At 63.3% G+C, this 165,951-nt stretch carries 135 protein-coding genes, 3 tRNA genes and 5 pseudogenes; 75 read left to right on the forward strand and 68 right to left on the reverse strand.

Features of this window, described 5'->3' with window-relative positions; all coding sequences use genetic code 11:
• Window positions 1-1,051: 1,051 nt before the first annotated feature.
• Window positions 1,052-1,252, reverse strand: coding sequence for a hypothetical protein (locus tag AC5RT4_RS11430; RefSeq protein ID WP_494105785.1), 201 nt, complete (start codon window positions 1,250-1,252; stop codon window positions 1,052-1,054).
• 283 nt (window positions 1,253-1,535) lie between these two features.
• On the opposite strand from AC5RT4_RS11430, the gene AC5RT4_RS11435 reads away from it, so the two are divergent.
• The 6 genes from AC5RT4_RS11435 to AC5RT4_RS11460 all read left to right on the forward strand — a co-directional run bounded on the left by AC5RT4_RS11435 (window position 1,536) and on the right by AC5RT4_RS11460 (window position 7,231).
• Window positions 1,536-2,390, forward strand: a complete 855-nt coding sequence (locus AC5RT4_RS11435) for a hypothetical protein (RefSeq protein ID WP_494105786.1) — start codon at window positions 1,536-1,538, stop codon at window positions 2,388-2,390.
• 102 nt (window positions 2,391-2,492) lie between these two features.
• Window positions 2,493-3,251 (forward strand): class F sortase, encoded by a 759-nt coding sequence (locus AC5RT4_RS11440; protein ID WP_494105787.1) that lies wholly within the window; start codon window positions 2,493-2,495, stop codon window positions 3,249-3,251.
• A 56-nt stretch (window positions 3,252-3,307) separates the two neighbouring features.
• Window positions 3,308-3,826 (forward strand): universal stress protein, encoded by a 519-nt coding sequence (locus AC5RT4_RS11445; RefSeq protein WP_494105788.1) that lies wholly within the window; start codon window positions 3,308-3,310, stop codon window positions 3,824-3,826.
• 275 nt (window positions 3,827-4,101) lie between these two features.
• Complete coding sequence (locus AC5RT4_RS11450) at window positions 4,102-4,449, forward strand: metal-sensitive transcriptional regulator (protein WP_494042285.1); 348 nt, start codon at window positions 4,102-4,104, stop codon at window positions 4,447-4,449.
• A 63-nt stretch (window positions 4,450-4,512) separates the two neighbouring features.
• Window positions 4,513-4,752: a heavy-metal-associated domain-containing protein gene (locus tag AC5RT4_RS11455; RefSeq protein WP_494042284.1), complete on the forward strand. Its 240-nt coding sequence runs from the start codon at window positions 4,513-4,515 to the stop codon at window positions 4,750-4,752.
• Window positions 4,753-4,777: 25 nt separating this feature from the next.
• Window positions 4,778-7,231, forward strand: a complete 2,454-nt coding sequence (locus tag AC5RT4_RS11460; protein ID WP_494105789.1) for a heavy metal translocating P-type ATPase — start codon at window positions 4,778-4,780, stop codon at window positions 7,229-7,231.
• Window positions 7,232-7,267: 36 nt separating this feature from the next.
• Here AC5RT4_RS11460 and AC5RT4_RS11465 read toward each other — a convergent pair whose 3' ends face one another.
• Together AC5RT4_RS11465 and AC5RT4_RS11470 are read right to left on the reverse strand one after the other, a co-directional pair.
• Window positions 7,268-7,540 (reverse strand): DUF2277 domain-containing protein, encoded by a 273-nt coding sequence (locus tag AC5RT4_RS11465; protein WP_494105790.1) that lies wholly within the window; start codon window positions 7,538-7,540, stop codon window positions 7,268-7,270.
• Window positions 7,541-7,637: 97 nt separating this feature from the next.
• Complete coding sequence (locus AC5RT4_RS11470; RefSeq protein ID WP_494105791.1) at window positions 7,638-8,681, reverse strand: EamA family transporter; 1,044 nt, start codon at window positions 8,679-8,681, stop codon at window positions 7,638-7,640.
• Window positions 8,682-8,752: 71 nt separating this feature from the next.
• Here AC5RT4_RS11470 and AC5RT4_RS11475 point away from each other — a divergent pair, with 71 nt between their 5' ends.
• Complete coding sequence (locus AC5RT4_RS11475) at window positions 8,753-9,298, forward strand: CGNR zinc finger domain-containing protein (protein ID WP_494042280.1); 546 nt, start codon at window positions 8,753-8,755, stop codon at window positions 9,296-9,298.
• Window positions 9,299-9,357: 59 nt separating this feature from the next.
• On the opposite strand, the gene AC5RT4_RS11480 is transcribed toward AC5RT4_RS11475, so the two are convergent.
• From AC5RT4_RS11480 to AC5RT4_RS11490, 3 genes are all read right to left on the reverse strand, one after another.
• The gene (locus tag AC5RT4_RS11480; protein ID WP_494042293.1) at window positions 9,358-9,717 is read right to left on the reverse strand and encodes a hypothetical protein; all 360 of its coding nucleotides are present in this window, start codon (window positions 9,715-9,717) and stop codon (window positions 9,358-9,360) included.
• A 113-nt stretch (window positions 9,718-9,830) separates the two neighbouring features.
• Window positions 9,831-10,421 carry a hypothetical protein gene (locus AC5RT4_RS11485; RefSeq protein WP_494105792.1) on the reverse strand — a complete coding sequence of 197 codons (591 nt, stop codon included), beginning with the start codon at window positions 10,419-10,421 and terminating at the stop codon, window positions 9,831-9,833.
• A gap of 25 nt (window positions 10,422-10,446) precedes the next feature.
• Window positions 10,447-11,799, reverse strand: a complete 1,353-nt coding sequence (locus AC5RT4_RS11490; protein WP_494105793.1) for an MATE family efflux transporter — start codon at window positions 11,797-11,799, stop codon at window positions 10,447-10,449.
• Between the two features lie 108 nt (window positions 11,800-11,907).
• Here AC5RT4_RS11490 and AC5RT4_RS11495 point away from each other — a divergent pair, with 108 nt between their 5' ends.
• The 3 genes from AC5RT4_RS11495 to AC5RT4_RS11505 all read left to right on the forward strand — a co-directional run bounded on the left by AC5RT4_RS11495 (window position 11,908) and on the right by AC5RT4_RS11505 (window position 18,170).
• Window positions 11,908-12,342, forward strand: a complete 435-nt coding sequence (locus tag AC5RT4_RS11495; RefSeq protein ID WP_494105794.1) for a DoxX family protein — start codon at window positions 11,908-11,910, stop codon at window positions 12,340-12,342.
• Window positions 12,343-12,677: 335 nt separating this feature from the next.
• On the forward strand, window positions 12,678-17,072 hold the full coding sequence (locus tag AC5RT4_RS11500) for a rhamnogalacturonan lyase family protein (protein WP_494105795.1): 4,395 nt from the start codon (window positions 12,678-12,680) through the stop codon (window positions 17,070-17,072).
• Between the two features lie 126 nt (window positions 17,073-17,198).
• Complete coding sequence (locus tag AC5RT4_RS11505; RefSeq protein ID WP_494105796.1) at window positions 17,199-18,170, forward strand: acyl-CoA thioesterase; 972 nt, start codon at window positions 17,199-17,201, stop codon at window positions 18,168-18,170.
• Between the two features lie 49 nt (window positions 18,171-18,219).
• On the opposite strand, the gene dnaB is transcribed toward AC5RT4_RS11505, so the two are convergent.
• On the reverse strand, window positions 18,220-19,602 hold the full coding sequence (dnaB, locus tag AC5RT4_RS11510) for a replicative DNA helicase (protein WP_256247236.1): 1,383 nt from the start codon (window positions 19,600-19,602) through the stop codon (window positions 18,220-18,222).
• A gap of 667 nt (window positions 19,603-20,269) precedes the next feature.
• Between dnaB and AC5RT4_RS11515 the strand changes: the two genes are divergently transcribed.
• Together AC5RT4_RS11515 and AC5RT4_RS11520 are read left to right on the forward strand one after the other, a co-directional pair.
• Window positions 20,270-20,548: a hypothetical protein gene (locus tag AC5RT4_RS11515; RefSeq protein ID WP_494105797.1), complete on the forward strand. Its 279-nt coding sequence runs from the start codon at window positions 20,270-20,272 to the stop codon at window positions 20,546-20,548.
• 3 nt (window positions 20,549-20,551) lie between these two features.
• On the forward strand, window positions 20,552-21,124 hold the full coding sequence (locus AC5RT4_RS11520; RefSeq protein WP_494042273.1) for a hypothetical protein: 573 nt from the start codon (window positions 20,552-20,554) through the stop codon (window positions 21,122-21,124).
• A 59-nt stretch (window positions 21,125-21,183) separates the two neighbouring features.
• On the opposite strand, the gene AC5RT4_RS11525 is transcribed toward AC5RT4_RS11520, so the two are convergent.
• The 19 genes from AC5RT4_RS11525 to AC5RT4_RS11615 form a co-directional block, all read right to left on the reverse strand.
• Window positions 21,184-21,519 carry a TFIIB-type zinc ribbon-containing protein gene (locus AC5RT4_RS11525; protein ID WP_494105798.1) on the reverse strand — a complete coding sequence of 112 codons (336 nt, stop codon included), beginning with the start codon at window positions 21,517-21,519 and terminating at the stop codon, window positions 21,184-21,186.
• Window positions 21,520-21,561: 42 nt separating this feature from the next.
• The gene (locus AC5RT4_RS11530) at window positions 21,562-22,188 is read right to left on the reverse strand and encodes an FMN reductase (protein ID WP_494105881.1); all 627 of its coding nucleotides are present in this window, start codon (window positions 22,186-22,188) and stop codon (window positions 21,562-21,564) included.
• A gap of 92 nt (window positions 22,189-22,280) precedes the next feature.
• Complete coding sequence (locus tag AC5RT4_RS11535; RefSeq protein WP_494105799.1) at window positions 22,281-23,132, reverse strand: PhzF family phenazine biosynthesis protein; 852 nt, start codon at window positions 23,130-23,132, stop codon at window positions 22,281-22,283.
• 202 nt (window positions 23,133-23,334) lie between these two features.
• Window positions 23,335-23,787 (reverse strand): 50S ribosomal protein L9, encoded by a 453-nt coding sequence (gene rplI, locus AC5RT4_RS11540; RefSeq protein WP_494042270.1) that lies wholly within the window; start codon window positions 23,785-23,787, stop codon window positions 23,335-23,337.
• Between the two features lie 17 nt (window positions 23,788-23,804).
• Entirely contained in the window at window positions 23,805-24,044 is a 240-nt protein-coding gene (rpsR, locus tag AC5RT4_RS11545) for a 30S ribosomal protein S18 (protein ID WP_003800144.1), read from the reverse strand.
• Between the two features lie 126 nt (window positions 24,045-24,170).
• A complete protein-coding gene (locus tag AC5RT4_RS11550; RefSeq protein WP_494042269.1) occupies window positions 24,171-24,746 on the reverse strand; it encodes a single-stranded DNA-binding protein in 576 nt (191 codons plus the stop codon).
• A 73-nt stretch (window positions 24,747-24,819) separates the two neighbouring features.
• Window positions 24,820-25,125 carry a 30S ribosomal protein S6 gene (rpsF, locus tag AC5RT4_RS11555; protein WP_078107099.1) on the reverse strand — a complete coding sequence of 102 codons (306 nt, stop codon included), beginning with the start codon at window positions 25,123-25,125 and terminating at the stop codon, window positions 24,820-24,822.
• Window positions 25,126-25,377: 252 nt separating this feature from the next.
• The gene (locus AC5RT4_RS11560) at window positions 25,378-26,685 is read right to left on the reverse strand and encodes a M18 family aminopeptidase (RefSeq protein ID WP_494105800.1); all 1,308 of its coding nucleotides are present in this window, start codon (window positions 26,683-26,685) and stop codon (window positions 25,378-25,380) included.
• Between the two features lie 10 nt (window positions 26,686-26,695).
• On the reverse strand, window positions 26,696-27,589 hold the full coding sequence (locus AC5RT4_RS11565) for an intradiol ring-cleavage dioxygenase (RefSeq protein ID WP_494105801.1): 894 nt from the start codon (window positions 27,587-27,589) through the stop codon (window positions 26,696-26,698).
• 76 nt (window positions 27,590-27,665) lie between these two features.
• Window positions 27,666-28,553 carry an ABC transporter permease gene (locus AC5RT4_RS11570; protein WP_494042266.1) on the reverse strand — a complete coding sequence of 296 codons (888 nt, stop codon included), beginning with the start codon at window positions 28,551-28,553 and terminating at the stop codon, window positions 27,666-27,668.
• Window positions 28,554-28,564: 11 nt separating this feature from the next.
• Entirely contained in the window at window positions 28,565-29,512 is a 948-nt protein-coding gene (locus tag AC5RT4_RS11575; RefSeq protein WP_494042265.1) for an ABC transporter ATP-binding protein, read from the reverse strand.
• 174 nt (window positions 29,513-29,686) lie between these two features.
• On the reverse strand, window positions 29,687-31,183 hold the full coding sequence (locus AC5RT4_RS11580) for a bifunctional phosphatase PAP2/diacylglycerol kinase family protein (RefSeq protein WP_494042264.1): 1,497 nt from the start codon (window positions 31,181-31,183) through the stop codon (window positions 29,687-29,689).
• Between the two features lie 79 nt (window positions 31,184-31,262).
• Complete coding sequence (locus AC5RT4_RS11585) at window positions 31,263-32,459, reverse strand: MFS transporter (RefSeq protein WP_494105802.1); 1,197 nt, start codon at window positions 32,457-32,459, stop codon at window positions 31,263-31,265.
• A 62-nt stretch (window positions 32,460-32,521) separates the two neighbouring features.
• Window positions 32,522-34,204, reverse strand: a complete 1,683-nt coding sequence (locus AC5RT4_RS11590; protein ID WP_494105882.1) for an ABC-F family ATP-binding cassette domain-containing protein — start codon at window positions 34,202-34,204, stop codon at window positions 32,522-32,524.
• 88 nt (window positions 34,205-34,292) lie between these two features.
• Window positions 34,293-36,281 (reverse strand): penicillin-binding transpeptidase domain-containing protein, encoded by a 1,989-nt coding sequence (locus tag AC5RT4_RS11595; protein WP_494105803.1) that lies wholly within the window; start codon window positions 36,279-36,281, stop codon window positions 34,293-34,295.
• A gap of 69 nt (window positions 36,282-36,350) precedes the next feature.
• Complete coding sequence (locus tag AC5RT4_RS11600; protein ID WP_494105804.1) at window positions 36,351-37,799, reverse strand: phytoene desaturase family protein; 1,449 nt, start codon at window positions 37,797-37,799, stop codon at window positions 36,351-36,353.
• Window positions 37,792-39,258: a glycosyltransferase family 87 protein gene (locus AC5RT4_RS11605; protein WP_494042260.1), complete on the reverse strand. Its 1,467-nt coding sequence runs from the start codon at window positions 39,256-39,258 to the stop codon at window positions 37,792-37,794. Before AC5RT4_RS11605 ends, AC5RT4_RS11600 begins: the two co-directional genes overlap by 8 nt.
• Before the next feature lie 46 nt (window positions 39,259-39,304).
• The gene (locus tag AC5RT4_RS11610; protein WP_494042259.1) at window positions 39,305-39,889 is read right to left on the reverse strand and encodes a histidine phosphatase family protein; all 585 of its coding nucleotides are present in this window, start codon (window positions 39,887-39,889) and stop codon (window positions 39,305-39,307) included.
• Window positions 39,886-41,391 carry a CCA tRNA nucleotidyltransferase gene (locus AC5RT4_RS11615; protein WP_494105805.1) on the reverse strand — a complete coding sequence of 502 codons (1,506 nt, stop codon included), beginning with the start codon at window positions 41,389-41,391 and terminating at the stop codon, window positions 39,886-39,888. Before AC5RT4_RS11615 ends, AC5RT4_RS11610 begins: the two co-directional genes overlap by 4 nt.
• Before the next feature lie 206 nt (window positions 41,392-41,597).
• Between AC5RT4_RS11615 and AC5RT4_RS11620 the strand changes: the two genes are divergently transcribed.
• From AC5RT4_RS11620 to trxA, 5 genes are all read left to right on the forward strand, one after another.
• Window positions 41,598-42,098, forward strand: a complete 501-nt coding sequence (locus AC5RT4_RS11620) for an NUDIX hydrolase (RefSeq protein WP_050057127.1) — start codon at window positions 41,598-41,600, stop codon at window positions 42,096-42,098.
• A 59-nt stretch (window positions 42,099-42,157) separates the two neighbouring features.
• Window positions 42,158-44,404: a murein biosynthesis integral membrane protein MurJ gene (gene murJ, locus AC5RT4_RS11625; RefSeq protein WP_494042257.1), complete on the forward strand. Its 2,247-nt coding sequence runs from the start codon at window positions 42,158-42,160 to the stop codon at window positions 44,402-44,404.
• Window positions 44,405-44,570: 166 nt separating this feature from the next.
• Window positions 44,571-46,154, forward strand: a complete 1,584-nt coding sequence (locus AC5RT4_RS11630) for an ABC transporter substrate-binding protein (RefSeq protein WP_494105806.1) — start codon at window positions 44,571-44,573, stop codon at window positions 46,152-46,154.
• Between the two features lie 231 nt (window positions 46,155-46,385).
• The gene (gene trxB, locus AC5RT4_RS11635) at window positions 46,386-47,342 is read left to right on the forward strand and encodes a thioredoxin-disulfide reductase (protein WP_494042255.1); all 957 of its coding nucleotides are present in this window, start codon (window positions 46,386-46,388) and stop codon (window positions 47,340-47,342) included.
• Between the two features lie 35 nt (window positions 47,343-47,377).
• On the forward strand, window positions 47,378-47,704 hold the full coding sequence (trxA, locus tag AC5RT4_RS11640; protein WP_104043843.1) for a thioredoxin: 327 nt from the start codon (window positions 47,378-47,380) through the stop codon (window positions 47,702-47,704).
• Between the two features lie 4,146 nt (window positions 47,705-51,850).
• Here the strand turns inward: trxA and AC5RT4_RS11645 are convergent.
• The 8 genes from AC5RT4_RS11645 to rpmH form a co-directional block, all read right to left on the reverse strand.
• Complete coding sequence (locus tag AC5RT4_RS11645) at window positions 51,851-53,185, reverse strand: ParB/RepB/Spo0J family partition protein (protein ID WP_494105807.1); 1,335 nt, start codon at window positions 53,183-53,185, stop codon at window positions 51,851-51,853.
• Between the two features lie 65 nt (window positions 53,186-53,250).
• Window positions 53,251-54,318 (reverse strand): ParA family protein, encoded by a 1,068-nt coding sequence (locus tag AC5RT4_RS11650; protein WP_494105808.1) that lies wholly within the window; start codon window positions 54,316-54,318, stop codon window positions 53,251-53,253.
• A gap of 89 nt (window positions 54,319-54,407) precedes the next feature.
• Window positions 54,408-55,058, reverse strand: a complete 651-nt coding sequence (gene rsmG / locus AC5RT4_RS11655) for a 16S rRNA (guanine(527)-N(7))-methyltransferase RsmG (protein ID WP_494105809.1) — start codon at window positions 55,056-55,058, stop codon at window positions 54,408-54,410.
• A gap of 21 nt (window positions 55,059-55,079) precedes the next feature.
• Window positions 55,080-55,646 (reverse strand): Jag family protein, encoded by a 567-nt coding sequence (locus tag AC5RT4_RS11660; protein WP_494105810.1) that lies wholly within the window; start codon window positions 55,644-55,646, stop codon window positions 55,080-55,082.
• Window positions 55,646-56,626: a membrane protein insertase YidC gene (gene yidC, locus AC5RT4_RS11665; protein ID WP_494042249.1), complete on the reverse strand. Its 981-nt coding sequence runs from the start codon at window positions 56,624-56,626 to the stop codon at window positions 55,646-55,648. The genes AC5RT4_RS11660 and yidC overlap by 1 nt, the downstream gene beginning before the upstream one ends.
• A 15-nt stretch (window positions 56,627-56,641) precedes the next feature.
• Window positions 56,642-57,037 carry a membrane protein insertion efficiency factor YidD gene (gene yidD / locus AC5RT4_RS11670; RefSeq protein WP_494105811.1) on the reverse strand — a complete coding sequence of 132 codons (396 nt, stop codon included), beginning with the start codon at window positions 57,035-57,037 and terminating at the stop codon, window positions 56,642-56,644.
• Window positions 57,030-57,440 (reverse strand): ribonuclease P protein component, encoded by a 411-nt coding sequence (gene rnpA / locus AC5RT4_RS11675; protein WP_494042247.1) that lies wholly within the window; start codon window positions 57,438-57,440, stop codon window positions 57,030-57,032. The genes yidD and rnpA overlap by 8 nt, the downstream gene beginning before the upstream one ends.
• 40 nt (window positions 57,441-57,480) lie before the next feature.
• Entirely contained in the window at window positions 57,481-57,618 is a 138-nt protein-coding gene (gene rpmH / locus AC5RT4_RS11680; protein ID WP_003800212.1) for a 50S ribosomal protein L34, read from the reverse strand.
• Between the two features lie 467 nt (window positions 57,619-58,085).
• On the opposite strand from rpmH, the gene dnaA reads away from it, so the two are divergent.
• From dnaA to AC5RT4_RS11740, 12 genes are all read left to right on the forward strand, one after another.
• Window positions 58,086-59,507, forward strand: a complete 1,422-nt coding sequence (dnaA, locus tag AC5RT4_RS11685; protein ID WP_494042246.1) for a chromosomal replication initiator protein DnaA — start codon at window positions 58,086-58,088, stop codon at window positions 59,505-59,507.
• A 524-nt stretch (window positions 59,508-60,031) separates the two neighbouring features.
• Window positions 60,032-61,156 carry a DNA polymerase III subunit beta gene (gene dnaN / locus AC5RT4_RS11690; protein WP_494042245.1) on the forward strand — a complete coding sequence of 375 codons (1,125 nt, stop codon included), beginning with the start codon at window positions 60,032-60,034 and terminating at the stop codon, window positions 61,154-61,156.
• A 118-nt stretch (window positions 61,157-61,274) separates the two neighbouring features.
• Window positions 61,275-62,159, forward strand: a complete 885-nt coding sequence (gnd, locus tag AC5RT4_RS11695) for a phosphogluconate dehydrogenase (NAD(+)-dependent, decarboxylating) (RefSeq protein ID WP_494105812.1) — start codon at window positions 61,275-61,277, stop codon at window positions 62,157-62,159.
• A 45-nt stretch (window positions 62,160-62,204) separates the two neighbouring features.
• Window positions 62,205-63,407 (forward strand): DNA replication/repair protein RecF, encoded by a 1,203-nt coding sequence (gene recF, locus AC5RT4_RS11700; RefSeq protein ID WP_494105813.1) that lies wholly within the window; start codon window positions 62,205-62,207, stop codon window positions 63,405-63,407.
• Entirely contained in the window at window positions 63,400-63,984 is a 585-nt protein-coding gene (locus AC5RT4_RS11705) for a DciA family protein (protein WP_494105814.1), read from the forward strand. Before recF ends, AC5RT4_RS11705 begins: the two co-directional genes overlap by 8 nt.
• Window positions 63,985-64,365: 381 nt before the next feature.
• Entirely contained in the window at window positions 64,366-66,456 is a 2,091-nt protein-coding gene (gene gyrB, locus AC5RT4_RS11710) for a DNA topoisomerase (ATP-hydrolyzing) subunit B (protein ID WP_494042241.1), read from the forward strand.
• Window positions 66,457-66,509: 53 nt separating this feature from the next.
• On the forward strand, window positions 66,510-69,188 hold the full coding sequence (gene gyrA / locus AC5RT4_RS11715) for a DNA gyrase subunit A (protein WP_494042240.1): 2,679 nt from the start codon (window positions 66,510-66,512) through the stop codon (window positions 69,186-69,188).
• A complete protein-coding gene (locus AC5RT4_RS11720) occupies window positions 69,181-69,876 on the forward strand; it encodes a DUF3566 domain-containing protein (RefSeq protein ID WP_494042239.1) in 696 nt (231 codons plus the stop codon). Before gyrA ends, AC5RT4_RS11720 begins: the two co-directional genes overlap by 8 nt.
• A 96-nt stretch (window positions 69,877-69,972) precedes the next feature.
• Window positions 69,973-70,046 (forward strand) — tRNA-Ile (locus tag AC5RT4_RS11725).
• 68 nt (window positions 70,047-70,114) lie between these two features.
• Window positions 70,115-70,231, forward strand: coding sequence for a DLW-39 family protein (locus tag AC5RT4_RS11730; RefSeq protein ID WP_494042238.1), 117 nt, complete (start codon window positions 70,115-70,117; stop codon window positions 70,229-70,231).
• 72 nt (window positions 70,232-70,303) lie between these two features.
• A tRNA-Ala gene (locus tag AC5RT4_RS11735) sits at window positions 70,304-70,379 on the forward strand.
• Between the two features lie 78 nt (window positions 70,380-70,457).
• Window positions 70,458-71,402 carry a DMT family transporter gene (locus tag AC5RT4_RS11740; RefSeq protein ID WP_494042237.1) on the forward strand — a complete coding sequence of 315 codons (945 nt, stop codon included), beginning with the start codon at window positions 70,458-70,460 and terminating at the stop codon, window positions 71,400-71,402.
• A 20-nt stretch (window positions 71,403-71,422) separates the two neighbouring features.
• Here the strand turns inward: AC5RT4_RS11740 and AC5RT4_RS11745 are convergent, their stop codons facing one another.
• Entirely contained in the window at window positions 71,423-72,319 is an 897-nt protein-coding gene (locus AC5RT4_RS11745) for a glycosyltransferase family 2 protein (protein ID WP_494105883.1), read from the reverse strand.
• 91 nt (window positions 72,320-72,410) lie between these two features.
• Window positions 72,411-73,316: a hypothetical protein gene (locus AC5RT4_RS11750; RefSeq protein WP_494105815.1), complete on the reverse strand. Its 906-nt coding sequence runs from the start codon at window positions 73,314-73,316 to the stop codon at window positions 72,411-72,413.
• 154 nt (window positions 73,317-73,470) lie between these two features.
• Here AC5RT4_RS11750 and AC5RT4_RS11755 point away from each other — a divergent pair, with 154 nt between their 5' ends.
• From AC5RT4_RS11755 to AC5RT4_RS11765, 3 genes are all read left to right on the forward strand, one after another.
• Entirely contained in the window at window positions 73,471-74,016 is a 546-nt protein-coding gene (locus tag AC5RT4_RS11755) for a peptidylprolyl isomerase (RefSeq protein ID WP_494042235.1), read from the forward strand.
• Window positions 74,017-74,024: 8 nt separating this feature from the next.
• Window positions 74,025-74,903 (forward strand): rhomboid family intramembrane serine protease, encoded by an 879-nt coding sequence (locus AC5RT4_RS11760; RefSeq protein ID WP_494105816.1) that lies wholly within the window; start codon window positions 74,025-74,027, stop codon window positions 74,901-74,903.
• Window positions 74,904-75,484: 581 nt separating this feature from the next.
• Window positions 75,485-75,952, forward strand: a complete 468-nt coding sequence (locus tag AC5RT4_RS11765) for a carboxymuconolactone decarboxylase family protein (protein WP_494042233.1) — start codon at window positions 75,485-75,487, stop codon at window positions 75,950-75,952.
• Window positions 75,953-76,136: 184 nt separating this feature from the next.
• Here AC5RT4_RS11765 and AC5RT4_RS11770 read toward each other — a convergent pair whose 3' ends face one another.
• Together AC5RT4_RS11770 and AC5RT4_RS11775 are read right to left on the reverse strand one after the other, a co-directional pair.
• The gene (locus AC5RT4_RS11770; RefSeq protein ID WP_494105817.1) at window positions 76,137-76,787 is read right to left on the reverse strand and encodes a DNA-3-methyladenine glycosylase I; all 651 of its coding nucleotides are present in this window, start codon (window positions 76,785-76,787) and stop codon (window positions 76,137-76,139) included.
• Window positions 76,775-77,026, reverse strand: a complete 252-nt coding sequence (locus AC5RT4_RS11775) for a cell division protein CrgA (RefSeq protein ID WP_494042231.1) — start codon at window positions 77,024-77,026, stop codon at window positions 76,775-76,777. The genes AC5RT4_RS11770 and AC5RT4_RS11775 overlap by 13 nt, the downstream gene beginning before the upstream one ends.
• Window positions 77,027-77,199: 173 nt before the next feature.
• Between AC5RT4_RS11775 and AC5RT4_RS11780 the strand changes: the two genes are divergently transcribed.
• The 3 genes from AC5RT4_RS11780 to AC5RT4_RS11790 are packed head-to-tail and all read left to right on the forward strand — an operon-like array spanning window position 77,200 to window position 78,796.
• The gene (locus AC5RT4_RS11780; protein ID WP_494105818.1) at window positions 77,200-77,985 is read left to right on the forward strand and encodes a class E sortase; all 786 of its coding nucleotides are present in this window, start codon (window positions 77,200-77,202) and stop codon (window positions 77,983-77,985) included.
• Between the two features lie 2 nt (window positions 77,986-77,987).
• Window positions 77,988-78,158 carry a hypothetical protein gene (locus tag AC5RT4_RS11785; RefSeq protein WP_494042229.1) on the forward strand — a complete coding sequence of 57 codons (171 nt, stop codon included), beginning with the start codon at window positions 77,988-77,990 and terminating at the stop codon, window positions 78,156-78,158.
• Window positions 78,155-78,796, forward strand: coding sequence for an anthranilate synthase component II (locus AC5RT4_RS11790; protein ID WP_494042228.1), 642 nt, complete (start codon window positions 78,155-78,157; stop codon window positions 78,794-78,796). The genes AC5RT4_RS11785 and AC5RT4_RS11790 overlap by 4 nt, the downstream gene beginning before the upstream one ends.
• 19 nt (window positions 78,797-78,815) lie before the next feature.
• On the opposite strand, the gene pknB is transcribed toward AC5RT4_RS11790, so the two are convergent.
• From pknB to AC5RT4_RS11825, 7 genes are read right to left on the reverse strand one after another with little or no spacing between them, the layout of a single operon-like run.
• Window positions 78,816-80,783 (reverse strand): Stk1 family PASTA domain-containing Ser/Thr kinase, encoded by a 1,968-nt coding sequence (pknB, locus tag AC5RT4_RS11795; RefSeq protein ID WP_494105819.1) that lies wholly within the window; start codon window positions 80,781-80,783, stop codon window positions 78,816-78,818.
• A 15-nt stretch (window positions 80,784-80,798) separates the two neighbouring features.
• Window positions 80,799-82,538, reverse strand: coding sequence for a serine/threonine-protein kinase (locus tag AC5RT4_RS11800; protein ID WP_494105820.1), 1,740 nt, complete (start codon window positions 82,536-82,538; stop codon window positions 80,799-80,801).
• Entirely contained in the window at window positions 82,535-83,995 is a 1,461-nt protein-coding gene (locus tag AC5RT4_RS11805; protein ID WP_494105821.1) for a peptidoglycan D,D-transpeptidase FtsI family protein, read from the reverse strand. The genes AC5RT4_RS11800 and AC5RT4_RS11805 overlap by 4 nt, the downstream gene beginning before the upstream one ends.
• Entirely contained in the window at window positions 83,992-85,389 is a 1,398-nt protein-coding gene (locus AC5RT4_RS11810; protein WP_494105822.1) for an FtsW/RodA/SpoVE family cell cycle protein, read from the reverse strand. The genes AC5RT4_RS11805 and AC5RT4_RS11810 overlap by 4 nt, the downstream gene beginning before the upstream one ends.
• On the reverse strand, window positions 85,386-87,095 hold the full coding sequence (locus tag AC5RT4_RS11815) for a PP2C family protein-serine/threonine phosphatase (RefSeq protein ID WP_494105823.1): 1,710 nt from the start codon (window positions 87,093-87,095) through the stop codon (window positions 85,386-85,388). Before AC5RT4_RS11815 ends, AC5RT4_RS11810 begins: the two co-directional genes overlap by 4 nt.
• Window positions 87,096-87,097: 2 nt before the next feature.
• Window positions 87,098-87,580, reverse strand: coding sequence for an FHA domain-containing protein FhaB/FipA (locus AC5RT4_RS11820; protein ID WP_494105824.1), 483 nt, complete (start codon window positions 87,578-87,580; stop codon window positions 87,098-87,100).
• A complete protein-coding gene (locus AC5RT4_RS11825; protein ID WP_494105825.1) occupies window positions 87,577-88,323 on the reverse strand; it encodes an FHA domain-containing protein in 747 nt (248 codons plus the stop codon). The genes AC5RT4_RS11820 and AC5RT4_RS11825 overlap by 4 nt, the downstream gene beginning before the upstream one ends.
• Before the next feature lie 375 nt (window positions 88,324-88,698).
• Between AC5RT4_RS11825 and AC5RT4_RS11830 the strand changes: the two genes are divergently transcribed.
• A tRNA-Leu gene (locus AC5RT4_RS11830) sits at window positions 88,699-88,781 on the forward strand.
• A 58-nt stretch (window positions 88,782-88,839) separates the two neighbouring features.
• Here the strand turns inward: AC5RT4_RS11830 and AC5RT4_RS11835 are convergent.
• Window positions 88,840-89,538: a FadR/GntR family transcriptional regulator gene (locus tag AC5RT4_RS11835; protein WP_494105826.1), complete on the reverse strand. Its 699-nt coding sequence runs from the start codon at window positions 89,536-89,538 to the stop codon at window positions 88,840-88,842.
• 10 nt (window positions 89,539-89,548) lie between these two features.
• On the reverse strand, window positions 89,549-90,676 hold the full coding sequence (locus AC5RT4_RS11840) for an L-talarate/galactarate dehydratase (RefSeq protein WP_494105827.1): 1,128 nt from the start codon (window positions 90,674-90,676) through the stop codon (window positions 89,549-89,551).
• Between the two features lie 681 nt (window positions 90,677-91,357).
• On the opposite strand from AC5RT4_RS11840, the gene AC5RT4_RS11845 reads away from it, so the two are divergent.
• Window positions 91,358-94,252, forward strand: coding sequence for a discoidin domain-containing protein (locus AC5RT4_RS11845; RefSeq protein WP_494105828.1), 2,895 nt, complete (start codon window positions 91,358-91,360; stop codon window positions 94,250-94,252).
• Window positions 94,253-94,447: 195 nt separating this feature from the next.
• Here the strand turns inward: AC5RT4_RS11845 and AC5RT4_RS11850 are convergent, their stop codons facing one another.
• A complete protein-coding gene (locus AC5RT4_RS11850; RefSeq protein ID WP_494105829.1) occupies window positions 94,448-95,407 on the reverse strand; it encodes a LacI family DNA-binding transcriptional regulator in 960 nt (319 codons plus the stop codon).
• A gap of 1,054 nt (window positions 95,408-96,461) precedes the next feature.
• On the opposite strand from AC5RT4_RS11850, the gene AC5RT4_RS11855 reads away from it, so the two are divergent.
• The gene (locus AC5RT4_RS11855) at window positions 96,462-97,712 is read left to right on the forward strand and encodes an IS256 family transposase (RefSeq protein ID WP_494105884.1); all 1,251 of its coding nucleotides are present in this window, start codon (window positions 96,462-96,464) and stop codon (window positions 97,710-97,712) included.
• 55 nt (window positions 97,713-97,767) lie between these two features.
• On the opposite strand, the gene AC5RT4_RS11860 is transcribed toward AC5RT4_RS11855, so the two are convergent.
• Window positions 97,768-98,817, reverse strand: a complete 1,050-nt coding sequence (locus AC5RT4_RS11860; protein ID WP_494105830.1) for a family 43 glycosylhydrolase — start codon at window positions 98,815-98,817, stop codon at window positions 97,768-97,770.
• Window positions 98,818-99,103: 286 nt separating this feature from the next.
• Here AC5RT4_RS11860 and AC5RT4_RS11865 point away from each other — a divergent pair, with 286 nt between their 5' ends.
• The 4 genes from AC5RT4_RS11865 to AC5RT4_RS11880 all read left to right on the forward strand — a co-directional run bounded on the left by AC5RT4_RS11865 (window position 99,104) and on the right by AC5RT4_RS11880 (window position 104,983).
• A complete protein-coding gene (locus tag AC5RT4_RS11865) occupies window positions 99,104-100,495 on the forward strand; it encodes an ABC transporter substrate-binding protein (protein WP_494105831.1) in 1,392 nt (463 codons plus the stop codon).
• A 68-nt stretch (window positions 100,496-100,563) separates the two neighbouring features.
• Complete coding sequence (locus tag AC5RT4_RS11870; protein WP_494105832.1) at window positions 100,564-101,448, forward strand: carbohydrate ABC transporter permease; 885 nt, start codon at window positions 100,564-100,566, stop codon at window positions 101,446-101,448.
• Window positions 101,449-101,450: 2 nt separating this feature from the next.
• The gene (locus AC5RT4_RS11875; RefSeq protein ID WP_494105833.1) at window positions 101,451-102,380 is read left to right on the forward strand and encodes a carbohydrate ABC transporter permease; all 930 of its coding nucleotides are present in this window, start codon (window positions 101,451-101,453) and stop codon (window positions 102,378-102,380) included.
• 2 nt (window positions 102,381-102,382) lie between these two features.
• The gene (locus AC5RT4_RS11880; protein WP_494105834.1) at window positions 102,383-104,983 is read left to right on the forward strand and encodes a family 78 glycoside hydrolase catalytic domain; all 2,601 of its coding nucleotides are present in this window, start codon (window positions 102,383-102,385) and stop codon (window positions 104,981-104,983) included.
• A 39-nt stretch (window positions 104,984-105,022) separates the two neighbouring features.
• Here AC5RT4_RS11880 and AC5RT4_RS11885 read toward each other — a convergent pair whose 3' ends face one another.
• Entirely contained in the window at window positions 105,023-106,033 is a 1,011-nt protein-coding gene (locus AC5RT4_RS11885) for a LacI family DNA-binding transcriptional regulator (protein ID WP_494105835.1), read from the reverse strand.
• A gap of 816 nt (window positions 106,034-106,849) precedes the next feature.
• Complete coding sequence (locus tag AC5RT4_RS11890; RefSeq protein WP_494105836.1) at window positions 106,850-107,839, reverse strand: sugar-binding transcriptional regulator; 990 nt, start codon at window positions 107,837-107,839, stop codon at window positions 106,850-106,852.
• 316 nt (window positions 107,840-108,155) lie between these two features.
• Between AC5RT4_RS11890 and AC5RT4_RS11895 the strand changes: the two genes are divergently transcribed.
• The 8 genes from AC5RT4_RS11895 (at window position 108,156) to AC5RT4_RS11930 (ending at window position 117,307) form a co-directional block, all read left to right on the forward strand.
• The gene (locus AC5RT4_RS11895; protein WP_494105837.1) at window positions 108,156-109,118 is read left to right on the forward strand and encodes a sugar phosphate isomerase/epimerase family protein; all 963 of its coding nucleotides are present in this window, start codon (window positions 108,156-108,158) and stop codon (window positions 109,116-109,118) included.
• Window positions 109,119-110,063 (forward strand): PfkB family carbohydrate kinase, encoded by a 945-nt coding sequence (locus AC5RT4_RS11900; RefSeq protein WP_494105838.1) that lies wholly within the window; start codon window positions 109,119-109,121, stop codon window positions 110,061-110,063.
• 130 nt (window positions 110,064-110,193) lie between these two features.
• A complete protein-coding gene (locus tag AC5RT4_RS11905; protein WP_494105839.1) occupies window positions 110,194-111,258 on the forward strand; it encodes a sugar ABC transporter substrate-binding protein in 1,065 nt (354 codons plus the stop codon).
• Window positions 111,259-111,277: 19 nt separating this feature from the next.
• The gene (locus AC5RT4_RS11910) at window positions 111,278-112,783 is read left to right on the forward strand and encodes a sugar ABC transporter ATP-binding protein (RefSeq protein ID WP_494105840.1); all 1,506 of its coding nucleotides are present in this window, start codon (window positions 111,278-111,280) and stop codon (window positions 112,781-112,783) included.
• Window positions 112,780-113,868 carry an ABC transporter permease gene (locus AC5RT4_RS11915; protein WP_494105841.1) on the forward strand — a complete coding sequence of 363 codons (1,089 nt, stop codon included), beginning with the start codon at window positions 112,780-112,782 and terminating at the stop codon, window positions 113,866-113,868. The genes AC5RT4_RS11910 and AC5RT4_RS11915 overlap by 4 nt, the downstream gene beginning before the upstream one ends.
• A gap of 175 nt (window positions 113,869-114,043) precedes the next feature.
• A complete protein-coding gene (locus AC5RT4_RS11920; protein WP_494105842.1) occupies window positions 114,044-115,021 on the forward strand; it encodes an amidohydrolase family protein in 978 nt (325 codons plus the stop codon).
• A complete protein-coding gene (locus AC5RT4_RS11925; RefSeq protein ID WP_494105843.1) occupies window positions 115,018-116,370 on the forward strand; it encodes an NAD(P)H-dependent oxidoreductase in 1,353 nt (450 codons plus the stop codon). The genes AC5RT4_RS11920 and AC5RT4_RS11925 overlap by 4 nt, the downstream gene beginning before the upstream one ends.
• Before the next feature lie 43 nt (window positions 116,371-116,413).
• Window positions 116,414-117,307 carry an NAD(P)-dependent oxidoreductase gene (locus AC5RT4_RS11930; RefSeq protein WP_494105844.1) on the forward strand — a complete coding sequence of 298 codons (894 nt, stop codon included), beginning with the start codon at window positions 116,414-116,416 and terminating at the stop codon, window positions 117,305-117,307.
• Between the two features lie 106 nt (window positions 117,308-117,413).
• On the opposite strand, the gene AC5RT4_RS11935 is transcribed toward AC5RT4_RS11930, so the two are convergent.
• On the reverse strand, window positions 117,414-117,947 hold the full coding sequence (locus tag AC5RT4_RS11935) for a recombinase family protein (RefSeq protein WP_494105885.1): 534 nt from the start codon (window positions 117,945-117,947) through the stop codon (window positions 117,414-117,416).
• Between the two features lie 213 nt (window positions 117,948-118,160).
• Between AC5RT4_RS11935 and AC5RT4_RS11940 the strand changes: the two genes are divergently transcribed.
• Entirely contained in the window at window positions 118,161-118,406 is a 246-nt protein-coding gene (locus tag AC5RT4_RS11940; protein WP_494105845.1) for a PfkB family carbohydrate kinase, read from the forward strand.
• Window positions 118,407-118,473: 67 nt separating this feature from the next.
• Window positions 118,474-119,150: pseudogene (locus tag AC5RT4_RS11945) on the forward strand (ATP-binding cassette domain-containing protein).
• A 243-nt stretch (window positions 119,151-119,393) separates the two neighbouring features.
• Here the strand turns inward: AC5RT4_RS11945 and AC5RT4_RS11950 are convergent.
• The 5 genes from AC5RT4_RS11950 to AC5RT4_RS11970 form a co-directional block, all read right to left on the reverse strand.
• The gene (locus tag AC5RT4_RS11950) at window positions 119,394-119,672 is read right to left on the reverse strand and encodes a hypothetical protein (protein WP_494105846.1); all 279 of its coding nucleotides are present in this window, start codon (window positions 119,670-119,672) and stop codon (window positions 119,394-119,396) included.
• 15 nt (window positions 119,673-119,687) lie between these two features.
• Window positions 119,688-119,843: a hypothetical protein gene (locus tag AC5RT4_RS11955; RefSeq protein ID WP_494105847.1), complete on the reverse strand. Its 156-nt coding sequence runs from the start codon at window positions 119,841-119,843 to the stop codon at window positions 119,688-119,690.
• Between the two features lie 556 nt (window positions 119,844-120,399).
• Window positions 120,400-121,947 (reverse strand): glycoside hydrolase family 43 protein, encoded by a 1,548-nt coding sequence (locus tag AC5RT4_RS11960; RefSeq protein ID WP_494105848.1) that lies wholly within the window; start codon window positions 121,945-121,947, stop codon window positions 120,400-120,402.
• 600 nt (window positions 121,948-122,547) lie between these two features.
• Window positions 122,548-123,534, reverse strand: coding sequence for an alpha/beta hydrolase (locus AC5RT4_RS11965; RefSeq protein ID WP_494105849.1), 987 nt, complete (start codon window positions 123,532-123,534; stop codon window positions 122,548-122,550).
• 177 nt (window positions 123,535-123,711) lie between these two features.
• Window positions 123,712-124,743, reverse strand: a complete 1,032-nt coding sequence (locus AC5RT4_RS11970; protein ID WP_494105850.1) for a LacI family DNA-binding transcriptional regulator — start codon at window positions 124,741-124,743, stop codon at window positions 123,712-123,714.
• A 138-nt stretch (window positions 124,744-124,881) separates the two neighbouring features.
• Between AC5RT4_RS11970 and AC5RT4_RS11975 the strand changes: the two genes are divergently transcribed.
• The 8 genes from AC5RT4_RS11975 to AC5RT4_RS12010 all read left to right on the forward strand — a co-directional run bounded on the left by AC5RT4_RS11975 (window position 124,882) and on the right by AC5RT4_RS12010 (window position 134,486).
• The gene (locus AC5RT4_RS11975; RefSeq protein WP_494105851.1) at window positions 124,882-126,027 is read left to right on the forward strand and encodes a Gfo/Idh/MocA family protein; all 1,146 of its coding nucleotides are present in this window, start codon (window positions 124,882-124,884) and stop codon (window positions 126,025-126,027) included.
• Window positions 126,020-126,925: a DUF6807 domain-containing protein gene (locus AC5RT4_RS11980; RefSeq protein WP_494105852.1), complete on the forward strand. Its 906-nt coding sequence runs from the start codon at window positions 126,020-126,022 to the stop codon at window positions 126,923-126,925. Before AC5RT4_RS11975 ends, AC5RT4_RS11980 begins: the two co-directional genes overlap by 8 nt.
• Window positions 126,922-127,776: a cupin domain-containing protein gene (locus AC5RT4_RS11985; RefSeq protein ID WP_494105853.1), complete on the forward strand. Its 855-nt coding sequence runs from the start codon at window positions 126,922-126,924 to the stop codon at window positions 127,774-127,776. Before AC5RT4_RS11980 ends, AC5RT4_RS11985 begins: the two co-directional genes overlap by 4 nt.
• Window positions 127,773-128,717 carry a carbohydrate ABC transporter permease gene (locus AC5RT4_RS11990; protein ID WP_494105854.1) on the forward strand — a complete coding sequence of 315 codons (945 nt, stop codon included), beginning with the start codon at window positions 127,773-127,775 and terminating at the stop codon, window positions 128,715-128,717. The genes AC5RT4_RS11985 and AC5RT4_RS11990 overlap by 4 nt, the downstream gene beginning before the upstream one ends.
• Window positions 128,707-129,654 (forward strand): carbohydrate ABC transporter permease, encoded by a 948-nt coding sequence (locus AC5RT4_RS11995; protein ID WP_494105855.1) that lies wholly within the window; start codon window positions 128,707-128,709, stop codon window positions 129,652-129,654. The genes AC5RT4_RS11990 and AC5RT4_RS11995 overlap by 11 nt, the downstream gene beginning before the upstream one ends.
• 38 nt (window positions 129,655-129,692) lie before the next feature.
• Window positions 129,693-130,991, forward strand: coding sequence for an ABC transporter substrate-binding protein (locus tag AC5RT4_RS12000; RefSeq protein WP_494105856.1), 1,299 nt, complete (start codon window positions 129,693-129,695; stop codon window positions 130,989-130,991).
• Window positions 130,992-131,483: 492 nt separating this feature from the next.
• Window positions 131,484-133,547, forward strand: coding sequence for a beta-galactosidase (locus tag AC5RT4_RS12005; RefSeq protein ID WP_494105857.1), 2,064 nt, complete (start codon window positions 131,484-131,486; stop codon window positions 133,545-133,547).
• Window positions 133,548-134,147: 600 nt separating this feature from the next.
• A complete protein-coding gene (locus tag AC5RT4_RS12010) occupies window positions 134,148-134,486 on the forward strand; it encodes an integrase core domain-containing protein (RefSeq protein WP_494105858.1) in 339 nt (112 codons plus the stop codon).
• On the opposite strand, the gene AC5RT4_RS12015 is transcribed toward AC5RT4_RS12010, so the two are convergent.
• From AC5RT4_RS12015 to AC5RT4_RS12030, 4 genes and pseudogenes are all read right to left on the reverse strand, one after another.
• The gene (locus AC5RT4_RS12015; protein WP_494105859.1) at window positions 134,470-135,060 is read right to left on the reverse strand and encodes a carboxyl transferase domain-containing protein; all 591 of its coding nucleotides are present in this window, start codon (window positions 135,058-135,060) and stop codon (window positions 134,470-134,472) included. The two genes, AC5RT4_RS12010 and AC5RT4_RS12015, sit on opposite strands and share 17 nt — an antisense overlap.
• Before the next feature lie 71 nt (window positions 135,061-135,131).
• A complete protein-coding gene (locus AC5RT4_RS12020; protein WP_494105860.1) occupies window positions 135,132-136,049 on the reverse strand; it encodes a carboxyl transferase domain-containing protein in 918 nt (305 codons plus the stop codon).
• Window positions 136,046-137,223: pseudogene (locus AC5RT4_RS12025) on the reverse strand (CaiB/BaiF CoA transferase family protein). Before AC5RT4_RS12025 ends, AC5RT4_RS12020 begins: the two are co-directional and overlap by 4 nt.
• 56 nt (window positions 137,224-137,279) lie before the next feature.
• Window positions 137,280-138,566, reverse strand: coding sequence for a glycoside hydrolase family 1 protein (locus tag AC5RT4_RS12030; protein WP_494105861.1), 1,287 nt, complete (start codon window positions 138,564-138,566; stop codon window positions 137,280-137,282).
• 217 nt (window positions 138,567-138,783) lie between these two features.
• Between AC5RT4_RS12030 and AC5RT4_RS12035 the strand changes: the two genes are divergently transcribed.
• From AC5RT4_RS12035 to AC5RT4_RS12060, 6 genes are all read left to right on the forward strand, one after another.
• Complete coding sequence (locus AC5RT4_RS12035; protein ID WP_494105862.1) at window positions 138,784-140,340, forward strand: ABC transporter substrate-binding protein; 1,557 nt, start codon at window positions 138,784-138,786, stop codon at window positions 140,338-140,340.
• A 67-nt stretch (window positions 140,341-140,407) separates the two neighbouring features.
• The gene (locus AC5RT4_RS12040; protein ID WP_494105863.1) at window positions 140,408-141,361 is read left to right on the forward strand and encodes an ABC transporter permease; all 954 of its coding nucleotides are present in this window, start codon (window positions 140,408-140,410) and stop codon (window positions 141,359-141,361) included.
• Window positions 141,358-143,418 carry a dipeptide/oligopeptide/nickel ABC transporter permease/ATP-binding protein gene (locus AC5RT4_RS12045; protein WP_494105864.1) on the forward strand — a complete coding sequence of 687 codons (2,061 nt, stop codon included), beginning with the start codon at window positions 141,358-141,360 and terminating at the stop codon, window positions 143,416-143,418. The genes AC5RT4_RS12040 and AC5RT4_RS12045 overlap by 4 nt, the downstream gene beginning before the upstream one ends.
• Window positions 143,415-144,425, forward strand: a complete 1,011-nt coding sequence (locus tag AC5RT4_RS12050; RefSeq protein WP_494105865.1) for an oligopeptide/dipeptide ABC transporter ATP-binding protein — start codon at window positions 143,415-143,417, stop codon at window positions 144,423-144,425. The genes AC5RT4_RS12045 and AC5RT4_RS12050 overlap by 4 nt, the downstream gene beginning before the upstream one ends.
• 61 nt (window positions 144,426-144,486) lie before the next feature.
• Window positions 144,487-146,775, forward strand: coding sequence for an alpha-L-rhamnosidase (locus AC5RT4_RS12055; protein ID WP_494105866.1), 2,289 nt, complete (start codon window positions 144,487-144,489; stop codon window positions 146,773-146,775).
• Between the two features lie 10 nt (window positions 146,776-146,785).
• Window positions 146,786-146,959 (forward strand): hypothetical protein, encoded by a 174-nt coding sequence (locus AC5RT4_RS12060; protein WP_494105867.1) that lies wholly within the window; start codon window positions 146,786-146,788, stop codon window positions 146,957-146,959.
• Between the two features lie 153 nt (window positions 146,960-147,112).
• Here AC5RT4_RS12060 and AC5RT4_RS12065 read toward each other — a convergent pair whose 3' ends face one another.
• Window positions 147,113-147,967 (reverse strand): IclR family transcriptional regulator, encoded by an 855-nt coding sequence (locus AC5RT4_RS12065; RefSeq protein WP_494105868.1) that lies wholly within the window; start codon window positions 147,965-147,967, stop codon window positions 147,113-147,115.
• 149 nt (window positions 147,968-148,116) lie between these two features.
• On the opposite strand from AC5RT4_RS12065, the gene AC5RT4_RS12070 reads away from it, so the two are divergent.
• The 7 genes from AC5RT4_RS12070 (at window position 148,117) to AC5RT4_RS12100 (ending at window position 157,684) form a co-directional block, all read left to right on the forward strand.
• Window positions 148,117-150,849, forward strand: a complete 2,733-nt coding sequence (locus tag AC5RT4_RS12070) for an alpha-L-rhamnosidase (RefSeq protein ID WP_494105869.1) — start codon at window positions 148,117-148,119, stop codon at window positions 150,847-150,849.
• Window positions 150,849-151,844 (forward strand): alpha/beta hydrolase fold domain-containing protein, encoded by a 996-nt coding sequence (locus AC5RT4_RS12075; RefSeq protein ID WP_494105870.1) that lies wholly within the window; start codon window positions 150,849-150,851, stop codon window positions 151,842-151,844. Before AC5RT4_RS12070 ends, AC5RT4_RS12075 begins: the two co-directional genes overlap by 1 nt.
• The gene (locus AC5RT4_RS12080) at window positions 151,841-152,821 is read left to right on the forward strand and encodes an alpha/beta hydrolase (protein ID WP_494105871.1); all 981 of its coding nucleotides are present in this window, start codon (window positions 151,841-151,843) and stop codon (window positions 152,819-152,821) included. The genes AC5RT4_RS12075 and AC5RT4_RS12080 overlap by 4 nt, the downstream gene beginning before the upstream one ends.
• Before the next feature lie 115 nt (window positions 152,822-152,936).
• Window positions 152,937-153,803 (forward strand): alpha/beta hydrolase fold domain-containing protein, encoded by an 867-nt coding sequence (locus AC5RT4_RS12085; protein ID WP_494105872.1) that lies wholly within the window; start codon window positions 152,937-152,939, stop codon window positions 153,801-153,803.
• Window positions 153,804-153,856: 53 nt separating this feature from the next.
• The gene (locus AC5RT4_RS12090; protein WP_494105873.1) at window positions 153,857-154,714 is read left to right on the forward strand and encodes a fumarylacetoacetate hydrolase family protein; all 858 of its coding nucleotides are present in this window, start codon (window positions 153,857-153,859) and stop codon (window positions 154,712-154,714) included.
• On the forward strand, window positions 154,714-156,468 hold the full coding sequence (locus AC5RT4_RS12095; RefSeq protein ID WP_494105874.1) for an FAD-dependent monooxygenase: 1,755 nt from the start codon (window positions 154,714-154,716) through the stop codon (window positions 156,466-156,468). The genes AC5RT4_RS12090 and AC5RT4_RS12095 overlap by 1 nt, the downstream gene beginning before the upstream one ends.
• Window positions 156,446-157,684: a DUF3500 domain-containing protein gene (locus AC5RT4_RS12100; protein WP_494105875.1), complete on the forward strand. Its 1,239-nt coding sequence runs from the start codon at window positions 156,446-156,448 to the stop codon at window positions 157,682-157,684. Before AC5RT4_RS12095 ends, AC5RT4_RS12100 begins: the two co-directional genes overlap by 23 nt.
• Window positions 157,685-157,752: 68 nt before the next feature.
• Here the strand turns inward: AC5RT4_RS12100 and AC5RT4_RS12105 are convergent, their stop codons facing one another.
• The 5 genes and pseudogenes from AC5RT4_RS12105 to AC5RT4_RS12125 all read right to left on the reverse strand — a co-directional run bounded on the left by AC5RT4_RS12105 (window position 157,753) and on the right by AC5RT4_RS12125 (window position 163,177).
• A complete protein-coding gene (locus tag AC5RT4_RS12105; protein WP_494105876.1) occupies window positions 157,753-158,823 on the reverse strand; it encodes a quercetin 2,3-dioxygenase in 1,071 nt (356 codons plus the stop codon).
• A 411-nt stretch (window positions 158,824-159,234) separates the two neighbouring features.
• Window positions 159,235-159,621: pseudogene (locus AC5RT4_RS12110) on the reverse strand (recombinase family protein); the annotation flags it as partial.
• Between the two features lie 247 nt (window positions 159,622-159,868).
• Window positions 159,869-160,020, reverse strand: a pseudogene (locus tag AC5RT4_RS12115) (acetyl-CoA carboxyl transferase); the annotation flags it as partial.
• A 46-nt stretch (window positions 160,021-160,066) separates the two neighbouring features.
• Window positions 160,067-161,821: an FAD-dependent monooxygenase gene (locus AC5RT4_RS12120; protein WP_494105877.1), complete on the reverse strand. Its 1,755-nt coding sequence runs from the start codon at window positions 161,819-161,821 to the stop codon at window positions 160,067-160,069.
• A gap of 39 nt (window positions 161,822-161,860) precedes the next feature.
• Window positions 161,861-163,177, reverse strand: a complete 1,317-nt coding sequence (locus AC5RT4_RS12125) for an MFS transporter (RefSeq protein ID WP_494105878.1) — start codon at window positions 163,175-163,177, stop codon at window positions 161,861-161,863.
• A 244-nt stretch (window positions 163,178-163,421) separates the two neighbouring features.
• Here AC5RT4_RS12125 and AC5RT4_RS12130 point away from each other — a divergent pair, with 244 nt between their 5' ends.
• Entirely contained in the window at window positions 163,422-164,261 is an 840-nt protein-coding gene (locus tag AC5RT4_RS12130; RefSeq protein ID WP_494105879.1) for an IclR family transcriptional regulator, read from the forward strand.
• Between the two features lie 85 nt (window positions 164,262-164,346).
• Here AC5RT4_RS12130 and AC5RT4_RS12135 read toward each other — a convergent pair whose 3' ends face one another.
• Complete coding sequence (locus tag AC5RT4_RS12135) at window positions 164,347-164,544, reverse strand: hypothetical protein (protein ID WP_494105880.1); 198 nt, start codon at window positions 164,542-164,544, stop codon at window positions 164,347-164,349.
• A 320-nt stretch (window positions 164,545-164,864) separates the two neighbouring features.
• On the opposite strand from AC5RT4_RS12135, the pseudogene AC5RT4_RS12140 reads away from it, so the two are divergent.
• Window positions 164,865-165,857: pseudogene (locus tag AC5RT4_RS12140) on the forward strand (IS30 family transposase); the annotation flags it as partial.
• Between the last annotated feature and the right edge of the window lie 94 nt (window positions 165,858-165,951).

Here is a 165,951-nt window from a genome sequence, read left to right on the forward strand (position 1 = left end):
ACCCACAGGGGCGGACAGCCCGGCAAATTCAACCAATCAAAAAACAATCGGTATCAACAAACTTGGCACACTATTGAGTTCTCAAACAACAGACACACCCGGCACCACCACAACAACACGCCATGTGGATCGCTCCGGAGCAACTTTTCAAAGTTACCCGAACCCCCAAAGCTTTGCAAATCAACGTCTCCGCGATACAAACCCTCAAGAACCCGGCCCCACCCAAACAGGCACGCCCAAAAGCGAACCATATTCCAGGCCATTCAAAGGGGGGTTGGCCGCAAACTCTCCGCAACAGCGGCGGCGACTCAAAAAACAATACACCCCCAACACACCAACCCGCAAATCCACCCCCACCCAAACCCCACACCACCCAAAACCCCCGCCAACCCGCCAAAACCAGAGCAACCAACACCACCAAACCCCCCCACCCACACACCCAACCCCTATGAACCGGGTCACACTTACAAGGCGAGTTGGCCACAGCCCATGGGCGGAACAAGTACGCACCAGTACCTTTATGGGGACATCGAGGACTGGCCAGATTTAGGACCACGACCCCCTCTAATACGAAAAGCACGACGGGGCGGGCGGCGCAGGCGCGATTTCCCCAACAGTGCCCGCGCGGAGGCTGTGCTGACCGGGCTCCGGCCGGTGCAGCTCAGCGTGCCCACGGACGCCAGGCAACGTGCGCCAGCTGCGCAGGGGATCGCACTTCCACTGCCCTGGCGCTTCCCTCCGGAGCAATAGCGCTCATTTCGCCGAAGTGTTGGGCACCAGCTCTCAAAGGTCATCGGCGGGGGGAGTGAGCGAGTGACGAACCGGGCGCTGGACCGGGCCCATCCAGAGGGTTCGTCTATGCAAGTTTCGTCAACGCGCGTGACGGGCAGACCAACAACCGGCCCGTCACCGGCGCCATCGGAGTCACCGTCAGCGGAGTATGCCGAGATCCTGCCAGACGGAAAAGGCCCGACCTGCGCAGTGTTCCGGCCCCGCGGCAGCCTTAGGCAAACTTCCCTCAGAAGGTGCAACAACTAATGACTAAGTACAACTAGTCCACGAATTCCGACTGGGTCTCGATGAAGTCCCAGTCCGCCGCCGTCAACACTGCCGCCGGGTTATCGGGGCGGGGTCCGCCAGCCTCCGCAATGCCTTGCAGTACCGGAAGTGGAAGTTCCTCGACACGAAGGTTCTCCCGCAGCCATTCCTTGCTGGCGAGGTCCAGGTCCAGCCACCACATAAAAATCTCCATGCCCTCACGCCCTTTCGTCAGCTGATTTAACGGTAGGCGCGGGCCGGTCGGGCTACAAGGTATTGGGAGCGGCTCCAAGTAGTGCGCCCGTTTCTTCGGGTACCGGCAAGTAACCGGCTTTCCGGGAGCACGCCAAAGACGAGTAGTCCCTACTCACGACTGGCAACGAGGGCCCACCTAGCCTGAAAACTCAAGCAAGCTGACCGTGCTGCTGGGGCAATCGGTGCATTCGCTGGTCCTCCTCGTCATGGTCGGTTTCACATCAGAACTGGGGAGAATCATCATGAAACGTGCCATAACAACGTTGGGGGTGCTGGGCCTGACTGCATTCGCCGTCGCGGCTCCCGCCGTAGCGGACCGTGGCAGCGATGACGACGACAGGATTGTCATTTGCCACGCCGGCTCCGGCTCCAACTCCAGCCAGTACAGTCCCATCACTGTTGCCGTCCCGTCACTGAACGGCCATGACGGGCACGGCGCGGACATCATCCCGCCAAATGACGGCATGGATTACGGACAAAACTGGGATGCCCTGGGGAGGGCCATCCATGCCGGCGGGTGCGTGACGCCGGGTACATTGGTTCCTCCCGTGCATCCACCCGTCGTAGTGAACCCGCCCGTCGTACCGCCCGTCGTAGTGAACCCGCCCGTCGTACCGCCGGTAGTTGTTCCGCCCATAGCTGTTCCGCCGCTCGTCGTACCGCCGGCAGTAGTGAACCCGCCCGTTGTTCCGCCGGTGGTGGACCAGCCCGTGATACCTCCCGCCGTCGTGGTTCCACCCGTGGAAGTGCCGCCGGCGGAACAACCCGTGGTTACCCCCATTACAAACCCGCAAATTGTTGAACAACCCGCAGCCGTTCCGCCAGCGACAGTACCGCCGGCAACAACCGTCGTCGTGCCCGAACAGCCGGCGGCAGTCCAATCGGAGGCCACGGTGTCCCAGGCAGCAGCAGCAGCTCCCACCACCGGTGCCGCCACCAGCACTGGCCGGGGAACGAACCAGGGGTACAACGCCCAGACTGCCGTCGGCGGACCTGACGCCGAGCCGTCCTGGCTGGCCGGCCTGGGCGCACTGCTTACAGCTGGAACGGCAGTGGCATTCCGCCGCAAGCCCCGCACACTGCCCCTCACACGCTGACGCGGGTAAGCCCCGGCCGAAGGCCGCCTGGGAAGGAAGGCGTCCCGCCCCGGCGGGGCGCCTTCCTGCCCTATCCCACATTTTCAGTGGAAAAGGAGCAGCATGTCGAAAAAAACTAGCCGGCAAGCAGCCTCCGGAGCGCGCAGGTGGAGGCGCTGGAACCGGGGCGACCTGATGATTCTCCTGTGCGGCGTCATGGCCTTTTTATCCCTCACTTTCGGCGCCCCCGTGTTCCAAGCGGCGCAAGTACCTCCCGGTGTCAGCGGGGCCATGACAGCACCGCCCTCCGGCGGCACCTTCGACAAACCGGCACCAAAGGCCCCGACGGCGATGCCGGGGGTGGCACCCCCCGCCTCGGCCGCTGCTCCTGCCGCTGCGCCTGCTCCTGCCCAGCAAGCGCAGGCCCCTGCCCTGCCGGCAGCAGCCGCCCCGGTGCGCATCCGCTACCCATCGGCGGCCTTCGATGTGCCGGTGCATGCACTGGAGCTGGACGACGCCGCACGCGCCAGCGAAACGATTGTGCCGCCGGCAACCAAGGACGGCTACTGGCTGGCCCCGTTCGGTACCCCGGGAAACGGCTCCACCAACACCACTTACATCATCGGCCACAGCTGGGAAGGCACAGAGGCACCCTTCAACCAGCTGAGTTCATCGGCCGCAGTGGGCGATCTGCTGGAGGTGGACACTGCAGGCGGCTCTATGCCCTACCGGGTGGACAGCGTGACAACCCACCTGAAGTCCGGCCTGAAAGACAGTCCAATTTGGGACATTGTGCCCAACCGGCTGGTGCTGATCAGCTGTTACACCCAGGACCCCTGGGGCAAAAACGTGGTGGTCATGGCTTCGCCGGCTGCGTCCTGACCCTTCCGGGCGGGTTGGCGCTGTTCAAGAGAGTGGAAGCAGGCTGAAAATAGATTATGTCGTCAGAAAACACGCGCGGTACTTCACCGCTGCTGGTAGGTGTTGCTCCCCGCCAGCATCCCGAGGTCCTGCAAACAGCCGCCAACCTCGCCGCCAGGCTGGGGACCCGCCTGCTCTGTGCCTACGTGGATGAGGCGAGCTACCTGGTGGAGTGGGACCCGGCCCGGTCCGCCCACAGGCTCTCGCTGCACCCGGACGCAGATGCGGAAAACATCGGCGGCGTGACGGCCGAACTGAAGACTGCCATTGAAGCCGCTGTGGCCCAGGTGCCGCCGGGGACCGCCGCCGCTGAGTGGACCCTGCAAACGCTGGCAGGGGATCCCGCCCGTGCCCTCGCCCAACTTGCGGCGGAAACAGATGCACCGATGATCATTGTGGGAACCTCCGAGCGGGGCTTCTCGCACCGTCTTGCGGAGGCTCTCAGCGGCTCCGTAGGTGCCTGGCTCACCCATCATCAGAGCAGGCCCGTCCTCATCGTGCCGTACCGGATGGCAGCCCACCAGGACCGGTCCTGACCCATAGATGAGCGTCCTGAACGGCTGGAGATGAGGCCCAGTAAGTAAAGTGAAAGTAGTTATTCAGGGTGCTGGCGGACCGGGCTACCAGCCCGTAAGCTAATTCAAGCAGGCCGATTCCAGCAGCATGGAAGCTGGCCTTGCCCAAGAGCCGCTCCGGAGTGCGTATCCCCCAATAACGCACTCCGGAGCTTTTTTGTGTCCGATAGCCCTCTCTATGTATACCCCGGCGGGGTACTTGTGCCGATACCCCACCGGGGTATACCGTAAATGGCATGACCACAATTGACGGAGCAGCAACTGAAACGGCCATGGACCAGGCGCCAGCAGGGCACGGGTACGCCGCGAACAAGGATGCGTACCTTCGCCGGCTTAAGCGCATTGAAGGCCAGGTGCGGGGGATCGCACGCATGGTGGATGAGGACAAGTACTGCATCGACATCCTCACCCAGGTTTCCGCCGTCACCAAGGCTCTGCATGCCGTCAGCCTCGGGCTCGTTGAGGAGCACATCGGCCACTGTGTAGTGGGCGCCGCCTCCGAACCTGACCCCGCTCTTCGGGCAGAAGTCATCGATGCCAAAGTCAAGGAAGCTGCTGACGCCATCGGCAGGCTTCTGCGTTAGCCGCCTTCCCGCGGCAGATTCCCACACCCTTTCCCAAAGCCGTCCCAACAAGAGGAGCACACCATGAGCACCATTTCCCCTACCACCACAACTGTCAGCGTTTCCGGAATGACCTGTGGCCACTGCGTCTCGGCCGTCAGCGAGGAACTTGAGTCCCTGGCAGGCGTAGAGGCAGTGGACGTCGAACTCAACGCCGGCGGCATTTCCACTGTCACCATCACGTCCAGCAAGGAACTGTCGCCGTCCGAGATCGGCGAAGCCGTGGCAGAGGCCGGCTACCTGGTGGTAGCCAACGAAGCGTAGACACCACATCTATCCAGGGAACGGTATGAGCAATCAGGAACTAATCTCCCAGCCCGAAAGCCGGGTGGTGGAACTCGACATCCAGGGCATGACCTGCGCCTCCTGCGTCAACCGGGTGGAAAAGAAACTGGGAAAGCTCGAGGGCGTCCAGGCCCTGGTAAACCTGCCCCTGGAATCAGCCCACGTCACAGTCCCGGCCGGGATCACCGACGAGCAGATAACCAACACTGTCAATGCCGCCGGCTACAAAGCAACAATCCGCCAACCGCTTCACCCCACCCTGCACCAGGCGGGCGGCACCGCGGGCCACGAAACTGCAGTTGAAGGGGTTATGCCCTCGAGCGGTGACATCGGGGACGTGCGGCAGCATGCGTCCAAGCGAGGAGCGAGCGGGCGTGCCGAGCACGTCTCCGGTGGCGCCGCGGCGGTCGGTCACGGCACGGGCAGCGAAGACACCGTCTCTCACGGGGGCGCTGCCTCCCGGCTGCGCCCGCGGCTGATCCTGGCCGCAGTCCTGACAGTGCCCGTGTTCCTGATTTCGATGGTCCCGGCGTTCCAGTTCGCGCACTGGGGTTGGGCCGCAGCCACGCTGGCCCTGCCCGTGGTGACGTGGGCTGCGTGGCCGTTCCACCATGCTGCCGCCATCAACGCCCGGCACTTTGCTTCCACGATGGACACCCTGGTGTCCATCGGCGTTGTTGCAGCGTACCTGTTCTCGGCGTGGCAGCTGTTGGCGGATCCGCTGATGACGGAGCACCCCGGCATGGAAGGCATGGAGCAGGGCGGCCTTTACTTCGAGGTTGCGGCCGTCGTCGCCACTTTCCTGCTTCTGGGACGCTATCTTGAGGCGAACGCGAAGCAAAAGGCCGGCGATGCCCTGCACGCCCTCCTCAGCCTCGGGGCCAAGGATGCCACCGTTTTGCATGACGGCCGGGAGCATTGGATCCCCGCCGGGCAGTTGCAGATAGGTGATGTCCTGGTGGTCCGGCCCGGCGAGAAGATCGCCACGGACGGTGTGGTGGTTGAAGGGTCCTCGGCCGTGGACGCTTCGCTCGTCACGGGCGAATCAGTACCCGTGGACGTGCGTCAGGGCAGCCGGGTCACCGGCGCAACCATCAATACCTCCGGCCGCCTGTTGGTCAGGGCCACCCGCGTCGGCTCCGAAACCACACTTGCCCAGATGGCACGGCTTGTGTCACAGGCACAGACGGGCAAGGCTCCCATTGCCCGCCTCGCGGACCGCATCAGCGGTGTGTTCGTTCCCGTAGTCCTGGTGATCGCCGTTCTTACCTTTGTGCTGTGGATCCTTATCGCCGGCGCGGAAGGCGGAGGCCTGCGCTCGGCCTTCGTTGCCGCCGTCGCCGTTCTCGTGATCGCATGCCCGTGCGCGCTCGGCCTCGCCACTCCAGTCGGCTTGCTCACGGGCACCGGCCGGGGCGCGCAGTTGGGCATCCTCATCAAGGGCCCGCAGGTTCTTGAGGACACCCGCACCGTGGACACCATCCTGCTGGATAAAACAGGCACCGTCACCACGGGAGTTCTGGCCGTGGACTCCACCCTTGCCTTTGAGGGATTCGACGAACGTGAGGTGTTGAGGCTGGGCGGCGCTGTTGAAGCGGCCTCCGAACACCCTATCGGGCGTGCGATAACCGCTGCCGCGGCAGCGGCCCAGGATGCGGGCACAGCCACCATTTCAGTGCCCGACGGCGCCCGCCTGCCATCAGTGCAGGCCTTCCGTTCCGCTCCAGGCGGCGGAGTCGCCGGAACCGTCGAGGGCAGGCTTGTCACCGCCGGCCGCACCGGCTGGCTTGAGGATAACGGCATCGCTTTGACTCCGGCGCAGCTGCAGCTGCTGGCTAAGGCGGAAGCTGCAGGCGCAACCGCGATCTGGGTTGCCGTGGACGGTGCTCCTGCCGGCATCATCAACCTGCGGGACACCATCAAGGAAGGTTCCGCGGCTGCCATCGACCGGATGAAGTTCCTTGGCCTGCGGCCCATCCTCCTGACCGGGGACAACGCCGCTGTTGCCGCCCAGGTGGCCGCCGCCGTCGGCATTAATCCTGCAGACGTCTACGCAGGGGTCCTGCCGGAGGGCAAGGTGGAGGTGGTGCGCACGCTGCAGTCCGGCGGGGCTACCGTGGCCATGGCCGGAGACGGGGTCAATGATGCTGCAGCGCTGGCCCAGGCTGACCTCGGCATTGCCATGGGGTCCGGAACCGACGTGGCCATCGAGGCGGCCGACCTCACCGTGATGGGAAGCGACCTCTCGCAGGTGGTCCAGGCCATCGAACTGTCCCGCCGAACCCTGTCCACCATCAAGACCAACTTGTTCTGGGCGTTCTTCTACAACGCCGTGGGCATACCGGTGGCGGCGCTGGGACTGCTCAACCCGATGATCGCCGGTGCCGCGATGGCAGCCAGTTCCGTCCTGGTGGTGGCCAACTCCCTGCGCCTGCGGAGCTTCGGGAAGCAGGCCTAGGGCGCCCGTCCGGATGCCCAGGCACTGAACGCGACGTCAGGCGGCGCCATACCGGACCGCCGCCCGGGCCCGCGCCTTTGCCGCCTCGGCTTCCCGGTCCTTGGGCGGTGCCTGCGTCACCAGCGAGTCAAGAAGATGCTGGGTGATGTGGGCAATCTCGTGGACTGCTTCTTCGAAGGCTTCCTCGTTGGCCTTGGACGGTTTTGTGCTTCCGCTGACCTTGCGCACGTACTGCAACGCTGCGGCATGCACTTCCTCCGACGTGGCGTTCGGTTCGAAGTTGTGAAGGGTTCGGATATTCCGGCACATACCGCCATGCTAGGCGCTGGATCGCCAAGGATCGACCCCCTCCAGGAAGGTTTATTCTTCTGGTGTGCCCTTGCGGCACTCCGCCGCGGCGTGGCACTTAGGGGACGGGCTCGACATCGTTCGCGTGCTTCAGCGGTGAGGGCACCCTGGGTGCGTCCACGGCCCTACCGGCGGGGACAGCCGAGGGGGCGCGCAGCTCATCGAACCGGACCAGGATAACGCCGCCGACGATAAGCGCACCGCCCAAAAGCTGGATGGCGCCCGGCAGCTCCCCCAGCAGCAGCCACGCCCAGATCACGGCGAAGAGGACCTCGGTCAGCGATACGAATGAGGCCACCTTTGATCCCAGGGCGCGGGCGCCCATAATGCCGGAGACATAGGCCAGGACCGTTGCCAGGATGACCAGTCCGGCCAATGAAACCCACCAGGGGGTGACCCACGGGCCAAGCTTGGTGTCGGCCGTGTTGAATGCCATGGGCAGCAGGCCGGTTGCAGCGGCAAGCCACATCACGGCTGCGCCCACCATAAGTCCGCCCGAGGCCAGCACTATGGGCGGCAGAGAGTCATTTTCCTTGGCCGTGATGAAGAAGTAGATGGCAAGGCAGACCGCGGCGGCGACGCCCCACATGACACCCACCGGGTCCACCTTGACCGTGCCAGTGAGGTCCAGGACCAGCACCAGGCCGCCAAGTGAAAGCAGGGTCCCGCCGAACGTCAGCGCACGCGGGCGCCTCCGGCTGGCCGCCCACAGCCACAGCACAATCAGTACGGGCGCCAGGTACTCCAGGAGCAGGGCCACCCCAACGGATAGCCGGGCCACGGCGTTGAAGTAGAACAGCTGGCATGCCGCGACGCCGATCAGGCCGAACAGGACAATGGTCAGCCAGTTGTCCCGCAGCTGGTGCCAGCGGCCCCGCAGCGCAGGAATGGCAGGGACGGCGAGGATCAGTGCGGCCCCCGTCAGCCGGGCGGTCACCGCAGCTCCAGGTGACCAGCCTGTTTCCAGCAGCGCTTTGGCGAAGGAGCCGGAGGTTCCGAAGACCGCGGATGAAAACAGCGCGATACCGAGCCCGGAGGCCAGGAAGCCGCGCCGCGGCGCAGCCGTCCGGCTGCTCGGGGGGTGATTGTGGGCGGCAGGCACCGTCGCCTCCTGTCAGGAGTAAAGTGGGGTAATGGTCATGACACTACGCCCCGCGTCCGTAAGGAGTCAAGATGGTCTTTGCCCCTGACACCGAGGTGGCACTCCGCACCGTCGTTAATCTCATCAACTCCGCCGCCAACGGACGGGAACAGCTGACTTCCCAGCAGGATCTGGACAGCTTCCTTGCCGCAGAAGGGTTCACTGGCTCCCGGACCCGGGACGCAGCGGAGCTGGCCAGCGTCCGCGGACTGCGGCGGCAGCTCGCGGACCTGTGGATTGCCGACGAGGAAGCGGCGGTGGCCACCGTGAACGGGCTGCTGCGGGCTGCCAACGCCCTGCCCCAGCTGGTCAAGCATGACAAGTGGGACTGGCATCTGCACGCCACTACCCCCGAGGCCCCACTCGCCCACCGGATGAGCACGGAAGCGGCCATGGCCCTGGCAGACGTGATCCGCAGTAAGGAGATGGACCGGCTGCGCACCTGCGAGGCAGAGGACTGCGACGCCGCCGTGCTGGACCTCAGCCGGAACCGGTCCCGGAGGTATTGCGATACGGGCAACTGCGCCAACCGTGCGCATGTGGCTGCCTATCGGGCGCGGCAGGCGGCGGCAAATTAACGGCCCAGCAAGCGCATATCACGCCGCCCCGGCGGAGCAGGGCGCCCCCAGCGTATAGGTCAGCGGTCTGCAGTACCCTCGGGGCCGCCGTCGGAAGCGGGCGGTTTCTGGACGCCGGGCGCGCCGAACCCGTGGGAACTCTTTGGAGCCGAGCTGAGGTTCACGCCGGAGCCCTTGCCCAGGTAATCCGCGTTGTCCTTGTGGCTCATGGCGAGCATCGCGGCAATCACCAGGGTGACGATGAAGGCAATGCCCGCGGCAGTGAAGGCAAGATCGAAACGGGGGGCCCGTGCAGTGCCGCCGGAGGCGAAAATCACCACGGCCACGAAGGCGATTACGGCCCAGAAAGCGGAGAACATCAGCGGGCCCTTCACCGAGGTCCGCATCTTGCGCGGATGTCCTGGTTGCTGGTCTGCCACGGTGATTCCTCCCTGCAGGCGGCGCGCCGGCCGGCCCGGGTCGATGTCTTTCGGTATGTGTCCGGTCATTTCCACGACATTTCTACGAGAAGTAGAACCGGACACCTCCTAGTTTACGGGGTTCCAGCAGCGGTGCGGGCATCGTGCCGGATGGTCAGCCCGGCAAGGGCCCACAGCACTCCGGAAATAATGGCTCCGCCACCGGCAACGCCCAGCAGCGCATGCGCTCCAAGGCCGATAAAAAAGGGCAGGATGGCGGCGGTGCCGAGCCCGATGATCCCCGAGGCCACCCAGTCCCTGGCGAGGACGTGCCGGCCGCGGAATCCAAGCCCGCAGAACAACTCGAAAGCCCCCGCTACGCCCAGTCCCAGGGCTGCAATCACACCAAAAAGGAGGTCACCGTGCAGGAGCACCAGCGAAAAACCGGCGCCGGCCAGCACGGACCCGGCCGCGGAGAGCTTCTTGCCCACCGCACTGTCACGCGGGAACCCCGTAGCGGGGATACCCCACATCAGGAGCAGCCCGGTTGCCAGCAGGTAGAGCCCGCCGGCCCAGCCCATGACTTCCACGGACGGTGCTGCCCAGAAGATGGTCACAGCCCCAAAGACCAGCGCCGCCGCGGAACGAAGGAGCACCGGTTTCCACAGCTCAGCCGCGGGGCCCGTTCCGGAAGCAGTACCTGCGGGAGTATTCGGTTGGGTCACCGGTCCAGTTTAGTGGGGGCAGCGCCTACGTCGAACCGAGCACCAGCCAGCGGTCAGACCGGGCGCGGGCGCCCAGGGTAACGGCGCGTGCGGCCATGTAACCGAGGGCAAAGGCCGCCCACAACCAACCCAGCGCGGCCCCTCCGCGTGCGCCTGACAGGGCCACGGCGATCAGGAGTGGCCCGTACACCGCGAGGTTCACCATGCCGGCGAGCGCCAGGTATTTAGCGTCCCCCGCGCCGATCAGTACCCCATCGAGGACAAAGACGTAGCCGGCGACGGGCTGGCCGGCAGCTAGGATCCACAAGGCGACGGCCAGGGCCGAGTGCACCTCGGGATCGGACGTGAACAGGGAGCCAGCCCAGGGAGCGGCGAGCGCCAGCAGTGCACCGGTGACCGCGCCGAAGCCAAGGCCCCAGCGGGTCATGGTCCCGGTCAGGACCCGTGCCCTTGCAGGGTTTGAGGCACCGAGTTCCTTGCCGATCAGCGCCTGCGCAGCGATGGCCAGGGCGTCCAAGGCGAAGGCCAGGAACGAAAAGACGGTCATGGCGAGTTGATGGGCAGCAAGGTTGACCGGTCCCTGTGCCGTGACCACAACCACGGTTGCCAGGATCGCCACCCGCAGGCTGAGGGTCCGCAGCATCAGCCACGACCCCACCCGCGTCATGCTCCTGATCCCCCGCCAGCTGGGCAGGAGGCTGACGCCGTTGCGCCGGGCGTTGCGCCTCACCATCACCAGGTAGACGGCGGCCATGGCCCACTGGGCCAGGCTGGTACCCACGGCGGAACCGGTCACAGACCAGTCCAGACCGTAGACGAGCCACAGGTTCAGGACGATGTTCAGGCCGAACCCAGCGGTGGCCACCACAAGCGGCGTCCGGGTGTCCTGCAGGCCGCGAAGGAGGCCGGTGCCGGCAAAGATGAGCAGCATGGCAACCAGTCCTGGCATGGACCAGCGAAGATAGTCGACGGCGAAGGTGCGGACATCACCTTCGGCTCCCAGGAGGCCGATCAGCGGGTCGGCGGCCAGGAAGCCCGCCACGGCTAACCCCGTGCCCAGCAGCAGTGCCAGCCAAACGCCGTCGCGCCCTGCCGCCAGGGCTTTGCCCAGCTGGCCGTCCCCAATGGCCCGGGCGACGGCGGGGGTGGTGGAATACGCGAGGAAAACCATCAGGCCGACGGCAGTATGCAGCACTGCCGACGCCAGCCCCACTCCTGCCAGCTGCGCCACGCCAAGGTGGCCAACAATCGCCGAATCAGCCAGCAGGAACAGCGGTTCGGCAACGAGCGCGCCAAAGGCCGGAACAGCCAGCCGAAGGATTTCGCGGGCATGTCCCTTCGGTGGTGCGGCTGGCGCCGGGGCAGGTAATTGGGGCACCCCGCCAGCCTAATGGGCTACCTGCGGAGCATGGCACGGCATGACAAAGACCACAATATGAAGCAATTAGTTGACGCTTCAACTATTAGCACGGAAGACTAAGGTCTTATGAAACAGTCACGACTTACCACCACCGCTGTCACCGTCCTCCGGATTGTCCTGGGCTTCCTCTTCGCCGCCCACGGCTGGCAGAAGTTCTCTGAATGGACCATCGCTGGCACGCAGGCCTCATTCGCCAAAATGGGAGTTCCGGCAGCGGAAATTGCCGCACCGGCCGTTGCCGTCCTGGAACTGGGAGGCGGAATCGCACTGATCCTCGGTGTCCTCACCCGTGTGGTGGCCGCACTCCTGGCGCTGGACATGCTGGGCGCCCTGTTCCTGGTGCATGCCTCAGCTGGAGTGTTCGCCGCAAACGGCGGCTATGAACTGGTCCTGCTCTTCGCAGCGGCAGCCTTCGCCCTGGCGCTGACCGGTGCAGGGCGCTTCTCTGTTGACCGTGCAGTGTTTGGCCGCGGCAACTCGAAGCTGGCCGTCCTGGCCTGACCCGGGCCTCAGGTTTCCGATCGCGAACGACGGCGGATGGGCACGAAGATGCCCCTCCGTCGTTCTGGGTTAATCAGAGCGGCCAAAAGCACAACTTCGAATGAGCGCGTCCAATATCTTTCGGGAAAGTTGGGAAAACGCTTGCCAGCAGGTTCGCGGCGCTGATAAACCTTGGGTGCTGCAGTGAGAGCTGCATCACCCCTCCCAGGTCTCAGTCATCCCGAATCGCTCCGAGAATCAAGCAGTAGCTGCAGAGCAGTCTCCGCCGCTACTGATTTGAATCGTTACAACCTTCCTGGGTACCGCTTTGCCACTGCTCATCGAAGGAGATGTCCGTGAAAACACCCCCGCCAGTGACCCCGCTGCCCCAGGAAGCACCGCCACCCCGACAGCGCAGGCTGCCCGCCGGAGCGAAGGCCGTTACGGCTGCCGTGGCTTCCGCCGCCATCGCCTTCACCGGGCTTCCGACAGTTCAGGCCGATACCGCCTTGCCGCCCGTGGGAAGCGGCTTCAAATTCGACTTCGGCCCCGGTGCCCTGGCGGAAGGCTACTCACCCGTTGCCGCCAATACGCAGTATTCGGCGGGCACCAATTATGGCTTCACGGACACCGCCGTTACCTCCGGCACGGACCGCGGCACCGGGGACCCATTGCGGTCCGACTTTGTCCAGGCGCAGGGCAGTTCCTTTTTGGTGGACCTGCCCAACGGTGACTACACCGTTAGGCTCATCGCCGGGGACGCCGCCGAAGCCACCAACATCGCCATCACCGCGGAGAAGATGGCCAAAGTCCAGGCAACGGACAAGCCGGCCGGCCAGTACCTGGAAATGGAATTCCCGATCTCCCTGGTGGACGGCCAGCTCAACCTCGATTTCACCGGAACAGCGGCCAGGATCAACTCCCTGGTCATCGCTGCCCGCGCTCCGCGGACCGCCACCACTGACCCCGGCGTCTACCTGGCCGGTGACTCCACCGTGCAGACCTATGACCCCGGCTTCGCTCCGCAGGCAGGGTGGGGCCAGATGATCGACCGGTACTTCAATGACAGCGTCTCTATCAAAAACCACGCCATTGGCGGCCGGAGCTCCAAAAACTTCATTAGCCAGGGCCGGCTGGACGAGATCCTGCGCGTCATCAACCCCGGCGACTACCTGCTGGTCCAGTTCGGCCACAACGACGCCACCATAGGCGTCGATGACCGCTACGCCTCCCCCGCGGACTACAAGGAATACCTCCGGACGTACGTCAGCGGGGCCCGCCAGCGTGGAGCGACACCAGTCCTGGTCACCCCGGTGGGACGCCGGGACTACGACGAAGCCACCGGCAAGTTCCGGGTCAGCTTCCCCGAGTACGTGGCCAAGATGCAGGAGCTGGCCGCGGAGGAAAACGTGGCTTTGGTTGATCTCTCAGCTTCGAGCCGCGCCTACTACGACGCCATCGGTCCGGAAGACACCAAGTCCGTTTTCCTCCATGTCGACGCAGGCGTCTATCCCAACCGACCCACCGGCACGGTGGACAACACCCACTTCCAGGAATACGGCGCCATCCAGATCGCCCGCCTGGTGGCCGGCGGAGTGAAGCAGCTCGGCCTTCCGCTGGCTGCACGCGTGAAGGAAGTGGCACCGCCGTCGTCCGTTCCGGCCAAGCCGCAGGGCCTGGTGGCCGGCAGTGTTTCCAGTGCGGGAGCACTCCTGAAGTGGCAGCATGTTGATGGCGCGGACATCTACAAGGTGTACCGCAAGCTGGCCTCCGAGCCGGACAGCGCCTACAAGCTCACCACCACCGCGACCGTCCCCACCGCCAACCTGGCCGGGCTGGCTGAAGGTACGGCATACAACGTGCGCGTCGCAGCGATGAACGGCAAGGGCCTCTCCGAGCCCAGCGACACCCTCCCGGTGACCACCAAGCAGGCGAAGTACAAGTTCGACTTCGGGCCGGCGGGAGCACCGCTTGAGGCCGGGTACACCGAGGTCAACCGGACCATGGCCTACACCCCCGAGCGGGGCTTCGGCTTCAAGGACATCTCGGTACTCAGCGACCGCGACCGCGGCGCAGTCACCAGCAACCTGCTGCGTGACTTCGTCCTCAGCGGATCCAGCTTCGAATTCCAGCTCGACGTTCCCAACGGCACCTACGCGCTGAAGACCTACCACAGCGACTGGATCGGCTCCACCCGGACCGACGTGGCCGCCGAGGGCACGCCCTTCGGCCAGGTCTCCTCCAGCAGGGCATCCTCGGCCACCAAAATCATCAACCAGGTCCTGGTATCCGACGGCCAGCTGAACCTGGCCATCAGCGGCTCCGGCCAGCGGCTCAACGGCCTGGAGGTTACCCCGCTGCTGGTGGGACCGACCAACCTGCACGCGGCGGCGGTCAACGCCGCCGCCGAACCCCCCACCGTGGACCTCGCTTGGGACACCGTGGCAGACGCCGCCAGTTACAAGGTGTTCCGCCAGGCCTCCTTTGAAGCTCAACCACAGCTGATCGCGGAAAACGTCAGCGCCGCTTCCTTCCAGGACACCACTGCTTTTGCCGGACTGAAGTACAAGTACTTCGTTACGGCGCTGGACAGCACAGGACTGGAATCGGTTCCGTCCAACACCGTGGAGACCGCCCTGGTGGATCCCACCACCCCGGTCCCTGCTGCCACCAGCAAGGTGGACGTGAAAGCGGTGGAAAAGACCAGTGTCACCCTCAAGTGGCAGAAAGTCTCCGGGGCTGCCGCCTACCAGGTCTACCGGTCCACCTCCCCCGACGGCCCCTTTGACTATGTAGGCCGTGCCTCCGAGGTCAACTACACGGACTACACGGTGCTGACCACCATCAAGTACTACTACCGCGTCACCACCGTGAACAAGGGCGGCGAATCCACGCCATCGGCGGTGGTGGGGACTGAAAAGGTTACCGTCGTCAACCGCCAGATGGAGAAGCTGGACCGCGCCCCCGTGGCCCTGCTGACCGGTGACGGTGTACGGGTGGGCTGGCGCATGCTGGGCCTTGACCCGGAGCAGGTTGGCTTCCATGTCATCCGCGACGGCGTCCAGCTCACTGATGAGCCGATCCGCAACAGCACCACTTTCCTGGATCCCGCCGGTACCGCCGCCTCGAGGTATGCCATCAAGACCGTGGGCAACGGCGGGGACCAGCTTACGGCTGAGTTCACACCGCTGGCCCGGGACTACCTTGCCATCAAGCTGGACAAGCCCGCGGACGACTACACCAAGGACGGCCAGCCCTACAGCTACTCCACCGGCGACTCGAGCGTGGCGGACCTGGACGGCGACGGAACCTACGAGGTTCTCCAGATGTGGTCACCGTCCAATTCCAAAGATAACTCGCAGGCAGGCTACACCGGCACTGTCTACGTGGATGCCTACAAGATGGACGGCACCAAACTCTGGCGCATCAATATGGGCCCGAACATCAGGGCCGGCGCCCACTACACGCAGCTGCTCGCTTACGACTTCGACGGCGACGGCAAGGCCGAAGTGGCCATGAAGACGGCGGACGGAACACGGGACGCGGCCGGCACGGTGGTGGGCAACCCGAGCGCCGACCACCGCAACAGCACCGGCTACGTGCTCACCGGCGACGAATTCCTGACCGTCTTCCACGGCGCCACCGGAACCGTGATGGACACCGTGAAGTACGACCCGCCACGGGGCGACGTGGGAGCCTGGGGAGACACCTACGGCAACCGCGTGGACCGGTTCCTTGGAGCCGTGGCCTACCTGGACGGCGAGCACCCCTCCATCATGTTCAGCCGGGGTTACTACACCCGCGCCGTGGTGGCCACCTACGACCTGGTGGGCGGCAAGATCACCAAGCGCTGGGTCTTCGATTCGGATGCTGCGGGCGCACAGTACCGGGGCCAGGGCAACCACAACCTGTCCGTGGCCGATGTTGACGCCGACGGGAAGGACGAGTTCGTCTTCGGATCCATGACCATCGACGACAACGGCAAGCCGCTGTACAACACCGGCCTCGGCCACGGCGACGCCATCCACACCAGCGACCTCGATCCCTCGCGCCCGGGGCTGGAAACCTTCGCCGCCCACGAGGACATGTCTTCAAGCGGAAACAGGGGTGCCACGTTCCGGGATTCGCGGACAGGTGAAGTGCTCTGGAGCATTCCGGCTGCCAAGGACACCGGCCGGGCGGCCGCCGGAGACATCGATCCCCGCCACGCAGGCACCGAGGGCTGGGCCATCGGCGGCGACGCGTCCTGGAATTCCCCTGTCGGCGAGCTCCGCTCGGCTAAGGGCCAGCTGATCGCCAACCGCATTCCAGCCGCCAACTTCCTGGCGTGGTGGGACGGTGACCTGCTGCGCGAAATTGTGGACCACGACTGGAACGCCGCCGGCAACACCGGCACGCCCAGCATTGCCAAGTGGAACTGGGAAACCGAGTCCAGTGACCGGCTGCTGACGGCTGCCGGCGCCAAGACGAACAACAGCACCAAGGGGAACCCGGCCATCCAGGCGGACCTCCTGGGCGACTGGCGTGAGGAACTGGCATGGCCCTCGGCGGACAGCACCGAGCTGCGGATCTACACCACCTCCGCAGCCACGGACGTCCGGCTCCGTACGCTGATGCATGATCCGGTATACCGCCTCTCGGTTGCCCGCGAGAACATCGCCTACAACCAGCCGCCGCACCCCGGCTTCTTCATCGGTGAGGGCATGGAGCTCCCCGCCCAGCCGGACATCGTCTATACCCGCGCCGGCTGAATCTCCGGAACCGTCTTTAGCAGGTCAGCAATGCCCGTCCGCCCTTGGCGGGCGGGCATTTGTTGTTGGACCGCAATGTTGCAGGCCCAACTGATGGGTAACCGGAGGCGTCAGTAAGATCGCACCATGACTGAGACTGGCGTCCCCAACTCCGTGACCCTTCGCTTCCTGGCCGCCCCCATGGACGTGGGGCACAGCGGTTCCGTAGACGCCGGGACGGTTTTGGAATGGGTGGACAAGGCTGCCTACGCAGCTGCCGTGGGTTGGGCAAAGTCCTACTGCGTCACTGCCTACGTGGGCAACATCCACTTCGCCGATCCCGTTAACAGCGGCGACATGGTGGAAGTGGAAGCCACTATCGTCTACACCGGCCGTTCGTCCATGCACATCAGGACCGTGGTGTCCTCAGGGGACCCCAAGGGTGGCCCGGCAACCATGCGCAGCCAGTGCGTGGTGATCTTTGTAGCCGTAGGGGAGGACGGGAAGCCCATCCCGGTCAAGCAGTTCGAACCTGTCACCCCAGGTCAGATCGAGCAACGGGACCATGCGTTGGCGCGGGTGAAGATCCGCGAGCAGATCGTGGAAGCTATGAACCGGCAGGAATATACCGCCGCGGGTACGGCCGAGCGGGTCACCCTGCGGTTCATGGCCGCTCCCACCGACGTGAACTGGGGCGGAAAAGTCCATGGCGGCATCGTGATGAAGTGGATTGACGAGGCTGCCTACGTCTGCGCGTCCCGCTATTGCGGGATGGACACTGTGGCCGTATTTTCGGGCGGCGTCAGGTTCTACCGCCCGCTGCTGATCGGCCACATTGTGGAGGTTGAAGCGCGCCTGGTGTACACGGGGACGAAGGGCATGCACATCGCCGTCCACGTCCGCTCGGGCGATCCAAAAGGCCGCGAACTGAACCTCACCACCTATTGCCTCACCGTGATGGTGGCGCGCGACGACGAAGGCAACTCCGTCCCGGTTCCCGCCTGGGTACCTGTCAGCGATGAGGACAAGAGGCTCCACGCCCATGCCCGCGAACTGCTGGAAATTCGGGCAACGGCGCCGGGCAACCGGCTGCCGAACCACCTGCTCGCACCCGGCTGAGGGGTGAGGGCGAAAACTGTCCTCAGCAGACCGGCAGGACAGCCGTGGCTCAGAAGCCTCCGCCGCCGGCGTCGGCTGCCATGTTGGCGAAACGGGAGTAGTGGCCCTGAAACGCAACCACGATGTCCTTGGTGGGCCCGTTACGATGCTTGGCCACCAGGATGTCGGCCTCACCTGCGCGGGGTGATTCTTTGTCGTAGACGTCCTCACGGTGGAGCAGGATGACCATGTCCGCGTCCTGTTCAATGGAGCCGGATTCACGGAGGTCCGAGACCATGGGGCGTTTGTCTGACCGCTGTTCCGAGCCACGGTTCAGCTGGGACAGGGCAATGACAGGAACCTGGAGTTCCTTGGCCAGCAGCTTCAGGGCACGGGAGAACTCGGAAACTTCCTGCTGGCGGGACTCCACCTTTTTGCCGGAGCTCATCAGCTGCAGGTAGTCGAGGATGACAAGCTTGAGATCGTGCTGCTGCTTCAGCCGCCGGCACTTGGCGCGGATTTCCATCAGGGACATGTTGGGGCTGTCATCAATGAACAGGGGGGCGTCATTCATCCTGCCCATGGTGGTGGCAATCTTGGACCACTGCTCGTCCTTAATGGTTCCCTTGCGGAGGTCCTGCAGGCCGATGGTTGCCTCCGCCGAGAGCAGGCGCATGGCAATCTCGTTCCGGCCCATTTCGAGCGAGAACATCACGGTGGCCAGGTTGTTTTTAATGGCCGCTGAGCGGGCAAAGTCCAGGGCGAACGTGGACTTACCAACAGCGGGCCGGGCGGCAATGACGATCATCTGTCCGGGGTGGAGGCCGTGGGTAAGCTCGTCCAGCTCGAAGAAACCGGTGGGGACTCCGGTCATGCCCTCACCCCGGTGGCCGGACGCCTCAATTTCGTCCACCGTGGACTCCATGACGTCCTTCAACACCACGTAATCCTCTGCGGTGCGCCTTTCCGCGACGGCATAGACCTCGGCCTGGGCCTGGTTGACCAGGTCCTCCACCTCGCCGTCCGAGCCATAGCCCAGCTGCACGATCTTGGTGCCGGCGTTGACCAGGCGCCGGAGGACCGCGCGTTCAGCAACGATCTCTGCGTAGTAGCCGGCATTGGCTGCAGTGGGAACAGTCTGGATCAGCTCATGGAGGTAGGCAGGGCCGCCAATCCGGTTGATCTCGGCGCGCTTGGTGAGTTCATCGGAGACCGTGACGGCGTCAGCCGGTTCACCGCGGCCGTAAAGGTCGATGATGGCTTCATAGATGGTTTCATGCGCAGGCCGGTAGAAGTCCTGGCCGCGGAGAATCTCCACGACGTCGGCAATGGCGTCCTTGGACAGCATCATTCCGCCGAGGACGGATTGCTCGGCGGGAATATCCTGTGGAGGCTTCCGGCTCACGTCCGATCCGCGGGTGGCTTCGATCGGGTCCAGATGCGCTACTGACAAAGCTGCCGTCCTCCATGTGTACCGGGGACCGAAGTGCCCGGTGCTAACCATCCTGCTAAGGCGTCTGCGCTGCAATAGCTGCGCTCGGCCACCTGCCAAGGATTACCAGCAGGGTCCGACAATCCCCGCGCTGCCCGCGCGGTGTGTGGGCTTCCGCCGAAGTTATCCCCACTATCCACAGGTTTTCCACAATGGGGTATCCCTGCAGGCTGCAGCGGTCCTCTGTGTATCCTCCTGCGCCCTCCCGGCGGCGTTCCAAGCCACCGAAAAACAGGTACCCCGCTACGCTAGCCGCACTCGCTTGGCCCTCAAAGCCAGCATGCGGGGAAGGGTGTGGATAACCTGTGCAGTACCGGGCATAGCTTGTGCACAGCCTGTGGGGAAAGCTGTGGAAACGAAAAAACTTTGCCGCCTTTTATGCGTCTGAGCTGCGGAAACGTGCCAGCAGGCATGTGGAGAGAATATTTCTTTTCGGGAATTTCATCCACAGCCTGTGCTGCGGGTGCGGGGAAGGATAGCGTCTCCGGGCTGCGTCCACAGGGCCGGCCGCCGCCACTGTGGCGGCTCTCATATCTTCCGCAGCTGATCCGGCCCTCCCCTGCGCCCGCCTCCATGCAGAGCCCTGAATATTGCTGTGGATAACCTCGATGTGGCATAAGCTCTATGCATGGGCGAACTGCTGCTGGTGTTGTTGCCGGCAATTGTTTTGGTGGCGCTCATTTGGGGTCTTATCACAGCCCTGAGCCCGCGTGATGCGGGCATGTCTGAGGCCGAAAAGTACCAGCGCGACCTGGCGGAACGTTCAGCCCTGCACTACGCAGCCCAAGTCCAGGCTGCCACGGCCGCCCGCGCCCGCCTGGAACGGAATACGGAGCCGAGCCAGAACTCCGCCCAGGCAAGGCAAACAGATCTGGCTGCTGCCAGGAAGCACATAGAACGGCTTTAGACAATGGAATCGCTAGTGGCCCCCGTCCTTATCCTCCTTGCAGTCATTGCAGGGGTAACACTTGCGGCCCGCGCCGTGAACAGGCGGAAGGCTGCCCGCAGCGCGGAACCGGCAGCGCCCGCGGTTACGCCCGCTGAGCTCGCGCGGACTTCCGCTGCCAGACTTTCCGAGGAGGAGCACCGGAGGCTGTATGCCCTGATCGCCCAGGGCCAGGCGATGGCGGCCATCAAGTTGTACTACGAGAGCACCGGAGAGGGCCTGCGGGCGGCCCGGGACGCCGTTGGAGCCCTGGCAGCCCATCCCCAGCCCTACCGGGGCGCCGAAGCTCCTCCTGCCGCTGTCGAGGATGACGAGGACGAAGAACCGCAGCGTTTCCCCTACCGCTACCGCGCCATTGCCAGTAAGGGTGATGTGACCCGTGAAGTCAGCAGCAACATGCTTAATGACGAGATCTACGGCAGAATCCGCACGCTTGCCCGGAGCGGGGACACCGAAGCTGCGGTAACCGCCCTGACGCGGCACTCGGACATCACCCCGAAGCAGGCCCGGGAGTTCATCGAACTACTGGACGACTGAGGGATGCCGGCACCTACCCCGCGCCTTCCTATGATGGGCCGCGTCCCTGCCGGCCCGACCTAGAAGTCGAACATTTCCCCCAGCCAGCCGTCCTTCTTCTTGTGGCGCCGCCGGTCATGGTCCCTGTCGTGGTCCTTGCCGTACCGGCGGTCATCGTAGCCCCGCTGCTCCCCGCGCGGTTCGTAGCCGGGATACAGGGGCGGAGGTGCCAGTCCGGGTACCGGGGTTGCCGGCGGGACCGGGGCGGGACCCGGCAAGGTGTCCGCAGCGCGGTCCAGGATCTTGTCCAACTCCCCCCGGTCCAGCCATACGCCCCTGCATTGGGGGCAGTAGTCAATTTCCACCCCGCTGCGTTCGGTCATGAGCAGTTCCACGGAATCCACAGGACACTTCATGCCCGCATAACGTCCGGCAGTGCCCGAAAGTTCGGCGGCAGGTCAGCGGGTTCCGGAAATACCCGCCAGAAGCTGTTCGAACGGCAGCGACTCCATCGGGGCCGGCTTCCGTTCGGGCTGAGGTCCTTCCAGCAGGCGCGCAAACTCACCCGCCGCCCGGTTGATGCGTTCGGCAAGGCCGGAGCCGCCGTCGGCCGCAGCGCCCCAGTCCTGCGGCCCTGCGAAGACGCCTGTGGCGGCCGCCCGGGTGCGCAGATAGCTGAACAGCGGCCGCAGAGCGTAATCGAGGACCATCTGGTGACGGTCGGTGCCGCCGGTAGCACCCAGCAGTACCGCTTTGCCGTCCAGGGACTTGGGATCCAGCACGTCGATGAACGATTTGAAGAGGCCGCTGTAGGACGCACTGAAGACGGGCGTCACTGCGATGATTCCGTCCGAGGCCTCTACGCCGGCAATGACCTCCGCCAGGCGGGGAGCCGCGTACCCGGTAACAAAGTTGTTGGCGATGTCCACGGCCAGGTCGCGGAGTTCCACAACGTCCACCTGCACGCTGAAGCCGGCGCCGCCCAGCTCCCGTTCTGCCGACGCAGCCAGCTGGTCTGCCAGCAGGCGGCTCGATGACGGTACGCCGAGTCCGGCGGAAAGGACTGTGATGCGGCGGGTTTCCATGGCATTCTCCTGTTGCTGGTTCATTTCATCGTACATGCATATGCATCTACCTACTGAACCGGTCAGGTTCCCGGACTATTCCCGGGCGTCCGCTAGAGCAGCACCGATCCCCGGATGCAGGCTGTGGAATGTCCACCTATCCAGATACCGCCGTCGTAGGCCCTGACGTGAACACGTCCTGCCCTGCCCAGTACGGTTCCCTGTGCCGCTACATACTCTTTCGGCGCCCTGTTGCTGTTGATCAGCCACTGCGCTGCGCCGGCATTGAAGCTGCCGGTAACGGGGTCCTCCATCATGGAGTCGCCGGGGAGGAACGTGCGGATTTCAAAGTCGGCTTCAGCTCCAGGTGGGTGCGCTCCCACGACTCCCACTTTCAGCTCGCCCATTGCGGCATAGTCGGGTCTGACCGACAGTACCTGCTCCGCGGATTTAAGCAGCACGCCGATCCACTCGGGGCCGTTCACCAGCCAGGAGGCATCAAGGATGTCAGATTCGGCAATGCCCAGGCCCGCGGCCAGCTGGCTGCGAAGCTCCCCCGCCACGGGGCCGAAGCGGGTGAGGGGCGGGGCCGCGAAGGCCAGCCGGCCGCCGTCGTGCTTCACCCGCACCAAACCGGCACCGCACTCCTGCACCACGAAGGCCTCGGATTGGGGCACGCCGCCGGTCTCGAGCCAGGTGTGAGCGGAACCAAGCGTTGGATGTCCGGCAAACGGAAACTCCTCACTCCCAGTGAAAATCCGTACGCGGTAGTCCGCACGGGGGTCAGTGGGGGGAAGCAGGAATGTTGTTTCGGACAGGTTGGTCCAATTGGCGAACTGCTGCATCTGATCCGCTGTCAGTCCCTCGGCGTCTGCCACCACCGCGAGCGGGTTGCCGCGGTACGGCTGAGTGGAGAAGACGTCAACCTGATGGAAGGGGCGGCTGCGCGGTAAAGGTGAACTCACCGCTGCAGGGTATCACCGGCGGTGGCCGGCACACCGCCGCTCTTGTGGCACCTCTTCCGGGCAGGAAACGGCACCGGGCCCGCCGCACGGCATCCTCGAGGCCCGTGGGGCCGCAAGGTCAGGCAGATGCATCGGCGAAGGGAGCAGACAAAAGACCCCCGCTGCCGGAAACCGGCAACGGGGGTCTTGGTGCAGCTTGAAACTACTTGCCTGCGACTACGTCGAGTTCGATCACAGCAGCAACGTCGTCGTGCAGACGGACGTTAGCCTGGTAGGAACCGACGGACTTGATGTGTGCCGGCAGTTCAACCTTGCGCTTGTCGATGCGGCCAAGGCCAGCGGCCTCAACAGCGTCAGCGACGTCGCCCTGCTTGACGGTGCCGAACAGGCGTCCGGTCTCGCCAGCCTTGACAACGAGCTTGACCGGCTTGGAGGAAAGTGCAGCAGCCTGCTTCTGAGCGTCTTCCAGGGAAGCGTGCTCGCGGGCGGCGCGGGCAGCCTTGATGGACTCAACCTGCTTCTCGCCACCCTTGGACCAGGTCAGGGCGAAGTTGCGGGGGAGCAGGTAGTTACGTGCGTAACCGTCCTTGACCTCTACAACATCGCCGGCAGCACCGAGACCGGTTACTTCGTGGGTCAGAATGAGCTTTGCCATGTTAGTTAATCCCTTCCTTAGCCGCGGCCAGCGCCGGAGTAAGGCAGCAGGGCAACTTCGCGGGCGTTCTTGATTGCCTGTGCGATCTTGCGCTGTTCCTGCACCGTGACGCCAGTGACGCGACGGGCGCGGATCTTTCCGCGGTCGGAGATGAACTTGCGCAGCAATGCTACGTCCTTGTAGTCGATGACAGTGATGTCAGCGGCCTTCAAGGGGTTGGACTTTGGTTTGGGCTTACGGAGTTCAGCCTTAGCCATCGTGGAGCTCCTATTCTAGGGAGCCCGTGGATATTGATCCACGGGATGGTGGTGGTCCGGCGACGGCAGCCACCCTGGTGCCTTGCAGCACGTTCGGTGGTCCCGGCGCCGGGCCCTTATTGGTTGTTAGAAGGGAGGTTCGGAATCGGGGCCGTTGCCCCAGCCGCCTGCGCTGGAAACCCCGGGCGTTGCCCAAGGGTCATCCTGTGCAGCCTGCTGGTTGCCGCCGCCCCAGCCTCCGCCGGAGTTGCCGCCCTGGTTTCCACCAGAGTTGCCTCCTCCGAAGCCACCGCCGCTGTTGCCGCCGCCGAAGCCGCCCTGGCCACCCCCGCCGGAGCGTTGGGTGCGGGTGACTTTGGCATTGGCGTAGCGCAGGCTTGGGCCGATTTCGTCGACCTCAAGCTCGATGACGGTGCGCTTTTCGCCTTCTTTGGTTTCGTAGGAACGGCTCTTCAGGCGTCCGGTCACAATCACGCGCATGCCCTTGGTAAGGGACTCGGCAACGTTCTCGGCCGCTTCACGCCACACCGCGGCGCGGAGGAACAGGGTTTCCCCGTCCTTCCACTCGTTGGACTGGCGATCAAAGGTGCGGGGGGTGGAAGCGATGGTGAAGTTCGCTACTGCCGAACCGGACGGTGTGAACCGCAATTCCGGGTCATTGGTGAGGTTACCGATGACCGTAATGGTGGTCTCGCCTGCCATCTACTGCCTCCTTGTTCGATCCTGGGTGAAGAGTGCGTTTCCTGCGGGGTAAAGAATGAAAGTTGGGCCGAAGTTACTCAGCAACAACTTTCTGCTCTTCGGGGCGGGTGATCTTGGTGCGCATGATGGTCTCGTTAAGAGACAGCTGGCGGTCAAGTTCCTTGGCGGTTTCCGGCTTGGCGGTGAAGTTCACCACGGCGTAGATACCTTCGGACTTCTTCTTGATTTCGTAAGCCAGTCGGCGACGGCCCCAGATGTCAACCTTTTCGATGGTTCCACCATCGGTGGTGATGACATTCAGGAACTTCTGAAGCGACGGCTCAACGGTACGCTCTTCGACCTCGGGGTCGATGATTACCATCAATTCGTAAGGACGCATATGTGAACCCACCTCCTTTGGGCTAAGCGGTTACGGCATTTCCGTAACAGGAGGTTCATTTGCGATGCCATGCGGTGCCCCGCCGCCAGAACGGAGGCGGGACGCAGCACAGACTTCAATATCTTAGTGCATTTGGACCGAATAGGCGATTCGCGCTTGACTCAAGACTATCGGCCATGGTTCCTCACGCAGCAGAACGAAGGCGGCTATGTGGAAAACCCACGCAAGCGCCATGGCGCCCCGGAGTGCCGGCTAAAAAGCCGTCCGGTAAAACAGCCCGGTCACGGCCGCCAGCCGCCACGGGTCCTCCACTCCGCACAGTTCGCGTGCCGAGTGCATGGAAAGCAGCGGAACACCCACGTCCACCGTCCGGATTCCCAGGCGCACAGCCGTCAGCGGGCCGATGGTGGAGCCGCAAGGAACGGAGTTGTTGGACACAAACTCCTGGTACGGCACGCCCGCTTCCCCGCAAAGCCGGGCCCAAAAAGCGGCCCCTTTGGCATCCGTGGCGTACCGCTGGTTGGCGTTGATCTTCAGCAGGGGGCCGCCATTGAGCACCGGATGGTTGGCGGGATCGTGCCGTTCGGCGTAATTCGGATGGACAGCATGCCCCGCGTCCGCTGATACACAGAACGACGCCGCCAACGCCTGCCGGCGCTGGCTCGCCGTGGCGCCGAGCCCATCGGATATGCGCACCAGCACATCCTCCAGGATGGGCCCGCATGCCCCGGAGCGTGAGTTGGAGCCAATCTCCTCGTGGTCGAAGGCGGCAAGCACAGCGATCGGCGCACCGGCGGCTGCAGGGGCAGCATCAGAGGAAGCATGCTCGATAAGAGCCACCAGCCCGGCATGCGTGGCGGAAAGGTTATCCAACCGCCCTGACGCGAAGAACTCCCCATTCCCGCCGAAAACCGCAGGGGCCTGCGTGTCTGCGATGACGACGTCGTACCCGCCGATCCGGGCAGGATCCAGTGAGACGCCGGGAACGTGGGACGCCAGCACAGCGAGCAGGTCAAAGTCACCAGGGTTTCCGAGTCCCCACACCGGATTCATGTGGCGCTGCTTATCCAGTGTCAGTCCGTCATTGACGGTCCGGTCGAGGTGGATGGCCAGCTGCGGGAAGCGAAGCATGGGCCCGGTGGCCGTCAAGTGCTCGGAACCGTCGAGCATCACCAGCCGCCCGGCGAGCTGCAGTTCCCGGTCCAGCCAGGAGTTCAACAGCGGCCCGCCGTACACCTCCACTCCTGCCTGCAGCCAGCCATGCGCACCGGTAGTGGGCTTGGGCTTGAGCTTAAAGGACGGCGAATCGGTGTGCGCCCCCAGGATGTTGAACGCATTGGCGGGTCCGGCACCTTCGGGTACAACCCAGGCGATCAGCGCACCGTCGCGGGTGATGAAGAACGAGCCTGCGCCGCCGTCCCAGGTGTGCAGCTCATCCAGGCGGGCAAACCCCGCCTCCACCAGCCGGCGGCCCGCCTCATGCGCGGCGTGGAAGCTCGACGGCGATGCGCTGACGTAAGCGCCAAGGTCCTGGATGTGGTCTGCAGCGGAGGAAGGCATGGTCCCGAGTCTAGATGGTGACGTTCAGCCCTGCCGTGTAGCCTGCTGCGGCTGATCCTGCCATGGTGGCGAGCTGGTAGATGCCGCCGTCGGTTCGAAACACGCTGTCCTGCTGGAGGCTGGAGCGGCCCATGGCGCGCCGGCTGGCCTCGTAGCCGGGGGTGGAGTAAACGTCGTCGCACGCCGCTTTGGTCAGCGCGATCTGCGAAACGGCCAGCACTTGCCCTGCAGCCGTCGCATTGCGCATGGACTCGAACACCTCAAAATGAATGTGCGGCCAGCGCCCGGGGTAGGCGCCCGGGAAGATGGAGGTGAAGGTGGCCTGTCCGTTTGCGTCTGCTTCCTGGACGCCCCGGAGATAGTTTTCGCTGGACAGTTCGGGATCGTACATCGAGTACCTGCCGTCCCGGTCGCAGTGCCAGGCGTACACGGCGGCGCCGGCCAGTGGAACGCAGCCGTTGGCGTTGTCCAGCAGCGTCAGGGTGAAGGCCAGCGGTACGCCTTCAGCCCTGGCGGTTCCCGTCCCGAAGCTGGACGCGATGTCCCGCCGGACGACTCCCGAGGCTTCGAGCAGGTTTGGTCCGTTTGAGCCGTCGGCCGGAAAGGGTCCGGCTGTTTCCTTCGGTATCTCCACGCCGCACTCGGCGATGGCGCGGGTCAGGCTGGGCGACGGCGAGGCCCCGGCCGCAGTTCCGCCGGCCGCCGGGGCACCGGACGCGGCAGCGGTTCCAGGGGCGGCGGAGGACGTCGCAGTGCCGGGGGATCCGCCGGGAGTGCAGGCGGCCAAAGCAGCGGCAGCCCCGCCCGCACCGAAGAACATGCCCAGCGACCGTCGGCTCATGATGGTGGACAGATCAAACTCGAGGCCGCGGTCGTGGTCCGGGTGGGGAACATGCTTGCTCATGGAACTATCCAACCCGCCCGCACGCCACCTGCATAGCCTTTCCTGTACGGGAAGCCTGAGGGAGAATCCTGGCCCGTCAAACGTCGCGTTTCTTCAACACGATCAATGCCGGGACCAGGAACAGCAGCACGTAGCCGAGGAAGATCAGCCCGCCGTGCCAGGGATCAATCACGCCGTCGGTGTGGCCAATCGAAAGGAAGCGCCCGCCGGCCTCGCTGGGAATGTACTGCGGAACGTACTTCCAGAAGTCACCGGGGATAAGGGTCATGAAGCCGGCTGCGATGGACAGGACGAAGAACATTGCCACCAGGACGGTGATGCCACCGGCGGAGTTGCGCAGCAAGGTTCCCAGGGAAAGGCCTATCAAGGCAACCCCGGCTACGTACAGACCACCGGTGAAGATGCTGTAGAGCACGCCCTCCGTGGTCCAGTCGAGGTCAAAGCCCATGCCCTGAAACACCGGCATGGCGATCAGGAAGGTGGCCGCTCCGGCAATGGTGGTGATCACGTAGGAGATAGCAGCAAGGATGATCGCCTTAGCCACAAAGGCCGGCGTGCGCCGGGGGACGGCGCTCATCGTGGAGCGGATCATGCCGGTGGCGTATTCGGAGGACATGAAGAGCACTGCCAGTGACCCGAGGATCAGGATGCCGATCTGGAGCCCGGCGTTGGGCAGGTTGTAAAGGTCGAAGCCCGAACCCGGGGGGAAGGATGCCTCAAGCATTTCGGGGGTCATCGTCTGGCCCTGCTCCCTGGCGCTGCGCGCTGTCTCCTCCAGGTAGGTGTAACGGATCAGGACGGCCAGCGCGCCGATGCCGATGATGGCTGCCAACGTCATCAGCAGCAGGATGCGGGTGGACATCAGCGACCAAAGCTTGATCCATTCGGACCGCAGGACGCCGCCGAAGGACACGCCTTTGGTGCCGGCGGAGGAACGGGTGGGCCCGGTTCGGGTCTCAGTCATGGTGCTCATCCTTACTTTCCTGCCACAGCCGGGGCAGACACTGCGGGGCCGCTGGCCAGGTGTGAGTGGTATTCCACTTCGTCCTTGGTGAGGTCGAAGTATGCGTCTTCAAGGGAGGACACCTGCGGAGTGAGTTCGTAGAGGAGGACGCCGTTGTCCAGGGCGATCCGGGCGATGCCCCGTGAGTCCATTCCCGTGACTTCGAGGGTTTCCGGCTCGCTCTGGTCCACCGTGACGCCGTCGCCGGCCAGCAGGGCGGACAGTTGCAGGGCTGCACTGGTGCGCACCAGCGTCCTGGTCTGCCGGGTTCCGGCGATGATGTCCTTGACCGGGGCATCGGCAATAATCCGCCCGCGCCCGATGACTATCAAGTGGTCCGCGGTCTGTGCCATCTCGCTCATGAGGTGGGAAGAAAGGAAGATCGTCTTGCCTTGGTTGGCGAGGTACCGGACGAGGTTGCGGACCCACAGGACCCCCTCCGGGTCCAGGCCGTTGACCGGTTCGTCCAGGATAAGCGTTTGGGGATCACCCAAAAGTGCCGCAGCGATGCCCAGCCTCTGGCCCATGCCGAGCGAGAAGCCGCCGGCCTTCTTGCGGGCCACCGCTTCCAGTCCGGTCATTTCGATGACTTCCCTGACCCGTGTCTTGGAAATGCCGTGCGTGGCGGCCATGGCCAGCAGATGGTTGTAGCCGCTGCGGCTGGTGTGCACGGCCTTGGCGTCCAGCAGTGCGCCCACCTCATGCAGCGGCGCCTTGTGCTCTGCGTACGGCCGCCCGTTTACGGTGACGGAGCCAGACGTCGGCCGGTCCAGCCCCATGATCATGCGCATGGTGGTCGATTTTCCGGCGCCATTGGGGCCAAGGAAGCCAGTGACCTGCCCTGCCTGGACGGTGAAGCTGACCCCTGCCACGGCGGTTTTTCCCCCGTAAACCTTGGTCAGGCCTTTTGCCTCAATCATGGATTGTTCCTTTTGGACGGCAGCGCGCGGCTGCGGCAGATGTTGGGACGCTTGTATATCCACCACGGTACCGATGCCCGGCCCCCTTTTCGGCGCTCTCAGGGATGATTCAGGGGTAAACCAGGGTGGTCCCCGGAAGTGACTCCGGTCAGGAACATTCAGGAAGGAAAACTGTCAGGGGCGGGGGGAGTAGTAGGTGAGGGCCCGGGGCAGCACCCGGTAGGTCACGCTGCGCACGCCAACCAAAGCCTCGCCGTCGACCGCCAGCGTCATCGGTGACCCGCCTGCTTCGATGTGCACCTCCTCTGCCTCTGCCAAGTGGGTGATTTTTGAGGTGGCCACCGTGCCTGTCAGTACACACCACAGCAGGCGCAGCCGGGCGAAAGACTCATCGGCGGTGATCAGGCGGACGTCCAGGATGCCGTCGTCCATGACCGGCCGCAGCAGCGGGGCATGGTCCCGGGGATAGTACCGCCCCCGGCCCACGTACGCGATCCAGACTTTGTGCAGCCTGCCGTCCACCGTCAAAGTGGTGGGGCTGCCCACCGTGAACGTACGGAACATCGCCACTACTCCGGCAAGGGGTTTCCCCAAGGCGGGCTGCAGTTGACGCCGCCGGCGGACAAAATCGGGATACAGGCCGACGCTGGAGGTGTTCAGCATGATCAGTTCCGCTGTCTCAGGCTTTCCCTCCAGCCCCCGTTCAACCGTGACTGTTCCGACGTCGGCCTGCGCCGCTGCACCCTTCGATGAGGCCGACAGGGCTTCCTTGAGGCTCCCCGTGCCGGCGTCGCGGGCAAAGTGGTTCAGGGTTCCGCCAGGCAGGACGAGCAGTGGGATGGCCCGTTCGACGGCCACGGCCGCCGCGGCTCCCACCGTACCGTCCCCGCCCCAGACGCCCAGTGCACGGGTTCCGGGGTGGCCCGCGATCTCGTGGATGGCCGCCACCAGGTTTTCGTCCGGCAGCACGGTCTCTACATACGCCTTGGGGAATACCTGTAGAAGTGCGGCAGCTGTCTCCTCCTTGAAAGAGCCGCCCAGCGTGTTGACCACGACCGCCAGCCCATCACCTTCAGGCAGTTGGGGCGCTGTGGTCCAGGTCCTGGCCGTTGGAGGCAGGGGCGGGCGGACGGGCCACCACCGCCGGGTCAGCAGCGCCGCGCCGGCACCCAACGCCGATCCGAAGATCACGTCCGAGGGCCAGTGCGCCCCGGTATGAACCCGGGAGTACGCCACTCCCAGCGCCGCAGGGGCCAGTGCAGCCCCCAGAGCGGGCTTCACCAGTCCCGCGCCCACGGCGAACGCCACGGCAGAAGCCGAGTGGCCCGATGGCATGGACGAACTGCGCGGCTGGGGATGCACGAACCGGAACACCGGAAGATGTTCGGGCAGCGGGCGGGCCCGGGGCAAGAGGGTCTTGAAGATTCCGTTGGTAACAGCAGAAGCCACCGCCTGTGCCAGAAGTCCATGAAGTGCAGCGCGTCGGGGCATGCCGGGGGAGGTGGCAAGAACGGCAGCGACGCCCATCCAAAGTTTTCCGTGGTTCGCAGAAGCGGACAGCCGGCGGAAGAAGACGTCGTGGTTTCCGCCGGGCAACCTCGATACATGCCGTACGAGGTATCTGTCTGTCCGGCTGATCCACTGATGGCCCCTGCGCCATTTCCCGTGCATGCCCTCACCCTACCGCCGTGGCTGCCTCCGGTGGGGGCCATCTCGGCGCGCATGCCAGCCCGTACTTCGGGTAATGCGGTTACTTGGTGGTCAACGGCTTGGCGGCACCGGCCAGCAGCAGGGCGACGAGGATCGGCGCAAGGATCGCCAGCAGTGCGAGGTGGATTCCCGTGAGGTCGCCCAGGTATCCCAGGAGGGGCGGCCCGGCCAGGAATGAGATGTATCCGAGGGTCGAAACCACCGAGACCCGCGCCGCTGCGTGCCGGGGGTCGTCGGCAGCCGCCGACATCCCCATGGGAAAGGCCAATGCTGCTCCTACGCCCCAAAGCGCGGCGCCCACAGCAGCCAGCCACACGTTGCCGGCGAGCACAAACAGGCAAAGGCCGGCGGCGGCTGCTGCCATGCTGGCGCGGAGGACGGCGACGCGGCCGTACTTGTCGATAACGTTTCCCCCAAGGAACCGCATGGCGGTCATTGCGAGGACAAAGAGGGCGAACATCAGGGCGCCGGTCGATTCGGAGGTGCCCAGGCCGTCAACGGATGCCTTGGCGATCCAGTCATTGCCCGCGCCCTCGGTCAGGGTGGCGCCAAGGACAACGACACCGATGAGCAGGGTCCTGCCGTCCCGCCAGGCCGAAGGGCCCTTGACAGCTTTCGGCTCACCGTCGACCGGGGCAGGTGTTGTCGTGTGCGGCAGGAAGTAGCGCGGAACGGTCAGGGTCACCAGCAGCACGATGCCCGCGATGACCAGCAGGTGCACCGGCAGTCCAACGCCAAGGTTCGAAAGCCCGGCCCCGATGAGGGCACCCACGAAAGCTCCGCCGCTGAAGGCAGCGTGGAACTGGGGCATGATGGTGCGCCGAAGTTTGTGTTCGACGTCGGCCCCTTCAATGTTCTGCGAAACGTCCCACAGGCCTATCGCGATGCCAAAGAAGAACAGGGCGATGGCAGTGCCCGGAATGGAGGCCGCGGCCAGGGACAGCGCAATGCCCACACCGGCCGCTGAGGCCAGGAGTCCGCCGAAGCGTACGGCGTTGGCGGTGCCGATCCTGCCCACTACCCAGCCGGCGGTCGGCAGGGCGAGTAATGAGCCGACGGCGGTGCAGAGCAGCAGGGTGCCCATCTGGCCGGAGGTGATCTCCAGGGTCTCGGTGACCGCAGGAATCCGCGCCGCCCAGCTGGCGAACACCAGACCGTTGATGCCGAAAACAACTAACGTCGCGGCGGCTGCTGCCTTCAGACCGGCATGCTGTGCCGTTCCGGTATTTATGCTCATTCATTCACTACTTCCACAGAGTTGTCTTCGATGGACTGCTCAACTGCTGATGAGAGCGGGGGTCAGCGGGCGCGCGCCACGCGCTTCTCATCCCACACGGGTTCAGCGGACTCGTACACCTTGCCGTCGGAACCGAACACCAGAAAGCGGTCAAAGGTCCTGGCGAACCAGCGGTCGTGTGTCACGGCCAGGACGGTGCCTTCAAAGTGGTCGATGGCCCGTTCGAGGGCCTCGGCCGAGTGCAGGTCCAGGTTATCCGTAGGCTCATCCAACAGGAGCAGGGTGGCCCCGCTGAGCTGCAGGAGCAGGATCTGGAACCGGGCCTGCTGGCCGCCCGAAAGGGACTCGTACTTTTGCTCCGACTGGCCTGCCAGCCCGTAGCCGTCCAATGCCCCGGCTGCTGCCTCACGGCCCAGGCCGGACCGGTGTTCGTCGCCGCGGTGCAGGATCTCCAGCAGCGTCTTGCCGAGGAGGTCCGGCCGGACGTGGGTCTGGGCGAAGAACCCGGGACGGATCCTGGCGCCGAGTTTCACGGTGCCCTCGTGCGGCACTTCGGCGATCTCCACATCGGAGACCGGCAGGTGCTCCCGTTCCGGATCGGTGCCGCCGGTGGCAAGCAACCGCAGGAAGTGCGATTTGCCCGAGCCGTTGGATCCCAGGACACCCACCCGGTCACCAAACCATACCTCTGTGGAAAACGGCTTCATCAGCCCGGTGAGCTCGAGCTTCTCGGCCACGATCGCGCGTTTGGCGGTCCGCCCGCCCTTCAGCCGCATCTGCACGTTCTGCTCGATGGGCAGCGCCTCAGGCGGCCCCATTTCCAGGAACTTCGCCAGGCGGGTCTGGGCTGCGTGGTAGCGGTTGGCCATATCGGACCGGAACGCGGCCTTGTTTTTATACATGTTGACGAGTTCCTTGAGCTTGACGTGCTCCTCGTCCCACCGCTTGCGCAGTTCCTCGAAGCGGGCGTTCCGGTCCGCCCGCGCCTCCACGTAGGAGCCGAAGCCGCCGCCGTGGATCCAGGCCCCCGCCCCGTTAATGCCCGGTTCCAGCGTGACAATGCGCCCCGCCGCGTTGTTCAGCAGTTCGCGGTCGTGGCTGATGAAGAAGACCGTTTTCTTCGATTCGTTGAGTTTGTCCTCGAGCCAGCGCTTCCCGGGTACGTCCAGGTAGTTGTCCGGTTCATCCAGCAGCAGCAGGTCGTCGGGTCCGGCAAAGAGTGCCTCCAGCACCAGCCGCTTTTGCTCGCCGCCGGAAAGTGTCGACGCCGGGCGGTGCTGCGCGCGGTCAAAGGGCAGTCCCAGCGCAGCCATGCACACTTCGTCCCAAACGGTCTCGACGTCGTAACCACCGGCGTCTCCCCAGTCCACGATGGCCTGGGCGTAGCGCATCTGGCTTGGTTCGTCGTCGTCCTCCACCATGGCCAGCTCGGCCTCATCCACCTCACGGGCAGCTGCGGCGAGGGCCGGCGGCGCCGCGGACACCAGCAGGTCGCGGACAGTGGACCCGTCCCGCACCTGGCCCACGAACTGCCGCATGATGCCCATGTTCCCGGAGCGTCCGATCACGCCTTCATCCGGAACCAGGTCCCCGGCGATGATCCGGAACAGCGTTGTTTTACCAGTGCCGTTGGGGCCGATAAGGGCGGTCTTGGTGCCGTCCGGAACCTTGAAGGTCACCCCGTTGAGCAGCTGTGTGCCATCGGAGAGGAAGTAATCGATACCGGATACGTCAATATGGGCCACGTACTCCATCTTCCCATGCCCCGGCAGCGCAGTTTTTGGCACATACCGCTGCCTGAATGGCCCGGAAGCCGGGCATCCACCGCAGACTCTAGCCGGCAGCCGTGAGGAATTTCTGCAGCAACGGCCCGGATGTTGTTGCCCCCAGCCCGCCGTCCTCAACAAACACGGCGACGGCAAGATCACCGTGCACAGCCACAATCCAGGCGTGGGTCTTGGGCGGATTCTCATTACCGAACTCGGCAGTGCCGGTCTTGGCCCCCACCGGAGCCCCGGGGACGCTGGAGAGGAAACCGGCGTGCCCGGACGTTACAACGGCGCGCATCATGTCTGCCAGCAGTGTTGCCTCTTCAGGAGTGATGGGCTTGTCCGACGCCTGGGACGGCGCCTCCGCGGAGGCTGTAGCGGACGGCTGGGCAGCGGGAGCAGTTGAGCCGCTGGTTGTTCCCTCAGCGGCGGCACCGGCGTCGGGGTTCAGGACCAGCTGCGGCGCAACCGGTGCGCCCTTGGCCACGGAGCCCGCCATCATGGCAGCTGCCAGGGGCGAGAGCAGCACCTTTCCCTGGCCGATCATAGACGCAGCGTGCTCGGTGCCGGCGGCTTCGCCGGGGACGGAGCCCAGGAAGGCGTCGGCGCCGAGGGTGGGTGCTTCCACCGCAAGTCCCATGGCCATCGCGGCATCCTCCAGCTGCCCTTGGGAGACGGTGTCACGGGCGGCAATGAAGGCGGTGTTGCAGGAGTGTGCGAAAGCGTCGCGAAGGGTCACCGATCCCAGGGAGCCCTCGGGGTACCCTTCCGCGTTTTTGAAGGTCCGTCCGTCCACCGCCAACGTGGGGGTGCATTCCACTGTCGACTCAGGGTTCAGTCCGTTGCGGAACATCGCCAGCGAGTCCACCATCTTGAAGATGGATCCGGGGGCGTACTGGCCAAGCATGGCCGTGTTGTAGCCGTTGCTTCCCGGGCCTGATGCGGCCGCCAGGACGGCGCCGCTGGAAGGGCGGAGCGCAACAATTGCGGAGGCGGGTCCCACACCTTCGAGGGTGGTCTCGGCCAGGGACTGCAGCTTGGGATCCAGAGTTGTTTTCAGCGGTGTTCCCGGCGTGGGCTTCACTTCGAAGAGCACCCGGCGGGGGTCTGTTGCGGCGGACTGGATCTGTTCCCTGGTCAGGTCGGCACGCTGGGCACGGACAACGACGGCGTCCGTCCCCCGAAGCTGCTTGTCGTACTGCTGCTGGAGGCCGCCGACGCCTGTCACATCACCCGGAGCCAGCTCACCTTCGGATGCCTCAATCTGCTCGGCAGTAGCCTCACCCACCGAACCCAGCACGGCGCGGGCAAACGTCCGGCTGGGGGCCAGGGGCACCGAGGCGGGAACGGCGCGCGCCCCGGGAATCGCCGCGATCTGCTCATCGGTGATGGTGCGGCCTTCTTCGCGCAGGGTTATCGCAGACACGAACGCCTCCGCGCCGGAAGCCTGGACCTGCTGGACGTAGGCGTCCGGGTCCACTCCTACCAATGCAGCAAGCTTTGCAGCAGAATCAGCAGGATCGGCGGCACCAAGCTGCGGCTTGTCGATGCCGACGTTAACCACCGGTCGGTAGGTCACCAGGGGTACGTCCCCGGGGCCAAGGATGTCTGCCCGCTGGGGCGACTGTGAGCCTTTGCTCAGGACCTCGCTGTCGGCAAGGTCCGGTGCCAGGGTGGCCGGGTCCCAGACCGTGAGCCACTTATCCCCGGACTTCTTGAACTTGGCTGAAACGGTGTACTTCCACTCGGTGCCGCCGAAGTTCCAGGTGTAGTTCAGGGGCACTGATGCGTTGTCGCCCTCGAGGGCCAGTTCGCCTGCTTCGACGGCGGGCTTAGCGGGATCCAGCGCGGCAAAGACTTTCTTCAGCTGGTCATTGGCAGCTGCTGAATCCTTGCCGTCAAAGGGCACTGAGCCCACATCGAGTCCGGAGACGGCGGCAGCCAACTGCCCCGCAGCCTCTTCAGCGCCGCTCCTTCCGTCGTCACAGGCAACCAGCGAAGTCCCGAGAATGACGGCAGCGATGCCCAAAGAAAGTTTTGTTGATATCCCCATTGCGCCATTATCCCCCGCTTCAATGCTGGGCTTGTCACATGACGCGCCTTCCGCGCAACCGGGGCACGTTCAGGTGGCAGCCAGGCCGAGTCGGGGCACCGAAAGGCCAAACATGTCGCGGAGGGCATGTTTGGCGGCGTAATAGCCTGGCATACCCGTAACACCCGGTCCTGGCGGAGTGGAAGAGGAACACAGGTAGACGCCGCGCAGCGGGGTCCGCCACGGGACGCGCGACACAACCGGCCTCTGCACGAGGTTCAGCATGTCCATGGTGCCCGCGCTGAAGTCTCCGCCAACGTAGTTCCGGTTGTACTTTGCCAGCCCCGCGGCCGTGATGGCCTTCGACTCCACCACCAAGTCCCGGAACCCGGGAGCGAAGCGCTCCAGCTGGGCGGTGATCGCCTCGGTCATGTTCCGGGTGGACCCGGTGGGGACATGGCAGTAGGCCCAGAGGGTGTGGTGCCCCGCCGGCGCCCGGCTGGAGTCGAAGCGGGACTGCTGGGCCACCAGGACGTATGGGCGCTCCGGGTGCTTGCCGGCGTTCACTTCGTTCTCGGAGCGTGCAACTTCTGCCCGCGTGCCGCCCAGGTGAATGGTTCCGGCGTCAGCCAGTTCCTTCGCCGCCCACGGCACAGGTCCTGAGAGGATGAAATCTACTTTGCAGGAGCCGTTTCCGTACCTGAAGGATTCCAAAGCACCGCGGTAGCGCACGGGAAGCGCGCCGCCGGCCATGTTCAGCAGCCCCTGCGGAGCGACGTTCAGCAAAGTTGCCCGGGTTGCGGGAAGATCCTCGAGCCGGTCGATCGGGGCGTCCGTGTGGATAACGCCGCCGTGTGCAACGAGGTCCTCTGCCATCGCGGCGGCTATGGCAGCGGATCCGCCTTCGGGAATGGGCCAGCCTCCGGCATGTCCAAGTGCACCAAGCATCAACCCGCCGCCGGAAGCTGCAAGGGATGGCTGGTGCGAGATGGGATGGGCGGCCACGCCGCTGAGCAGTGCGGGCGCCAAATCTTCCTTAAACCGTGCGTTCCACAGTACAGATCCCTGCTCCAGCGTCCGCAGCCCGAACAACCCTGCCGCCAGAGGGTTGCGGGGGATGCGGAGAAGTTGGTTTTGGGTGAAGTCCATGATGCCGTCGATGCGGTCAACGAGGGGTGACATCAGACGCCGGTAGGCATCGCCGTCGCGGCCCAGCCCTGCAGCTGTCCTGTCCAGGGACCGGTAGGCGAGGGCAGCCCTGCCTCCATCGAGCGGGGACCCGTAGGACAGCTCCGGGGTGATGAGGTTAATCCGGCGGGACAGTTCAAAGGCCTTGAAAAAAGGTGAGGCCACCGCCATGGGATGCACGGCGGAGCATATGTCGTGGAAGTGCCCGGGCCGCATGACTTCGCTGGTGCGCGCGCCGCCACCGATGGTGTTGCCGGCCTCGAAAAGCTCCACGGAAAGCCCCGCCCGCGCCATTACTGCAGCTGCTGCCAGCCCGTTGGGCCCGGCGCCCACCACCGCCACATCAGGCATTGGAACCAACCTTCCAGGGCAGTAGGGCATCTGACCGGTTTCGAAGGTTCAACCTGAGCCAGTCCGGCGCACCGGTGAAGGGTCCGCCGTGGGGATCATCGAGGTGATGCCGCCGGATGGGGTCGTAGTCCGGGTTATAGATGTCCCAGGTTACGCGCAGCATGAGGTAGCCCACCGCAGCCATGTGTGCCGCCACGGCGAGAACGTAGTAGGGCATATCCAGGTTGTGCTGGGAAGAGCCTGCGCTGGTCACTTGTCCAAGGTACATCCACACTGCTGCCCAGTGCAGGCCTTCGACTCCCTGCCAGACCAGAAAGTCGCGCCATCTGGGCCGGGCCAGCGCCAGGAGGGGGATCAGCCACACCACGAACTGGGGTGAGTAGACCTTGCCGGTAAGGATGAAGGCCGCCACGATGAGGAAGGCCAGTTGGGCCAGGCGGGGGCGCCGGTGGGCGGTCAGGGCGAGGGCTGCAATGGCCGCGCAGGACAGCAGGAACAAGCCCAGGGATAAGAAGTCCACGGCGGCCGGGCTGAGTTCCGCCCACCGCAGCCGGTTCGCCACAAGGTTGTAGGCGAACCACGGCGAGCTGTAGCCGGCACCGCGGTCAGCGCTGAACTGGAAGAAGTACGCCCAGCCGGCGGGATTCGCGGCGGCGAAGGGCAGGTTGACGGCCAGCCAGGAGGCACCGGCAGCACCGGCCGTCATCAGGAAGGAACGGAAGCGGCCGGTCCGGACAGCCAGCAGCAGGATCGCGCCCAATACAAGAACTGGATACAGCTTCGTGGCAGTGCCCAGCCCGATGAAGACCCCGGCAAGCACAGGCTGCCGGCGCGCGAAAAAGAACATACCCAGGGCGAGCAGCGCCACCGCCCACAGGTCCCAGTTGATGGTGCCGGCCAGCACGATGCCTGGGGCAAGGGCCACCATTGCCGCATCCCAGGGCCGGCGGCTGGTCATCCTGGCGGTAGCCAGGACCGTGACCACCGTGACAGCGGCCAGGAGCGCCGCATTGATGTCAAAGTAGGCGAGCACGGTCGAATCCGATACCCCGGTCCCGGGAACCAACCATGCCGTTACTCCTGCGATCAGGGCGATCAGGACCGGGTACTCAAACTGGCTGCCGGCGCCGAGGATGGGAAAGGTCCCCTCTGCCAGTCCACGGTTTCGAAAAAGCTCGGGAAAGTCGGAATAGCATGTGGCGTAGAACTGTGTGGGGGACTCCCAGCCGTTGGCGCGGCAATACCCTTTGACCAGGAGGCCCGCGAACGCCGCCAGGACGGTAAGCAGTATCAAAACGCGTTCCACGGTGAAGATGCCCGGGGAGACGATGCCCGGCGCCGCCCGCGATCCGAGGGGTCCGCCGATGACTTCGGTGAAGTTGCGCAACAGGACGTCACTGCGGCTGGGAACTACCAGGCGGGACCGCCCTCGATGCTCCGGCGGCTGGGTCTCCTGCATGGAACCGAGCTTACCGCCGCTGCCGGAAACCCTCGGAGGAGCGCCGCTAAAGACCCCACCGGACAATTGCCGGTGTCCTCTTATCCCAACCCAAGGTGCAGACTTTTGCAGTTCCGAGGATAAAGTGCCGCCCCTCGGCAGGAGGCAGTTCGAGCCAGCGCGCTGTGAGGATCCGGGAGAAGTGGCCGTGGGCCACAATAAGGACGTTGTCCATTCCCGATTCGAGTACGCGCCCAATAATCTTGTCCGCCCTGGCAGCCACCTCGTCCAATGTCTCGCCGTGGGGCACGCCATGGGTCCAGATCAGGTAGTCCGGGTTGTCTTTCCGGATCAGGTCCGAGCTGATTCCCTCGTAGTCGCCGTAGTTCCACTCGACGGCGAGGGGCTCGTGCTGGGCGTCGGGGAAGCCGGCCAGTTCAGCGGTCCGGCGCGCGCGCCTCAAGGGAGAGGTCAGCACCAGGTCGAAATCCACCGGGTCCAGCACCTTGCGGGCTTCCACCGCCTGCTGTTCGCCTTCGACGGTAAGGGGCAGATCGGTGAGTCCGGTGTACTGCCCGCTTTTGGACCACTCGGTCTCGCCGTGGCGGAGGATCCAGAGCTGCGGCCGGGGGGCAAGGGCAGGGTAGGTCACTTGGACTCCTTTGAGGAACGATCGACGGCGGCAGGAGACGTTTCAGCCCCGGCTTCAGCGGGTGCGGCTTCGGGCTGTTCCGCCCACCAGCGGAGCAGTCTGGCCTCGGCTTCCTCGGTGGGCAGGGGCCCGTGCTCCATCCGCTCATTGAGCAGGAACTTGTAGGCGCGGCCCACCACGGGACCAGGTTTGAGCTCCAGCAAAGCCATGATCCGGGCGCCGTCCAGGTCGGGGCGCACCGCCTCCAGCGATTCCTGTTCCCGCAGCGCGGCGATCCTGGCCTCAAGGTCGTCATAGGCGAACGCCAGCCGCTCGGCCTTCCGCTGGTTGCGGGTGGTCACATCTGAACGGGTCAGCCGGTGCAGCCGTTCCAGGAGCGGCCCTGCGTCGGTCACGTAGCGGCGTACAGCGGAATCGCTCCAGCCGGCCTCGCCGTAGCCGTAGAAACGCATGTGCAGCTCCACGAGGCGCGCGACGGCTTTGATGGTGTCGTTGTCGAACCTCAGCGCCTTCATCCTCTTGGAGGTGAGTTTCGCACCCACCATGTCGTGATGGCGGAAGCTGACCGCGCCGCCCGGTTCGAACCGGCGCGTAGCCGGCTTGCCGACGTCGTGCATCAGCGCTGCGAAACGCAGCACGAAATCAGGCGCCGGCACGGGGCCTTCTGTATCCGTTTCCAGCTCCGCTGCCTGTTCCAGCACCTGCAGCGAATGCTGGTACACGTCTTTGTGCCGGTGGTGCTCATCCGATTCGAGCCGGAGGGCGGAGACTTCGGGCAGCACGAACTCGGCCAGGCCGGTGTCCACCAGCAGGTCCACGCCGACCCGAGGCCGGGCACCGCAGATGAGCTTGGTGAGTTCGTCCCGCACCCGTTCCGCGGAAATGATGGTGATCCGTTCTGCCATCCGGCTCATGGCCTGTCGGACGTCGTCGTGGACGGAAACACCCAGCTGCGCCGCGAACCTGGCGGCACGCATCATCCTCAGCGGATCGTCGGAGAAGGACGCTTCGGGGGAGCCGGGCGTGGCCAGGATGGAGGCGTGCAGGTCGCGCACGCCGCCAAACGGATCCACGAGCTCCAGGGAGGGCAGTTTCAGGGCCATCGCGTTGATGGTGAAGTCGCGCCGAAGCAGGTCATCGGTCAGGGAGGAGCCGAACGCCACCACGGGCTTCCGCGATTCCGGATCGTACGCCTCGGCGCGGTAGGTGGTTACCTCAATCTGGAAGCCGGCCTTGCGCATGCCGATGGTCCCAAAAGCGCGGCCAATCTCCCAGTAGTTGTCCGCCCACTTTTTGATGAGGGCCACTGTCTGGTCCGGCGTGGCGTCGGTGGTGAAGTCCAGGTCCAGTGAGGTCCTGCCCAGGAAAAGGTCACGCACCGGGCCGCCCACCAGCGACAGTTCGTGGCCGGCGTCCACAAAACGCTGGCCGAGCTCCAGGACCACCGGGTCCACCTGGAAATCGACGGTGTGGGATTCAGTCTCGTGATGTGCGTGCGCCATAGTTACTTAAGCTTGTCAGAAACCAGCGGCGGCGCAGGCCAAAATACCGTCAAGTTCCGCGCATTCCGTCCGCCACCGGGAATGCGCCTCATCTGCAGTCCATGTTCGTGTCATGTTCCGGTCATCACGAACGGGCAACAGTCGTTAGAGTGGACTCCATGGCCCATCCAGTACCGAGCGCTCCAGGCAGGAGGACAAACGCACCGTTGCCGTCGGCAATTGGTGCGCACGTTGCACCTGCCCAGCACTCGGCACCGGCCTCGCTGCCCACGGTGGAGGAAGTCTCCGCCGGCGGCGTCGTGGTGGACACATCCGACGCCGAGCTGAGGGTGGCCATTATCGCCCGCCTTAACCGCGGCGGACGCCTCGAATGGTGCCTGCCCAAGGGTCATCCGGAGGGCAAGGAAAACAACGAGCAGGCCGCAGTCCGGGAAATCGCCGAAGAGACCGGCATCGAGGGGGATATCCTCGCACCGCTCGGAAGCATCGATTACTGGTTCACGGTCAGCGGCCACCGCGTGCATAAGACGGTCCACCACTATCTCCTGCGCGCCACCGGCGGTGAGTTGACTATCGAGAATGATCCGGACCAGGAAGCGGTGGATGTTGCATGGGTTCCCATCCAGGAACTCGCGCGCAAGCTGTCCTTCCCGAACGAACGGCGCATCGCCGACTTGGCCCGCGAAGTCCTGCCCGAACACCTCTAGGCGGCACAGCTGTGCCGGCATTGCCGTGATAGGCGCCCACGGGTGAGACGATGAACTCGATGTCAGCTTCCAATTCTCCTTCCGATCAGTCCGGCCGCGCCGGCGGCGCTCCCCACGGTGTGCCCGGCCACGACACATCCACTGACCGTGCACACCTGGCCGGCCCGCCCATGGACGGGGCACCACTGGACGGCGGACCCGTTGACGGGGCGCCGGCAGAAATTGTCTCTACCGACGGCGGTTCCGCGGAGGCTGGACAAGCCGCCGCGGCGCAGGCAGGCGAGACCAGGTCAAGCGCCATCATGGCCGCCGGAACCCTGGTTTCGCGCTTCCTGGGATTCGGCAAGACCTGGATGCTCGGCACAGCTCTGGGACTCGGTTCCACGGTCAATGACACGTTCATCAACGCCAACAACCTGCCCAACCTGATCTTCCTGCTGGTGGCCGGCGGCGTGTTCAACGCAGTGCTCGTTCCGCAGATCATCAAAGCCAGCAAGGCTCCCGACAGGGGAGCGGACTACATCAGCCGGCTGCTGACATTGGCAGTCCTGCTCCTGCTGGGACTGACGGCGCTGGTTACTTTGGCGGCGCCGTGGGTCATCGAACTCACCACCCAGGGATACTCCCCGCAGCAGAAGGCACTGGCGGTTACGTTCGCCTTCTGGTGCCTGCCGCAAATCTTCTTCTACGGCCTTTATGCCCTCCTCACCCAGATCCTCAATGCCAACGGCGCTTTCGGGCCGGCCATGTGGGCGCCCATCCTCAATAACGTGGTAGCCATCGCCGGGCTGGGCATGTTCATCTGGATTTTCGGCACCAACGAATTCAGTCCGCACACCCTGGAAAACTGGGGTGACACCCAGACCCTGTTCGTAGCCGGATTCTCCACTATCGGTGTGGTGTCGCAAACCGCCATCCTCATGATCCCCGTGATCCGGCTGAAACTGGGGCTGCGGCCGCGGTTCGGCTGGCGGGGAGTGGGACTTGGCCAGGCGGCCAAGCTCAGCGTGTGGACGTTGCTGACTGCCGCCGTCGGGCAGCTCGGCTTCCTCTACGTCATGCGCATAGCCACCATTCCCGGCGCCGAGCGCATACGGCTGCAGCAGGCGGGGGATCCCGCTGCTGCCATGCTGCCGGGCAACGCCGTTTTGGAAGTGGCCAGCCAGCTGTACCTGCTGCCGCATTCCATCATTGCCCTGTCCCTCGCCACGGTCCTGTTCAACCGCATGACCCGTGCGTCCCAGGACGGCAACCGTGCCGAACTGCGCGATGCCCTCTCGCACGGACTCCGGACCATGGCCGTTGCCACAGTTTTCGGCGCGTTGGCACTCTTTGCCCTGGCGGGCCCGCTCGGCATGTTCTTCTCAGGCGGCTTGCGCCAGGACGGCGTGATGCTGGCCCAGACGCTGACCATCCTCGCGCTCAGCACACCGTTCATGAGCGCCAACTTCATGATGTCGCGGGTCTTTTACGCCAACGAGGACGCCCGGACCCCCTTCTACATCCAGCTGCTCCTGGCAGTTGTTTACGTGGCGGGGGCATTCGCCATCCAGTTCCTGCCGGTGAACCAGATCATTTACGCCATCGCCGTGCTGTACATGGTGGGCAACATCCTTTCCGTAGTTATCAGCGCCTACTTCCTGCGGCGGCTCCTGGGGCATCTGGACGGCCCGCGGATTGCCAACTCCTATATCCGGATGGGCTATGCCGCGCTGGGTTCGGCAATTGCGGGCGCAGGAGCGCTTTGGCTGATGGGCAGCTACAGCCCGGACGGGTTTGCCTGGCGCGACCGGCTCGCAGCGCTGATCACGGTTATCGTGGTGGGTCCCGTCATGCTTTTGGTGTATTTCGTCCTGCTCAAGCTGCTCCGGGTCTCGGAACTTCGCGACCTGCTTCGTCCCCTGCTCGGGCGGCTGGGACGCGGCCGGCAAGATCCGCCTGCGGCGGAAGGCGGGACCCCGCCGTCGGACACTTCACCTGGCGCGCCCTCCGGGGAGCCCCGCCGCCCCGCGCCGGAGCGGGCCACCACGTCGGTTGATACGGGCCTCATCCCGCGCATCTCAGGTGAATTCGACGCCGTTTCCTTCCGTGCCGGGCCGGTTCCGGAGCGCGCCGGCCAAAGGCAGGATGCCGACGGCGGCCGCGGCTCCGTGGGTTCGAGTGCCTATCTTCCCGGCGAGGATCATCCCGGCACCGCACGCGGCGGTCTGTTGCGCGATCAGATCCCGCTTCCGGGCCGGCGGACCTTCCAGGGGAAGTCCGGCGAGAACCCACACTTCAAGCCCCGGCGGCCCCGGAAAAAGTGATGCTTGCCCGGTTTGCCGCTGTCTTTGTCCGCGGGGCGCCGGGCGCCATCGGCTAGGATCGAAAGGGAACAGGGGTAGTTGCATTCAAGGGTCAGCTCTCCGGCGGCCCCTTGAACGGTGGTTGCGTCATCCGAGCCGGCGATCCCGGACAGTCTAGGAGGAACACGTGTCCAACCCGATCGATGTCGGATCAGTACTGGGCGGCCGTTACAAGGTCACAGCCACTGTATTGGCCTCGCACGACCACGATCTGGTGCTGGACGGTGTGGACCAGGTTCTCAACCGACCCGTCAGCATCCTGGTTGCCGGACCTCAGAACACCGAGCAGGTTGCGCAGAGCGCCCGGGAAGTAGCCACCGGTGAACGCCCCGGGACTGTTCAGGTTCTTGACCTCGGCGTGACTGAGGATGCCACGTACCTGATCACCAACCACACGTCCGCGGCGGACCTGCTGGACCTCGTGGTGGCGTCCCATCCTCCGTACGTGGAGCCCTTTTTTACGGACACCCTTGGAAGTGAAATCTTTGGGCAGCCGCGGTCGCATGAACCCGAGCCCTATGACGACGAAGACCATGTAGAAGCAGGTTACATCAACTACGGAGAGCGACACCCCAGCCAGGTTGATCCGTTCCGTCCCGCGCCTGTCGTACCCCCGCAACCTCCCGTCCGTCCGGCTACGGCACCCGCTGCCCGCAAGCCTGCCGGTGCGTCTCCGCTGGGCGGTGCTGCCCATGGCGGCGCTGCCGCCGGGGCTGCGGCTTCACACGCTTCCGCCCGCCCGGCCGGCCCGTTGACGCAGCCCGTTGGCCCTTCGACACGGTCCGCGGGAGACCCGGCTGCTGTCAGCGCTGCCTCCCCTTCAAAGCCGGCACAGGCACCTGAAACGGCCAAGCCGAAGGTGTCCCTCTGGTCCGAGGACGACTACGCCAGCGTTGACGGCCAGGATCGCCACGAGGATGCGCCGGTAAAAAATGACGGGGCGGTAAAGAAAAAGTCCTCCGCCGTATTTGCCCGCGCGGCGGCTCCGGCAGCCGCTTCCTCTGCTGCCGCCCCGTCCCACGTGGAGCAGGACGACTACGACGACCGGGACGCCCCTGCACGTGAATCCCGTTCCATGCGCTGGCTTGTGGGCGGGCTGCTGGCCGTTGTCCTGATTGCCGGCCTTGTCTTCACCGTCACCAACCTGGGCAGCCTTTTCGCCCCCGAACCTCAAGCCAACCCGTCCGCTCCTGCCACGAACGCTGGCGCTCCCGCAGGCTCCGCTGCACCAACCCAGGCACCCACCTCGGCGCCGCCCGCAGTCCCGCCCGCGATTGAAAGCGTCAGCCGGCAGGGCAACTTCGATTTCGCGGCCACCTTTGACCGTGACCTCATCAAGGCGTACGACGGTAACGCCGCCAGCTACTGGTCCGACATGGAATTCGCGAGCGAAAACTGGGGCGGCCTGGCCTCCCAGGGCGTGCCGCTGGTGGTAAAGCTGGAAAACCCGGCAACCGTTTCATCCGTCACACTTTCGCAGCTTGGTGGCTCCGGCGGAAACATCACGGTGTACACCAACAGCCAGCCCTCCCTGGACGGAGCGAAGGCGGTGGGCACTAACAGCTTTACGTCGGCAGACCTGAACATGCCCCTGGCAGAACCCGTACAGGCCCAGTACGTTATCGTTTCGATCAACTCCCTGCCAAGGCTGGCGGCGCCTAAGACGCGCTACGGTTATGGCCTTCGGCTGGCCGAGGTAAAGGTTCAGTAACCCCCACGGATTGCGCTCGCTCCGCAACACCTGCGGCGGAGATTACTCTGCGGTGCTTGGCTTTGCTGCAGGGCGGTAACCTTGAAAGAGCGTCTCGCGGAGTTCGCTTACTGCTTCCCGCCGGCATTCCGTTGCGCCAGGTGCCCGGAATATTAAGGCTGCAGTATCAGTTGTGCCATGTGGCCGGCCTCCAAAGCGGGGCGCGTCAAAAAGGAAGAGGTTCACCGTTCCGTGACCATCACAGAAAGCACCACGTCAGATGTACGTGATGTCATCATCGTCGGCTCCGGCCCGGCTGGATACACGGCAGCTGTCTACACTGCCCGCGCCAACCTGAAGCCCCTGTTGTTGGCAGGTTCTGTCACTGCCGGCGGTGAACTGATGAACACCACAGATGTGGAGAACTACCCGGGCTTCCCGGAGGGCATCATGGGACCGGACCTGATGGAGAACTTCGAGAAGCAGGCAGCACGCTTCGGTACCGACATACAGTTCGAGGACGTCACTTCGCTGCAGCTCGAAGGTCCGGTAAAGACAGTTACCATTGCCACGGGTGAGAGCTTCCAGGCAAAGGCAGTTATTCTCTCCACCGGCTCCGCCTACCGCGAGTTGGGCTTGCCCAACGAAAAGCGGCTGTCAGGGCACGGCGTCAGCTGGTGTGCAACCTGCGACGGTTTCTTTTTCAAGGACCAGGACATCGCGGTCATTGGTGGGGGAGACTCAGCGATGGAAGAGGCACTGTTCCTCACCAAGTTTGCGAAGTCGGTAACGGTTGTCCACCGCCGTGATTCGCTCAAGGCCTCGAAAATTATGGCTGACCGCGCCCTGGCGCACGAGAAGATCAACTTCGTTTGGAACAGCACCGTGGAAGACGTGGTTGGAGACCAGAAGGTCAGCGGTCTGAAGTTGAAGAACCTCATGGACGGTTCCGTATCTGACCTGGCCGTAACTGGCGTATTCGTGGCTATCGGCAATGACCCCCGTACTGATCTGGTTAAGGGCGTCCTGGATTTGACGCCCGAGGGCACGATTGCCGTGGCTGGCCGCAGTTCCAGGACCAGTTTGCCGGGCGTTTTCGCGGCTGGAGACGTTATCGACCCCACCTACCGTCAGGCCATTACAGCTTCGGGTTCCGGCTGTGTTGCCGCTCTCGACGTTGAGCATTACCTCGCAGACCTGCCCGCCTAAGTCCGTAAGTGCTACACGAGAAAAGAGATAAAGCTATGAGCAATGCGAAAGACGTAACAGACGCAAGCTTCGGCACGGACGTTTTGTCCTCAGATAAGCCGGTTATCGTGGATTTTTGGGCCGAGTGGTGCGGCCCCTGCCGCAAGCTGGGTCCCATCCTGGACGAGATTTCTGTTGAGTACAGCGAGAAGGTTGACGTTGTGAAGCTGAACGTCGATGACAATCCGGGTATTGCCGCTGAGTACGGAATCACTTCGATTCCCGCCGTTTACCTGTTCCAGGGCGGGGAAGTAAAGAGCACCGTCATCGGGGCAAAGCCAAAGCAGTTCTTCGAGAAGGAATTTGCTGACGTCCTTTCCTAGGAGCGCAGCAGCGGACAAAGTCCGGTACTTGGAAGTGGCCACCGCCTCGCAGCGGTGGCCACTTTTTTGTGTACCTAGGCATGGCCTTGGCACTCAGGCAAGGGCGCAACTGCAGAAGATTGCTAGTTTTGAGCTCTGTCTTAATCCTTGACCAGGGCTTAGAGCGGGTTCGCCACGGCAGGGAAGAAGCTTCTTGGTAATGCGGTGGACGCCGTTGAACTAGTGCATAAGTACCTCGGCCCACTCTTCCTGTTTCACGTGAAACAGAAACAAGAGGGCCGTTTCAGTGGTCATTGGCATCGGCTGCACAGCTACTCCAGCTTTTCGCAGCGCCACAACGAGAAGACACCGGTGCGGACCATTCTCATGTTTCACGTGAAACGGCGGCGCCCCTTAGCGGGATATTGGTGATGCCCTACTTGGCATTGCACAACAGCAAAGACGACAGCTTCGATGATTCGCGGCACGTTTCGTACCCGCGCGGAGCTGGCATGCGGCGCCTACTTTGTTGAGACTCAGTAGCGTAGACTCCTGGGTTTCCGCGGAAGATCCATACACCGAGCTCCTGCGTCTGGCTGGCCTCCAATTGCAGGTAAGTGTAAGCACTCAAGACCACCTGAACCTCCCCCAGAGTAGTGCGGCGTTTCGCCACACCTCGCATGCCCTGTATGGGTAAGACTAAATTGAGCGCCAAGGTACGCACCGGCGTTTCACGTGAAACAGCTACGACCAGGAGAGCGCTTTGAGTTAAGGCGCCCGCTTCGGGAGTGCACTCCTTGCAGCGCACATCCGACAGTCCCCATATCCGCTGCACACGGAAGACGTGCAGACGTACGACCGATGGCACGACCAGTCACTCAGCAGCGCAACCGCGCCTTCCACGGCAGCAATGATCTGCGGTTAAAGTAAAGAAAACGGGAGGGGCGGGCTTAGTTATATGGACCGGAGGCCTGCTCTTATCCTTGAGGGTCGAAATTACTCCTCCCATCATTGCACTTTTTGACCCTGCTATCGGCAGTGCCTCGACTATATAAGTGCTAGACCAAAACGCGAGGACTGCACAGCTGCAACCACCACCCGGGCTGGGTCTTTACTTCGGGAAACAGCTAACAGTCGAACGACAGTGCAGCAGTACCAAAGGATTCAGAGCATGTGTACGGCTCGTTGTGTCCTGCAAGAGCAGGCGCCTAAACTACGACGGGCAACAACGGTAAAGCCCGTCTGGCTCCCACCAGCCGATTGGTTTCACGTGAAACATGGCCGGCGGCAGAGCGAAGAGGCGTGTCCTTGGAAACATAACAAGTACAGAGTTGTCGTTGCCTGACAGCTAAACACCAACGCGTGGGGGCTAGGCGAAGCACGACCACCGTGAAGCACGATTGTAGAACGGTGTTGCGGCGAAGTCGGCACGGATACGGCGACTAACAGAGAGCACTTACGCAGTTCATACTCTCGGTAGTATCAAGCGTTGTGTAAAGCCAATTCAAAGGCGGTCGTTCTAGAACAAGAAGACTGCCCTAAGAGCAGCTCCGCAAAAGCAGACTAAGCCCACAGAAAAGGGTCGCATGCAGGTACCTCACCTCCAAGGCGATCGGGCTGACCAGTATAAGCAACTTCGGCGGCGATGGCCTCCAAGGCGCAAGGGGGTGTCCATGCCAGGCACATTTGCTTGCCCGTCCCCGCCATCATAGTCACGAGCGTATTCACAGAAGGGACAACTTCCTGCACCGCTGCTCGTAGTTTCGGGTGCCTCCTTCCACAGGCTTATCCACATCCACGTTGCCACTTGTCCCCATAGTTATCCACAATTGCTCAGAAGTGTTACTGTCCTCACTCCTCGCTGTCAGCGGAGGTCGCGTGCGTGTTGTGGTGTTATGGCTGGCTGCTGTCGGGAGTGTAAGTGCGCCCAGTGCATACGCCGGAACCGGAAGGCGCATAACCTTGGCTGCTTAGTAAACCTAATTCGGCTTCTTAGGATCTACGCTGGGCGGTGCGGCGGGGCAGCGGCTGCTGTGCACCCGTGTGGGGTGGGTGTTTCACGTGAAACGGCGACGAACGTAAGAGTACGAGACCTGAGACGTGTGGGGCGGGCGAAAGCGCGGACCGGCTGACGTGCAGGTCCGGCGCCGTAGGTATCCACGGTGTTATCCACAGCACTTTTCCACACGACGCCACGGCTGCTGGGTTGCTGATTATTGCTGGACATGTATAGATGTAGCTAGCGCATACTAGGAGGTAGAGGTGATTCGACTCGCTGGGCCGCTCCACCTCACCATTGCTTGAATCGCGGGCCGTGGCTAGCCTTCCAATCTTTCATCTGCGGCTGAACTAGGGCCGCAATACGTCGCTGTCGAGGACCCGCTTATAGGCCAGCGATGCACCTGGTTTGTCACCAGCAGGAACCAAATGTCCGGTTGATCCTTGAGCGATAATAGGGCACCGTCCCGGCGGCCGTCAGTGATGGTTTGGTGATGCAAAGCATTGCGTAGCTGCAGGGGTACTGGCCAAAGCGCGCTGCTGTTGTGTATTTACCGGAAGGGTCAAGGCAGATACAGCGATCCGGGACGCTGTCTGACGGTACAACACCACCCAAGCGTCCTATCGGGCTACTAAAGCCTATGCTGTGCAAGGAAGGGATAACAGCAGCCGCTGCCTTGCGGTGTAGTAGGGACCACCGATCTTAACGCAACACTAGGCGGAAGGGCTGCCCTACGATCCTCTACTTTTGAGGCCACTACAGCCGCCGCGGGCGCTTGGTGGTTCATGTCTTAGCACCCTCCAGTGGCTAGCTGTTACCCGTATTTATGAGACGACCAAGTGCCTACGGATGTTTCACGTGAAACGCAGCGAGCGTTGAACGATGGGTCCGTAGGCTTTTGGCCGCAATAGGGAAGTGCCACGTGCTTGGGTCACCAAGAGTGCCCGCGTCCTGATGTCGCCTAATACCACTGGACTAGCTGAACTGAGCGGATAGTATCTTGCACGAATGCCGACCTGCCCGCACCCGGGACAGCCATGCGGATTAGTCGTGGCAGTAGTGAAGGGCTCGGCTACGGCGTAAAGCAGCCGCTGAAGGTGCGGGCAGGCCGCACGCGAAGCGCTGTATCGCAGGAATACCGCAAGTTCGATGACTGTCTGTCCCAATCGCTGCAAGTAGATCGGGGCGTCGCAACTAGGTTAGCGGGCGCCCAGACCTTGCCGATAGCTCGCTGGGAGTGTTCGCTGGCGCAAATACGTAGGGTGACACCGCAGGTCGGCTTAGAAGAAGATGAGCTACGGCATTTGAATCGAGTGCAATAGCCATAAGCGCCTGGCCACCTAGGACGCCCCATGCAAAGAACACCCGTTCCCCGGCTGTGGAAAGGTCAGTAGCAACGCCAGCACAAGGCACCTTTTCCTTGGACCGACTGATTCAAGAACTTCGTGACTATAGGAGCCTCCACATTCGCGAGCCCAACTTCGGTCCCAAATACACGTTACGGAGCAGCGTTTCACGTGAAACACCTATGCCCACTCTTAGGAACGTCGAGCCAGAACCAGTCCACTCGCCCATGCACCGAGGCTACTGCTCGCGCCGATAGCAATCGTAGTCAAAGCCAAGCCCGGAAATTGATTTGGCTGCAGCCACTATCCGCAGTAGATCTCCAACCGCAGAAAAAGACCACGTCTGCGTCATGTGCTGCACCTCCTCGTGTTTACGGTACTTAGGCCATAAGTGCTGGGGGAGTTACGGACCAATCACCTAGTAACGCCATCAGCGGTTCTCGTCCGAAAAAGCACGGAGAAAATTGGTGGCCGCTCCCCCCTAGCGGCCGAAAGCCCAACGAGCAACAGTCCACCATGAATCGCATCCGCTGTTTCACGTGAAACAGCAACCCTAAGCCCAGAAGTCGCTACGACCACAGGTGGAAGGAGGAACTTCGAGTCCGATAATGGGGGCATACGAGGCGCAGACGAGCACTATGAAAGTTCTATCTCGATGCCCAGGCATACGTTGAGTGGGCCCAACTGAATGAAGGCTCCACTGCAAGTCGTGCAGCGGAGCATTGAACAACGTTAGTTTCCTGCCATGAGCCAATAGCAGGCGCGCCTGTCACCGGGTTATGGGGACCCGCTAAAAGCAGTAAAACGCCGGCGCCAGGACTATTAGTTCTCCGAACCAGGTGCGAGCACGTCCATGATTCGGTTAAGATCCTCAACACTGGCAAATTCGATGCTTACTCGGCCCTTACGAACGCCCAGCGAGATCTTCACGTTCGTGTCCAACCGATCGGAAAGCGACGACGCCAGGTAATCAAGGCGCTCGTGGCGCGCACCAGGACGCGGAATGTTGTTCTTGGCCGGCTTGGCAGGGTCTTGGTACAGAGCCACGGCTTCTTCTGTAGCGCGCACAGACATTCCCTCGGCCACAATACGCTGGGCAAGCCGTTCCATCGCAGCTGCGTCAGGAAGCGCCAGGAGGGCGCGTGCGTGGCCCGCAGACAGCACGCCGGCCGCAACCCTTCGCTGAACCAAAGCAGGCAGCTTCAGAAGCCGGAGGGTGTTGGACACCTGCGGGCGCGAACGGCCTATGCGGTCGGCCAGCTGTTCGTGGGTAGTACCGAAGTCCTCAAGGAGTTGCTGGTAGGCAGCAGCCTCTTCCAACGGGTTCAGCTGGCTTCGGTGAAGGTTCTCGAGCAGTGCATCCCGCAGCAGATCGTCATCGGTGGTGTCCCGGATGATGGCGGGGATGGTTTCGAGTCCAGCGGCCTGTACAGCACGCCACCGCCGTTCACCCATGACGAGCTCAAACGGTTCTCCACCCACTTCGGTTGAATTCCGAACCACAATGGGCTGGAGGACACCGACTTCGCGAACTGAGTGAACAAGCTCCGCCATGTCGTCCTCATCAAAGACGGCACGAGGCTGTTTCCGGTTTGGGTGGATGTCGGAGACGCGTATTTCCGCAAAACGGACTCCCGGGACCTGCACCAGTTCCACACCAGTGTCCGTTGCAAAGGAATCAAACGAATCACCAGCGGCGGCATCCACAAGCTCCGCCTGGTCCGCCTTTGACGAGTCCGTTGTGGCGGTGTCAGATGCCTCAGCCCCACTCTTTACGGTGGGCTCGTCGGCGTCCTGAGTGCTGCCGGCGCTGTTCCCTGCCGGCTCGTCAGTGGAGTCCACGGGAGTGGGGGTTGACGTCGGTGCCTGCCGCGCGGATGATTTCGCTGCAGACGTCTTGGCCGGCGAGTTGCTGGTTGCCTTGGCTGGAGACCTTTTTACGGACCCTGATTTACCCGGCGTCGTCACCTTCAGGACCGACTCCTGCGTCGACAAAGCATCGACTTCCTCCGGCTCGGAAGTCTTCCTGCGCCCCTCGGGAAAGAAGAGATCGACGGGCCGTGAGACCGCTGCACCGTTGCCGGCCCCGTTCGCACCGGCGGAACTCGGAATCAGTGCGCCCAAACCGCGGCCTAGGCCCCGTCGCTTCTCGCTCATGGGTAAATCCCTCCAGTGGTAGAGCACGGCCTTACCGCGCTCCAGTTGTTGCAGTTCTTGAAGTTTTAGCGTTCCGCTATTTCAGCAGCGGCTTCCAGGTAAGAAAGGGCTCCACTGGATGAGGGATCGTACGTCATCACGGTTTGCTGGTAGCTCGGAGCCTCCGAGATGCGGACCGAGCGCGGCACCACCGCGGACAGTACTTGTTCGGGGAAGTGCTGGCGGACCTCGGCGGCAACCTGGGCAGCGAGGTTGGTCCGGCCGTCGTACATGGTCAGGAGGATGGTGGACACCACAAGGTCAGCGTTGAGATGCTTCTGGATCATCTCGATGTTTTTGAGGAGCTGGCTCAGCCCTTCCAGTGCGTAGTACTCACACTGGATCGGAATGAGGACTTCGCTCGCCGCACAGAAAGCGTTGACCGTCAAGAGGCCGAGGCTCGGAGGGCAATCAATGAAGATGTAGTCCAGGCGTTCTTCGCCCTTCTTTTCACGCGTCTTCGCGTAAACATCGATTGCCCTACGTAGCCGCTGCTCGCGCGCCACGAGTGACACGAGCTCAATTTCCGCACCGGCCAGGTGAATGGTTGCCGGTGCACAGATGAGGTTTCCGATATCCGGGCACTGCGCCACTACATCAGAAAGAGGAACATCGTTGATCAGGACGTCATAGATGCTGTCCACGTCTGCGTGGTGCTCGATGCCCAACGCAGTGGAAGCGTTGCCCTGGGGGTCAATGTCAATGACCAGAACATTCAGTCCGGCAGCGGCAAGGGCGGCGGCAATGTTGACCGTGGTGGTGGTCTTGCCTACGCCACCCTTTTGATTGGACACGGTGAAAATGCGCGTCTTCTCGGGACGCGGCAACCGGCGCCCCACGAGCCGTTCGCGCCTGCGGGTCTCGTGCGCCAGTTCGCGAGCAATTGGACTTGTGTCGTCTATGGCATCGATGATGTTTGCCCTGCCGGTAGACGTTGTTTCACGTGAAACGGCGCCCGCCGAAGACGGTGCTACCTTTTTCGATTGATTAGACGAAAAACCTGACGAAGCGGATGCAGCACCAGCGAAAGAACGCGCTGACCCCAATGACACGAACGGCGGTATCCGTTGCGTGGAGGCTTCGCTACTGGTCACTGGGGCACACTCACTCTCGTTCAGCTGTTTTTGCTGCCGTTGACTAGCCTAACTGCTTACCCCGGCAGACCATGGCCGCCGGGCCTACCCTAGGCCTTCTTTTGGGACTTGTTCACAACGATGCGCACTACAGTGGTGGGCTCTTCCAGCAGGTTGTCGCCCACCGTGACGACAGATGTCTGAACGCCCCCCAGTTTTCGGATAACCTTGGCGGCCTTTTCGATCTCCTCGGCCGCGCTGCGGCCCTTGATGGCAACAACCTCGCCATGGCCGCCAAGCAGGGGAATAGTAAGGCTTGCGAGGTTGGTCAGTGCAGATACCGCGCGTGCCGTCACAACGTCAGCCTCCACATGCCCGACGGCAAGTTCAGCACGCGTCCTCATGACGGTCACGTTATCGAGGTTCAGGTCGTCGACCACTTCCTGCAGCCAGATCACCCTGCGCTCCAGCGGTTCGATCAGGGTAAGCTCCAGGTCAGGGCGGGCGATTGCAAGGCAAAGGCCTGGCAGCCCGGCGCCACTGCCCACGTCGGCTACGTGGCTTCCCTGCGCAATCTCACTCTCAATGACCGCGCAGTTGAGGACGTGCCGTCCCCACAAGCGGGGAATCTCCCGTGGCCCGATCAGACCACGCTCCGTCCCAGAGGTGGCCAGGTGCTCCACATACCGCTTCGCGAGGTCCAGTCGGTCACCGAAAATCTTTTCAGCCGCCAGAAGCTCAGCTGCAGTGATGTCAACCATGATCAGGGAATCAGCAATCCTCTAGTCCGCGGATACAACAATGTGGCGTCCGGCGCCTTCGCCCTCGGACTCGCTCACGAGGCCCAGATCAGCGACGGCGTCGTGGACGATCTTCCGCTCATAAGCACTCATCGGTTCGAGAGCAACAGCTTCGCCTGTCTCCTTCACAGCAGCTGCCGCATCTTCGGCGATCTTCTGAAGGTGGCCCGTGCGTTCCTGCCGGTAGCCGTTGATGTCCAGCACCAACCTGGACCGGTTCTCCGTAGCGGACAACACCGAGAGCCGGGTCAGTTCCTGCAAAGCTTCCAGGACTTCGCCGTCCTCTCCCACCAGGCTGTCCAGGGTGTCGGACTCTTCTTCCGTAACGATCGAGATGTAGGTGCGGCCGTTGCGGACCTCTATGTCTATGTCACCGTCAATATCTGCAATGTCCAGGAGTTCCTCGAGGTAATCAGCTGCAACGTCGCCCTCTTCCTCGAGCCGGCTGGCCGAGGACACCTTGGGGGCGGAGTTGTCCTCTGCCGCGGACTCGTCCTGATCGTCGATGATCTCTTCGGAAAGGGCGTGTTCGGTACTTTCGGCTGACATTACTTCTTCTTCCTGTTCTTGCGTTGTGGCTGGATGCGCTGTCCCTTGGCCTGTGCCACGGCAGCAGCGGCCGCAGCGGCGTCGGCGTCATCGTCCTTCTTGCCGCCCAGGATGGAGAGGGCCGGGAGGCCCTTGGCGGCACGGCGCTCGGCGAGGGCCTTGGCAGCGGGGGATCCCGGCGTCGGCATGCGGCGGATGACAAAGAACTGCTGGCCCATGGTCCAAAGGTTGGTGGTGGTCCAGTAGATCAGGACACCGATGGGGAAGTTGATGCCGCCCACACCGAAAACGATGGGCAGGATGTAGAGCATCATCTTTTGCTGGCGCATGAAGGGGCTGGCCATGGCCTCTTCAGACATGTTCTTGGCCATAATCTGCTTCTGCGTGATGAACTGCGAAGCTGTCATCGCCAGGATCATCAGGATGGAGAGGATCCAGACTGCCACCACGTTGCCACCAGGGGGTGTGCCATGGAGCAGGGTCGCCGACAGGGGGGCACCGAAAATGGTGGACTGGTCAAACTGAACCACCTGCTCGTGGCTCATCGCGCCGATGCCCTCGCCTTCGCGGCTGGCCGTCGAAATACCGGACAACACCGTGAACAGCGCAAAGAAGAACGGCATCTGGATCAGCATGGGCAAGCACGCGGAGAACGGGTTGGTCCCGTGCTTCTTGTACATCGCCATCTGTTCCTGCGCCATGGCCTGGCGGGACAGCTGATCGGTCTTGCCCTTGTACTTGTCCTGAAGTTTCTTCAGGTCAGGCTGCAGCAGCTGCATGCCGCGCTGTGCCTTGATCTGCTTGACGAAGACGGGGATAAGGGCGGCACGGATCACCAGCACCAGCCCGATGATGGACAGCGTCCAGGTCCAGCCCGAGGCCTCAGGCAAGCCAATAGCAGTCAGGCCCTCGTGGAAGCCCACCATGATGATGGACACAAGCCACTTGAACGGAAACATGATTGTTTCAAAGAAGTCCATACTTATCCCTATTCGTCAGGCCGCAGTGCGGCCTTCTCCATCAGTCCGAGCAGCCAGGTACTTGTCCGGGTTGTTCAGCACAACAATTGTGGGGGTCTGGCTGGCAGGCCATTCCCGGTGGCCGGCGGGGACATGGTCCACACCACCGGCGTTCCATGGATGGCAGCGGCCCAGGCGGCGGGCGGCCAGCCAGCTCCCTTTGACGGCGCCATGGACGGTAACCGCTTCATGGGCATAGGCCGAGCATGAAGGGAAGAATCGGCAGACCTGGCCGTACAAGGGAGAGATCACCTTGCGGTAGGCAGTCAGCAAAAGGATAAGAATGTTGCGGGGCAGGTTCCAGAGGAACCTGCCGGCAGCGGCAGCAGCAGGAAGGAGATAGGTGACGACGACGGCGGTGGCGTTACGCACGCAGTGTCCCCTCCTGTGTTGTATCGGCCGAACCGTTAGCAGCAGCCCGTGCAGGGCGGCCAGCCAGCCGGGTCATAGTCGCTGCCAGTGCGGCGTTGTAATCCGACAACAGCTGATCCCAGCTTGCGGACGCGGACGCAGGAAGCGCCCGGACCACTATGGCAAACCCGGTGCCGTACTCGCGCAGCGAGGCAGCACCTGCTTCTCTCAGTCTCCTCTTAACGAGGTTCCTGACCACAGCGTTCCCGACACCTTTGGAAACGATGAACCCGATCCGGCTTGGTTCGTCAGCAGCAATGGCTGCCGTATATAACACTACGTTCCGGCGTCCATTGCGGACACCGGAACGTACAGTTGTTGAAAAATCGGTTGCAGTCCTCAAACGGTTGCGGGTGGCCAGCACCTTAAACTCGCAAAAGAAATGTCTACCGACGAGTCAGTATTTACGCCGACAGCTCGGTACGGCCCTTGCCACGACGGGCTGCCAGGATGGCGCGACCGGCACGGGTACGCATACGAAGGCGGAAGCCGTGCTTCTTGGCTCGACGGCGGTTATTCGGCTGAAAAGTCCGCTTGCTCACGTTAGTTACTCCAGTGGATCAAAGGTGCGCCCACCCGATCAGTAAGGGGAAGAACTGGCCGACGCTAAGTTTTGTATATGCACGCTTCCCCCGGCTGCTCAAACGCACTGCGTCTGAGAGATTCAGATGGGGCCAAAAAGCGGACACAAAGGACTTCACAACGTTAGGGCAATTTGAACCCCCGAGTCAAACCGGAGCAGGGCAGCAGCAGTATCCACAACTGTGGCCAAGCAGCCCTTCCAGCCTGTGGATGAAGTGGCTCACAGCCCCGTTTTCAGAACAACAGCCGTGTAATTATCCACAAGCTACTTGCCAGCTATCTTCTAGGCTTTTCATCCCCTAGAGTTGCCCAGTAGCCGATTATCCACGTGCTGTGCATAACCCTGTGGATGAAGCTGAGCCCCTCCTGGTTCAAGACTTGCGGCTGCAGGCAATGCAGGCAAAGCAAGTTTTGAGGGAACCGATTGATGACAGTAGACGAAGCCAACCACGCCAATACTGTCGGAAGTTCCTGGCGGCGCGTGATCACCCTGCTGGAGCAGGACCACCGCGTTACCCCGCGGCAGCGTGGCTTTGTCATCCTGGCCCAGGCCCAGGGCCTGATTGGCTCCACCCTGCTGGTTGCCGTTCCCAATGAGCTCACCCGCGAAGTGCTGCAGACCCAGGTCAAGGACGCTCTGGATGACGCCCTGCACAACGTGTTCTCCGAGGACATCCGCTGTGCCATCGACGTGGACACCGATCTGGTGCCTGTGCACGTAGAGCCGGAACCCGTCGTCGAACCTTCCTTCTCGCCGGACCAGCTCATCGAGCAGAAGCCGCAGCCCATGCTGCCCAGTACCTCCCACGAGTTCGGCCGCCTGAACCCGAAGTACGTCTTCGACACTTTCGTTATCGGTTCCTCCAACCGCTTCGCCCATGCAGCGGCCGTCGCAGTGGCTGAAGCGCCGGCCAAGGCGTACAACCCGTTGTTCATCTACGGTGACTCCGGCCTGGGGAAGACACACCTGCTGCATGCGATCGGACACTATGCCCGGCGCCTGTATAGCGGAATCCGCGTCCGCTACGTCAATTCAGAGGAATTCACGAACGACTTCATCAACTCCATCCGCGACGATGAAGGCGCCAGCTTCAAGACCACGTACCGCAACGTGGATGTGCTGCTGATTGACGACATTCAGTTCCTCGCCGGCAAGGACCGGACGCTTGAGGAGTTCTTCCACACCTTCAATTCGCTGCACAACAACAACAAGCAGGTGGTCATCACCTCGGACCAGCCGCCCAAACTGCTCGCCGGTTTCGAGGACCGCATGAAATCGCGCTTCGAATGGGGCCTGCTGACGGATATCCAGCCGCCGGAGCTCGAGACCCGCATCGCCATCCTGCGCAAAAAGGCCCTGAGTGAAGGCCTTTCGGCGCCGGATGACGCCCTGGAGTACATCGCGTCCAAAATTTCGAGCAACATCCGTGAACTTGAAGGCGCCCTGATCCGGGTTACTGCCTTCGCCAGCCTGAACCGGCAGCCCGTTGATGTGGCCCTCGCCGAGATGGTCCTCAAGGACCTCATCACCGACGACGGCGCCCAGGAGATCACGTCGAGCCAGATCCTCACGCAGACTGCGGACTACTTTAAGCTCAGCATGGAAGAGCTCTGCAGCAAGTCCCGCACCAGGACCCTCGTCACCGCCCGCCAGATCGCCATGTACCTGTGCCGGGAACTGACGGACATGTCGCTTCCCAAGATCGGTCAGGAGCTCGGCGGCCGCGACCACACCACTGTGATCCACGCGGACCGCAAGATCCGCGAGCTCATGGCCGAGCGCCGTGTGATCTACAACCAGGTGACAGAGCTGACCAACCGGATCAAGCAGCAGCAGCGCGATTCCTGACCTCGCATCTATACCTTATTAACAGGTGCATGTGGATAAGCCTGTGGATAGTTAAGGGGACAACGGCGGTTAATGGGCTTAAAACCCTTAAGGCGCCTGTGGATTCGAAAAACGGCCAAAAAAGTTGTCCCCATCCACACCCTGTTTAAAACCTGCTCCGCCCACAGCTCATGAACAGGGCTTAACCGCCGGATCCTGCGGCCGGAGGAGGTTATCCACAGTTTCCACAGCAGTTATTAACACTACTAAATCCCAAAAATTTGAAATCCCTCAAATAACAAGATCGTTCTCCTGCCCCGCACCAGGGGCCGACGGCCCCGAGGGACCTGACGGGGACAATCGGGGGATGGGTTAATCGCTGGTCTTCCGGCTAAGCTGTCAGCAGCGCTCCCATCCTTGGGTTTCTGCGTGGTCAAGGCAGCACGGACCATGCAGGTTCAGGTGTCGGGACAACTCCTTTGGGGGCTTCCTGCGGGAAGTTTCCGGAACACCATCGCAGCAGCAATGAAAGGCGGCACCCTTCCGTGAAGTTCAGAGTCGATCGGGACGTCCTGGCAGAAGCCGTCACGTGGACAGCCCGATCGTTGTCTCCGCGGCCGCCTGTCCCCGTCCTTTCCGGCCTGCTTTTGAAGGCCGAAGCAGGGACGGTGAGCCTTTCGAGCTTTGATTACGAGACGTCCGCCCGTTTGGAGATTGCGGCAGATATCCGTGACGAAGGCACCATCCTGGTTTCCGGCCGCCTCCTCGCGGACATTTGCCGCAGCCTTCCCTCAGCCCCTGTCGACGTCGAGACGGACGGCAACAAGGTCACACTGACCTGCCGCCGAAGCAGCTTCCACCTGGCGACGATGCCTGAAGCTGAATATCCGCCGCTTCCATCACTTCCCACCGTCAGTGGAACAGTTCCGGGTGACGCATTTGCCCAGGCGGTCTCCCAGGTGATCATTGCAGCCAGCAAGGATGACACCTTGCCTATCCTCACCGGGGTTCGGATGGAGATCGAGGATGACCTCATCACACTCCTGGCCACGGACCGCTATCGTCTTGCCATGCGTGAGGTGCCGTGGAAGCCGGTGAATCCGGGAATCTCCACCAGTGCCCTGGTCAAGGCCAAGACCTTGAACGAGGTAGCTAAAACCCTTGGCAACAGCGGTGATATCCACCTCGCTCTCGCAGATGACGAAAGCCGCCTGATCGGGTTTGAAAGCGGTGGACGTACCACCACCTCGCTGCTGGTTGATGGGGACTACCCGAAGATCCGCTCGCTCTTCCCGGATTCAACTCCAATCCACGCAACCGTGCAGACCCAGGAACTCGTTGAAGCGGTACGGCGCGTGTCACTGGTGGCAGAACGCAACACGCCTGTCCGGCTGGCCTTCACCCAGGGTCTGTTGAACCTTGACGCCGGCACCGGTGAAGACGCCCAGGCGTCCGAGGAACTGGAAGCCCAGCTCTCCGGTGATGACATCACCGTCGCGTTCAACCCCCACTACCTGGTGGAGGGCCTGAGCGTTATTGAAACCAAATTTGTCCGGTTCTCATTCACGGCAGCACCAAAGCCCGCAATGATCACCGCCCAGGCAGACGCTGACGGCGAGGACCAGGACGACTACCGTTACCTCGTGATGCCGGTCCGCCTCCCCAACTAGTCCCTGCCGCCACCCCCGTCCCGCAAGTCCCCATCAACTTCCAGCCAGGGAACCCTGGCGGCGTGACCCACGCAGTTGGGCTATCCACCCTCCCACCAGCGCAGAAAAGAGATCCACCGTGCACATCGGACTGATCGGCCTCGGCAAAATGGGGTTCAACATGCGCGAACGCCTGCGCAAGGGAGGTGTGGACGTCACCGGGTACGACCGCAATCCGGACGTCACCGACGCCGGCTCCATTGATGAGCTCCTCGCCGCGGTTCCCAGTCCACGGCTTATCTGGGTGATGGTTCCCGCCGGTGACATCACCGACGCCGTGATCAGGGAACTCAGCGAAAAACTGGATGAGGGCGACCTCGTGATCGACGGCGGCAACTCGCGTTTCACTGAAGACCAGAAGCACGGGGAACTCCTCGCCGCCAAGGGAATCCGTTTCGCGGACTGCGGCGTTTCCGGCGGCGTCTGGGGACTGCAGAACGGATACGGGCTGATGGCGGGCGGCGATGCAGCCGACATTGAACGCGCTCTTCCCGTGTTTGACGCCCTGCGTCCTGAGGGTGAACGCGCAGACAGCTTTGTCCACGTTGGCGGTGTTGGCGCCGGCCATTACGCCAAGATGGTGCACAACGGCATCGAGTACGGCCTCATGCAGGCGTACGCCGAGGGTTACCAGCTGCTCGCTTCCAAGGACATCATCACCGATCTGCCGGGCACCTTCCGTGCCTGGCAAAAAGGCACCGTGGTCCGTTCCTGGCTGCTCGACCTCCTGGTCAAGGCACTGGACGAAGATCCGGGCCTGCAGAACATCGACGACTACGTCGAGGACTCGGGTGAGGGCCGGTGGACCGTGGAAGAAGCAATTGCCAACGCCATTCCCGCGCCGGCCATCACCGCTGCGCTCTTCGCACGCTTCGAATCGCGTGAGGACAGCTCCCCAGCCATGAAGATGGTGTCCGCCCTGCGCCACCAGTTCGGTGGACACGCAACCCGTCCCGCCAAGTAGCCACCACGGGGAGCTCCTTAGGTTCCCAGAATTGCCGAACCCCGCGTGTACCTAGAACACCTCTCACTGACCGACTTCCGCAGCTACGCCCAGGTGGACCTTGCCCTGGGTCCGGGTGTCACCGTCCTGGTGGGCTACAACGGCATTGGCAAGACCAACCTGATGGAAGCCATCGGCTACCTGGCCACGCTGAGCTCCCACCGGGTCAGTTCAGACGGACCGCTCCTGCGGTTCGGCACCGACCGTGCACTCGTCCGGGCACGCCTGGTCCGCGGCGGGCAGATCACCGTGTTGGAACTGGAGATCAACTCCGGCCGGGCCAACCGCGGCCGCATCAACCGGAGCAACCCGGTGCGCGCCCGCGACCTGCTCGGCATATGCCAAACAGTGCTCTTCGCCCCGGAAGACCTGGCACTGGTAAAGGGTGACCCCTCGAACCGGCGCCGTTTTCTTGATGAGCTGCTCGCAAGCCTGGTCCCGCACCACGCGGCCACGCGCAGCGACTATGACCGCGTCCTGAAACAACGCAACGCCCTGTTGAAGTCCGCCCGTGCCGGCAGGTTCACCTCCGCCCATGAAGCAACATTGGATGTCTGGGACCAGCACATGGCCAGGGCCGGGGCCGAGTTGCTTTATGCCCGGCTTGAACTCGTGGAGCGTCTCCGCCCGCACCTCGCCCGGGCGTACGCCGAGCTGACTGACGCGTCGAAACCCGCTGACGCCCTCTACCGCTCCACGCTCCAGGATCAGATGGACGACGACGGCGCCCCCTTGCAAAGTGACGCCGGTACCGGAGCCGGGAGTGCTTCGCCGGAAACCGACGACTTGCGCCAACTGACGGTTGAGCAGTTGACCGAACGGTATGTGCGTGCCTTCGCAGAGGCGCGACGGAAGGAACTGGAGCGGGGGATCTCGCTGGTGGGACCGCATCGCGATGAACTGGAGCTGATCCTGGGCCAGGCACCCGCGAAGGGCTACGCCTCCCATGGAGAAACGTGGTCCATGTGCCTCTCGCTCCGGCTCGCTTCCTATTACGTGATGCTGGATGATGCCCGTACCGGCGGTTCTGCCCCCATCCTGATCCTCGATGACGTTTTTGCCGAGCTTGACGTCCAACGCCGGCGTAAACTGGCGGCAATAGTGTCGGGCGCGGAACAGGTCCTGGTGACCGCCGCCGTCGACGCCGATATCCCGGAAGAGCTGTCCGGCCGGCGGGTGAAAGTCATCGCGGGAGGTATCGATGAATAGGGACGAGAAGAAGCCGGGCCAACAGCCCGGCGGGCAACAACCCCGCGGCACTGACGGCCGTGTCCCCGACAACATTGACGCGCCGCAGGCTGCACTGAACAGGATGCGGGAGGCTGCGGCAGCGCGTGGAGAAATCCGGCGGGCCGCTGCGCGCCCGGGATCCCAGAAGGCCAAACGCGGAATCAGGGACACCCGTGGTTTCAGCCAGTTCCATGCCACCGGGCGCGATCCCCTCGGCCTCGGCAACGTAGTGGGCCGGCTTGTGGCTGAGCGCGGCTGGACATCACCGGTTGCGGTGGGCTCCGTCATGGCGGAGTGGGCCACCCTGGTGGGACCGGAAATTTCCGCGCACTGCACGCCGGAGAGCTTCACCGACACTACGCTGCATGTCAGATGCGATTCCACGGCCTGGGCCACGCAACTGCGGCTTCTCAGCATCAGCCTGCTGGAGAAATTCCGAGTGGAACTGGGGGATGGAGTAGTCACCAGCATCCAGGTCCTCGGACCCTCGGCACCCAGCTGGCGCAAGGGCGGCCGGTCCGTGAACGGACGGGGACCCCGCGACACCTACGGATAGTCCGTCGTCGAACTCTTGAAAATCCCCTGATTGGCGTGTAGCGCCCTGGAAGGGCCGCAGGCTGTATAGGCACCCGGAGACCGGACCGCTGGAGCGTCCAAGGCGGGATACATGGCCTGCCGCAGGCACATTGGCCTTCGCTCACGGCTGCGCAATGCGGGGATACCGCCGGTTTCGCGATAGAATCGCTCTAGATAACTGGGCGCGGGTGAAACGTTGACTGAGTCCGTTTTCCGCAGGCTTTCAGCACGCGGACATCGGGTTCCGCCATCAGCTAGTCACCGGCGCTATAAGTTTGCGCCTGCCGGCAGATGGAATTCTTGGGCACCTGGGGAAGACATCGGCCGGCCACCATCGAGAACAGAGGAGTCGGCAACGCCTGTGGCTAACGACAATACGGATATTCTGGCAGTTGAACCCGCAGTCGAGGATGCCCGCACGCCTGACACCCCTGCGGAAGCTGCCACCCCGCGCGAATACGGCGCCAGTGACATCACCGTCCTTGAAGGCCTGGAAGCAGTGCGCAAGCGCCCGGGCATGTACATCGGCTCCACCGGGCCGCGCGGGCTCCACCACCTGGTCTACGAAGTGGTGGACAACTCCGTGGATGAGGCCCTCGCCGGCTACTGCACCCACATCGAGGTAGTGCTTCAGGCCGACGGCGGCGTGAAAGTCGTCGATGACGGCCGCGGCATCCCCGTCGACATGCACCCCACCGAGCACAAACCCACTGTCGAAGTAGTCATGACCATCCTGCACGCCGGCGGCAAGTTCGGCGGCGGCGGGTATGCCGTTTCCGGTGGCCTCCACGGCGTGGGTATCTCGGTTGTCAACGCCCTCTCCAGCCGGGTGGATACCGAGGTCCGGCGGCAAGGCCACGTGTGGCGGATGTCCTTTGCCGACGGCGGCAAACCCCAGGGCAGCCTGGTCAAGGGCGAGGAAACCGACCACACCGGAACTACCCAGACGTTCTACCCGGACGCCGAAATTTTCGAGACCACCGAGTTCGACTTTGAGACGCTTCGGGCACGGTTCCAGCAGATGGCCTTCCTCAACAAGGGCCTGCGGATCACCCTGACGGACGAACGTACCTCGACCAGTGACAGTGAAGAGGACGCTGACCTTGATTTGGACGGCATGGTCACCGAGGGCGAAGTCAAAGCCGAGCACCGCACGGTGGTTTACCAGTACAACGAAGGCCTGCTGGACTACGTCAAGCACCTGAACTCCGGCAAAAAGGTGGAGGTAGTCCACGAGGACGTCATTGCCTTCGAGACCGAGGACAAGGAACGCCGGATTGCCCTGGAAATGGCAATGCAGTGGACCAACGCCTACTCCGAAAGCGTCCACACCTACGCCAACACCATCAACACCCATGAGGGCGGTACGCACGAAGAGGGTTTCCGTGCTGCCATGACCTCCCTGATCAACCGCTACGCGCGGGAAAAGGGAATCATCAAGGAAAAGGACGACAACCTCACCGGTGACGATATCCGTGAGGGCCTTACCGCCGTCATTTCCGTCAAGCTTGCCGAGCCCCAGTTCGAGGGCCAGACCAAAACCAAGCTCGGCAACTCCGAGGTCAAGGGCTTCGTCCAGCGCGTTGTTACCGACGGGCTCGGTGACTGGCTGGAACGCAACCCCGGCCCTGCCAGGGACGTGATCCGCAAGGCCATATCAGCGGCGCAGGCCCGGATGGCGGCGCGCAAGGCCCGCGACAACGCCCGCCGCAAGAGCCCGCTGGAATCGTTCGGTATGCCGGGCAAGCTGTCCGACTGCTCCTCGAAGGACCCGGAGAAGTGCGAGGTCTACATCGTGGAGGGTGACTCGGCAGGCGGCTCGGCCAAGCGCGGCCGGAACCCCGAGACCCAGGCAATCCTTCCGTTGCGCGGCAAGATTTTGAACGTGGAGCGCGCCCGCCTGGACAAGGCACTGGGCAACGCAGAGGTCCAGTCCATGATTACGGCCTTCGGTACAGGCATCGGCGAGGACTTTGATCTTTCAAAGCTCCGCTACCACAAGATCGTCCTCATGGCCGACGCCGACGTGGACGGCCAGCACATCACCACCTTGCTGATGACGCTGCTCTTCCGTTACATGCGGCCGCTGATCGAAAACGGCTACGTCTACCTCGCCCAGCCGCCGCTGTACAGGATCAAGTGGTCTAATGCGGCCCACGACTACGTCTACAGCGACCGTGAGCGTGACGCAAAACTGGTCGCCGGCCAGGCAGCAGGGCGCCGCATCCCGAAAGACAACGGCATCCAGCGCTACAAGGGTCTCGGCGAGATGGACTACACCGAACTCTGGGACACCACCATGGATCCGGACCACCGCACGTTGCTTCAGGTCACTATGGATGATGCCCTCGCTGCGGACCAGATCTTCTCGGTCCTGATGGGCGAGGACGTGGAGTCACGCCGTAACTTCATTCAGCAGAACGCCAAGGACGTCAGGTTCCTGGATATCTAGGCGCACTTCCCTGACATTCCAGAGCTGACATATACCTGAAACGGAAATACATAATGAGCGACGAAACACCCGAGAACCCGGTCCCCGAGGCCGGGAACCCGGACACCGTTCTTGAAGGCGACGTGCTGATCGACCGCGTAGAGCAGGTGGACCTGCAGACGGAAATGCAGCGGTCCTACCTGGACTACGCCATGGCCGTTATTGTGGGCCGCGCCCTACCGGACGTCCGGGACGGCCTGAAGCCGGTGCACCGCCGGGTGCTGTACGCAATGTTCGACGGCGGCTACCGTCCCGAGCGCTCCTTCAACAAGTGCGCCCGTGTAGTGGGCGAGGTCATGGGCCAGTACCACCCCCACGGCGATACCGCGATCTACGACGCCCTGGTGCGCCTCATCCAGGACTGGACCATGCGGTACCCGCTGGCCCTCGGCCAGGGAAACTTTGGTTCGCCCGGCAACGATGGTGCTGCTGCGCCCCGTTACACCGAGACGAAGATGGCCCCGCTCGCCATGGAGATGGTCCGGGACATCGACGAAGAGACTGTCGACTTCCAGGACAACTACGACGGCAAGAACCAGGAACCCACCATCCTCCCGGCCCGGTTCCCCAACCTGCTGGTCAATGGATCCTCGGGCATCGCCGTCGGCATGGCCACCAACATCCCGCCGCACAACCTCCGCGAGGTAGCGGACGGCGTGCAGTGGTACCTGGCTAACCCGGGAGCGAGCCGCGAGGAATTGCTCGAAGAGCTCATCCTGCGGGTCAAGGGCCCGGATTTCCCCACCGGCGCCACCATCCTGGGCCACAAGGGCATCGAGGATGCCTACCGGACAGGCCGTGGTTCCGTCACCATGCGAGCGGTGGTGAACGTGGAGGAACTGCAGGGACGGACCTGCCTTGTGGTCACCGAACTGCCCTACCAGGCAAACCCGGACAACCTCGCCATCAAGATCGCCGAACTGGTCAAGGACGGCAAAATCCAGGGCATCGCCGACCTGCGCGATGAAACGTCCGGCCGCACCGGCCAGCGCCTGGTGATCGTCCTGAAGCGCGATGCCGTGCCGAAGGTGGTGTTGAACAACCTTTACAAGCACACCGAGCTGCAAAGCAACTTCTCCGCCAACATGCTGGCCATTGTTGACGGGGTGCCGCGCACATTGAGCCTCGACGCCTTCATCAGGCACTGGGTGACGCACCAGATGGACGTCATTGCCCGGCGCACCCGGTACCGCCTGCGCAAGGCCGAGGAAGAAGCCCACATCCTGCGGGCCCTCCTCAAGGCACTGGACATGCTCGATGAAGTCATCGCGCTTATCCGTGCCTCCAACACCACCGAGGCTGCGCGCGACGGCCTGATGGAACTGCTGGACATTGACGAGCTGCAGGCCCGCGCCATTCTGGACATGCAGCTGCGCCGCCTCGCAGCCCTGGAACGTCAGAAGATCCAGGACCGGCACGCTGAACTTGAAGCACTGATCGCGGAGTACAACGAGATCCTTGGTTCCGAACAGCGCCAGCGCGAGATCATCAGCAACGAACTCGGTGAGATCGTAGCCAAGCACGGTGATGACCGGCGCACCAGGATCCTCATGGGCTACGACGGCGACATGTCCATGGAGGACCTCATCCCCGAAGAGGAGATGGTTGTCACCATCACCCGTGGCGGCTACGTCAAGCGCACCCGGAGCGATAACTACCGCTCGCAGCAGCGTGGCGGTAAGGGCATCAAGGGCGCCCAGCTCCGCGGCGACGACGTCGTGGAACACTTCTTCGTCACCACCACGCACCACTGGCTGCTGTTTTTCACCAACCTCGGCCGCGTCTACCGGGCCAAGGCCTATGAACTGATGGAAGCGGGCCGTGACGCCAAGGGCCAGCATGTTGCCAACCTGATGGCATTCCAGCCGGACGAACACATCGCCCAGGTCCTGGACATCAAGGACTACCAGCAGGCGCCTTACCTGGTCCTCGCCACCAAACGGGGCCTGGTCAAGAAAACGCGGCTGGAGGACTACGACACCAACCGCTCCGCGGGCGTGATCGCCATCAACCTCCGCGACAGCGATGAGCTGGTGTCCGCGCAGCTGGTTTCGGAAACCGATGACCTGCTGCTGGTGTCCCGCAAGGGCCAGTCCATCCGCTTCACGGCAACCGAAGACGCCCTTCGCCCCATGGGGCGTGCTACCTCCGGTGTCACCGGCATGAAGTTCCGCGAGGAGGACGAACTGCTGGCCGCCAACGTGGTCACTGACGGGTCGTTTGTATTCATCGTCACCGAGGGTGGCTACGCCAAGCGCACCGCAGTGGATGAATACCGCCTGCAGGGACGCGGCGGCCTGGGCATCAAGGTTGCCAAGCTGGCAGAAGGACGGGGCGACCTTGTGGGAGCGCTGATCGTCCAGGAAGAGGACGAAGTGCTGGTGGTTATGGAGGGCGGGAAGGTGGTCCGCTCTTCCGTCGCCGGCGTTCCGGCCAAGGGTCGGGACACCATGGGTGTCATCTTCGCCAAGCCGGACAAAAACGACCGGATCATCGAAGTGGCGCGCAACAGCGAACGCGGTCTTGTGGGCGAGGAATTGCTTGAGGATGACGTAACGTTGGCTGAAGATAGCGGTTCCCCGGAGGAAGCCGCAGAGTCAGCAGTGGCAGAAGAATCACCGGCCGTAGAGTCAGAGGACGCCTCGGGCGACGCTGAGCCGAACGAAGACAACACGGAGGTAACGAGTGAGTAATCCGGACTCATTTCCCAACCCGAACACTTCTGTTCCCGAGGGAAGCCGGCCTTCGGCTGCGCCCCGCGTGAACGCTCCTGTTCGTCCCCAGCAGCGTCCGGCAGCACCTGCCGCTGCTCCAGGCCAGCGCCCCCCGGTCTCCGGGCAGCGCCCCGTACAGGGTGAACGGCCTGTGCAGGGGCAGCCGGCACCGCGCACCGCACCCGTAAACTCCGTGCAGGGCCAGCCCGTCCAAGGACAGCGTCCCGCACAGGGAAACCCCGGACAAGGACAGCGCCCCGCACAGGGAACGCCGGGCCTGGTGAAACCGGCGCCGAAGGCAAAGGTCAGGCGTGCGCGGCTGCTGGTCAGCAAGGTGGATCCCTGGTCCGTCTTGAAGATGGCGTTCCTGCTGTCAGTGGCGCTGGGGATCGTCACGGTGGTGGCGGCCATCGTCCTGTGGACCGTTCTGGACCTCACGGGCATCTTCGATCAGGTGGATAGCCTGCTGGGCACCCTTGCCGGCTCCGAGGGCGGCGGCTTCGAACTGAAGAAGGTTGCTTCCCTGGGCCAGGTGGCATCCTTCGCCACCATCATCGCCGTGGTCAACGTTGTCCTGTTGACCGCGCTCTCCATGCTTTCCGCAGTTCTCTACAACATTGCTGCCACCTTGGTGGGCGGCATTGGCGTTACCCTCACGGACGATTAGTCCCTGTTTTCACCGGCCGGTGGCCGGCGAAAACGCCCGATTTGAGATCGGGCCGGGATGTGCTGTAAAGTCATGTCTCGGCCCGATGAGGTATCGGGGCGTATAGCTCAGGCGGTTAGAGCGCTTCGCTGATAACGAAGAGGTCCCAGGTTCAAGTCCTGGTACGCCCACGGAACCTGTGCAGGTTCAAGTGGAGGTTTGGTTCGCATCACTGCGGCCGGGCCGGAATGGGGAGCACGTGAAGAAGTTGCTTGTAGTGGCAGCTGCAATCGCGAGCGTCCTGGTCTACCGGAAAGCACAGGAATCCGAAGCCCGGAAAACTGTCTGGAGCGAGTCAACCGATACGGTTGACTAGGCCGGACGCCCAGGCGGGGAGCTGGTCAAGAGCTCCCAGGTTCTAGGGTATGATGGACGGGTTGCTTCTTATGGGGGCATGGCGCAATTGGTAGCGCACCTGCTTTGCAAGCAGGGGGTTCGGGGTTCGAGTCCCCGTGCCTCCACCATAAGAAAGTCCCGGTCAGCGTCAAACGCTGGCCGGGACTTTTGCTTTGCCGGTCTATGGCCGAGATTAGGCTGGGACAGTGAACTTCTTCATCGCAGCCCTGGGCGTGCTGGGTGTAGCGTCCTCCGGCCCCCTGATAGCTGCCACGCTTGGAGCTACCAGTGTCAGCGCGTTGGCCATAGCTTTTTGGCGGAACGCCATCGGTGCCGCGGTCATGGCCACTCCCACCCTCGTGCGTGAGCCGGCCCAGTTTGGCAGGGTCACCAAGGCGGAGTTTCGCTGGTCGGTGCTTGCCGCCGTCGCGCTGGCCCTGCACTTCGCTTGCTTCATCACCTCGCTGCAACTGACCAGCGTGGCCGCAGCCACCGCGCTGGTCTGCCTCCAGTCGGCGTGGATCGCCGTCTTCCAGCTCCTCCGCGGCATCAGGCACCCTTGGCAGGTGCTGGCAGGGCTGGGCATCGCTTTCTGCGGAGTCGTAGCCATCACGGGGTTCGACATGGGGTCTTCACCCGAGGCCCTGCTGGGAGACCTGCTGGCGGTGGCCGGCGGGGCCCTGGCCGGCCTGTACACGCTGGCGGGCGGCAAGGCCCGGCAAAGTATGACCACCGGTACCTACACCACCCTGTGCTACGGCATGTGTGCAGCCCTGGTGGCCGTGCTGGCCCTGGCCAGCGGCCAGCCGCTCGCGGGCTTCGAAGCGGCCGGCTGGCTTGGCATCGCAGCCATCACAGTGGGCGCCCAGCTCATTGGGCACACGGCGTTCAACCACCTGCTGGCCACCATGAGTCCGCTCCTGGTGTCAATGATCATTCTTTTGGAAATCCCCGGGGCCGCAGTGCTCGCAGCCCTGTTCCTGGACGAGGTTCTTCCTGCCGGTACCTACGCCGGACTGGCACTGATCCTGGTGGGACTCGCCGTCGTCGTACTCAGGTCCGGGCGGGCAGCGCGGCGGAAACGGGCAACAGGTACCGGCAGCCCTGACGGTCCTCCAGAGCGTCCCCTGGCGGAACTGGGGACGGACTGAACCTCCCCGCCGCGGGGCCCCTACTGTCCGCCGCGGCGGACGGGCTGGGCGGTGTTGACCGTGTGGATGGCCCGCAGGAGTTTGGCCGGGAAGTACACCGAGAAGAACACCACCATGGGAGCCTTGAGGGCCATCTTCTTGACGTTGTGGGCCTTGTAGGTCCGGTCAAACCGGGTGACGTAGTATCGGTAGTCCCGCGGTGAGTCTTCCAGCCGGCGGGCCGACATTCCGGAGACCATCTGCGGACAGTAGTTGATCTTCAGGTCGTGGTCCGCAAGGTGGAGCGAAAGATCGATGTCCTCATGCATCTCGTCCTTCTCATCACGGCAGGTCTCGGACCGGATGATTTCCCAGGCTGAGGACCGAAGGGCCATGTTTGAGCCGAACAGGAAGTGGTACTGGTGCTTAGCCAGCTTCAGCATGAGCTGGCGCATCTTGTCGTCCGCTTTGAGGCCGAAGCGCCGCATGGGCATGTCGTAGTAGACCACGGGGCCGGTGGCTGCCTGGACTGACTGGTCCAGGAATGCGCGCTGCACTTGTTCCACCCAGTCAGGTTCCAGAACGGAGTCCGCGTCGATCCGGCCGAGAATGTCTCCGGTGGCGCTGTCCAAACCGAAGTTGCGGGTGGGAATAAGTCCCTGTTCCCGGTCCTGGCTTAGCAGGATGATGGGGCTCTCCGGATACTCGAGCTGCATCTGGCGCACAATGTCCGCGGTCCGGTCCTTGGACAGGTTATCCACCACGATGATCTCGTGGGCGGGCACCGACTGGTAGATGGCAGCTATGAGGCACTGCCGGATCACGCTCTCCTCGTTGTAGGCCGGGATAACAATTGATACGCGGGGCAGTTCTGCTTCGTCGTTCAAGGCATCCCCAGAGGATTGGTCGGCTGGCATCACTCCAAATCTAGCACCGATCAGATGCACGGCCGGGAGGCCGGGTTAGCCCCCTAGGACGACGAAGGGGCCCCGCCTCGGGAGGCGGGACCCCTTGTCGGGATGTGCACTGTCAGGACTGGCTGGTGCCCTTGTCCGCACCAGCGCTGGACGCGGTGGTGCCGGTGGCAGTGGTTGCGTCCGTTGCCGTGCCGCTGGAGAGGTCCTCAGCGAGGTGCTTGGCCTTGTCCGTGGTGTCTCCGCCCGCGGCCCCGGCTACCTCGGAAGCGGAACCGGTGGTTGCTTCCGGTACTTCGTTGACGGTGGTGGCCGGAACCGGTGCAGGAGTACCGGTGCCCGTGACGGTTGACGGCGTCTTCCACGGATCCTCGACGGGCTTGGACGCTTTCCAGGCTGCTACGCCGGCGGCGACAGCCGCGGCAATAACACCGAAGACCAGCCAGCCGCGCTGTTTCGGCGCTTCCGGCTCCGGGAGCTGAACGGTGGCTGTGCGGCCTGCCTGGGTGGCTGCTGTCCGAAGCTGTGTCCCGGTGGCCAGGGCCTGCTCCTGGATCGCGTGGATAATTCCAACGTCGCCGAGCTTCTGCGCCACAGCGTCAACACGTCCTGGAGTGTTCTCCAGCGTGCGGTGGACCGCGCCCGAGGCGACGCCGATCTGGTCCGACAGACGGGGCAGGAACTCGATAACAACCCGGTCCCGGGCGTTGAGGATAACCGGCGTCGCTTTGTCCAAAGCTTCATGCAGCCGCGGGGAAGCGCCCTCCACTGCAACGTTGATCCGCGGTGCGAGCTGCGCGATGCTGTCCTGGATGCGCGGTGTCACAACGGCAACTCCGTCCGCGGCCCTGTGTGCGGCCGACTTCAGGCCTTCCTGAACCTTAGGAGATGCGGTGTCCAGGCTGTGCTGCAGGCGGCCAACCGCTGCTTCCACACGGGGGCCCGCCCAATCCTTGGCGTTCTCAACGGCGCCGATGACTGACAGCTCAAGGTCACGGGCAATACGATCCGATTTCTTCACAACTACCTCCCGATTAATGTGACGGTCTGTGGTTAGCCTACGTGGCTTGCTGTTCACCGGCTATTCTCCCTGCGGAATTTGGGCGGATTTCACCGAGCGCGGAACTGTTGCCACAGCCATCCCCACCCCGGACGGCCGTGGAAGAATGGGCGCTATGACTGCAATCGCAACCGCAAAAGCAACCATCCACACCAGCCTCGGCGACATCGTCGTTAACCTCTTCGGCAACCACGCGCCCAAGACGGTCAAGAACTTCGTTGGCCTCGCCACCGGCGAGCAGGCATGGACCCACCCCGAGACGGGCGAGGACAAGACCGGCACGCCGCTGTACAACGGCACCATCTTCCACCGGATCATCAAGGACTTCATGATCCAGGCCGGCGATCCCCTCGGCCGTGGCGTGGGCGGTCCGGGCTACCAGTTCGACGACGAAATCCACCCCGAGCTCAGCTTCAACCAGCCCTACAAGCTGGCCATGGCCAACGCCGGCATCCGGATGGGCAAGGGCACCAACGGTTCACAGTTCTTCATCACCACCATTCCCACCGACTGGCTCCAGGGCAAGCACAGCATCTTCGGTGAAGTGGCGGATGAGGAATCCAAGAAGGTTGTGGACGCAATCGAGGGCGTCCGTACCGGCATGGGCGACCGCCCGGTTGAGGACGTCACCATCAACAGCATCGACATCGAACAGCTGTAACCCTCTCCATGAGTTACGGGATTCCGTCGGCGGAGCCGTCCGCGCAGGTCCCGGTATGCCCCCGGCATCCGGACCGGCCATCCTATGTGCGCTGCCAGCGGTGCGGGCGCCCTGCGTGCCCCGACTGCCAGCGGGCGGCCGCCGTCGGATTCCAATGCGTTGACTGCGTCAACGAAACAAGGCGCACGACGCCGGAGGTCCGGACCGTTTACGGCGGTGCCGTTGCGTCCGGGAAACCGGTAGTAACGTACGGGATCATCGCTGTGTGTGCGCTGATGTACGCACTGCAATGGCTGATTCCGGGCCAGGTGGTCTATGAACAGTTCGCCTATAACAACGTGTTCGCAACCCCCGAGTACGGCGCATTCGAACCCTGGCGGATGCTCACCGCAGCCTTCCTGCACTCCCCGGATTCCGTCCTGCACATTGCCCTGAACATGTACACCCTGTGGATTTTCGGCCAGGCCCTCGAGCCGCTCCTGGGCCGCGTCCGTTTCCTGGCGTTGTACCTCATCTCAGCAGTGGGCGGCTCCGTTGGATACCTCCTGCTGAATCCCGTGCTGGTGCCGGGACAGGGACTGGTGGGAGTGGTAGGGGCCTCAGGTGCCATCTTCGGCCTCTTCGGCGCCATGTTGCTGGTCCAGCGCCACCGCGGCGGAGACACCCGCCAACTCTGGGTTCTGATAGCGATAAACGGCGTGATTGGATTTTTGATCCCCCAGATCGCCTGGCAGGCGCACTTGGGCGGCCTGATAACTGGCGCCCTCTGCGCCGCAGTCCTTGCGTACACTCCGCGCGGGCCGCGGCAGGGTGTTGTCCAGGCCGCAGGGCTGGTGGCCGTCCTGGTCCTGCTGGCAGCCGCCAGCTGGGCCAGGATCTCCATGTAGAACACGGAAGCACCCCCGCGGCAGCCATTGTCATCCGCGTACAGGAAGGCCCCGACATCGCTGATGTCGGGGCCTTTGCTTTTCCACAGCACTTATCCACAGTGTTGGTAACTTACACGAGTGTAGTTCCACCCGGGAAAGCCGTCTTTTCCTGAGACGGCGGGGGCTGGCGACTGCTGCGGTCCAGAGAATCCACATCTGTGGATAACTGTTGGGGATAGTGCTGTGTGTAAGTGGACAAAGCGGCCGCTTCCTATGGATCTGTGGATAAAAACGTGGAAGAAGGCGCAATATCGGCACTCCGGGGTGGGATGCCCTTATCCATCAACAGGCTTATGCACACTGTTAATTAGTGACAGGGGTGTAATCGCTCCTTCGCATATGCCCGCATCGTCGGGAGTAGGGAGCCAAAACTGCCCGTGTGATGGTCCCGGTTTCCACAGTTGTGGATAAGTTGTGGGTATCGCGGTGTTGGTAAGTGGACAACTCTTCCCGAGGGCGCTGAACTAGGTAAACGTGGGCTGCGCAGCCCCTGCCGGCCCACTGACCGTCTTCCATTGCCTGCCTGCAAGGAGAATCCATTGAGCGCCACCACGAAGCACATCTTCCTTGACAAGCAGCATCCAGGCTTATGGCGGGCTCTCAACGGGCTGGGACTCAAAGTCCGGGAAGCCGCGGAGGCTGCGGGCCTGGATGAAAAGACCGTGGAACTCCTGCACGTCCGGATATCACAGCTCAATGGCTGCGCTTACTGCCTGGATCTCCATGTGCGGGACGCTCTAGAGGCTGGTGAGACCGGACAGCGCTTGGCGGTGCTTCCTGCTTGGCGCGAGACGGCCCTTTTTACGGACAAGGAACGGGCAGCCCTGGCGCTGGCCGAAAGCATCACCGAACTGCCGGGCCACAGTTCGCAGGCCCAGGAGGAAGCGTTCGCGCGCCAACACCTGACGGAGGAGGAATTTTCGCTGGTCAGTTGGCTGGCCATCACCATGAACGCCTTTAACCGGATCTCCATCGTCAGCCATCACCCTGTGCAGCAGGACCGCTGAGCACCTGGGTGCCCACCGGAAGACCCTTTATCCACAGGTCGTCCACATTGTTAATAACTGCATATGACCCGCATGATTGCTGGTTTTCCCGCTGCCGGGCGCGGGTGACGCCTGCCCGGTCTTTGTCTTGGGGAGTTTTCAACAGTGTGGATAACTTTGCCAACACTTGGGGAAAACCTAAGAATCAGGCGGGGTGTTGGGGCCAGATTCCTGAGGAACCACGCCGGTGGCTGTCCAGCAGGTGCGTGTCCACCATGCCGATAGCTTCCATGAGGGCAAACATGGTGGTGGGGCCGACGAACGAGAACCCCTTTTTCCGCAGGGCCTTTGACAGGGCAATGGACTCCGCAGACTGGGTGGGAATCTCGGTATGGACGGCAGGGCGGGGTGTGTCAGCAGGTTTGAACTGCCATACGAAGTTCACCAGGCCGCCTTCTTCGCGCAGTGCGAGGGTGGCCCGCGCGTTGGTGATGGCGGAGCGAATTTTCAGCCGGTTTCGGACGATGCCCGGATTCTGCAGAAGCCGGTCGACGTCGGCTTCGGTGAAGATGGCCACGGCCTCGGGGTTGAAACCCGCGAAGGCGGCCCGGAAGGCGGGGCGTTTCCGGAGAATGGTGGCCCAGGAAAGACCTGCCTGGAAGCCCTCCAGGCAGATGCGTTCGTAGAGTCCCTGTTCGTCGGTGACGGGCAGGCCCCATTCCTGGTCGTAGTAGTCGCGCAGGAGCGGATCAACCGATGCCCATGCGGGACGGGCGAGGCCGTCATCGCCAACAACTGCGCCCCCGGCAGCTGCAACGCCGGCAACTGCATCCCGTTCAGGAACTATGAGCGCCACCGGGTGGTCATGAGGAAGCCGATGATTGCGATGCCGAAGCCGGCCACGATGTTCCAGGACTCCCACGCCTGGACGGGCAGCTGGCCTTCGCTGATGTAGAAAGTGATGATCCAGAAGAGGCCGATGATCATCAGGCCGAACATCACCGGCTTGAACCAGACCGGGTTCGGTTTGTAAGACTGCGACGTGGCCTGCTGGGGGGTGCTGGCGGTCTTCTTGCGAGGCTTTGACTCGGGCACGGGCTCTCCTTGGCGGGCTGAGGCAAGCTCGGCGTTCCGGGCTTGATATCCTGCAAGAAGGAAGCTGCCAGCGGTCTGCGCGATCTTGGTCAAATCTGGATTCTTACTAGCAGCCAATTCTAGCCGTAGCCAAGGGTTACGAACGCCCATGGCACACGCCCCGAGGAGAACCCGTGGTACTGCAGGAGAAGGCGAGGCCCGCCGCTGCGCCGGCTCCCGGCGTCGTCATACTGCGCGGGACAATCCAGGTGGTGGGCGAGCTGCTGATTACCGCCGGTGTGATCCTGCTGCTCTTTGTCGCCTGGCAGCTGTGGTGGACCAACGTCGAATCCGACGCGAAGCAAAGCGAAGTCATCAAGGAGTTCGCCCAGGATCTCGGCACCGCCGCACCGGTCCCGGATACGCCCGCAGCCCCTGCAGCACCTGAGGATTTTGGCCCTCCCGTCGTGGGAACCGCGCCTGGCCACGCCGGCACGATCGGGATCATGTACATCCCCCGGTTCGGCGAGTCCTACACCCGGCCCATCGTCCAGGGCACCACCGGGGACGTGCTGGATACCCTGGGGTTGGGGCACTACACCAACACGGCCATGCCCGGAGCAGTGGGCAACTTTGCTGTCGCCGGGCACCGCCAGACCCACGGCGCTGTCCTGGACAACATCCACACCCTGGTGCCCGGGGACAAGATCTACGTCCAGACCAAGGACGGCTACTACGTGTATGTTTTCCGCAACAACCAGATTGTGATGCCCTCGCGGTCGGACGTCCTGGAACCGGTGCCCACCCTTCCGGGCGTCACCCCCACGGAAAGCTTCCTCACCATGACCAGCTGCAACCCCCGGTTTGGGGCGGAAGAACGCATCATCGCCTATGCCCTGCTGGACAGCTGGCGCCCTGCGTCCGCCGGCCCGCCCGCTGAAATAGCAGCCCGGGTGGCTGCAGCGGTTGGAAGGGGCTGAGTATGTACGGCTGGATTTTCCGCCAGTTGCCGGGGCCATTGTGGCTCCGTATCCTCACGTCGCTGGTGCTCATCGCCGCCGCACTGGTATTGATGGTTCAGTTCCTTTTTCCGTGGATGTCCGAGTACACCCAGTTCACCGACTCAACGATTGGTGCAGCAAGCCAGCCATGACCACAACCAAGATCCTCGTGGTGGATAACTACGACAGCTTCGTCTACACCCTGGTGGGCTACCTCCAGGAGCTCGGCGCGGAAACCACTGTGGTCCGCAACGACGACGTCACCCTGGCCGAGGCCATTGAACTGGCCGGTACCCGGGACGGCGTGCTCATCTCACCAGGCCCGGGCAACCCGGCCGAAGCGGGTGTCTGCATCGAACTCATTCGCTGGTGCGGCGAGAACAGCGTCCCTATGTTCGGTGTGTGCCTGGGACACCAGGCGCTGGCGGAAGCGTTTGGGGGCAAAGTGACCCATGCACCCGAGCTGATGCACGGCAAGACCTCGCTGGTGGAACACATTGGAACCAGCGTCTTTTCGGGACTCCCCTCCCCCGTCACGGCCACCCGTTACCACTCGCTGGCTGCGGTCCGGGACACGCTTCCGGACGTCCTGGAAGTAACCGCCCAGACCGCCACCGGAGTGGTGATGGGCCTCCAGCACCGGACCGCGCCCCTGTGCGGCGTGCAGTTCCACCCGGAGTCCGTGCTGACCGAGGGCGGCTACCAGATGCTGGGCAACTGGCTTGAGTCCCTGGGCATGAAGGGCGCAGCTGCGCGGGCAGCAAAGCTGAGCCCCCTCATCCAGCACTGACCCGTCCCAAAAGAGGGCGTCAGCCCCGCCTGCGCGACGTCTCCGTGGGTGTTGGCGTTGGCGTGGGAGTCGGTTCAGGTGTCGGCGTGGCGGTGGGTGACGGCGGCGGTGGAGGTGGAGCCTTGGCCACAACGAGGGTAACGGTCTTGCCCTGTTCCACCGCGGCGTTCACGGCGTCGCTCTGATCCGTGACCCTGCCCGGCTCCACTTGGGCGTTTTCCGCCTCGGTGACGGCCGGTACCAGGCCCAGTTCCTTCAAAACGGCCTCTGCTTCTTCCCGCGTCCGTCCGCGAAGTTCCGGCACCGCCACCTTGCCCGTGGAAACCACCAGCTCAACGCTTGTGCCCACACCCACGCTCTGTCCCGGGGCAGGGCTCGTGGTGATCACGATGCCGGCCGGGACGGTAGCGCTGTTGGCGGTGGTGGTGGAGGGGGCGCCCACTAAACCAATTTGGCGCAGCATGTCCCGGGCTGCGGCTTCCGTCTTGCCGGGCAGCGTGTCCGGAATCGTGACGGCGCTTGGCCCCTCGGAGATGTTCAGGACCACCTCGGATCCGGGATCAACGGCGGTGCCGGAGGCCGGATCCGTTCCGATAGCGGTGCCTTTGGGTACCGTGTCGTGCTGGGCTCGGACGATTCGAGGTTCCACGTCCGCGCCGTAGAGCTCCTGCAGCGCGGCGGACTCGGTCATGGCCGCCACCACCGGAATCGAAACCTTCGGCGGCGGCGGTGCCGGGCGGTTCACGATGGTATACAGCCACAGTGCGCCGCCTGCCAGGACCAGGACGGTGAAGATCACCAGGGTGGAGATCCATGCACGGCGGCGGGACTTCTGGTGCGCGGTCCGCTCGCGTTCCGGGGGCAGGCCAAGGGGTAAGTCCTCACGCGCGGAAGGTTCGTAGGCGGCGGGAGCGGGGTGGCCGCCGTCGTCCGCCAGAGCGCCGACAGCAGCGAGCCGGCCGGTGGGGGCATCGTCCAGGAAGCTGGCACCGGTCACTGCAAACGCTTCAGTGGCGGGAGCCGGTGCCGGGACGTAGTCGTTGGGATCGGTGGGCGCCTCTGAGGCGGAAACGGCTGCGACAGGAACACCGGCCCTGGCAGCACGCAGTGCACGCATAAAGGCGGCGGCGTCCTGGAACCTGTCATCGCGGTTTTTCTGCAGTGCCTTCGCCAGAACGGAGTCCAGCGCGGGGGAAATTTCCGGGTTCAGGCTGCTGGCAGGGGCCGGAATTTCGCGGACGTGCTGGTAGGCAACGGATACCGGGCTGTCGCCAATAAACGGGGGGCGGGAGGTCAGCATTTCATACAGGAGGCATGCGGCGGAGTAGAGGTCGCTGCGGGCGTCCACTGTTTCGCCGCGCGCCTGCTCCGGCGAAAGGTACTGTGCCGTGCCCACCACGGCCTGCGTCTGGGTCATGGTGGCAGAGGAATCGGCGATGGCGCGGGCGATGCCGAAGTCCATGACCTTTACGGAGTCCGTGCCCTCGCAGTACATGACGTTGGCCGGCTTGATGTCGCGGTGCACGATGCCCGCCTTGTGGCTGTACTCCAGCGCTGCGAGTACCCCCAGGCAGTAGTCGATGGCCTGGGCAATGGTGACGTCATTGGCCCGGATGAGGTCCCGGATGGTCTTGCCCTCAACGAATTCCATCACGATGTACGGCACCCGGACGTTGTCATCCGAACCCTCGTGGACGAGGTGTTCGCCGGTATCGTAAATGGCCACGATGGAAGGGTGGTTCAGCGCAGCCACGGCCTGGGCTTCGCGCTTGAAACGCGCCTGGAACTGGGGGTCCCGCGCAAGGCCCGGGCGCAACAGCTTGACGGCGACGGTCCGCCCCAGCCTGGTGTCAAGGCCCTGGTAGACGTCCGCCATACCACCCCGGCCAATGAGGCCCCCCAGCTCGTACCGTCCGCTCAGGACACGCTGGTTATCCACCGGGAGGTTGTCCTCCCGGTGCAACGGTGTGCGCGCTGGCTCGTTCATTGGTTGTCCTGGCGGTTACGGCGTGCAGGTCGGCGGCACGCCGGGCAGTTGGCCGGGGGTGCAGTCCGGCAGAGGCGACTGTGGCGTTGGTGCTGCCACGGAGGAGGTTGTGGGTGCGGGTACGGGGGTCGGCGTCGTCGGGGCCGGGGAGGTGGTGGTGGGCGCCGGCGGTGCCACTGCGTACGTGATTGTCACGGGGGCTCCCACTTCAACCCGGCCTGAGCGGGACAAGGCGATCACGGAATTGGGAGCCGCGTTGGCATCTACCTGCGGCTGCACCGTGACGTCCAGGTTGAGCGCGGACAGCTCGGACTGGACCGTCCGGTAGTCCTTCCCCAGGTAAGCCTCGGGAATGATGTTCACGGTTTCGGGTGCAGGGGGCGTGGTAGGCGCAGGCGTGGTGGGGGCCTGCGTGGGAGTGGCCGACGGCGTTGCCCGGGTGGGGGTGGCCGACGTGGCCGGAGCGCTGGTGGCCGGGGCGCTGGATGAGGGGTTGCCGGACGGTGAGAAGACGCCGAGCTGGTTGACCAGGAACCCGGCCAGCGCGAACAGGAGCAGCAGGACCAGGGCGATCAGGGGCCAGGTCCAGGGGCTGCGGCCCTTGCGCCGGGGCTCGTCGGCGGGCTCGTCGTCGTACGTTGTTTCTTCCGGTACCCATTTCCGCTCCGCGGCGAGGGCGTTGGCCCGGGCGAGCGTTCCCTGTGGTTCACCGGCGTCGGTGGCCGGGGAACCTGCTGCACCGGCCGCAATTCCCGCCGCAGCTCCGGCAGCACCGGCACCAACAACCGGCAACGCGGACGTGGGAGTGGGGGAACTGTCCCGCTGGGCACCGATCACACCCGTAGGGGCAGTTGTGGTGTCCACGGGGGCCGTGATGGGACCCGTGTCGGCGTCGAACAGGAGCATGCCCGGGACGGCGGCGCGCGCAGCGCTGACGTCTCCGTTCCGGATGGCTTCCGCGGCTTCTGCCAACTTGATGGCGTTGGCCGGCCGGTCCTTGGGATCCTTAGCGAGCATGGACATCAGGAGGGCGCGCACGGGGGTGGGAAGCGACTCCGGAAGTGGCGGAGGCGCATCGTTGACCTGGGCGAGGGCGATGGCAATTTGCGATTCACCCGAGAACGGCCGGTGCCCGGAGAGGCACTCGTAGCCGATCACACCGAGCGAGTAGATGTCCGAAGATCCCGTGGCGGTCTGGCCGGTGGCCTGCTCAGGAGCCAGGTACTGGGCAGTACCCATCACCTGGCCTGTCTGGGTGAGGGGCACCTGGTCCGCAAGGCGGGCGATGCCGAAGTCCGTGACCTTTACGCGCCCATCAGGGGTGATGAGCAGGTTCCCGGGCTTAACGTCGCGGTGTACGAGTCCCTGGGCGTGGGCAACGGCAAGGGCCCGGGCGGTCTGGGCGATGATGGACAGCGTCCGGTCCGGGGACAGCACCTGCTCATGTTCGATGATGGCGCTGAGGGGCTGGCCCGGTACCAGTTCCATGACCAGGTAGGCCGAGCCCTCTTCCTCGCCGTAGTCAAAAACGTTGGCGATGCCAACGTGGTTGAGCAGGGCTGTGTGGCGGGCCTCTGCACGGAAGCGCTGAAGGAATCCGGGGTCCCCGGTGTATTCCTCCTTCAGCACCTTGATGGCGACAGTGCGGCCCAGGACGAGGTCTTTGGCTTTCCAGACTTCACCCATACCGCCGATCGCGATCCGCGTGGTCAGCTGAAATCTGCCGCCGAGGGTGATTCCCGTTGTAGGCCTCACTTATTCAACACCGCCTCAAAAATTTTCTTCGCGTTAGGACTCGTAAGCTGTGCGCCGGTGGTGATGTCCACGCCTTCCACAACGATCGTGACACCCACCTGCGGATTGTTTGCCGGAGCAAAGCCGGTGAACCAGGAGTTGTTCACGCCGTTGCCCAGCTCTGCAGTACCGGTTTTGCCTGCCACCTGGACCCCGGGTACCGCGGCCCTGTTGGCGATGCCCTGGCTGACCGCACTGGTCATCCATTCGGTGATTTGGTTGGCGATTTCCGGGGTGGTGGAGGTGCGCAGCGGTTCCGGTTTCGGCTCATCGATGACACGAAGGTCCGGGGAGCGGAGGGTCTTGATCAGGTTGGGCCTCATCTGCACCCCGTCATTGGCGATGGCCGCGGTCATCAACGCCACCTGCAGGGGTGTGGCGCGGACGTCACGCTGGCCGATGGCTGACTGGGCCAGCCCCGGGGCGTCCAGATCGTCAGGGAAGTAGTTCTCCCGTGCGTACCCGAGCTTCAGCTGGTCGCCCATGTCCTCGCCGAAGCCGAACTTCTTGGCCTGCTCGGCGATGGCATCACGGCCGAGGTCAAGGGCGATGCTGGCGAACGGGGTGTTGCAGGACTGCTGCAGGGCGAATGCGAAGTCTGCCGTGTCGCGGGTGTAGCAGTTGCCCCCGGCGTAGTTGGGAAGCCTGTACTGGATGCCTTCAAAGGGCATTTCAGCGGGGTTGGGGAGCTCGCTGTCCCTGTTGTACTTGCCGGAGGCCAGGGCTGCAGCAGTGTCCACGAGTTTGAAGACGGAGCCCGGTGCGAGCAGTTCACCCGTGGGCCCGCTGACATTCTGGTTCAGGTTGATGCCCGGAACCTTCACCAGTTCGTTCATGTTCGCGGTCTCAGCGTTTATATCCTGCGTGGCCACCAGGTTGGGGTCGTAGGAGGGCTTGGACACCATGGCCAGGATCGCGCCGGTCTTGGGGTTGGTGACCACGATCGATCCGCGCTGCCCGTCCGGGATCAGGTCATAGGCGAGCCGCTGGATCTCCGGATCGATGGTGAGTTCCACGGAGACACCCTTGGGCTGGTTTCCGAGGAACAGCTGGCCTACCCGGTCCAGGAAGAGCTGGTCTGAATTGCCTGCCATTTCCTCGCCCATGCCTTGTTCAAGGCCGGTGGTGCCGTGGGTCTGCGAGAAGTAGCCGGTGATCCCTGCGTACAGTTCCGGCTGCGGGTAGGTCCGCTGGTACGCGCAGGTCTCGGACCCGCTTTCCACGGATTCCGCCACAGGGGTTCCGGCCACCACTATGGCGCCGCGGTCATTGCAGTAGTTCTGCAAAATGGCGCGCTGGTTCCAGGGGTTGTTTTCGAGTTCTTCGGCGCCGATCACTTGAACGTAGCTGATGGCTCCGAAGATGAGGGCGAACATGGCGATCGCTGCGACCCATGAATGCCGTATTGCCTGGTTCACAGGTGCTTCACCGCCTCGGTAGGAGTATCAATGCCCTCGGGTTCCGCGCCTCTTGCCGGAGGCATGGGGGTGGTGTCCACCGGACCGCGGGCGGTGTGGGAAATCATCAGGAGCAGGCCCACGATGATCCAGTTGGCCAGCAGGGAGGAACCGCCTGCGGCCAGGAACGGGGTGGTGAGGCCGGTCAGCGGGATGAGCCGGGTGACGCCGCCGATGACCACGAAGCACTGCAGCGCCACGGCGAAGGAGAGACCGCAGGCTAGAAGCTTGCCGAAGGCATCACGGGTGCCAAGGGCCGCCCGGAAGCCACGGGTGAACAGCAGCAGGTACATCAGGACGATGGCAAAGAGCCCCACCAAACCCAGTTCTTCCCCGAGGGAGGCAATGATCATGTCGCTGTTGGCAAACGGAACGAGATCAGGACGGCCCTGGCCGAGTCCGGTGCCCACCAGGCCGCCGTTCGCCATTCCGAAGAGCCCCTGGACAATCTGCCGGCTGCCACCGGGGAAACGGTCGTACACCTCCGGGGTGAAGGCATTGAGCCAGCCGCTGATGCGCAGTTCCACATGCGAGAAGACGCGGGAGGCCGCGAACCCGCCGCCAACAATGAGGGCGAGGCCGATGACCACCCAGCTGATGCGGCTGGTGGCTACGTAGATCATCACGATGAACAGGCCGAAGAACAGGACCGACGAGCCCAGGTCGCGCTGGAAGATGAGGACGCCGATGCTCACCAGCCAGGCCGTGATCATCGGGCCCATGTCCTTGAACCGCGGGAATTGCATCGGGCCGATCTTCCGGCCGGCCAGCAGGATCAGGTCCCGGTTGGACGAGAGATACCCAGCGAAGAATATGGCCAGCGTAATCTTGGCGACTTCACCCGGCTGGAAAGTCAGGGGGCCCAGCCGGATCCACACGCGGGCACCCAGGATTTCGCCGGCACTGATGCCCGGAATCAGCGGCAGTACCAGCAGGAGAGCACTCGCGGCCAGCGAGATGAATGTGAATTTACGCAGGATGCGGTGGTCTTTGAGGAACCAGATCACTGCGATGGCCACGGCCATGGCAATAAGGGTCCACCGAAGCTGGTTGTTGCCGGTGTCGTCCCCGGGCGCGTCCAGGCGATGAATCATTGCCAGGCCGATTCCGTTCAGGGCAACTACGAGCGGAAGTATTACCGGGTCGGCATATTTTGCACGGAAGCGGAGAACGCCGTGGAAAACCAGGGCGGCCAGGGCGAGGAGGCTCGACTGGAACCAGAAATCGGAATCGAAAGCTTTTTCCTGGTCCACCCCCACCAGCATGTTGGCCCCGATGCCGACCGCAAGGGCCAGGAGGAGCAACGCGAGTTCAACATTGCGGCGGGGTTTGGGCGTGGTACTGAGCTGGCTCATTGGCCCACCTCGCAGGTAACTGTGGGACTGGGTGTGGGGGACGGGCTTGCAGGAGCCGCCGAGGCGTCGGGCGTCGGCGTAGCCGTGGCAGTGGCAGTGGCCGGAGCGCTGGGGGATGCGGGCGCCCCGGGAGAGGCCGATGGCGGCACGCACTCGTCTTCAGGAGAAGTGGTGCCTGTCAGTTCAAGGTTCTTCACGATGCGCTGTGCGTCGTAGAGGTCCTGAGCTGGGACGGTCTGGCGGACGCGCTGCTGCGAAAACACCGGCAACGAGTCCATGCTGATGTCGGTGACGGTCTCCAGGCTGGAGAGCTGGATGGGGCCCAGGCGCTGGGAAACCCCGTTGAATATGGCCACCCGGGAATCGAACTCGCCCACATAATAACGGGTCTGGGTCCAGGCGTACCCGAGCCAGAGCCCAACGGTGAGGACCACCAGTACGGACGCAGCGATGGACCAGGTCAGCCACCTCCTGCGCTTGAGCGGCACCACTGTGTCGTCCGCGTCACTGGTTGGCGGTTCGGCCTTGTGGGTGAGGAGCGTTGCTGCGCGGCGTGCCACGGTGCGGCCGGCGATGGTGGGAATGGAGCCGGACTCGGCAGCTGTCGCGGCCGCCCCTACGAGTTCGTGCGGCCGGGACGCGAGTTCGTCGCGGAGGACTTCGGCGGAGAGATGCTCGCCAAGGTGGGGGTCGGTGGCCCCCGCTGCAGAGGAATCAGCGCCTCCGCTGCCTTCCCCTGGTTCTGCCGGGTCCTTGGCACGTGGACCTGCTGCGCTGGCGGCGGGCGGTTCTCCAGGGGTGCCGGCGGTGGGCTTGGCACCGTCAACTGAATCCGGTGCCTTGGCGGCAGGGAAGCCTGCGCTTTTTGCCACGGCAGCGGCTTTGGTGACTTCGTGGGAGGGAATGACGTCGACGGCGGCTGTACTGACGTCGTCGGGCGTTTCTTCAACGATCTCCAGCATCACGACCGTGACGTTGTCCGGGGAACCCGCCTCGAGGGTGAGATCCACGAGGGTCTCCACGCACTCGCGGAGGTCTTTGGTTTCGCGCACTGTCCGTTCGACAGCATGCCCGGCAACATAGTTCAGGCCGTCGGAGCAGAGGAGCCAGCGTTCGCCGGGCTCCACGTCCAGGGTGTCAAGGTCGAGTTCAGGGCTGGCGTCCACGTCGCCCAGGACGCGCATCAGGACGTTTTTGTGCGGGTGTGTTTCGGCTTCTTCGGGCCGGAGCCGTCCCTCGTCGATGAGTCTTTGAACGAAAGTGTGGTCAACGCTGACCTGCTCAAATTCACCGTTGCGGAGTCGATATGCGCGGGAATCACCGATGTGGGCGAAGTGCAGCTTTCCCTCGGCCAGCAGGAGCGCGGTGACGGTGGTGCCCATTCCGGCCAGCTTGGGGTTGATGTGCACAAGCTCGGACAGCAGCGAGTTCGCGGTCTGGATCTCATCGGCCAGGGTGGTGGCGGCGTCCCCGGTGTAGTCGCCGTGGTCCAGGTGGATCATGTCCAGGACAGTGGCGGCTGAAGCGACGTCACCGCCGGCATGGCCGCCCATGCCATCGGCGACCACGGCAAGATGGCGGCCGACATAAGCGGAATCGTCGTTCTTGGAGCGGATTTTTCCGACGTCGGACCTGGCGGCGAAGCGCATGATGAGGGGCCGCGGCGCCGGTTGAGGGTCGGTGGCGGGGTTTTGCGGGGCGGCCACGGCTATGGCCTCAATTCGATGACCGTCTTGCCGATTCTCACGGGTACGCCAAGCTCAACGGGCAGGGCACGGGTCAGTTGCTGGTCCGCCAGGTAGGTGCCGTTGGTGGAGCCGAGGTCCTCGATGAACCAGCGGCTGCCTTGGGGAAACAGCCTGGCATGACGGCCGGAGGCGTAGTCGTCCTCCAAAACCAGGGTGGCCTCTTGGGCGCGGCCCAGCAGGATGGGGCTTGCGGCCAGGGGGAGGGTCCGGCCCTTGAGCGGGCCTTCGATGACGGCCAGTTGCCTGGCCTGCTGCTTCACCGGCTGGGGCGCTTCTTCGGCAAGTTCGGGGTTCTTGCGGACCTGGCGGGCTGTGGGGGCACCTGCTGCGGCCTTGCGCCCCACCATGAGGTCGCGCCGCATTGCGGAGACGATGCTGAAGATCAGCACCCAGAGCAGGAGCAGGAAGCCGAACCGCAGGGCGGTGATGGTGAGTTCACTCATGCGTGACCGCCATGGCCGGCAGGAAGCAGGCGGAAGATGATCTTTGTCCGTCCCATCGTAATGGTGGAGCCGTCAGTGAGTTCGGTGCTTCCGGCAACTTTGTGTCCGTTCACGTAGCTCCCGTTGGTGGAGCCCATGTCCACTGCGCTGGTAACCCCGTTGGCGGTCCGGATCTCGAGGTGGCGACGGGATACACCGGTGTCCTCAACCAGGATGTCTGCGTCGGAGGACCTGCCCAGCACGATGGACGGGGCATTAAGGGAATACCGCTGGCCGTCGATGTCCAGGACAGGCTGCAGCCGGACGGGCTGCCTGCTGGGGGCGGCGGGAAGGTTGGGACGGGGCGCAGGACCGCCCGGGGCGGTGCCCTTTGATTTTTCGGTCGAGGAGATGATTTCGAAGTCACCGGCGCGAAGTTCCGCGTCACGGCGGAAGGAGATGCGCACCGAGCCCTGCAGGGTGTAGCCCTGGCTGCGTACATGGTTGATGACAACGTCGCAGAGTTCCTCGGCCAGTGGCGTGCCCCATTCCTGGGCCCGCCGAAAGTCCTCTTCGCTGAGCTGGACGTCGAACACATTGGGCACCAGGGTGCGGCCCGCGGCCACAGTGAGGGAGCGGTGGTCCACTTCCCGGCGCAGCCTGCTGGCGATCTCCACGGGTTCAACCTGGGCGCGCGAGCCGGTGGAGAAGACGCCGCGGACGGCTTTTTCGATGCCGCGCTCGACTTTGTCCAGCAGACCCATGGTTCTTCTCCTTTCCCCCCGGATGCGGGGCAGTTTTCGTTCCGTAAGTTCAGTTGCAGTGCTGTTCTCAAGCCGACGGTGTGCCTGCGACCAGCAGTCACTCCTACATCAGATACTACTGGGCAGCCCTGTGAATGACCTTAATCCACAACGGCCGGGCGCTGCCAAAAGTTCAGTCTCGGGCTGATGGTGGTGCGTTGCCGCCGGTGTTCCAGACCCTGGCGCAGTCCTGTTTATGGCACCGGTTAGGTGGCGCACGGCCGAGCCCTGGGACCTCAATTAGTGTTTTCCCTCCAATGTCCGTTATGCTTGATCTCGCTGCTTTTACAGGGTTGCGGTTCGGGAAACCGGCCGCGATTCCGTGAAGGAAGTTGCGCGCGAGTGGCGGAACGGCAGACGCGCTGGCTTCAGGTGCCAGTATCCGAAAGGGTGTGGGGGTTCAAATCCCCCCTCGCGCACGCAAATGAAGGGCCCCGGTCAACAGACCGGGGCCCTTTTGCTTTAGCGGCACGGGGGTTACTGCCGCGCGGAAGCCTTGAACCGGCGTCGGGAGTTCGCGAGGTGGCTGCGCATGGCAGCTGCCGCGGCAGCCTCGTCACCATCCGCGATGGCGTCAGAAATGGAGCGGTGTTCCTGGACCACCTGGTCAAAGTGGTCACGTGCATAGTGTTCGACGCCGGTCATCAGCCGGGTGCGCGGCATCGCGATCATGGTCTGTCCAAGGGCGGCCAGGCAGTCCGAGTAGAAGGGGTTGCCCGACGCGGCGGCCACGGCCCGGTGGAAGTCGAAGTCGGACTTCATGGCGTGGGCTGGATGGCCGGCACTCGCGGTGAACTCCTCCAGTGCGGCGGTGACGGCCCGCAATTGCCGTTCTGTGTGGTTTCTTGCTGCCAGCGCCGCGGCCTCGGTTTCCACGCCCATCCGGAATTCGAGCATGTGGAGGCGGTCCTCCATGGTTGCCACGGGACGGGCCCCGGGTGCTGCCTGGGGCCCGTCCGACGGCGGGGTGAGGGCGAAGCTGCCACGCCCCCGTTCAGTTTCTACAAGTCCCTCGGCCTGGAGCCGGGTGAGTGCCGCCCGGACAACGGTCCGGCTGACGCCGAAGTCGTTGATGAGGGTGTTTTCGCTGGGGAGCTTCTCGCCGGGCTGGATGGCGCCGTCGACAATGCGGGTGCGAAGGTCAGCGGCGAGGTCCGCGGTGAGGTTCCGGCTCATGGCAACAAGGTTACGCGCCGAACTCCACGGAGTCGGTGGTCCAGGCGCGTGCCTGGTCGCTGAGGGTGACGCCGAGGCCGGGGCGGTCGGGGACGATCATCCGGCCGTTCTTCGTTTCGAGGCGCTCGTTGAACAAGGGATCAAGCCAGTCGAAGTGCTCGACCCACGGCTCGCGCGGGTAGGCGGAGGCGAGGTGCAGGTGGATTTCCATGGCGAAGTGCGGCGCCAGGCCCAAACCGCGCTCGTCAGCCAGGGCTGCGAGGCGGAGGAACTGGGTGATGCCGCCCACGCGGGGTGCGTCCGGCTGGATGATGTCGCAGCCGTTGGCGTTGATGAGGCCCTTGTGTTCGGCCACGGAAGCGAGCATTTCACCGGTGGCGATGGGGGTGTCCAGGACGCTGGCCAGGTGCGCGTGGCCCTCGAAGTCGTAGGCGTCCAGGGGTTCCTCTATCCAGATGAGGTTGAACTCCTCGAGCTGGCGTCCCATTCGGAGGGCGGTGGCTCGGTCCCACTGCTGGTTTGCGTCCACCATGAGCGGTACGTCCCAGCCGATGTGCTCCCGGATGCCGGCTACGCGGCGCAGGTCCTCTTTGCTGTCCGGCAGGCCCACCTTGATTTTGATGCCGCCAATGCCTTCCTCGATGGACTGCGTGGCGCGGGCCTTAACTTCGTCCAGCGTGGCGTTGAGGAAGCCGCCGGAGGTGTTGTAGGTCTGAACCGAGTCTCGGTAGGAACCGAGGAACTTGGCCAGGGGCAGGCCGACGCGCTTGGCTTTGAGGTCGTAGAGGGCGATGTCGATGGCGGCGAGGGCCTGGGTGGCGACGCCCGAGCGGCCCACCGAGGCGCCGGCCCAGAGGAGCTTGGTGTAGATCTTGGCGATGTCGTTGGGGTCCTCGCCGATGATGCCCTCGGCGACTTCCTTGGCGTGCGCGTACTGGGCGGGACCGCCGGCGCGCTTGGAGTAGCTGAAGCCGACGCCGGTGTGGCCCAGTTCGGTGGTGATCTCGGCGAAGAGGAAGACCACCTCGGTCATGGGCTTCTGCCGGCCGGTGAAAACCTTGGCGTCGCTGATGGGAACGGCCAGGGGGAGCTTGGCGGTGGACAATTTGACGTGCCGGATCAGGTCGACGGTACTCATGAGTTCTCCTTTGGGCGGGACCGGGCTCCTTCGCCCGCCTTCTTAAAATACAAGTTGCTGGCTTGTATTACAAGCATTGCTCGGCCAATGGGTTGCGAACTGCTACCTGGGTTTCTGGGTTGGAGTGAGGACCGGCGTGTGCCGGATCCCCTTACAAGTTGCTGACGACTTGCCACCGATTGTTCTGGTGAAAGGGTGTCAGGTTGGAGTCTGTGACCTCCTATTGGGACTGTCCGGAAATGATTAATCCGGTGCAATCCTGACAAGTAATTCCAGGGGTTCCTGACGTCAGGTTGAGGTGTGCCCCTAGTGGACGAAATCCGCGCTCGTTCGCCCGTTTTTCCGGATTCTCAAGTCTGGTTCCAGGGTTGGCCAGGGAATTAGACCTCGGTTAAGGGGCATGAATAGTCCGAAATCGAATTTGCACCCGCCCGCACCGCAGTTGCCCATGCAGGATCCGTTCCTCCGACCATTCACTCCGCTTAGATACCGACTGCTCTGCTATCCACCAGCGGCTATTGACACGTGTAAGTGCGGACCGTATAAATATCTGAAACGTTCCACAAAGGCTTCCGGGGAGCACCGCCTTTGTGGGTGGACACCTTTGCGGATTCGCACCGCGGGTATGCCGCTGCGCGCTGACGCTAAACGCGTGCTCCTGCACCCAGCAAAGGAGCTCCTATGTCTCTCTGTCTCGATCGGCGCCGGCCTCTCGGCGCGGTCGTCATCGCAAGTTTGCTGGCGTTAGCCTTGCAGCCGCTCCCCGAGCAGGCAGCCGAAGCGTCAACAGGAGCGGGTGGCGATGTTTCGGTCACCTACACTTCGTACAACGTTGATGAGGGCTCGTACCGCTTGTCGCCGCAGGCGGACAAGTCGCTGGTGCCGGTATCCGACAGTACGGCGATGACGATCAATGTGGACCCGTCCGTGCAGCATCAGTCGTACGAGGGCTGGGGCTCATCGCTCGAGGACGCCACCATCTACCACCTCGGTCGGCTGGCCACCCCTAATCGGGAGAGCGCGCTGCAGGCGCTCGTGAGCAAGGCCAACGGCAACAACATGAACCTGTGGCGCACGACGATCGGGTGCGCTGACTTCTGCCGGACGGCGAAAACGACCGGGTTTTGGACGTACGCGGACAACAACGGTGTTCCTGATCCGACGCTGTCGTCATTCTCGATCGATCGGGATATCACCGACGGCAAGATCGGCATCATGCAGCGCATGCGGGAGATTAACCCGGAGGTACGCTTTTATGCCTCGCTGTGGTCACCGCCGGCCTGGATGAAGACCAACAACAGCCTCACGGGTCCGGAGGGCGTCTTTGGTCACTGCAAGTCCGACGGGACGGAGCCACGCGTTCAGCACGGCATCACCGGGCCGAACCACACCAATTCACCGAACGATTACTACCCTGTCCTCGCGGACTATTACGTCAAGTACGTCCAGGCATACGCCGCGCAGGGCCTCCCGATCTATGCGGTCACGCTGCAGAACGAGCCGGACATTCAGATGCCATACCCGACGACCTGCTTTACTCCGGGGCAGATGCAGGACTTCGCCAAGATACTTAAGCAAAAGTTCAGCGCCGCCGGTATCACTGCGAAGATCTGGGGTATGGATGCCAACCTCACCGGCGACACGTTCAAGTACACCGACGCCCTGCTCGGAGACACCGCGACCAACCCTGCCGTCGATGGCATCGCCTACCACAACTACGACAACACGAACATGTGGCAGCCGAACGCAGTCGCGGCGCAGTATCCCGGCAAGACCCAGCACATGACCGAGATCACGCAGGGTGCGAACAAGCTCATCGAGTTCTTCCGCGGAGGGGTCAGCAGCTACTCGGGATGGGCAACGATGTTTGAATACTCACAGTGCAACGCCGTTGACGACGCCACGAACGACACCGTGCTGTGCAACGCGGGGCCGAGCTGGTGGATGGACCGCCAGGTCAACCCGAACGACCCGGACGCCGATACTCCGTCCCTCATCTCGCCACGTGCGGGAGACCCCAGCCAGTACGATCTCAACGGCTGGTACTACATCTGGGGCCAGTTCTCCAAGAACATCCAAATCGGTGCGAAGCGGATCGACAGCACCGACCGTATGGGCACAGTTTCCAATGTGGCCTTTCAGAACCCTGACGGCTCTGTCGTTGTCGTGGTCGCTAACCGGCCCGACGCTACAGGGCGGCCCGACTCCGATCCCTCCCGCTATAACACAACAAAGCTCGAAACCGCTGCCGCGCCGATCCGAATCGCGACTCCGGACGGTGAGTTTACCGACACCATTCCCGGCGACACCATCGCCACCTACGTCTACACCCCAACGACGGGGAACTCAATCAGCAAGGCGGGCTGGACAGCCTCGGCGACGAACACCTGGGATGCCTTTACACCTGCCCAGGCGATCGACGGCAACCCCCGCACGCGGTGGATGTCGGGTGCAAATCAGAACTCTGGCCAGTCCTTCTCAGTCGACCTTGGTGCCACCCGCACATTCGACCAAATCTCGCTGAACCAGATGGAGTTCCCGACTGACGGGCCCGTGAGCTACACCGTTCAAACGTCCAATGATGGGACGACATGGAGCGGCACAGTATCATTCGGCAGCGGCACCTCCTCGTTCACCAACATCTCATTCGCCCCGACCACCGCTCGCCACATCCGCATCAACCTCACCGCACCAGCAGGTAAGTGGTGGACCATCGGCGACATCAGCGTCTACAACAGCCAAGCCGGCCTGCTGCCGAAAAACTCAGGTTCCATCTCGGCGTCCTCGTCCGGAGACGGAACCGCGGTGGCGGACGCCTGGGACGGCAAGACCGAATCCCGTTGGACCACCGGCCTGCCACAAGCGGCCGGTCAATGGTTCCGCATCGACCTCGGCGCCGCCCGCACCTTCACCGCTATCGAACTCAACTCCGGCCAGTGGTCCGGTGACTTCCCACGCGGTTATACCGTGCAGGTCTCGAACGACGGCGTGAATTGGGGATCCTCGGTCGCAGCCGGCAGCGGTACATCCCATCTGACACGCATCGTCACCGGCACACACACTGCCCGCTACATCCGCGTGCAGCTGACTGCCGCCTCGAGCAGTAACTGGTGGAGCGTTGGCGAAGTACGGGTCTACAACGGCGCCCTCTCAACGACGTCCGGGGTGACCTGGTCGTCGCTGAGCCATAGCGGCTGGGCGGCCTCCGGCTTCGCCAACGCCTCCGCCGCTGGCTTAGGAATCGACCAGTGGCTCGACTCACGATGGCAGTCGGGTCAGGCGCAGAACAATAATGAGTGGTACGAGGTCGACCTCGGCGCTTCCCGCACTTTCAAAGGCGTGCAGCTAATCCACAGCGGCGGCCCGGACAACTGGGGAGGCGACTTCCCGCGGGGCTACGAGATCTACACCTCGACCGACAAGGTGACCTGGACGAAGGTCGCGGCAGGCGATGGATACGGCGTGGTCAATGCCCTCTTCGCGCCACGCACCGCCCGATACGTCAACATCCACAACACCGGGACCGACCCGAACCACTGGTGGTCCATCGGGATGCTGAACGTCCTAACAGGCTGAGGGACGTCCTTGAAGGGGCGCGGTGACCATCGACCGGTCACCGCGCCTCCGGGCTTTCACACACAAACCCGCGGGAACTGGGCAGTTTCCCGCCCGGAAGCCGCGGTGGCAGGCAGACCAAGCCTCCTGCTGCCCGCCTATCAGCTCTTGCGCGCCGATAACGGCGATAGCGGCTCCTGCTGACGCTTGCCTCCTTTAACCCGAGTCTCGTGGAACCACGACGGCTGCCGTGGGCAGGAGAACAGGGGTGAAGGGCTCGCCGGCTGCCGCCGCAGCCACCGCCGCAGCCAAATCAGTGACGAACGACCCTAGGTCGGCGGTCACAGAAGTGAGCGCAGGGGTGACCAGGCCAGCCACCGGGTCGTCGTCGACACCGACGACGGCGAGCTGTTCGGGCACCCTGATACCGGCATCTGCTGCGCCAGCAAGCACGGCGAATGCGACCCTATCGTTGTATGCGCAAACCGCGGTTGGTGCTGCCTCTGACGTCAACGCCTCGCGTAGTTGAGCAGCTGCACCTGCTCGGTTCTGCGGGATCCGAATGATGCCAGGTCGCTCGAGACCTAACTCAGCCGCTGTCTCTAGTACCGCTTCACGGCGGAGCGCTGCCATACGGTCCAGTGCCCTATCGTCCGGTTCGGCGAAAAGGAGTCGGAGGTGGCGCCTGGCGAGATATTCAACTTGGGTTCTAGCAGCCGCGGCAAGAAAGGCGTCGAGCCCCGCAAACGTGGGCAAGAGCGGAACATTGACCCGCGCGAGCAGGTCAGCAAAACCGGGCTCCTCCTGTCCCAAGGAGGTCAGCACCGCCGCGGGCGCGAGATCTCCAACCGCTGCCGCAAGCGCCTCCGGTGTTCCGAGCTCCCAAAGGAGACGGAGTCCGTGCCCTGCCAGTGCATCCGCAAGGCCGGCGACGATGCTGCTGCCGATCGGTTGGGCTGCCTCGGGCACCGACGGGCTGAGCATGAGAACCGTCTTGCTGCGACCACCGCGCAGAAGCCGAGCCGGTCCATATGGGAGGTAACCAAGGCGTTCGGCCGCTTCCAGGACGCGCTTGCGAGTGGGTTCCGCAATCCGCTGCCGTGGATCGTTGTTCAACACGTAACTGACGGTGGCTCGAGAAAGGCCAGCCTCACGGGCCACGTCGGCACTCGTCACCCGCGTCATCATTCCTCCACAATCTCATAGTGATCGCGGAATTCATTCTCTGCCCGGCCTGTCGGAAAGCGCCACTCGTGACCGCGTGATTGGGGCACCACTGCTCATGATGATGCCCTACATCCGACCTAAGCCGGGCCTCCTGCCGAATTTCGGGTAGGCAGGGACCTGTTCGCGATGGCGACTCTGTGGGGCGGCGAGGTTCAATGCAGCGACGGGCGTGTCCTGGAACTGAAATCCTCTTAGGCCGCAATCATGCGCAACGCTCTTGAAACAGCGACGATGCGCGGTTGGACAGGCAGTTGCGCGGCACATTTTGGACAAGCAGGAAAAGAAACCCCGGGCCATAGGTGGGGCGAATCATCATCGAGCGTGCCCTCAGGGGCCGGACCGGGCCGGCATGCCGCCGAATAGGACTTTGGACCCGGTCACCTAGGAACAGATCCGTAGTTTTTGGGCCCACCGACCGCTGCTACGAACGGGACGTCCCGAGGCCGTGATCGTTGATGTCAAGAAGCTCGGCAGGATCGCCGGGTGCTGGGCCGGGCAGACTAGCTACAAAGCTCAGCCAACTACTGCTCCTTGGGCACAAGATTGGGCTTCAGCTACATCATCGTCGGGTATCGATGGCCGCTGCTGCTGTGGCAACTAACGGTTAACCATGCCGCCTCCCACCAGCTCTGACGCGTCTCCGACCCGTGCTGGCTCCAGGAACACCGAACTCCTGATTAGATCCGCCACCTTGGCGGAACGGCAAAGCAAAACGCTTCAACAGTTGGGTCCAGGGAGACTGGGCTCCCTAGCCCTTCCCTTTAAACCAAGCCCGTACCAGTGCCGTACAACCATGGCTAGAGTTCCACCATCGGCTCCTGCGGCAGCTAAGAGAATCATCCATCACCAGGGGCAGCCAACAAACAGCCACAGTCCTGCAGTGCAGGACTGTGGCTGTTTCCGGAGGGGTGAGAAGGGACTGTCTGAATAACGGTGTGTGGAGTCCGGCCTGATCCGAAAGGAGACGGCCGTGTCGGAGTCCACGACCGAGATGACAGGGGTGATGATCGATCCTGTGACGGGAGAGATCATCGATCAGAAGGAACTTGCGGAGCGGTTGCTCGCGCAGGCCAAGGAACAGGGCGTGAGCCTGGTCGGCCCCGGCGGGCTGCTGAACCAGCTAACCAGGAACGTGCTCGAGACCGCGCTGGAAGCTGAGCTGACCGAGCACCTCGGGCACGAACACGGTCAGACACCGGTCGCAGCCAACATGCGCAACGGCACCAGGTCAAAGACCGTGCTGACCGAGATCGGCCCGGTCGAGATTGAGGTGCCCCGGGATCGGGACGGATCGTTCGAGCCGGTAATCGTTCCCAAGCGGAAACGGCGTCTGGACGGGATCGACCAGATCGTGCTCTCGCTGTCCGCACGGGGGCTGACCACCGGGGAAATCGCCGCGCACTTCGAGGAGGTCTATGGCGCCAAGGTCTCCAAGGACACCATCAGCCGCATCACGGAGAAAGTCTCTGGCGAATTGGCCGAATGGTCTGCCCGGCCTTTGGATTCGGTCTATCCGGTGCTCTTCGTTGACGCGGTCGTGGTCAAGGTCCGTGACGGGCAGGTGCGTAACACCCCGTTCTACGTCGTTATGGGGGTCACCACCAACGGGGAGCGGGAGATTCTGGGCATCTGGGCCGGCGACGGTGGTGAGGGTGCCCGGTTCTGGCTGCAGGTATTCTCCGAGCTGAAGAACCGGGGCGTGGAAGATGTGTTGATCGCTGTCTGCGATGGGCTCAAGGGCCTGCCGGAGGCGATTACGACCACGTGGGAGAGAACGGTGGTGCAGCAGTGCATCGTGCACCTGATCCGCAACAGCTTCCGCTATGCCGGACGCCAGCACCGTGACGGTATCGTCAAGGCGCTCAAGCCGGTTTACACGGCCCCGTCCGAGCAAGCGGCGAAGGACCGGTTCGCCGAGTTCACCGCAGAATGGGGCCAGCGATATCCGGCAATCGTGCGGCTCTGGGAATCCTCCTGGGCTGAATTCGTGCCCTTCCTGGAGTACGACGTGGAGATCCGGCGGGTGATCTGCACGACGAACGCAATCGAGTCGATCAACGCCCGCTACAGAAGGGCGGTGAGGGCCCGCGGGCACTTTCCAAATGAAACCGCTGCCCTGAAATGCCTGTACCTGGTCACCAGATCTCTTGATCCCACCGGCGGCGGCCGGGCACGCTGGGTGATGAGGTGGAAGCCTGCCCTAAACGCGTTCGCGATTACCTTCGCGGGCCGGTTCGAAAGAACCACTCAATAATGAAAAGTGGCCGGACTCCACACACCGTTTATCGGACAGTCCCGGTGAGAACAGTTCAGCGGTCCTCGAACTCGTCGAGGCTCCATTCATCCCGCCAGTGGATAACTGGCCGGTCACCATCGAAGGTCAAAGGCAACCATACGTAGTCGGCGAGGGACGTGTTCACTTCGGCGAATTCCTCCATCCGGATGTCTCCGTCCCGGCCTGGCGCGAAGTGTTCTTCGAAGGCCTTATGCGCTTTGGCACCGTGCTCGAGGTATGTGGGCAACCAGCGATCCCCGAGAGCGATGTAGAGGTCTTTCTTGGTGGGGTGCTTGAAGACGGAAGAGATCTGGGTGTGGAAAGAAGTCCGTGACGCGTCCGTTGGGTGCAGATCGCCGAGCACTGTGTAGGGGCCGTGGATACTCCTGGCGACAGCAGATTCGGAGGGGTTCGGGTAATAGCCGGTGGTTCCGGATGTAAGGAGGTAGTGCTGGCGGTTGCGCCGAAAATAAGCGGGTGCTTCTCGCACAAAGGGGGGCTGTGGCTGAGGAAAGTGGGTGGAGTAGTAGCCAGTGACGTCCGTGTAATCGTCGGTGAGATCGGCGACGATCATTTCTGAGTGCACTCGTTCGAAGATGTAGTAGCCCTTGCCGTCGTGGGGATCGACGACGAGGTCGAAGTCTCCGGCGCTCATGCTGAGCGGCCGTAGCCAGGTTTGCTCGATCTTGTAGGGACCGAGGATGTGATCGGCTACCAGGACGGTGGACCGCTGTACCGAGCCTTTACTCATCACTTTGATCCAGCACACGAACTGACCGGTGTTCTCGTTGTGGATGATGTGTGGTCGGTCTGCCGCTTGTTCCGGGTGCAAAGGGTGTTCCGGGTCATCTTCGACGGGTGGAATGATCAGGCCGCGGTCCTCCCAGTTGTACAGGTCGGTGGAGGAGTAGCATCGCACTCCCCAATGCCAGATGTTGCTGCCGGGAAGGGTGTGTTCCTTGTTTTCGCCGTACCAGTAGTAGACGCCGTCGACGGTGATGATGGATCCGCCGTGGACTTGGATCCTGTTGCCGTTCGTGTCCAGCCAGGTTTGTCCTGGGTGAAATGCGGTCAGTGCGCTCATAGCCTTCTTTCTGTGGTGAGCGGGATGAGGTCCATTGAGGACTTGTGTTGATAACACCAATGGTTAGCGCGCTGTCGTTACCACTGGGCGAGATCTAAGACGATGATCTACCGTGCCAGCACGCCAGGACGATGGGGGCGTACCGCTGCCGGAGCAACCCAATGGGCGTTCCCGACGCATAGCAGTACCTAATCTGTGGAAGTCAGTCTGTAGTGAAGCGATTCATCATGTCAAGGGCAGTCGGGAAAGAAGAGTTGCCGATTCTCCTGCCCTAATTCTTATTCTGTTGCTTGACAACGTGTGCGGCGGGGCTTTAGCTTCTGATGAAGCGCTTCATCATGAGTGTCACATTCAAGGAGGAATTGTGTTCAAAGCAAATCAACGGGCAGGCCGAGGGATTCCGGTTGTCGCATTGCTCAGCGTCGGAGTTCTCGCGTTGTCCGGCTGCAGCAGTAGCACTAACAGCGGCGGAGGCACTGAGGCCGGCCCATTCACATATCTTGGACAGAACGAGAACACGACGATTGCCGGGACGCTGGAAACGTTGGCCGGGGACAAGTGTTCAGCCGAGAACACTTCGGCGAAGTTCACCCCGGATGCTATTCCAGGTACGACCTGGGATCAGCAGCTTCAGCTTTTGGCAGGGCAGGAGGGGCTGTCGGATTTCGGCATGGCCGCAGGCACACCGTCGTTGATGAAGCAGTTTATTGATTCCGGTCAGGTGCAGGACATTTCCATTGAATTGGAAGCGATGGGGATCAAGGACAGGATTCTTCCCGCCGCTGAGTCGACGATCAAGGCGCTGCATGGCACCGATAAGCTGTACGCGCTTCCCACGGAGTTCAACATTGAGGGGTTCTGGTTCAACAAGCAGCTCCTGCAGGACAACGGAATTACTCCGCCCAAGACGTGGGACGAGCTCGTCGATGCCGCCGCAAAACTGCAGGCTGCCGGCATCCAGCCGTTTTCCGCATCAGGGGAGCAGGGCTGGCCCGTTACCCGCCTGGTTGGCAACTACCTTTTCCGTGATCTCGGCCCGGATGCGCTGCAGAAGGTCGCCGACGGGGAGGCAAAGCTGACCGACCCTGAGTACATCAAAGCCGCTGATGAGGTCGCAGCCCTGGGGAAGGCCGGGTACTTCGGTTCCGCGCCCACCTCGATCGATTACGACACCTCACTGAACGTCTTCATGACCGGTAAGGCGGCCTTCCTTTACATGGGCAGCTGGGCGCTGACGGCATTCAACGACGAAACCAAGAATCAGATCGGGGTCGATAACGTCGGGTTCTTCTCATTCCCCGATGTGGACGGCGGGAAGGGCAGCAGCGATCAAATCCCGGCGAACGTGGGTATCCCGACGATGTTCTCCAGCAAGGGCTTCGATGACTCCACCAAGGCGTGGATGGGTTGCATCGTCAAAAACTACGGTGACACTGTCCTCAAAGACAGCGGCGTAGTTTCCGGCTTCAAGGTCGACAACCCGCCGGCAGACCTTCCCGCAACGACAAAGCTGGTGCAGGAACAAATCGCGAATGCTCCCTCGAGCGTGTTGTGGTTCGAGGCGCTCATGAGCTCACAGGCAACCACGGTGAGCCAAAGCAACGGCGGTGGCCTGGCCAACGGCTCCGTCAGCGGTGAACAGTTCATGCAGCTCGTTCAGGACGCCAACAAGGGCTGAGAAGACACCAACGTTAGGGGTTCCGAGGCTCCCGTTTCGGAACCCCTAATCATTTCTGAAAGCAGAACATGAACAAAGTACTTGGAGACCGCAGAGCTATTTTCCTTCTGCTGGGACCGGCGCTGCTGGTGTACTCACTCGTCATGCTCGTCCCAATTTTTTGGTCGATGGGCTACACCGTCTTTGACGGCGGCATCCTCACCGGATTCACTTTCGTCGGGTTCGGCAACTTCATCAAGTTCTTCAACGACCCAACAGCACTCAGCGCGACGTGGTTCACCGTCCGCTACGCGCTGATCCTCACGGTCCTTCAGGTTGGCTTCGGATACCTCCTTGCGCTCCTGTACACCTTCAGAATCAAGCGCGCCTCAAGCTTCATCCGCACCATCATCTTCTTCCCCGTCGTGCTCCCCACCGTCGGCGTCGGGCTACTGTTCCAGAAGCTCTTCGAGGCCGCTCCCACCACGGGTCCCGTCAACGGCCTGCTGAATCTGCTCGGATTCCCATCGGTGGACTGGTTCGGGTACCCGGACCAGTCCTTCTGGGTGATCATCCTTCTGGACCTGTGGCGGTCCATGGGTTTCTACGCGATCCTCCTGTACGCCGGCCTGGTCGACATCCCCGAGGAGCTCGTTGAATCAGCGCGCATCGACGGCGCGTCCGGCTGGCGCATGGTGCGCTCAATCGTCGTTCCCCTGTCACTGCCAGTACTGCTTTCATCCCTGATCTTCAGCATCAACGGAACCCTGAAAGTGTTCGACACGATCGTCGCTCTCACCAACGGCGGGCCCGGGAATGCAACGACCCCACTGACGCTGTACATGTTCCAGACTTCGTTCAGTTACGGCGAGTACGGGTACGGCAGCACCATCGCGACAGTACTAACCATCCTCTGCCTGCTGGTGACAATCCTTATTTTCCGTTCCACTCGCCGTGACCTTACGAAGGGATGACCATGAGTACAGCACCTTCGACCGCAGCAGCTTCAAACAAGGCACCGTCGGAAACAGCACCTCCAACCGCGACACCACCGGCTTCCCGCAGAGCCAAACACGTCAGCCGCTTCTTCATGCGCCTGCCGTTGGACATCGTCATAGCCCTGCTGCTGATCGCTGTTATCTACCCGATCATCTGGCTTGTTCTGAGTTCCTTCAAAAGCCAGTCCGAGTTCCTCAACGCGCCCTTCTGGTCACTCCCGTCCACCTGGTCCTTCACCAACTACACGACGGCGTTCCTCGACGGCGGTCTCGGCCGCTTCATCCTCAACAGCATCATCGTTGTATTGCCGTCGTTGGCAGTGATCCTGATTCTCGGGACCGCCGCAGGATTTGTGCTTGAAGTGATGGTCTGGAAGGGGCGGGCAGCGGTGCTCCTGACCTTCCTCGCCGGGGTGATGGTGCCGGCGCAGATGATCCTGCTGCCACTGTTCACTATCTACTTCCGCCTACACCTCACAGGAACCCTCTGGCCCCTGTTGATCACCTACATCGGTATCGGCATGCCCCTGACGGTGTTCATGATGGCCACATTCTTCCGCGCCATCCCGCGTGAATTATTCGAAGCTGCCACCATCGACGGCGCCAGCATCTTTCGGTTGTTCTGGCAGGTCGGGCTCCCCCTGGTCCGCAACGCCGCATTCACGATAGGACTGGTGCAGTTTTTTTTCCTCTGGAATGACCTGCTCATCGCCCTGACCTTCACCAATTCCCAAGGGCTGCGCACCATCCAGGCAGGACTTTTGAACTTCACAGGACAATACGGCGCCGTGCAATACGGCCCTACATTCGCAGGCATCGCCGTCAGCGTTATTGGAACGCTGATCATCTACCTCTTCCTCAACCAACAAATCATGAAGGGCCTCACCGCAGGCTCCGTGAAGGGATGACAATGCGCGTCACCAGGCCTCGCGCCGAATACCGACCCGACGGCTTAGGAATCGGGACCGCCACCCCCCGACTGTCGTGGCGCATCGAGTCGAACACCACCAATCTTGTCCAGATAGCGTACGAGATCCGGCTCCGCCTGCCGGACGGAACCGAGCACGTTGTCGAGCGCCGGGACACGAGCGAGCAGGTTTTCGTCGGTTGGCCCTTCGCTCCACTTCAATCCCGACAACGCTGCACAGTCGAGGTCCGCGTACAAACCTCTGACGGCCAGCAATCGGGCTGGAGCGAACCGCTGGAACTGGAAGCGGCACTTCTCGAACAGGACGACTGGAACAGCCCGTTTATCTGCGTTTCCGAGGACGCACCCGCGGAAGGAGTCCGTCCCGGCTACCTGCTGCGATCAGAGTTCACCATCGCCGATGACGTCAGCTCGGCACGCATTTACGCCTCTGCCCACGGCATTTACACACTTACCCTGAACGGCGAACGCGTCGGCGATCAGGAGCTCGCCCCGGGGTGGACCAGCTACCACCACAGGCTTCGCTACCAGACCTACGACGTCACCCACATTCTGCGTTCCGGAAGCAACGCTATCGGCGCGGAACTTAGTGACGGCTGGTACCGCGGCCGGATCGGCTTCCATGGCGGCATCTGGGACAACTACGGCGCCGACCTGTCCCTCCTGCTGCAGCTTGAGCTACACCATGCAGACGGCACCGTCTCAGCGGTCCCGCTCGATACGACATGGCGTAAATCCAATGGGCCAGTAGTCGCTGCGAGTCTCTACGACGGAGAACACTACGACGCCCGCCTCAGCCCCGCCGGATGGGACAGGGCAGGCTTCGACGACAGCTCCTGGTCACGCCCAGTGATCCTTCCCCGCGAAAAATTCCCCGCCGAGCTGCAAGCACCTGTCGGAGTCCCGGTCAGAGAAACCCACACACTGCTACCCTGCGATGTCGAGCACCGGCCCGATGGGCGGATCCGCCTCGACTTTGGCCAAAACATCGCCGGCCGGCTCCGCATCCACGTCAGTGGGCCGGCCGGGCACACCGTGACCTTACACCATGCCGAAGTCCTCGAAGATGGCGAGCTCGCTGTCCGGCCTCTGCGGTCCGCCCCGTCAGTGGACCGCTACACTCTTCGCGGCAGCGGGCCAAAAGAAACCTGGAGCCCCAGGTTCACCATTCACGGATTCCGGTACGCCGAACTCGAAAACTGGCCCGGCGATTTCCAACCCGACAATGTCGAAGCCGTCGTTGTCCACTCCGACATGGAACGCACCGGCTGGTTCGAATCCAACGAGCGACTGGTCAACAAGCTGCACGAAAACACGGTGTGGAGCATGCGCGACAACTTTGTTGACCTGCCCACCGACTGTCCACAACGCGATGAGCGGCTGGGCTGGACCGGAGACATCCAAATCTTCGCTCCCGCAGCCAGCTTCCTCTACTCAAGCAGTGGAGTGCTCGCAAGCTGGCTCTCTGACGTCGCGGCCGAACAAGCCCCCGACGGCGCCATCCCCAACTTCGTCCCCTGGATCGCCTGCGGATTCCCCGAAGAATCCTCCGCCGCATGGGGCGACGCAGCCGTCATCGTGCCCTGGACCATGTACCAGCGCAACGGCGACGTCGGTATTCTGGGCCGTCAATTTGCCTCCATGACGGGCTGGGTGGACCACATGGCCGGCATGGCCGATAACACAGGTCTCATCCGCGAAGGCATGCAATTAGGTGACTGGTTGGATCCCGCAGCACCCCCGGAAGATCCCGGAGCAGGAACAACCGACAAGTACCTAGTCGCCTCTGCCTATCTAGCCCACTCCGCCCGCCTGACCAGCCAAGCCGCCGAGGTTCTCGGCAGATCCCAGGAAGCCGACAGATACCGTGTACTGGCCGACGGCACCGCATGGGCATTCCGGCACGAGTTTCTTTCGCCCGCAGGCCGGCTCGTAGGAGAAACACCCACTTCTCTCGCGCTGGCCCTCGTGTTCAACCTGATCGAGGATCCGGTTCAACGTACCCGGGCTGGAAGTCGACTTGCCGACCTCGTCCGCCAAGGTAGCTACAGGATTCAAACAGGATTCGTCGGCACACCCGTAATCTGCGACGCGCTTGCCCTCACCGGCAATACAGAAGACGCTTACCGGCTCCTACTCGAAACGGAATGCCCTTCCTGGCTGTACCCCGTCAGCATGGGCGCAACCACTATCTGGGAACGATGGGACAGCATGCTTCCCGATGGCACCGTGAACCCCGGGGAAATGACGTCCTTCAACCATTACGCGCTCGGTGCAGTGGTCGACTTCCTTCACCGCGTCCTGGCAGGACTCGCACCCGCCGAGCCCGGCTACCGACGATTTAGCGTCGCTCCTCAACCCGGAGCAACCTTCACCTCAGCCCGTGCCGAACACATCACCCCTTACGGGCTCGCATCGGTCGAGTGGACGCTCGAGGACGACGTATTTTTCCTCGATGTCACCGTCCCACCCGGAGCGACCGCCGACATCCACCTTCCCGGAGGGCACGAGGACGCTCGCGAAGTTGGGTCCGGAAAGCACCACTTCAGAACAAGAATCCGGTCATTTGCAGAAGTCGCTTAAAATGGTTCGCCTAGTGGTCCAGCGAGAGGTGTCGCACCACTAGGCGAACCGTCCGACGGAGCTTTCCCTAACGGTTAACCGGGGAGGTATCACCACGTTGCGATGCAGGTGGTGATCCTCGTTACGGAGTTCATCCAACAGCAGCTGCATCCCTGAACGGCCCATCTCGAAACCGGGCAGATCAATTGTCGAGATGGGGACCGCACTTCCATAGGCCGACTTGTTGTCATCACACGCGACGATGGCCACTTCTGCCGGAATTCCGACACCCGCCTCCAATAGACGCTGCATCAAGCCGAAGGCGACAAGATCGGCCGCCGCAACAATGCCGTCAACACCACCAGTACGATCCACAAGCAACCGCTCAGCAATCGCCTGACCGTCATCGACACGGACGTCTGGCGAGTCGAAATGCTCCAGGGTGGCGTATCCGGCAGACTCGGCGACAGCTCGTTGCGCTCCCCGCCAGCGGCCACCCACCGCGTGATTAGAAAGCGGTCCACCCGCGAATGCAATCCGCCGCCTGCCCAATCCGATCAAATGAGCTGCCGCTAAATGCCCGGCAGCCTCGTAGTCAGTTGTCACCGTGCAGCTGGCTCCAGCACTACTGGAGTCCACGTCAAGAAGAACAACATGCTGTCCAGCTCTTTTAGCATCTGAAACCCCCGATAAGTCGCTTCCCGCGGCTGTCAATAACGTGCCGGCGACCTGCTCCTGAGCAAAATGTTCAAGGTAAGCCCTTTGCTTCTCCACCCGCACATCAGAATTGGCTAACAGCAAAAAATACCCGGACCGTTCCGCCTCCACCTCCGCACCACGGGCCATGTCCGCAAAGAACGAGTTCGCAAGGTCCACAAGGACAAAGCCAACCGAATTGCTGCTGCCTGCAGCCAGGGAACGCGCAGCACTGTTGCGCACATAACCCAAAGCGCTGATCGCTGACTGAACGCGCCTAACCATCCCAGGATCCACCCGATCCGGACGATTCAACACATTCGAAACAGTCCCAGTGGAAACTCCCGCCTGGCGGGCCACATCACTGATGGTCACCGCAGTTCGCTGCCGAGAACGCCGCACCGACCCTCGACTCCCATGAAGCGATTCATGAACCATAGGAGAGATCATAGCCCCCCTTGGTACCTCAGTCAGAGTTAAAGGCCTCTACTCTTAGCGCAGATGCTTGCGCATGCAGGGAATGAGGTGGGGGAGTGCGCTCCGGAGAAAGCCAGGGCTTCATTGTCGAATTCCACCCACAGCCCTTTACGGGGGGCACAGGACCTGGCGTCTCGGTTTGGTCCAGAGTGCTAACGCGCACGTGCCATCCGCTGTCCACCCACCTGCGCCTCCAACCCTTGCCCACTCAGGTTGAGCTCAAAGCACACCTAGAACAACGACAAGGCTTCCGAACGCCTCGCGTCAGGTTGGGGTGTACCCCAGCTTGACGTGGCGCAGGTACTGGTAGTCCGTCTCTGGGCTGATTCCGCAGTCACGAGCAAGGACGGCTCTCGGAACACCGCCGCCGGCGTGCTGGACCAGGTTACCGCCCTTTCCGGTCTGAGGCACCGCGCGGTTTGGCCAGGGCTATGCCTTCCCACTTGCCCCCTGATGAGGGAGCGTTCGAATCCGGCAAACGGGCCCACTGCGGAGAGCATGGGTAGGCCATGGGGAAATTCTGGCCGGTCAAGACCAGCTTCTTTGGCGGACTCCATCTCTGTATGTGAGCCCTTAGTGTTAGGTCCAAAACGAGCGCGAAGTCATTGAGGTTGCTGCGTGCGAGCCGGTCCTTGCTGTGGACATTTATTGTGTCCCAGTCACGGCCGAACCGGTGCTGACCTGCCGGCTGCGACAGGCTTCGTGACCGCGGATTCACAACGGTGGTGGTTCGAGGAGCTGCCTTGCCACGTCGGCGTCGGTGATCAGGACGTTGATCCACCCGCCGGCTACGGCGCCGCGGATGGCGTCCAGTTTGCCCATGCCGCCAGCTACACCGACGCGGCGGGGCACCTGCATCATGGCCTCGGCATCGATGGAGATTACTCTCTCTTCAATGGCGGGCTTCATGGGCAGCCCGTCAATGTCGAAGAAACGCAGGCAGATTTCGCCGACCGCCCCCGCCCGGGACAGTTCTCCTTCTTCGGTGCTGCTCAGGGCGTTCCCGCTGGCTTGCCAAAGTGGTGACGCGGGGAACGTTCCGATTCCGACCAGCAGGGTCGTCAGGCGCTCCCAGGCTTCTATTGAAGCAGCCACTGCCGGATCCCCAAGGAATGCCTCGCGAATCTGTTGATTGGCGACGAGGCCAGGGCATCCCAGGTAGTAGGGCTTTGCTGAAGTGAGTTCTGCGAGGTGGGAGACCAGGCGGCTGGCCTGCATCTGGGCTTGGGGGCTGCCGACGCCGCCGATGAGCTGGATCACTTCACTGGCAATTTTCCTGGGGCGTGAGCGCATGGCTTCAACGGTGTGCAGCAGGGTAGTGCTCCAAGAGGAGATTCCAACGTAGTCGTTGGCGTCAATCGTGGTCTCCAGGTAGGTGGCTGCGGACGAGCCCAACCGCATGCCCAGTGAAGCGCCGTCCATGACGTCCACTACCACCACCTCCCGGAGCTGGTACTTCTCCTCGAGCGCCTTCTCGAGTCCGACATAGATTCCCGGCGGCTGGACGATGGATGTTCGCACTATGCCTAAGTCAACTGCGTTCTTGAGGTAGCGCGACACTCTTGCCTGGGACAGGTTCAGTCGCTGGGAGATGTCACCCTGCGAAAGCCCCTCCTCGTGGTACAGCACGGCGATCTTTGTGAAGAGTCGAAGTTGTTCGGTGCTGACGGAAAGTAAGGTCGATGATTCCGTGAACTGCGTCATATTTCGTAACCTTTCCTGCGTGTCTGAATATTTATGCAAGACCGAATAGCGCGTGCTCCCGCCTCTCCCGCTGGAAGCTGCACTCCCCAAAGCGGAACGTGGCCCAAGTCTCAGTCATTCAGCGCCAGGAACGGTACTGAATGAATATTCAGCGCTGAAAAACTTCCCCATCAATATCGATTTTGCCATCCTTTTCGGGGATTTTGGCTCCTAGACTTTCAACACCAGCCCGACTTCAGAGACGAAGTTCCGTCAGGAATTTCGATCGCCGTCCCCTATGGACTAAGTGGCCTTCACGATCGAAAGCGAAACGCAGATGACAGATGTTAAGTACTCCACCCGCCTCAATTCCTTTGGGCTGGGCAAGGGCAAGAAGTACCCCAGCGGCGAAGACTCGGTGATCGATCTGATCGCTGTTGCCGGAAGCGTCAAGGGGTTGACGTCACTCGAACTGAACTACCCGGAGCACTTCGGTCAGCATTCAGTAGAGGAAATCAAGGCGGCTTTGGACAAAGCCGATCTCGATGTCCGGGGTATCCAGCTCCGTTGGCCGGCACCTCAGTTCTCCAATGGGGGATTCACCAATCCTGATCCCGCGCTTCGGGAAGCAGCGGTTGCGATGGTGAAGGAAGCCATCAGCCTCTGTCGGGAATTTGGTTCGGACCATGTTCTCCTGTGGCCGGCTCATGACGGCTACGAATACCCCCTGCAGATGGACTACATGAAGTCCTGGAACTGGATGGTCGAAAGCCTTCAGGCAGTCGCCGATGTTGACCAGGACATCCGTATTTCGATCGAGTACAAACCGGCCGAGCCGCGTGGACGCACCATTCTGAACACCACGGGTGCCGTTATGAACCTCATCAAAGACTGTGACCGCCCCAACCTCGGCGTCACCCTGGACTTCGGCCACCTGCTGATGGCGCGGGAAAATCCGGCGCAGTCCGCCGCGATGTGCCTGCGGGAGCAAAAACTGTTCGGGCTGCAGCTCAACGACTCGCATGGCGTGGCCGATGACGGCCTGGTAGTAGCGTCGATCCACTTCGCGGAAACACTGGAACTTGTGTACTACCTGCTCCGCGAGGGATACCAGGGAACGTACTACTTCGACACCGATCCGGTACGCGAGAACCCTGTCGCCGAATGCGAGATGAACATCGAGAGGATGGAAACCATCATCAACAAGGCCCGCGACCTAGTCCGGGACCAGCCGGATCTCCCCAGCGGGGATGCTCTGCACTCATCGTCCGTGCTGTGGTCGAAAGCAGTGGGTGTCTAAGTGCGGCCCACCGGTGTCTGCGTCGTCGGGTCGGTAAACGCGGACCTCATTGCGTACCGCGGCGCAGAAGTAAGCGCTGCAGGCTATGTGACGGGTGAAAACTTCGAGATGGCCGCGGGCGGCAAGAGCCTGAACGCCGCGATGAGCATCGCAGCGGTGGACCCGACGGTCACCCTCGTGGCCCGCGTCGGCTCCGACCATCTGGGAAATTTCATCATCGGCACTCTCCACAATCGGGGGATCACCACCGACGGCATCATCCGTGATGAACAGGCCCACACCGGCGTAGGGCACGTCAGAATCGATTCCCAGGGTGAATACGACACCGTCGTCATCCCCGGAGCCAACGGAAACTTCTCGCCGGCAGACATTGACGGCTACGTCGAAGCACACGATCCGCCGGCGTTCGTAGTCCTGAACCTCGAAGTGCCGCTTCCCACCGTCAAACGGGCAGCCACCCGCTTCCGGGAACTCGGTTCTGCGGTAGTGCTGAACCTCTCGCCGGTGTGTGCTGAGGCAAGGTCGCTCCTCCGGCTCGCGGACGTCGTCGTTCTAAACCTCCGCGAAGCCTGCCACGTACTGGATGTCCCGCTTAACACCGACGTCCTGGTGCTTCTGACTGCTCTGCGGGAAGCCGGCGCCAAGACGCCTGTCCTTACACTGGGCGGCGGCGGGGTGGCTGCCCTGCACGGGAATGACTTCGTGCAGGCGGACGTCGAGCCGACAGTGGTGGTCAACTCAGTCGGTGCCGGTGACAGCTTCCTGGGAACCATGGTTCTGGCAATGGCCAATGGCCATCCGTTTCCCTTGTGCCTCAGGGCGGCCAATGAGGCGGGCAGGCTCGTATGCAGCAGGCCTGAATCCTTCCTGACTACCGCTGACATCCGTCAGATCGAAGAGGCCATCGGAGTTTCCCTCGCCAAACTCCCGTTGGCCACTAGCTGACCAGCATCCTGCCGGACCAGCTACAAAGCAAAAACCGTTGCGGGTGCCCCAAGCAAGGGGTACCGCAGCAGACTTCAGCAAGAGAGTGCCGCATGTTGCGGGCCTTCCAATGATGAAAGGAATTATCACAATGACTAAACTTCCTCGCGCTGTTACACAGCTGTTTGCCGCCACGGCGGCAGTCGCTATGCTCGCAGCCTGCAGTGCTACTCCTGACGGGCCAGCAGGCCAGGCCTCGGGATCCGGCGGCGACCTGGTCAGCCTCGTTGACGCTTCGGCTAAGACTCCGATCACGGATGTAAAGGCCAGCCTTGGCGAACCGGCAGCGCCAGCGGCCGACACGAAGCTTTGCTACATCACCCGGACGCTGTCCAACGAATTCTGGGGGTTTGAGCGGGACGGCTTCGAAGCAGAGGCCAAGAGGCTCGGCGTTGATTACCAGACGTTTGATGTGACCGACGAATCCTCCATCACCGAACAGCTCGACAAGGCAAAGAGTGCCGCGAACCAGGGCTGCAGCGCCCTGCTTGCCTCACCGATCTCCGCCACGGGCCTGGACACGGTCTTCACTGAAGCCTTGGCGCAGAATGTGCCGGTTGTCGTGCTGAACGATGCCAAGGGCAACATCCCTGGGAGTGTTTATGTCGGTCCTGACGCACTAACTATCGGTGAAACTGCTGCTGATTACATCGCCTCTAAGCTTCCGGAGGGCGGCAAGGTTGCCATGATCGAAGGCGACCCGGGCTCATCCAATGCACTGAACCGGGGCGAAGGGTTCAAGAATGGCCTGGCCAAGCACTCGAACCTCGAGCTGGTTGCGTCTCAGACGGCGAAGTGGGATCAAACCAGGGCGCAGGAAATTGCAACTGCCATGCTCACCGCCAACCCCGACATCAAGGCGTTCTATTCACAGAATGACGGTATGGCGTTCGGAGTCGCAGCTGCCATCGCTGCCAAGAACCTCACGGGCAAGGTGGTGCTGGTCGGTACCGACGGCATCCCGCAGGCCAAGAAGGAAATTCAGGCCGGCAACATGACCGCCACCGTCAGCGAGCAGCCCGTGACCGAAGGCGCCAGCGGCGTGGACGCCGCGCTTTGGCTGATGGCGGGCAAGAAGGTTCCCGGATGGATCGACGTCCCGGCCTTCATCATCGATTCTGAGAACGTCGGGGAATACCCGACCGGAATGCCGTAAGGCAGAAACGGCACCCATCATGGTTACACCGCTGCTGGAACTGCAGAATATCGCGAAGTCATTCCCCGGAGTCCGCGCTCTGAATGACGTCAGCTTCACGTTGGAACGCGGAGAAATTTGCACACTGGCCGGCGAAAACGGGGCAGGCAAAAGCACACTGCTCGCCATTCTCGGCGGCTCCCTCGTCCCCGACCACGGATCCGTCATCATCGATGGGCACGTACGGCAGCAATTCTCACCCCGCCAGGCACTGGCTGACGGGGTGAGAATTGCCCACCAGGAACCGGCCATCGTTCCGCAGCTGTCCGTAGAGCAAAATCTCGTGCTGGGGCGCACAGCACGCCAGCGCCGGGACGCCAGCAAAGACATTGACCAGGCGCTGGCGGACGTCGCCCAGATGGGATTCCCGCTCAAGGCCAAAGCCTCCGTGCGGGGGCTCAGCCCGGCCCAGCGGCACGCCCTGACCATTGCCAGAGCACTGGCGTTCGGCGCCAAGATCGTCGCCCTCGACGAACCCACCACCAGCATGCTCGAACACAACGTCGAAGGCGTATTGAACCGGGTGCGGGAAATCGCCCACACCCGCGGGGTAGGCATCATCTACGTTTCACACAAGATGCCCGAGGTCATGAGCGTCTCGGACAAGGTGGTCGTCCTGCGCGACGGCACCGTCAACTACTCACAGCCGATCGCGCAGACCTCGGAACAGGACATCGTACGGAACATGGTCGGCCGGGAGCTGCTGTCATTCAAACGGCAGCACCCGGTCCAGCCGGACGCTCCGGTCCTTTTTTCAGCCTCAGGGGTCAGCCACCCCACCGGCGGCGGTCCTCTTTCCCTGGACGTCCGGGCCGGCGAAGTGTTGGGCATCGCCGGCCTGGTCGGATCCGGCCGTACCGAGTTCCTGCGGGCCATCATCAGGGCGGACAAAGGCAGCACCGGCACCGTGAGCGTGGACGGGAAAAAGCGCAGAATCCGCTCACCGCGGGACAGCAGAAACGCCGGCATCGCGTTCATCCCCGAAGAACGCAAGCACCAGGGCCTGGTCCTGCAGGTTCCTGCCTACTTCAACGTCGCACTCACCGCCGACCGGCAGTTCAACGGCTTTGGGCCCATCATCAGCGTGCGGAAGCAAATTGCCGCCGCCGAAGAGGCAGCATCGCGGATGTCGCTCCGGCCCGCCAATGTGCGCCTCAACGCCCGCCAGTTCTCCGGCGGCAACCAACAAAAAATTGTGATCGCCAAATGGACCTGGCGCAACACCAAAGTATTCCTCTTCGATGAACCCACAAAGGGTGTAGATGTCGGCGGCAAAGTCGAGATCTACGAACTCATCGACGCGCTGGCCAAAGCCGGAAGCGCAGTAATCGTGGTCTCCTCCGACCTGCCGGAAATCATCTCCCTCAGCGACCGCGTCAAAGTCATGCGCCAGGGTCAGTTCGTCTCCGAGCACACCGGCGACGACATCAACGAACACAGCCTCGTGGCCAACGCCATGGGCATCGCAGAAAGAACAACGACATGAGCCAGCCCACCCTGCCAAAGAAAGACCAGGCCGAAGACAGCGGAAAGGACGCGACGAACCGAAGGCCCTTCGCAACAGCCATCAAAAAGTCACGCACCCGGCCGGCACTGAACCTCCAGGCACTGGGAATCTACATCGCCGCAGTTGTCATCTTCCTCATTTTCGGGTTGCTGAACCCCAACTTCCTCACCTCCGGCAACCTCCGCGACATCGCCATCTCAGCGAGCGTCAACGCCATCATCGGGCTCGGAATTACATTTGTCATCATCACCGGTGGCATCGATCTGGCTGTCGGGTCGATCGCAAGTTTTGTCGGGATCGTCACTGCCTCCCTCATGGTTAACGCAGGGACATCACCCTTCCTCGCGCTGCTCGCCGGCATTGCCCTGGGCCTGGTGTGCGGCGTCATCAACGGCCTGCTCATCACCAAACTCAAACTGCCTCCGTTCATCGCCACCCTGGGAACGATGAGCATCTACCAGGGCTTCGCCTACGTCGTCACCAACGGCCGTCCTGTTTACAACGTCCCCAGGGACTTCGTCTTCATGCTCAACAGCTACGTAGGCGGCGTCCCGGTCGCAGTCATCCTCGTAGCCGTCCTTGCCATTCTCTGCTGGCTGCTGCTCCGCCGGACAGTATTCGGGCAGAATGTCATCGCAACCGGCGGCAGCGAAGAAACAGCCTGGCTCTCAGGTGTCCGCGTCGACAGGGTCAAAATCGCGGTCTACGGACTCTCCGGCGTCCTCGCCGGAGTCGGCGGACTGGTCATCGTCGCACGCATCAATGCCGCGCAGACCGACGCCGGAAGCCCGTACCTGCTCACAGCAATCGCTTCGGCCGTTATTGGCGGGGCAAACCTCATGGGCGGGGAAGGCCGAATTGCCGGCACCCTGGTCGGAGCCCTGATCCTGGGGGCACTCACCAACGGCCTCGTGCTGCTCAACGTCCCCAGCTTCTACGAACAAATCGTCACCGGCTTGGTCGTCGTCATCGCAGTGGCGTTGGACCAAGGCAGCAAGGGATGGCCGCTTCTCAAGAAACAGAAAGAGAAGGCTGCACCGCAAAAGGAAGCCGCCGCAGCCTGACCCGCACCTCAGCAGCCAGCCGAAAGGCCAGCCGCCCAACAGCCCGGAAACGGCGGCAGCGGGAGACCGCGGTCGCCGTTTCCGGATCCACACCCACGTAACGTCTGGCTTGATCATCCCTGTACCCCAGACCAGTATCAGCCGGTGGCGCAGCCCCGGACGTGAGGAGCTGACAGTGCTCGATTTCGACGTCATCGACGCCCATCACCACCTGTGCGATTTCTCCCGCTCATACCCATGGCTCCAGGGCCCGGCAGAACCCCGGTATCACGGCGATGACCGGCCGCTGCGCAAGAGTTACCTCATTGGTGACTACCTGAAGGATGCCGGGCAATTCCGGCTGGCTGGATCGGTCCATATTGAGAACGGGGCCGCCGACCCAGTGTGGGAAGCTGACTGGATTCAGGGTGTCCACGAGGACAACGGATTGCCTTCAGTTCAGGTGGCCAAAGCGTCTCTGGCAGAACCAGCAGTGCTGGCTCACCTTGAGCGCCTTGCAGCAGTTCCCTCGGTGCGGGGTGTGCGGGACATCCTAAGCTGGCACCCCGACCCCCGATACACCCACACCTCGCGCCCGGACCTCATCACCGACCCACGCTGGCTCAAAGGTTTCTCGCACCTTTCCTCGCTGGGCCTGTCCTTTGACCTCCAGGTGTTTCCGGACCAACTGGACCAGGCAGCGCGGCTGGCAGCTGACCACCCGGACACGACCATCGTTCTGGACCACGCAGGAATGCCCCTGCTCCGCGATGCTGAATCCCATCACCACTGGCGCTCAAGAATGCAAAACCTCGCCAAGCAGCCCAATGTCGTCACCAAGATTTCGGCACTGGGAACGAACGACCACTCCTGGACTAAAGAAACCATCCGGCCGATTGTCCTGGACACAATCGACATCTTCGGCCCCAACCGAACCATGTTCGGAAGCAACTTCCCCGTCGACAGCCTGTACTCCAGCTTCACCGTGCTGTACACGGCCTTCGACGAGATAACAGCGGACATGACGGCCGACGACCGCCAACAGCTCTTCGCGGAAACGGCAAAGACAACCTACGGCATCGAATCTTCTAACGCGCAGCCATATAAGGCAGACGCTGCCGCAGGTTCCCGCACCTCGCTTGGCCATCCAAACAAGAAGGATCCTCCCTTATGAATCTTCATAAACTCCTGACCCAACGCGAAGCCGACGGAAAGCCCATCCGTGTCGGCCTGATCGGCGCCGGACGCTACGGGACCATGTACTTGGCCCAGGCAAACAACATACCGGGCATCCACGTCGTCGCCATCGCAGACATCAACGTCAAGCGCGCTGAAGGTGCTTTCGATCTCGTTGGATGGCCCAAAGACCAGATCGCCCCCGACATAGCAACCGCTCTGCGGGACCGCTCCACGGCGATCGTGGCCAACGCGGACGAGCTTTTCGACGTCGACATCGACATCATCGTGGAAGCCACCGGCAACCCCATCGTTGGTGTGAAGCATGCGCTGCGCGCCATCGAAACCAAAAAGCACATCATCATGGTCACGGTTGAAGCCGACGCGTTGGCAGGGCCCGCTCTTGCCAAGCGGGCAGAAGCAGCCGGTGTTGTCTACTCCATGGCCTACGGCGACCAGCCGGCCCTCATCATGGAACTCGTCGACTGGGCCCGCACCAGCGGATTCGACGTCGTCTGCGCCGGCAAGGGCGCCAAATTCCTCGAGCACTACCACGAGATGAACCCCGACAACGTGTGGGAAAACTGGGAATTCTCCAAGGAGCTCACCGACTCCGGGCAGCTGAACCCCAACATGCACACCTCCTTCCGCGACGGCACCAAGGCCGCCATCGAAATGGCCGCCGTCGCCAACGGGGCAGGACTGGTCCCGTCTGATACCGGGCTGACCTTCACGCCCGGAGACGTTGAGGAAATCGCCTCAATCTGCCGCCCCGCCGACGTCGGAGGAGCCCTCGCACACGAAGGGACCGTCGACGTCATGTCCAGTGTCAAGCGCGACGGCACCTGGATCCCCCACAACACCCAGGAAGGCGTTTTCGTCGTCGTGAAGGCAACGAACGCCTACGTCTCCGGCTGCTTCAATGAATACCCCTGGCACCCGGACCCCACCGGCCAGTACGCCGCCCTGTACCGCCCGTACCACTACGTCGGCCTTGAGCTGAACGTATCCATCGCCAACGCCGTCCTCCGCGGAATCCCCACGGGTTCACCCATCGGGTTCTTCGGCGACGTTGTCGCCACCGCCAAGAAGGACCTCAAAGCCGGTGAATTCCTCGACGGCGAAGGCGGATACACCGTCTGGGGCCAACTCGTTTCGGCCAAGCACTCCGTCACCACCGGTGCACTGCCGGTCGCACTGGCCCACCACGTGGAACTGCGCAATGACGTAGCCAAGGGCGGGATCGTCCGCTGGGAAGACGTCATCATGGACGACTCACTCGCCCAAGCCCTCAAACTGCGCCGGGAAACCGAGGCCCTGGTGACGGACACAGCACTTCCGGCCTGACGCGCCATTGCGCCCGCTACTTCCAGTTCAGGAGACACCGAAGATGGCCCCTATTTCTTCCACCGCACTACCCGCGTCCGTGGCCCTGCTCGGAACGGGCCCGATGGGCGCCCCGATTGCCCGCAACATCATCGCTGGAGGTGTCCCCCTAAAGCTCTGGAACCGCACGACGCATAAGGCCAAAGCAATCGATGGCGGCTTGGTGGCCCCCACTCCTGCAGAAGCTGCAAGCGAAGTGGTGCTGACTGTACTGCCAGACCTGCCTCAGATCGCTGCCCTTCTTCCAGGCGACAGTGGGTTACTGGCGGGATGGAAGAGCGCAGGGATAGATAACCCCACCCTTGTTATCCACGGCACCGTGTCACCGGTAGCAGTTGAAAGCTTCGCGCAAGAATGCCGCCGGCGCTGGGGGGTGACCGTCGTCGACGCGCCCCTCAGCGGCGGAACCATCGGCGCGGAAGAGGGGCGACTGAGCATCATGACCGGCGGCCCGCCCGAGGCAGCCGAACGCCTCAAACCACTGTTCGCGTTGTACGGCACCACAGTGCTTTGGTTCGGTGGAACGGGTGCCGGATCAACCGTCAAAGCATGCAACCAGATTGTCGTCGCCGCCACCGTGACTGCCCTGGCCGAAGCTATGGCCCTCGCAGCCAGCGCTGGTCTTGACCTCGAAAAAGTCCAGTCCATTCTTGCCGGGGGACTCGCCAATTCCGAGGTGCTTAGGCAGAAAGGCCGACGCTGGATTGAGCAGGACTTCGAAGGCGGGGGATCCGCGAAAAATCAGCTTAAGGACCTAAATTTTGTGGCTGAACTTGCCGGGCATCGCGGACTGAAGCTCCCACTCACCCATAGCCTCCAAAGCGCTTTTGAAAAAATGGTGGCAGAAGGGGCGGGAAACCTGGACCACACAGGAATCTTTCAGACCCTCCGGACCTGACCGGGTCCAGCCTGTTCCCCTGCCTGTTTTCGAAGAGCCGATAACGGATATTCGGTCACCCTGCATGTTCTGCCGGCGCTTCATGTGAGTAGGGCCGGCAACACGCCTAGGGTTCACTGCTGATTCCGTAGTCACGGGCAAGGAGGGCTTTTGGAACACCGGCGCCGGCACGTTGAACGAGTTCGGCGGCTCGTGCCGGAGTGAGGGTCTTTTTCCGTCCTTTGTATGCGCCGCGTTGCTTGGCAAGGGCGATGCCTTCTCTTTGGCGTTCCCACATGAGGGAGCGTTCGAATTCGGCGAAGGCGCCCATGACGGAGAGCATAAGGTTGGCCATGGGGGAGTCCTCGCCGATGAAGACCAGGCTTTCTTTGACGAACTCAACCCGCACTCCTTTGCGTGTTAGTCCTTGAACCAGGGCACGCAGGTCATCGAGGTTCCGGGCGAGCCTGTCCATGCTGTGCACCACCACAGTGTCTCCATCTCGGGCAAACCGCAGGAGCTCGGTGAGCTGGGGTCTCGCGGTGTCCCTGCCGGAGGCCTTGTCCGTGAAGACCCGGTCCAAAACCTGTCCTTCGAGCTGGCGCTTCTCGTTCTGGTCCAGTGTGCTCACGCGTACGTACCCGAACCGCTGTCCGGTCACCGCCCCCTCCAAGCTCATCCTGTCAGGTTGTGTTCTAGGCCCCTCTCAGAAGAGAGTCAAGGCATACTGGCCCGGCTCGTCAGGTTTGGGTGTGCCTTAAGTGGACGAACACACGCCCGTGAGCCAGGTTCTCCGGGCTTAACGAGGCGGCTTCACGAGAGGCCGTCATACATCGACACCGACGGCCTGTCCGGCACGCTCGAGGGAACTCCCGTGCCGGTAACCAACTCGATCGGTGCAGGGGACACCTTCCTCGGTGCCTTCGTCGCCGGGCTCGCGCAAGGCCTTCCGTTTGCTGCCGCGCTCACCGCGGGAGACGCTGCAGGGCGGATTGTGTGTCAAAAGCCGGTCTCATACCTGGAAGTGACCGACAAGCCCCAACTGGAGCCCTATCTCGCGGTTCCTCCCCAGCTAGACCACCCTTCTATCGTGAAAGCATCGGGACATACTCATGGCTGAGAACATGATCGAATTTAAAAACGTCGAAAAGTACTTCGGCGGCGTGCATGCCCTTCGCGGGGTCTCCATGCAAATCCCCGCGGGCAAAGTGACCGCGATCATCGAGGACAACGGCGCAGGTAAGAGCACCCTGATCAAGTGCCTCTCAGGGATTCACGAGCCAACCTCGGGGGAAACCTTGTGGACGGCGCTCCTGCCAAGATTCACTCTCCGCACGCCTCCCGGGAGCTCGGCATCGAGACGGTGTACCAGGACCTCGCGGTGATCGACACGCTCGACGTCGTGCAGAACCTGTATCTCTCCCGGGAACTGCGGACAGGCGTGTGGCCTTTCAGGCTGCTCAACCGCAAGAAAATGAAGAGCGGCGCACGGGAGATGCTCGCCCGGATCGGCAACACCACGCTGTCCCTCAACCAGGAGATCGGCGGAATGTCAGGCGGTCAGCGCCAGGCCGTGGCACTCTGCCGTGCTGTCGCCTGGGGTGCAAAGACCGTGATCTTCGACGAACCTACCGCAGCGCTTGGGCCCAATGAAAGCGCTGAAGTCCACCGCCTGATCGGCTCACTGCGTGAGCAGGGCATCACGGTTATCCTCATCAGCCACAACTTCGAGGAAGTTATGGGACTGGCAGATATGATCTGGGTAATGCGGCAGGGCCGCGCCGTAGCCAGCCGCAAGGCGACCGAAACATCCGGACGCGAACTGGTCGAGCTGCTTACAGGCGCTGACGCGGCAACCAGCTAAGACTCAGGCATCTAACGAATACATCTCAGGTAGTGGCCGCGGCGGATGCCGTTCCACCATCGGAACCTTCGACGAATGATAATTCCGATGACTAAGGTGAGCCTTGGTCGTCTACTCGACCCTGTTCCCTACGTGGCGCAGACTCCGGCCCCGTCATGCCGGTCAGGGTGGCAGCCCCGTTGGGCGGCTACCCTTTCCCCTGCCGGCTGGAAAGTTTCCGTCATGCTTTCGCCGTGTAGGAGTTCAGCTCGCCGCTGCTGCCTGCAGTTCCTGCATCAGCCCGATGGCCAGCAGGTCGTTGTAGCAAAGGGCGGCGGTGGCCCCGGACGCGATTACGTTCCGGGCAGCAAGTCTTCCACCCTCTGTCGTTGGCGCCGAGGTGGGAATGATTTGTGCTCCCCCCGGTCCATTCACAGGCCAGGCGGGGGCTGTCCCAGCGTCGCCATTCGATGCCAAATGCCGGACTGCTTCGCTGGCCCCTGGCCCCTGGGTCCACGTCCGGGGCAACTGATGCAAGGCCATCCAGGCAACGATTGATTACAGCGACGGCTTGACTCCGTTGAGCTCGCGGATCTCCGGATCTGGCATGCGGGGGCTGGCGAGAATGATGCCATCGGTTGAGGACTGAAGCCGGTGGGCGACGGCGGCTTCAGTGGAGGCCGACTCGGTCGATTCGGCAAGCACCAGCGTCACGCCCCTGCGGCAGCTGCGGAGTGGGCCCCGCAGATGATGTTGTAGTAGCTGGGGTTGGTGATGTCGGAGACGACGAGGCCGACCATGCCCTTACGCCCGTAGGCAGTGCTCGGCAAGTGGATTGACGCTGAGATTGAGCTCCGCGGCGGCATCCTCGATGAGCTTCCGCGTCTTGACACTGACCCGGTCTGATTAGCCCAAAGCACGGGACACGGTGAAGGCATTGAACCGCCAGTTTGGCGATGTCGTAAATCGTGGCCCTGCTGGCCGCGTGGCTGCTCTTGACATGCCTCGTTCTTCGGTCCGAATCGAAGATGCTGCCTGACGTGCCCGGCTGAGTCCGCCGGCCAGCATAGATAGCCCTGGTGCGCCGGTAGATCTCCCGCTCGTGACGAGTGCAAGTTCTCATCAGGATTCACGGGTCTTCTAGGCCCTTGTCAGGTGCAAGCTCCAAGTCCAGCGGGCGTCGGCCGACGGGGGTTCGTCGGCGAGGGTGACAAAGTCGTGCCAAAGAGGGAGGGCGTGAACCGTCCGCGGTGGACGCACGCCTGCGGTACTATTCACGATCGTCGTACTCGAACCGCTTGATGAGAACGCTGCCATTAGTAGCCGCCAGCCCGAGGACGCGGCCAGTGAAGCCGCCGGCAACCTCGGTGGACAGATACCGGCCGTCCATCCGGGCGAGCATCGTCAGCTGGCCGTTCTCCCGAAAGCCCAGTGCGACTTCGTCCGGCCCCGTGTTTTTGCCAGGTTGGCCCGCCAAGGGTGAGTCGTTGCAGGCGATCTCCAGCTGAAATGGTCCCGGGGCCGGGCCGGTTTCCGCTATAGCCACCACCTGCTGAAGGGGTCCGATCCGGGCCACGACCCGGATTTGGCGTCCGGATGCTTCGATGGCGTACCAGTGGAAGTCATCAACCCTCAGGAGGAACCTGACGGAGTCGTCAGTCGAGAGAAGAACCGATGCGCGGGCACCCCACACGTGTCCGAGGACCCTGGTTGCCAAGATAGCAACGCTGCCCGTCTGGCTCTGTCCGATAAGGAGACCTGCGGGGGTTCTGGCCGTAAACGAGGCAGGGTCCTGGCCCGGTGAAATCCACCGCTGGTGAAGGCTGTCGGAGGAGAAATCGTCCGTGAACGAAGACCCAACGGCGGGGACCCGGTAGCGGTCCTCATCGAACCGCGGCCACCCTTGTTCCCAGGAAATGCCCGCGACAAAGGTTTCCCGACCCAGGACGTGATAGCTAGGAACAACGCCTCGGGGGCGTACGCCTAGATGGACCGCGGCCCAATCGCCGTCGACCGTTTCGACCAGGTCCGCGTGGCCGACGTTCTGGACGGGCGCTGCCGTGCTTCGATGGCTGAGGATGGGGTTGTTCGGATGCGGTTCGAAAGGACCTGCGGGGCTGCTGCTCCGGCTGATGGAGACGGCATGGCCCCGTTCCGTGCCGCCTTCGGCCAAGACCAAATACCACCACCCGCCAGCCTCATACAGGTGTGGTCCCTCCGGATAGGCCAGCCCTGTTCCCTGCCACACCTTCCTGGGGGATTCCAAAAGGCGGCCAGCTTCCGGATCGAGCTTGGCCTGGACTATGCCGGACTCATTCTCGCCAGGACCGAACCCCACCCAGGTAAGGTAGCAATTTCCTTCACTGTCCCATGCAATGTCCGGGTCAATGCCCAACGTTCCCGGTATCTGAACCGGGTCGCTCCACGGCCCGGCAGCCTCTTTGGCCCGCAACAGCAAATGACCGCCACCGAAGTCGCTCATGTTCGTGGTGACGAACCAGAATTCACCGTTGTGATGCCTGAGTGTTGAGCCGAAGATCCCGCCGGAAGGACGCCCGTCCCCAACAGCGAACTGGCTTCGCCGGGTGAGGACGTTCCCGATCTGTTCCCAAGTTACGAGGTCCCGGCTGTGGAAAATCGGCGCCCCTGGGAAGTACTCAAAGCTCGAGGTTGCCAGAAAATAGTCTTCGCCGACGCGACAAATGGTGGGGTCAGGGTGGAATCCAGGAATGACCGGTGTGATCGCAGCTGGGGATGTTACTTGCCGAACCTGCTCGACTGCGCTGTCAACCAATGGGGCTCCGTCCGTTGCTGGCATTCACTACCCGGGCTTCCGGGTGGATGGATTCCAACCGTAAGAGGTCCCACCTTGCAGTCCTATCCGCACTTTCACTGGATGGAACGCTTTCCCCTTCCTGAGCCGTTGGGGGAGCTCCTAGCAACAGTAGCGGTGGTTACCTATGAGAATTGTCCCCGGTTGTGGGCAGGCAGCCTGCTTCTCAAAGCTGGAGTCTGGAACCAGTCCGACTGTTGGTGCCAGCCAAGCGAGGAGGCGTTGAACGGGAGATTGCATCCTTATTCGTGAGCTTGGAGTAGAGGCTCTGCCCCGCCGGGGGGGGTGCCCCGATGGTAGGTAGCAGTCTGGCTTTTGTCTCGCGAAGGGGCCAACCGTCATCGTCAACGCTTCCGGTGCCGCTAGCCCAAAACGACGATAGACCCAACTCTTGTGCGAGATGACTGTCCAGCACTTCCGTTACCAGGAGTGGATTAGTGTGGGCAACCGGACGCGGCGTAAAGCGGCGGCAACGGTTCTTAATTAGGACGGCCAGGTCCATGAGGTTGTATTGCTCTTCCACTACCTCGTCGTTCAGGCCGTCCTGCAGCATCCCTACGGCGCCTGCTCTTTGGTCACCCAGCTTTAGGGTCGTTTAATTGGGGAGGTTAGGCGCTTTGCCAGCCGATCCAAGCTCCCCAGTGTGGGTGCGAATCCGACATGGTTGAGGTGTCCATGCAGCACTCCTGCGGTGGTCCTGTGCTCTACGTGAACCCCGGCGTTTTTGAGTTGTTCAGCGAATGCCTCGCCGCTGCTGCGCAGCTCGTCGAACTCGCAGTTATCAATGTAGGTGGGTGGGAAGTCTGACAAGTTGCGGGAAAGCCCCGGAAACGCGTATTCGGTCGCGTCGGCTTTGAGGCCACCCACATAGTTTTCGCATAGTTCCGTCCATGTATCCGGGCTCACTCGGAAGGGCGCTGGTATTGATGGCAGCGCTTGCAGAAGTTCGTCAGAGGGGTCGGGCATTGAGGGGTGAAGGAGCGGGTATTCCAAAAGAACTTGCCATACTTGGGCACCTTCCCTGGTCAGACGAAGAGCTGCGCCCGCGGCGAGATTTGCGCCGGCACTCGCTCCGCCGATGGCGATCCTGGAAGCATCAAGGTTCAACTTGTCGGCGTTCTGAAGTGCCCAGCGATATGTCGTCACTGCTTCGTCGTGGGGGACAGGAAAGCGTACATCCCCCTCCGTCCTCGGCGTTGCAGGTTTCAGGCATAACCGGTAGTCCACAGAGATAACTGTCGCACGGGCCCGCCCAGCAAGTCCCCGCGCCACTTCATGGGCCTCAGGCATGTCGAGATGGCCTGCAACGAACGCTCCACCGTGGAACCAAACCAGCCCCGGCCGACCCTGCTCCGCGCATGTCGGCCTATATATGCGGACAGGAATAAGCCCATGTGGTCCTTCAACCGATTGTTCCTCTATTCGCAGTGCCCACGCTTCAGCGGGTCCATATGGCGCTTCCCAGATATCTACAATTTCCGGCGTAAGGTCCGCCCATCCTTCCACTCCTTCGAAGGCAGGCAAGCGTGATTCCAACTCGGGCAGAAGCCTTCGCCTACCAAAGTGAATCACTTTAGGGGTCCTATGGAGGTGTCGCGAGGCATCGAAAGGTCCTGGGTTAGGGATAAGGTCAGGGGTTGCAGTTCTTTCTTGCGTACCGGTGGCGCCAAAAGAAAGGCCTGGTTGCCCCAAAAAACCGGAGGCTGCGTTCGGCGGAACGGCCAGCAGCGGGTTACTGCAGGCAGTGACTTAGTGTTGGCTTGCCGTGTTCTTGGGTACGCTGACGGATTCCCGCCAGATGATGCGGTTTATCGAGCCGGACGTTGGGGTGTGGGCCACCTCGGGCCGGAGGGCTGCGATGAGGCGGAGCATTGCGTCGCGGCCGAGTTTTTCGTGGTCGACGTCCACGGTGGTGAGTGTTGGAGCGAGAAGCGCTCCGAGGGGGTTGTTGTCCCATCCGGTCACACTGATGTCGTTAGGGACGCGCCACCCGCGCGCCATGGCACCTTTAATGAATCCGGCCGCCACCACGTCGTTAGCGGCGATGACGGCCGTCACACCGGAGTCCGGAGGCAGGGCTGCGGCGGCCTGGATTCCCGAGTCCGCGGACCAGTCGCCGTCGTGGATACCGAATGATTCCAGGCCCAGTCGCCTGATGGTGTCAGCGTAGACCTGTCTGCGGCCGCGTGCAGACGCGAACTGCGCTGCGCCGGCAACATGGAGGAATCGCCGGTGCCCGAGGCCGGCGAGGTGCTCTATCATCTCCGCTACGGGGGACCCATCGGCGAGTTCACCGATGCCGCGCATCTCGTCGTCATAGTCGGCCGAGACGACTATGGCCGCGGCTTCGCCAAGGCTCTGACCAGACGTTGGTAGGACAGGGGCCAACGAAAGGATCCCTTCAACCTGGCCGGAGTCGGCCAGTTCAAGCATGCGCTCCGTACGGGCCTCCGAACCACCATCGAGGCTGAGGACTTCCATAACGAAGCCGGCATCGTGGGCGACAGCGCTTGCTCCGGCCAAAATCCTTGCTGGGCTGAAGGATGACTGGGCAGGCACCAGAACTGCAATACGGCCCGTCTGGCGGGTCCGCATGGACCGTGCCACAAGGTTCGGCCTGTAGTGCAGTTCCCGGATGGCGGCGTCAATGCGTTCTTTGGTGGCTTCCTTTAACCCGCCGTTGAACCGCAGATACCGGGATACGGTCTGATGGGACACACCGGCGACGCTCGCCACATCTATCATTGTCGCTCGCTTTGGCCCGGCCTGCTTGTCAGCCATGCACCCTGCTCCTCTGCAACCGTCATTCCCTACGAAATACCCGTCCAGAACATCTTGACAGAAAAGATGAACGTTCACTACCTTTGTCCCAACAACAAAAGGTGAACGTTCATCTTTTTGAGGTTCAAAGGAGAACAAGTGCCAACCAGTACTTTGCCCATCCGTGTCGCAGTGATCGGGGCAGGCGGAATATCTCGCGGGACACATCTTCCCGCCCTCAAGGCCGAAGGCCACCGGGTGAAAACAGTAGCCCTCGTTGACATCAACGTTGAGCTGCTGACGAAAACCGCGGACGAGTGGCGTATCCAGGGACGGTATACCGAGGTGAGCGAGATGCTTGCTGCAGAGAAACCGGACCTGGTGATCGTTGCCACCCCTCCGGTCGCCCACAAGGATGCCGTCATCGCCAGCCTCGCCGCCGGGGCCTGGGTGTGGTGCGAAAAGCCACCGGTCCTGTCGTTATCCCAGTACGACGAGATCACCTCTTATGAGCGGCCCGATGGGCCGTTCGCAACTTATGTGTTCCAGCACCGTTTTGGTTCCGGCGCGGAGCAGCTGGCCAAACACATCAGCGAAGGGTCTCTGGGTCGGCTGCGGGTGGGCGTGTGCAACACACTCTGGTACCGGGACGCTGCCTATTTCGAAGTACCGTGGCGGGGCCTTTGGGCTACCGAGGGTGGTGGGCCGACGATGGGACACGGCATCCATCAGATGGATCTGATCCTGTCCTTGCTCGGTGACTGGACCGAGGTCACCTCGGTGATGTCCACCCTCGCCCGTGATGTAGAAACCGAGGACGTCTCCTTTGCCATTGCAAAGTTTGAGTCCGGCGCGGTTGTCTCGATCGCCAACAGCCTTCTGTCGCCACGGGAGACCAGCTACCTTCGATTCGACTTCGACGACGCGACGGTCGAACTTGAGCATCTTTATGGTTACGACAATTCAGGCTGGAGCTGGACCCCGGCGCCCCACGTAACTGATCCGGAACGAATCGCAGGGTGGCAGCCTGACACCGACCAGCCCAGCTCACATCTGGCGCAGCTACGTTCGCTGCTGGATTCGTTCGAACGCGGTGAGCGTCCCCGCGCGAGCGGCCAGGACGGCCGGCGGGTGCTCGAATTCATCGCCGGCATGTACAACTCGGCCCTGACCGGGAGAACAGTGAAACGCAGCGAACTTGGCCCTTCCAATCCGTTTTACAGCTCGATGAACGGCGGAGGCACAACATTCCTTGGAAACCGTCAGGAGAGTCTTGAAGCAGAGGCTGGAGTTGTTCATGTCTGAGACCCTGACCCTGCAGGTCACCAACGACTCCCTGCTCGTCCGATCGGGACAGGTCAACATCGCCCGTTACGTCTTCGAACCGCATGCACCCGTTTCGGAGGCACCCAAGCCCTTTCTGCACCCTCTAAAAACACTCAAGGGCGCACCGCTGACCGTTACCCGCCCTTGGGACCACCGGTGGCACAAGGGCCTTCAAATGACTTGGTCGCATGTGTCCGGGGAGAACTTTTGGGGTGGCCCGACCTACACGCCGGGGGAGGGGTACCAATGGCTTGAGAATCTCGGCACTGTCCGGCATGAGTCCTTCACCTCGATTACCGACGCCGGCCCTGAGGTGTCCTTCACGGAGCGCCTATGCTGGCTCTCGTCCGCAGGCGAGCACTGGGTCGACGAGGAACGCACCCACACCTTCCACTCGATCGATGTCGACCGGGGGATTTGGTCCTTGGATTTCCACACAACACTTACCAACGTTCGGAATTCGACCCTGGAGTTTGGCAGCCCGTCAACCCACGGGCGCGAAAACGCTGGCTACACGGGCTTCTTCTGGAGAGGTCCCCGATCATGGACCGGCGGCGCGGTCACCTCCTCGACGGCAGCGACGCTGGATGGGCTCATGGGCAGCGCTGCGGACTGGATTGCCTTCTCTGGCGAGCACGACGAATACGACGGGGGAGCGACGGTGCTTGCCTTCGCCGGAAACTCAAGCTCAAACATCCCGATCAAGTGGTTTATCCGCAACGAACCATTTGCCGCACTCAGCCCCTCCCCATCATTCGATGAGGAAATCGTCCTCGCCCCCGGCGAAACGCTGACCCTGGACCACCGGTTCGTATTCATCGACCAGGTCTGCCAGGCCGAGGAACTTGCCCTCCTGGCAGTGGAGTTCACCCCATGAGAACGCCCCTCTTTCCCGGGTCAACTGCCGTCAGCAACCTGCGGGTTTATGAATGGGAAACCGAAGACGGCCTGCACGGCGGTTCCCCTCACATGCACACCGTGTCCACGGAAGCCTATCTCGTCACCTCAGGTACCGGGGAGGTCCACACGATCTCCTCCGGGGGCGCGGCGGTGGATCAGCTTCAGGCGGGGACTGTGCTGTGGTTCAGCCCCGGCACCGTGCACCGCCTAGTCAACCAGGAGGCGCTGGAGCTTCTCGTCATCATGCAAAACTCAGGACTCCCGGAAGCCGGAGACGCTGTCCTGACTTTCCCCCTCGATGTACTGCGGTCACCGGAGGACTACACCGCCGCGGCCACCATCCCGGCTGAAGCCGCGATGGAAGAACAGCGGTCAGCAGCAAAAACTCGCCGGGATCTCGCGATTGAGGGATACCGAGAGCTGCTCACGGCGGTTAAAAAGGACGGCCCCGACGCGTTGGCGGAATTCCAGTCGCTGGCAGCTGCGCTTGTGCGGCCAAAAGTTGCCGCGTGGCAGCAGTTATGGGGCTCCACCGTCGAAGCTGAAACAGAACGCACCCGTACCCAGCTTGCGGCTCTCGCCCATGGTGACTGGCGCCATTTAGCCCAGGGAGCAGTAGCCCGGCCCGAACCCCGGCCGGGGCCACGGTTGTTTGGAATGTGCGGCCACCTCCAAACCTGGACCAGCCCGGGCACGAGATCACGACTGGACAGGAGAGGCGATGAAACCGGCCAACACATCAAACAGATGGAGGAGTCCATCCCGAGTCGGACAGAATGCCCGCGTCCTGTCCCAACAACGGTTGGAACCGGGGAGGCCACACTATGAGCGTCATCAGTGAGCTGAGTTCCATTACCCGGCGGAAGGGCAAGGTCACTGCTGAGGAAAAGAAGGCCAACGGCAGGGACAACAAGGCGGCGTACATTTTCCTGCTGCCGTGGCTGGTAGGCCTCGTGGCCATCACCATCGGCCCAATGCTGATGTCCCTTTACCTGTCCTTCACGGACTACAACCTCCTCCAGCCCCCGGAATGGGTCGGTCTGGAGAACTTCACCCGGATGCTCACGGACGCCCGGCTGCACAACTCCCTTGGCGTGACCTTCACCTACGTGTTTATCGGTGTTCCGCTCCAGCTGGCCGTGGCGCTGCTGATCGCCCTCGTCCTGGACAAGGGCCTGCGCGGACTGCCGTTCTACCGGTCGGTGTTTTATCTGCCGTCTCTGCTGGGCGGTTCGGTTGCTGTGGCGATTCTGTGGAAGCAGATCTTCGGTACTACCGGCCTGGTCAACCAGGTCCTGGCGATGTTCGGCATGCAGGGGCCGGGCTGGATTTCTGATCCAAGCACCGCGCTGGGCTCGATCATCCTGTTGCACGTGTGGACGTTCGGCGCTCCGATGATCATCTTCCTGGCAGGCCTGCGGCAGATCCCGGTGATGTATTACGAGGCCGCGAAGGTCGATGGTGCTACGACCCTGCAGCAGTTCTGGCGGATCACCATGCCGATGCTGAGCCCCATCATCTTCTTCAACCTGGTGCTCCAGATCATCGGTTCGTTCCAGTCGTTCACCCAGGCGTTCATCGTCTCCGGCGGCAACGGCGGGCCCTCGGACTCCACGATGTTCTTCACCTTGTATCTGTACCAAAAGGGCTTCGGCCAGTTCGATATGGGCTACGCGTCCGCCATGGCCTGGTTCCTGCTGGTGATCATCGGCGTCTTCACCGCCATCAACTTCATCGCATCCAAGTATTGGGTTTTCTATGACGACTAAGCTTCAGACGCTGCCCACCCCGGACATGAACTCTGCCGGCGCCGGTAAGCCCCAGAACCCCCGTAAAACCAGGATCCGCGAATCCCGCGGCGGACTGGCCTTCAGCCGCCGCCAGCGCCTCAATGGCCTGGGCAAACACGCCGTCCTGATCCTGGCCGGCGCGCTGATGATCTACCCGCTGCTGTGGATGGTCGTGTCCTCATTACGCCCCAACGAAATGATCTTCCGCGAACCGGGCCTGTGGCTCAACAGCCTGGAGATGTCCAACTACACCTCCGGCTGGTCCGCCCTGACCCACCCATTCGGCCACTACATGATCAACTCAGCGATTGTGGTCATTGGATCCATCCTGGGCAACCTGATCTCCTGCTCCATGGCCGCGTATGCCTTCGCCCGGCTGCAGTTCACCGCCAAGAAGCTGCTGTTCGGCATCATGCTGCTGACCATCATGCTCCCGTTCCACGTGGTCATCGTGCCGCAGTACATCCTGTTCTCCCAGATCGGCTGGGTCAACACGTTCTGGCCGCTGCTGGTACCCAAACTCCTGGCCACTGACGCGTTCTTCGTGTTCCTCATGGTCCAGTTCATCCGCGGTATCCCCAAAGACCTGGACGAAGCCGCACGGATCGACGGCGCCGGCCACCCCCGCATCTTCCTGCAGGTCATCCTGCCCCTGATGGTGCCGGCCCTGGCCACCACCACCATATTCACCTTCATCTGGACCTGGAACGACTTTTTCGGAGCCCTCATCTACCTCACCGACCCGGACATGTTCACCGTCCCAGTCGCACTCCGGGCCTTCGTCGACTCCCAATCCGCAACCAGCTGGGGATCTCTCTTCGCCATGTCCATCGTCTCCCTCCTCCCGGTATTCCTGGTCTTCCTCTTCGGCCAACGATTCCTCATCAAGGGCATCGCCACCACCGGCATCAAATAAACATCCCCTTCATTCCCAACCAGCCATGAAAGGCACCAATGAAAACCAAGAAAATCTCCCGCCGCTCGGTAGGCGTGGCCGCGGCGATGGTGGCCGCAGCCCTGTCACTCACCGCCTGCGGATCAGGAGCCAGCCCTTCCGCGGAAGAAACCGGTCCGGTCACCATCAGGTTTGCCTGGTGGGGCGGCGACGCCCGCCAGAAGATCACCCAACAGGTGATCGATGCCTTCGAAGCCGAGAACCCAAACATCACCGTAGAAGGGGAATATTCGGACTGGAACGGGTACTGGGACAAGCTTGCAACCCAGGTCGCAGCCAATGACGCCCCTGACGTGTTCCAAATGGACGAACAATACCTCCGCGAATACAGCGATCGTGGCGCCCTGCTGGATCTGAAAAAGCTCAGCGGATTCCAAACCGAGGACATTGATGAGGCCGTCCTCAAGAGCGGGGAAGTAGACGGCGGAACGTTCGCGGTGCCAGTATCGGTGAACTCTTTCGCAGTTGCCGCGAACACTCAACTCCTGGCCCAAGCCGGAATCACCCTTCCGGATGACAAGACCTGGAGCTGGGAGGACTACGAGGCGATGGCGAAGCAGGTCGCCGAAAAGGTTCCCGGGACCATCGGCACCGGCGGTGGTTACAGTGACCCGGACCTGAACACTTGGGCACGCCAGCATGGCGACCAGCTCTTCGACAAGGACTCCAACGTCGTCATCAAGCCCGAGACGGTGGTGTCTTACTGGGAACGCATGCTCCGGCTGAGTGAAACCGGTGCAGCCCCATCAGCCGCGGCTATTGTCGAAGGGTCTGGGGGGTCCATCAACCAGAGTCCCCTGGGCACAGGAAAGCAGGCCATGGGTATCATCTTCAACAACCAGCTCTACGCCTACGAGTCCGCCGGCCAGGACCTGACACTGCTCCGGCTCCCCGGGGAATCACAAGCGAAAGCCAGGAGCGCGTACTACAAACCCGCCATGTTCTGGTCTGTATCCTCCCGCACCAAACACCAGGCCGCGGCCGAAAAGTTCCTGAACTTCCTGGAGAACAGCCAGACGGCCGGCGACATCCTCCTCACTGAACGAGGAATTCCGGCGAACACCAAGGTCCGAGAAGCCATCGCCGACAAGCTAAATCCCAAGGACAAAGCAGCGCTGGATTTCATCAACACCATCAAAGACGACGTAGTTGACGCTCCGCCCATCACTCCGTCGGGGGCCAGCGGGACCATTGCAACATTCACCCGGTACAGCCAGGACATCCTCTTCGGACGGACAACTCCAGAAAAGGCAGCCCCCGCCTTCATCGAAGAGCTCAAGTCCAGCATCAAGAAATAAGCGGGAGCCCGGCCACCCACAGCGCAAAACTGCCAGCGAGGGCAGCGTTGCTTAGGGCGTGATCCCGCTGCGGATGGAGTTAGAGGACCGTCATGGCCCGAAACTTATCTAACAAACGTGAGGACCTCCACGGTATGAAGCGCTTCTCAAAGCCAACATAACTCTGGGGGTCCTCGCGGTTCTACAGCCACATGCAGGTCCCGCCCCCTCCCATAAGGCAACAGCAAACCACCAAGGCAGGGCCAGCATGTGCACATGCGCACGGCATGCAACCTGCCGGGTGTCCGGACAGGCTTTGCTCCTGACAAATCCAGGACGGCAGGGACGTGAGGCTCGCCCACGAAAGAACCAGGATCGGGGCATCCCGGACGCGCCTCCAGGGCAGCCAAGACTCAAAAAGTCCCGTCGCCCGCTCGCATACCCGGTTCGGCTAACCCCTTCGGGACAGTAGCCGAAGAACAATTTGAAATCGTCATCCAAGGAGAATCCCCCATGACAGACGTCCTACACCACACGGCGCCGCAGACCGCTGCAGCGCCAGGGCGCTCACCTGCGCCCTGGGTCCAGCGGCCTGCCGGCCTTTGCTATGGCGGGGACTACAACCCTGAGCAGTGGCCACGCGAGGTGTGGGTGGAGGACATCGCGCTGATGAGGGAAGCCGGAATCAACCTGGTCAGCATCGGCATCTTTTCCTGGGTGCTGCTGGAGCCGCGCGAAGGCGAGTATGACTTCGAATGGCTGGACCACCTGATGGACCTCCTGCACGACGCCGGCATCAGTGTGGATCTGGGCACGCCCACGGCAGCGCCGCCGGCGTGGTTCTGGAAAAAGTACCCGCAGGCCCGTCCGGTTACGCGTGAGGGCGTCACGCTGGGCAACGGATCGCGGGGCATGGCCAGCCCCAGCTCGCCGGAGTACCGCCGCGCCGCCGCCAACATCACCGGGCAGCTGGCCCGGCGCTACGCCTCACACCCCGCGCTGGTCCTCTGGCATGTGCACAACGAGTACGGCGCCCCGGTCAGCGACTCCTACGATGACTGCTCCGTAACGGCGTTCCGGGACTGGCTCCGGGCCCGCTACGGCACCCTGGAAGACCTGAACAACGCCTGGGGCACCCTCTTCTGGGGCCAGAAGTACGGCGAATGGGACGAAATCGACGCGCCCCGGCTCTCAGCCAGCGTCAGCAACCAGTCCCAGCGCCTGGACTTCCGCCGCTTCACCTCGGACGCGCTGCTGGATTGCTACATCAACGAGCGGGATGTCATCCGCCGGTACACCCCGGACATTCCCGTCACCACCAACTTCATGGCCACCAACTGCCTCGCGGCCGACTACTGGAAGTGGAGCAAGGAGGTAGACATCGTTGCCAACGACCACTACCTCGTAGCCCAACGGACCGACAACCACATCCTGCTCGCCATGGACGCCGACCTCACCCGCTCGCTGGCAGGGAACAGGCCCTGGATGCTGATGGAACACTCCACCGGTGCAGTGAACTGGCAGGGACGGAACATCGCCAAACGCCCCGGCGAGCTGGCACGCAACAGCCTCTCCCACCTGGCCCGCGGCGCCGACGCCGTGATGTTCTTCCAGTTCCGGGCATCCCGGTTCGGTGCCGAGAAGTTCCACTCCGCCATGCTTCCGCACGCCGGCACCGGCACCCGGATCTGGCGCGAAGTGCTGGACCTGGGCGATGACCTGAAGAAGCTCGCCGCCGCCAAGGGATCCACGGTGAAGTCCCGCGTCGCCATCCTCTGGGACGTGGAGTCCTTCTGGGCGCAGGACCTGGAATGGCGGCCCAGCAGCGACCTCAACCACCGCGAACGCATCGAGGCGTACTACACCGCCCTCTGGCAGGCCGGCATCAGCACCGACTTTGCGCACCCGGAAGCGGACCTTTCCGGATACGATCTGGTCCTCGCACCTGCCCTCTACCTCGTGACGGAGAAAGCGGCAGCGAATATCAAGGACTACGTCCACGACGGTGGCAACCTGCTGGTCTCCTACTTCTCCGGCATCGTGGACACCAACGACACCGTTCCGGTTGGCGCGTCACCCGGCGCCCTCCGCGACGTACTCGGTCTGGAGATCCACGAGTTCCTGCCGCTCCGCGAGAACGAGACGGTCACGCTGAGCAATGGCGCCGTCGCTACCGTCTGGACGGAGGAAATCCACCCTGGCACCGCAACAGTTCTTAGCCGCTACGTGAACGGGCCCGCAGCTTCGCGTCCCGCCGTCACCTGCAACGACTTCGGCAGCGGAACTGCGTGGTACGTTTCCACCAAGCTCGACGGCGGCGACCTCGCCGCTGTAGTGCGTAACGCCGTCGAAAGCGCCGGCCTTGAGTCGACCCCGCGGCCGCCGGACGGGCTGGAAGTCGCCTCCCGCAGCGCCGGGACCGACACTTTCACCTTCCTGATCAATCACGCAGAAACCGATGCGGAATATCCGGCGACGGGACGCGACCTCCTCAGCGGCGAAACCGTCACCGGCACCGCCCTCGTCTCCGCCTGCAGCATCAGCGTCATCCACACGACCACAGAGCACGCCCGATAAGTCCATAGCCGCGACTGGCCGGGACGTACCCTTTTACCTGCTGAAAGCAGCACGCTGGTCCCGCCGTTACCGGGAGCTGGGGGAAGCGGGGCTGGAAGACCGAAGGAGCCGGCCACTGACCTGCCCGCACCGGACCGCGATGCGCACAGAGTGGCGCGTGCTGGGACTGTGGGTAAACCGGCGCTGGGGACCGGCCCGAATCGCCTACCACCTGCACCTGAACATCTCCACACAGTCCACCGCATCCTGACCCGCTACCGCTGCCCTCCGCTGCACTTCACCGACCCGGCAACCGGGATCAGGGTCCGCGGCCGGGAAAGTGCCCGCCGTTACGAATACGCCAGCCCGGGCCAAATGATCCACGGATATCAAGAAGCTCGGTCGGATCCCCAACAGAGGCGGGCACCGGGTCCACGGGCAGATGCAGGGTAAAGCGAACTCCCGGGCACGAAACCTTGGTGAAGGCCTGCCCAAACATCGCAGCCAGGTCCGGGGCTACACGTTCCTGCATCACGCAGTGGATGACCATTCCCGGTTCATCTATTCCCAGATCCTGCCCGACGAAACCCAGAGGACCGCCTCGGCGTTCAGGCGCAATGCATGCCATCGCCGCCTTCGCCGCCCAAGGAGTCAAAATCCCGGAGGGTGCTCACCGACAACGGCTCCTGCTACCGCTCCCATGCCTTCGCCGCAGTCCTCGCCGAAGCCGGAATCAACCACAAGCGCACCAGGCCCTACAGGCCCCAGACCAACGGAAAAGTCGAGCGCTTCAACCGCATCCTCCAAGAGAAATGGGCCTATGCGAGGGCCTACGGCTCAGAAGCAGAACGCCAGGCCTGCTACCAGGACTTCATCGACCACTACAATCACCACAGGCCCCACACCGCCCTCAAAGGCGCCTCACCCGCCAGCCGCTCATCAATCAATCAACCGGGTTAGTACGGCTAGTGGTCTTGTTCATGCGACCAGGCCGTTTTTCCGCTGCTTGCCTCGGATGAGGAGGGGGCGGGGCGTAACGTAGGATCCGCTCCTTCATCAGGACGTCCCGGTCAAGGCCTGCGATCTCCCTCAGGTGCCGTCCCACAGCGGCCGAAGTATGTCGGAAGTAACCCCGGTCGCTGAGCGCCGGAAGGCTCTCCGGTTCTTCCACTACTTCGTCTATTAGGCCATCCTGCAGCATCGCGGCGGCGCCCACGCGTTGATGCTGCGCCAGGACCGGTGCGCGGCTCACATCTCCGTGGATAATCGCGCTGGCGCCTTCGGGGAGCAGCGGCGCGAGCCAGCTGTTGCTGAGGGCAATGATCCTGTCCGCCGGGAACAGCGCCAATGCGCCTCCGCCGGCGCCCTGCCCCATGAGCAGGGCCACGGTAGGGACGTTCAGATCAAGCAGCCGGCTCAAAGTGAGGGCAATCTCCCGGCCGAGGCCGCCCTCCTCCGCTTCCTTTGACAGGTCGGCGCCGGGTGTATCGATGACAGTGAGCAGCGGCAGCCCCAGGCCCTCGGCTAGGTCCATCCCGCGCCGCGCCTGCCGCAACTCATCGGGTCCAAGGGGTGCGCCGTCGTCGGCCGCCTTTCGGTCCAGTCCTACGACGACGGCCCTTGGCCGCTTACCACCGCCAGCGCAAGCGTCATGACGCTCCTGCTGTCCTCGGCAGTTCCTCCCAGCTGGACAACGTGCACGGCGGACTGTCGCAAGAAGGCTGCAAGGCCGGGGCGTTCCGGTAGCCGGGAGTCCACCACCGCTGCCCAGGAGTAGGTGATCCGGCTGTTCTTGGCCAAGACTTGAGGCCGCGGCAGCTCCTGCTTCCTCCCTGCACCGTCAGCTTCCAGAACATCAAGGATCCGGACAACGAACTTCCGCAGGTGGCGGGGCTCGAGGACGGCATCAACAATGCAATGCCGATGAAGGTTTTCGGCCTGCTGTACCCCCGCCGGGAAATCCTCTCCGGATATCGCCTTATAAACCTTCGGGCCCAAAAATCCGACCATGGCCTGCGGCTGGGCAGCCGTGATGTGTCCCAATGATCCCCAGGACGCGAACACACCGCCCGTGGTGGGGTGTCGAAGGTAGACCAGGTAGGGCAACTGTGCCCGCTTGTGCGCGTTGACAGCGGCCGTGATCCGGGCCATCTGGACAAAAGCGGCCGTACCCTCCTGCATCCTGGTCCCGCCGGAGACAGGAGAACCAAGCAGCGGCAGGCCTAGCTGTGTCGCCTTTTCAATTGCTTCAGTAATCCGCGTAGCCGCGTTGACGCCGATTGACCCACCGAGGAATGTGAACTCGCTGAGGACGACGGCGACGGGCCGGCCATCCACTGTCCCCTCACCGCTGATCACCGATTCGTCGCGCCCTGACTTCGCCCGGGCTGCGGCCAGCTCTTCCGCGTAGCCTTCTTCGATGGCCAGCCGGGGGAGCGGCCGGTCCCAGGACTGGAAGCTTCCCGCATCGAGGGTCAGAGCTACCAGTTCTTCCGGTGTGATCCGTGGAGGCGGCGGATTCATGCGTCCACCGTCTGGTCCAGCCACTGCCGGACGCTTCCGTTATGCTGTCCCAGCAACGGCGGGGCGGCGTGATCACGCTTGGTGATTTCAGCTCCCGCGGAGTCGAAGAACCGGAGCGGCGGTCCGGGGAGTTCAATCACGCCCAGTGTTGGATGCTCCACTTCAACCACCAGGCCCTGGGACCTGGTTTGCTCCCACTCATAAACTTCCTTCACGGTGCGCACTCTTCCAGCGGGGATGCCCGCCTCCTTCATGGCGGCCAGCAGGTCCTCCGCTTCGTGCCCGGCAAAGCAGTCTTCGATGCCAGCGACGAGCCGGGCGTGGTTGTGCACCCGGGCTGCGTTGGATGCAAAGGCAGGATCAGCCGGGTCCAGACCTGCGAAGGTTGCGAAACGTGACCACAGCCCCTCGGACCCCACTGCGATCTGGACGGCCCCGTCCGCACACCTGAACAGCCCGTACGGCGCGATGGATGGGTGATGGTTTCCCTGCGCCACCCCGCTTTCACGGGCCACCGTCCAACGCGTCCCCTGAAACGCATGGACGCCGACAAGGGAAGCGAGCAGCGAGGTACGCACGACCTGCCCGCGCCCCGTGCGCTCCCGCTCAAGCAACGCAGCCAGCACCCCGTATGCCCCGTAAATCCCAGCCAGCAGGTCTCCGATTGGAACACCAACACGCTGAGGATCATCAGGCCCGGATCCAGTGAGGGACATCAGCCCGCTTTCGCCTTGGGCGATCTGGTCGTAGCCGGCCCGGCCGCCGTCCGGCCCATCATGACCGAATCCGGAAATGGAAAGGATGACCATCCGGGGGTTGAGCTCTTTGATTGCTTCCGGGCTGAAGCCGAGACGGTCCAGCGTACCGGGCCGGAAATTCTCCACCAACACATCAGCGTTCCGGATGAGCCCGCGCAACGTCTCGGCGCCGGTGCCGCTCTTCAGATCCACTGTGATGGATTCCTTGCTGCGGTTGCAGGAGAGGAAATAGGTGGACTGGCGTTCAACTCCAGCACCTACGAAAGGCGCCCCCAGGCACGGGTGTCATCGCCGCCGTCGGGAGATTCAACCTTGATAACGCATGCGCCCAGGTCCCCCATCATCATGGTGGCGTGGGGTCCTGCCAGGGCGCGGGTGAGGTCGACGACGGTGGTGCCGTCCAGTGGTCCGGGCATGGAAGCGGAGCCTTTCGAAAGAGAAGATGCTGTTTGAGGGAAGCGGGCGACGCCGGTCAGGCGGGCTGGGGTGCCTTGTCGGCCCTGGAAACATCCACCTGCGCCGAATGCAGCTGTGCTTGGCGGCCCAGCCAACGCGCGCTTTCCTTGGGCGTTCTTTCCAGCGTATTCCGGTCCACCGCGATCAGGCCGAACTTCGGTCCGTAGCCAAACACCCACTCGAAATTGTCGAAAGCCGTCCAAGCGATGTAGCCGCCGACGTCGATGCCGTCGGCAAGGCAGTTGTCCACGCAGTCGACGGCGACGCGCAGGTAGTCGACCCGTTGCCGATCGTCCTCGGTGGCCAGACCGTTTTCGGTGACGATCACCGGGGTGCCGGCAATCCGGTGGGCTTCCCGGATAGTTGCCTCGAGGGCCTGCGGGTAGATCTCCTCGCCCATCTGGTTCATCGCCACGCCTTCGGGGGCGGGCGCGAGCCCGTTGGGGCCGTAGACGGTGCGGCCATAGGTCTGGATGCCCACGAAGTCATCGCTGCGCGACGCCTCAAGGAACCGCTCGTTGACATCGCGGCGCACCCGCTCGGCAAGTTCCTCCCCGCCCTCGACTGCCTGAATGTCCGAGTTGGCGAGGGTCCAGCCCACAAGGAGGTCCGGCCGGTGCGCCTTGATCGCTGCGGTGCCAGCCCGGTGTGCCGCCAGCTTCACGTTAAAGCTGGCCTCTGTGGAGCAGAACTGGAACGGGGCAATCGTTTTGGCATTCACACCCAGGCGCTCTGCGGCGGCGGCCCACACAGGCACGGATACGCGGTTTTCCGGTGCCAAGCCGCCGATGCCGAAGGATGCCAGCAGCCACGGCAGGTTGGGTTCATTCAGGGTGCAGGCGACGCCAATAAGGTCGCCCAGGTGGGTCATCACCCGATCGCAGTAGCGGGCAAAGAGTTCAGCCGTCCGGGCCCCTTCCCACCCACCGAGGGCCAGTAGCCAGCGCGGGGACGTGAAGTGGTGGAACGTGACGACGGGGGTAAGGCCGTGCTCGAGGCAGGCCTCCAGCATGCGGCGGTAGTGGTCCAGTTCGGCCTTTGAAAAGTGCCCTTCCTCGGGCTCGATGCGCGCCCACTCCAGGGAAAACCGGTAGCTGGTGAAGCCTAGGCCTGCAATCAGGGCGATGTCCTCACGGTAGCGGTGGTAGTGGTCAACGGCATCACCGGAGGGCTCGGAGAACATGCTGCCCGGGAGGTGCTCAAGGAACCAGGCGTCGCTGTTGACGTTGTTCCCTTCCACCTGGTGCCCGGCGCTGGCTACGCCCCAAAGGAAATTCTGCTGGAAGGGTGATGCGGTGGTCATGTAGGTCCTTTCGGTTCAGCGCCAAAAAGCGCACGGGTCTCTCTGCCCTGGCTCTCAATCCTGACCGGCCGCGTGACCGGGACCACAATACTTTTCAATCAATGACATTCTCATGTGGGCGCCCATGGCCCCCGGCTGATGCTGGTGGGGAGCTGGCGAGCAGCCAGCCCCAAAACGTTCTTTTCCGCCGTCACATCAGAATGCAAAGGCGCACTACATGAAACTCCTGACCCCCACAGCCCGTGCGGGCTCCGCCGTTCTGGCTGGAGCGCTCCTGCTGGGATCGCTTACAGCCTGCGGCGGCGGCTCCAGCCAGGCCACCGCCAAAGCGGACACCAGCACCCTGACCCTCGCCATCGACAGCGACTCGGCATCATTCGGCTTTGACCCGCTGCGCGTCTCCGCTGCACAGCGGCAGTTCTTCGAGGGCCTCTACGAGAGCCTGATGACGCTGCAGCCCGACGGCTCGACAGGACCCGGACTGGCCAAAGAGTTCAGCTACAACGCGGACAACACAGTCCTGACCCTGACCCTCAAGGAGGACGTGACCTTCACGGACGGCTCCAAGCTCGACGCCGAACTGGTCAAGGCCAACCTTGACCGCCGGTCCGATCCCGCGCTCAGCGCGTACTCCGCCGTCGCCAAGGGCGGCGCCCAGGAAATCGCCTCCGTTGACGTGGTCAGCCCCACCCAGGTGGCCTTGACTTTCACCAAGCCGCAGCCCGGCTTCGAGAAGAACCTGGCATCCACCACCGGCATGATCGTGGGCAAGAGCGGCGTCACGGACACCGCCAGCCTCGCCGCCACCCCGGACGGCTCCGGCCCTTACACCCTGGATGCCTCCACGGTGAAGGGCAACAAGTACGTCCTGGTGAAGAACGAGAAGAGCCCTGAAGCCTCCAGGTACGCCTTCAACAAGGTCATCTTCAGTGTGGTCCAGGACCCGCAGGCCCGGGCAAACGCCTTGGTGTCCGGCCAGGCGGACGTGGCCATGCTGACCTCGAGCACGGTGGACTTCGTCAAGTCCAAGGGCGTGGGTGTGTCCCAGATCGGCGGCACCGTGAACACCATGATCTCCTTCGACAAAATCGGCAAGACCGCTCCCGCGTTCGCCGAGGAGAAGGTCCGGCAGGCCATCCAGTACGCCATCAACCGACAGGCCCTGGTGGATGCACTCCACAAGGGTGACATCCCGGCATGGAACGCCCTGCCCAAGGACTCCGCAGGCTTCACCAAAGACCTCGAAACCACCTTCGCCTACAACCCTGAGAAGGCCAAGAGCCTGCTGGCCGAAGCCGGCTACCCGGACGGATTCGAGTTCACCATCATCGCCAGCGCCCAGACCCAGACGGACCTGCAGGCAGTCCAGAAGGACCTCGCCGCCGTCGGAATCACCATGAACGTAAAGATGGCCGCCTCCACGGACGAAGCCTTCGCCGCCGTCGCCACCACACCCCTTGGCTACGCCCCCTTGAACTGGGACAATCCCGTCGGGGTGATGTACGGAGTAGTGCTCAACGGCTTCACCAACGTCCAGAAGGCGACGGACGAGCAGCTGAGCGCTGCAACCGGCGAGTTCGCTGCCGCCAAGGATGATGCGGCAATCAAGGCGGCGGCCACCAAGCTGAACACCCGCCTGGTGGAATCCGGCTGGATGATCCCGCTGTATGAGGCCCTCAACAACCAGGGCTACAACACCAAGAAGGTGGCCCCGGTGGAGTTCGCCGGCACCAACGCCTACCCGCTCCTCTCGTCCTACAAACAGGCCAGCTAATACCCGCACCTGCCGGGCGGGTGCTCCTTTTCAACCAGGAGCGCCCCGCCCGGCAAGGGCCTGACCGATGGAGGTCACCATGGCACTATTCATCACCAAGCGCCTGCTGATGGCGCTGGCCACCGTGCTGGTGGTTGCGGTGCTGGCATTCCTGCTGGTGCACGCAATGCCCGGCAGCCCGGGAGCCGTGTCCCTCGGCGCCGGCGCCAGCGAGGAAGCGATTGCTGAAGTCAACCAGCGGCTGGGCTGGAACGATCCCCTCGTGGTCCAGTTCTTCACTTGGCTCGGTGCCGCAGTGCAGGGCGACCTTGGAATTTCGCTCATCGACGGCCGCTCAGTCAGCGACGACCTGGCCAGCAGGCTTCCCGTCACGGCCTCCCTTGCGGCCGGAGCCACCCTGCTCAGCGCCGTCCTCGGCATCGCATTGGGCGTCACCGCGGCCGTCCGCGGTGGCCTGGTTGACCGCATCATCGGCGGCGTCGCCGGCATGGCCGTGGCGCTCCCGGCCTTCTGGATCGGCATCATCTTCGTGTACCTCCTGGCTGTCCAGTCCTCCGTCTTCCCGGCCACCGGCTACGTCCCGTTCGAGGTCTCGCCGCAGGACTGGGCACTGTCCCTGGCGCTGCCGGTCATCACCCTGGCCGTGGGCGGTGCGGCGTTTATTGCCCGCCAGACCCGGGCCTCCATGCTCGAGGCCCTGCAGCAGGAGCACATCCGGACCCTCCGGGCCACCGCCACCCCCACCTGGAAGATTCTCTATGTCCACGCCCTGCGCTACGCCAGCCTCCCCATCGTGGCCGGCATCGCGCTGCAGTTCATCCAGCTCTTCGGCGGTTCCGTGATCGCAGAGCAACTGTTCGCCATGCCCGGCCTGGGCCAGGCCGTCCAGAACTCCGTCAGCACCCATGACGCCCCGTCCGTCCAGGGCGTGGTGGTGATCGCCACCGTGGTGGTGGTCGCCGTCAACCTGGTGCTGGAACTCGCCACCAAGTTCCTCGACCCGAAGTTGCGTGCCTCATGATTCCCAACGTTGCCCCCGCACCTGCAGACTCAGCGGAGCCGACGGCGGCTGCCGTCCTTCCCAAGGCGCCCCGCCAAAGTGCGGTGAAGAAATTTTCCGGCAGCAAGCTGTTCCGCTCACCGGGGAGCGTCGCAGGAGTGGTGTGGCTGGCCGCGCTGGTGACCGCCTCCCTAACGGCGCCGCTGTGGCTGCCGTTTAAGACCGAGGACCAGGACTTCACCGCCGTCCTGTCCGGCCCCACCCCTGCCCACTGGCTCGGCACAGATGAACTGGGCCGCGACATCCTTAGCCGGATCTTCGCCTCAGCAGCCGGCACCCTGGGGACCTCGATGATCACGGTGATTGTCGCCGTCGGCCTCGGAACACTCCTGGCGATGCTGGCCGCAGCCGCCGGTGACCGCGTGGAGAACATCATCAGCCGCGTCACCGAAATCATGATGTCGCTTCCCGGAACCGTAATCATTCTTGCCGTCATCGGCGCCGTGGGAACCAACATTCCTTTGATCATGGGCATCCTGGGCGTGCTGATCTCGGCCGGTATCTACCGCGTGATGCTCGGCCAGGCCAAGTCCCTTCAGTCCCAGCTGTACGTGGACGCGGCCAAGGTGGACGGCATGGGCATCGCCGGCATCAGCTTCCGCCACGTGCTGCCCGGTCTCACGAACACGATCGTGGTGCAGGCTGCCCTGATCTTCGCCGTGGGCATGCTCATCCAGGCCGGCCTGGCGTTCATCGGGTTCGGCCCGCCCATCCCGGAACCGAGCTGGGGCGGCATGATCCAGGGCGCCTCGCAGCACGTCTACGACGCGCCGTGGCTGATGGTCCCCACAGGCGCCGTGCTGGCCCTGACGGTCCTGGCCGCCAACGCCATCGGTAACGCCCTGGGCAAGGCACCCAACGCCACCGCCTCGCACCTGCCCTCCGCTGCAGCGCGGCGCCAGCGTTCCAAAGCTCTTAAGGCAATTGCGGCCGCTGCCCCGGCTCCCAAGGATGCTCCCCGGGACACGCTCAGTGTCCGTAACCTTTCCGTAGGTGTGAACAACGGAGTCCGCCTGGTCACGGACGTCTCCTTCGACGTCGAACCCGGCACAGTCCTGGGCCTGGTGGGCGAATCCGGCTGCGGGAAAACCATGACGGCATTGGCCATGCTCGGCCTGCTGCCCTCCGGAGTCTCGGTAACCGGCGGCCGGATCCTCTGGAACGGCAAGGATCTGGCCGCGGCCAATGAGAAGGACATGGAAGGCATCCGCGGCCGCGACGTCGCCCTCATCTCGCAGGAACCCATGCGGGCCCTGGACCCGATGTTCACCGTGGGCTACCAGCTCACCGCCACCGTCCGCCGGCTCCGCGGGATGGGCAGGACTGAAGCGAAGGCAGAAGCCCTCAGCCTGCTGGAAAAGGTGGGCATCGTGGACGCCGCCCGGATCCTGAAGACCTACCCCCACCAGATCAGCGGCGGCATGGCCCAGCGCGTGGCCATCGCCCTGGCACTCGCCGGCCGGCCCCGGCTGCTCGTCGCGGACGAACCCACCACCGCGCTGGATGTCACCGTGCAGGCCGAGATCCTCTCGCTCCTGCGGAGCCTGGTGAAGGACACCGGAATGTCGGTGGTCATGGTCACGCACGACCTTGGCGTTGTGGCCGACCTCTGCGACCAGGTGGCCGTAATGTACGCCGGTGAGGTGGTGGAGAACGGCCGCACGGACAGCATCCTGGACAACCCCCGCCACCCCTACACCCTGGCGCTGCTCGCTGCTGACCCGCACGCTAACCACGCCGCGGACATGCCGGAACGGCTGGCCACCATCAGCGGCCAGGTTCCGCAGCCCAAGGACTGGCCCAGCACGTGCCGCTTCGCCGCCCGCTGCCAGTTCGCCGGCTCCGCCTGCCTGGTGCCCATCCCGCTGCTTCCCTCCGGAACCGGCGACGGCGTGGTCCGCTGTGTCAAAGCGGACGAACTCGCGGTCGAAGGCTTGGACTGGGTGGCCACCGACGTACCCAGCCATCACGTTTTGAGCCTGTCTGAAACCCGGACTGTCGAAAAGGATCACGCATGAGCACCGCAACTTCGGTCCGCCCGGAAGCCCCGCTGCCCGGCGCCACCCGGCCGCTGCTGGAGGTCAAGGACCTGGTGGTCCGCTACGGACGGGGCCGCAAGGCAGCCACGGCGCCCGCCGTCGTCGACCGCGTCAGTTTCAGCATTGCCCCCGGTGAAACCGTGGGGCTGGTGGGGGAATCCGGTTCGGGCAAATCGACCATCGGCAAGGCCATCCTTGGTTTGCAGAAGGTCTCCGGCGGGTCCATCACCTACCAGGGGAAGGACATCACGTCCGCCGACGCTGCCCAGCGCCGGGCCTTGGGCAGCGAACTGCGCGCCGTCTTCCAGGACCCCAACTCCTCGCTGAACCCGCGGAATACGGTGGGTTCCTCCCTGGCAGAACCGCTCCGCCTCCGTGGCGTGTCCCCCGTGGAGGCCCGGCAGCGCGCTGAGGACATGCTGGAACGTGTGGGCCTGCCCCGCGAGGCCGTGAACCGGTACCCCAGCCAGTTCTCCGGCGGGCAGCGGCAGCGCATCTCGGTGGCCCGCGCCCTGATCTGCGATCCCAACCTGGTGGTCTGCGATGAGGCGGTGAGCGCCCTGGACCTCTCCACCCAGGCGCAGGTGCTGAACCTCCTCGCCGACCTCCGGGACGAGCGCGGACTGGGCTACCTGTTCATCGCCCATGACATCGCCGTGGTGCAGTTCCTGGCCCAGCGCGTTGTGGTCCTATACCGCGGCCAGGTGATGGAAAGCGGGCCCGCAGCGGCCGTCACCGAAAACCCCAAGCATCCGTTCACCCAGGCCCTTGTTGCGGCGTCCCCTGTGCCGCGGCCGGGCGAGCAGGCTGCCCGTCGGGAAGCGCGGGAGTCCTTGGGTGTCCGCACCGGCGCGGCTGCCGTGCCCGGCCCGGGCGGTTGCCCGTTCCGGCTCCGTTGCCCGCTGGCCACGGACCTCTGCCGCGACCAACGTCCCGCCCTTCGGCAGGTGGGCGGCTCCGAGGTCGCCTGCCACTACGCCTCCTGACTTTTCTTTTGACAACTGACCCTCCGTCACGCGCTGACGGCCAGCAGAACGGACCCACCCCATGCCCTTGGCACCCTGGCAAGCAGCCATGATTACTCCCGCAGAAGACTTCGACGGCGCCCCGCTCCTGCGCACGGAATTCCAGCTGGAAGAGGGCCACGGGGCAGTGGCCCGGGCGACGCTGCGGGCCACCGCGTTCGGCGTTTACGAGGCGCTGATCAACGGGGTTCCGGTGGGCGGGGACGTGCTCAGCCCCGGCTGGAGCTCCTACGAGTGGCGGCTGCGGTACCGCAGCTACGATGTAACGCCGCTGGTGCAGCCCACCACCGTCATCGGGGTCTCCTTGGGCAACGGCTGGTACCGCGGACGCCTCGCCTGGCACGGCCTGTCCAACCTCTACGGGGATCGCTTGGGGTTCTTCGGGCAGCTGGATGTTGAGTTCGAGGACGGTTACGTCCAGTCCGTCGCGTCGGATCCGTCCTGGCAGTCCGGGCCCTCCGCCACCACGTTCAACGACCTTTACGACGGGCAGACCATCGACGCCCGGCGCAACCAGCCCGGCTGGGCGGAGCCAGGCTTCGACCACGGCGGGACATGGGCCGGGGTGCATGTCATGGAGTTCGACGCCGGCCGGCTGGCGGAGCCGGTGGGCCCGCCCGTGGTGCGCACCGCCGTCGTCAAACCCCAGCAGATCTTCACGTCGCCCAGCGGCAAGACCCTCGTGGACTTCGGCCAGAACCTGGTGGGCTGGCTGCGGTTCAGCGTGACAGGCGAGGCGGGGCACAGCATCATCGTGCGCCACGCCGAGGTGCTGGAGGACGGGGAGCTGGGTGTCCGTCCACTGCGGAGTGCCAAGGCGGCGGACACGTTCATCCTGTCCGGCGGTGAGGACTTCTTCGAGCCCACCAAAACGTTCCATGGTTTCCGCTACGCCGAAATCAGCGGCTGGCCGGGTAGCCTCAGCGAGGACGCGGTAGAGGCCGTAGTGGTCCACTCGGAACTGGAGCGCATCGGCACCTTCGAGTGCTCAAACGAACTGGTTAACCAGCTGCACCGCAACATCGTCTGGGGGCTGCGGGGCAACTTCCTTGACCTGCCCACCGATTGCCCGCAGCGCGATGAGCGGCTCGGCTGGACCGGTGACATCGCCGTGTTCGCCCCCACGGCGGCGTTCCTGTACGACGTCAGGGGCTTCCTGCAGGACTGGCTCCTTGACCTGGCGGCGGAGCAGAAGGCAGCTGACGGGCTGGTGCCCATCACCGTTCCCGACGCCCTCAAATACAACCCGCGGCCAGCCGGGTTCCCGGCGCCGGAATCCTCCGCGCTGTGGAGCGAGGCCTCCGTCTGGGTGCCGTGGGCGCTGTGGGAAGCCTACGGCGATCTCAGTGTGCTGCAGAGCCAATACGAATCGATGGCAGCGCACACCCGCCGGGTAGAGGGCCTGCTCTCACCCGCCGGGCTGTGGGACTCAGGCTTCCAGTTCGGTGACTGGCTGGACCCGGACGCCGCACCGGACCAGCCGTGGGCAGCCAAGGCGGACACCGGGGTGGTGGCCACCACCTGCCTGTTCCGCACGGCCACCATCACCGCCAAGACCGCCCGGCTGTTGGGGCATCACAACGACGCAGAGCACTTCGAGCAGCTGGCGGAACGGGTCCAGGCCTCATTCCTGGAGCACTACGTGTCCGCTGACGGCACCGTCCACAGCGACTGCACCACTGTCTATGCGCTGGCGATCGCGTTCGGGATCCTGCCCAGCGCCGAGCAAATCAACTTTGCCGGGAACCGGCTCGCAGAGCTGGTGCGGAAGAACAACTACCGCGTGTCCACGGGCTTCGCCGGTACCCCGTTCATCACGGGCGCCCTCACGGACACCGGGCACAGCGGGGAGGCTTACCGCCTGCTGCTGGAGGAGGGCTGCCCGTCCTGGCTTTACCCGGTGACCATGGGCGCCACCACGGTATGGGAGCGGTGGGACTCCATGCTTCCGGACGGCACCATCAACCCCGGCGAGATGACCAGTTTCAACCACTACGCACTCGGCGCCGTGGCGGACTGGATGCACGAAACCATCGGCGGCATCAGCCCTGCGGCCCCTGGATACAGCAAGGTCCGGATCGCGCCCGTCCCCGGTGAAGGCATCGACTGGGCCAAGACTTCACAAAAGACGCCGCACGGAACCATCCGCGTGGAATGGAAACACGACGCTGTCTTCTTCTACCTCAAGCTGACCGTCCCCGAGGGAGTCCAGGCCAACGTCGTACTTCCGGACGGTGAGCACCGCACCGTCGGTGCCGGAACGCACAGCTTTACAGCGCCTGCCGCGCTGCCCGTCCAGGCGGGAGTGTAGGCGTTGTGGTGTGGCTGAAACTTCAGGGGAGCTGCTAATCATTGATAACGACTTCGGCGGTGATCCCGACGGGCTAGTGGCCCTGGCGCACATCCTCTTGCTCTGCGGCCCCGAAGTGAACGTCCTGGTGACTGGTGACCGCGTCCCCTTTGGAATGCCAATAGAGGAAAAGAACTGCTGCTGACCGAACTCGACGGCCGGCACTGGACCTTCGAAATTGCCAAGGCTCTCACGAGCAGGGTCTTTGGTGTCTTCGCCGCGGAGGGTGAGATCCTAGTTCGGCGCCTTCATTACTCCGGCAAGGACTGAAGGGCCGAGCCGGGCCTGAGGCAGTAGGTCACCCCTCCGAGTGAGTCCGCACCCCCGGGCTGACCTCGGCGTGGTGGCCCAGATTCCTGGATACGGCACGCGCCGTGGCCCGGACCGCCGGGGCCAACACGTTGGGCGGCGTTGCACCGTCTGGCACCACAATCGACAGGGCAGCCACCACCGCACCCTGGGCGTCAAAGATCGGTGATGCCACAGATACGGTTCTCGAGGGAAGCGAGCGGCGGATCATGGCTACGCCGGTGCGCCTGACGTCGGACAGAGTCCGGCGCAGCTGGCCTTCGGGCATTTGGTCCACCCCGGGCTCTTTTTCGGGCGGCTTCCGCAGCGTGGCCTCCTGGAACTGCTGGTCTGCGCCGGCCAGCAGGACCAGGCCGACGGCGGTGGACCGGAGCGGGGCGCGCCCGCCCACACGGTACGCCACCTCTGTCGCGTCCTTGGAGGACAGCCGTTCGATGAGCACCGCCTCCTCGTTGTCCCGGACGGCCAGCAGGACGTGGTGCCGGGTCACCTCGAACAGGTCCTCAAGGTAGGGCAGGGCAATCTCCCGAACCCCGTGGCCACGCGGGGACAGGGACGCGACTTCCCACAGCCGGACCCCTACTACGTATCGGCCGTCGTCGAGCCGCTCCAGCGCGCCCCAGGCCACCAACCGGGAGATGAGCCGCAGGGCCGTGGGCGCGGGCATTCCGGCATGGCGGGCAAGCTCCGAGAGGGTGAGCGCCCGACGGCGGTCGGAAAAGACCGCGAGCAGACTCAGCGCCCGGTCAATCACGGGTTCGCCCTGCTTGGGCCGCTTCCCGCGGGTAGGAGCGGTGTTGATGCCCGCGTCGGTGTCGATGTCGGTGTCCAGGGGGACAGTCATTGCCTGGGTCCTTGCGCCGTTGGAAGTTCGGACCGGAGTCCGTGAGCTGGAACACAATATCATTCCAACCAATGAAAGAAGACTGTGACCGGCTCCCCTCCCGAAACGAAGCTGGAACTCCAGCTGTCCCACGTTCAGGAGCCTCCTGCATGACCTCCACCAGTCCCGACGCCGGCGTCGGGGAAAGCCTCCTGACGTCTGCCGCGCCCGCCCGGCTTCGCGTTGAGCACCTCCGCGAGGTGATAGGCATCACCACCACCCGGCCCCGCCTCAACTGGATGCTGCCGGAAGGAGCAACAGGGCAGGTTGCTTACCGGATCACGGCAAGCAACGGCTGGGACACTGGACGGGTAGATTCTGCCCAACATCGCCTGGTGCCGTACTCCGGGCCGGCACTGCACTCCCGCAGCCGCTTTGAATGGCGGGTGCGGACTTGGGCCACTGATGCCGATGGCACCGAAACCGAAAGTGCCTGGTCCGGGCCCATGCCCGTGGAACTGGGACTCCTGCACTCCTCGGACTGGGCCGCCCGATGGATCGGCCCGGTTGAACCCGAAGTTCCCGCCCCCACTGAACGCCCCGGTTATGCCCTGCAGAAATCCTTCACCCTGAACGCAGTCCCCGAAGCAGCGCGCGTTTACGCCACGGCTCACGGCATCTACGAGCTGTTCCTCAATGGGCAGCGTGTGGGCGACCATCAGCTCACGCCCGGCTCCACAAGCTACAACACCACCCTGCAGGTGCAGGCCTACGACGTCACCGCCCTGCTGCGCCCCGGCATTAACACCATCAGTGCCGTCCTGACTGACGGCTGGTACCGGGGGACGTTCGGGTTCACGCGCGACGCCGACATGTACGGCAGGCATACAGCCCTCCTTGCGCAGCTGGAGATCCAGTCGGAGAACAGCAGGACGGTCATCGGCACCGATGAGTCCTGGCTGGTTTCCGTAACGGAGGTCCTCAGCGCGGACCTCATGGCAGGGCAGCGCGTCGACTTCCGGCGCGGAAGCAGCGTGGCGCCCGAGGGCGTCAGCGCACCCGCGAGGAGTTCCGCCGTAGTACGTCAGTGCAGCTACGAAGCCCTCACAGGGCCCGTGGCGCCGCCCACCCGCATTGTGGAAGAGCTTGCGCCCGTCTCCATTACCCGCCTCGCCAACGGGCACCAAGTGGTGGACTTCGGACAGAACATCCACGGATGGGTCCGGCTTACCCGACTCGGGGCATCTGGGGAGACCGTCACCCTCGTATACGGCGAGGCACTGGAGGCCGACGGTGACGTGACCCAGGACCACCTGCGCCCGCTCGATTTCCGCCGCCCGGGCCAGTTCCTGCCCGCCGGGCAGGTTGACCAGGTGACGGCGTCGGGTGCCACCGGGGAGGCGTTTGAACCACGGCATACCACCCACGGCTTCCAGTACGTGTCCGTGCAGGGCCTCACCCCGAACTTGGGGGCAGAGAACATCACCGCCTGCCTGGTCCAGACGGACCTGGAACCCCTCGGAACCTTCACCTGCAGTGACGAACGGCTCAACAAGCTCCACGACATCATCCGGTGGAGCTTCCGGGACAACGCCTGCGAGATCCCCACCGACTGCCCGCAGCGGGAAAAAGCAGGCTGGACGGGGGACTGGCAGTTGTTCGTCCCCGCCGCCGCTTACCTGTACGACGTAACCGGCTTCTCACGCAAATGGCTCAACGATGTCAGCGCGGACCAGTGGGAGAACGGGGTTGTTGCCAACATTTCGCCGTCGCCCGGTCCGGACGTGACGTCTGCCGACTTCATGGCTTTTGTGAACGGTTCGGCGGGCTGGGGCGACGCAGTGGTGATGGTGCCGTGGGAGGTCTACCTGGCCTCCGGCGATCCGGAAATCCTGGCGGAGAACTGGGAGGCGATGAAGCGCTGGCTGGGCTTCGTCAGGACCACCGCCGAATCGCAGCGGCACCCGGACCGCGCAACCGCGAATCTCACGCCTGCCCCACACGAACAGTACCTCTGGGACACCGGCTTCCACTGGGGCGAATGGATGGAACCGGGCGGCCCGGAACCTGACCTGTTCGCAGCCCGGTCCGCTGACCACGGCATCGTGGCCACCGCCTACTACCGCAACACCAGCGCGCTGATGGCGAAGATTGCTGCCGTCCTTGACCTCCCGGAGCAGTCTGCCGCCCTCGCCGCCCTCTCGGAGGATGTCCGGCAGGCGTGGGAAACGGAGTACCTGGAGTCATCAGGGCAGGTAACGCAGGCAAGCCAGGCCAACTGCGTCCGGGCGCTTGCGTTTGAACTCGTCAGCCCGGAGCGGCGCGCAACCGTCGCAGCCCAGCTGGTTTCGCTGGTCGAGGCCGCCGGCACCCATGTAGGGACGGGCTTCCTGGCCACGCCCTACCTGCTCCCTGTCCTGGCGGACAACGGTGAACTAGACCTGGCCTACGAGCTGTTGATGCAGGACTCGGAACCGTCCTGGCTCGTCATGGTGGACCGCGGTGCCACCACTATGTGGGAGCTGTGGAACGGCATCGACGCTGACGGTACCCCGCACCAGTCGCTGAACCATTACAGCAAGGGCGCAGTGGCGTCCTTCCTCCACCGCTACACAGCCGGCCTGCGCCAAGCCCCTGGCAGTTCAGGGTACGAGCGGATCATTATCGAGCCGTGCCCCGGCGCCGGGCTCACCTCCGCCGCCACGTCGCACCAGGGCCCGCGGGGCCTGATCGAGGTGGAGTGGACAACGGACGACGGCGCTCTGCAGCTTCGTGCCAGCGTCCCGGCGGGGACCACTGCCGAGGTCCGCCTGCCCGGCCAGCCTTCCGCCGTCGTCGGGCCGGGAACCCATCACTTCACCGCCGAGGTCTCCTCAAATCCCCAACCTGCAAGGAGCATGTAATGAGCGTCAGCGAAGCCGCCGAGGCCTACGAAACCGGACCGTTTGATCCTGCCCGGCCCGGTGCGGTGGACGTTCCCCCTTTTCCGGTTTTTGACACCCCGGGCATCCCCGAGAATGTGTCCGACGTTTCGGCAGTGCACCGCGAAGTCACGTACGCGAAGACCATCGGGTTCCGGCCGCTTAAGATGGACATCTGGCTACCTCGCCAGGCCACGGGTGGACCCGTGCCCCTGGTGATATGGGTCCATGGCGGAGCATTCCAACTAGGTGACCGCCGCGAGCTGCCGCCCACCTTCGCGCCTGACTCCCTCTTCCGGCTGCTCAACGAGGCAGGGATTGCCTGCGCCACCGTTGACTACCGGCATTCACTCGAAGCCCCGTTTCCGGGGCAACTGCACGACCTGAAAGCTGCCGCCCGCTACCTGCGTGAGTTTGCGGGGGACCTCGGCGTGGACCCGGAGCGTTTCGGGGCCTGGGGTGAATCAGCCGGCGGCCACCTCGCCGCACTGCTGGGACTAGCCGGAAGCAGGGAGGACCTGCACGGCGGGCTCGGTGTGCAGGGGCACTCCAGCGCCGTCAGCGCCGTCGTCGACTTCTACGGCGTATCCTCGCTCGTGGACATCCCGCCGCTGAATACACCGACGGGACTGTTCCCGCCGGCCTTGACCGCCGCCGTTCCGGCCGGGATGCCCTTGCAGCCGGAATACATGCTGGTGGGCGGCTCGGACGACCCGGCACTTTTGGCAGCTGCCAGCCCAGTCAGTTACGTGACCCCCCACGCTCCGCCGTTCCTGCTCATCCACGGGGACAGTGACGGCCTGGTGCCGCATTCGCAGACGGATCTACTGGCCGCGGCACTGGCGGAAGCCGGCGTGGAGCATGAGGTGATCACTGTCAAGGGCGGGGACCACTGCTTCTTCGGCGCCGAAGACCAGCTGGACGCCATCCTTGCGGCTGCTGTCAGCTTCTTCTCCGGGAAGTTGGGCAAGCTATGACAGCCGCCCAGCGGGATGCCTCCGCGCCCGCATCTGAGGGCGCTACCGATGTGTCGCCCGGTCCCGACAGCAAACTGGCTCCCGATGCCGGGTTCGCCCAATACCTGGCCGCCCCAGAAGGGCCGCAAACCCTGTCGGGCCAGGCCGGCCCGGACGTTCCCGTGCGGACAGTCACCGCGGATGGCCGCCGAGGGCCGGTGGATATCCGGATCTACGGGGAACCCTCACGGGCGGCCGGCCCGGCGCTGGTGTGGCTGCATGGCGGCGGCTTTGTCAGCGGCAGCCTGGACATGCCCGAATCCGACTACCTGGGAAGGGTCCTTGCGTCCTCCGGAACGCCGGTGCTGTCAGTCGATTACCGGCTGGCCCGCGACGGGGTGCACTTCCCGGTACCCCACGAGGATGCACTCGCCGCCTGGTTCTGGGTCCGCAAGCACGCGGCCGGGTTGGGGCTGAATCCAGAACTCCTGTGCCTGGGTGGGGCAGGCGCAGGCGGAAACCTCGCCGTGGGCGCCGCACTGTACCTGACCGACGCCGGAAAGCCGCTTCCCGCCAAGCTCCTGCTCGCCTACCCCTTCCTCCACGCGGAGTTGCCACCACCCGTGGGCGGACTGGACGAGAAAGTGATGGGGACGCTGCCGAGGCACCTGCGGTTCACTCTCGAGGACTGCGTGCGCCAGGCTGAAAACTATGTGGGCGGGCCGGTCAGCATGGCGTCCTCGTACGCCATGCCGGGATACGCGGACCCATCCGGGCTGCCGCCGACAGCCATCGTCGCATGTGAGTACGACGACGCCCGCGGCTCCTCCGAGCTCTTCGCCGCCAGCCTTGAGCAGGCGGACGTGCCCGTCTCCTTTTTCCTGGCCCGCGACGCTGTCCACGGCCACCTTAACCACGCCGCGGGCAGCCCGGAAGCGCAGCCCGTCCTGGATTTTCTCGCAAGGGAACTGGCGTCAGCGAAGGCGCTGTTTCATTGAGCGAAACCAGCCACGCGGCGCGGACTGCCTGTGCGCGAAGGTTGAACAGTGAACGCGGTCCACACAGGTGGCCCGGGGCAAGGATGAAACGGCACGGTAAGACATGGAGTCAACGATGACGGCAGGGCGGGTCCTCAGGGGCATCGTGTTTGCCCACCCCGGGGGCTCTGCCCCGCTGCTCCTCGACCTCTATCTCCCCGCCACCCCGCAGTCCGAAACGCTGCCCGCGGTGGTCCACTTCCACGGCGGCGGCTGGCGCGTGGGCGGCCGCTCCTCCCTCGGCCCGCAGGTGGATTCTCTGGGTATCAGCCCGATCGAGCTACTTGTGGACGCCGGTTTTGTGGTAGCTTCCGCCGACTACCGGCTGAGCTCGGTCGCGCACTTCCCTGCCCAACTCCTGGATGCAAAGGCCGCGGTTCGCTGGCTTCGCGGCCATGCCGCGGACTACAAGGTCAACCCGGACCGCATCTACGCCTGGGGTGATTCAGCCGGCGGTCACCTGGCCAGCCTGGTAGGCCTGACCGCCGGATCGGCGGAATACGCGGGTGATAGCGGGAACGTGAGCGACGCCGTTGCCGCCGTCGCCGCCTGGTACCCGCCCACGGATCTCCTCCGGATGGGTGAGCAGCGGCTCCCGAACGCTGTGGCCAGCGCAGATGACCCCGGTTCCCGCGAGGCGCTGCTCCTGGGCGCCCGGCCGGCCGAGGTGCCGAACAAGGCCGCGGCGGCGAGCCCCCTCACCTACGCCGGCAACCCGGCCCCGCCCTTCTTTCTGGCGCACGGCACCGCGGACCGGTTCGTCCCGCCAGCCCAGTCTTCAACGCTGGCCGCCGCGCTGGAAGCCGCCGGCACCGACGTCGAACTCTTGCTCATTGAAGGTGCCGACCACATGTGGCAGCTGCCGGAGCAGGATACTGTCGCCGCTGTAAGAGCGACCGAGGCCACTATCGCTTTTTTCCGCCGCCAGGCGCACACCTCCTGACCTTCGACAACCCGGGGCACCCCTGTGCCCGGCAAGACCTGAAAGGCCCTCCTATGCAGTTTGTTGGGATCATCCATCAAGGCGAGCCGTGGGCTGCGGCCCTCGTGCATCCGCACCTTTTTCCACTCGCCCCCGTTGCCGATTTCTGGGCTGGCCCCTCGGGCTGGCAGGACAAGGCCACCACACTGACGGCCGACGCCGGCACCTGGCTTGAGCGTGGAAACGTTACCGAAGTGCCGCCCGTCCCCGCATCGGCACGTGTGATCTGCGTAGGGCTGAACTACAAAGCCCACGCCGCAGAAGGCAGTTACAAGGACCAGGACCTGCCGCCCTATCCCACGCTGTTCGGGCGCTGGACGGCATCACTCTCGGTAAGCAACGTCCCTGTTCCGGTCCCGGCGGGCGAAGCCGGTTTGGACTGGGAAGGCGAAGTGGCGGCCTACATCGGCCGGCGCGTGGAATCGGCTGACGAGGCCGAAGCTGCGAAGTCCGTTTTCGGCTACTCCACCTTCAATGACATCACAGCCCGCCGTGCCCAGAAACTCACCAGCCAGTGGACACTGGGCAAGAACGGCGACTTCACCGGTCCGCTGGGGCCCCTGGTTAGCCGGGACGAAGTGGGCGACCTCCGCGATGGCTTGCAGGTGCGCACCAGGGTGAACGGCACCGAGGTCCAGAACGGCAACACCCGGGACATGATCTTCTCCGTCCCGGCCATCATCTCCCTGATCAGCCAGACCCTGACCCTGCACCCCGGGGACGTCATCGCCACGGGAACTCCCGAAGGGGTGGGCTACGCCCGCACCCCGCAGTGGCTGCTGCAGCCCGGCGACACCGTGGAAGTGGAGATCGAGAAGCTCGGAACCCTGACCACCCCGGTGGGCAGGCCATCCCTGCGGAGCCATGCCTGATGGTCACACACCGTTTCGCATCCTCGGACCACATCCCAGCGGAGGCGCAAATCCTGATAGCCGGCGGCGGACCCAGCGGCCTTTTCCTGGCCCTGGACCTGGCCTCCCGTGGCGTGCCCAGCCTGGTGGTGGAGCCGAGGGACACCGTGGACCACGCCCGGCCGCGCGCCAAAACCACCAACGCCCGCACCATGACCCACCTGCGCAGGCTTGGCCTGGCCGATGCGCTCCGCGCCGCATCCCCGCTTCCAGTGGGCTACTCCCAGGACGTCAGTTTCTGTACCGGGCTGACCGGCCCCGGCGCGCATGAACTGCGCAGGTTCCCGAACGCCTTCCAGCTGGTTCCCGGCCGGTACGGGCCGCAACCCGAGTGCGGCCAGCAGGTTCCGCAGCCCGTGCTCGAGGAGGTGCTGCGTGCCGCCGCCGCCCGGTCGCCACTGGTGACGATGCTGACCGGATGGAGTGTGGAGGCTGTTGAGGATTCCGTGACCGGGTACACCACCGTGATTTCTGGCCCTTCCGGTGCCCGGCGCACTGTTGCGGCCGGGTTTGTGATCGGCGCCGACGGTGCTTCCTCCACCGTCCGCCGCAGCCTCGGCATCCGCCTGGAAGGCGGCTCCGCGGCACTGTCCAACATCAGCATCCTGTTTCGGTCCGAGGGGCTTGCGTCAGCGCTAGCCTTGGAGCCGGCGGTGCAGTACTGGGTGGCCGGTGCGGACACTTCGGGGATGGTGGGCCCGATGGACCTTGACGGCACCTGGTGGGCCATCATCCAGGGGGTCGACCCGCAGGAGTTGGTGGACAAAAGCAAGGCCGATGCGATGGTGCACTCCCTGGTGGGACCTGACGTCGATATCGAAGTCCTGGCCACCGATCCGTGGACGGCGCGAATGCTGCTGGCCCCGGAATATCGCCACGGGGGAGTGTTCCTGATGGGCGATGCCGCCCACCTCAACCCGCCGTGGGGCGGGCACGGCTTCAACACCTGCGTGGGCGACGCCGCCAACCTCGCCTGGAAACTTGCCGGAATGTTCGCCGGCTGGGCGGGCCCGGACCTGCTTGACAGCTACGAAGCCGAGCGCCGCCCGGTGGCGGCCCGCACGATCAGCGACGCCGCCACCAACGGCAAAGCCCTGGCCTACCACTTTGCCGATCCCGCGCTCCTGGCCGAGGGGTCTGCAGGTGCGGCCGCCCGGGACGCTGCCCACGACGCCCTAGCGATAAAGCGGAGCGAGTTTGACTCCCTGGGTTTGGTCCTCGGGTACGCCTACGGGGAATCGCCGGTGGTGGTCCCTGACGGGTCGCGGGTCTCGTTGGAAGACCCCATCGTCTATGTTCCGTCCGCCAGCCCGGGCGCCCTGCTTCCGCATGCCTGGCTAGACGCTTCCGCCTCGGTCTACGACCTGCTGGGCCAAGGCTTCACCCTTCTCGTTGACGCCGCGGCACTGGCCGGCAGTCCGGCGGAGGACGACTTCACTCGCGTCGCCCTGGCAGCGGACCGCAAGGGCATCCCGGTGACGATTGCCCCCATCGGGCCATTCGACGACGGGACGTCACCTGCCGACCTATGGGGTGCCGACGCCGTCCTTGTCCGCCCGGACCAGCACGTGGCTTGGCGGGGGAGCTCGGCCAAGGCAGCAGCAGCTGCCTTGGCAGTGGCCGCTGGCTGGCACATGACCGAGGACGGGGAGCAGCAGCAGAACCAGCACAACGAGCAGGAAGGGAAGGCCCGTGTCCGCGTCGTCGTTCCGTGATTATCTTTTCACCCCTGACCACCCGCGCGTGGCTGAGATCCGCGGCCTAAACGCCCGCGAGTACGCCGAGGCGGCCACCAAAGATTCCTTTGCCGGGCCCATGATCGAGGGCTGGAAGAAGCTGTATCCGCAACCGTTCACAGGCATCACGAACGATGGCGTCCGCCGCCATGGGTTGTTTCCCCTCGCCCCGGCGCGGGCCGGGGAAGAGGCGCCCACCGCCGAAATGGCAGCCGTGGCCCGCAAACTCCTCGAGTACTTGACTCTTGAGCAAGTCGCGCAGCTGACGTACGTGGTGGACGCGCCCGAATGGCAGAGCTGGGCGAACCCGGAGTTCATGCAGCACGATACTGGCCTGCGGCTGGACGAGCTGGATGCCACCGTACGCGATGCCGTGTTCGCCGTGGTGGAAGCATCGCTGAGCCCGTCCGGCTTCGAGCTGCTGCGCAACCTCATGCGGATCAACCGCTTCCTCGGCGAACTGGTGGAACTGCCGCTGCTGATGAATGAGTACAGCTACAACTTCGCGCTCTACGGGCAACCGTCAGAAACCGAGCCATGGGGGTGGCAGCTGTTTGGCCACCACGCCGCGCTCAACTGCCTGGTGGCCGGAACCCAGCTGGTCATCTCGCCGGTGTTCATGGGAGCCGAGCCGGACGTCATTGACGCCGGGCCATACCAGGGCGTGGCGGTCTTCAAGGAGCGGATTGCCCTGGCGCGTGAGCTAATAGGAACCCTGCCCCCAGAACTCCGGGCACGCGCTGTTGTCTACGAATCAATGGTGGATCCGGCAATGCCTGAAAGCCGCCTCCACCCCGGCGATGAGCGGCACCTCGGCGGCTGCTTCCAGGACAACCGGGTGATCCCTTACGAAGGCATCCGTGTGGTGGACATGCCGGCGGACGCCCGGGGCATCCTGGACGCCGTAGTGAACGACTTCATTGCGTATCTTCCAGACGGTCCCCGGGCTGCCCGGTGGCGCGAGATTCAAGAGCACTATGATGAGAGCTTCTTCAGCTGGATCGGCGGCTGGGAGGGAGAGGCAGCTTTCTACTTCCGCCTGCAGAGCCCGGTCGTGATCCTGGAGCTGGGCCACCACACCGGAGTGTTCCTCAGTAACGCCGAGCCTGCGCCGTTCCATATGCACACCGTGGTCCGCACGCTCAACGGCAACGATTACGGCCGCGAACTCGTCAAGCAGCGCCCGCCCCGCTAGCGCCTTGTATCAAAGCCAATGGCCCGGACTTCCTCGGAAGTCCGGGCCATTGGCTGCTGTGGAAAGCGCTAGGAGATTTCCAGGGCAACGCGTCGCTGCGGCGGCGGGCCAACGACGGTGAGGTCCATCTCGGCCTGCGCCCGGCCGAAGCCTTCCATGTCCATGTAGGGCTCGCCGCCCTCGGTGAACATGTGGTCCTCGGTGGGGGTGTTGAAGTACTCGAAGAACCCGTTGAAGACCGACGGCGTGAGGAAGCCCAGCATCTGCGTGTTGTGCGAGTCCAGGGCGAAGGAGTGGATGGTGCCGGCGGGCGCGTGGACGAAGTCACCCTTGGTCAACAGCATTTCCCGGCCGTTGGCGTAGAGCCACATCCGCCCCTCGGTGACCAGGAAGTTCTCCGTGTGCTCGCTGTGAAAGTGCAGCGGAATGTAGGGGGTTTTGGCGCCCTTGGTGTGCACGGCAAAGTAATTCGAGCCGGTGTTCGCGGGCCGTGACAGGTAGGTGAACATGGTCTGGTAGCTGACCATACGCTCGCCCTCGTGCGCGCTCAGGAAGTAGGGGCTCAGCGTGGGCGGCAGGCCGGAGTCGTGCTTGAACGCAGGCTCCACCCGCTCAACGTCCGGGAAGGTGATGCCGAACTCGGCACCCACCTCTGCCTGCTCCTGGAGGCCGGCCTTGTGGCCGGCGCGGACGGGAGGGACGTGGGAATCAATGGGGGTCCCGACGCGCTCGTAGTAGGCCTCGGCGCCACCGGGCGTCATCCAGTTGAGGAAGCGCGTGTAGTGGCTGGCCATGCGGTAGGCGTGGGGTGTGTTGGGCGGGATGACTACGGAGTCACCGGGGGTGAGGATGCGACTTTCGCCGGGGAGCCAGACGTGTAGGATGCCGTCGAAGACGTAAAGGGTTTTGTGCTCCACCTTGTGGCTGACGAACGGCGATTCGGCACCCATTCCGCCGGAAATGTACGCGGCGCTAAAGATACCGCCGGTGTCCACCGCGCGGGCGATGACGGTGATCAGTTGGCCGTTGATCTCGTAGCGGGCACCTTCGCCTGATGCCATGTAGTAGGGGACGGCTTCGCCGGGCAGGGTGTTGGCCGCCGGCAGTTGCTGGTTCATTTCCTCCACGCTGAGGGACATAGTTCCTTCTTTCGGCTCGTCCGGCCAGGCCGGAATGTGACTTCCATCATGACCTGCCCTTCCGGACGCAGCCGAGCCTGGTTTTCATTAGACGAAAACCTATTGCACTGCCCGCACCGAGGACGGCCACCGATACCAGGCGATTGCTGCTGGCCCCGGTGATCCCGGCTATGCCGCCACCGCCGTGATGCAGGCTAGACTGCACTCGCTCTTGCCCTCGATGGTGACCGGCTGCCGACCGCGAAAGGGTCGCTGACACCGGCCACTGCACTCGGCAACGTGCTCATACAGTGACTCCGTGCGGCCGGCCACACCTGCCAGGTAACCAAACTCGTCTGAACCAGGTCCTGCACATTGACGGCACAGGCAGGGGAACGGCTCACTTCGAGCGTGGCCTGGCGCAGGTACTGGTAAACCGTTTCCCTGCTGATCCCTGATGAGGGAGCGTTCGAATTCGGCGAACGCTCCCATGACGGAGAGCATGAGGTTGGCCATGGGGGAGTCTCGCCAGTGAAGACCAGGCTCTCTTTGACGAACTCCACTCGCAAGCCTTTGCGTGTCAGTCCCTGGACAAGAGCACGCAGCTCATCGAGGTTCCGGGCCAGCCGGTCCATGCTGTGCACCACCACGGTGTCTGCATCTCGCGCGAACCGCAGCAACTCTGTAAGCTCTGGTCTCGCGGTGTCCCTGCCCGAGGCCTTGTCCGTGAAGACCCGGTCCAGAACCTGGCCTTCGAGCTGGCGCTTCTCGTTCTGGTCCAGCGTGCTCACCCGCGTACCCGATCCGCTGTCCAGCCACCTGTGCCTCCAAGCTCGTCCTGTCAGGTTGAGCTCAAGGCCCCTGTCAGAAGAAAGTCAAGGCATGCTGCCCCGGTTCGTCAGGTTTGGGTGTGCCCAAACTGGACGAACTGCCTACCGTTGCCACGCTTTCTCTGGACTAACGAGTCCGGCTACACAAGAGGCCTGTTTCACCGACCCTTTGAGCAGGGCTGGCCCTGCAGCGTTTTCAAAAGCACGAATACTTCGCAATTGAATATCCCTGATTCGGTTGTTGGATGCCGAAGTAGACGAGGTACGGGAGTTTCGCGGCTTTGTGGGCGAGAACGGCTCCTGTAATCCGTGCAACAGTTCCCTCCTGCAGCCTGGTTCCCCCTGATAAGGGGGAGACAAGGAGGGGAAGTCTCAGACGCGTGGCACGCACGAGACGCGCTAAGTTATGCCGCAGGGGTGTGAGGTAAAGGCCGTTAGCCTGCTGATCCAGTTAGCTGACCACGGTGCGTTGGTGAGGGCTGCGGGTGGCGAATTGAACGGATACCAGAGCTGTTGATCCAGCCGGCACCCAAATGCAATGCCGCTGCTGCGCGATCGGGATCCTCTCCCCGCCAGGCGATGTGCTGGTCAGGGCGGACGAGTACCATCGGGGCCTCCCAACAGTCTGCCAAGGGCAGGCTGTCATCCTGCTGCCGCACAGCCCGTACCGCCAGGGGTATCCCGGCCGCTGCTGCTGCGGCCGGGAGAGAAGAGAAAACCTCGTCGGAGTCTCCTCCAGCCAGCCACTCGGCGTCGGCCAAGAGGGTGAAGCCCGGTCCCAGTTGGTCGTAAATTGATTGGCTGTTGTCCAGCCACACGTGAGGAAGCAGGCATCCGGGCGCGGCGGACGGTTGGTACACGATGGGGTCTTCAGCGGGCACTGGGGAGCGGTCATTGGAGATGACTGCAGACCCTGCATAGTTGTAGCCAAGGACCAGGCCGAGGGAATGAAATTCGCTGCGCTTTACTTCCAGAGCCTCCGCTGCTTGCGTGCGGGCGGCCTCTCCGATCGGGCCGGATTTGTTGAGGTTTTCGTTGGCAAAGTCGTAGGCGAGAGCGTTTCCGTTGCTGGCAGCGTCCCGGATGGTACGGGCAGCAACGGGGCGGCGTTCCGGTTCGTAGCTATCCAACAGCAAGGGACCGCCCCAGCCGTGGTACCTAGCCGCCAGTTTCCAGGCCAGGTTCGCCGCGTCGCCGATGCAGGTGTTGAAGCCGTGCCCTCCCCAGGGTGGGTTCAGGTGGGCGGCATCTCCGATGAGGAAGATACTTCCCGAAGAGTACCGGTTGGCGAGGAGCATTCGGGCGGTCCATGGGTCCTCGGCAATAATATCGATGTCCACATCGGCGCCGGCCATGGTTCGGATGGCTTGCCTCGGGTCGAAGTCCCGGTTTTGCGGATCCACGCCCTGAAGGATCGCCCACCACGTGTCGTTCAAATCCATTCGGCCGATCATGCCAGCGGCTTGGGGGGCCATAACCCAGTATTGGACCGCCGGATCCAGAACAAGTGTTTTTGCCAGCTCCTGGGAGCGGAATAGCACGCTGAGGTTTGAGCGGGCCGCGGAGCCTCCCTCGAGGCTGATCCCCAGTTTTTTGCGTACAGTGGACGCTCCGCCATCTGCTCCAATAACGTACTCAGCGAGGAGAGTTCGCTCTTCGCCCGCCTCGTTGGAGATGTGTACGCGCTGCAAGGCCGCACCCGTTGAATTTGCATCGTAATCCGGGTCAACGTGGGCCACGTTCAGGCCTGTGTGGAGGACCGCAAGGTCCGATTCGTGAACGGCTTGCCGGAGGACTGTTTCGAGGACCGGTTGCGGAACCTGCTGCCCGCACTCCGGCTGGTGATCATAGGCCCCGGTGGCGAGCTGGAAGGCGTTGGAAAACCGGGTAACTTCATGGCCGGCCAAGCTTGAGCAAAAGATGACGTCCTGGCTGTAGTCCACAGGAAGTGGTGCGGCCGCGCGGAGCTTATCCGCCAGGCCCAACCTTCGCAAATGGGTCATGGTCCGCGCATTGGTCGTCTTAGCTCGGGGCCGCCTGGGATCGATTTCCGTCCTCGGCTCTACAACAATGCTCGGGACGCCGCGATCGGCTAGATCAAGAGCCAGGAATAAGCCGCTCGGTCCCCCTCCGCTGATGAGCACGGGTGCGTGGGAAGGCAATGTGTGAAGGTCAGTGTGTATCAGCATTGTTCGCCTTTCTGGAAGAAATTGGTGCGTACAGCCGTGTTAGCGAACGTGTTCGGGCTGGGGCACGGTTGAAGCGAGCGGAGCAGCTTTGGCTGGAACGAGGAGCATCAACGTGGCCCCGGCCAGGGCGGGAATTGCGAACGCGGCGGCAACAAGGGGAACTCCTCCACCAAATCCGATGACGAAGGCTCCATATGTCGGTCCGGCAATGGCTCCGATACGGCCGACTGCCAAGGCCCACCCCAGCCCTGTCGCCCGAATGGCCGCGGGGTAGAACTGGGCAATGTAATCGTTGATCATGTTCTGGGTGCCGAGTCCGCCAAAGCCGGCTACCGCGGCGAGCACGGCCAGCACAGCCGCTGGAGGATTGGTGGACATCAGCAGCAGCGCAGCGGCTGCACTGACGAAACCTACGATAACGATCCGCTTCGGTCCGAACTTTTGGCTGGCTGCTGCGGCCAAAACGGTTCCGATGACGGCTCCGACCGAATAGGCCAGGAGGAAGGAGACGGATGACCCTACCCCGTAGCCGGCATTGCGCATGACCTGAGGAAGCCAGGTGCTGACGCCGAAAATCGTTAGCAGGCTCAGGACAGTGATAGCCCAGATAGTGATGGTGGGGCGTGCGTAGCCGAGGTGGAAAAGGGAACGCGTGGAAGACTTGACAACTGTCTCTACTTCCTGGGGTTCGGGGGTGTGTGTCATCCCGTAGGTTGCCTCGATCTTCTCGGCTTCGGCCGTGAGTTGCTTGGCACGCAGGAAGGAGGGCGATTCAGGCAGGTGCCGCCAGGCGATGGGCACCAGAATGAGGGATAGGGCACCTGCCGCGTAGACCGGCCGGAATCCGTAGCGTTCCAAGAGTGCCAGTGATGTCAGGGAGGCCACTACGGTCCCGATGGCGGGCCCGGTGAGTACCGCTCCAAGTGTGACGGATTTTTTGGCAGGATCTGCGAATTCATTGGCGAGGGCAACCGCTGTCGGAAGCAGCCCACCGACGCCGAAACACGCAATGAACCGGAACGCCGCAAACATCTCCCACGTGGGAGCCAAGGCACAGGCAAACATGGCCACGGAAAACAAGGCCAAAGCAGCGATGAAGATGCGCCGCCGTCCCAGCCGGTCTGTCAGGGTTCCGACGACAAGTGACCCGAGAAGCATCCCGACCAGGGCAATGCTGCCGACCGCTCCAGCAGCTGCCGGTGTGATGTTGAAGGGGGCGACGCCGATCAGGCCGGGGAGTGTGGCTCCATATACGTACAGGTCATAACCGTCGGCCAGCAGGCCGAGCCAGCACAGGACGAAAATCCCAAGCAGTGATTTCTTCTTTGAGGCCGTGGAGTTCATCGTTGATTCCATTCGGGTAGATTTCCTTGAAAACTATTAGGTCGGCAACGACCAAGGATGGACACTGCAGCGTTGCAAAGCGAAAGGACTGACTGGGTCCTGAGCAGAGGGACTATTCGTGTGAACGGTGCCGAACCTAAGTCTTTTGCCGTGTGTTTAGCCTCTCCCGGACATCCGGATCCTGGCAGGTGCTTCTTCAATGAATGAAATAGACTTTGTGATAAGAAGCACACGCCGGGCGTAAGGGAGGTGATCCGTGACGGACAAGCAGGTCTCCAGGGCTCCCCGTGGCGGCCGGCCAGCCCAGGGGGAGCCCGTGCTGATTAGGGCACTAAGCCTGCTGGCGCAGTTTTCTGACAGCAGGCGTGCGCTCAGCCTCACCGACCTTTCCCGCGCCACCGGAATGCCGTCAGCGACCGCTCTGAGATATCTTCGGCACCTTACCGAGTGGGGTGCTTTGGAGCGTCTGGAAGATGACAGATACGTGGTTGGCGTGCGGCTGTGGGAGGTCGCCTCACTGGCACCGCGGGGGCACGGAATCCGACAGATCGCGCTCCCGTATCTCGAAGACCTCTACGAGGTCACACACCACCACGTGCTGCTGGCAGTACGCCACGGCCGGGATGCCGTGCTGATCGACAGACTCTCATCCAAAGACGCCACCGAAGTCGCTTACAGGGTCGGCGGTCGACTTCCCCTACACACAACAGCCGTAGGGCAGGTTCTCCTGGCTCACAGTAACCCTGCTTTTCAGGCTGAAATACTCGCGGCGCCACTCGAAGTCATATCTGGAGTCAAACCCCTCTCCGAGACAGATTTGCGTGCCGTGCTGGCAGGGGTGAAACGAGCCGGAGTAAGCGTCGTCCGCCGCACGGTCCCTTCACGAACCGTTTCGGTGGCAGCGCCCGTTTACGGTCCGGGCGCCGAGGTTGTTGCCGCATTGTCCATCGTCATGCCGGATGGAGCAGCTCCAGAACATGAACTGATTCCCGCCGTCCGGACTGCCGCCCGGGCGATCTCGCGGGCTCTGGGTTACAGTCCCGCCGTAAGCGGGGCCGTCAGGCATTCATCTGAGACGCCAGGGGCGACTTACTAAACCTTCCGTCGCTAGAGGAGGCGGGCACCTGAAGACGGCGAGGAGCGTCGGAGGCTGAAGTTTCGGCGCCTGCCGCGCAGGTCAGTTAGGTCACGTCGTCCTCCGTCAGGTTGTCCGAGTCGGAGTTCGATGACAGCCTGCAGCTTAAGGCCGTGCCGAACGCCTCAGGGTAGGCCTGGCGGATGCCCAAATTCAGCCCGGCTGCACCCTCGGCAAGTTTGCGCCCGGTGCGGGTCCGGACGAAGAAGTAGCGCAGGTGCGTGATGAAGCGGGCAGCGCTCACCGTTTCCCGGTCAAAGGCCCATCCTGCTCAAGGACCTCGAACATCTGGGCTAACACGCCGGTCATCTGTCCGAATCGCGGCCATCCTCTGGAACGAACACGCACACCACGTTGGTTTCATCCACCGACTGGCCTGCTTGGGCCTGGAACCCCAGTCCTTGTCAGCGATGGTCGAAAAGTGAGCCATTTCGCGGGCTTGGCGTCTAGTGGTCGTTGCAACACCTGAGTGTTTAGGAGTTGCAATTGGCAGAGATGAAACGGCCACGAAAGTCACGGGGAGCCCCTCCAAAGAACGCTGCACGGGCTCACTATGATCAGCTGATGAAACAGGGAATGGGCAATTCTGAGGCCTGCCGAATCGTGGGAATCAGCCGTAGTTCAGGGACACGATGGCGGCATGGCCACACCGTTGTTCTGAAGTCCGGGGATATCAAAAAGATTGCTCCCATCTCGCATAAGAGGCCGGCCGCTATCTCTGCCCGGTTTCTCTCTGAGACGGAACGAATCACGATCGCAGACCTCCTGCATGCGGGGCGAAGCATTCGCGCTATCGCCATGGAACTCGGGCGCAGTCCGTCCACGGTGAGCCGAGAGATCCGCCGCAACATTCACGAACCCTCTGGAAACTACCGTCCGCGAACAGCTCAGCGGAGTGCCGAGCGTAGAAGGAGCCGCCAGCGAACCGGCAAGATCGCAGCGAACCCTGAGCTGCGGGAGTTCGTGCGCGAACACCTGCAGCAGCGCTGGAGCCCCCGCCAGATCAGCACCCGTCTACGCGCTAATTTTCCGGGACAACCCGAGATGCACGTCGTGCCCGAGACTGTCTATCAGGCGCTATATGGGCGAGGAAGCCTGGATCTGGCCGTGGACCCGGCCGTCTCGCTGCGCAGCGGGCGGACCGGCCGCCGGCCGCGCCGCCGGAAGGAGCACCGGACTAAGCGATTCCCGGACATGGTCATGATCCGGGACAGACCTGCGGAAGTGATCGGCAGATTAGTACCAGGGCATTGGGAGGGCGATCTAATAATTGGGAAAGGCGGTCGCTCGGCCATCGCCACACTGGTCGAGCGGACCACGCGCTTCATCATTCTCGTGCACCTGGCAGGGAACCGTGGTGCTGAGAATCTGCGCGATCGACTAGTTGATTCGATGAGACCGCTCCCGCCCCACCTGCGCCGCTCCCTGACTTGGGATCAGGGCACTGAAATGGCCTGCCAACAGGATTTCACGCGGCAAACACGGATTGCGGCGTATTTCTGCGACCCGGCGAGCCCCTGGCAGCGCGGCTCAAACGAGAACACTAATGGACTGCTGGACTGGTCCCTAAATGTTGGACTCCTAATTAAACGTTACGCGCTGGCGAGGTTGTGAGCGAGGTATTCGTCGGGGCTGAGGTAGCCGAGTCTCC

It is taken from the genome of Arthrobacter sp. sptzw42, assembly GCF_059089685.1.

Coding starts and splice junctions, on each gene's coding strand:
- AC5RT4_RS11495 (WP_494105794.1), top strand. CDS start 11,908: ATGAAACAGTCACGACTTACCACCACCGCTGTCACCGTCCTCCGGATT.
- rplI (WP_494042270.1), bottom strand. CDS start 23,787: ATGGCAAAGCTCATTCTGACCCACGAAGTAACCGGTCTCGGTGCTGCC.
- AC5RT4_RS11595 (WP_494105803.1), bottom strand. CDS start 36,281: ATGGGGATATCAACAAAACTTTCTTTGGGCATCGCTGCCGTCATTCTC.
- yidC (WP_494042249.1), bottom strand. CDS start 56,626: ATGGACTTCTTTGAAACAATCATGTTTCCGTTCAAGTGGCTTGTGTCC.
- AC5RT4_RS11475 (WP_494042280.1), top strand. CDS start 8,753: ATGGTCTTTGCCCCTGACACCGAGGTGGCACTCCGCACCGTCGTTAAT.
- AC5RT4_RS11445 (WP_494105788.1), top strand. CDS start 3,308: ATGTCGTCAGAAAACACGCGCGGTACTTCACCGCTGCTGGTAGGTGTT.
- AC5RT4_RS11580 (WP_494042264.1), bottom strand. CDS start 31,183: ATGCACGGGAAATGGCGCAGGGGCCATCAGTGGATCAGCCGGACAGAC.
- AC5RT4_RS11950 (WP_494105846.1), bottom strand. CDS start 119,672: ATGGCCTTGCATCAGTTGCCCCGGACGTGGACCCAGGGGCCAGGGGCC.
- AC5RT4_RS11575 (WP_494042265.1), bottom strand. CDS start 29,512: ATGATTGAGGCAAAAGGCCTGACCAAGGTTTACGGGGGAAAAACCGCC.
- pknB (WP_494105819.1), bottom strand. CDS start 80,783: ATGAACGAGCCAGCGCGCACACCGTTGCACCGGGAGGACAACCTCCCG.
- AC5RT4_RS11995 (WP_494105855.1), top strand. CDS start 128,707: ATGACGACTAAGCTTCAGACGCTGCCCACCCCGGACATGAACTCTGCC.
- AC5RT4_RS11820 (WP_494105824.1), bottom strand. CDS start 87,580: ATGAGTGAACTCACCATCACCGCCCTGCGGTTCGGCTTCCTGCTCCTG.
- AC5RT4_RS12015 (WP_494105859.1), bottom strand. CDS start 135,060: ATGGACCTAGCCGAGGGCCTGGGGCTGCCGCTGCTCACTGTCATCGAT.
- AC5RT4_RS11840 (WP_494105827.1), bottom strand. CDS start 90,676: ATGAGTACCGTCGACCTGATCCGGCACGTCAAATTGTCCACCGCCAAG.
- AC5RT4_RS11880 (WP_494105834.1), top strand. CDS start 102,383: ATGCGCGTCACCAGGCCTCGCGCCGAATACCGACCCGACGGCTTAGGA.
- AC5RT4_RS12000 (WP_494105856.1), top strand. CDS start 129,693: ATGAAAACCAAGAAAATCTCCCGCCGCTCGGTAGGCGTGGCCGCGGCG.
- AC5RT4_RS11450 (WP_494042285.1), top strand. CDS start 4,102: ATGACCACAATTGACGGAGCAGCAACTGAAACGGCCATGGACCAGGCG.
- AC5RT4_RS11925 (WP_494105843.1), top strand. CDS start 115,018: ATGAATCTTCATAAACTCCTGACCCAACGCGAAGCCGACGGAAAGCCC.
- AC5RT4_RS11845 (WP_494105828.1), top strand. CDS start 91,358: ATGTCTCTCTGTCTCGATCGGCGCCGGCCTCTCGGCGCGGTCGTCATC.
- AC5RT4_RS11570 (WP_494042266.1), bottom strand. CDS start 28,553: ATGACTGAGACCCGAACCGGGCCCACCCGTTCCTCCGCCGGCACCAAA.
- AC5RT4_RS12040 (WP_494105863.1), top strand. CDS start 140,408: ATGGAGGTCACCATGGCACTATTCATCACCAAGCGCCTGCTGATGGCG.
- AC5RT4_RS11895 (WP_494105837.1), top strand. CDS start 108,156: ATGACAGATGTTAAGTACTCCACCCGCCTCAATTCCTTTGGGCTGGGC.
- AC5RT4_RS11785 (WP_494042229.1), top strand. CDS start 77,988: ATGTACGGCTGGATTTTCCGCCAGTTGCCGGGGCCATTGTGGCTCCGT.
- AC5RT4_RS11460 (WP_494105789.1), top strand. CDS start 4,778: ATGAGCAATCAGGAACTAATCTCCCAGCCCGAAAGCCGGGTGGTGGAA.
- AC5RT4_RS11660 (WP_494105810.1), bottom strand. CDS start 55,646: ATGTCAGCCGAAAGTACCGAACACGCCCTTTCCGAAGAGATCATCGAC.
- rpsR (WP_003800144.1), bottom strand. CDS start 24,044: ATGGCTAAGGCTGAACTCCGTAAGCCCAAACCAAAGTCCAACCCCTTG.
- AC5RT4_RS12070 (WP_494105869.1), top strand. CDS start 148,117: ATGACCTCCACCAGTCCCGACGCCGGCGTCGGGGAAAGCCTCCTGACG.
- AC5RT4_RS11565 (WP_494105801.1), bottom strand. CDS start 27,589: ATGAGCAAGCATGTTCCCCACCCGGACCACGACCGCGGCCTCGAGTTT.
- AC5RT4_RS12075 (WP_494105870.1), top strand. CDS start 150,849: ATGAGCGTCAGCGAAGCCGCCGAGGCCTACGAAACCGGACCGTTTGAT.
- AC5RT4_RS11910 (WP_494105840.1), top strand. CDS start 111,278: ATGGTTACACCGCTGCTGGAACTGCAGAATATCGCGAAGTCATTCCCC.
- AC5RT4_RS11430 (WP_494105785.1), bottom strand. CDS start 1,252: ATGGAGATTTTTATGTGGTGGCTGGACCTGGACCTCGCCAGCAAGGAA.
- AC5RT4_RS11835 (WP_494105826.1), bottom strand. CDS start 89,538: ATGAGCCGGAACCTCACCGCGGACCTCGCCGCTGACCTTCGCACCCGC.
- AC5RT4_RS12125 (WP_494105878.1), bottom strand. CDS start 163,177: ATGGAATCAACGATGAACTCCACGGCCTCAAAGAAGAAATCACTGCTT.
- AC5RT4_RS11755 (WP_494042235.1), top strand. CDS start 73,471: ATGACTGCAATCGCAACCGCAAAAGCAACCATCCACACCAGCCTCGGC.
- AC5RT4_RS12065 (WP_494105868.1), bottom strand. CDS start 147,967: ATGACTGTCCCCCTGGACACCGACATCGACACCGACGCGGGCATCAAC.
- AC5RT4_RS11915 (WP_494105841.1), top strand. CDS start 112,780: ATGAGCCAGCCCACCCTGCCAAAGAAAGACCAGGCCGAAGACAGCGGA.
- gyrA (WP_494042240.1), top strand. CDS start 66,510: ATGAGCGACGAAACACCCGAGAACCCGGTCCCCGAGGCCGGGAACCCG.
- AC5RT4_RS11585 (WP_494105802.1), bottom strand. CDS start 32,459: ATGAGCATAAATACCGGAACGGCACAGCATGCCGGTCTGAAGGCAGCA.
- AC5RT4_RS11980 (WP_494105852.1), top strand. CDS start 126,020: ATGTCTGAGACCCTGACCCTGCAGGTCACCAACGACTCCCTGCTCGTC.
- AC5RT4_RS11990 (WP_494105854.1), top strand. CDS start 127,773: ATGAGCGTCATCAGTGAGCTGAGTTCCATTACCCGGCGGAAGGGCAAG.
- trxA (WP_104043843.1), top strand. CDS start 47,378: ATGAGCAATGCGAAAGACGTAACAGACGCAAGCTTCGGCACGGACGTT.
- AC5RT4_RS11790 (WP_494042228.1), top strand. CDS start 78,155: ATGACCACAACCAAGATCCTCGTGGTGGATAACTACGACAGCTTCGTC.
- AC5RT4_RS11825 (WP_494105825.1), bottom strand. CDS start 88,323: ATGGGTCTGCTGGACAAAGTCGAGCGCGGCATCGAAAAAGCCGTCCGC.
- AC5RT4_RS11905 (WP_494105839.1), top strand. CDS start 110,194: ATGACTAAACTTCCTCGCGCTGTTACACAGCTGTTTGCCGCCACGGCG.
- AC5RT4_RS11605 (WP_494042260.1), bottom strand. CDS start 39,258: ATGCAGGAGACCCAGCCGCCGGAGCATCGAGGGCGGTCCCGCCTGGTA.
- AC5RT4_RS12045 (WP_494105864.1), top strand. CDS start 141,358: ATGATTCCCAACGTTGCCCCCGCACCTGCAGACTCAGCGGAGCCGACG.
- AC5RT4_RS12080 (WP_494105871.1), top strand. CDS start 151,841: ATGACAGCCGCCCAGCGGGATGCCTCCGCGCCCGCATCTGAGGGCGCT.
- AC5RT4_RS11985 (WP_494105853.1), top strand. CDS start 126,922: ATGAGAACGCCCCTCTTTCCCGGGTCAACTGCCGTCAGCAACCTGCGG.
- AC5RT4_RS12020 (WP_494105860.1), bottom strand. CDS start 136,049: ATGAATCCGCCGCCTCCACGGATCACACCGGAAGAACTGGTAGCTCTG.
- AC5RT4_RS11440 (WP_494105787.1), top strand. CDS start 2,493: ATGTCGAAAAAAACTAGCCGGCAAGCAGCCTCCGGAGCGCGCAGGTGG.
- AC5RT4_RS11455 (WP_494042284.1), top strand. CDS start 4,513: ATGAGCACCATTTCCCCTACCACCACAACTGTCAGCGTTTCCGGAATG.
- AC5RT4_RS11870 (WP_494105832.1), top strand. CDS start 100,564: ATGAACAAAGTACTTGGAGACCGCAGAGCTATTTTCCTTCTGCTGGGA.
- rsmG (WP_494105809.1), bottom strand. CDS start 55,058: ATGGTTGACATCACTGCAGCTGAGCTTCTGGCGGCTGAAAAGATTTTC.
- AC5RT4_RS12005 (WP_494105857.1), top strand. CDS start 131,484: ATGACAGACGTCCTACACCACACGGCGCCGCAGACCGCTGCAGCGCCA.
- murJ (WP_494042257.1), top strand. CDS start 42,158: ATGTCAGCTTCCAATTCTCCTTCCGATCAGTCCGGCCGCGCCGGCGGC.
- AC5RT4_RS11890 (WP_494105836.1), bottom strand. CDS start 107,839: ATGACGCAGTTCACGGAATCATCGACCTTACTTTCCGTCAGCACCGAA.
- AC5RT4_RS11435 (WP_494105786.1), top strand. CDS start 1,536: ATGAAACGTGCCATAACAACGTTGGGGGTGCTGGGCCTGACTGCATTC.
- AC5RT4_RS11600 (WP_494105804.1), bottom strand. CDS start 37,799: ATGCCTGATGTGGCGGTGGTGGGCGCCGGGCCCAACGGGCTGGCAGCA.
- AC5RT4_RS12050 (WP_494105865.1), top strand. CDS start 143,415: ATGAGCACCGCAACTTCGGTCCGCCCGGAAGCCCCGCTGCCCGGCGCC.
- AC5RT4_RS11810 (WP_494105822.1), bottom strand. CDS start 85,389: ATGAGCCAGCTCAGTACCACGCCCAAACCCCGCCGCAATGTTGAACTC.
- AC5RT4_RS12035 (WP_494105862.1), top strand. CDS start 138,784: ATGAAACTCCTGACCCCCACAGCCCGTGCGGGCTCCGCCGTTCTGGCT.
- AC5RT4_RS11645 (WP_494105807.1), bottom strand. CDS start 53,185: ATGAGCGAGAAGCGACGGGGCCTAGGCCGCGGTTTGGGCGCACTGATT.
- AC5RT4_RS11930 (WP_494105844.1), top strand. CDS start 116,414: ATGGCCCCTATTTCTTCCACCGCACTACCCGCGTCCGTGGCCCTGCTC.
- AC5RT4_RS12055 (WP_494105866.1), top strand. CDS start 144,487: ATGCCCTTGGCACCCTGGCAAGCAGCCATGATTACTCCCGCAGAAGAC.
- AC5RT4_RS11860 (WP_494105830.1), bottom strand. CDS start 98,817: ATGAGCGCACTGACCGCATTTCACCCAGGACAAACCTGGCTGGACACG.
- AC5RT4_RS11525 (WP_494105798.1), bottom strand. CDS start 21,519: ATGAAGTGTCCTGTGGATTCCGTGGAACTGCTCATGACCGAACGCAGC.
- AC5RT4_RS11550 (WP_494042269.1), bottom strand. CDS start 24,746: ATGGCAGGCGAGACCACCATTACGGTCATCGGTAACCTCACCAATGAC.
- AC5RT4_RS11505 (WP_494105796.1), top strand. CDS start 17,199: ATGACTGAGACTGGCGTCCCCAACTCCGTGACCCTTCGCTTCCTGGCC.
- AC5RT4_RS11705 (WP_494105814.1), top strand. CDS start 63,400: ATGAATAGGGACGAGAAGAAGCCGGGCCAACAGCCCGGCGGGCAACAA.
- AC5RT4_RS11970 (WP_494105850.1), bottom strand. CDS start 124,743: ATGGCTGACAAGCAGGCCGGGCCAAAGCGAGCGACAATGATAGATGTG.
- rpsF (WP_078107099.1), bottom strand. CDS start 25,125: ATGCGTCCTTACGAATTGATGGTAATCATCGACCCCGAGGTCGAAGAG.
- AC5RT4_RS11560 (WP_494105800.1), bottom strand. CDS start 26,685: ATGCCTTCCTCCGCTGCAGACCACATCCAGGACCTTGGCGCTTACGTC.
- AC5RT4_RS12120 (WP_494105877.1), bottom strand. CDS start 161,821: ATGCTGATACACACTGACCTTCACACATTGCCTTCCCACGCACCCGTG.
- AC5RT4_RS12030 (WP_494105861.1), bottom strand. CDS start 138,566: ATGACCACCGCATCACCCTTCCAGCAGAATTTCCTTTGGGGCGTAGCC.
- AC5RT4_RS12085 (WP_494105872.1), top strand. CDS start 152,937: ATGACGGCAGGGCGGGTCCTCAGGGGCATCGTGTTTGCCCACCCCGGG.
- AC5RT4_RS11760 (WP_494105816.1), top strand. CDS start 74,025: ATGAGTTACGGGATTCCGTCGGCGGAGCCGTCCGCGCAGGTCCCGGTA.
- AC5RT4_RS11465 (WP_494105790.1), bottom strand. CDS start 7,540: ATGTGCCGGAATATCCGAACCCTTCACAACTTCGAACCGAACGCCACG.
- AC5RT4_RS11960 (WP_494105848.1), bottom strand. CDS start 121,947: ATGCCAGCAACGGACGGAGCCCCATTGGTTGACAGCGCAGTCGAGCAG.
- AC5RT4_RS12095 (WP_494105874.1), top strand. CDS start 154,714: ATGGTCACACACCGTTTCGCATCCTCGGACCACATCCCAGCGGAGGCG.
- AC5RT4_RS11515 (WP_494105797.1), top strand. CDS start 20,270: ATGGGCGAACTGCTGCTGGTGTTGTTGCCGGCAATTGTTTTGGTGGCG.
- AC5RT4_RS12105 (WP_494105876.1), bottom strand. CDS start 158,823: ATGTCCCTCAGCGTGGAGGAAATGAACCAGCAACTGCCGGCGGCCAAC.
- AC5RT4_RS11855 (WP_494105884.1), top strand. CDS start 96,462: ATGATCGATCCTGTGACGGGAGAGATCATCGATCAGAAGGAACTTGCG.
- AC5RT4_RS11615 (WP_494105805.1), bottom strand. CDS start 41,391: ATGGCGCACGCACATCACGAGACTGAATCCCACACCGTCGATTTCCAG.
- AC5RT4_RS12010 (WP_494105858.1), top strand. CDS start 134,148: ATGCCATCGCCGCCTTCGCCGCCCAAGGAGTCAAAATCCCGGAGGGTG.
- dnaA (WP_494042246.1), top strand. CDS start 58,086: ATGACAGTAGACGAAGCCAACCACGCCAATACTGTCGGAAGTTCCTGG.
- AC5RT4_RS12090 (WP_494105873.1), top strand. CDS start 153,857: ATGCAGTTTGTTGGGATCATCCATCAAGGCGAGCCGTGGGCTGCGGCC.
- AC5RT4_RS11520 (WP_494042273.1), top strand. CDS start 20,552: ATGGAATCGCTAGTGGCCCCCGTCCTTATCCTCCTTGCAGTCATTGCA.
- AC5RT4_RS11530 (WP_494105881.1), bottom strand. CDS start 22,188: ATGGAAACCCGCCGCATCACAGTCCTTTCCGCCGGACTCGGCGTACCG.
- AC5RT4_RS11875 (WP_494105833.1), top strand. CDS start 101,451: ATGAGTACAGCACCTTCGACCGCAGCAGCTTCAAACAAGGCACCGTCG.